199 protein-coding genes, 2 tRNA genes, 2 pseudogenes and 1 riboswitch (2 of these 204 only partly in view) are annotated in these 228,735 nt (G+C 66.2%); of the genes and pseudogenes, 81 read left to right on the top strand and 122 right to left on the bottom strand.

Annotation, left to right across the window (positions count from 1 at the left end; all coding sequences use genetic code 11):
- The 6 genes from ACF8ML_RS22430 to ACF8ML_RS22405 all read left to right on the top strand — a co-directional run.
- On the top strand, positions 1-1,665 hold the 3' portion of the coding sequence (locus tag ACF8ML_RS22430; protein WP_392408006.1) for an ABC-F family ATP-binding cassette domain-containing protein. It extends 399 nt beyond the left edge of the window; only the last 1,665 of its 2,064 coding nucleotides appear in the window; its start codon lies off the left edge, out of view; the stop codon is at positions 1,663-1,665.
- A 288-nt stretch (positions 1,666-1,953) separates the two neighbouring features.
- Entirely contained in the window at positions 1,954-2,883 is a 930-nt protein-coding gene (locus ACF8ML_RS22425) for a MurR/RpiR family transcriptional regulator (RefSeq protein ID WP_392408005.1), read from the top strand.
- Positions 2,880-3,917, top strand: a complete 1,038-nt coding sequence (locus tag ACF8ML_RS22420; RefSeq protein WP_392408004.1) for an amino acid ABC transporter substrate-binding protein — start codon at positions 2,880-2,882, stop codon at positions 3,915-3,917. The genes ACF8ML_RS22425 and ACF8ML_RS22420 overlap by 4 nt, the downstream gene beginning before the upstream one ends.
- Positions 3,918-3,937: 20 nt before the next feature.
- Positions 3,938-4,987 carry an amino acid ABC transporter permease gene (locus tag ACF8ML_RS22415; protein WP_392408003.1) on the top strand — a complete coding sequence of 350 codons (1,050 nt, stop codon included), beginning with the start codon at positions 3,938-3,940 and terminating at the stop codon, positions 4,985-4,987.
- Between the two features lie 17 nt (positions 4,988-5,004).
- On the top strand, positions 5,005-6,087 hold the full coding sequence (locus ACF8ML_RS22410) for an amino acid ABC transporter permease (RefSeq protein WP_392408002.1): 1,083 nt from the start codon (positions 5,005-5,007) through the stop codon (positions 6,085-6,087).
- Positions 6,084-7,058, top strand: a complete 975-nt coding sequence (locus ACF8ML_RS22405; RefSeq protein ID WP_392408001.1) for an isoaspartyl peptidase/L-asparaginase family protein — start codon at positions 6,084-6,086, stop codon at positions 7,056-7,058. The genes ACF8ML_RS22410 and ACF8ML_RS22405 overlap by 4 nt, the downstream gene beginning before the upstream one ends.
- Before the next feature lie 711 nt (positions 7,059-7,769).
- Here the strand turns inward: ACF8ML_RS22405 and phbB are convergent.
- The 3 genes from phbB to ACF8ML_RS22390 all read right to left on the bottom strand — a co-directional run bounded on the left by phbB (position 7,770) and on the right by ACF8ML_RS22390 (position 11,914).
- Entirely contained in the window at positions 7,770-8,507 is a 738-nt protein-coding gene (gene phbB, locus ACF8ML_RS22400; protein WP_026062290.1) for an acetoacetyl-CoA reductase, read from the bottom strand.
- A gap of 212 nt (positions 8,508-8,719) precedes the next feature.
- A complete protein-coding gene (locus ACF8ML_RS22395) occupies positions 8,720-9,901 on the bottom strand; it encodes an acetyl-CoA C-acetyltransferase (RefSeq protein ID WP_392408000.1) in 1,182 nt (393 codons plus the stop codon).
- A gap of 123 nt (positions 9,902-10,024) precedes the next feature.
- Positions 10,025-11,914: a PHA/PHB synthase family protein gene (locus ACF8ML_RS22390; protein ID WP_392407999.1), complete on the bottom strand. Its 1,890-nt coding sequence runs from the start codon at positions 11,912-11,914 to the stop codon at positions 10,025-10,027.
- 144 nt (positions 11,915-12,058) lie between these two features.
- Between ACF8ML_RS22390 and ACF8ML_RS22385 the strand changes: the two genes are divergently transcribed.
- The gene (locus ACF8ML_RS22385; protein ID WP_392407998.1) at positions 12,059-12,403 is read left to right on the top strand and encodes a hypothetical protein; all 345 of its coding nucleotides are present in this window, start codon (positions 12,059-12,061) and stop codon (positions 12,401-12,403) included.
- Here the strand turns inward: ACF8ML_RS22385 and ACF8ML_RS22380 are convergent.
- Both ACF8ML_RS22380 and maiA read right to left on the bottom strand, forming a co-directional pair.
- Complete coding sequence (locus tag ACF8ML_RS22380; RefSeq protein WP_338495990.1) at positions 12,323-13,216, bottom strand: polyphenol oxidase family protein; 894 nt, start codon at positions 13,214-13,216, stop codon at positions 12,323-12,325. The genes ACF8ML_RS22385 and ACF8ML_RS22380 overlap by 81 nt on opposite strands.
- Positions 13,213-13,878 carry a maleylacetoacetate isomerase gene (maiA, locus tag ACF8ML_RS22375; protein WP_016445924.1) on the bottom strand — a complete coding sequence of 222 codons (666 nt, stop codon included), beginning with the start codon at positions 13,876-13,878 and terminating at the stop codon, positions 13,213-13,215. Before maiA ends, ACF8ML_RS22380 begins: the two co-directional genes overlap by 4 nt.
- Before the next feature lie 87 nt (positions 13,879-13,965).
- Here maiA and ACF8ML_RS22370 point away from each other — a divergent pair, with 87 nt between their 5' ends.
- The 3 genes from ACF8ML_RS22370 to ACF8ML_RS22360 all read left to right on the top strand — a co-directional run bounded on the left by ACF8ML_RS22370 (position 13,966) and on the right by ACF8ML_RS22360 (position 18,430).
- A complete protein-coding gene (locus ACF8ML_RS22370; protein ID WP_016445923.1) occupies positions 13,966-14,661 on the top strand; it encodes a fumarylacetoacetate hydrolase family protein in 696 nt (231 codons plus the stop codon).
- A gap of 147 nt (positions 14,662-14,808) precedes the next feature.
- Complete coding sequence (locus tag ACF8ML_RS22365) at positions 14,809-15,372, top strand: NUDIX hydrolase (protein ID WP_016453500.1); 564 nt, start codon at positions 14,809-14,811, stop codon at positions 15,370-15,372.
- 247 nt (positions 15,373-15,619) lie between these two features.
- Positions 15,620-18,430: a chemotaxis protein CheW gene (locus tag ACF8ML_RS22360; protein WP_392407997.1), complete on the top strand. Its 2,811-nt coding sequence runs from the start codon at positions 15,620-15,622 to the stop codon at positions 18,428-18,430.
- Positions 18,431-18,449: 19 nt separating this feature from the next.
- On the opposite strand, the gene ACF8ML_RS22355 is transcribed toward ACF8ML_RS22360, so the two are convergent.
- The 5 genes from ACF8ML_RS22355 to ACF8ML_RS22335 form a co-directional block, all read right to left on the bottom strand.
- Entirely contained in the window at positions 18,450-19,457 is a 1,008-nt protein-coding gene (locus tag ACF8ML_RS22355; protein WP_016445920.1) for a patatin-like phospholipase family protein, read from the bottom strand.
- Positions 19,457-21,592 carry an NAD-dependent DNA ligase LigA gene (gene ligA / locus ACF8ML_RS22350; RefSeq protein WP_392407996.1) on the bottom strand — a complete coding sequence of 712 codons (2,136 nt, stop codon included), beginning with the start codon at positions 21,590-21,592 and terminating at the stop codon, positions 19,457-19,459. The genes ACF8ML_RS22355 and ligA overlap by 1 nt, the downstream gene beginning before the upstream one ends.
- A 47-nt stretch (positions 21,593-21,639) precedes the next feature.
- Positions 21,640-22,980, bottom strand: a complete 1,341-nt coding sequence (locus ACF8ML_RS22345) for a cell division protein FtsZ (RefSeq protein ID WP_392407995.1) — start codon at positions 22,978-22,980, stop codon at positions 21,640-21,642.
- Positions 22,981-23,037: 57 nt separating this feature from the next.
- Entirely contained in the window at positions 23,038-26,565 is a 3,528-nt protein-coding gene (gene smc / locus ACF8ML_RS22340) for a chromosome segregation protein SMC (RefSeq protein ID WP_392407994.1), read from the bottom strand.
- A 133-nt stretch (positions 26,566-26,698) separates the two neighbouring features.
- The gene (locus ACF8ML_RS22335; protein WP_392407993.1) at positions 26,699-29,980 is read right to left on the bottom strand and encodes an EAL domain-containing protein; all 3,282 of its coding nucleotides are present in this window, start codon (positions 29,978-29,980) and stop codon (positions 26,699-26,701) included.
- A 581-nt stretch (positions 29,981-30,561) separates the two neighbouring features.
- Between ACF8ML_RS22335 and prpF the strand changes: the two genes are divergently transcribed.
- Positions 30,562-31,773, top strand: a complete 1,212-nt coding sequence (gene prpF / locus ACF8ML_RS22330) for a 2-methylaconitate cis-trans isomerase PrpF (protein WP_047327752.1) — start codon at positions 30,562-30,564, stop codon at positions 31,771-31,773.
- A gap of 34 nt (positions 31,774-31,807) precedes the next feature.
- On the opposite strand, the gene ACF8ML_RS22325 is transcribed toward prpF, so the two are convergent.
- Positions 31,808-32,740, bottom strand: a complete 933-nt coding sequence (locus ACF8ML_RS22325; protein WP_026062287.1) for a pyridoxal-phosphate dependent enzyme — start codon at positions 32,738-32,740, stop codon at positions 31,808-31,810.
- Between the two features lie 67 nt (positions 32,741-32,807).
- Between ACF8ML_RS22325 and ACF8ML_RS22320 the strand changes: the two genes are divergently transcribed.
- Complete coding sequence (locus ACF8ML_RS22320) at positions 32,808-33,728, top strand: LysR family transcriptional regulator (RefSeq protein WP_047327751.1); 921 nt, start codon at positions 32,808-32,810, stop codon at positions 33,726-33,728.
- Here ACF8ML_RS22320 and prpR read toward each other — a convergent pair whose 3' ends face one another.
- On the bottom strand, positions 33,729-35,726 hold the full coding sequence (gene prpR, locus ACF8ML_RS22315) for a propionate catabolism operon regulatory protein PrpR (RefSeq protein WP_047327775.1): 1,998 nt from the start codon (positions 35,724-35,726) through the stop codon (positions 33,729-33,731).
- 219 nt (positions 35,727-35,945) lie between these two features.
- Here prpR and ACF8ML_RS22310 point away from each other — a divergent pair, with 219 nt between their 5' ends.
- The 3 genes from ACF8ML_RS22310 to ACF8ML_RS22300 are packed head-to-tail and all read left to right on the top strand — an operon-like array spanning position 35,946 to position 38,916.
- A complete protein-coding gene (locus ACF8ML_RS22310; RefSeq protein WP_017405022.1) occupies positions 35,946-36,956 on the top strand; it encodes a tripartite tricarboxylate transporter substrate binding protein in 1,011 nt (336 codons plus the stop codon).
- Positions 36,957-37,000: 44 nt separating this feature from the next.
- On the top strand, positions 37,001-38,011 hold the full coding sequence (locus ACF8ML_RS22305; RefSeq protein WP_392407990.1) for a Bug family tripartite tricarboxylate transporter substrate binding protein: 1,011 nt from the start codon (positions 37,001-37,003) through the stop codon (positions 38,009-38,011).
- 44 nt (positions 38,012-38,055) lie between these two features.
- Entirely contained in the window at positions 38,056-38,916 is an 861-nt protein-coding gene (locus tag ACF8ML_RS22300) for an oxaloacetate decarboxylase (protein ID WP_016445909.1), read from the top strand.
- A 17-nt stretch (positions 38,917-38,933) separates the two neighbouring features.
- Here the strand turns inward: ACF8ML_RS22300 and ACF8ML_RS22295 are convergent, their stop codons facing one another.
- Positions 38,934-39,530, bottom strand: coding sequence for a TetR/AcrR family transcriptional regulator (locus tag ACF8ML_RS22295; protein ID WP_026062285.1), 597 nt, complete (start codon positions 39,528-39,530; stop codon positions 38,934-38,936).
- Positions 39,531-39,652: 122 nt separating this feature from the next.
- Between ACF8ML_RS22295 and ACF8ML_RS22290 the strand changes: the two genes are divergently transcribed.
- The gene (locus ACF8ML_RS22290) at positions 39,653-40,873 is read left to right on the top strand and encodes an MFS transporter (protein WP_017405018.1); all 1,221 of its coding nucleotides are present in this window, start codon (positions 39,653-39,655) and stop codon (positions 40,871-40,873) included.
- A gap of 34 nt (positions 40,874-40,907) precedes the next feature.
- Here the strand turns inward: ACF8ML_RS22290 and ACF8ML_RS22285 are convergent, their stop codons facing one another.
- Positions 40,908-41,789, bottom strand: a complete 882-nt coding sequence (locus tag ACF8ML_RS22285) for a LysR family transcriptional regulator (RefSeq protein ID WP_016445906.1) — start codon at positions 41,787-41,789, stop codon at positions 40,908-40,910.
- A 113-nt stretch (positions 41,790-41,902) separates the two neighbouring features.
- On the opposite strand from ACF8ML_RS22285, the gene ACF8ML_RS22280 reads away from it, so the two are divergent.
- Positions 41,903-43,447 carry an MFS transporter gene (locus ACF8ML_RS22280; RefSeq protein WP_392407989.1) on the top strand — a complete coding sequence of 515 codons (1,545 nt, stop codon included), beginning with the start codon at positions 41,903-41,905 and terminating at the stop codon, positions 43,445-43,447.
- Positions 43,448-43,550: 103 nt separating this feature from the next.
- Here the strand turns inward: ACF8ML_RS22280 and ACF8ML_RS22275 are convergent, their stop codons facing one another.
- Together ACF8ML_RS22275 and xseA are read right to left on the bottom strand one after the other, a co-directional pair.
- Positions 43,551-44,132 carry a superoxide dismutase gene (locus tag ACF8ML_RS22275; RefSeq protein ID WP_016445904.1) on the bottom strand — a complete coding sequence of 194 codons (582 nt, stop codon included), beginning with the start codon at positions 44,130-44,132 and terminating at the stop codon, positions 43,551-43,553.
- 318 nt (positions 44,133-44,450) lie between these two features.
- The gene (xseA, locus tag ACF8ML_RS22270) at positions 44,451-45,776 is read right to left on the bottom strand and encodes an exodeoxyribonuclease VII large subunit (RefSeq protein ID WP_126312824.1); all 1,326 of its coding nucleotides are present in this window, start codon (positions 45,774-45,776) and stop codon (positions 44,451-44,453) included.
- A gap of 395 nt (positions 45,777-46,171) precedes the next feature.
- Here xseA and ACF8ML_RS22265 point away from each other — a divergent pair, with 395 nt between their 5' ends.
- From ACF8ML_RS22265 to adk, 6 genes are all read left to right on the top strand, one after another.
- Positions 46,172-46,804 carry a MotA/TolQ/ExbB proton channel family protein gene (locus ACF8ML_RS22265; protein ID WP_016445902.1) on the top strand — a complete coding sequence of 211 codons (633 nt, stop codon included), beginning with the start codon at positions 46,172-46,174 and terminating at the stop codon, positions 46,802-46,804.
- A 22-nt stretch (positions 46,805-46,826) separates the two neighbouring features.
- A complete protein-coding gene (locus ACF8ML_RS22260; RefSeq protein ID WP_012205405.1) occupies positions 46,827-47,252 on the top strand; it encodes a biopolymer transporter ExbD in 426 nt (141 codons plus the stop codon).
- Between the two features lie 13 nt (positions 47,253-47,265).
- The gene (lpxK, locus tag ACF8ML_RS22255; RefSeq protein ID WP_392407987.1) at positions 47,266-48,282 is read left to right on the top strand and encodes a tetraacyldisaccharide 4'-kinase; all 1,017 of its coding nucleotides are present in this window, start codon (positions 47,266-47,268) and stop codon (positions 48,280-48,282) included.
- Between the two features lie 64 nt (positions 48,283-48,346).
- The gene (locus ACF8ML_RS22250; protein WP_016445900.1) at positions 48,347-48,529 is read left to right on the top strand and encodes a Trm112 family protein; all 183 of its coding nucleotides are present in this window, start codon (positions 48,347-48,349) and stop codon (positions 48,527-48,529) included.
- A 53-nt stretch (positions 48,530-48,582) separates the two neighbouring features.
- Positions 48,583-49,377: a 3-deoxy-manno-octulosonate cytidylyltransferase gene (gene kdsB / locus ACF8ML_RS22245; protein WP_343739705.1), complete on the top strand. Its 795-nt coding sequence runs from the start codon at positions 48,583-48,585 to the stop codon at positions 49,375-49,377.
- 256 nt (positions 49,378-49,633) lie between these two features.
- Entirely contained in the window at positions 49,634-50,290 is a 657-nt protein-coding gene (adk, locus tag ACF8ML_RS22240; RefSeq protein WP_016445898.1) for an adenylate kinase, read from the top strand.
- 90 nt (positions 50,291-50,380) lie between these two features.
- Here adk and ACF8ML_RS22235 read toward each other — a convergent pair whose 3' ends face one another.
- The gene (locus ACF8ML_RS22235) at positions 50,381-51,370 is read right to left on the bottom strand and encodes an asparaginase (protein WP_392407985.1); all 990 of its coding nucleotides are present in this window, start codon (positions 51,368-51,370) and stop codon (positions 50,381-50,383) included.
- A gap of 98 nt (positions 51,371-51,468) precedes the next feature.
- Between ACF8ML_RS22235 and lexA the strand changes: the two genes are divergently transcribed.
- Both lexA and ACF8ML_RS22225 read left to right on the top strand, forming a co-directional pair.
- Positions 51,469-52,143 (top strand): transcriptional repressor LexA, encoded by a 675-nt coding sequence (lexA, locus tag ACF8ML_RS22230; RefSeq protein WP_016445896.1) that lies wholly within the window; start codon positions 51,469-51,471, stop codon positions 52,141-52,143.
- 162 nt (positions 52,144-52,305) lie between these two features.
- Entirely contained in the window at positions 52,306-52,713 is a 408-nt protein-coding gene (locus ACF8ML_RS22225) for a hypothetical protein (RefSeq protein WP_016445895.1), read from the top strand.
- 83 nt (positions 52,714-52,796) lie between these two features.
- Here the strand turns inward: ACF8ML_RS22225 and ACF8ML_RS22220 are convergent, their stop codons facing one another.
- The gene (locus ACF8ML_RS22220) at positions 52,797-53,978 is read right to left on the bottom strand and encodes an MFS transporter (RefSeq protein WP_043791383.1); all 1,182 of its coding nucleotides are present in this window, start codon (positions 53,976-53,978) and stop codon (positions 52,797-52,799) included.
- A 141-nt stretch (positions 53,979-54,119) separates the two neighbouring features.
- On the opposite strand from ACF8ML_RS22220, the gene ACF8ML_RS22215 reads away from it, so the two are divergent.
- From ACF8ML_RS22215 to ACF8ML_RS22205, 3 genes are all read left to right on the top strand, one after another.
- Entirely contained in the window at positions 54,120-55,001 is an 882-nt protein-coding gene (locus ACF8ML_RS22215) for a helix-turn-helix transcriptional regulator (protein WP_047327746.1), read from the top strand.
- A gap of 160 nt (positions 55,002-55,161) precedes the next feature.
- On the top strand, positions 55,162-55,638 hold the full coding sequence (locus tag ACF8ML_RS22210; protein ID WP_017405010.1) for a sigma-70 family RNA polymerase sigma factor: 477 nt from the start codon (positions 55,162-55,164) through the stop codon (positions 55,636-55,638).
- A 4-nt stretch (positions 55,639-55,642) separates the two neighbouring features.
- Positions 55,643-56,620, top strand: a complete 978-nt coding sequence (locus ACF8ML_RS22205; protein WP_047327745.1) for a FecR domain-containing protein — start codon at positions 55,643-55,645, stop codon at positions 56,618-56,620.
- Positions 56,621-56,677: 57 nt separating this feature from the next.
- Here ACF8ML_RS22205 and ACF8ML_RS22200 read toward each other — a convergent pair whose 3' ends face one another.
- Both ACF8ML_RS22200 and crcB read right to left on the bottom strand, forming a co-directional pair.
- A complete protein-coding gene (locus ACF8ML_RS22200; protein ID WP_046239633.1) occupies positions 56,678-57,229 on the bottom strand; it encodes an ATP-binding protein in 552 nt (183 codons plus the stop codon).
- A gap of 178 nt (positions 57,230-57,407) precedes the next feature.
- Entirely contained in the window at positions 57,408-57,794 is a 387-nt protein-coding gene (gene crcB, locus ACF8ML_RS22195) for a fluoride efflux transporter CrcB (protein ID WP_016445889.1), read from the bottom strand.
- 81 nt (positions 57,795-57,875) lie between these two features.
- Positions 57,876-57,939: riboswitch (Fluoride riboswitch) on the bottom strand.
- 167 nt (positions 57,940-58,106) lie between these two features.
- Here crcB and ACF8ML_RS22190 point away from each other — a divergent pair.
- Both ACF8ML_RS22190 and ACF8ML_RS22185 read left to right on the top strand, forming a co-directional pair.
- Positions 58,107-58,751, top strand: a complete 645-nt coding sequence (locus ACF8ML_RS22190) for a DUF4124 domain-containing protein (RefSeq protein WP_046985144.1) — start codon at positions 58,107-58,109, stop codon at positions 58,749-58,751.
- Between the two features lie 436 nt (positions 58,752-59,187).
- Complete coding sequence (locus ACF8ML_RS22185) at positions 59,188-60,204, top strand: D-2-hydroxyacid dehydrogenase family protein (RefSeq protein WP_016445887.1); 1,017 nt, start codon at positions 59,188-59,190, stop codon at positions 60,202-60,204.
- A 53-nt stretch (positions 60,205-60,257) separates the two neighbouring features.
- Here ACF8ML_RS22185 and ACF8ML_RS22180 read toward each other — a convergent pair whose 3' ends face one another.
- Genes ACF8ML_RS22180 through ACF8ML_RS22170 form a run of 3 tightly spaced genes read right to left on the bottom strand, consistent with a single transcriptional unit; the run spans position 60,258 to position 63,143 of the window.
- On the bottom strand, positions 60,258-61,073 hold the full coding sequence (locus tag ACF8ML_RS22180) for a hypothetical protein (protein WP_047327744.1): 816 nt from the start codon (positions 61,071-61,073) through the stop codon (positions 60,258-60,260).
- 3 nt (positions 61,074-61,076) lie between these two features.
- Positions 61,077-61,508 carry a DNA polymerase III subunit chi gene (locus ACF8ML_RS22175; RefSeq protein ID WP_016445885.1) on the bottom strand — a complete coding sequence of 144 codons (432 nt, stop codon included), beginning with the start codon at positions 61,506-61,508 and terminating at the stop codon, positions 61,077-61,079.
- 45 nt (positions 61,509-61,553) lie between these two features.
- Positions 61,554-63,143 carry a leucyl aminopeptidase gene (locus ACF8ML_RS22170; protein WP_154834409.1) on the bottom strand — a complete coding sequence of 530 codons (1,590 nt, stop codon included), beginning with the start codon at positions 63,141-63,143 and terminating at the stop codon, positions 61,554-61,556.
- Positions 63,144-63,166: 23 nt separating this feature from the next.
- Between ACF8ML_RS22170 and lptF the strand changes: the two genes are divergently transcribed.
- The 8 genes from lptF (at position 63,167) to ACF8ML_RS22130 (ending at position 72,830) form a co-directional block, all read left to right on the top strand.
- Entirely contained in the window at positions 63,167-64,294 is a 1,128-nt protein-coding gene (gene lptF, locus ACF8ML_RS22165; protein ID WP_016445883.1) for an LPS export ABC transporter permease LptF, read from the top strand.
- The gene (gene lptG / locus ACF8ML_RS22160; RefSeq protein WP_277848505.1) at positions 64,294-65,403 is read left to right on the top strand and encodes an LPS export ABC transporter permease LptG; all 1,110 of its coding nucleotides are present in this window, start codon (positions 64,294-64,296) and stop codon (positions 65,401-65,403) included. Before lptF ends, lptG begins: the two co-directional genes overlap by 1 nt.
- A gap of 10 nt (positions 65,404-65,413) precedes the next feature.
- Positions 65,414-65,827 (top strand): sirohydrochlorin chelatase, encoded by a 414-nt coding sequence (locus tag ACF8ML_RS22155; RefSeq protein ID WP_016445881.1) that lies wholly within the window; start codon positions 65,414-65,416, stop codon positions 65,825-65,827.
- Positions 65,828-65,891: 64 nt separating this feature from the next.
- The gene (locus tag ACF8ML_RS22150; protein ID WP_016445880.1) at positions 65,892-66,833 is read left to right on the top strand and encodes a CysB family HTH-type transcriptional regulator; all 942 of its coding nucleotides are present in this window, start codon (positions 65,892-65,894) and stop codon (positions 66,831-66,833) included.
- Between the two features lie 58 nt (positions 66,834-66,891).
- Positions 66,892-68,058 (top strand): pyridoxal phosphate-dependent aminotransferase, encoded by a 1,167-nt coding sequence (locus ACF8ML_RS22145; RefSeq protein WP_047327741.1) that lies wholly within the window; start codon positions 66,892-66,894, stop codon positions 68,056-68,058.
- 83 nt (positions 68,059-68,141) lie between these two features.
- Complete coding sequence (locus tag ACF8ML_RS22140) at positions 68,142-69,104, top strand: helix-turn-helix transcriptional regulator (protein ID WP_154834411.1); 963 nt, start codon at positions 68,142-68,144, stop codon at positions 69,102-69,104.
- A gap of 77 nt (positions 69,105-69,181) precedes the next feature.
- The gene (locus ACF8ML_RS22135; RefSeq protein ID WP_227740758.1) at positions 69,182-71,401 is read left to right on the top strand and encodes a TonB-dependent siderophore receptor; all 2,220 of its coding nucleotides are present in this window, start codon (positions 69,182-69,184) and stop codon (positions 71,399-71,401) included.
- A 433-nt stretch (positions 71,402-71,834) separates the two neighbouring features.
- Positions 71,835-72,830, top strand: a complete 996-nt coding sequence (locus ACF8ML_RS22130; RefSeq protein WP_392407980.1) for a Bug family tripartite tricarboxylate transporter substrate binding protein — start codon at positions 71,835-71,837, stop codon at positions 72,828-72,830.
- Here the strand turns inward: ACF8ML_RS22130 and ACF8ML_RS22125 are convergent.
- The 9 genes from ACF8ML_RS22125 to ACF8ML_RS22085 form a co-directional block, all read right to left on the bottom strand.
- Positions 72,766-74,001, bottom strand: coding sequence for an NAD(P)/FAD-dependent oxidoreductase (locus ACF8ML_RS22125; protein WP_392407979.1), 1,236 nt, complete (start codon positions 73,999-74,001; stop codon positions 72,766-72,768). The genes ACF8ML_RS22130 and ACF8ML_RS22125 overlap by 65 nt on opposite strands.
- 9 nt (positions 74,002-74,010) lie before the next feature.
- Entirely contained in the window at positions 74,011-75,912 is a 1,902-nt protein-coding gene (locus ACF8ML_RS22120) for a LodA/GoxA family CTQ-dependent oxidase (protein ID WP_392407978.1), read from the bottom strand.
- Between the two features lie 179 nt (positions 75,913-76,091).
- Positions 76,092-77,579 carry a ribonuclease G gene (gene rng / locus ACF8ML_RS22115; protein WP_016453532.1) on the bottom strand — a complete coding sequence of 496 codons (1,488 nt, stop codon included), beginning with the start codon at positions 77,577-77,579 and terminating at the stop codon, positions 76,092-76,094.
- 136 nt (positions 77,580-77,715) lie between these two features.
- Complete coding sequence (locus ACF8ML_RS22110) at positions 77,716-78,330, bottom strand: nucleoside triphosphate pyrophosphatase (protein ID WP_016446886.1); 615 nt, start codon at positions 78,328-78,330, stop codon at positions 77,716-77,718.
- Positions 78,331-78,434: 104 nt separating this feature from the next.
- Positions 78,435-78,902 (bottom strand): 23S rRNA (pseudouridine(1915)-N(3))-methyltransferase RlmH, encoded by a 468-nt coding sequence (gene rlmH, locus ACF8ML_RS22105; RefSeq protein ID WP_012205361.1) that lies wholly within the window; start codon positions 78,900-78,902, stop codon positions 78,435-78,437.
- Between the two features lie 21 nt (positions 78,903-78,923).
- On the bottom strand, positions 78,924-79,676 hold the full coding sequence (rsfS, locus tag ACF8ML_RS22100; RefSeq protein ID WP_034363878.1) for a ribosome silencing factor: 753 nt from the start codon (positions 79,674-79,676) through the stop codon (positions 78,924-78,926).
- Between the two features lie 249 nt (positions 79,677-79,925).
- Positions 79,926-80,885: an oxygen-dependent coproporphyrinogen oxidase gene (gene hemF, locus ACF8ML_RS22095; protein ID WP_392407976.1), complete on the bottom strand. Its 960-nt coding sequence runs from the start codon at positions 80,883-80,885 to the stop codon at positions 79,926-79,928.
- 4 nt (positions 80,886-80,889) lie between these two features.
- Complete coding sequence (gene purD / locus ACF8ML_RS22090; protein WP_012205358.1) at positions 80,890-82,173, bottom strand: phosphoribosylamine--glycine ligase; 1,284 nt, start codon at positions 82,171-82,173, stop codon at positions 80,890-80,892.
- Positions 82,170-82,889 (bottom strand): YebC/PmpR family DNA-binding transcriptional regulator, encoded by a 720-nt coding sequence (locus ACF8ML_RS22085; RefSeq protein ID WP_392407974.1) that lies wholly within the window; start codon positions 82,887-82,889, stop codon positions 82,170-82,172. Before ACF8ML_RS22085 ends, purD begins: the two co-directional genes overlap by 4 nt.
- 78 nt (positions 82,890-82,967) lie before the next feature.
- Between ACF8ML_RS22085 and ACF8ML_RS22080 the strand changes: the two genes are divergently transcribed.
- The 3 genes from ACF8ML_RS22080 to upp all read left to right on the top strand — a co-directional run bounded on the left by ACF8ML_RS22080 (position 82,968) and on the right by upp (position 86,305).
- Entirely contained in the window at positions 82,968-84,494 is a 1,527-nt protein-coding gene (locus ACF8ML_RS22080; protein ID WP_392407973.1) for a helicase HerA-like domain-containing protein, read from the top strand.
- Between the two features lie 147 nt (positions 84,495-84,641).
- Complete coding sequence (locus ACF8ML_RS22075) at positions 84,642-85,619, top strand: threo-3-hydroxy-L-aspartate ammonia-lyase (protein ID WP_026062217.1); 978 nt, start codon at positions 84,642-84,644, stop codon at positions 85,617-85,619.
- Between the two features lie 56 nt (positions 85,620-85,675).
- Positions 85,676-86,305 (top strand): uracil phosphoribosyltransferase, encoded by a 630-nt coding sequence (upp, locus tag ACF8ML_RS22070; protein WP_012205354.1) that lies wholly within the window; start codon positions 85,676-85,678, stop codon positions 86,303-86,305.
- Positions 86,306-86,386: 81 nt separating this feature from the next.
- Here upp and ACF8ML_RS22065 read toward each other — a convergent pair whose 3' ends face one another.
- Positions 86,387-87,088 carry a YebC/PmpR family DNA-binding transcriptional regulator gene (locus tag ACF8ML_RS22065; RefSeq protein WP_016446881.1) on the bottom strand — a complete coding sequence of 234 codons (702 nt, stop codon included), beginning with the start codon at positions 87,086-87,088 and terminating at the stop codon, positions 86,387-86,389.
- A gap of 275 nt (positions 87,089-87,363) precedes the next feature.
- On the opposite strand from ACF8ML_RS22065, the gene ACF8ML_RS22060 reads away from it, so the two are divergent.
- The gene (locus ACF8ML_RS22060; RefSeq protein ID WP_392407972.1) at positions 87,364-88,506 is read left to right on the top strand and encodes a PQQ-dependent sugar dehydrogenase; all 1,143 of its coding nucleotides are present in this window, start codon (positions 87,364-87,366) and stop codon (positions 88,504-88,506) included.
- Between the two features lie 20 nt (positions 88,507-88,526).
- On the opposite strand, the gene ACF8ML_RS22055 is transcribed toward ACF8ML_RS22060, so the two are convergent.
- The 5 genes from ACF8ML_RS22055 to ACF8ML_RS22035 all read right to left on the bottom strand — a co-directional run bounded on the left by ACF8ML_RS22055 (position 88,527) and on the right by ACF8ML_RS22035 (position 93,605).
- Positions 88,527-89,519, bottom strand: coding sequence for a tripartite tricarboxylate transporter substrate binding protein (locus tag ACF8ML_RS22055; protein ID WP_392407971.1), 993 nt, complete (start codon positions 89,517-89,519; stop codon positions 88,527-88,529).
- A gap of 63 nt (positions 89,520-89,582) precedes the next feature.
- Positions 89,583-90,428, bottom strand: a complete 846-nt coding sequence (locus tag ACF8ML_RS22050; protein WP_047327736.1) for an amidohydrolase — start codon at positions 90,426-90,428, stop codon at positions 89,583-89,585.
- Positions 90,428-91,591, bottom strand: a complete 1,164-nt coding sequence (locus tag ACF8ML_RS22045) for a CoA transferase (protein WP_047327735.1) — start codon at positions 91,589-91,591, stop codon at positions 90,428-90,430. Before ACF8ML_RS22045 ends, ACF8ML_RS22050 begins: the two co-directional genes overlap by 1 nt.
- A 58-nt stretch (positions 91,592-91,649) precedes the next feature.
- Positions 91,650-92,654: a tripartite tricarboxylate transporter substrate binding protein gene (locus ACF8ML_RS22040; protein ID WP_046985916.1), complete on the bottom strand. Its 1,005-nt coding sequence runs from the start codon at positions 92,652-92,654 to the stop codon at positions 91,650-91,652.
- Positions 92,655-92,735: 81 nt separating this feature from the next.
- A complete protein-coding gene (locus tag ACF8ML_RS22035) occupies positions 92,736-93,605 on the bottom strand; it encodes a CoA ester lyase (RefSeq protein WP_047327733.1) in 870 nt (289 codons plus the stop codon).
- 75 nt (positions 93,606-93,680) lie between these two features.
- Here ACF8ML_RS22035 and ACF8ML_RS22030 point away from each other — a divergent pair, with 75 nt between their 5' ends.
- Positions 93,681-94,598, top strand: coding sequence for a LysR family transcriptional regulator (locus ACF8ML_RS22030; protein WP_392407970.1), 918 nt, complete (start codon positions 93,681-93,683; stop codon positions 94,596-94,598).
- A 9-nt stretch (positions 94,599-94,607) separates the two neighbouring features.
- Here the strand turns inward: ACF8ML_RS22030 and ACF8ML_RS22025 are convergent, their stop codons facing one another.
- The gene (locus ACF8ML_RS22025) at positions 94,608-95,516 is read right to left on the bottom strand and encodes a LysR family transcriptional regulator (RefSeq protein WP_392407969.1); all 909 of its coding nucleotides are present in this window, start codon (positions 95,514-95,516) and stop codon (positions 94,608-94,610) included.
- Between the two features lie 107 nt (positions 95,517-95,623).
- Here ACF8ML_RS22025 and tam point away from each other — a divergent pair, with 107 nt between their 5' ends.
- Positions 95,624-96,397 (top strand): trans-aconitate 2-methyltransferase, encoded by a 774-nt coding sequence (gene tam, locus ACF8ML_RS22020; RefSeq protein WP_252651735.1) that lies wholly within the window; start codon positions 95,624-95,626, stop codon positions 96,395-96,397.
- Between the two features lie 19 nt (positions 96,398-96,416).
- Here tam and ACF8ML_RS22015 read toward each other — a convergent pair whose 3' ends face one another.
- Positions 96,417-96,812: a VOC family protein gene (locus ACF8ML_RS22015; RefSeq protein WP_047473457.1), complete on the bottom strand. Its 396-nt coding sequence runs from the start codon at positions 96,810-96,812 to the stop codon at positions 96,417-96,419.
- Between the two features lie 148 nt (positions 96,813-96,960).
- Here ACF8ML_RS22015 and ACF8ML_RS22010 point away from each other — a divergent pair, with 148 nt between their 5' ends.
- A complete protein-coding gene (locus ACF8ML_RS22010; protein ID WP_017404792.1) occupies positions 96,961-98,190 on the top strand; it encodes a nucleoside recognition domain-containing protein in 1,230 nt (409 codons plus the stop codon).
- 133 nt (positions 98,191-98,323) lie between these two features.
- Here the strand turns inward: ACF8ML_RS22010 and sbcB are convergent, their stop codons facing one another.
- From sbcB to dnaE, 5 genes are all read right to left on the bottom strand, one after another.
- The gene (sbcB, locus tag ACF8ML_RS22005; RefSeq protein ID WP_017404791.1) at positions 98,324-99,763 is read right to left on the bottom strand and encodes an exodeoxyribonuclease I; all 1,440 of its coding nucleotides are present in this window, start codon (positions 99,761-99,763) and stop codon (positions 98,324-98,326) included.
- Between the two features lie 37 nt (positions 99,764-99,800).
- Positions 99,801-101,255, bottom strand: a complete 1,455-nt coding sequence (cls, locus tag ACF8ML_RS22000; protein WP_016446867.1) for a cardiolipin synthase — start codon at positions 101,253-101,255, stop codon at positions 99,801-99,803.
- Positions 101,256-101,338: 83 nt separating this feature from the next.
- Positions 101,339-103,675: an ATP-dependent Clp protease ATP-binding subunit ClpA gene (gene clpA / locus ACF8ML_RS21995; protein WP_016446866.1), complete on the bottom strand. Its 2,337-nt coding sequence runs from the start codon at positions 103,673-103,675 to the stop codon at positions 101,339-101,341.
- A gap of 63 nt (positions 103,676-103,738) precedes the next feature.
- The gene (clpS, locus tag ACF8ML_RS21990; RefSeq protein ID WP_016454840.1) at positions 103,739-104,116 is read right to left on the bottom strand and encodes an ATP-dependent Clp protease adapter ClpS; all 378 of its coding nucleotides are present in this window, start codon (positions 104,114-104,116) and stop codon (positions 103,739-103,741) included.
- A gap of 133 nt (positions 104,117-104,249) precedes the next feature.
- Positions 104,250-107,783: a DNA polymerase III subunit alpha gene (gene dnaE / locus ACF8ML_RS21985; RefSeq protein WP_047218165.1), complete on the bottom strand. Its 3,534-nt coding sequence runs from the start codon at positions 107,781-107,783 to the stop codon at positions 104,250-104,252.
- A 212-nt stretch (positions 107,784-107,995) separates the two neighbouring features.
- Here dnaE and ACF8ML_RS21980 point away from each other — a divergent pair, with 212 nt between their 5' ends.
- Positions 107,996-108,787, top strand: coding sequence for an outer membrane protein assembly factor BamD (locus ACF8ML_RS21980; protein WP_016454842.1), 792 nt, complete (start codon positions 107,996-107,998; stop codon positions 108,785-108,787).
- Here the strand turns inward: ACF8ML_RS21980 and ACF8ML_RS21975 are convergent.
- Positions 108,750-110,879 (bottom strand): ATP-dependent DNA helicase, encoded by a 2,130-nt coding sequence (locus tag ACF8ML_RS21975; RefSeq protein ID WP_392407966.1) that lies wholly within the window; start codon positions 110,877-110,879, stop codon positions 108,750-108,752. The genes ACF8ML_RS21980 and ACF8ML_RS21975 overlap by 38 nt on opposite strands.
- Positions 110,880-111,015: 136 nt before the next feature.
- Between ACF8ML_RS21975 and ACF8ML_RS21970 the strand changes: the two genes are divergently transcribed.
- Complete coding sequence (locus ACF8ML_RS21970; RefSeq protein ID WP_026062214.1) at positions 111,016-111,789, top strand: PP2C family serine/threonine-protein phosphatase; 774 nt, start codon at positions 111,016-111,018, stop codon at positions 111,787-111,789.
- Between the two features lie 78 nt (positions 111,790-111,867).
- Here ACF8ML_RS21970 and ACF8ML_RS21965 read toward each other — a convergent pair whose 3' ends face one another.
- The 5 genes from ACF8ML_RS21965 to ACF8ML_RS21945 all read right to left on the bottom strand — a co-directional run bounded on the left by ACF8ML_RS21965 (position 111,868) and on the right by ACF8ML_RS21945 (position 119,517).
- Positions 111,868-112,563, bottom strand: coding sequence for a hypothetical protein (locus ACF8ML_RS21965; protein ID WP_133072364.1), 696 nt, complete (start codon positions 112,561-112,563; stop codon positions 111,868-111,870).
- Between the two features lie 40 nt (positions 112,564-112,603).
- On the bottom strand, positions 112,604-113,707 hold the full coding sequence (zapE, locus tag ACF8ML_RS21960; protein WP_016446859.1) for a cell division protein ZapE: 1,104 nt from the start codon (positions 113,705-113,707) through the stop codon (positions 112,604-112,606).
- A 95-nt stretch (positions 113,708-113,802) separates the two neighbouring features.
- On the bottom strand, positions 113,803-115,230 hold the full coding sequence (gene lpdA, locus ACF8ML_RS21955) for a dihydrolipoyl dehydrogenase (protein ID WP_017404783.1): 1,428 nt from the start codon (positions 115,228-115,230) through the stop codon (positions 113,803-113,805).
- Between the two features lie 90 nt (positions 115,231-115,320).
- Positions 115,321-116,583, bottom strand: a complete 1,263-nt coding sequence (gene odhB, locus ACF8ML_RS21950) for a 2-oxoglutarate dehydrogenase complex dihydrolipoyllysine-residue succinyltransferase (protein WP_392407965.1) — start codon at positions 116,581-116,583, stop codon at positions 115,321-115,323.
- A 54-nt stretch (positions 116,584-116,637) separates the two neighbouring features.
- A complete protein-coding gene (locus ACF8ML_RS21945; protein WP_016446856.1) occupies positions 116,638-119,517 on the bottom strand; it encodes a 2-oxoglutarate dehydrogenase E1 component in 2,880 nt (959 codons plus the stop codon).
- Between the two features lie 231 nt (positions 119,518-119,748).
- On the opposite strand from ACF8ML_RS21945, the gene ACF8ML_RS21940 reads away from it, so the two are divergent.
- The 8 genes from ACF8ML_RS21940 to ACF8ML_RS21905 all read left to right on the top strand — a co-directional run bounded on the left by ACF8ML_RS21940 (position 119,749) and on the right by ACF8ML_RS21905 (position 130,797).
- Complete coding sequence (locus ACF8ML_RS21940; RefSeq protein ID WP_016446855.1) at positions 119,749-120,936, top strand: AI-2E family transporter; 1,188 nt, start codon at positions 119,749-119,751, stop codon at positions 120,934-120,936.
- 355 nt (positions 120,937-121,291) lie between these two features.
- Positions 121,292-124,357 carry a formate dehydrogenase-N subunit alpha gene (gene fdnG / locus ACF8ML_RS21935; protein WP_392407963.1) on the top strand — a complete coding sequence of 1,022 codons (3,066 nt, stop codon included), beginning with the start codon at positions 121,292-121,294 and terminating at the stop codon, positions 124,355-124,357.
- 10 nt (positions 124,358-124,367) lie between these two features.
- Positions 124,368-125,297 carry a formate dehydrogenase subunit beta gene (gene fdxH, locus ACF8ML_RS21930; protein WP_012205325.1) on the top strand — a complete coding sequence of 310 codons (930 nt, stop codon included), beginning with the start codon at positions 124,368-124,370 and terminating at the stop codon, positions 125,295-125,297.
- Positions 125,294-125,920, top strand: coding sequence for a formate dehydrogenase subunit gamma (locus ACF8ML_RS21925; RefSeq protein ID WP_012205324.1), 627 nt, complete (start codon positions 125,294-125,296; stop codon positions 125,918-125,920). The genes fdxH and ACF8ML_RS21925 overlap by 4 nt, the downstream gene beginning before the upstream one ends.
- 206 nt (positions 125,921-126,126) lie before the next feature.
- Complete coding sequence (fdhE, locus tag ACF8ML_RS21920) at positions 126,127-127,101, top strand: formate dehydrogenase accessory protein FdhE (protein ID WP_392407962.1); 975 nt, start codon at positions 126,127-126,129, stop codon at positions 127,099-127,101.
- 14 nt (positions 127,102-127,115) lie between these two features.
- A complete protein-coding gene (selA, locus tag ACF8ML_RS21915) occupies positions 127,116-128,570 on the top strand; it encodes an L-seryl-tRNA(Sec) selenium transferase (protein WP_392407961.1) in 1,455 nt (484 codons plus the stop codon).
- Between the two features lie 10 nt (positions 128,571-128,580).
- Positions 128,581-130,521, top strand: a complete 1,941-nt coding sequence (gene selB / locus ACF8ML_RS21910) for a selenocysteine-specific translation elongation factor (RefSeq protein WP_392407960.1) — start codon at positions 128,581-128,583, stop codon at positions 130,519-130,521.
- Positions 130,522-130,701: 180 nt separating this feature from the next.
- A tRNA-Sec gene (locus ACF8ML_RS21905) sits at positions 130,702-130,797 on the top strand.
- Between the two features lie 32 nt (positions 130,798-130,829).
- Here ACF8ML_RS21905 and ACF8ML_RS21900 read toward each other — a convergent pair.
- The 4 genes from ACF8ML_RS21900 to ACF8ML_RS21885 form a co-directional block, all read right to left on the bottom strand.
- Positions 130,830-131,336, bottom strand: coding sequence for an OmpA family protein (locus ACF8ML_RS21900; protein WP_016446849.1), 507 nt, complete (start codon positions 131,334-131,336; stop codon positions 130,830-130,832).
- Position 131,337: 1 nt separating this feature from the next.
- The gene (locus tag ACF8ML_RS21895) at positions 131,338-132,567 is read right to left on the bottom strand and encodes a diguanylate cyclase domain-containing protein (RefSeq protein ID WP_016446848.1); all 1,230 of its coding nucleotides are present in this window, start codon (positions 132,565-132,567) and stop codon (positions 131,338-131,340) included.
- Positions 132,564-133,133, bottom strand: coding sequence for a YfiR family protein (locus ACF8ML_RS21890; RefSeq protein ID WP_016446847.1), 570 nt, complete (start codon positions 133,131-133,133; stop codon positions 132,564-132,566). Before ACF8ML_RS21890 ends, ACF8ML_RS21895 begins: the two co-directional genes overlap by 4 nt.
- Positions 133,134-133,333: 200 nt before the next feature.
- Entirely contained in the window at positions 133,334-134,146 is an 813-nt protein-coding gene (locus ACF8ML_RS21885; protein ID WP_047218171.1) for an N-acetyltransferase, read from the bottom strand.
- Positions 134,147-134,245: 99 nt separating this feature from the next.
- On the opposite strand from ACF8ML_RS21885, the gene selD reads away from it, so the two are divergent.
- Complete coding sequence (gene selD / locus ACF8ML_RS21880) at positions 134,246-135,304, top strand: selenide, water dikinase SelD (RefSeq protein WP_016446845.1); 1,059 nt, start codon at positions 134,246-134,248, stop codon at positions 135,302-135,304.
- 104 nt (positions 135,305-135,408) lie between these two features.
- On the opposite strand, the gene ACF8ML_RS21875 is transcribed toward selD, so the two are convergent.
- Complete coding sequence (locus ACF8ML_RS21875) at positions 135,409-137,856, bottom strand: penicillin acylase family protein (RefSeq protein ID WP_047327721.1); 2,448 nt, start codon at positions 137,854-137,856, stop codon at positions 135,409-135,411.
- Between the two features lie 176 nt (positions 137,857-138,032).
- Entirely contained in the window at positions 138,033-138,512 is a 480-nt protein-coding gene (locus tag ACF8ML_RS21870) for an Lrp/AsnC family transcriptional regulator (RefSeq protein WP_016446843.1), read from the bottom strand.
- A gap of 704 nt (positions 138,513-139,216) precedes the next feature.
- Between ACF8ML_RS21870 and ACF8ML_RS21865 the strand changes: the two genes are divergently transcribed.
- Positions 139,217-140,704, top strand: a complete 1,488-nt coding sequence (locus ACF8ML_RS21865) for a diguanylate cyclase (protein ID WP_047327720.1) — start codon at positions 139,217-139,219, stop codon at positions 140,702-140,704.
- 32 nt (positions 140,705-140,736) lie between these two features.
- Here the strand turns inward: ACF8ML_RS21865 and ACF8ML_RS21860 are convergent, their stop codons facing one another.
- Positions 140,737-142,557, bottom strand: coding sequence for a methyl-accepting chemotaxis protein (locus ACF8ML_RS21860; RefSeq protein ID WP_016454855.1), 1,821 nt, complete (start codon positions 142,555-142,557; stop codon positions 140,737-140,739).
- 798 nt (positions 142,558-143,355) lie between these two features.
- Here ACF8ML_RS21860 and ACF8ML_RS21855 point away from each other — a divergent pair.
- Positions 143,356-143,649, top strand: a complete 294-nt coding sequence (locus tag ACF8ML_RS21855) for an H-NS family nucleoid-associated regulatory protein (RefSeq protein WP_016446839.1) — start codon at positions 143,356-143,358, stop codon at positions 143,647-143,649.
- Positions 143,650-144,118: 469 nt separating this feature from the next.
- Here ACF8ML_RS21855 and ACF8ML_RS21850 read toward each other — a convergent pair whose 3' ends face one another.
- Positions 144,119-145,681 (bottom strand): methyl-accepting chemotaxis protein, encoded by a 1,563-nt coding sequence (locus ACF8ML_RS21850; protein ID WP_016446838.1) that lies wholly within the window; start codon positions 145,679-145,681, stop codon positions 144,119-144,121.
- A 352-nt stretch (positions 145,682-146,033) separates the two neighbouring features.
- Between ACF8ML_RS21850 and ACF8ML_RS21845 the strand changes: the two genes are divergently transcribed.
- Positions 146,034-147,209: a diguanylate cyclase gene (locus ACF8ML_RS21845; RefSeq protein ID WP_235434668.1), complete on the top strand. Its 1,176-nt coding sequence runs from the start codon at positions 146,034-146,036 to the stop codon at positions 147,207-147,209.
- A gap of 111 nt (positions 147,210-147,320) precedes the next feature.
- Here ACF8ML_RS21845 and ACF8ML_RS21840 read toward each other — a convergent pair whose 3' ends face one another.
- Positions 147,321-147,500 carry a CsbD family protein gene (locus ACF8ML_RS21840; RefSeq protein ID WP_016446836.1) on the bottom strand — a complete coding sequence of 60 codons (180 nt, stop codon included), beginning with the start codon at positions 147,498-147,500 and terminating at the stop codon, positions 147,321-147,323.
- A gap of 132 nt (positions 147,501-147,632) precedes the next feature.
- A complete protein-coding gene (locus ACF8ML_RS21835; protein WP_016446835.1) occupies positions 147,633-147,998 on the bottom strand; it encodes an Arc family DNA-binding protein in 366 nt (121 codons plus the stop codon).
- A 165-nt stretch (positions 147,999-148,163) separates the two neighbouring features.
- Here ACF8ML_RS21835 and ACF8ML_RS21830 point away from each other — a divergent pair, with 165 nt between their 5' ends.
- The gene (locus tag ACF8ML_RS21830; protein ID WP_016446834.1) at positions 148,164-148,556 is read left to right on the top strand and encodes a hypothetical protein; all 393 of its coding nucleotides are present in this window, start codon (positions 148,164-148,166) and stop codon (positions 148,554-148,556) included.
- Between the two features lie 24 nt (positions 148,557-148,580).
- Here ACF8ML_RS21830 and ACF8ML_RS21825 read toward each other — a convergent pair whose 3' ends face one another.
- Positions 148,581-149,882, bottom strand: coding sequence for a UDP-N-acetylglucosamine 1-carboxyvinyltransferase (locus ACF8ML_RS21825; RefSeq protein ID WP_016454857.1), 1,302 nt, complete (start codon positions 149,880-149,882; stop codon positions 148,581-148,583).
- A 136-nt stretch (positions 149,883-150,018) separates the two neighbouring features.
- Positions 150,019-150,498, bottom strand: a complete 480-nt coding sequence (locus ACF8ML_RS21820; RefSeq protein WP_016454858.1) for a GNAT family N-acetyltransferase — start codon at positions 150,496-150,498, stop codon at positions 150,019-150,021.
- Between the two features lie 266 nt (positions 150,499-150,764).
- On the opposite strand from ACF8ML_RS21820, the gene ACF8ML_RS21815 reads away from it, so the two are divergent.
- The 4 genes from ACF8ML_RS21815 (at position 150,765) to ACF8ML_RS21800 (ending at position 153,351) form a co-directional block, all read left to right on the top strand.
- Positions 150,765-150,950 (top strand): hypothetical protein, encoded by a 186-nt coding sequence (locus ACF8ML_RS21815; protein ID WP_017405224.1) that lies wholly within the window; start codon positions 150,765-150,767, stop codon positions 150,948-150,950.
- 296 nt (positions 150,951-151,246) lie between these two features.
- Positions 151,247-152,320, top strand: coding sequence for a linear amide C-N hydrolase (locus ACF8ML_RS21810; RefSeq protein ID WP_047327718.1), 1,074 nt, complete (start codon positions 151,247-151,249; stop codon positions 152,318-152,320).
- Positions 152,321-152,582: 262 nt separating this feature from the next.
- The gene (locus ACF8ML_RS21805) at positions 152,583-153,002 is read left to right on the top strand and encodes a hypothetical protein (RefSeq protein WP_016446828.1); all 420 of its coding nucleotides are present in this window, start codon (positions 152,583-152,585) and stop codon (positions 153,000-153,002) included.
- Between the two features lie 121 nt (positions 153,003-153,123).
- The gene (locus ACF8ML_RS21800) at positions 153,124-153,351 is read left to right on the top strand and encodes a hypothetical protein (protein ID WP_047327717.1); all 228 of its coding nucleotides are present in this window, start codon (positions 153,124-153,126) and stop codon (positions 153,349-153,351) included.
- A 588-nt stretch (positions 153,352-153,939) separates the two neighbouring features.
- Here the strand turns inward: ACF8ML_RS21800 and ACF8ML_RS21795 are convergent.
- The 44 genes and pseudogenes from ACF8ML_RS21795 to ACF8ML_RS21580 form a co-directional block, all read right to left on the bottom strand.
- Positions 153,940-155,076: a phosphoribosyltransferase gene (locus ACF8ML_RS21795; protein WP_392407959.1), complete on the bottom strand. Its 1,137-nt coding sequence runs from the start codon at positions 155,074-155,076 to the stop codon at positions 153,940-153,942.
- A gap of 64 nt (positions 155,077-155,140) precedes the next feature.
- Positions 155,141-157,099, bottom strand: coding sequence for a DNA-processing protein DprA (locus ACF8ML_RS21790; protein WP_392407957.1), 1,959 nt, complete (start codon positions 157,097-157,099; stop codon positions 155,141-155,143).
- Entirely contained in the window at positions 157,096-158,331 is a 1,236-nt protein-coding gene (locus ACF8ML_RS21785) for an HAD hydrolase-like protein (RefSeq protein WP_392407956.1), read from the bottom strand. The genes ACF8ML_RS21790 and ACF8ML_RS21785 overlap by 4 nt, the downstream gene beginning before the upstream one ends.
- 394 nt (positions 158,332-158,725) lie before the next feature.
- Positions 158,726-167,458, bottom strand: a complete 8,733-nt coding sequence (locus tag ACF8ML_RS21780; protein ID WP_392407955.1) for an LPD38 domain-containing protein — start codon at positions 167,456-167,458, stop codon at positions 158,726-158,728.
- A gap of 60 nt (positions 167,459-167,518) precedes the next feature.
- Positions 167,519-169,096 (bottom strand): hypothetical protein, encoded by a 1,578-nt coding sequence (locus ACF8ML_RS21775; protein WP_392407954.1) that lies wholly within the window; start codon positions 169,094-169,096, stop codon positions 167,519-167,521.
- A complete protein-coding gene (locus ACF8ML_RS21770) occupies positions 169,093-169,851 on the bottom strand; it encodes a phosphoadenosine phosphosulfate reductase family protein (protein ID WP_392407953.1) in 759 nt (252 codons plus the stop codon). Before ACF8ML_RS21770 ends, ACF8ML_RS21775 begins: the two co-directional genes overlap by 4 nt.
- On the bottom strand, positions 169,851-170,720 hold the full coding sequence (locus ACF8ML_RS21765; RefSeq protein WP_392407951.1) for a hypothetical protein: 870 nt from the start codon (positions 170,718-170,720) through the stop codon (positions 169,851-169,853). The genes ACF8ML_RS21770 and ACF8ML_RS21765 overlap by 1 nt, the downstream gene beginning before the upstream one ends.
- Positions 170,698-171,114: a GNAT family N-acetyltransferase gene (locus ACF8ML_RS21760; protein WP_392407950.1), complete on the bottom strand. Its 417-nt coding sequence runs from the start codon at positions 171,112-171,114 to the stop codon at positions 170,698-170,700. The genes ACF8ML_RS21765 and ACF8ML_RS21760 overlap by 23 nt, the downstream gene beginning before the upstream one ends.
- A gap of 44 nt (positions 171,115-171,158) precedes the next feature.
- Positions 171,159-171,578, bottom strand: a complete 420-nt coding sequence (locus ACF8ML_RS21755) for a tail fiber assembly protein (RefSeq protein ID WP_392407948.1) — start codon at positions 171,576-171,578, stop codon at positions 171,159-171,161.
- Entirely contained in the window at positions 171,575-173,491 is a 1,917-nt protein-coding gene (locus ACF8ML_RS21750) for a DUF1983 domain-containing protein (protein WP_392407947.1), read from the bottom strand. The genes ACF8ML_RS21755 and ACF8ML_RS21750 overlap by 4 nt, the downstream gene beginning before the upstream one ends.
- Positions 173,488-176,067: a hypothetical protein gene (locus ACF8ML_RS21745; protein WP_392407946.1), complete on the bottom strand. Its 2,580-nt coding sequence runs from the start codon at positions 176,065-176,067 to the stop codon at positions 173,488-173,490. The genes ACF8ML_RS21750 and ACF8ML_RS21745 overlap by 4 nt, the downstream gene beginning before the upstream one ends.
- 33 nt (positions 176,068-176,100) lie before the next feature.
- Positions 176,101-176,439, bottom strand: coding sequence for a hypothetical protein (locus ACF8ML_RS21740; RefSeq protein WP_392407945.1), 339 nt, complete (start codon positions 176,437-176,439; stop codon positions 176,101-176,103).
- Positions 176,436-177,776 (bottom strand): WD40/YVTN/BNR-like repeat-containing protein, encoded by a 1,341-nt coding sequence (locus ACF8ML_RS21735; protein ID WP_392407944.1) that lies wholly within the window; start codon positions 177,774-177,776, stop codon positions 176,436-176,438. The genes ACF8ML_RS21740 and ACF8ML_RS21735 overlap by 4 nt, the downstream gene beginning before the upstream one ends.
- Positions 177,776-179,113 carry a hypothetical protein gene (locus ACF8ML_RS21730; protein ID WP_392407943.1) on the bottom strand — a complete coding sequence of 446 codons (1,338 nt, stop codon included), beginning with the start codon at positions 179,111-179,113 and terminating at the stop codon, positions 177,776-177,778. The genes ACF8ML_RS21735 and ACF8ML_RS21730 overlap by 1 nt, the downstream gene beginning before the upstream one ends.
- 2 nt (positions 179,114-179,115) lie before the next feature.
- The gene (locus tag ACF8ML_RS21725; RefSeq protein ID WP_392407942.1) at positions 179,116-180,162 is read right to left on the bottom strand and encodes a hypothetical protein; all 1,047 of its coding nucleotides are present in this window, start codon (positions 180,160-180,162) and stop codon (positions 179,116-179,118) included.
- A 3-nt stretch (positions 180,163-180,165) separates the two neighbouring features.
- Positions 180,166-180,582 carry a hypothetical protein gene (locus ACF8ML_RS21720; RefSeq protein ID WP_034398312.1) on the bottom strand — a complete coding sequence of 139 codons (417 nt, stop codon included), beginning with the start codon at positions 180,580-180,582 and terminating at the stop codon, positions 180,166-180,168.
- A 69-nt stretch (positions 180,583-180,651) separates the two neighbouring features.
- Positions 180,652-181,284 carry a DUF6682 family protein gene (locus ACF8ML_RS21715; protein ID WP_392407941.1) on the bottom strand — a complete coding sequence of 211 codons (633 nt, stop codon included), beginning with the start codon at positions 181,282-181,284 and terminating at the stop codon, positions 180,652-180,654.
- A complete protein-coding gene (locus ACF8ML_RS21710) occupies positions 181,275-181,871 on the bottom strand; it encodes a hypothetical protein (RefSeq protein WP_392407940.1) in 597 nt (198 codons plus the stop codon). Before ACF8ML_RS21710 ends, ACF8ML_RS21715 begins: the two co-directional genes overlap by 10 nt.
- Positions 181,872-181,899: 28 nt before the next feature.
- Positions 181,900-182,283, bottom strand: a complete 384-nt coding sequence (locus tag ACF8ML_RS21705) for a hypothetical protein (RefSeq protein WP_392407939.1) — start codon at positions 182,281-182,283, stop codon at positions 181,900-181,902.
- A gap of 80 nt (positions 182,284-182,363) precedes the next feature.
- Positions 182,364-182,813, bottom strand: coding sequence for a hypothetical protein (locus ACF8ML_RS21700; protein ID WP_126313070.1), 450 nt, complete (start codon positions 182,811-182,813; stop codon positions 182,364-182,366).
- A 29-nt stretch (positions 182,814-182,842) separates the two neighbouring features.
- Positions 182,843-183,958: a N4-gp56 family major capsid protein gene (locus tag ACF8ML_RS21695; RefSeq protein WP_392407938.1), complete on the bottom strand. Its 1,116-nt coding sequence runs from the start codon at positions 183,956-183,958 to the stop codon at positions 182,843-182,845.
- A gap of 60 nt (positions 183,959-184,018) precedes the next feature.
- Positions 184,019-184,255, bottom strand: coding sequence for a hypothetical protein (locus tag ACF8ML_RS21690; RefSeq protein ID WP_392407937.1), 237 nt, complete (start codon positions 184,253-184,255; stop codon positions 184,019-184,021).
- Positions 184,230-185,207 carry a hypothetical protein gene (locus ACF8ML_RS21685; RefSeq protein WP_392407935.1) on the bottom strand — a complete coding sequence of 326 codons (978 nt, stop codon included), beginning with the start codon at positions 185,205-185,207 and terminating at the stop codon, positions 184,230-184,232. Before ACF8ML_RS21685 ends, ACF8ML_RS21690 begins: the two co-directional genes overlap by 26 nt.
- 111 nt (positions 185,208-185,318) lie before the next feature.
- Positions 185,319-186,743, bottom strand: coding sequence for an SIR2 family protein (locus ACF8ML_RS21680; protein WP_392407934.1), 1,425 nt, complete (start codon positions 186,741-186,743; stop codon positions 185,319-185,321).
- Between the two features lie 62 nt (positions 186,744-186,805).
- The gene (locus tag ACF8ML_RS21675; RefSeq protein ID WP_392407933.1) at positions 186,806-187,318 is read right to left on the bottom strand and encodes a hypothetical protein; all 513 of its coding nucleotides are present in this window, start codon (positions 187,316-187,318) and stop codon (positions 186,806-186,808) included.
- A 2-nt stretch (positions 187,319-187,320) separates the two neighbouring features.
- A complete protein-coding gene (locus ACF8ML_RS21670) occupies positions 187,321-187,902 on the bottom strand; it encodes a glycoside hydrolase family protein (protein WP_392407932.1) in 582 nt (193 codons plus the stop codon).
- Positions 187,899-188,141, bottom strand: coding sequence for a hypothetical protein (locus tag ACF8ML_RS21665; RefSeq protein WP_016452823.1), 243 nt, complete (start codon positions 188,139-188,141; stop codon positions 187,899-187,901). The genes ACF8ML_RS21670 and ACF8ML_RS21665 overlap by 4 nt, the downstream gene beginning before the upstream one ends.
- Before the next feature lies 1 nt (position 188,142).
- Positions 188,143-190,479, bottom strand: a complete 2,337-nt coding sequence (locus tag ACF8ML_RS21660; protein WP_392407930.1) for a hypothetical protein — start codon at positions 190,477-190,479, stop codon at positions 188,143-188,145.
- Complete coding sequence (locus ACF8ML_RS21655; RefSeq protein ID WP_241150365.1) at positions 190,466-190,834, bottom strand: hypothetical protein; 369 nt, start codon at positions 190,832-190,834, stop codon at positions 190,466-190,468. Before ACF8ML_RS21655 ends, ACF8ML_RS21660 begins: the two co-directional genes overlap by 14 nt.
- Positions 190,835-190,918: 84 nt before the next feature.
- Positions 190,919-192,268 carry a PBSX family phage terminase large subunit gene (locus ACF8ML_RS21650; protein WP_392407929.1) on the bottom strand — a complete coding sequence of 450 codons (1,350 nt, stop codon included), beginning with the start codon at positions 192,266-192,268 and terminating at the stop codon, positions 190,919-190,921.
- On the bottom strand, positions 192,265-192,933 hold the full coding sequence (locus ACF8ML_RS21645) for a hypothetical protein (RefSeq protein WP_392407928.1): 669 nt from the start codon (positions 192,931-192,933) through the stop codon (positions 192,265-192,267). Before ACF8ML_RS21645 ends, ACF8ML_RS21650 begins: the two co-directional genes overlap by 4 nt.
- Positions 192,934-193,004: 71 nt before the next feature.
- The gene (locus ACF8ML_RS21640; protein WP_392407927.1) at positions 193,005-194,057 is read right to left on the bottom strand and encodes a glycosyltransferase; all 1,053 of its coding nucleotides are present in this window, start codon (positions 194,055-194,057) and stop codon (positions 193,005-193,007) included.
- 1,222 nt (positions 194,058-195,279) lie between these two features.
- Positions 195,280-195,981, bottom strand: a complete 702-nt coding sequence (locus tag ACF8ML_RS21635) for an IPTL-CTERM sorting domain-containing protein (RefSeq protein WP_392407925.1) — start codon at positions 195,979-195,981, stop codon at positions 195,280-195,282.
- A 189-nt stretch (positions 195,982-196,170) separates the two neighbouring features.
- The gene (locus ACF8ML_RS21630; RefSeq protein WP_392407924.1) at positions 196,171-196,473 is read right to left on the bottom strand and encodes a hypothetical protein; all 303 of its coding nucleotides are present in this window, start codon (positions 196,471-196,473) and stop codon (positions 196,171-196,173) included.
- Between the two features lie 83 nt (positions 196,474-196,556).
- Positions 196,557-197,123, bottom strand: a complete 567-nt coding sequence (locus ACF8ML_RS21625; RefSeq protein ID WP_392407923.1) for a nuclease domain-containing protein — start codon at positions 197,121-197,123, stop codon at positions 196,557-196,559.
- Positions 197,123-197,623, bottom strand: coding sequence for a recombination protein NinB (locus ACF8ML_RS21620; protein ID WP_392407921.1), 501 nt, complete (start codon positions 197,621-197,623; stop codon positions 197,123-197,125). The genes ACF8ML_RS21625 and ACF8ML_RS21620 overlap by 1 nt, the downstream gene beginning before the upstream one ends.
- A complete protein-coding gene (locus ACF8ML_RS21615) occupies positions 197,616-198,062 on the bottom strand; it encodes a hypothetical protein (protein ID WP_026062239.1) in 447 nt (148 codons plus the stop codon). The genes ACF8ML_RS21620 and ACF8ML_RS21615 overlap by 8 nt, the downstream gene beginning before the upstream one ends.
- On the bottom strand, positions 198,059-198,769 hold the full coding sequence (locus ACF8ML_RS21610) for a hypothetical protein (protein ID WP_392407920.1): 711 nt from the start codon (positions 198,767-198,769) through the stop codon (positions 198,059-198,061). The genes ACF8ML_RS21615 and ACF8ML_RS21610 overlap by 4 nt, the downstream gene beginning before the upstream one ends.
- Entirely contained in the window at positions 198,766-198,969 is a 204-nt protein-coding gene (locus tag ACF8ML_RS21605; protein WP_392407919.1) for a hypothetical protein, read from the bottom strand. The genes ACF8ML_RS21610 and ACF8ML_RS21605 overlap by 4 nt, the downstream gene beginning before the upstream one ends.
- Positions 198,966-199,622 (bottom strand): DUF6475 domain-containing protein, encoded by a 657-nt coding sequence (locus ACF8ML_RS21600; protein WP_392407918.1) that lies wholly within the window; start codon positions 199,620-199,622, stop codon positions 198,966-198,968. The genes ACF8ML_RS21605 and ACF8ML_RS21600 overlap by 4 nt, the downstream gene beginning before the upstream one ends.
- The gene (locus ACF8ML_RS21595) at positions 199,609-199,911 is read right to left on the bottom strand and encodes a hypothetical protein (RefSeq protein WP_392408013.1); all 303 of its coding nucleotides are present in this window, start codon (positions 199,909-199,911) and stop codon (positions 199,609-199,611) included. The genes ACF8ML_RS21600 and ACF8ML_RS21595 overlap by 14 nt, the downstream gene beginning before the upstream one ends.
- A 378-nt stretch (positions 199,912-200,289) precedes the next feature.
- Positions 200,290-200,550: pseudogene (locus ACF8ML_RS21590) on the bottom strand (DUF1376 domain-containing protein); the annotation flags it as partial.
- A gap of 43 nt (positions 200,551-200,593) precedes the next feature.
- Entirely contained in the window at positions 200,594-200,956 is a 363-nt protein-coding gene (locus tag ACF8ML_RS21585) for a hypothetical protein (protein WP_227472678.1), read from the bottom strand.
- Positions 200,949-201,215 (bottom strand): hypothetical protein, encoded by a 267-nt coding sequence (locus ACF8ML_RS21580; protein ID WP_126313091.1) that lies wholly within the window; start codon positions 201,213-201,215, stop codon positions 200,949-200,951. The genes ACF8ML_RS21585 and ACF8ML_RS21580 overlap by 8 nt, the downstream gene beginning before the upstream one ends.
- A 73-nt stretch (positions 201,216-201,288) precedes the next feature.
- Between ACF8ML_RS21580 and ACF8ML_RS21575 the strand changes: the two genes are divergently transcribed.
- The gene (locus ACF8ML_RS21575) at positions 201,289-202,008 is read left to right on the top strand and encodes a helix-turn-helix transcriptional regulator (protein WP_392407917.1); all 720 of its coding nucleotides are present in this window, start codon (positions 201,289-201,291) and stop codon (positions 202,006-202,008) included.
- Positions 202,009-202,064: 56 nt separating this feature from the next.
- Here the strand turns inward: ACF8ML_RS21575 and ACF8ML_RS21570 are convergent, their stop codons facing one another.
- Positions 202,065-202,625 (bottom strand): helix-turn-helix domain-containing protein, encoded by a 561-nt coding sequence (locus ACF8ML_RS21570; protein ID WP_392407916.1) that lies wholly within the window; start codon positions 202,623-202,625, stop codon positions 202,065-202,067.
- A gap of 658 nt (positions 202,626-203,283) precedes the next feature.
- On the opposite strand from ACF8ML_RS21570, the gene ACF8ML_RS21565 reads away from it, so the two are divergent.
- The 13 genes and pseudogenes from ACF8ML_RS21565 to ACF8ML_RS21505 all read left to right on the top strand — a co-directional run bounded on the left by ACF8ML_RS21565 (position 203,284) and on the right by ACF8ML_RS21505 (position 211,985).
- A complete protein-coding gene (locus ACF8ML_RS21565; RefSeq protein ID WP_392407915.1) occupies positions 203,284-203,625 on the top strand; it encodes a hypothetical protein in 342 nt (113 codons plus the stop codon).
- Positions 203,626-203,638: 13 nt separating this feature from the next.
- Positions 203,639-203,848, top strand: a complete 210-nt coding sequence (locus ACF8ML_RS21560) for a hypothetical protein (protein ID WP_017404886.1) — start codon at positions 203,639-203,641, stop codon at positions 203,846-203,848.
- A complete protein-coding gene (locus ACF8ML_RS21555) occupies positions 203,845-204,003 on the top strand; it encodes a hypothetical protein (RefSeq protein ID WP_238003424.1) in 159 nt (52 codons plus the stop codon). Before ACF8ML_RS21560 ends, ACF8ML_RS21555 begins: the two co-directional genes overlap by 4 nt.
- An 85-nt stretch (positions 204,004-204,088) precedes the next feature.
- Positions 204,089-204,850 carry an ERF family protein gene (locus tag ACF8ML_RS21550; protein ID WP_392407914.1) on the top strand — a complete coding sequence of 254 codons (762 nt, stop codon included), beginning with the start codon at positions 204,089-204,091 and terminating at the stop codon, positions 204,848-204,850.
- On the top strand, positions 204,847-205,959 hold the full coding sequence (locus ACF8ML_RS21545; protein ID WP_392407913.1) for a hypothetical protein: 1,113 nt from the start codon (positions 204,847-204,849) through the stop codon (positions 205,957-205,959). Before ACF8ML_RS21550 ends, ACF8ML_RS21545 begins: the two co-directional genes overlap by 4 nt.
- A 172-nt stretch (positions 205,960-206,131) precedes the next feature.
- On the top strand, positions 206,132-206,416 hold the full coding sequence (locus tag ACF8ML_RS21540; RefSeq protein WP_392407911.1) for an H-NS family nucleoid-associated regulatory protein: 285 nt from the start codon (positions 206,132-206,134) through the stop codon (positions 206,414-206,416).
- 104 nt (positions 206,417-206,520) lie between these two features.
- A pseudogene (locus ACF8ML_RS21535) lies at positions 206,521-206,939 on the top strand (IS3 family transposase); the annotation flags it as partial.
- A gap of 171 nt (positions 206,940-207,110) precedes the next feature.
- A complete protein-coding gene (locus ACF8ML_RS21530; protein ID WP_392407909.1) occupies positions 207,111-208,253 on the top strand; it encodes a DUF11 domain-containing protein in 1,143 nt (380 codons plus the stop codon).
- A 636-nt stretch (positions 208,254-208,889) separates the two neighbouring features.
- Positions 208,890-209,213 (top strand): hypothetical protein, encoded by a 324-nt coding sequence (locus ACF8ML_RS21525; protein ID WP_046238090.1) that lies wholly within the window; start codon positions 208,890-208,892, stop codon positions 209,211-209,213.
- On the top strand, positions 209,204-209,491 hold the full coding sequence (locus tag ACF8ML_RS21520) for an ogr/Delta-like zinc finger family protein (protein WP_046238089.1): 288 nt from the start codon (positions 209,204-209,206) through the stop codon (positions 209,489-209,491). Before ACF8ML_RS21525 ends, ACF8ML_RS21520 begins: the two co-directional genes overlap by 10 nt.
- Positions 209,488-209,727 carry a hypothetical protein gene (locus tag ACF8ML_RS21515; protein ID WP_392407908.1) on the top strand — a complete coding sequence of 80 codons (240 nt, stop codon included), beginning with the start codon at positions 209,488-209,490 and terminating at the stop codon, positions 209,725-209,727. The genes ACF8ML_RS21520 and ACF8ML_RS21515 overlap by 4 nt, the downstream gene beginning before the upstream one ends.
- A gap of 59 nt (positions 209,728-209,786) precedes the next feature.
- Positions 209,787-210,734 (top strand): phage Gp37/Gp68 family protein, encoded by a 948-nt coding sequence (locus tag ACF8ML_RS21510; protein WP_392407907.1) that lies wholly within the window; start codon positions 209,787-209,789, stop codon positions 210,732-210,734.
- 192 nt (positions 210,735-210,926) lie between these two features.
- Positions 210,927-211,985 (top strand): tyrosine-type recombinase/integrase, encoded by a 1,059-nt coding sequence (locus tag ACF8ML_RS21505; protein WP_392407905.1) that lies wholly within the window; start codon positions 210,927-210,929, stop codon positions 211,983-211,985.
- A 25-nt stretch (positions 211,986-212,010) separates the two neighbouring features.
- On the opposite strand, the gene ACF8ML_RS21500 is transcribed toward ACF8ML_RS21505, so the two are convergent.
- The 5 genes from ACF8ML_RS21500 to tolB all read right to left on the bottom strand — a co-directional run bounded on the left by ACF8ML_RS21500 (position 212,011) and on the right by tolB (position 215,704).
- A tRNA-Lys gene (locus tag ACF8ML_RS21500) sits at positions 212,011-212,086 on the bottom strand.
- Between the two features lie 68 nt (positions 212,087-212,154).
- Complete coding sequence (locus ACF8ML_RS21495; RefSeq protein ID WP_392407904.1) at positions 212,155-212,982, bottom strand: ThiF family adenylyltransferase; 828 nt, start codon at positions 212,980-212,982, stop codon at positions 212,155-212,157.
- Complete coding sequence (gene ybgF / locus ACF8ML_RS21490; RefSeq protein WP_047218276.1) at positions 212,982-213,764, bottom strand: tol-pal system protein YbgF; 783 nt, start codon at positions 213,762-213,764, stop codon at positions 212,982-212,984. Before ybgF ends, ACF8ML_RS21495 begins: the two co-directional genes overlap by 1 nt.
- Entirely contained in the window at positions 213,764-214,306 is a 543-nt protein-coding gene (gene pal / locus ACF8ML_RS21485; protein WP_016446824.1) for a peptidoglycan-associated lipoprotein Pal, read from the bottom strand. The genes ybgF and pal overlap by 1 nt, the downstream gene beginning before the upstream one ends.
- A gap of 78 nt (positions 214,307-214,384) precedes the next feature.
- On the bottom strand, positions 214,385-215,704 hold the full coding sequence (gene tolB, locus ACF8ML_RS21480) for a Tol-Pal system beta propeller repeat protein TolB (protein WP_016446823.1): 1,320 nt from the start codon (positions 215,702-215,704) through the stop codon (positions 214,385-214,387).
- Between the two features lie 189 nt (positions 215,705-215,893).
- On the opposite strand from tolB, the gene msbA reads away from it, so the two are divergent.
- Complete coding sequence (msbA, locus tag ACF8ML_RS21475; protein WP_154834477.1) at positions 215,894-217,711, top strand: lipid A export permease/ATP-binding protein MsbA; 1,818 nt, start codon at positions 215,894-215,896, stop codon at positions 217,709-217,711.
- 55 nt (positions 217,712-217,766) lie between these two features.
- On the opposite strand, the gene ACF8ML_RS21470 is transcribed toward msbA, so the two are convergent.
- The 6 genes from ACF8ML_RS21470 to mltG form a co-directional block, all read right to left on the bottom strand.
- Positions 217,767-218,492: an ankyrin repeat domain-containing protein gene (locus tag ACF8ML_RS21470; RefSeq protein WP_016446821.1), complete on the bottom strand. Its 726-nt coding sequence runs from the start codon at positions 218,490-218,492 to the stop codon at positions 217,767-217,769.
- Positions 218,489-219,295, bottom strand: coding sequence for a TatD family hydrolase (locus tag ACF8ML_RS21465; protein WP_016446820.1), 807 nt, complete (start codon positions 219,293-219,295; stop codon positions 218,489-218,491). Before ACF8ML_RS21465 ends, ACF8ML_RS21470 begins: the two co-directional genes overlap by 4 nt.
- 96 nt (positions 219,296-219,391) lie before the next feature.
- Positions 219,392-219,751 (bottom strand): PilZ domain-containing protein, encoded by a 360-nt coding sequence (locus ACF8ML_RS21460; RefSeq protein ID WP_016446819.1) that lies wholly within the window; start codon positions 219,749-219,751, stop codon positions 219,392-219,394.
- Between the two features lie 128 nt (positions 219,752-219,879).
- A complete protein-coding gene (locus ACF8ML_RS21455) occupies positions 219,880-220,929 on the bottom strand; it encodes a DNA polymerase III subunit delta' (RefSeq protein ID WP_392407902.1) in 1,050 nt (349 codons plus the stop codon).
- Positions 220,926-221,612 carry a dTMP kinase gene (gene tmk / locus ACF8ML_RS21450; protein WP_016446817.1) on the bottom strand — a complete coding sequence of 229 codons (687 nt, stop codon included), beginning with the start codon at positions 221,610-221,612 and terminating at the stop codon, positions 220,926-220,928. Before tmk ends, ACF8ML_RS21455 begins: the two co-directional genes overlap by 4 nt.
- Before the next feature lie 69 nt (positions 221,613-221,681).
- Positions 221,682-222,683: an endolytic transglycosylase MltG gene (gene mltG, locus ACF8ML_RS21445; protein WP_016446816.1), complete on the bottom strand. Its 1,002-nt coding sequence runs from the start codon at positions 222,681-222,683 to the stop codon at positions 221,682-221,684.
- 46 nt (positions 222,684-222,729) lie between these two features.
- On the opposite strand from mltG, the gene ACF8ML_RS21440 reads away from it, so the two are divergent.
- Entirely contained in the window at positions 222,730-223,677 is a 948-nt protein-coding gene (locus ACF8ML_RS21440) for a YgfZ/GcvT domain-containing protein (RefSeq protein WP_392407901.1), read from the top strand.
- A 35-nt stretch (positions 223,678-223,712) separates the two neighbouring features.
- Here the strand turns inward: ACF8ML_RS21440 and ACF8ML_RS21435 are convergent, their stop codons facing one another.
- Both ACF8ML_RS21435 and ACF8ML_RS21430 read right to left on the bottom strand, forming a co-directional pair.
- On the bottom strand, positions 223,713-224,576 hold the full coding sequence (locus ACF8ML_RS21435) for a YbgC/FadM family acyl-CoA thioesterase (protein ID WP_013802704.1): 864 nt from the start codon (positions 224,574-224,576) through the stop codon (positions 223,713-223,715).
- A 46-nt stretch (positions 224,577-224,622) separates the two neighbouring features.
- The gene (locus ACF8ML_RS21430) at positions 224,623-225,627 is read right to left on the bottom strand and encodes an alpha/beta hydrolase (protein WP_017405542.1); all 1,005 of its coding nucleotides are present in this window, start codon (positions 225,625-225,627) and stop codon (positions 224,623-224,625) included.
- A gap of 282 nt (positions 225,628-225,909) precedes the next feature.
- Here ACF8ML_RS21430 and ACF8ML_RS21425 point away from each other — a divergent pair, with 282 nt between their 5' ends.
- Positions 225,910-227,046 (top strand): iron-containing alcohol dehydrogenase, encoded by a 1,137-nt coding sequence (locus ACF8ML_RS21425; protein WP_016446813.1) that lies wholly within the window; start codon positions 225,910-225,912, stop codon positions 227,044-227,046.
- A gap of 25 nt (positions 227,047-227,071) precedes the next feature.
- On the opposite strand, the gene ACF8ML_RS21420 is transcribed toward ACF8ML_RS21425, so the two are convergent.
- Positions 227,072-228,735 carry the 3' portion of an AI-2E family transporter gene (locus ACF8ML_RS21420; RefSeq protein WP_017405540.1) on the bottom strand. It continues 910 nt past the right edge of the window, so the window shows 1,664 of its 2,574 coding nt (coding positions 911-2,574); its start codon lies off the right edge, out of view; its stop codon occupies positions 227,072-227,074.

The raw sequence follows: 228,735 nt of genomic DNA, 5'->3' as shown, positions 1-228,735 counted from the left end.
CTGGGCCTGGGCTTCAAGGTCTCCGAGCTGGAGCACCCCGTCAACAGCTTCTCGGGCGGCTGGCGCATGCGCCTGCAGCTGGCGCGCGCGCTGATGTGCCCCTCCGACCTGCTGCTGCTGGACGAGCCCACCAACCACTTGGACCTGGACGCCCTGGTCTGGCTGGAAGCCTGGCTCAAGCGCTACCCCGGCACCCTGGTCGTGATCAGCCATGACCGCGAATTCCTGGACGCCATCACCAACACCACGCTGCACATCGAAAACGCGCAGGTCACGCGCTATGGCGGCAACTACAGCAAGTTCGAGGAACTGCGCGCCCAGCAGATGCTGCTGCAGCAGGCTTCGTTCGAGCGCCAGCAGGAAAAGATCGCCCACCTGCAAAAATTCATCGACCGCTTCAAGGCCAAGGCCTCCAAGGCCAAGCAGGCGCAAAGCCGCGTCAAGCAGATCGAGCGCATGGAAAAGGTCGCGCCCATGCTGGCCAGCGCCGATTTCACCTTCGAGTTCAAGCCGCCCGCCAACCTGCCCAACCCCATGCTGGCGATCACGGACGCCGCATTCGGCTACCTGGACGACGAAGGCCAGGCGACCACCATCCTGCGCGGCGTCAACCGCTCGGTGCTGGCGGGCCAGCGCATCGGCATCCTGGGTGCCAACGGCCAGGGCAAGTCCACCCTGGTCAAGACCATCGCGCGCGAGATGAAGGCCCTGGCCGGCACCGTGACCGAAGGCAAGGGCCTGAACATCGGCTACTTCGCCCAGCAGGAACTGGACGTGCTTCGCCCCGGCGAAAACCCGATGGAGCACATGATCCGCCTGGCACGGGACACCGGCGCCACCGGCCCGCAGGCGCGCGAGCAGGACCTGCGCAGCTACCTGGGTACATTCAACTTCAGCGGCGACATGGTCAAGCAGGCCGTGGGCAGCATGAGCGGCGGCGAGAAGGCGCGCCTGGTGCTGGCCATGATCGTCTGGCAGCGCCCCAACCTGCTGCTGCTGGACGAGCCCACCAACCACCTGGACCTGGCCACGCGCGAGGCCCTGGCCATGGCCATCAACGACTTCGACGGCACCGTCATGCTGGTCAGCCACGACCGCGCCCTGCTGCGCTCGGTCTGCGAGGACTTCTGGCTGGTCGGCCGTGGCGTGGTCGGCCCCTTCGACGGCGACCTGGACGACTACCAGCGCTACCTGCTGGAAGAATCCCGCCGCCTGCGCGAGGAAGCCCGCAAGGCCGAACAGGCGGCTGCGGCCACCAGCAAGGCGGCAGCGCAGGTGGAGCCCGCAGCAGCTGCAGCACCTGCAGTGCAGGCCCCCGTGGCTGCTGCGCTGGCCCCGGCCCCCGCTGCCCCATCCACGCCGCCGGCCGCCAGTGCCGGAGACCAGCGCGAGCAACGGCGCCTGGCCGCCCTGGCCCGCCAGCAAATGGCCGAGAAGACCCGCCCGTTCAAGAAGGAACTGGAACAGCTGGACAAGCGCCTGCCCCAGCTGCAGGCCGAACGCACGCGGCTGGAGGGCCTGCTGAGCCAGCCCATCTCGCCCGCCGAGATGGCCGAGGCAGGCCGCAGCCTCAAGGCCTGCAACGACGAGATCGACAGCCTGGAGGAACGCTGGCTGGAACTGAGCGAGCAGATCGAGCAGCTGTCGGCCGCGATGTCCGACTGATTCCAGTCGTTCTCGAAAATCAGGCGGCCCCATGGGTGCGAGGCCCTTGCTCGCACCCATGACCGTCTGCCACCAGCGTCGCCCCGCGTGAAGACGGCGCTCCACTTCGGCTCCGCCCAAGTGCGGCCCTGAGGCCCCGCCCTCCCCCCCCCCCCACTCCCCTCACGCCCTCGCACTCCCCCGCAGCCAGCGGAACGCATGGATCGTTCGGTTCAGGGTTTCCCCTGAATGAAAGATTTCATTCCTAAAAAATAATGAATGAAAGAGACCATTCACTTTCATTCATTCATGGAACTCCATCCCCATCCCGCCGTACAGGAACTGCTGCGCGCCAGCGTCGATGGCTCGCCCGCCGTCGCCCGGGTCGGCCGCTGGATGGCCGCGCATCCGGTGCTGGCCGTCACGCTGAGCGCCGAGGAAGTGGCCAATGCCTGTGGCGGTTCCCTGGCTGCCGTCAACCGCTTTGCCAAACATGCCGGCTACGAAGGCTTTGCCGATCTGCGCCTGCACCTGGGCCGCCAGCTGCAACAGGCCCTGGAACCCGTGAACAAGCTGCGCGCGGCGCACGAGCCTGCCGCAAGCGCCGTGGGAGCGCAGGCCTTCGAGCACACGCAGCGCAATCTGCAGGCGGCCGCACAGGCCTGCGACCCCGGCCTGCTCGATCAACTGGCCCAGCGCATCTGCCGCGCGCGCCGCGTCCTGTTCATGGGCTTTGGCAGCTCCCACCATGTGGCAGCCTTTGGCGCCGACGCGCTGCAGCCCTATCTGCCACAGGTGCTGGAAGTGACCTCCGCAGGCGGATCGGAACAGGCGGTACGCCGCATGACAGGGCTGACGGAGCAGGATGTGCTGATCGCGATCTCGCTGCCGCGCTACTCACGCGAAGCGGTGGAGCTGACGGCGCATGCGCGCCAGCGGGGCGCCCTGACCATCGCCATCACCGACGAGGCCACCAGCCCGCTGGCCGGCCAGGCCGACTACGTGCTGCTGGCCCCTGCCGCCCACCCTCTGCTGCCATCGTCGGTGCTGGCGGCCATGGCCATGGTCGAGGCGCTGGCCACCCAGGTCATCCGCGCCACGCCCCAGGCCGTGCGCAGCCTGGTCGAACTGTCCGAGTCGGTGCTTCCCTACCTGACACCGGACAGCAGCCCCGCTTCACCTGCGGCGAGCAAACCGCAACCCCAGGCCCCCCATCCCGCCGCAAAGGACTCCGCATGAATGCCCCTGCCCGTTTCCGCTTTCTTTTCGCCTCGATGGCCGCCGCGGCCACGCTCGCTGCCGCGCCGGCCTACGCAGGCAAGACGCTGGATGGCATCAAGCAGCGCGGCGCCGTGGCCTGCGGTGTGCACACGGGGCGCGCAGGCTTTGCGCTGGCCGACGGCAGCGGCAACTGGTCCGGGCTGGACGTGGATTTCTGCCGCGCCGTGGCGGCCGCCACCCTGGGCGACGCCGGCAAGGTCAAGTTCATTCCCACCAGCGGCCAGACACGCATCACGGCGCTGCAGTCCGGCGAGATCGATCTGCTGGCACGCAACACCACCTGGACCTTCACGCGCGACAACGGCCTGGGCCTGATGTGGGCGGGCATCAATTTCCACGACGGCCAGGGCTTCATGGCCAGGAAGAAACCCGGCCTGAACAGCGTCAAGCAGCTCTCTGGCGCCACCGTCTGCGTGATCAGCGGATCCACCACGGAAAAGACCCTGTCGGAGTACTTTCGCGCCCACAAGCTCAACTACAAGGCGGTGGTGTTCGACAACCCCGAAGCGGCCCTGCAGGCCTTCAGCAGCGGGCGCTGCCAGGCCTATACCGGCGACCTCGGCGCCCTGGCCGTGCTGCGCGGCAAGGAACTGGCCAACCCCGACGACTACGTGATCCTGCCCGAAGTCATCTCCAAGGAGCCGGCCGGCCCGGCCGTGCGCCGCGGTGACGACGAATGGTTCGCCGTCGTGCGCTGGACACTCAACGCCATGATCGAGGCCGAGGAACTGGGCATCACCCAGGCCAATGCCGACGAGCTCAAGACCCGCTCCGACAGCATTCAGGTCAAGCGTTTCCTGGGCCAGAGCGACGACCTGGGCAAGCAGCTGGGGCTGGACAAGGAATGGGCGCTGCGCATCGTCAAGGCCGTGGGCAACTATGGCGAGAGCTATGAACGCAACCTGGGCGCCAGGTCGGGCCTGAACGTGCCGCGCGGCAAGAACGCGCTGTTCACCAAGGGCGGCCTGATGATGTCGCCGCCGATGAACTGACGCGCCGAGGGCACCCTGCCATGAACGCCGCGAACGCTGTGGATGCTGCGAAAGCCGTGAATGCCATCGACACCGGGGCACGGCAGCCACCGGCCCCCACCCGGCCACGCTGGGGCCGGCTGGCCTTGCAGCTCGCCATCGGCTGGCTGCTGATATTGCTGCTGGGCTGGCTGGCGCACAACGCCAGCCGCAACATGGCCGCGCGCGGCATTGCCGGGGGCTTCGGCTTTCTGGAGCAGACGGCCGGCTTTTCCATCTCCGAAGGGCTGCTGCCCTACGAGCCCGGCGACAGCTACCTGCGTGCGGTCGCAGCCGGCGTGGCCAACACGGTTCGCGCCGCCGTGCCCGCGCTCGTGCTGGCCACCGTGCTGGGCCTGCTGCTGGGCGTGGCCGCCGTGGCAAGGCATCCGCTGCTGCGCGGCGCCGTGCGCCTCTATGTCGATGTGGCGCGCAACATCCCGCTGCTGGTGCAGGTGCTGCTGTGGTATTTCGCGCTGACTTCGCTGCTGCCCGACGTGGACCGGCCTCTGGCCATCGGCCCCCTGGGCTTTCTGAGCAAGGCGGGGCTGGCCCTGCCCGGCCCGGTGTACGACAGCGCGGCGGGCTGGCACTGGAGTTCCCCGCAACCGGGCATGTTCGGCATCGACGGAGGACTGGCGCTGACGCCGGAATTCCTGGCCCTGGTAGGAGCCCTGGGCCTGTATGCCGCCGCCTATTGCGCGGAGATCGTGCGCGCCGGTCTGCAGGCCGTGCCGCGCGGGCAATGGAATGCTGCCTCGGCCCTGGGCATGCGCCGCGGCCAGCAGCTGCGCCTGGTCGTGCTGCCGCAGGCCCTGCGGGTGATCATTCCGCCCTATACCAACCTGGCGCTCAGCACCATCAAGAACTCCTCGCTGGCCGTGGCCATCGGCTACCCCGACGTGGTGATGGTCGCCAACACCGCCATGAGCCAGACCGGCCAGGCCATCGAATGCGTGACCATCATCGCGGTGGTCTACCTGGCCATCAACCTGCTGACCTCGCTGGCATTGAATGCCTTCAACCAGCGCAGTGCCTTCATCACACGCTAGCCGGGAAAGACCTGCCCATGAGTGCCGTACTCCGCGCACCGGCCCTGCCCGTGGCCCCGCCCCGGGTTCCGCTGGCACAGCGCCTGCGCGCCAGCCTGTTTCCAGATGCGCTCTCCGGGCTCATCACCGCCACGCTGCTGCTGGCCGCGCTGTGGGCAGGCTGGAAGCTGCTGGCCTGGGGCCTGCTCGACGCCGAAACCGCAGCCAACCCCGACACATGCCGCGCTGCGGCCGGAGCCTGCTGGGGCGTGGTGCGCGAGAAATACCGCCTGGTATTCCTGGGCCGCTATCCCGTGGCAGAGCAATGGCGCCCCGTCGCCGCCAGCCTTTGGCTGCTGGGCAGCGTGGGCGTGGCGGCGCTACCGCGCTTCTTCGGCCGCGCCGGCATGGCAATGCTGCTGGCCGGGTTGACCGGCTTTGGCGCGCTGATGGCGGGCGGTGTGGCCGGCCTGGCACCCGTGCCCAGCGATCTGTGGGGCGGCCTGCCGCTGACCCTGTTCCTTGCCCTCATCGCCTGCCTGGCCGGCGTTCCGCTGGGCATCCTGCTGGCGCTGGGCCGGCGCTCCAGCCTGCCCTTGATCCGCATCCTGTGCACGGGCTTCATCGAGGCCGTGCGCGGCGTACCCCTGATCACGCTGCTGTTCTTCGGGGCCTTCGTGCTGCCCATGCTGGTGCCCGCGCAATGGAGGGTGGACCCCATGGTCCGCATCGCCGTCTGCCTGGCGGCCTTCAGCGCGGCCTATCTTGCCGAGGTGTTTCGCGGCGGGCTGCAGGCCGTGCCCCAAGGCCAGGTCATGGCGGCCCAGGCCATGGGCTTCACCAGGGTGCAGGTGCTGCGCCACGTGGTCCTGCCGCAGGCGCTGCGCGTGACCATCGCGCCCACGGTGAGCAACTTCATCGGCGCGGTGAAGGACACCTCCCTGGTGGCGATCGTGAATATCTACGACATCACTGGCTCCCTGAAGATGGCCATGAGCGACCCCCACTGGATTGCGTACTTCGTGGAGATGTACATGGTGGTCTGCGCCGTCTACCTGCTCATCGGCCTGGGCATCGCCCGCTATGGCCGCTTCCTGGAATCGCGCTACGCACTCCAATGAACATGACCCAGAACTCCCGAAAATTTTCCATTGCCGTGCACGGCGGCGCAGGCACCGTGATCCAGGGCCAGGCCGACGAGGCCCCCTACCACGCCGCGCTGGCCCAGGCGCTGGAGGCGGGCGCCGCCCTGCTGCGGCGCGGCGCCAGCGCGCTGGACGCCGTCCAGGCCGCGTGCCAGTCCCTGGAAGACTGCCCGCTGTTCAATGCCGGGCGCGGCTCCGTCTACACACGCGACGCGCGCCACGAGATGGACGCCGGCCTGATGGACGGCAGCAACCTGCGGGCCGGCGCAGTCGCCTCCGTCAGCCAGGTGCGCAATCCGATTGCGCTGGCGCGGCATGTTCTTGACGACGGCCAGTGCGTGCTCCTGGTCGGCGAAGGGGCGCAGCGGTTTGCCGATGAGCGCGGGCTGGCGCGGATGGATGCAGGCTACTTCGACTCTGCCGAGCGCCTGGCACAGCTGCGCCGGGTGCAGGCGCAATCCGGCCAGACCGCGCTGCTGGACCACGACGCCAGCGGACTGGCGGCGCACCCTGCTCCGCTGAACGAGAACGGCAAGATGGGCACGGTCGGCGCCGTGGCGCGCGATGTGCATGGCAACCTGGCCGCCGCGGCATCCACCGGCGGGCTGACCAACAAGCGCCCCGGGCGCGTGGGCGACACGCCCGTGGTGGGCGCAGGTTTCTACGCCGACAGCACCACCTGCGCCGTGGCGGCCACCGGAACCGGAGAGCATTTCCTGCGCGCAGCCATCGCGCACGACATCCATGCGCGCATGCGCTACCTGGGACAAAGCCTGGAACTCGCAGCCGACGCCGCAGTGCGGGGCACGCTGACACACATCGGTGGCCAGGGCGGCGTGGTGGCCGTGGACAGCGACGGACGCGTGCACTGCCCCTTCAACAGCGCCGGCATGTACCGCGGCTACATCGTGGACGACGCGCCTGCCGTGACCCTGATTTTTGCCTGATGGACGTTTTCACCCCGGGTTGACCTGTGCCCACGCATTGCGGGCAACGAGGCGTAACAGCATCGACATCGGCCCGCCACGCCCGTAAGCCTCTGTCAGGAAACGGATTTTTTTCACCTCGCCAGAAATCTGTCTTCAAACTGACAGATCCCCACCTCCAGGCTTGCAATTGCTTGCGTCCTGGGGCAATCCCTGAGTCAACCTGCCGCCACTGCCCTGCGTTGAACACGCAAAGGAGTGACTGCAATGACCGACATCTTTTCCCACACCGCCCTGCAGACCCGCTTTGCAGCCGCTGCGCTGGCCCAAGCTGTCTGGCCATGGGATGACCGTGACCGCAAGCGCGGCCCCCGCAGCGCTTGAAAACCGGGTCACGAAAAAGTTTCGACTTCCTTCGAAAATTTTTTAAAAACCTGTCAACCAGCTGAATCCAGCCCGCGTTAAGAGAGCAATACAGGAGAAGTTTCCATGCAAACGAACGCCATCATGTCCATCTGGCCCGAAGACGAACGCGATCGCAAGCGCTGAGGCGCTGGCTGGCGCACACGGTGCCCCAGTCTCTGACACCACCGGTCTGACGGCCTTCCGTGCAGACCCCCTCTTCCACAGAACCCGCTTCAGCGGGTTTTGTCATTTCTGGGACATTTGCCGCGGGGCTGCCCCACAAAAAAGGAGCCCGGAGGCTCCTTTGCAGTGCGAACCCTTGCAGGTTCAATGCATGTGCAGGCCACCGTTGACCGAAAAATCGGCGCCGGTGGAATAGCCGCCTTCCTCCGAAGCCAGCCAGGCGATGATCGATGCGATCTCGCTGGGCTCGCCCAGGCGCTTGACGGGGATGGTGCCCACGATCTTCTCCAGCACGTCGGGACGGATGGCCTTGACCATGTCGGTGCCGATGTAGCCGGGGCTCACGGTGTTGACGGTCACGCCCTTGGTGGCCAGCTCCTGCGCCAGCGCCATGGTGAAGCCGTGCATGCCCGCCTTGGCGGCCGAGTAATTGGTCTGCCCGGCCTGGCCCTTGGCGCCATTAACCGAGCTGATGTTGATGATGCGGCCCCAGCCCTTTTCCACCATGTCGCCCACGACCTGCTTGGTCACGTTGAACATGGAGTTGAGGTTGGTCTCGATCACGGCCTGCCAGTCTTCGGGCGTCATCTTGATGAACATGCGGTCACGCGTGATGCCGGCGTTGTTGACCAGCACATCGATGTTGCCGTGCTCGGCCTTGGTCTTGCTGAAGGCTTCGACGGTGGAAGCCCAGTCGCCCACATTGCCCACCGATGCATGGAAGGTGAAACCCAGCGCCTTTTGCTCGTCAAGCCACTTCTGGAAGTCGCGCGACGGACCACAACCTGCGATGACCTTGAAGCCTTCCTTGTGCAGACGCTGGCAGATGGCCGTTCCGATGCCTCCCATTCCCCCTGTGACATACGCTACTTTTTGAGCCATTCTTCTCTCCTGTCAATCAATGGTTGCTTCAGATCAATCTATCCATGACAACCGGAACATTGACGCCGGTTATCGCCAAGGGTGCCTGAGCCTCTGGGCCCGGCCCCCTCGCATGGCTAGTATGCAGCGCGTGCGCTGCGCCCCTCTTCGGGCAGGCCCTAGTCAAGCCTAGGATCTACCCTGAAAGCTTGCTAACGTTTTCCCGGAGCCTTTCAGACGCGCTCCACGGTCATGGCCACGCCCATGCCGCCGCCGATGCACAGGCCGGCCAGACCCTTCCTGGCGCCGCTGCGCTGCATCTCGTGCAGCAGGGTCACCAGGATGCGGGCGCCCGATGCGCCGATGGGGTGACCGATGGCAATGGCCCCGCCGTTGACGTTGACCTTGGCCGGATCGATGCCCAGCTCCTGGTTCACCGCACAGGCCTGTGCCGCGAAGGCTTCGTTCAGCTCGAACAGGTCCACGTCCTGCGCAGACCAGCCCGCGCGCTGCAGCGCCTTGCGCGAGGCGAACACCGGGCCCAGGCCCATGGTGGCGGGGTCCAGGCCGCTGGTGGCATAGGAGACGATGCGCGCCAGCGGCGTCAGGCCCAGGGCCTTGGCCTTGGAGGCGCTCATCACCACCACGGCAGCGGCGCCGTCGTTCAGGCCCGAAGCATTGCCGGCCGTCACCGAGCCGGCCTTGTCGAAGGCCGGACGCAGGCCTGCCAGCGCCTCGGCGTTGGTCTTGCGGTTGATGTACTCGTCGGCCGCAAAGACCATGGGATCGCCCTTGCGCTGGGGAATGCTGACGGGAACGATCTCATCCACGAACTTGCCGGCGTCCTGCGCGGCCGTGGCCTTTTGCTGGCTGGCCAGGGCCAGGGCGTCCTGCTGTTCGCGGCTGACGCTCTTTTCCTTGGCCACGTTCTCGGCCGTGATGCCCATGTGGTACTGGTTGTAGACGTCCCACAGGCCGTCCACGATCATGGTGTCGGCCATCTTCCACTCGCCCATGCGCTGGCCGTCGCGAGAGCCCGGCAGCACGTGGGGGGACAGGCTCATGTTCTCCTGGCCGCCGGCCACGACGATCTCGCTGTCGCCCGTGGCCACGGCCTGGGCCGCCAGCATCACGGCCTTCAGGCCCGAGCCGCAGACCGCATTGATGGTCAGGGCCGGGGTTTCCTTGGCGATACCGGCCTTCATCATGGCCTGGCGTGCAGGGTTCTGGCCTGCGCCAGCGGCCAGCACCTGGCCCATGATGACTTCACCGACCTGGTCGGTGCCGACCTTGGCGCGGCTCAGAGCCTCGCGGATCACGATGGAGCCCAGTTCGGTGGCGGGGATCTTGGCAAGGGTGCCGCCGAACTTGCCAACGGCAGTGCGGACAGCGGAAACGATGACGATGTCTTCCATGATGACGGACCTTTCTTTGGACTCTTGAAGGGATGCCCGGGCGCGCACTGCCGAAGCTGCGGCAGCGGCACCCTGCATTCAAGCCGCAGCGTTATTGCGCTGCAGCATCGAAACGATTGTGCCTCAGGCCTTGACCAGCACGTAGCGGCCCGGGGCCGGCTCGATGGCCGTGTATTCCCTGCCCTTGCCGTACTGCTTTGGCGCCGCGACCAGCTTGCCGCCGTGCTCGGCCAGCCAGGGGCTCCAGTCGGCCCACCAGCTGCCCGGGTACTCGTCGGCGCCGGCCTGCCACTCCTTGAGCGTGGGCGGCAGCTGGCCGTCCTCACGCAGCCAGTAGCTGCGCTTTTTCTTGGCCGGCGGATTGATCACGCCCGCGATGTGGCCGGATGCGCCCATGACGAAACGCTTGTCGCCACCCAGCACCTGGGTCGATGCATAGGAGCCGCCCACGGGCACGATGTGGTCCTCGCGCGAGCCGTAGATATAGGCCGGCAGGCGCAGCTGGTGCATGTCGATGCGCTCGCCGCAGACGGTCAGCGCACCGGGCTGGACCAGCTTGTTTTCCAGGTAGAGGTTGCGCAGGTACCAGGCGTAGTACGGGCCGGGCAGGTTGGTGCAGTCGCTGTTCCAGTACAGCAGGTCGAACGGCGGCGGTGTTTCGCCCTTGAGGTAGTTGCCCACCACGTAGTTCCAGACCAGATCGTTGGGACGCAGAAAGCTGAAGGTCGATGCCAGGTCCTGGCCCTTCATGAGGCCGCCCTCGCCCATCTGCATTTCGCGGAAGCGCACCACGGACTCGTCGATGAAGACATCGAGGATGCCGGTGTCGCTGAAGTCGATGAAAGTGGTCAGCAGCGTGACGCTGGCCACGGGAAACGGCACGCCGGCCGGCGCCGTGGCGCGGGCTGTGGATGTGCGGGCGGTGCTGCGGCTGCCAGCCGCGCGCTTGGCTGGAGCCGCCTTGGCCGCCGGAACAGCAGCTGCGCCATGCTCGCGGTCGTGGCGTGCCTGCAGCACGGCCAGCGCGGTGGACAGCATGGTGCCGCCCACGCAAAAGCCCAGCACGTTGATCTGCTCGGCTCCTGCGATCTCGCGTGCCACGCGGATGCCGGTGAGCACGCCGTCTTCGATGTAGTTGTCCCAGGTCTTGTGCGCCAGGCTGTCGTCGGGATTGCGCCAGCTCATCACGAAGGTGCGGTGGCCCTGGCTGACGGCATAGCGGATCAGCGAGTTGTCGGGCTGCAGGTCCAGGATGTAGAACTTGTTGATGCACGGCGGCACCATGAGGAAGGGCCGCTCGTGCACCTTGTCCGTCAGCGGCTTGTACTCGATGAGTTGGAACAGCTCGTTCTCGAATACCACGGCGCCTTCGGTGGTGGCGACGTTCTTGCCCACGGTGAACAGGCTTTCGTCGGTCATGGACACATGGCCCTGGCGCATGTCGGCCAGCAGGTTGGCCACGCCCTGGGCCAGGCTCTCGCCCTGGGTTTCGATGGCCTTCTTCTGCGCCTCGGCATTGAGTGCCAGGAAGTTGCTGGGCGACATGGCCGCCAGCCACTGTTCCACAGCGAAGCGCACGCGGTTGCGGGTCTTCTCGTCGGCCTGCACGGCCTCGGCCAGGCCCATGAGCATGCGGCTGTTGAGCAGATAGGTGGCTGCGGTGGCCGCCGTCAGCGGGTTGTCGGCCCAGGATTGGGTGTTGAAGCGCTTGTCCTTGGCCAGCAGCGCCTGGGCGCCGCCTTGCTCGCACATGGCCTTGGCGCCGTCCAGGTACTGGCGCTGCAGATCCAGCAGCTTTTCGGGGTCCAGCGACAGCGCGTTCTCGGGCAAGGCGCCGGGTTCGGGGACTGCAGCCTTCCAGGCCTGGGCCATGTCCGGCATGCCCGCGCCCTGTGCCCCCGGCATTCCCGGTGATCCCATCTGCTGCAGTATCTGCAGCGTCCGGCTCCATTGCTCGTTCCAGAATTGCTGGATGGGTTGGCCTGGCAGGCCTGCGAGTGGGTCAAAATTCATGCTGCATCCTTGTTCGCGGATGCCGTTCGCAATAGCCTGGGGCTTGCGGGGCATCCGTTTTGATTGTGACCCAGGCGAGCCCCCCGTTGCCCGGCACAGCCCTCCACAAAAACCCGTGCCCGGTGCGCCTTTTTCGAATCGACCATGTATTTCGTTGTTATCGCCTGGTTGTATGTCACGCTGATGATGGCCGTGGCCGAAGCCGCCAGCCCCACGGGCAGCATACTCGGCGCCCTGGTCACTTTCGCACTGTATGGACTGCTGCCGCTGTCCATCGTGATCTACATCATGGGTACGCCCGCGCGCAACCGAAAGCGCCGTGCGCGCGAACTGGCCGAGCGCCAGGCCTGGCTGGCGCAGCAGCAGGCCTCGCAGGGCACGGCGGACGCACCGGACGCGCCCGCGCCCTCAGTCCTTCCAGATGCAGGCGGCGAATCGGCCGCTGCTGCCCAGGCGGCCAGCGTCGCGCCGGTGCGAAAAGAACCGTGAGTCGTTGAGCACCGTGCACCATGCGTCGCTGCCGTCATTGCCATGGATGGCAGTGATGCCCAGCGCCGCCAGGCGCTGGCGCGCAAGCCCGGCCAGGCTGGCCAGGTACTTGGGGGTGCCCTCGCCCGCCTGAGGTATGGCGGTGAAATGCGCGGCGGCGGCGGCGTCATGCGCGATGAAGGCAGCGCGCACCTCGGCACCGACCTCAAAGGAACGCGGACCGATGCAAGGGCCCAGCCATGCCAGGGTCTGCGGCGCCACCTGCTCGGGCGCGGTCCGGAGCTGATCGGCAAAGCGCTTGAACAGAGACTCCAGCACACCGCCTGCCAACGGCTGACCCGCATGGCCAGGCGGCATTCCGGCCAGACCGCGCCAGCCCGCATGGGCCGCGCCCACCACGGCGCCGCTGCGATGGGCCAGCAGCACGGGCAGGCAGTCGGCCACCATGATGGTGCAGACCACGCCCGAGGCGCTGGTCACGCAGGCATCGAAGGCCTGGCCCTGCGCGCTGCCTGCATCCAGTGCGATGACATCCACGCCATGCACCTGCTGCAGGAACACCGCGCAGGCATCCGGCGTATCCGCACGCACGATCTCCTGCAGGCGCTGGCGGTTGGCGCGCACGGCCTGGGGGTCGTCGCCCACATGGTCGCCCAGGTTCAGGCTGCCCCAGGGCGCCGTGCTGACGCCGCCTTCGCGCGAGGTGCACAGCGCGTGCACGCCGGGCGGCGCGGGCCAGTCGGGCACCAGCCAGGATACGGGGATGGTGCCGGGGAGGTTGCCGGGGATGGAGTCAGGCCGGGCCGCGCTCATTCCGCGTCGGGGCAGGCCGAGGGATGGGCCTTCTGGAAGGCCGGCAGCGCCTCGCAGCGATCGACGATGGCCGCCAGGCGTGGCAGGCCGTCCAGGCTCACGTTGAAGCGGCGGCCGTTGAAGATCTGCGGCACCAGGCAGCAATCGGCCAGCGTGGGCGTGTCGCCCCAGCAAAACAGCGAAGGCGGCAGGCCGGCGGCCTCGCGCTCGGCGGCCAGCAGGTCCAGCTGGCGCTCGAAGGCCTCCAGGCCCGATCGCACCCAATGCACGTACCAGCCGCTCTTGGCCTCGTCGGAGACACCCAGGTTGCGCACCAGGTACTTGAGCACGCGCAGGTTGTTGAGCGGATGGATCTCGCAGGCCACCATCTGGGCCAGTGCGCGCACATGGGCACGGCCCAGGGCGTCACGCGGCAGCAGCGGTATTTCGGCATGGGTCTCATCGAGATATTCGATGATGGCCATGGACTGGGTCAGCCAGTGGCCGTCCTCGGTCTCCAGCGCCGGCACCAGCGCATCGCCGACATGCTGGGCATAGGCCGGCGCCTTGTGGTCGCCGCGCAGCAGGTGCACGGGTACGGATTCATAGTCCAGGCCCTTGATCTGCAGCGCAATGCGCACGCGGTAGGAGGCCGACGAGCGGAAGTAGGTGTGGAGCTTCATAGACTGCAAAGCATACCGTGCAGCCGCGCCGATGCATGGCACACTTGCGGCGGCGCCCAAGAGACAAGGCGCCAGAGGAACACCGACATGAGCTACGTTTTCAACCCGCCCGCCGTGGCCAGCGTACCCGTCCTGGGCCGCCCCGAGCGCTTCCCCGTGCACCGCATCTACTGCGTGGGCCGCAACTACGAAGAACACGCCAAGGAGATGGGCTTCACCGGCCGCGAGCCGCCCTTCTTCTTCCTCAAGCCTGCCGACGCCATCGTGCCCGTCGAGGCCGGCACCACGGGCACCATGCCCTACCCCACGCTGACCTCCAACCTGCACCACGAGATCGAGCTCGTCGTGGCCATCGGCAAGGCGGGCAAGAACATCCTGGCAGCCGATGCGCTGGACTACATCTGGGGCTACGCCGTGGGCCTGGACATGACGCGCCGCGACCTGCAAAACGACATGAAGAAGCAGGGCCGACCCTGGTGCATCGGCAAGGCCTTCGAGCATGCCGCACCCATCGGCCCCATCACCCCGGCAGCCGAGGCCGGCGACATCGCCAAGGCCGCGATCTCGCTGCAGGTCAATGGCGCCGACCGCCAGCGCAGCGACATCGGCAAGCTGATCTGGAACATTGCCGAGACCATCGAGCACCTGTCGGCGGCCTGGGAACTGCAGCCCGGCGACCTGATCATGACGGGCACGCCCGAAGGCGTGGCCGCCGTGGTGCGCGGTGACCTGCTGGAAGGCCGCATCGACGGGCTGAGCCCCTTGAGCGTCAAGATCGCCTGAGTTTTCCCTGAGCCTGGCGACAGGCCGGCAAGGCAGCAGGGAGCACGCTCCCCGGCCTGCCGGCCTTTGTGTTTGAACCCACGGTCCGCCGCACGGAATGCCTTACTGCCTTCCGTCTGGCGGCGCTTTCACTTTCATGGTGTCGGCATGATTTTTCGCAGCCCCATCAAGTTCTGCCGAGCCTGCGGCACGGCGGTGGTCTACCGCCTTCCTGACGATGGCGACACGCGCGAGCGCGCCGTGTGCCCGCACTGCCACACCATCCACTACGAGAACCCGCTGAACGTGGTGGGCACCATCCCCGTGACCGACGACGGCCGCGTGCTGCTGTGCAAGCGCAACATCGAGCCACGCCGGGGCCTGTGGACCCTGCCCGCAGGCTTCATGGAACTGGCCGAGACCACGGCACGCGGCGCCCAGCGCGAGACCGACGAGGAAGCCGGCGCCGACATCGAGATGGGGCCGCTGTTTTCCATCGTGGACGTGCCCAAGGTCAGCCAGGTCCATCTGTTCTACCGCGCCCGTCTGCGCAGCGAGCAGTTCTACCCCGGCCCCGAGACCATGGAGGCCCGCCTGTTTGCGCAGGCCGATGTTCCCTGGGAAGAACTGGCCTTCCGCACCGTGCGCGTGACGCTGGAGCGCTACTTCGCCGACCGGGCTGCCGGCCTGCTGGACGCGCACCGGGTGCACTCCATCGACCTGAGCCTGTAGGCCTGCACGGCCGCCAGGCACCACAGTGCTGCACGGCGCCGGCGTACGCACTGCGGTGATGCCGGGCCATGCCCCGGTGTGGCACCGGACGGGCTGCGGGCGTGGAGCAGGCGGCGGTCCGTCACCCCTATGTCACCTTGCAGACACATTTAGTCACAAACTGGCCTCCTTCTTGCTCTTTGCATAGGGCTTTTCCCTGAGCGGAAAAGTTGGTTTACCGAACCTGAACCTGACTGCGGAGCGCCCCATGGCCACATCCCTGCCCACCGACCTGATTCTTCCCCACCTGCGGGAACTCAACCGCAACGCCGCCGACCTGCGCGAGATCCGGCTCATGTGGCGTCTCATCGAGGCTTCGGCCCGCATGCAGGCCTCACAGCAGGGACAGGCCCTGGTGTCCATGCTGACCGACACGCGCCAGGGGTTGGAGCAGTTGGAGCAAGGCCTGCTGCAGTCGCAGCTGGCCCAGTCCGCGCAGGAAGCCATGGCCCAGCTGGGCATGCAGTCCAGCCATGCCATTGACCTGCTGGTGCGCAGCCTCTACGAGCGCACGGCCGATGTCGGCTTCCTGGCCGCCGATTCCGTGCTGTGCGAGGCCATGGCCCAGCTCGGCGATGGCGACATCCTGCTGGACATGGCCGCGGGCGGCCTGCACGCCTGGCAGGCTCCGCTGCAGCTGCACCTGCAGGCCTACCGTGCCAAGTACACGGTCTACGACGACATCCTGCTGCTGGACACCCAGGGCCAGGTCTGTGCACGCGCCCAGGCAGGCGACAAGCCGCTGCCGCCCTGCGCCGAGGGCTGGTTCCAGCAGTGCCTGCAGCAGGCCGGCCATGTCAGCCATTTCGGCGCCAGCTGCGTGCTGCCCGGCGCAGACCGCCTGATCTACGCGCAGCGCCTGCTGCATCCACGCACCATGGCGGTGCTCGGCGTACTGTGCCTGAGCTTCGACTTCGCGGCCGAGATGCAGGCCATCTTTGCCTCGGGCGGGCCGCGCGCCCAGGTGGGACTGCTGCTGGATGCGGCTGGACTGGTCATTGCCAGCAGCGATGACCACTGGATCGCCCCCGGCAGCCGCGTACCCATGCACCACGGCGATGCCGTGCAGCCGCTGATCCACGCCGGCCGCACCTATCTGGTGCGTACGGCCCGCGCCTTGCCCTACCAGGGCTATGCGGGCCCCGAGGGCTGGCAGACCCAGGTCATGGCGCCGCTGGACCTGGCCTTCGCCACCCAGCAAAGGCCGCAGGTACTGCAGGCACTGGAGCCTGCCATCGCCGAAGGACTGATGGCCCAGTCCCGGGGCTTTTGCCCGCCCCTGCACGCCATGGCACGCGCGGCCGACGACATACGCCGCGTGGTCTGGAACGGCCAGGTGCTGGCTGCCAGCCAGGCGCCGGAGTCCCCCGTGCAGGGCACGGCCCACCCGGACCCGCTGCAGGCCGTGCTGGAGCAGATGAGCGAGACCGGCGACCTGACCCATGCCGTGTTCACGCGCGCCATCCACGGCCTGCACGAGACGGCGCTGTCCACGCGGCTGCAGGAGCACACCACGCTGAACCGGCTGCTGATGGACCTGCTGGAGCGCAATCTCTACGAACGCGCCAACGATTGCCGCTGGTGGGCCCTGACGCCAGGCCTGCAGAAAGTGCTGCAAGACAACAGCGGCTGCCTGGCCCTGTCGGTACAGGCACACGACGCCGCGCAGCGTCTGCTGGAGCAGCTCAATGCGCTGTACACCGTCTATGCGCGCATTGCGCTGTATGACGCCCAGGGCCTGGTGCTGGCCTGCAGCCATGAGGACGAACCCGGTCTGCCGCTGTCACCCGGCGTGCGCGTGCAGGCCTCGGCACTGCAGGCCACCATGTCGCTGCGCGATGCCCAGGCCTATCACGTGCAGGAGCTGGACGATGGGGGCCTGCCCGTCCACGTCTACCACGCCGCATTGCGCGCCCCCTCAACCACCAATGGACATGGGCATGGGCAGGGCGCAGATCAGGGCCCCGCCATCGGCGGCATTGCCCTGCTGTTCCACACGCGCCGAGAACTGCAGGCCATGCTGCAGGCCGCTGCACCGGAGCAGTCCGAAGACGCCGGCCCCGAAGACCACGGCCTGCCCCGTTTGCCGATGGAGGCTTTCTACGTGGCACGCGACGGCCGCATCATCGCCGCCAGCCACGGCGGTCGGCCGCTGGGCAGTTGCATAGAAGGCGTGGCCGGGCTGGCAACGCTGGCCGATGGAGAGGTACGCAGCAGCATCGAGGAAATCGAAGGCCACTACTGCATCGTCGGCATGGCCGCCGGGCGAGGCTACCGCGAGTTCCGGCTGGACCAGGGCGCGGCACGCGATGCAAAGGAAAGCGCAACGGAGGACACACTGGCCGGCCTCGTCAGCCTGAGCCTGCAGCGGCTGGGGCCTGTGCATGCCGATGCGCGCAACCGCGCCCTGCGCCTGGCGCCGGCCACGCGGCTGGATGGCTCGCGTCCTGTCGCGCGTGCGCTCGCCGCGCACGGCGGTGGCGATGCGCCGGTGGAACTGGCCAGCTTCTACGTGGGCGCCAGCCTGCTGGCCCTGCGCGCGGCCGATGTCTGCGAGGCCCTGCCCGCCAGCGCCATCTCGCCCGTGGCGGCAGGGCGGCTGCCGTTTTGCGTGGGTGCGCTGGCGCGGCGCAGCCAGGGCAGCGTCAGCGGCTATGTCTGGGTGTTCGACCTGGCCGCGCTGCTGCAGGGCCGGCCCGGCGTGGTCACCGAGCAGTCGCAGGTCATCGTGGTCCAGCACGGCGGCCTGCGCGTGGGGCTGCTGGTCAGCGCGCTGCAAGGCGTGCACCGGCTGCCGGCCAGCGCGCTGGTGGAATCGCCCATGCTCAGCGTGGCCTCCACGACGCCGGCCCTGGTGCGGGAGCTGGTGCATGCCGGCGCGGGCCTGCCGCTGATCCAGTGCCTGGATCCGGCTGCATTGATGCAACGGCTGCAGCCTTCGCGCGGCGCGGCGGCCAACGCAGACCGCAGCGCGGCAGCAGTGGAGCGCGAGGCGGCCTGGGATGCCCAGGCGGCATAGGGCGCGTTCCCCCGGGGCCTCACAGACCCCAGTGGCGCAGGCCCGGAAGCGCGGCCTGCGCCGCCTCGTAGCCTTCGTCGATGGCCTCGCGGGCGCGGTGGAAGTCCAGCAGGCCCAGGTGGGACAGGCGCGGGGCGATCACCAGCTCGGGCGGGTCACCCGCCATGCGGCTGCGCGTGATGCGCATCTGCATGATGTTGACGCTGGTCATCACCACGTCCAGCAGCGAGGGCGGCCGGGGCGGGGGCTCGGTCTCGCGGCCTGCCTCATCGCGGTGGTGGCCGGGCATCCACCCCATCACGCCACGCTGCAGCCGGCGCATCCAGGCCGAGCCGGCCACGGCGCTGGCCTGGCCCGACAGGTCCTCGGGCGCCACGCCCTGCTCCACGGCGGGCGGGGCCTCCTCCAGCGGCGGCGCAGCGGCCATGGCGGCAGCGGGCGCCAGCGGCCGCATGTGGCGCCGCATGATGTCGGCATTGAGATCGACCGCGATCACGATGTCCGCGCCCATGGCGCGCGCCAGCGAGGCGGGCACGGGGTTGACGATGCCGCCATCGACCAGCAGCCGCCCTTCGCGCTGCACGGGCGTGAACAGGCCGGGCAGCGCGATGGAGGCGCGCACGGCATCGGCGATGGAGCCCTTGCGCAGCCAGACCTCGGCACCCGAATGCAGGTCGGTGGCCACGGCGCCGAAGGGAATCTTCAGATCCTCGATGGCCGAGTCCACGAAATGCTCGCGCCAGAACGAGATCAGCTTCTCGCCCTTGAGCATGCCGCCCGCGATGTTGAAGTCCATGAAGCCGAAGACCTTGCGCATGCCCAGGCCCAGCACCCATTCCTCGAAGCGCTGCATTTCACCGGCCGCATAGGAGGCGCCCACCAGGGCGCCGATGGACGAGCCGCAGATGATGTCGGGCCGCAGGCCCGCATCCTCGAGCGCGCGCAGCACGCCGAAATGCGCCCAGCCGCGCGCCGACCCGCTGCCCAGCGCCAGGCCGACCACGGGTTTGCGCGGACTCAGCGCCATCAGCCCTGCTCCGCTGCGGCTGCAGCAGGGGGGTCACCCGCCAGCAGGGCCAGCATGCCGGCCTCGTCCAGCACGGGCACACCCAGTTCCTCGGCCTTGGCCAGCTTGCTGCCGGCCTCGGCGCCCGCGACCACGTAGCTGGTCTTTTTGCTGACCGATCCGGAGACCTTGGCGCCAGCGGCCTCCAGCATCTCCTTGGCCTGGTCGCGTCCCAGCGTGGGCAGCGTGCCGGTGAGCACCACGGTCATGCCGGCCAGGGGCTGGGCGGTCTGCTCGCGCGCCGCGCCCTCTTCCCAGTGCACGCCGCAGGCACGCAACTGCTCGACCACCTCGCGGTTGTGGGGCTGGGCGAAGAAGGTGTGGATGCTCTCGGCCACGATGGGCCCGACGTCGCGCACCTGCAGCAGTTGCTCGACGCTGGCGTCCATGATGGCGTCCAGCTGGCCGAAATGGCGGGCCAGATCCTTGGCCGTGGACTCGCCGACCTGGCGGATGCCCAGGCCGAAGAGGAATCGCGCCAGCGTGGTCTTCTTGGATTTCTCCAGCGCATCCAGCACGTTCTGGGCCGACTTCTCGGCCATGCGGTCCAGCGATGCCAGGGCCACCAGGCCCAGGCGGTAGAGGTCGGGCAGCGTGCGCACCACATGGCCGTCCACCAACTGGTCCACCAGCTTGTCGCCCAGGCCCTCGATGTCCATGGCGCGCCGCGCGGCGAAGTGCAGGATGGCCTCCTTGCGCTGCGCCGGGCAGAACAGGCCGCCCGTGCAGCGGTGGTTGGCCTCGCCCTTGGGGCGCGACACCGCGCTGCCGCAGATGGGGCATGCAGCGGGCATGCGGAAGTTGGGCACATAGGCCGGCCGGTCGCCGGGCACGCGGCCCACGACTTCGGGAATCACATCGCCGGCGCGGCGCACGACCACGGTGTCGCCGGTGCGCACGCGCTTCTTGCGGATCTCGAACAGGTTGTGCAGCGTGGCATTGGTGACGATGACGCCGCCCACGGCCACGGGCGCCAGGCGCGCCACGGGGGTGAGCTTGCCCGTGCGGCCGACCTGTATGTCGATGCCTTCCATGCGCGTGGGCATTTCCTCGGCCGGGTACTTGTGGGCCACGGCCCAGCGCGGCTCGCGCGAGACAAAGCCCAGCTGGCGCTGCTGGGCCAGGCTGTTGACCTTGTAGACCACGCCGTCGATCTCGTAGGGCAGCGTGGCGCGCTCGGCGCCCATGCGCTGGTGGAAGGCCACCAGCTCGGCCGCGCCCTTGGCAATGCAGACCTGGGGCGCCACCGGGAAGCCCCAGTCGCGCAGCGTCTGCAGCATGGCGTAGTGGGTGCCGAAGTCGGGGCCGCCCTGCGCGGCCGACGTGATCTCGCCCAGGCCATAGGCGAAGAAGGACAGCGGGCGCTGGGCCGCAATGCCCGAGTCCAGCTGGCGCACCGAGCCTGCCGCCGCATTGCGCGGATTGGCAAAGCTCTTGCCGCCGGCGGCCTGCTGGCGTTCGTTGAGCCGGACGAAGTCGGCGCGGCCCATGTAGACCTCGCCGCGCACCTCGATCACGGGCGGCACGCCCTTGCCTTCGGGAAGGGACAGCGGAATCTTGCGGATGGTGCGGATGTTGTGTGTGACGTCCTCGCCCACCTCGCCGTCGCCGCGCGTGGTGGCCTGCACTAGGCGGCCGTTCTCGTAGCGCAGGTTCATGGCAAGGCCATCGAACTTGGGCTCGGCCACGTATTCCACGGGCGGTGCGCCTTCGGCCAGTTCCAGCTCCTTGCGGATGCGTGCGTCGAAGGCCTCGGCACCCGTGGCCTCGTTGTCGGTCTCGGTGCGGATGCTGAGCATGGGCACGGCATGGCGCACGGGCATCAGGCCGTCGAGCACGGCGCCGATCACGCGCTGCGTGGGCGAGTCCGGGGTGACCAGTTCGGGGTAGGCACCTTCCAAGGCCTGCAATTGCTGGAAGACGCGGTCGTACTCGCCGTCGGGCACGGTGGGCGTGTCCAGCACGTAGTACTCATGTGCCCATTGGTTGAGCTGGGCGCGCAGCGCCTGCACCTTGGCCAGCACCTTGTCGGGGGCGGCCCCGGACTCCGGCGCCGCGGGGGCTGCGCCAGAGAAGAGATCCAGATTGTCGTTCATGGGGTTGAGGCCAGGAGCCTGTTGTGCACCAGGGGCACCGCGCCGCGTCAGCTGAACAGTCGCCGCGCCAGCATGGAGCCCGCCGACAGCTCGCGGCTGTCGAGCTTGTCATAGAGTTGTTCCAGGTCGTGCTGGATGGGGTCCAGCGCCATGGCCGGCAGCAGGTAGCCGTTCTGGTCGCAGAGCACTCCATCCATGGTCTGGCACAGGCGCTCGGCCACCTGGCGCAGCTGCACGAAGGCCTGCTCGCCGCGCGGCACCTGTGGCACGTCCAGGCTCAGCAGGAACTCGCGCACCACCGAGGTGTCCAGGTCGTCGGCCATGGCCGCCTGCGGGTCGTAGTTGAGCACCAGCACCGGCGGCATGCCGGGCGTGGGCGAAGGCAGGGCCATGCGCCCGGGCATGGAGCCCGGCAGAAAGCCCTGGCGCGATGCGTTCTGCTGCACATAGCCCGCGCTCCAGGAGGCCTGGCGTGCGCGCAGCATGAAGGTGAGCTGGGCATCGTGCTCGCTGGCGAACTGGTCGAGCTCGCGCGCACGCGCCACCTCCTGCAGCATGTCGGGCACGTCGGGCGTGGCGCCCAGCGCGTCGGCAAAGCGCTGCACCTTGGCAACGAACTCGGAGAACTCGATCTCGTTGAGCGCACCCGTGCGGTTGGCCAGCTGCACGCCGGCCTGGAAACCCAGGTAGCGCTGGCCGGGCTGCAGCGGCTCCCACTGGTGGGTGGACTGGTTCATGCCTTCGATGGCAAACGGCTTGTTGCCCGCGCGCCGCGTGGCCGGCTGGGCCTGCAGCGCCAGCTCGCCAGGCACGGCCTGGCCGACCTGCACGGGGGCAATGGCATCGATCAGCGCATCCAGGCCCGGCCGGCTGGCCGCAGCGCTGGTCAGGGCCGCGTCGTTGAGGGAAGGCTCGATGGACTGCGGTGCCAACGGGGATGGCGCAGGCACTGACGCAGATGCGGGTGCCGATGCGCTGGCGTCTTCAGCCGCCTGCAGGGCATGGGCCGCCTGCGCGTTCTGCACCGCCTGGGCTGCCTTGGCCGCCAAAGCGGCCTGGGCGTCGGCCTGGCGCTGCTGCTCTTCGAGCTGGACCAGATGGGCCAGTTCGGCATCGGTTTCGGCAAAGCGGTCCACGGCGGCAGGGCTCTGGCCCGGGGCTGCGGTGCCGAAGTCGCCCAGCACGGGCTCGCGCAGGCTGTGCGTCAGGTCCGGGCCGTGGCCCACGGTGTCCATGCCGGGTTCATGGCGCGAGGGATCGCGCTGCGCCTCTTCGACGGGGTCGGCGCGCTTGGGTGCGTTGCGGCGTGCGGACCAGCTGTTGTAGGCAATGATCAGGGCCAGCACCACAAAGCCCAGGACGGCCAGACTGATTTGCAGGTTACTCATGGAATGAAGGAATGAAACGTCGTTCCAGCAAATGGGTTCGGAAGGTTGCGGACATGCTCAGGATAGCTCAGCCATGGACAGCGCGGACTCCATGTCCACGGCCACGATGCGGGACACGCCCTGCTCCTGCATGGTCACGCCGATGAGCTGCTGAGCCATTTCCATGGCGATCTTGTTGTGGCTGATGAACAGGAACTGCGTGCCCTTGCTCATGCTGGCCACCAGCTTGGCATAGCGCTCGGTGTTGGCGTCGTCCAGCGGCGCGTCCACCTCGTCCAGCAGACAGAACGGCGCCGGGTTGAGCTGGAAGATGGCGAAGACCAGGGCAATCGCCGTCAGCGCCTTCTCGCCACCGGACAGCAGGTGGATGGTCTGGTTCTTCTTGCCGGGCGGCTGCGCGATCACCTGCACGCCCGAGTCGAGGATTTCATCGCCGGTGATCACCAGCTGGGCCTGGCCACCGCCGAACAGCTCGGGGAACATGCGCCCGAAATGCCCGTTCACGGTCTCGAAGGTGCCCGACAGCAGCTCGCGCGTCTCGGCGTCGATCTTGCGGATGGCATCTTCCAGCGTGTTCATGGCCTGGGTCAGGTCCTCGGTCTGCGCATCAAGGAAGGTCTTGCGCTCGCGCGCCAGCTTCAGCTCGTCCAGCGCCGCCAGGTTGACCGCGCCCAGGGCGGCGATCTCGCGGTGCAGCCGGTCGATCTCGCCCTGCAGGCCGTGCATGCGCACATTGGCCTCGGCAATGGACTGGGAGACGGCTGCCAGGTCGGCACCGGCCTCCTCCAGCAGGGTGGAGTACTGCTCCAGGCCCAGCCGCGCGGCCTGCTCCTTGAGCTGGAATTCGGTGATGCGCTGGCGCAGCGGGTCCAGCGCCTTCTCCAACTGCTGGCGGCGTTCGTCGCTGGCGCGCAGCTTGTTGGTCAGGTCGTCATATTCGCTGCGGCGCGCGGCCACGGCCTGCTCGCGCTGCATCTTCAGATCCAGCGCGTCCTGCAGGCCGCCCTGGGCGGCGGCATCGGTCAGGCGCGTGAGTTCGTCCTGCGCGCGCTGCTGCTCGTCGGCCAGCGAGCGGGCCTGCTGGCTGGCCGTCTCTATGGTGCGGCTGAGTTCGCCCCGGCGCGCCTCCAGGCTGCGCCGCGAGAAAGTGGCCTCCTGGGCCTGGCGCTCCAGCGTGCGCAGCTGCTCGCGCGATTCGTTCAGGCGCCGCTCGGACTCCAGCACCTTGTCGCCCAGCTGGGCATGGCGCTCCTGGCTGTCGGCCAGCTGCATGTCCAGTTCCTCGAAGCGGGCTTCGGCCGCCACGCGGCGCTCCTCGATGTCGGACAGCTGGGCCTCGACCTCGGCCAGGTCGGCACTGATCTGGGCATTGCGCGCGCGGGCCTGCTCGGCCAGCTGCGACAGGCGCAGGGTCTCGACCTGCAGCTCATGGGCGCGGCCTTGCGATTCGCTGGCCTCGCGCCGGGCGCTGACCAGGCGCTGCGAGGCCTCGGCATAGGCGCTTTCGGCACGCACCAGGGCCGTGCGCGATTCGTCGGAGATCAGCGCCTGGGCGCGTACTTCCTTTTCGAGGTGCTCGATTTCCTGGGCGCGTGCCAGCAGGCCGGATTGCTCCGAATCCTGCGCATAAAAGCTCACGCTGTGGCTGCTGACGGCATGGCCCGTGGGCACATAGACCGTCTCGCCGGGCCGCAGCTCGCCGCGGCGCGACAGCGCCTCTTCCAGCGTGGGCGCCGTGTAGCAGTCCTGCAACCAGTCGCCGAGCACGGCGCGCAGGCCGGCATCGTTCACGCGCAGCAGATCGGACAGGTGCTGCCAGCGCCCCGGCGCGGGCGCGGGGGCGCCCTGCGGCGGGCTGAAGAAGGCCAGGCGCGCGGGGGGCGCATCGTGCCCGCCTGCGCCCAGGAAGCCGCGCACCATGTCGAGCCGGCCCACTTCCAGCGCGCCCAGGCGTTCGCGCAGCGCGGCCTCCAGCGCGTTTTCCCAGCCGGGCTCGATGGCAATGCGGCTCCACAGGCCCTGCATGCCGTCCAGGCCGTGCTTGGCCAGCCAGGGCTGGAGCTTGCCGTCGGTCTTGACCTTTTCCTGCAGGGCCTTGAGGGCTTCCAGCCGCGCCGACAGGTCGGCATGGCGCGCGGCCTCGGCATTGACGGCCTGCTGGCGCGTGCGACGGTCCTCATCGAGCTGGGGCACGGAGTCCTGCAGCTCGTTGAGCACGGCATCGGCCATTTCAGCCAGTTCGCGGGCCTCGTCCAGCTGGGACTGCAGATTGTTGAGGCGGGCCTCGTCGGGTGTCTCCAGCGCATTGCGGTCGGCGCGCAGTCGCTCGAAGCGGGTCTCGAACTGGCGGCGCTGCTCGTCCAGGCTGCGCTGCTCGGCGGCCAGCACCTGGATCTGCTGCTGCACCTGCACCACGCTGGCGCGCTGGTCGGCATCGGCCTTCTGGGCATTGCGCAGCGCCTCTTCCAGGTCGGGCAGGCGCATGCTCTGCTCCTCGACCTGGGCGGCCAGCATCTCGGCCTGTTCCTCGGCGTCCATACCGGCGCCGTCGAGATTTTCGATTTCGGCTTCGGCCTCCTCGCGGCGGCTGTTCCACAGCAGCACCTGCTCGGACAGCTGCTGCAGCCGCTGCTGCACGCGCTGGCGGCCTTCGAGCACGTAGCGGATCTCGGCCTCCAGCTTGCCGACCTCGGCCGTGGATTCGTAGAGCTTGGCCTGGGCCTGGTTGACCTGGTCGCTGGCGTCGTAGTGGGCCTGGCGCAGGGTTTCGAGTCCGCTTTCGTTGTTGCGGATGTCGGCCATGCGCTCTTCCAGCTCGTTGACGGCCTTCAGGCCCTCCACGCGCACGCGGTCCTGCTCGGCCTCGGCCTCGGCGCGCTTGAGAAACCACAGCTGCTGCTGCTTGAGCGTGACCTGGGACTGCAGCGCGTTGTACTGCGCCGCCACCTCGGCCTGCTTCTCCAGCCGGTCGAGGTTGTTGTTGAGTTCGCGCAGGATGTCCTCCACGCGCGTGAGGTTCTCGGTGGTGGCCGAGAGCCGGTTCTCGGTCTCGCGCCGGCGCTCCTTGTACTTGGACACGCCTGCGGCCTCTTCCAGGAACAGGCGCAGTTCCTCGGGGCGCGACTCGATGATGCGGCTGATCGTGCCCTGGCCGATGATGGCGTAGGCGCGCGGGCCCAGGCCCGTGCCCAGGAACACGTCCTGCACATCGCGGCGGCGCACGGCCTGGTTGTTGATGAAGTAGCTGCTGTTGCCCTCGCGCGTGAGCACGCGCTTGACGGCGATCTCACCGAACTGGCCCCACTGGCCGCCCGCACGGTGGTCGCTGTTGTCGAACACCAGCTCCACGCTGGAGCGGCTGGCCGGCTTGCGGTGCGTGGTGCCGTTGAAGATCACGTCCTGCATGGACTCGCCGCGCAGCTCGCTGGCCTTGCTCTCGCCCAGCACCCAGCGCACCGCATCCATGATGTTGGACTTGCCGCAGCCGTTGGGGCCCACCACGCCCACCAGTTGACCCGGCAGCATGAAGTTGGTGGGCTCGGCGAAGGACTTGAAGCCGGACAGCTTGATGGAATTCAGGCGCACGATGCAGGCACAAAGCGGTCCGCGGCGAACGGACAAACAAGGAGGTGGGGAAAGAACAAGGCAGCTCGGGATGATACCGCGCGCCACCCCCTCTCAAGAATGGAAAGCGGCCCGGGCGGGGCCGCTCCGAATGTCAAGAATGGTTTGAAGGGACCTCTGGCCCCGTGCTGGCGTCCGTGCATTCCGCCACTTCGGGCCGGTGTTGCGCCGGCTGGGTCAGGCATGCGGGGCTCAAGGCCGGGGGGCGCTGCGCGGGGGCGGCCTCGCGCACCAGGGCCTCGAAGCTGCGCACGGGCACGGGCGGGCTGAGCAGGTAGCCCTGCCAGACGTGGCAGCTCTGGTCTTCGAGGAATTGGCGCTGCGCCTCGGTTTCCACGCCTTCGGCGATGACCTGCAGTCCCAGGCTGGTGCCCAGGGCGACGATGGTGCGCGCAATGGCCGCGTCGTTGGGGTCGCTGAGCACGTCGCGCACGAAGCTGCGGTCGATCTTGAGCTGGTCCAGCGGCAGGCGCTTGAGATAGGCCAGCGAGGAATAGCCTGTGCCGAAGTCATCCAGCGAGAAGCCGACACCGTGGGCCTTGAGCGTGGCCATCTTGGCGGCCGTGTCGTCCACGTCGGCCAGCAGCAGGCTTTCGGTCAGCTCCAGCTTGAGCAGGCGCGGGTTGGCGCCGTGCTCCTTGAGCGCCTGCAGCACCTGCTCCACGAAGCGCGCCTGGTGGAACTGGCGCGGGCTGACGTTGACGGCCAGCACCATGCAGGCCATTTCGGGGTCCGCCGCCCATTGCGCCAGCTGCCTGCAGGCCTCGCCCAGCACCCATTCGCCCAGTTGCTGGATCAGGCCGGTCTCCTCGGCCAGCGAGACGAAGAGCGAGGGCGGCACCAGCCCTTCGCGCGGGTGGTTCCAGCGCAGCAGGCCTTCGGCGCCCACGATGCGTCCGTGCGCCATCTGCGGCTGGTAGTACAGGACGAACTGGCTGCGCACCAGGCCCTCGCGCATTTCCTGCTCCATGGCCGTGCGCGAGCGCAGCACGGCCTGCAACTGCGGATCGAAGAATTGCAGCGTGTTGCGCCCCATGCCCTTGGCCTGGTACATGGCCATTTCGGCGCGGCGCAGCACCTCGTCGGCGCTCAGTTCCTGCTCGCCGAACAGGCTGGCGCCAATGCTCATCGTGATGTGGCAGGACTGGCCTGCCAACTGCAGCGGCTGCTGCAGCAGCGAACGCATGCGCTGGACCTCGCCTTCCAGCTGCGAGGCCGCATGCATGGAGTCCTTGCCCAGGTCCTCCAGCAGCACGACGAAGTCATCGCCGCTGTGGCGGGCCAGCGTGGCCTCGGGCCCCAGGGACTGCGCCAGGCGCTCGGCAATCATGCGCAGCAGCACATCGCCAAGCTCCAGCCCCAGGCTGTCGTTGAAGGCCTTGAAGTTGTCCACGTCCAGCAGCATGACGGCGCCGCAGCGCCCGCGCCGGCGGCTGGAGGCCAGCGCCTGCTGCAACCGGTCCACCAGCAGGCGGCGGTTGGGCAGGCCGGTGAGCGCGTCGTGGAAGGCCAGGCGGCGAATTTCCTCTTCGGCGGTCTTGCGCTGGCTCTGGTCCTGCAGGATCAGCAAGCAGCCTTCGTCCAGCAGCATGCCGCCTATCGATACGGAACGCGTGCGGCCATCGCTGCCCATGAGCTGGTATTCCTCGCAGTTGAGGGTGCCACAGCTGTCGGACTCGCCGCTGTGCAGGCTCTGTGCCACGCGCGCCCTCGCCTGCGCGGCCTCGAAGCGGCGCTGCATGCGCAGGCGGCGGGCTTCATCGGGACACATGTTGCACCACCAGCCATCACCATCCATGCCGGCCGTGGCACCGTGGCCCGCCAGGCGCATGAATTCCTCGTTCCAGTAGGCGAAGCGGCCATCGTCCTGAAGCATGGCCAGGCCCAGAGGCAGGCGCTGGATGACCATGCGCAGATGGCGCGATCCATCGCGCTGCATCTGCTGCAGGTGGCGCCGCGCGCTGATGTCCTGCACCAGCGCCATCAGCCGCCGGGACGGGCCATGGCCCAGCGCGGAGATATGCAGCTCCACCCAGACCAGGGTGCCGTCGCGGCGCCGCAGCTGCCGCTCGATCTGCAGCGCCCCGCGCTGGCCCGCCGTCAGCTCCTGCAGCAGCACCCGGTCGCCCTCCAGGGTTTCGGCCGCCAACAGGGCCAGCAGGGGCCGCTGGCACAGCTGCTGCGCCTCATGGCCCGTAATGTCGCAGTACCTGCGGTTCACATGCAGGACGTTGCCGCTGGCCGCATCGACCTGCACCACGCCCACGGCAGCCTGCTCGAACAGGGCCTGAAAGCGGGCATCGCTCTCGCGCATGCTGCGGGAGGAGGCGCGCAGCTGGGCCCAGCTGGAAGGATGGCGCCGCCACCAGGCTGCCGCCAGCGACGCCAGCAGGGCCGACACGAGCATGCCCAGCGCGAAAAGAACCAGGGGCTGGACACGCTCGGTCCAGGACAGGGCCGTCCCCATGGGAATGAAGTTCAACCGCCACAGCCGGTCCTGGGCCTGCAGCGTCTGCTCCAGCACCACCTGGCCGGTGTCGCCCATGCCGGCCGCCTCCTGCCCGCGCTCCGGCCAGGCCGCGCCCAGGTACAGCGGCAGCGGCGATATGCCGGCCGGCGGCAGGGGCGAGGTCGGGCCTGCGTCATGCATGGCCAGCGCAAGCCGGCGCAGAAAGCCGCGTTCATGCAGGTCCTGCACCAGGTCGTGCACGCGCACGCTGACGTCGGCAGTCCCCAGAAACAGCGGCTGCGCGGCCTCCCCGTCCGGGGACTGGTGGTCCACAAGCGCAAAGACAGGCGCGCGCACCAGCACGGCGGTGGCATGCTCGCCGGGCTGCTTCAGCGCAAACGGTGCCGAGACCACGGCGGCCGCGCTGTCGCGACTGCGCACCATGCTGGCCATGAGGCTGGGGCGGTCGTGCATGTCCAGGCCGGCAATGGACTCGTTGCCCTCCAGCGGCCAGAGATAGTCGATGAAGAAATATTGGGGCCCGGGCCGGGCGGTGAAGGCCTGATCCTGGCCGGGCAGACCGCGCTGCGTTGCGGCCCGTGTAAAGGACAGCGCCTGCATGCCCGGCTGCGCCTGTATGCGCAGCGCCTGCGCCATGCGCGCGAAGGCCGATTGCCCCATCTCGGGAGAGGCGGCCAGCTGGTTGGCCACATGCTGGACCATGACCGCGTAGGCATCCAGGCGCATCTCCAGCGCCTGGCGGGCCGACTGGGCCTGCTGGGTATGGCGCTGCAGGTCGATACGCTCCAGCGCCCGCTGCTGCTGCAAGGCAAGCACAGCGCTCAGGCACATGCCCACCGCCATGACGGTTGCGGCTGGCCAGGCGGCCCGGATGGCTACAAGCGTGCGCTGGGCAAAAACTGACATGGAGCGGCTAAGGCGGAATAGGCGGTCACGGGAAATCGGTCCAGGAGCACGGAACCGCTCGTTGCCAGCCCCATGGCAGGTTCACCGGAAAGGGCAGTACAGGCCATGTGGAGCAGAGCGCGAGGATAAATGGATTTCGGCACGCGGCAGGCGAACCATGGATAAGACAAATCCTACAAACACCCTTCCTCTATCGTCTGCAAGCACACTTGCTGAAGGCTGGCCCGGGCAAACCCTAGAGAGCTCCGCAGGCCGGCGTGGGACTGGGGGACCGAACCGTTGCACGCTCCCTCATCCATGAAATCAAAAGCAGCAATTTTGAAACGACAGTGAAACGAATGTTGCGGCGGCAGCCAGCACCGCAGTGCACACGCCCTGTGCTGGCGCGCTGCAAGGCTTGCACGGGTTTTCCCTTGATGCGGATGGCATGGCGCTTGCAACAAACCTGGCCTACTGCCATCGCCTGACACCGCAGGTGACACCGTCCATGGGCATCAACCGCCGCCAGAGGCTGCGCGCTCCGGCGATCGGCAGACCGCAAGAACAGACACAGATACGAACAACAGCACAGGAGGCCTGAGATGGGCGCGATCCCCGAAACCTTTCTTCCCCAGTTGCGCATCCCTGCCACCTACCTGCGCGGCGGCACCAGCAAGGGCGTGTTCTTTCGCCTGCAAGATCTGCCCGAGGCGGCCCAGCGCCCCGGACCCGTGCGCGACGCCATCCTGTTGCGCGCCCTGGGCAGCCCCGACCCGTACGGCAAGCAGATCGACGGCATGGGCAATGCATCGTCCAGCACCAGCAAGGCCGTGATCCTGGCTCCCAGTACGCGGGAAGGCCATGACGTGGACTATCTGTTTGGCCAGGTCGCCATCGACCAGCCGTTTGTGGACTGGAGCGGCAACTGCGGCAACCTCTCGGCCGCCGTGGGGCCCTGCGCCATCCACATGGGACTGATAGATCCCGCGCGCATTCCTCGCAACGGCACGGTCACCATCCGCATCTGGCAGGCCAACATCGCCAAGACCATCGTGGCCCATGTGCCCATCACGCAAGGCCAGGTCCAGGAGACCGGCTCCTTCGAGCTCGATGGCGTGACCTTCCCGGCCGCCGAAGTGGCGCTGGAGTTCCTGGATCCCGCCGATGAAGGAGACGATGGCGGAGCCATGTTCCCTACAGGCCACCTCGTGGACCGGCTGGACGTGCCCGGCGTGGGCAGCCTGGCGGCCACGCTGATCAATGCGGGTATTCCGACCATCTTCCTGAACGCCCAGGACCTGGGCTACACGGGCTGCGAGCTGCAGGACGCCATCAACACGGACGACGAGGCCCTGGCCCGCTTCGAGGCCATACGCGCCCACGGCGCGCTGCAGATGGGGCTGATCAAGGACCTGGCCGAGGCCGCCAGACGGCAGCACACGCCAAAGATCGCCTTTGTGGCGCCACCGGCCGCCTACACGGCATCCAGCGGCAAGCGCATTGAATCGGGTGACGTGGACCTGCTGGTGCGCGCCCTGTCCATGGGCAAGCTGCACCACGCCATGATGGGCACGGCTGCCGTGGCCATCGGCACCGCAGCGGCCGTGCCGGGCACGCTGGTGAATCTGGCGGCAGGCGGCGGCGAGCGCAGCGCCGTGCGCTTTGGCCACCCCTCCGGAACGCTGCGCGTGGGCGCCGAGGCCCGTTTGGTGAACGGCCAGTGGCAGGTGACCAAGGCCCTGATGAGCCGCAGCGCACGCATCCTGATGGAAGGCTGGATCAGGGTCCCCGGCGAGGTGTTGAACGCCGCATGAATGCGCGGGCCGGGACTTCAGGCCGCAGCCGTGCTCACGCCTCGGCTGCCAGCGCCGCCCCACGCCACGCCTGGAGCTGCTCCAGTGTGTTCGTCGTGCCGCCGCAGGCCACCACCAGCACGCGCTGGAAGCCTTGCAACGCAGGAGCGCGCCCGTAGGCCAGGGCCAGCGCGGCGCCACAGGCCGGCTCCACATGCAGGCGATGGTCGTCAATGAAGCGCAGGCAGGCCTGCAGCGCCTGCGCATCCGTCACCACGGCGCTGCGCACGGGGTGCACCTGCGCCAGATCGAAGGCCCTCTGGCAGACCTGGCGCGCGCCCAGCGAAGTAGCCACGCTGGTGATGCGGTCCAGCAGTACGCGGCGGCCCTGGGCCAGGGACTGCGCCAGAGAATCGGCGCCGGCCGTCTCCGCCGCGATCACGGGCACATCGGTCCAGCCATGGCGCTCCAGGCCCTGCACCACGCCGGCCAGCAGGCCGCCGCCGCCCACGGCCAGCACCACGGCGTCGGGCTTGAAGCCGGCTGCGGCCAGTTCGTCGACGAGGGTGGAATGCCCGGCCCACAGCAGCGGATCGTCAAACGGGTGGACAAAGGCATCGTCGGCACCCAGCAGGGACTGGGCCAGCGCATTGGCCTCGTCCCAGACGGAGCCATGCACGATCAGCTCGGCGCCCTGGGCGCGGATCAATGCCCGTGCATGCTCGGTCGTGGTCTGGGGAACGACCACGGTGACGGGCATCGACAGCTGCCGTCCCGCATAGGCCACGGCAATGCCGGCATTGCCGCCCGACGAGGCCACAAAGCGCTTCTTGCCCTGGCCCGCCAGGGTCTCGCAGGCATGGCCTATGCCGCGCAGCTTGAATGATCCGCAAGGCTGCAGCGCGTCCAGCTTGAGCCAGATGTTCTGGCCGCTGGCCTGGCCCAGGGCATGGGATTCGATGAGGGGAGTGGAGGTGTGCAAAGGCATGGAGCGGCAGTGTAGAACCGGGCTGCCATCGCGATAATCCCCCGGTATTCCAAATATTCTTTGCGCCATGAGCACAAATCAAGCCCTGCCCCTGTTCGGGGAAATGGCCATCTTCGTCAAGGTGGTGGACACGGGCAGCTTCTCCGAGGCCGCGCGCCAGCTGGGCAGCACGCCATCGGCCACCAGCCGGGGCGTGGCGCGGCTGGAAAAAGCGCTGGGCCTGCGCCTGCTGGAACGCACCACGCGCAAGCTGCGCCTGAGCGAGGCCGGCCGCGAAGTGCATGCGCGCTGCCTGGACATGGTGGGCGCCGCGCAGGCCGTCATGGCTGCATCCCTGCTTCAGGACGCGCAGCCGCGCGGCCTGGTGCGCATCAGCGTGCCCAAGGCCGTGGGCCATACCGTGGTCCATCCCCACATGCCCAACTTCCTGGCCCTGTATCCCGAGGTCGACGTGCAAATGCGGCTGGAAGACCGCTACATGGACCTGATCGATGACCCCGTGGACCTGGCCATACGCATCACCAACCACCCGCCGCCAGGGCTCATGGGCCGCCACCTGATGGACATCGACCATCTGCTGTGCGCCTCGCCCCAGTACCTGGCCCGGCACGGCACGCCAGCGCATCCGCTGGACCTCAAGGCCCACAGCTGCATCTACCTGGGAGAGGAGCCCGGCGACGCGCACTGGAAGCTGCGCGGCCACGGCAAGACCGTCACCGTGGCCGTGCGCGGGCGCTATGCGGCCAACCACACCGGTGTGCGGCTGGACGCCGTGCTGCAGCACATCGGCATCGCCAGCCTGCCCCGCTTCACGGCACGGCAGGCCCTGGCGGACGGGCGCATCGTGCAGGTGCTGCCGGACTGGAGCTTCCTGCCCAACTACAGCGGCCAGCTGTGGATTCTTCACCCGCCCACCAGACATCTGCCACTGAAGCTGCGCGTGCTGATGGATTTCCTGGCCGAGCGGCTGGGTGGCCATGCACCCTGATCAGTCCGGCGCCCTGAGCCTGCGCCACAACGTGGCCCGGCTGATGCCCAGGATCTCGCAGGCGCGGCGCTGGTCGCCCTGTACCTGCTCCAGCACTTCGCGCATGCGCTGGCGCTCAGCATCGCGCCGGGCCTCGCGCAGTTGCAGTTGCCGCTGCTGCGCTGGCAGGGCCTGAACGGTATCCTGCCCAGCCCCGTCGCATTCAGGAAACAGCTCCCGCAAGCGGCCCATGTCCACGCGGCCCGCGCTGTCGCGCAGGTCGTGGCGGCAGGCCAGCAGGCGTTCCACCCAGTTGTCCAGCTCTCGCGCATTGCCGGGCCAGCGGTGGCCGGATGCCAGCTCCAGCAAGGCCGCCAGCAAGGGCTCCAGCGATGGCCCTTCCGCCTGCAGCGACTGCGTGCGCAGGCGCCGCGCCAGCATGGCGCGGGCCAAGGCCTGGACATCGGCCGGGCCGCGTTCGTGCAGTCCGGGCATGGCCAGGCGCAGCACGGCCAGGCGGTAGAACAGGTCACGCCGGAATTCACCGCGCTCGACCAGGGCCGCCAGATCGGCGTGCGTGGCGGCGATGACGCGCAGGTCCACCGGCACGGGCGTGGTGGAGCCCACGCGCAGCACTTCGCGCTCCTGCAGCACGCGCAGCAGGCGGGACTGCAGGGCCAGCGGCATGTCGCCGATCTCGTCCAGGAACAAGGTGCCCGTATGGGCCGCCTCGATCAGCCCGGTCTTGCCGCCGCGCCGCGCGCCGGTGAAAGCGCCTTCGTCGTAGCCGAAGAGTTCGCTCTCCAGCAGGCTTTCCCCCAGGGCCGCGCAGTTCACCGCCAGAAAGGGCTGGGCGGCGCGCCGGCTGGCGCGGTGCATGCCCTGGGCCAGCAACTCCTTGCCCGTGCCGCTGTCGCCCTGGATGAGCACGGTGGCATCGCTGGCCGCGAACTGGCGCGCCAGGCGGCGCACGCGCTGGGCGGGCCCGCTGTCGCCCGCGTAGTCTTCGATGCGCCAGCGCACGCCCGCGCCGCGCAGGCTGCGGTTGGCGCGCAGGTGGCGGTCGGCACGCTGGATGGTGGCCGGGTCGCGGCACACCAGCAAGGCGCCCGTGAGCTGGCCGTTTTCCACGATGGGCGCACGCCGCACGACCAGGGTGCGCATGGCCAGCTGGACCACGTCTTCACTGCCCTCGGGCTCCAGGGACTGCGACTGCAGCGCCTGTGCCAGTGCCAGCGCGGGTGCCACCTCGTCCAGCAGCCGACCATGCAGCGCATTGGCGGGCGCGCCCAGCAGCGCGGCCATGGTGGGGTTCAGGGCCTGGATGCGGCCTTGGGTGTCCACGGCGACCACGCCGTCCTGCAACTGGCCGAGCACGGTTTCCAGCCGCTGGTGGCGGGCGCGCTCGGCATGGCGGTGGCGGGCCAGCAGCACGGCGTCACGCAGGGCCTGCAGCACGGCGCCATCGGAGTACAGCAGCACGCTGGGAATGCCGGCCTGCTCGGCCAGGTCGGCCACCAGGCCGGGCGCGACGACGGCGCCCACGCCGGCGGCCTGCAGCGCACGCACGCACGCCTGGGCATCTTCGGGTCCGTGGTAGCTGAACTGCGCAATGCCGGCGCCGAACAGCGCGTCGAACTGGGCCAGATGCGGCGAGGGATGGTCGAACGACACCAGCCCGATGCGCGGCGTGCCGCCGGACTGTGCCAGTGCACGTGCGCTGGCCAGCGCCTGCAGCAGATCGAACCCGCGCACCTCGATCATGACGACGGGGATATCGACCCGCTCGCGCACCCAGGCGCCGCTGGCCCCTGCGGCCACCAGGGCGTCTATGGGCTCGACCGCCTGCAGCGCACGCACGGCCTGCACGGCATCGTCAAAGGCCGCGCTGACATGCTCCACGCGCACCTGGTCGCCCACGGCCAGCGACATGCGCTCCAGCACGCGGCCGATGCGGTGGCGGCCCACGGTGACGACGCGCGGCCAGGCTGCGCGGGGGCCGGCAGGGGTTGCATGCATGGAAGGCATAACTGATTCATTCATGCAACCGATTATTTCATTCATGCAACACCGCACCGGGCGAATCGGTGAATGCCTGCAGAGCAGACTTTTCAAGAATCACAAAACCCAATCACATCAACAACTTGCGATATCAAGGGTTTACCCTTTGATCCGGTGGCATGCCACTTGCAAACAGGCCAGGCGTTTCAATCATTTCAAGCATTTCCAGGAGACCCCATGAACCAGCCATCCCGCCTGCCCCGCCGCACCGCCCTGGCCACCCTGCTTGCCGCCGCGCTGCCGCTGGCCGGCGTGACCTGCTCCGTCGCTGCACGGGCTGCCGGCGCCGCCGATGCCTGGCCCACCCGCCCCATTCGCCTGGTGGTGCCGTTCTCGGCAGGCGGCGCCAATGACCTGATGGCACGATCGGCTGCCGAAGGCGCGTCCAGGATCCTGGGCCAGCCCGTGGTGGTCGACAACCGCGCGGGTGCGGGAGGCACGGTGGGCGCCGACATCGTGGCCAAGGCCCAGCCCGACGGCTACACCCTGCTGGTGAGCGCGGCTGGCGTGATCTCCAACAGCATGATCAAGAAGACCATGCCGTTCAAGGACGATGCGCTGGTTCCGGTGGCCATGATCGGCCTGGCGCCGTCCGTGATCGTGGTTCCCAAGAACGCGCCCTACCAGAACCTGCGCGATTTCGTCGAGGCATCGAAGAAGGGCCAGGGCTTCAATTTCGCCACGGCCGGCACGGGCAGCACGCCGCATTTCGTGGCCGAGATGCTGAACGTGAAGTACGGCGCCCAGCTGCAGCCCGTGCCCTACAAGAGCGGGTCGGAGAGCACGACGGCCGTGCTGGGCGGGCAGGTGGAGGGCACGTCGGAGGCCAGTATCATCGCCCTGCCCCACATCCTCAACGAAGGCAAGTTCAAGGCCCTGGCCACCACCTGGACGCAGCGCATCTCGGCCTATCCGCAGCTATCCACCGCCGTGGAGCAGGGCTTTGCCGAGCTGCAGATCGCGCACTGGGCCGGCATCCATGCGCCCAAGGGGACGCCGCCCGCCATCCTGGACAAGCTGGCCGCCGCCGTGGACAAGGCCATGAAGGAGCCGGCCACGGTGGAAAAGCTCAAGGGCCTGGGCATCGAACCCATCGGCGGCACGCGCGCCGAGTTCGTGAAGTTCACAGACGCCGAACGCAAGCGCCTGGGCGAGATCGTCAAGGCCGCGAACATGCAGGAAAAGTGAACCGCTTGCGCCATCACCACCGATCCCAACCGAGACAAGACACCATGAATACCCGCCGCAACACCCTCCGCCTGGGCATGGGCCTGGCCCTCAGCGCCATCGCCACCGCTGCCGCCCTGCTCGCTGCCCCCGCCACCGCCGTGGCCCAGGGCGCAGATGCCTGGCCCTCGCGCCCCATCAAGCTCATCGTGCCCTATGCGGCCGGCGGCTTTGCCGATACGCGGGCCCGCAAGATCGCCGACAAGATAGGCCAGAGCCTGGGCCAGCCCATCGTGATCGACAACCGCGGCGGCGCGGGCGGCGTGACGGGCACGGATGCCATCGCCAAGGCCACGGACGGCCATACCTTCGGCTTCGGCTCGCCGGGTCCGCTGGTGACCAATCCCATGCTGATGAAAAAGCTGCCCTACAACGCCGCACGCGACCTGCAGCCCATCATCCTGATCGAAGAGGCGCCGCTGATCCTGGCCACGGCGCCCAACCAGCCGTTCAAGACCGTGGACGAACTGGTCGCGGCAGCCAAGGCCAAGCCCGGCACGCTGACCTATGGATCGTCGGGCGTGGGCGGTGCCCACCACCTGTCGGGCGAGCTGCTGGCCTTCCAGACGCGCACGGACATGGTCCATGTGCCCTACAAGGGCGGCGCGCTGGCAGCCACCGACCTGATGGGCGGCCACCTGGCCTTCATGTTCGAGATGGGCTATGCGGCCCTGCCCGCCATCCAGGGCGACAAGGTCAAGGCGCTGGCCGTGTCCAGCAAGCAGCGACTGAAGGTGCTGCCCGGCGTGCCCACGCTGGATGAGGCGGGCATCAAGGGCTTCGAGTCATACAACTGGCTGGGCATGATCGCGCCGGCCAGCACGCCGCCGGCCGTGATCGAGCGCCTGAACAAGGCTGTGAACGAGGCCCTCAAGGACGCGGAGGTGCGCGCCATGATCGAGAACACGGGCGGCATGGTCATGGGCGGCACGCCCCAGGCCTACGGAAAGTTCATCGAGGCCGAGCGCGCCAAGTGGGGCCCGGTGATCAAGAACGCCAACATCACGCTGGACTGAGCGCCAGCCCGCGCATCGCTTTTTCCCATCCGACAGAACCCTCCATGAACACCAAGCAACAACTCAAGGCCCTGGCCGAAGCGCGCCGCGGCGTGCTCGTGCCCGGCGCATTCAACGCACTGTCCGCGCGCGTCGTGGCCGATCTCGGCTTCGAGGCCATCTATGTGACCGGCGCTGGCGTGACCAATATGTGGTTCGGCCTGCCCGACCAGGCCTTCATGGGCCTGACCGACATCGCCGACCACACGGCCCGCATCCGCGACGCCGTGGATCTGCCGCTGATCGTCGATGCCGACACCGGCTTCGGCAACGCGCTCAACACCTACCATGCGGTGCGCACGCTGGAGCGCGCGGGCGCCGACTGCATCCAGATCGAGGACCAGATCAGCCCCAAGCGCTGCGGCCATTTCAATGGCAAGGAAGTGATTTCCACCGAGGAAATGCTGGGCAAGATCAAGGCCGCCGTGGACGCGCGCCGCGACCAGGGCACGCTGATCATGGCGCGCACCGATGCCTGCGCCACGCAGGGCTTCGAGGCTGCCGTCGAGCGCGCCCAGCGCTTTGCCGAGGCGGGAGCCGACATCCTCTTCGTGGAGGCCGTGACCCAGGCCGAAGAAATCCGCGCCCTGCCCCAGCGCCTGTCCACGCCGCAGCTGATGAACATGGTGATCGGAGGCAAGACGCCCATCACCGACGCGGGCGAGCTGGCAGACCTGGGCTATGGCCTGGTGCTGTATGCCAATGCCGCGCTGCAAGGCGCCGTGGCCGGCATGCAAAAGGCGCTGGGCCAGCTGCGCAACGAGCGCAGGGTGGACGAGAACCCCGCCGTGGTCGCCCCCTTTGCCGAGCGCCAGCGCCTGGTCAACAAGCCGTTCTGGGATGCGCTGGAAAAGAAGTACGAGTGAAGCACGAGCGAGGGCGGTCAGCCCCTCGCAGGCGCCTTCCACCCCTTGAGCGTCAGCTCCAGCGCCTGCAGCGCCTGCTGCAGGCGTTCGGGGGGCGCCCCTTCCTCGGCAATCCAGAATGCCGACTCCACCAGGCAGCCATTGAGCAGGCGCGACATGGCCAGCGGATTGGCACGCACGATCACGCCGCGCTCCATGAGCTGCTCCAGGTAGCCGGCCACGAAGGCGATGCAGGCACGGTGCTGCTCGCCCTGGTCCGTGCCCGTCAGCACGGCGCGCGCATCCTGCAGCACGATGCGGCGTATCTCGCCCTCCTGCGCCATGGCCAGGTAGGCCCGGCAGTAGGCCAGGAACCCCTCCCAGGGATCTGCATGGTCGGCCAGCACCTGCTCCAGGCGTGCGTCCATCTCGGCATCCATCTGCGCCACCACAGCGGCCAGCAGGCCCGGCTTGCCGCCGAAATGGTGGTACAGCGCGCCGCGCGTCAGGCCGGCCTTGGCCGTCAGTTCGTCCATGGAGGCCTGGGCATAGCCCTGGCTGCCAAAGGCCTCGCGCGCAGCCTCGATGAGCTTGGCGCGTGTCTCCTCGATCATGCTGGCCCGGCTTTTGCGCATGGCGCACTCCATTCACATACAAAACGTATGCCAATGATACGGCGCGTCATGGGCAACCCGTAGAATCGCTGACATACGCCGCGTATGTGATTGCAGCGGCCTGTCCGTCTTCCGAGGTTTCCATGTTCCACGCCTACCGCCAGCTGTTCTCCCGGCCCGGCACGGCCGCCTTTGTGCTGGCCGGTCTCCTGGCCCGCCTGCCCCTTTCCATGACGGGTATCGGCCTGATCACCATGCTGTCCCAGCAGCGCGGCGCCTACACGCTGGCCGGCGCGGTCGCTGCCTGCTTTGCGCTGTCCATCGCGGTGCTGGCGCCCCGCATCTCGGCCCTGGTGGACCGCCATGGCCAGCGCAAGGTCCTGCCCTGGGCAGCGGCCGTGAGTGCTGCCGCCATGTTTGCGCTGCTGGCCTGCGCGCATTGGCAGGGACCGGAGTGGCTGCTGCTGGTGCTGGCAGCGCTGGTGGGTGCCCTGCCCAGCATGCCGGCCATGGTGCGTGCGCGCTGGACCGTGCTGCTGCGCGGCACGCCACAACTGCAGACGGCCTATGCGCTGGAGGCCGTGCTGGACGATGTCTGCTTCATCGTCGGCCCGCCCCTGTCGGTCGGCCTGAGCATGGTGCTGTTCCCCGAGGCCGGGCCGCTGGCCGCCTCCTTGCTGCTGCTGGTGGGCGTGGCGCTGTTCGTGGCCCAGCGCCGTACAGAGCCACCCGTGGACACATCGCAGCGGCGCACGCGCCAGCAGTCGCTGGCCCGCCATCCCGTGGTACGCACGCTGGCGCTGTTCATGCTGGCCCAGGGCATCATCGTGGGCACCATCGACGTGGCCAGCGTGGCCTTTGCCACGCAGCAGGGCCAGCCGGCGGCGGCCAGCATCGTGCTGTCGTTCTATGCGCTGGGCTCCTGCGTGATGGGACTGGTGTTCGGCACGCTGCGCCTGAAGGCGCCGCTGCACCGCCAGATCGCCTGGGTGGGCGCCTCGGTCTGCATCACGGCCGTGCCCCTGCTGCTGGCCACCAATGTGTTCACGCTGACCCTGGCCGTGCTGCTGGCCGGCATTACCTTCGGCCCGACCATCACCGTGGCCATGGGCCTGGTGGAGCAGCAGGTGCCGCCCCAGCGCCTGACGGAGGGCATGACCTGGCTGCTGACCGGCATTGCCATGGGCGTGGCCCTGGGCGCGGCCGCCGCCGGCTGGGCCACCGACCTGTGGGGCGCGCGCATCTCCTTCGTGGTGGCGCTGCTGGCCGGTGCTGTCATGTGGGCCCTGGGCGTGCTGGCCGCACGCCAGGCACGAACGAAAGAGAGCCCGCCTGCCGAAGACGCAGCCGCTGCCTGCACCTGAACACGGCCCCAACGCCCGCGCCAGCCCAGACCGCTCAGGCCGTGGCCATCAAGGCCAGCAGCTCGGCCAGGCGCTGGCGCATCCACAGCGCTTCGACCCCGGGCGCCAGCCCTTCCAGCCAGAGCATGCGCACGGTCAGCGGCGGCAGCGCCAGCCCCTCGCAGGCGCGTTGCCGCAGATGCGGGCGCAGATCGCCGAACTCGGCAATATTGACCGGCAGGATGGCCCAGCCCAGGCCGTCGGCCACCATGTCGGCAATCACATAGAAGCTGTTGGAGCGCCAGACGGCGGGACTGAGCACGGTGTCCTCCACGCCCTCGATGTGCATCAGCAACTGGCGGTGCGCGGCCAGCTGCCTGCGCGTCAAGGGCTCTGCGCCATCGAGCACATGGCCCTTGGCCACGCAAATGGTCTGCGGCACGCTGCCGATATGGCGCTGGGCACAGGTGGCCGGCGCAGGCGCTCGGTCGAACTGGAAGGCGACCTGGGCACGCTGCGCCGCCACATGCTCGGCCACTTCGGAGGCCGTGCCGTTCAGCACGGTCAGCTCCATGGCCGGAAAGCGTGCCGCCAGCTCCTTGAACAGCTGGGCCAGCGGCACATAGGGCAATGCCTCGTCCAGCGCAACGGCCAGGCGCGCCTGCCCGCCTGCGGCCAGGGCGCGTGCGCGGTGGTCCATGGCCTGGGCCTGGTGCAGCAGGGACCGGGCCTCCAGCAGCATGACCTCGCCTGCGGCCGTGAGCCGCACATGGCGTCCCACACGGTCGAACAGCTCCAGCCCCAGATCGGCCTCCAGCAGGCCGATGGCCGTGCTCACGGCCGATTGCGCACGGCCCAGGCGGCGCGCAGCCTCGGTCATGGTGCCGGCCTCGGCCACCGCCACGAAATGCCTCAGTCTGTCCAGTGTCCATTCCATCTATCAATTTTATGGATTGAATCAAACTTTGATAAAGCATTTTATTGATGGAAACTGCCGCTTTCATCCAAAGGAAGCTCCGGCCCACAAGGCCAGGGGCAAACAGGTGCTTTATGGCGTTCACGACGCAAACCCGGGTCCCCGCTGCGGGGCATCCCTCCAAATCTCTGGCGGCCGACCCGCGCCGCTGGCTGGTGCTGGCCATCGTCTCGGTGGCGCTGCTGCTCATCGTCATCGACATGACGGTGCTCTACACGGCACTGCCGCGCCTCACGCATGACCTGGCGGCCACGGCCTCCGCCAAGCTGTGGATCGTCAATATCTATGCCCTGGTGGTTTCCGGCCTGCTGCTGGGCATGGGCACGCTGGGCGACAGGCTCGGCCACAAGCGGCTGTTCATGGCCGGGCTGTGCGTGTTCGGCCTGGCATCGCTGTGCGCGGCCTTTGCGCTCTCGCCCACCCTGCTGATTGCGGCGCGCGCGCTGCTGGGCGTGGGCGCGGCCATGATGATGCCGGCCACGCTGTCCCTGATCCGTCTGAGCTTTGCCGATGAGCGCGAGCGCGCGCTGGCCATCGGCATCTGGGCCTCGGTGGCATCGGGCGGTGCGGCCTTCGGCCCCGTGGTGGGCGGGCTGCTGCTGGAGTATTTCTGGTGGGGCTCGGTGTTCCTGATCAACGTGCCCATCGTGCTGCTGGCCCTGCCCCTGGCCTGGTGGCTGATTCCCGCAAGCGGCGCCACCTCGCAGCGGCCCTGGGACTTTGTGGGCTCGCTGCAGGTCATGGCAGGCCTGGTGGCAAGCACCTACGCGATCAAGGAGGCTGGCAAGCAATCGCCCGACTGGGCCCTGGCCGCCGTGGCCCTGGTGCTGGGCCTGGGCTTTCTCGCGCTGTTCGTGCGGCGCCAGCGCCGCAGCAACGACCCGCTGCTGGACTTCGCGCTGTTCCGCAACCCGGCCTTTGCCACGGCCGTGGCCTCGGCCCTGGTGGCAGCGGCAGCGCTGATCGGCATGGAACTGGTCTTCAGCCAGCGCCTGCAACTGGTGCAGGGCCTGTCTCCGCTGCAGGCGGGCCTGGCCGTGCTGCCGCTGCCGCTGGCCGCCTTTGTTGCCGGCCCCGTCGCAGGCCACTGGCTGCCGCGAGTGGGTGGGGCCCGCATGCTGCCGGCCTCCCTGTTGCTGTCGGGCCTGGGCATGGGCGGCTACCTGCTGGTCCATGACATGGGCTGGTGGCCGCAGGCGGGGGCGCTGGCCCTGCTGGGCCTGGGCATAGGCGCGGCCATGACCACGGCGTCGAGCACCATCATGCAAAGCGCTCCCGCAGACCGTGCAGGCATGGCGGCTTCGGTCGAGGAGGTGTCATACGAGCTGGGCGGCGCCCTGGGCGTGACGCTGATGGGCAGCCTGCTGTCGGCCGTGTACGCAGGCTCTTTGCGCCTGCCTGAGGGGCTGGGCCTGGCCCTGCCCGATTCCGTGCGCGACAGCCTGGACGAAGCCCTGCTGGCCGCCGAACAGCTGAGGCCTCAGGCCGCGCACCAGTTGACCGAACTGGCACGCACGGCCTTCGGCCAGGGTTTCAGCGCCGTGATCGCCGGCGCCACGCTGCTGCTGGTGTGCACGGCGCTGTGGACGGGGTGGCGGCTGCGCGGTCAGCGCCGCTGAACGGCGGCACCCCGGCCTCAGCCAGAAAGCCAAAAAGCCCCTTTCGGGGCTTTTTGGGCGCTGCGTGCACGTTGCGCGTGCACATTGCTGGCAGCTGCTTCGATCAGGCGAAGTTCTGCTCGGCAAACTTCCAGTTCACCAGCTTGTCGAGGAAGGTCTCGACGAACTTGGGACGCAGGTTGCGGTAGTCGATGTAGTAGGCGTGTTCCCAGACGTCCACGGTCAGCAGGGCCTTGTCTTGCGTGGTCAGGGGCGTGCCGGCGGCGCCGGTGTTGACGATGTCCACCGAGCCATCGGCCTTCTTCACCAGCCAGGTCCAGCCGGAGCCGAAGTTGCCCACGGCCGACTTCACGAAGGCTTCCTTGAAGGCGGCATAGCTGCCCCACTTCTTGTTGATGGCGTCAGCCAGGGCGCCGGTGGGCTCGCCGCCACCGTTGGGGGCCATGCAGTTCCAGAAGAAGGTGTGGTTCCAGATCTGGGCTGCGTTGTTGTAGATGCCGCCGGAAGACTTCTTGACGATCTCTTCCAGGGTCATGCTTTCGAATTCGGTGCCCTTTTGCAGATTGTTCAGGTTCACCACATAGGCGTTGTGGTGCTTGCCATGGTGGTACTCCAGCGTTTCCTGGCTGTAGTGGGGTGCCAGCGCGTCAATCGCATAGGGCAGAGGGGGCAAGGTATGTTCCATGGTGTTTCCTTCGTGGTTGAAATCTTTTAGGACGGGCCAGCACCTGTTGCGCAGAGCGCATGCAGCGCCTGCCGTGACCGTCGCGCGGGGCCTGCACTGCGCGCATTGCTGCAAGCCCTGGCCCTCACGCACCCGAACGGGCATTGTAGGAACAAGTTCGTGACCCTGCGGCGAAAGCGCGCTCCAAATCGGCCATCTTGGCCCGCTGCCGCGAGGGTGGATGTGAATTGACCGCAATCCGGCCAATCGGCCTACACGGATACCGCCTGCCGCCCGCCACTCCCTGCACGCCGAACGCTGCACACAGCGGGCCGCAGTTCAGAGCAGGCGCGGCTGCGTCACCACTAGGTCCAGGCAGCCGTCCGCCAGTTGCGCCTGCAGCGCCGTGCCCGGTGGCGCACGGCGCGCCTCGGTCACGGGATGGCCCTCGGTATCGGTGAGCAGGGCATAGCCGCGCTGCAGCACCAGGCGCGGGTCCAGCAGTTGCAGGCGAAGCTCCATGCGCGCCAGGTGGTCCGCGCGCCTGTCCAGGCCGCGGCGCATGCCCGCAGGCAGCTGCGCCTGCAGGCCCTGCCCCGCGTGGTCCATGCGCTGCAGCCTCAACTGCATGGCATGGCGCAGGCGCTGCGCCTGGCGGCTGAGCTGCAGCCGGCTGCGCGCCAGCTGTTCGCTGGGCCGGCCCAGGCGCTGCGACGCCAGGTCAAGGCGCTGCTGCTGGCGGTCCAGCAGCCGTTGCACCCCGTCCTCCAGCCGGCCCTGCATGAGCTGCAGCGCACCCAGCCAGACTTCGCGCGGTTGGCTCACCAACTCTGCCGCCGCCGTGGGCGTGGGCGCGCGCAGGTCGGCGCAGAAGTCGGCAATGGTGAAGTCGGTCTCGTGCCCCACGCCGCTGATCAGCGGCACCGGGCTTTGCACGATGGTGCGGGCCAGGCGCTCGTCATTGAAGGCCCAGAGGTCTTCGATGGAGCCGCCGCCGCGCACCAGCAAGATGGTGTCGATGTGCGGCGCGCCGGCCACCGATCCCGCGCCTTCCTGCGCCAGCCCATAAAGCCTTTGCAGCGCGTCGATCAGCGAGGCCGGCGCCTGCGCGCCCTGCACCAGGGCCGGCACCAGCACCACGGGGATGTGGGGCACGCGGCGGCGCAGCGCGGTGATCACGTCGTGCAGCGCGGCAGCCCCCGGCGAAGTCACCACGCCAATGCCGCGCGGCAGCGGCGGCAGGCTGCGCTTGCGCGCCGCATCGAAGAGGCCTTCGGCCTCCAGCTGCGCCTTCAGCCGCAGGAACTGCTCGAACAGTGCGCCCTGGCCTGCTCGCTGCATGCTTTCGACGACCAGTTGCAGATCACCGCGCTGCTCGTAGACACCCAGCCGGCCCCGCAACTCGACCAGCTCGCCATCGCGCGGCGAAAAGTCCATGAGCTGGGCCGCGCGCCGGAACATGGCGCAGCGGATCTGCCCGCCGGCGTCCTTGATGCTGAAGTAGCAATGGCCGCTGGCCGCGCGCGAGAAGCCGCTGATCTCGCCGCGCACCGCCACCGGATTGAAGCGCGCCTGCAAGGCATCGCTCACGGCGCGGCACAGCGCGCCGACTTCCCAGACCAGCGGCGCCGCTGCTGGATTCATTGCGCCAAATGCACCGCTCATGCGGGCTCCCGGTCAGCATGCAGTGCAACATTCTCCACAGGCCGGCAGATGCAGCCTTGAAGAGGCACTTTGGCGATGATTTGCACAAGCAATCTCAAGAACACCTCGCAAGCATTTGATTAATAAGAGATTTTTCACTGAAACAAAGAATTCACATTTGTCACAGTGGTCATTCGCCGTCGCCGCCGCATCTGCGCAGGCAGCTTGATAACAAAGTTATCCACAGAAAATTGTGCTATATGAGCAAGCCCGAGGCCGGAAACCGGGACACCGCCCGTTGCCTGGATGCTGCGCCCGGTCACAGTTTTAGGCCGATCGCGCAGCCGGGACGCCTGGACCGGCCACATGGCTGGGCCATAATCGTCGGCTGCAGTTAAACGCGGGGGGAAAACAACTTGCTGTCGATCATACAAGCCGCAGGCTGGCCGATCTGGCCACTGATTGCCTGCTCCATCCTGGCTCTGGCCCTGGTCTTTGAACGCTTCGTGGCGCTGAAAACAGCCCGTGTTGCGCCGCCTGCCCTGTTGGGCGAGGCGATTTCCGTGTCCTCGCGCGGCCTGCCCAGTCAGGAAGTCGTGCAGCAACTGGCACAGAACTCCACGCTGGGCGAGGTCCTGGCCAGCGGGCTGCGCGCACTGCAGGCCCATCCGGACAGCAGCGAGGAAGAGCTGCGCGCGTCCATGGAAGGCGCCGGCCGCGCCGCCGCCCACACGCTGGAAAAACACCTGAGCGCGCTGGCCACCATCGCCTCTGCCGCCCCTTTGCTGGGCCTGCTGGGCACGGTGATCGGCATGATCGAGATCTTCGGCTCGCAAGGCGGCGCATCGGCCACCGGCGGCAGCAACCCCGCCCAGCTGGCGGCCGGCATCTCCATCGCCCTGTACAACACGGCCTTCGGCCTGATCGTCGCCATTCCGGCCCTGATCTTCTGGCGCTACTTCCGCGCCCGCGTCGACGGCTACCTGCTGGGCATGGAGCTGGCTTCCGAACAGTTCGTGCGCCACCTCACCCGCGTCGGCGGCAAGTGAACCAGCACGCGAGAGACCTGACATGAACTTCCGTCCCCGCCGCCGTGACGAGCCCGAGATCAACCTGATCCCGTTCATCGACGTGCTGCTGGTGGTGCTGATCTTTCTGATGCTGTCCACCACCTACAGCAAGTTCACCGAGCTGCAGCTGACCCTTCCGGTGGCCGACGTCGAGCAGCAGCGCGACCGGCCCCGCGAAATCATCGTCGCCATCGCAGCCGATGGGCGCTATGCCATCAACAAGACCGCCGTGGAAGACCGCAGCGTCACCGGCCTGACCCAGGCGCTGGCCGCAGCGGCCGTCGCCGGCAAGGACAGCGTGGTCATCATCAGCGCCGATGCCACTGCGCCGCACCAGTCCGTGGTATCGGTGATGGAAGCCTCGCGCCGCGCCGGACTGTCCCAGATCACCTTCGCCACGCAGACCTCGGCCAGCGCCGGGCGCTGAAGGCAAGGCCGCCATGCCCCGGACTGGTCCTGCCCCCGCAGCCCGGGGGCTTCGCGCGGCCTGGCGCCGCCGCGGTCCGCTGGCCTGCGCGCTCCTTCCCCTGTCCCTGCTGTACCGCGCCCTGCTGGGCCTGCATCGGCTGCCTTATGCACTGGGCTTCAGGCGTGGGGGCCAGGCCGGCATTCCGGTCATCGTCGTCGGCAACGTGATTGCGGGCGGCGCCGGAAAGACCCCCGTCACGCTCGCCCTGGCCCGCCATCTGCGCGATGGCGGCTGGAGTCCCGGCATCGTCTCGCGCGGCTATGGCCGCAGCACGGACGACTGCCGCGAAGCCCGTCCTGACAGCGCCCCCGCCGACGTGGGTGACGAGCCCGCGCTGCTGGCGCGTGCCAGCGGCGTGCCGGTCTTCGTGGCCCGCAAGCGCATCGAGGCCGTCCAGGCCCTGCGCGCCCGCCACCCGCAGGTGGATGTGGTCATCAGCGACGACGGCCTGCAGCACCTGGCCCTGGCCCGCGACATCGAGCTGTGCGTCTTCAATGACGACGGCATCGGCAACGGCTGGCTGCTGCCGGCCGGCCCGCTGCGCGAGCCCTGGCCGCGCCCCGTCACCGCCGTGCTGCACGCGGGTACCTGCCCGCCAACGGATGCACCCGCCTTTGCCATGCATCGCCAACTGGCCGCTGAAGGCGTCAATGCGCGCGGTGAGCGCATTCCCCTGGCGACCCTGCGCGGACGGCCCGTGGAGGCCGTGGCCGCCGTGGCCCGGCCCGAGGGCTTTTTCTCCATGCTGACCCGCGAGCAAGGCCTGACGCTGGAGCATGTCCAGGCGCTGCCGGATCACTATAATTTTGAGAGCTTCCAGCGCATGGGGCGCAACGAAGACCCGCTGGTCTGCACCGAAAAAGATGCCGTCAAGCTGTGGCGCACCCATCCCCAGGCCTGGGCGGTTGCGCTGCAATTGCAGCTGCCGGCGGATTTCTGGGCGCTGCTGGATGAGCGGCTGCAGGCACTGCGCCCCTGCCCCGCCTGACTATCATCTCCGTCTCGGCTGGCTGCCACGGCCCGCCCTTTCCCTTCAAAACACAGGATCCGCCATGGACGCCAAACTTCTCGAACTGCTGGTCTGCCCCGTCACCAAAGGCCCGCTGCGCTTTGACCGCGAGCACCAGGAACTGGTCTCGCGCAGCGCGCGCCTGGCCTACCCGGTGCGCGACGGCATTCCCGTGCTGCTGGAAACCGAGGCCCGCACGCTGGACGACGACGAGATCGAGGACTGATTTTTCCCATCACCTGCGCCGCCCCACGCCTTCGCCTCACTCCTGCACGCACCATGTCCTCCGCGCCCTTCACGGTTCTGATTCCCGCCCGCCTGTCTTCCAGCCGCCTGCCGGGCAAGCCCCTGGCCGACATTGCAGGGCTTCCCATGGTCGTGCGCGTGGCACAGCGCGCCAGCCGCAGCGGCGCCGCACGGTGCGTGGTCGCAGCCGATGACGAAAGCATCCTCGCCGCCTGTGCCGCGCATGGCGTGGCGGCCGTGCTCACGCGCAACGACCATGCCAGCGGCAGCGACCGACTGGCCGAGGCCTGCGCGCTGCTGGGTCTCGATGGCGATGACATCGTGGTCAATGTCCAGGGCGACGAGCCGCTGATCGCCCCCGAACTCATCGACGCCGTGGCCGCCCTGCTGCCCCGGCAACCTTCGGCCAGCATGGGAACAGCGGCGCATGCCATTGACAGCCTTGCCGACTTCGTCAACCCGAACGTGGTCAAGGTCGTCTGCGATGCCCAGGGCATGGCCCACTATTTCAGCCGTGCGCCCATTCCCTTCGCGCGCGAGCATGCGGACCAGGCATGGTGGGAGACGGCATCGGCAGCGTTGGGCCACCCCGGCTTCGCACCGCTGCGCCACATCGGCATCTACAGCTATCGCGCCGGCTTCCTGCGCAGCTTCCCCCAGCTTTCCCAGGCACCCACCGAGGCACTGGAGGCCCTGGAGCAGTTGCGTGCGCTGTGGCACGGCCACCGCATCGCCGTCCATGTCACACCCCATGCACCCGGCCCTGGCGTGGACACGCGCGAGGATCTGGAGCGGGTGCGCGCCCAGCTGTCCAACCCGCCGGCCTGAATCGGCCGGCCGCTGAAAACGCACAAATGGCGATGCCGGGCATCGCCATTTGCAGCAACGCCGCCCATGCGGTTTTGTCGGACAGCAAAACGCAGGTTTTGGCGATTGCACAGGCGACAGTTTTGCCCCGTGCGTGTAAGCCAGTGTTGGCCCTGTGCGTGCTATCCTTGCCCGCGACAAAAATATGACGCATGGACTGTCCGCCCCGGTGGGCCGATCCGGCAGACAAGAATTTCTACTCTCCTCAAGGACTTCCATGAAACTGATTTTGTTGGGCGCACCCGGCGCCGGCAAAGGCACGCAAGCCGCTTTCATCTGCCAGAAGTACGGCATTCCCCAGATCTCCACCGGTGACATGCTGCGTGCCGCCGTCAAGGCCGGCACGCCCCTGGGCCAGCAGGCCAAGGCCGTGATGGACGCCGGCCAACTGGTCAGCGACGACCTGATCATCAATCTGGTCAAGGAGCGCATTGCCCAGCCCGATTGCGCCAACGGCTTCCTGTTCGACGGATTTCCCCGCACCATTCCCCAGGCCGACGCCATGAAGGCCGCCGGCGTGAAGCTGGACTACGTGCTCGAGATCGATGTGCCCTTCGATGCCATCATCGAGCGCATGAGCGGCCGCCGCTCCCACCCCGCTTCGGGCCGCACCTACCACGTCACGTTCAACCCGCCCAAGGTCGAAGGCCTGGACGACGTGACCGGCGAGCCGCTGGTGCAGCGCGAGGACGACAAGGAAGAAACGGTCAAGAAGCGCCTGGACGTCTACAGCAGCCAGACCCGCCCGCTGGTGGACTACTACCGCGCCTGGGCCGAGAAGGAAGCCGCAGCAGCCCCCAAGTACCGCGCCATCAGCGGCCTGGGCTCGGTGGAAGACATCACCCAGCGCGCCCTCGCAGCACTGGCTGAATGACGCAGGCCATGCGCCAGACCCCAGAAAAGCACCCGCCGGGTGCTTTTTTGTTGCCCGCCTGCATCTGAAGCGCCGGCGACGCCCGGAGGATCAGTCGCGCGGCTGCGCGGCCAGCGCCAGCATCATGGCAATCCGCGCCTTGGCCACGGGCAGTTGGACCAGATCGGCCTCTGCGGGGTCCGTGCCAAGCCCCGAGGCAACGGGCAGGCCTTCGGCGCAGCGCGTGCCCCGCCAGATCCAGACGCCTTTGTCGCGCGCACGCAGCAAGGCCGCTTCCATGCTTTCGTGAATGGTCGCATTGCCCGTGCCGGCCACCACGATGCCGCGCACGCCTGCGGCCACCAGCGCATCCACGCCGCAGGCACGCGCCAGGGCACCGCTGAACACCACCTCGACCCAGGGCAGCTCATCCAGCGCCAGCAGGTCAGACAGAGCGGGAGCGGAAGTCACCATCCGCGCAACGGGGGCGACCGGCGTGACCGGCGCATCAGGCACCAGCCAGCGCACGCGTCCTTCCTCCACCACGGCCTGCGGGCCACCTTCCATGGAGCGCATGGCCTGCAGTCGGTAAGGGTGGCCCTTTTGCACCTGGGCCGCCGCATGCACCTCGCCGCCGGCCACCACCCACACACCGCTGCGCCCGCCGCTGGCGGCCACGGTCACGGCATCGCGCAGATTCTGCGGTCCGTCGGCCAGCAGGGCCGTGGCCGGGCGCATGGCGCAAGTGAGCACTATGGGCTTGGCGGCAGGCAGCAGGCTGTGCAGCAGCCAGGCCGTCTCTTCCAGCGTGTCCGTTCCATGCGTGATCACCACGGCGCGTGTGTCCGCATCCTCCAGCGCCTGCGTGCAGGCACGCAGCAATGCGCGCCACACGGACCAGTCCATATCCTTGCTGTCCACCTGCGCGATCTGCTGCGTCTGCACAGGCCCCAGCGCCTGCTGCTCCAGATCCGGCACGGCATCGAGCAGCGACTGCACCGTGATCTGTCCGGCCTTGTATCCCACTGCCTGCGACTGCGAATCCGCCCGGCCGGCGATGGTGCCGCCCGTGCCAAGAATCACCAACTTTGACTGCCCCACTTGCACCTCTTGGAAAACTGGTTAAAAATACAGATACTGTATAAATCATCAGATGACTTCTCTGCCTGCCATCTGAATTCAAGGACCGGACGCACGCCATGCTCGACCATCCCAAGCTCACCGCCCGCCAGCAACAGATCCTGGACCTGATCCAGGCCGCCATCTCCCGCACGGGCGCGCCCCCCACCCGCGCGGAAATCGCCAACACGCTGGGCTTCAAGTCCGCCAACGCAGCAGAGGAACATCTGCAGGCCCTGGCCCGCAAAGGCGTGATCGAACTGGTCAGCGGCACCTCCCGCGGCATTCGCCTGCGTACCGACACCGTGCGCAACATCAATGCCGCACGCGGCACCAGCTTCGGGCTGCCGCTGTCGGCCCTGGCGCCGCTGATGCTGCCGCTGGTGGGCCGCGTTGCGGCGGGCTCGCCCATTCTCGCCCAGGAACATATCGACCAGACCTATTCCGTCGAACCCAGCCTGTTCCAGGTCCGCCCGGACTATCTGCTGCGCGTGCGCGGCATGTCCATGCGCGACGCGGGCATCATGGACGGCGATCTGCTGGCCGTGCAGTCCGCGCATGAAGCCCGCAACGGGCAGATCGTCGTGGCACGCCTGGGAGATGAAGTCACCGTCAAGCGCCTGCGCCGCACCACGCAGGGCGTGGAGCTCCTGCCGGAAAACCCCGATTACCCGGTGATCCGCGTCGCTCCCGAAGAGGCCTTTGCCATTGAAGGCCTGGCCGTGGGGCTGATCCGCAACAGCATGTCCATGTAAACCGGACAGGCAGCCCTGCACGGGTTGCCACCCCCTACTTCATGCACCGCCCAGGTGGTAGGCGCGAAGCCTTGCAGCTTCGCCCTGGGCGGAGCTTTGCCCGCAAACCGCAATCCTGCCTGTGTCCATGCCTCTTTGAAATACGCCAACAGGAGTCGTCACATGGGATTCGCTCTGCCAACACTGTCTTCTCTGTCCTTCCTGCGCCTGGCACAGGGCATTCGCCTGCCCGCCGCCGCCATGGAGCCCGCCATGCGCACCATCCAGCCCGAATCGCCTGTGCAATCCGAGCAGGCGACCATCCTGTCCTTCAGCAAGGCACGCCGCCGCAGCCAGCAGCGGCGCAGCAAGTCAGCACGGCTGCCAGAACACAGGGATGCGCAGCTGCTGCTGCCCCTGCAACCCGAACTGCCCTCCCTTCCGGCAGATCAGGCCCTGCCTTCGGGTCTGCGCATCATCCAGCGCTCGCCGCAGGAGCAGCCCGAATGCCTGTTCATCTCGGGCCGCATGGCCGATGTCTGTGCCGCCCTGGAACGCATGGAAGCGCACGGCGCGCAGACACCGGCCTGAGGTCGCCCTGAGACCAACCCGTCCACCCGGTCTGCGAGAGCCCGGGCCTGTCTCTTGCCTTGCCCAGCGGCAGGGGCTGCGCATCAGGCCCTGACAGCCGCCGGTGCAGCACTCCCCTCGCTGCGCCGATTGCGCATGCACCACGCCTGCGCCGCGGCAACGCACAGAATGCACAGCACGACGCTCAACGAAAAACGCAGTCCGCGCGCATCGGACAGCATGCCGAACAACGGCGCCACCATGCCGCCTATCGACATGGCCAGCCCCAGGGTCAGCCCGCTGGCCGTGGCCTGGTTGCGCGGCAGATAGTCCTGGGCCAGCGTGACCTGGGCGGCAAACGGAAGAAACATGCACACGCCCAGGGCCATGGTGCAGGCCAGCGCCATCCATGGCGTGGAGGCCAGGGCCAGGGCCGCCAGAGCAGGCAATGCCAACAGGTAGCCGGCGCGGATGGCCTGCATGCGCCCCCGGCGATCTGCAAGCGTGCCCCCCAGCAAAGTGCCCACCGCCGCAGCGGCTGTGAATGAGGTCAGCGTGGCCGCTCCCATGAAGTCCGAGCCGCCCAGCTCGCGCGTCACGAACATGGGCAGGGTGGACAGCACCGTCACATAGGGAATCGACCAGCAGACGATGACCCCGCACAGCAGGAAGAAGGCGCGCCAGTGGTTGGCGGGCAATTCGCCCTGAGCCACGGCCAGGCGCCGGGTGGCGCAATGGTCCTTGGCTCCATCCCGCCAAGTACAGGCATACCAGAGCACCAGCATGGCCGCTGCAGGCAGGGCCAGCATCCAGCTGCGGTGCAAGGCGCCTGCGCCCACCACGGCCGCAGCCAGCATGGGAGCGAACGATGCCCCCGCCGTTCCGCCCACCGAAAACACGCTCATCGCCTTCTGCGAGCTGCCGCCCGCCATGCGGGCCGCCACCGTTGCGGACGGATGGTAGGCCGCGATCCCCAGGCCGCACAGCACGGCAGCCAACCAGCTGACCCAGTAGTCCGGGCTCATGCCCACCAGGGCCAGGCCCAGGGCGGCCACCACAAAGCCGGCCGGCACCATCCAGGGCCGTGGCGACCGGTCGGCATACAGGCCGAACAGCGGCTGGACCATGCTCGACAGGCCCGTGGCCGCCAGCATCAGGCCGCTGGCTTCCGTATAGCTGTAGCCGCGCTCCAGCACCATGAAGGGCAACAGCGCAGGAACCAGTCCCTGGTAGAGGTCGTTGATGGCATGCGTGCCCGTAAGCAGCCCCAGACGTGCGCGGTTCATGCCCTGCCTCCTGTCACGTCCGTCATTCTCGAAAGGGAAATCATCTCCATACCTGCCACTTTCCTGCGGATTGAAAGTGGGTCATCGTAGAAAGTGCATGATCTGCATTCCTGCTACGAAGCAACAACAATCGTCGAGAAAATGACAACCCGGCAAAGTGGCCCACTTTCCCATGCCCGCACACGCGCCTGCCTGGATGACGTGCCTGCGGCCGCTCCATTGCCCCCGCACGGCGAGCACACGGCCCGCCCGGTCGTGGCCTTTGCCACAGACATGGCGGCCGGCGCTGCCATCGCACCGCATGCCCACCGCCGCGGCCAGCTGCTGCATGCCACCGAAGGAGTGATGCTGATCCGCGCGGATTCGGGCAGTTGGGTCGTCCCCCCGGGATGCGCCGTCTGGGTTCCACCACAGGCCCTGCACGCCATCCACATGGCCGCCGGCCCCGTGGCCATGCGCACCGTGTTCGTGGAGCCGGGGCTGCGGCCCGGCCTGTGGCAAGACTGCCGAGTGATGCAGGTCACGCCCCTGCTGCGCGAACTCGTGCTGGAGGCCATCGAGCTGCCCATGGACTACCCGCTGGGCGGCAGGGAGGAGCGTGTCATGCAGTTGATCCTCGACGAAATGGAGCGCGCCCGCGCCCTGTCCTTGCATGTGCCCATGCCCCGGCATGGCGCCCTGGCCGCCTGCTGCCGCAGCTTTGTGGACGACCCATCGCAGGACGTCGGCCTGGCCAGCTGGGCACAGCGGCTGCACATGCATCCCCGCACGCTGGCACGCCTGTTCCTGCGCGAGACCGGCATGAACTTCGGCGCATGGTGCCGCCAGGCCCGTCTTCTGCTCAGCCTGCCCCGGCTGGCCGCGGGCGCCTCGGTCCTGGAAGTGGCGCTCTCCCATGGATACGACAGTCCCAGCGCCTTCACTGCCGTCTTCCGGCGCAGCTTTGGCGCTCCGCCCAGCGCCTACCAGCGCAATCGCCCGGCGCAGGGCCGGCGTGGAAGTTCCGCCAGCATCTCCCTGTAGCGCACATGCAACAGAAAGATACCCAGTCCTCAGGAGTAAAGCCCGCGTGAAAGATAATTGATAAGCATTCTTATTATCTTTTGCAACCGAACCCGCCACGTTGCCCATCTCGGCTTCTACGCCCGGCCTCCCCGCTTCTTTCGCACAAGCCGCCCTCTCCGTGCACAGCCTCTACCAGAATCACCATCCCTGGCTGGAAAGCCTGCTGCGCAAGCGCCTGGGCAACCGTGACGATGCGGCCGACCTGGCCCAGGACACCTTCGTGCGCCTGCTGCGCTCGCCAGTGCCGCAGCAGGACATCCGCGAGCCCAGGCGCTACCTGGCCACCATCGCCCGCGGCCTGGTCACCGACCTGTTTCGCCGCCGCACGCTGGAGCAGTCCTATCTGGACTATCTTGCCCAGCTGCCGCAGTCGCTGGCGCCTTCGCCCGAGGAGCAGGCCATCGTCCAGCAGACCCTGCTCGACGTGGACCGCATGCTCCAGGGCCTTGCACCCAAGGTGCGCGAAGCCTTCGTCCTGTCCCATTTCGAGGAACTGAGCTACCCCGAGATCGCCGAGCGCCTGGGCGTGTCGCTGCGCACCGTCAGCAACTACCTGACCCGGGCGATGGAGCATTGCTGCCTGGTCCTGGCATAGCCACATGGGCGAGGGATCTTTGGAAAGCAACGACCGACGGGCCTTGCATGAGGCCGCTGCCTGGCACGTGAAACTGCGCGGCACCGCGGTGACGCCAAGCCTGCAGCAGGCATGGACGGACTGGCACGAGGCCGACCCCGCCCACCAGCGCGCCTGGCTGCGCGTGCAATCCGTCACCGCACAGCTGTCGCATCTGCCCGCACCCTTGGCGCGCCAGGCGCTGGGCCGCCGCTCCGACCCCAATCGCCGTTCTGCGGTGCGTGCTGTGGCCCTTGGCCTGGGCAGCGGTGCCACGGCCTGGCTCGCCTGGAAAGGCGCGCCGCTCGAGCACTGGCAGGCAGCTCATCGCACCGCCACTGGCGAGCGCCGCGACCTGACGCTGCCCGACGGCTCCCTGGTGGCCCTGGATACAGCGACCTCCGTGGACGTGGCTTTCGACGACCGCCAGCGCCTGCTGCGCCTTTACCGCGGCCGCATCCTCGTCGCCACCGGGGCAGACGCACTGGGCCGCCCCTTCAGTGTGCAAACCCCGCAAGGCCATGTACTGGCCCTGGGAACGCGCTTCACGGTCCATGTCGCGGACGACGGCCTGTGCCATGTCAACGTGCAGGAAAAGACCGTGCGCCTGCAGCCCCTGGACAGCGAAGCCACCCCCACCGAGCTGCAGGCCGGGCAACACGCCGCCTTCTCGGCCAGCGCCGCCCAGCCACCCGCGTCTGCCGATCCCTTTGCCGCCAGCTGGCACGAAGGCGGACTGATCGCGCTGGACATGCCGCTGGGCCAGCTGATCGACGCCCTCGCCCGCTACCGGCCCGGCTACCTGGGCTGCACGCCCGAGGTGGCAGGCCTGCGTGTCTCGGGCGCCTTTCCCGTGGACGACACCGATCGCGCCCTGGCCGCGCTCGTCAGCCGCTTCCCCTTGCAGTTGAGCACCCGTACACGCTATTGGGTGCAAGTGCAGGCACGGTCTGGCGGGGATTGAGTAGGCGATCGAGGAGGCGTTCCAGTGGGCGAGCCGGCGGCCGCACGGCCTTTGCGGTCAGGCCCGAACATACGGGTGATGCACCACGTCGAAGCCCTCCTGTGCGCAAGGCGCGACAAAGTAGCTGGTGATCAGGTCGAACTGCTCATCGCTGGCCTGAAAGGGATGATCCCCCGCCGCATTGCGCGCACGCAGGCGCTGCTTGCAGACCTCATCGGGCACATCCAGGAAATGCAGGCGGTGGGAGGCACCCACCCTCTCGAACACGCTGCGCGCCCAACCTCTGCCTTCCAGCGTGTTGGCAGGAAAGTCCAGCACCACTGAAACGCCGGCATCCAGCAGCGCCTGCACATGTGCCCCCATCAATCCCTTGAGCCGCGCGCTGCAGCGCACATAGTCGGCCACCGACTGCATCTCGCCAGGATACAAACCGGCCAGCCAGGAATCCTCGCTGACCAGCACCGTGCCGGGCTGCGCCGCCAGTTGCCGTGCCAGCGTCGACTTGCCCGAGCCGATCTTGCCGCAGACCATGTGCAGCGTGGCCGGCCGCGCAGCGCGGGAATCGGCCTGGGCGTCGTCCGCATGGCGGGACGGTTCGAAAACCTGCATATCCATCTCCTGAAAGGCTTGTGAAAACCCTGGAGGCGGAATGAAAAAACCCGCCTCTTCTGGGCGGGTTGCATGGCGCTGAAGGCCGCTGGCTAACCCACCATCCAATGGATGGTGCGAATAATCTGCGTTGCGTTCAGGCGGGCCATGGCGCACAGCATAGCGCAATCAGGGCGCCTCAATGGGCCACCATCCGAACCAGCCCCAGCCCCGCAAACAGCGCGGCAACGCCCAGCACCAGCGAACCCAGCGCATACAGCACGGAAGCGAGCCAGTCGCCGCGCTCGTACAGCATGCCGATCTCCAGTGCGTAGGTCGAAAACGTGGTGAAGCCGCCCAGAATGCCCGTGGTGATGAACAGCCTCGCACTCTGCGGCAGCGAAGTCTTGAGCGCAAACCACTCCACCACCACCCCCATCACGAAAGCGCCCAGCACATTGATCGCCAAGGTGCCCAGCGGATAGGCACTGCCCACCAGCCGCAGTGCAAGCAGGTTCGAGCCATGCCGTAGCGCGGAGCCGAGGCCGCCGCCCACGAACACCAAAATGAAACCATAGATACCCATGACCGTCCTTTCATCAAACAACCGGGACGGGCGCGCCGGGCAGGATCAAGGCACGGCCCTGCCACCGGCAGGACACGCACCACCAAGGCAGGAGCCATCAGCCCCTTGCAGGGCGGTTTCGGGAAGCTCCATTCCCATCGTGCAGCCATTGCTGCGGTGGTCGAGTTTACTCCGGGCAAGCGAGCACAGGCAGCCATCCCGTGGCGGCAATACCGACCCTGCATCCCTTGCAGCGGCCTATTGGAATAACTTAACCTCAACCGATTCACCGTACCGGGATACCATCACTCCCATTCATTCACCGAGATGCATATGCGCCTATTGACTCTGACAATCGTTGCGACATTTCTGGCTTTACCTGCCGCCGCCCAGGTCTATCAATGCAAGGATGTTTCTGGAAAACTGATTTTTTCAGACAGCCCCTGCAGCAGCGACCAATCCGGCGCACTGATACAGCGCAAAAAATCGGACGATGAAATCTACCGCGAACGGGCCGAGGCCGCGGAGGCCAATGAGCGAAAGCAGCAGCGCCAGATGAACGAAATGCAGCAGCGCCAGATCGAGAGCCAGCAGCGCGTCATCGAACAGCAGGCCCGCAAGGCGAATGCTCCTGCGCCGGAGCAGCTCGGCGCATCCTCCCAGTGCAAGGAGGCGCGCAAGGAGCTGGAATTCGTATCCAGCATTCGCACCCTTTCCCTGGATGAAAAACGGATACGCACCAATGCAGCAATCACCAGCGTCAATGCTGCATGCGGCTCCAATACGCCGCTGATGCAGGAACCACCGAAGCCGGTTTTCACACCGCGGGCGGCCCAGCCTGTTCCTCTATCCAGTTGCAAGGGTGCACTTTGCTACGACAGCAATGGCGGAATCTACAACCGCAACGGCCAATTCATCAGTGACAGTCAAGGGCGGAGCTGCCGAATACTGGGTGGAACCATGATTGAGTGCGACTGAGCGCGGTACATCACACTCTCGGCCTTCACCGGCTTCGCCGGCAGGTGGCAACCCCCAAGTCCCGTCCGACCAGGGGTCCGCAAGGCGTTGCAGGGTGTAATTCGCTGATACAGCTGCGCGGGCGACAGAGCGTGCCAGTGATCGGCTTCACCTGCCAGGGCTTGCTGGCATCTGCGCGGCTTGTGTAACCACGGCTGCGTGATCTGGCGCGGGCCGAAGCCTTCAGCCTCAAGCCCGGGGCTGGTTGAACGACAATGTGACCGTCGGGCCTCGGGGCCCTGGCTGCGCAAGCGTCACACAATAGTCAGGCAGGCCGGTTCAGGTAGGCGTTGATGATGCCCAGGGCAAAGCGCAAAAGCGGATCAGAACATTTGCCGACAACCTCTTGCGCGGCAACCCAGAGATAAATCAAAGGCTTATGAGAGATTCACAGGCAATGAACATCATCATTCTTGACGACTACCAGGACGCCGTACGCAAGCTGGACTGTGCGCGGCTGCTGGAGCCGTTCAACGCCAAGGTCTTCACCAATACCGTCAAGGGTGTGGGCCAGCTGTCGGTGCGGTTGCGCGATGCGGACATCATCGTGTTGATCCGCGAACGCACGCAGATCAGCCGGCAGTTGCTGGAAAAACTCCCGCGCCTGAAGCTGATCGCGCAGACCGGCAAGGCCGGCGCCCATATCGACGTGCAGGCCTGCACCGACCAGGGCGTTGCGATTGCCGAGGGCGTGGGCTCACCCATCGCACCGGCCGAGCTGACCTGGTCGCTGATCATGGCGGCAACGCGGCGGCTGCCGCAGTACATCGCCAACCTCAAGCACGGCGCATGGCAGCAATCGGGGTTCAAGGCGGCGTCCATGCCCGCCAATTTCGGGCTGGGCAGCGTGCTGCACGGGCGCACGCTGGGCATCTGGGGGTATGGCCGCATTGGCAGGCTGGTGGCCCACTATGGCCATGCCTTCGGCATGAAGGTTCTGGTCTGGGGCAGCGAGTCCTCGCGCCAGAAGGCCCAGGCCGACGGCTTTTCGGCCGCCGCTTCGCGCGAGGATTTCTTTGCCGAATCCGATGTGCTGTCCATGCATCTTCGCCTGCATGAGGCCACACGCGGCATCGTCACGGCGCAGGATCTGGCGCGCATGAGACCCACAGCCCTGTTCGTGAACACCTCGCGCGCCGAACTGGTGGAGGCCGATGCGCTGCTGGGCGCGCTCAACCGTGGCCGCCCCGGCCTGGCGGCCGTGGATGTCTTCGAGAGCGAGCCCATTCTCCAGGGCCACGCACTGCTGCGGCTGGAGAACTGCATCTGCACGCCGCACATCGGCTATGTGGAGCAAGACAGCTATGAGCTGTATTTCCGCGCCGCCTTCGACAATGTGGTGAACTTCGCTGCAGGCCAGCCCAGCAACATCCTCAATCCCGAGGTGTTCTCAGGCCCGGCACGCGCAGGCTGAAGGCCGGGTCAGGCGGGCACCTCTCACCCTTCACCCGCCTACCCGATCACGGATCAACGCCCCCCGCCCTGTACAGCATCGCCGCGTGCGGCACTCGCCCGGTGGGCCAGTTCGTCGGCCACGGCCTCGTAGACGGCTTGGCGCACCACCGACTCCACCTCTTCGCGCAGGCGCACGACGATGGATCGCGTCTGCTGCTGCACCACCGTGGCGATGGCATCGCGCAGGCGCTGGTCCAGCACCAGGTCCACGCGCTGCATGAGGCGATGGACCAGATACTCCTCGGTGACCTGCTGCGCGTGGCTGTCCCAGATGGACTCCATGGTGGGCAATGCACAGGCGGGTGATGCCCCAGGTGCTCCAGGTGCCGCAGATGCCGGATCCGGCTCGACCCCTTGCGTGGCAGCGTCGGCCTGCACCACCGGCGCGGCAGGAATGTCGTCCTCGATCGGTGCGGCCGGGGCCACCTCTGGCACATCGGCCGGTTCGGCAACTTCGGCCACTTCGAGCAGACGGCTCTCCTGGGCCAGCTGCATTTCCACGGACGGCGCACTGGGCGGCAGATAGTCGGAATGCACTGGCTGCACTGCAGGCCGCGGGCCCTGTCCAGGCGGCGCAGGCTCGGCGACCATGGACCGCTGGGGTTGCAGATCCAGGGGCAGCGGCGGCAGGGACGCGGGCATGGAAACCAGGCCGCGGCGTGGCGCAAGCATGCCTTCGCTCGCCCAGGAATCGGTCTCGCCGCTGTGCGGCAGTTCGGACGCAGCGACAGCGGGCGGTTCTGCCACCGGCGACTGCACTGCATCGACCGGCACGACATCGGTGAGCGTGGGAACAAAGCGTGGCGGGGTTTTGGAGGGAGCGCTCATGGCTTACTCCTTGAGGACCAGGTCATGGCGCTTGATGGAAATCCCCTGCGCCACGTAATGCTTCCAGCGCTGCCGGGCCAGATGTCGGTCTTCCTCATCGGTGGCAGACACCACTTCAACGACACGCGCAAAGCGCTCGAATCCTTCTGGCACATCGCCACCCAGATTCACCAGCATGTCGTGGTGCGGCGCGCTGTCCAGCCGCTCCAGCAGCACAATGGGCGAGAAGGCCACAATGCCGGCCCCATCGCCTTCGACAGCGTGGGCAAGAAAATCGGTGGGCGAGACACTCCAGAGCCTGGGCGACAAGGCCTTGAGCGACGCGGAAGATCCCAGCACCACCAGTTGCGTGCGATGCCGCAGTGCCTTGCGCGCAAGACGGCACACATAGGCCAGCTTGTCGGGCGCGTTGAAATGGAACGCCACTTCAGTCAAGCGACGCTCCTTTCGCGCAGGCCCGTGCGGATGGGGGCGATGCCATCAGGCCTGCTCCGGCTGGATTGCAGCGGCTGCCTTGCGGCGGCTGGCAGAGCCGGCCTTGGGCGCCGCAACCGACTTGGGCGCGCCGGCCCTGGATGGCGCCTTGCCGGCATCGACGCAGGCCAGCAGGTAGTGCAGCAGCAGGCCCACGGGGCGGCCCGTGCCGCCCTTGGCGGCGCCGCTCTTCCAGGCCGTGCCGGCGATGTCCAGATGAGCCCAGGGAATGTCTCCCACGAAGCGCTGCAGGAACTTGGCCGCCGTGACCGCACCACCTGCGCGGCCCGCCACATTGCCCATGTCGGCGAAATTGCTCTTGAGGCCTTCGCCATACTCCTCGTCCAGCGGCATGCGCCAGCAGGGGTCGAGCGCGGCATCGCCCGCCTGCTCCAGCGCACGGGCCAGCTCGTCGCTGGGCGAAAACATGCCGCTGCGCAGCCCGCCCAGGGCGATGACGCAGGCACCGGTCAGCGTGGCGATGTCCACCATGGCGCGGGGCTTGAAGCGGGCGGCGTAGGTCAGCGCATCGCAGAGCACGAGGCGGCCTTCGGCATCGGTGTTGAGGATTTCTATGGTCTGGCCACTCATGCTGGTGACCACGTCGCCCGGCTTGACGGCTGCGCCTCCGGGCATGTTCTCGGAGGCCGGAATGAGCCCGACCACGTTGATGGCAGGCTGCAGTTGGGCCAGCGCCTGGAACACGCCCAGCACGCTGGCGGCACCGCCCATGTCGAACTTCATCTCGTCCATTTCGGCGGCAGGCTTGAGCGAGATGCCGCCGGTATCGAAGGTAATGCCCTTGCCCACCAGCACCACGGGCGCGGCGCCCTTGGCGCCGCCGTTGTAGTGCAGCTCGATGAAGCGCAGCGGCTGCTCCGACCCCTGGGCCACGGCCATGAAGGCGCCCATGCCGAGCTTGGCGACTTCGGCGGGGCCGTGGACCTTGCAGCTGATGCCGGGCAGCTTGGCCAGGGCACGGGCTGCGTCGGCCAGCAGCATGGGAGTGGCGTGGTTGGCCGGGCGATTGGCCCATTCGCGCGCCAGGGCCATGCCTTCGGCCTGGGCCACGGCGATCTTGAAAGCGGCGGCGATGCCGCCCTTGTCCCCGCTCTTGTCGCCGGACTTGCCGGACGCGGCACTGGCGCCCGTCGCCGCGATCACCAGCTTCTTGAGCGCCACAGGCTTGGCCTGGGGCTTGGTGTGGGTATAGCTGTAGCAGGCATCGGCCGCTGCCACCACCGCTGCTGCCACAGCGCCACCCGTGGCCTCGAAGCCGAAGCACAGCACGGCCTTGCCAACGCCGCTTGCCTTGAGGGCCGAGCCTGCGCCTGCCACGGCCTGGCGTACGTCGCGGGCCGAGCCGCTGCCCGCGCCCAGCAGCACGACGCGGCGGGCGGCCACGGCCGGCAGGCCGTACAGTGCCAACTGCTTGCCGGCTGCCGTTTCGAAATCTCCGGCCTTGACCGCGTGAGCGACCAGGGTGGACAGCGCGTCGCTGCCCGTGGCCGTGGCTTCGGTCACCAGCACCAACAACAGGTCACACTTTTCACGTACTGCAGCGGCAGTCGTCAACGGCTTCAGTTCAAAGTTCATAATCGGCGTTTTCCTTTCAGCCAATGTTATTCGATTCATCCATACGCAAAGAGCTGGCCCGCAGCTTCGGTGCCACGGTCGTGGTGCTGATCACGGTCGTCATGACCATGATGCTGATCCGCACGTTGGGTCAGGCTTACAAGGGCAATGTCAGCCCTTCAGACGTTCTGCTGGTCATGGGATATACGGTGCTTGGCCAGTTGCCAACCATCCTGGGCCTGGGACTTTTCGTGGCCGTGGTCGGTTCACTGTCGCGCATGTACCGCGACAGCGAGATGGTGATCTGGTTCGCCGCAGGCCAGGGACTGGCCAGCCTGCTGCGCCCGCTGCTGCGCTTTGCCTGGCCGGTGCTGGCCGTGATCGCCGTGCTGGGCCTGGGCATCCTGCCCTGGGCCAATCAGCAGATCGAGCAGATCAAGACCCAGTTCGAGCAGCGCAGCGACATCGACCGCATCGCTCCCGGTGAGTTCCAGGAGTCTGCCGGCGGCTCGCGCGTGTTCTTCATCGACAAGGACGTGCCCAGCGCCACCGCTGCCAACAATGTGTTCATCGTGGCCAATGAGCGCGGGCGCGAGTCCGTGACCTCGGCGCGCGGGGCGCGGCTGGAAGTGGTCAAGGGCGAACGCATGGCCGTGCTGACCGACGGCCAGCGCATGGAGACGCAGACCAGCGACGGCTCGGTGAAGATCAGCGAGTTCAAGGAATACGGCACGCAGCTCGGCAGCGGCAACAATCTGGCCGCCGCCGAGGAAATGGCCGCGCGCAGCACGTACACGCATGAGCTGCTGCCGCGCACCGAACCCATCTACCGCGCCGAACTGGGCTGGCGCATAGGCCTGCCTCTGGCGGCGCTGAACTTCGTGATCCTGGGCCTGGCCGTGGCCAGCGTGAACCCGCGTGCCGGTGGCAGCGGCAGCCTCATGCTCGCGCTGTTCGCCTTCATCGTGTACTACAACCTCATGACGCTGGGCGAGAACTGGGTGGCCTCGGGCAAGCTGAGCATGCCCGCCATGACGGCCCTGCTGCACGGCGGCACGTTGCTGCTGGCGCTGCTGGTGCTGCTGGTGCGGCACAGGCGCTGGTCGCCGCGCGATCTGTGGCGCAGGCCCTGCAAGCCGACTGCCCTGGACGACGCGAAGGCGGTGCCATGATGAGAGTTCTGAGAAACCTGCTGTACCGCGACATCATCGCGGCCGTCGGCTATGTGACGCTGGCCTTCCTGGCGCTGTTCTTCTTCTTCGATCTGGTCGATGAGCTGCGATGGGTCGGGCGCGGCGGCGACAACGGCTACAAGATCACGCACGCGCTGCTTTTCGTGGTGCTGCGCATTCCCAGCCACCTGTACGAGCTGATGCCCATCACCGTACTGATCGGCACCATCTACGTGATGGCGCGCTTTGCCCAGAGTTCGGAATTCACCATCATGCGCACCAGCGGCATGGGCCCCTGGCTGGCGCTGCGCACGCTGATGGTGCTGGGCCTGGGCTTTGTGCTGGTCACCTTCGGCACGGGCGACTACCTGGCACCTGCGGCCGAGAACGCGGGCCAGAACATACGCGCCATCCACCTGGCCCAGCTGTCACGCGGGGCCACGGGTGCCTGGCTCAAGGAGCGCCAGGGCGATCATTCCATTGCCATCAACGTGCGTGCCATTCGCGGGCCGGGCGATTTCTCGAATGTGCGCATCTTCGACTTTGACGGCCAGGGCCGCATCTCTGCCCAGATCCATGCGGAATCGGCGCAGGTGAGCGAAGACGGAGAATCCTGGATGCTCCAGGGCGTGCAGGCCAGCCGCCTGACGGCCAAGCCCGACGGCGGCATGGTGCTGCAGCGCGAGAAAGAAGACAGCATGAACTGGAGGACGGGCATCAGCGCCGAGATGGTCTCGGCCGCTTTGCTCAAGCCCGATCGCATGTCCACCATCTCGCTGTTCCAGTATGTGCGCCACCTGGAAGCCAACGGCCAGGCTGCGCAGAAGTACGAGATCGAGTTCTGGCGCAAGGTCTTCTACCCGATGAGCTGCCTGGTGATGGTGGTGCTGGCCCTGCCTTTCGCCTACCTGCATTTCCGCTCGGGCGGCATCGCGGCCTATGTGTTCGGCGGCGTCATGGCCGGCATCAGCTTCTTCCTGCTGAACAACGTGTTCGGCTACATCGGCACGCTGCAGACCTGGTCGCCCTGGCTGACCGCTGCGGCGCCGGGCCTGCTCTACAGCCTTCTTTCATTGACGGCCTTCACCTGGCTGGTGCTGCGCCGCTAGGACCGTTGCCATGCAAAACGAGACAACATCTGCCGGCAGGACCGGGCTGATCCTGCTGGCACACGGCTCGCGCGACGCCTTGTGGCGCCAACCCATCGAGGCCGTGCTGAAGGCCGTTCAGCAGACGCATCCCCAATCCCTGGCCGCCTGCGCCTACCTGGAGGCCTGCGCGCCCGACCTGCCCACCGCCGCGCGCGGGCTGGTCGAGGCCGGCGCCACGCACATCACCGTGCTGCCCCTGTTCCTTGGCACGGGCAAGCATGCGCGCGAGGACATCCCGAAGCTGGTGCAGGAGATAAGCGATACCCATCCGCAGGTGGCCGTGGACCTGCAGCCGGCCGTGGGCGAGCATCCGCGTGTCACGGCCCTGCTGGCAGAACTGGCACTGGTGGCCACGGAGCCCCGTGGTGCACCGGGAAGCTGAAATAACGAATCGCTTCTTTATATAAATGCAGCATAATGGCGTGCAGCACCCTGCTGTCACCGCCATGAACCTGCACCAATTCCGATTCGTCCAAGAAGCGGCGCGCCGCAACCTCAACCTCACCGAGGCGGCCAAGGCCCTGCACACCTCGCAGCCCGGCGTCTCCAAGGCCATCATCGAGCTGGAGGAGGAGCTGGGCATCGACATCTTTGCGCGCCACGGCAAGCGCCTCAAGCGCATCACCGAACCCGGGCTGGAGGTGCTCAAGAGCATCGAGCTCATCATGCGCGAGATCGGAAATCTCAAGCGCATCGGCGAGCAGTACAGCGCCCAGGACAGCGGCACGCTGTCGATTGCCACCACCCACACACAGGCCCGTTACGTGCTTCCGCCTGCCGTGGCACGGCTGCGCGACCTGTATCCCAAGGTCACGATCAGCCTGCACCAGGCCACTCCGGCAGAGGTGGCGCGCATGGTCATCGACGAGGTGGCCGACATCGGCATGGCCACCGAATCCCTGGCCGACTACCCCGATCTCGTCACCCTGCCCTGCTACGAATGGCAGCACGTGCTGGTCATGCCCACAGGCCACCCGCTGGCGCAGAAAGAGCGCATCACGCTGGACGACATCGCCCACGAATCGCTGATCACCTACCACCCTTCGTTCACGGGTCGCGGCAAGATCGACCAGGCCTTTGCCACGCGCCGCCTGCGTCCGCGCATCGTGCTGGAGGCCATTGACTCCGACGTGATCAAGACCTATGTGCGCCTGGGCCTGGGCATCGGCATCGTGGCCGAAATGGCCATGCGCGACGACCCGGTCAATGACCTGGTCGTGCGCCCCATGGGCCACCTGTTCGGCCAGAGCGTGGCACGCGTGGCCATCAAGCGCGGCGCCTACCTGCGCAATTTCGTCTACCGATTCGCCGAACTGCTCAGCGACCGCCTGACGCGCGATCTCATCATGCGCGCCATGAACGGCCACGTGCACGACTACGAACTCTGATCCTCCGCCCCACCGGACCTGCAGTGCGGGTCCGCTCCCGCTGTCCGCTGTTTCCGCCATGACTTCTGCCACGCCCCGCACGCCCGCCTTCCCCAGCCGCCTGCCCCATGTGGGCACGACCATCTTCACCACCATGTCGGCCCTGGCCGCCGAGCACCAGGCGGTGAACCTGGGCCAGGGCTTTCCCGATTTCGGCTGCGACCCCAGGCTGGTCGATGCCGTCACGGCCGCCATGCAGGCCGGCCACAACCAGTACCCGCCCATGCCCGGCCTGCCCCAGCTGCGCCAGGCCATGGCCGACAAGATGCAGGCGCTGTACGGCCGCAGCTACGATGCGGGCACCGAGATCACGGTCACGGCCGGCGCCACGCAGGCCATCCTCACCGCCATCCTGGCCACCGTGCATGCTGGCGACGAGGTCATCGTGCTCGACCCCTGCTACGACAGCTACGTGCCCAACATCGAGCTGGCCGGCGGCGTGCCCGTGCGCGTACCGTTGACGCCGGGCAGCTTCAAGCCCGACTTCGCCAAAATTGCCGCCGCCATCACGCCGCGCACCCGGCTTTTGATCATCAACAGCCCGCACAACCCCAGCGCCACCATCTGGAGCGATACCGAGATGCTGCAGCTGCAGGAGCTGCTGGCGCCCACCGACGTGCTGCTGATCAGTGACGAGGTCTACGAGCACATGGTCTACGACGGCCGCCAGCACCAGAGCGCCGCGCGCTTTGCCGGCCTGGCGGCGCGCGCCTTCATCGTCTCCAGCTTCGGCAAGACCTACCATGTCACGGGCTGGAAGGTGGGCACCGTCGCCGCGCCGGCCGCACTCACGGCCGAGTTCCGCAAGGTCCACCAGTTCAACGTCTTCACCGTCAACACACCCATGCAGGCGGGCCTGGCCAGCTACATGGCCGACCCCGCGCCCTATCTCCAGCTGCCCGCCTTCTATCAGGCCAAACGCGATCTTTTCCGCCAGGGCCTGGAAGGCTCGCGCCTGCGCCTTCTGCCCACGGCGGGGACCTATTTCGTCTGCGCCGACATCTCGGCCGTGTCGGAGCTGGACGAAGCCGCGTTCTGCCAGTGGCTGGTCCGGGAGCATGGCGTGGCGGCCATCCCGCTGTCGGCCTTCTATGGCGACGGCTTCGACCAGCGCGTGGTGCGATTTTGCTTTGCCAAGCAGGACAGCACGCTGCGCGCGGCACTGGATCGGCTGCGCAAACTCTGAGGTTTGTGGGCGAGCGGGCCTGCAGCCCCGGATAATGAGAAGCATTCTCGAATCCAGCTGCGGGCCTTTTGTTCCGCTCACCCATGCCCTCCTCCTCCCAGCGCTACACCACGGCGCAGCTCGACGCCATGCGCCAGCGCCACGGTTTCAGCGTGCGCTTTCTCTCTGCCGTCTCCGAAAACGATTGCATCTTCGAGGGGCAGGTGCAGGAGCACCAGCTGCCCTCGGGCCTGCAACTGGTCAGCTCCGACATCCGCATCGACCACGGCTATGAATCCACATCCGAGCACCCGCGGCGCTTCACCGCCGTGGTCCTGCTCGACGGCCAGGCCGAGCTGCAGTTGCCGGGCGCCCGCCGTGCACTGAGCGTGACGCGCCATGCGGCGGCGGCATTCTCGTGCGGCGACACCGAGATTCTCAAGGCCACCCATGCGGCAGGCCAGACGGTGCGCGGCTTCAACCTGTCCATCGAGGCGCCCGAGGCCTGCGCCGATGCCGAACTGGCCGAGCTGCTGCACCAGGCCATGCGGCAACCCGGCCCGCCACTGCATGCCTGGTCGCTGCCCGAGCACCTGGCCGTCTCGCTGCGCCAGCTGCTCGATGGCGTCTGGAGCGGCAGCCTGGCCCGGCTGCACCGCGAAGGCATTGCGCTGCAGGTGCTGGCCTGCGCGCTGCAGGCACATGCGCAGCCGCGGCCTGCGCCCTTGCCGCGCATCCATCCCCGGGACAGGCGCGGCCTGGAGCGCGTGCGCGAGTGCATGGATGCAGCGCCGGGCCAGGCGCACAGCCTGGACGACCTGGCGCGCCTGGCCTGCATGAGCCCGACCACGCTGCGCGAGAAATTCCAGGCCGCCTACGGCCAGACCGTGTTCGGCTGGCTGCGCGAGCGCCGCATGCAGCTGGCGCGCGAGCGGCTGGCACAGGGCTGGAGCGTGCAGGAAGCGGCCGACTGCGTGGGCTTTCAGCACGCCAGCAATTTCGCCACGGCCTTTCGCCAGCGCTTCGGCCACGCGCCCAGCCAAGGCAGCCTGCGTCGCAAGCCATAGGACTGGCGTCGCCGGGAACAGGCGGCGGCGGCGCACATTTCCCACAATCCGGGCTCACGCCCAGGACCATGGAAATGATGAGCATTCGCATCCAAAACCCCGCCCCGCGACACCCCCAAGGCGCGCGGACCCCACTGTCCCTGCTGATCTGTGCCGTTTGTGCCGCCCCTGCGCCAGCAGTCTGGGCCGCCGACGAGGACAGGCCCGCTGCCAGGAAAGGCGACACCGAACTGGGCACCGTCACCGTGCGCGCCGCCGCCGATGCGGGCACCACCGAAGGCACGGCCCGCTATACCAGCGGTTCCACGGGAACGGCCACGGGCCTGCAACTGTCGGCGCGCGAGACACCGCAGTCGGTCAGCGTGATCACGCGCCAGCTCATGGACGATGCAGGCCAGCTCACGGTCTCGCAGACGCTGGAGGCCTCCGCGCCCGGCCTGTCGGTGAGCCGCAGCGACAGCAACCGCTACCAGTTTTCCTCGCGCGGCTTCGGCGTCAGCAACTTCCAGTTCGACGGGCTGGCCTCGCCCATCAACAGCCTGTGGAACTTCGGCGCCACCGACATGGACACCGCCTTCTACGACCGCGTGGAAATCGTGCGCGGCGCCACGGGCCTGCTCAATGGCTCGGGCGATCCGTCGGCCACGGTGAACTTCGTGCGCAAGCAGCCGCGCGAGACGGCGGGCGGCCATGCATCGCTGACGCTGGGCCGCTGGAACCTGCGCCGCGCCGAGGCCGATCTGTCCCTGCCGCTGGACCGCGAAGGCCGCGTGCATGGCCGCGTCGTGGCTGTGCAATCGGACAGCGACAGCTACGTCAGCCACTTCGGCCAGCGCAGGCAGGGCCTGTACGCCGTGGTGAGCGCGGCCCTGACGCCCGCCACCCGGCTCGTGACCAGCCTCGAATACCAGAAGAACACCAGCCCCGGCATGGGCGCCGGCTTTCCGCTGTTCCATGCGGACGGCAGCCGCACGGACTTCGACCGCTCGGTGTCCAACAACACGCGCTGGTCGCATTTCGGCACGGAGAACACCACGGCCACGCTGGACCTGACGCACCGGCTGGACAACCGCTGGCTGCTGCGCGCCGCCTACAGCCGCAACGACGGCAACTACGACATGCGCTACGTCTACCGGGGCGGCGCGCCGGACGCCAGCACCGGCCTGGGCATGGCCAACTCCTTCATCAAATACCGGGGCGACCGCTCGCGCGACAGCCTGCACCTCACGGCCAGCGGCCCGGTCGCGCTGTTCGGGCGCCAGCACGAGATTGCCGTGGGCTGGAACCATGTGCGCGACGACATCGACATCCGCCGCTACGCACCGCTGGGCACGCCGCCCGCCACGGACAACTTCCTCGACTGGCGCAACGGCAGCCTGGCCGAGCCGGGCTGGTCCGACGTCTCCAACGGCGGCGACGACAGCCGCATGCGCCAAAGCGGCGGCTATGCCGTGGGGCGTTTCTCGCTGGCCGATGGCTGGACGGCCGTGGCCGGCGCCCGCCTGAGCCGCTGGTCCACGCGCCAGAACTACTTCGGCAGCCTGCGCGACTACCGCTACAGCAACGAAATCACGCCCTACGCCGGCCTGCTGTGGGACATCGATGCCCGGCACACGGCCTACCTGAGCTACACGGAAATCTTCACACCCCAGAACTACCGCGACAAGCAAGGCAGCATCCTGGACCCCGTCACCGGCCAGGCCTTCGAGCTGGGCCTCAAGGGCTCCTGGCTGCAGGACCGGCTGCAGGGTTCTGCCGCGCTGTTCCAGACCCGCCAGGACAACCTGGCGCAGGACACGGGCGAATTCATCGATGGCACCACGGACCAGAAGGCCTACCGGGGAGTCAAGGGCGCCCAGGTGCGCGGCATCGACCTGGAACTCAGCGGCGAGCCGGCCCGGGGCTGGCGCCTGGGCGCCAGCTACACGCACTACACGGCACGCAGCGCCAGCGGCGCCGCCTTCAACACCACGCACCCGCGCAGCCTGGTCAAGCTCACGGCCATGCGCAGCTTCGAGGGTGCGCTGCAGGGCCTGAGCCTGGGCGGCAACCTGCGCTGGCAAAGCCGCATCTGGCAGAACGTGACCAACCCGCTGCGCCAGAGCGTGCAGGTAGGCCAGGGCAGCTACCTGGTGGTCAACCTCTCGGCCCACTACCGCATCGACCCCACCTGGTCGGCCAGCGTGCAGCTCAACAACGTGCTGGACCGCCAGTACTACAGCCAGATCGGCTTCTACAACCAGGGCTGGTGGGGCGAGCCGCGCAACATGACGGTGAGCCTGAGGGCGGATTTCTGAGCTGCATCGGCATTGGCGTCGGCATGGACATCGGCAATGCCCGCCCCAACCCCGGCGCCGTAACGGGCGCCGGCCCATGCCATGGGGCGCATCGTGCACGTCCACGCAGGCGCCGCAAAGCCGCATGTTCGCGGGCAGTTGCACGGCAGCGCCGGAGGCGGATTCAGCAGCGGTGCGGTCCTTGCCACAGGCGAGTCCAGGAGCCTTGCGCCGTGATGGCAGGCGCAATGACGGGCGCAATGACGGGCGCATGTCAACGCAATCCTTCTCATTTGCCGAGCAAGGCCGGACAGGTCATTCGCCCGCCGCATGACGTCCTGCCAAAACATTGATTGACGTCAAGACAGCCACCACCCAGCATTGGCCCGCCTGAAAAATCCGCCGCTGGCCCCAGCCGCTGCGCCACCAGAACATCGACAAGGAGACATCCCCCATGCCCCGCACCCTTTCACGCAAGCAATTCCTGCGCGCTGCCGCGCTGCTTGGCGCCACTACGCTGCTGCCCCTGCCCCAGGCCTGGGCGGATGCCTATCCCACCCGGCCGGTCAAGCTGGTCGTGCCCTTCGCCCCTGGCGGCAATACCGATGTGCTGGCGCGCATGGTGGCACAGGGCCTGTCCGAGTCGCTGGGCCAGCCCGTGATCGTGGAAAACATCTCCGGCGCCAACGGCTCCATCGGCGCCAGCCGCGTGGCTTCGGCGGCCAATGATGGCTACACGCTGCTGTTCGGCACGGCCGGCACCCAGGCCATCAACCAGAGCCTGTACAAGAACCTGAGCGAGAAGAACCTGGGCGATTTCGAATACGTGGCCCTGGTCACCACCATCCCCAACGTGCTGGTGGTCAACGAGGCGCGCACGCCCGCCAGGACGGTGAAGGACCTGGTGGTACGCGCCGCCGCGCAAAAGACCGGCATGAGCTATGGCTCGCCGGGCAGCGGCTCCACGGTCCACCTGTCGGGCGAGCTGTTCAAGAGCGCCACCCAGCTGGACATGGTGCATGTGCCCTACAAGGGCAGCGCGCCGGCCCTGACCGACCTGCTGGGCGGCCAGATCGATTTCATCTTCGAGAACGTGACGCCCGCCCTGCCCTTCGTGCAGTCGGGCAAGCTCAAGGCCCTGGCCGTGACCTCGGAGCAGCGCCTGCCCGCCCTGCCCGATGTGCCGACCATGAAGGAAAGCGGCTACCCCGCCTTCGTGACCGGCACCTGGAACGGCGTGCTGGCGCCCAAGGGCACGCCGGCCGCCATCGTCAAGCGGCTGGAGGATGCCACGCTCAAGGTGGCGGGCCATACCGACTTCAAGTCCAAGGTGACGGCGCTGGGCGGCGAAGTGCGCCTGCTGGACTCCAAGGCCTTCCGCGAATTCACGCGGGCCGAGTACCAGCGCTGGAATGCCATCGTTCAGACGGCGAAGCTGGAGCGGCAATAACGCCGGCTCCGTTCCCAGCCTCCGGCGCCCGCTGGCGGCGGGCCCAGAACGTCTCGTTCGCCCAGCGCGGCTCCAGCGCATAGTAGTGCTCGTGATGGCTGCGGTACGCGGCGCGTATCGGCCGGATCCACGCATCCCAGGCAGGCAACGCACCGGCGTCGCCCGCCAGGCTGCGGCGCACGGCCAGGGCGGCCTCGCTGCCGGTGACCAGGCTGTTGAGCAGGCCCTGCGATGCCAGCGGATCGAAGGACAGGCAGGCATCGCCCACGGCCAGCCAATCCGGCCCGCTGGCTGCATCCAGCCATTGCTCGTGGGCGGCGGCCACCCGCAACGGCTCCAGCACCTGGCTGCCCACGCTGCGCGCGCCCACCAGGGCCGTGCGATCGGCCATGTCCAGCAGATCCGCCGTGCTGCGCAGGCGGCGGGCTTCGGGCAGGTCGATATCGGTCTGCCAGGCAATCACGCAACTGCCATCAGGCAGATCGGCGCTGTACCACCAGCCTTCGGCATCCGACTCGATCATGGTGGTGCCTGCATGCTCATGCGATGGCGGCTCCACCCAGGCGTGAAAACAGACCAGGCGGCCGTCGCGGCGGACCTCGGCACCCGCCTGCCGGGCCACCCGGGCCGCGCGGCCCGTGGCATCGACCACGATGCGGCAGGACAGCTCCAACGGGCCGTGCGCCGGGACGCCCTGCGCCCTATCGATCAGGCAGCGCCAGCGCATGGGTGCGCCCGGTGGCTGGCGCTGCAGGCTGCGCAGCGTGGCGGGCACCAGGCAGGGCACGCCACGGCTGCGCGCAGCCTCCAGCAGCATGGCGTCGAAGCGCTTGCGGTCCAGGTGCCAGCCCGCGCCATGCGGGTCGAACAGTGCGTCCTGAAAGATGACCTCGGAGCTTCCCCACAGTGACCGCCGCGACCAGGCAGGACGGTGGCCCTGTGCCGCGAACGCATCCCACACGCCCAGGTCGGACAGAATCACCCGGGCCGCAGCGGGCAGGGTTTCGCCAATGGCCCGCCCAGCCTGCACGGCGCGTCCTACCAGCGCCACGCGGCAATGCCCTGCCAGCTGCGCGGCAACGGCCGCGCCCGCCGGTCCCGCGCCCACGACGAGCACATCCAGTTCATCCGGCAGCGGCGCGGTGGCCATGGCATGCGCAGACATAGACATGGCCGCCATTCAGCGCGGCAGCACCGGGCCGCGCTGCGTCAGGGCGCGCAGCTGCTCTTCGTTGTCTGCGTCGAAGGGCTCGATGCGGGGAGGCGCTTCCTGCCCGGCCGGTTGCACGGCAGTCTTGAGCATGTGCGACGGCGCCGGGGCGATGCGGTTTTCCACCTGCATCAACGGCGGGAAGTCCTTGTCGCCAAGCGGGCCCGGCCGATTCTCGATGACGCCCATGTCACCGAAGTGGCTGATCATGCGGTTGATCTCGCTCTCATAGCCTCCCTCGCCCAGGGTGCGGAACCACGACTCGCGCCGGTTGAAGGCGGCGACACGCTGCTCGCGCGGCAGTTCGGTATCGATGACCTTTTCATAGGCCTCCTGCGTCAGCACCTGGTTGGGCACGCGGGCCGGCCAGAACGTGGGCAGGTAGGGGTCGTAGCGCGGGCCGTAGCCGGCGTAGTAGCCGCTGCGGCAGCTGGCGGTGTCGGTCTGCCAGGGAACGGCCATCCAGCGCGTGAGGTCGCCGGCCACCTGTGCATACAGCGGCCCGCTCTCGGACAGCGCCACGGCGGGAGTGAGCCGGGAGCCGTAGAGCTGCAGCTCGGGCGGGTTCTCGGCCGCCTCGCGGATGCGAAATGGCGCCCGGTACATGCTGGCGTGGCGCATGGGCCAGGTGATCTCGCAACCCGGGTGAAAGGCATCGGCCAGGCAGTCGTCCATGGCGGCATGGTCGAGCATGGTGGGCTGCTCCTGCAGCGGCACATCGGACAGCTGGGCCGGGTACTTCTGGCCGGGCGTCCAGTCGGAGAGAAAGTGGCCTGCGGCCCACAGGTCCAGCATCCTCAGCTGCGTGGCCGTCAGCGCCGCATGCTGGCGCGGCGTGTCGGCCGGCGGCACGGCCATGGCGTCGCCATACAGCCAGGGCCAGGGCTGGGGGGATGCGCCATCACGGTCAAAACGGCGGAAGGCATTGGCCACCTGCTGGCGCAGCTCGGCCCAGGTCGTGCCCGGGCTGTTGAGCCTGGCGATCCACGCCTCGTCATCCGCACTGGCGGCGGCACCCCAGCCGAACTGGGCGGCAAAGCCCTTGTTCGCCCACTGCAGGCTGCTCTGGCGCTGGAGTATGGGCAGGATGTGCCGGCTGAAGGAGACCTGCAGCGGAAACGCAGCCATGCCCGAGCGGATGAAAACATCCTCCATCAGGTCCTTCATGGTGCGCACCGACTTCATCTGCGGGCCGTAGTTGGGCGGCGCAACCGTGACCCATGCCGCATCCACCGGCACGGAAACGCCGGCCACGACGACCTTCGCGCGCACCGGGCCATCGGCCACATCGTCATGCCAGCCCTCGTTGTTCGCAAACGTGGTGGCCTTGGAGCCATCCACGGAGGCAGAGACGCCCCGGCCTCCCAGCACGAGAAGCTGGCCCGTCTTTTCAATGCGCAATTCGCCCAGATACACCGGCTTGCCGCAGAAACTGCCGCTGTCGAATGCCACCGGGGCCGAGCCTTTGGCAATGCGGCGGGCTCCCGGCCGAATGGCCAGGCTTTTCCGGTCCTTCACCTTGGCATTGCGCAAAATCGTGGGATCGGCCGCTGCGGCTTCAGGCACGTCCAGCGCCAATTGGAATTGATACCAGGCGGCTTTGGTATTGGCCAGTTCGACTTCCCATTCGATTTCGTCCTGGTCGGCCGTGAGTTCACGCACCACCTCGCCCGCGGCGTTGTAGCCGTAGATGCGAAAGCGCGCAGCCTGGCGCTTGAGCGCGCCCTGCGCATCACGCAGGCTGCCCGGCGCCATGGGCGGCACATGCATCAGCTCGGGGCCGACATAGTACTCATCCGGGCTATTGCCAATACGCGCCACACCAATTCCCGGGTGTATGGCAGCACGCACAATGGTGGAGTCGATTCCCATTTGTCGCCCTTTCAGTTGCTGAGGCACTGATTGCAACAAACGGTATCAAAAATGCCGAGACAAAGTTAATTATCGGGAATCGACAATCCATAGCAGGGCGCAAATCGATTCATATGAACCCATTTGCGCAAAAGATGCCGAATCGCTATTGATAATGAATTGGCAAGATAAATACCGGTTCACAGCAGCACGATGTCGTACTGCTCCTGTGCCATGGCGGTCTCGGCCTGCAGCGAGATGGGTTTCTTGATGAAGTCGGACAGGCCGGCCAGGTGCTGGCTTTCCTCGTCCAGGAACATCTCGACCACCTTGGGCGAGGCCACGATGCGGAACTCGCGCGGGTTGAACTGGCGCGCCTCGCGCAGGATTTCGCGCAGCACCTCGTAGCAGACGCTGCGCACGGTCTTCACATGGCCCTTGCCCTGGCAGACAGGGCAGGATTCGCACAGCATGTGGGCCAGCGATTCGCGCGTGCGCTTGCGCGTCATCTCCACCAGGCCCAGCTGCGAGAAGCCACCCGCCATGGTCTTGACCCGGTCGCGCCCGAGCTGGCGCTTGAATTCGGACAGCACCTCGGCCTGGTGGTCGTCGCGCACCATGTCGATGAAATCCACGATGATGATGCCGCCCAGGTTGCGCAGGCGCAGCTGGCGCGCGATCTGGTGAGCGGCTTCCAGGTTGGTCTTGAAGATGGTGTCGTCGAAGTTGCGCGCGCCCACGTAGCCGCCGGTATTGACGTCCACCGTGGTCAGCGCCTCTGTCTGGTCCACGATCAGGTAGCCGCCCGACTTGAGGTCCACCCGCCGGCCCAGCGCGCGGGCGATTTCCTCGTCGATGGCGAACAGATCGAAGATGGGCCGCTCGCCGCGGTAATGCTGCAGCTTGGGCACGGCCGCCGGCATGTACTCCTGCCCGAAGGTCATGAGCAGGGCGAACTGCTCCTTGGAGTCGATGCGGATGCTCTGCGTGCCTTCGCCCACCAGATCGCGCAGCACGCGCTGCAGCAGGTTCAGGTCCTGGTGCAGCAGCGACATGGGCGGCAGGCGCACCGAGGCCTCCTTGATGCGGCTCCAGGTCTTGCGCAGGTAGCGGATGTCGTCGGCCAGCTCGGCGTCGCTGGAGTCCTCGCCATTGGTGCGCAGGATGAAGCCGCCGCCGCCGCCGGTCTCCTTGGTGCCGACCAGGCCCTGCAGCCGGGCGCGCAGGGCATCGCGCTCGCCCTGCGGGATTTTCTGCGAGATGCCGATGTGGTCGTCCTGCGGCAGCAGCACCAGCAGGCGTCCCGCAATGCTGATCTGCGTGGACAGGCGCGCGCCCTTGGTGCCGATCGGATCCTTGATGACCTGCACCATGATGGTCTGGCCCTCGAAAACCTGCTTTTCGATGGGCACGACAGGCATGTCCTTGCGCGCGAACATGGGGGCCTCGCCCCCTTCCTGCCGCTGCCAGACATCGGCCACGTGCAGGAAGGCCGCGCGCTCCAGGCCGATGTCGATGAAGGCCGACTGCATGCCCGGCAGCACACGCGAGACCTTGCCCAGGTACACGTTGCCGACCAGGCCGCGCTCCAGCGGGCGCTCCATGTGCAGTTCCTGGACGGCGCCGTTCTCGATGATGGCCACGCGCGTTTCCTGTGGCGACCAATTGATCAGAATGTCTTGCTGCATGCTGTGCCTGTGGTGTGCTTTGTCGTTTGTATTTCTCGGCCGGAGCGGGCCGGCAGACATCTTGCCGTGCCGCGCGCTGCCATCGGCCGTGCGCGCCTGCCTGCACGCCCCTCGGGGCCCAGGTCGGGGAGCTGGCCTACAGCGCCCAGCCCAGCTCGCGCAACAGCGCCGCCGTCTCGAACAGCGGCAGGCCCATGATGCCCGAGTAGCTGCCTTGCAGCCACTGCACATGGGCCGCCGCACGGCCCTGTATGCCATAGGCACCGGCCTTGCCCATGGGCTCGCCCGAGGCCACGTAGGCATCGATCTGCTGAGCGCTCATGGCCGCAAAGCGAACCCGGGAGACCGACAGCGCAGCCAGGCGCCGCGCGCCATGCTGTATGGCCACGGCCGTCAGCACCTCATGCTCTCGGCCGGCAAGCCCCGTCAGCATGCGGCGTGCATCGTCGGCATCGGCGGGCTTGCCCAGAATACGGCCGTCGAGCGCCACCGTGGTGTCCGAGCAGAGCACGGGAGCGGCAGCCAGCGCACGGCGCGCGTGGCGGGCCACGGCAGCGTCGAGCTTGAGTGCGGTCACGCGCTGCACGTAGTCGCGCGCTGCCTCGCCGGCCAGCTCGGTTTCCATGGCCTCGGCATCTTCGGCGATGTCGCCATCCGCATTGGGCAGCAAAAGCTCATGGGCCACGCCCAGCTGCTCCAGCAGTTGGCGGCGGCGGGGGCTTTGGGAGGCTAGGTAGATGAAGGGCGGCATGATGAAAATGAGAAATGCCTTCAGCCCTTTGTATCAAAGCGCCGAAGGCTATCAAAATCATAGTATCACGAGATCTTCCGATCCGCATGACACCGCCGCTGCCGCTATTCCCGGTGGTAGGGATGGCCGGCGTTGACCGACCAGGCACGGTACAGCTGCTCGATAAGGAGCACCCGCACCATGGCATGCGGCAGGGTCAGGTCCGACAGGCGTATGCGCTCGTGTGCGGCCTGCCTGAAGGCGGGGTCCAGACCGTCCGGGCCTCCGATGATGAGGGCCACGTCATCGCCCTCCAGCTGCCAGCCCTGCAGGCGCTGGGCCAGGGCCTTGGTCGTCAGATTGGTGCCGCGCTCATCGAGCACCACGATGCGCGTGCCGCGCGGAATGGCGGCCTCGATGCGCTTGCGCTCGGCCGCGTACAGGGTCTCGACCGTCTTGGAGCCGCGTGGCTCCGTCTTGACGGCCTTGAGCTCCACCTTGAGTTCCGGAGGAAAACGCTTGGCGTAGTCGTCGTAGGCTGTCTGCGCCCAGTCGGGCACATGCTGGCCCACGGCCACGATCAACAGCTTCATGCAGCGTCAGCCCTGAACCGCTCAGGCCTTGGCGCGGGGGGCGCGCTTGGCTGCCGGCTTGGCGGCAGGCTTGGCAGCGGCGCCCGCCTTGGCCTTGGCGGGGGCGCGGTTGACCACCACGGTCTTGATGGCCTTGGGCGCCGCCGTCTTGCCGGCCGGCGACTTGGCTGCGGCCGACTTCACAGCAGCCGGCTTTGCCGCTGCGGAACGGGGTGCAGCGGCCTTGGCAGGGGCCGCCTTCTTGGCAGCGGGCTTCTTGGCGGCGGCGGAGGCTGCGCCAGAAGCGGCCTTCTTGGCTGCAGGCTTGGCAGCGGTTGCCGCCGCCTTCTTGGTTGCAGCCTTCTTGGCCTTTTCTTCCGCCTTGTCGGTGGCAGCCGAGCGCGTGGGCTTGGGAGCGCCCAGCTTCAGGCGTACAGGCGTCTCGCCCCAGATCTCTTCCAGGCGGTAGTACTGGCGGATGGCCGGCTGCATGACATGGACCACGGCCTGGCCGCAGTCCACGATGATCCACTCGCCGTTTTCTTCGCCTTCCTGGCGCGGCACGGGGAAACCGGCCTGCTTGACGGCGTCGCGCACGCTGGAGGCCAGCGCCTTGGTCTGGCGGTTGGAGGTGCCCGCAGCCACGATCACGCGCTCGAACAGCGGCGAGAGCTTTTCGGTATTGAAGACCTGGATGTCTTGGGCCTTGACGTTTTCGAGGCCGTCAACAATGGCGCGTTGCAGCTTGGTCACGTCGCGCTTGGCTGCGGAATCCGATTTGGTGGAAGTGGTCATCAGGCGGTGATCAATGGAATAGGAATGGGATCAATATAGCGCGAGCGCCGTGCGGCCCGTAGAGGGCTGGGCTGTAGCGGCGCTCCAAAATGCATGGAGTTCGCCCACAGATCGCCGGAAGATTTCGCGCCGAAGAAAGTGGAGAACGCAGCCAACGCTGCGCCTCAAGCTATTGAAATTATAGTTTTGCCGCCTATTCCCTTGCACGCGCGGATTTCGCCACGCCGCTCGGGAGGGCGGCTTTCGGGCTCAAAGCCAGTCGCGGGGCACCAGGAATTGCTCCAGCAAAGCGCGCTCGGGGGTGCCGGGCGCGTCCTCGCGCTGGTAGCTCCAGCTCGCATGCGGTGGCATGGACAGCAAGATGGACTCCGTACGCCCGCCGGACTGCAGGCCGAAGTGCGTGCCCCGGTCCCAGACCAGGTTGAACTCCACATAGCGGCCGCGGCGGTAGCGCTGGAAATCGACCTGCTGCTGCCCGTAGTCCATGGCCTGGCGGCGCTCGACGATGGGAAGGTAGGACTCCAGAAAGGCATCGCCCACCGAGCGCAGCATGTCGAAACTGCGCGCCTGGCCCAGCTCCGAGAAGTCGTCGAAGAAGATGCCGCCGATGCCGCGCTGCTCGTTGCGGTGCTTCAGGCGGAAGTACTCGTCGCACCAGGTCTTGAAGCGCGGGTAAAGCGTGTCGCCAAAAGGCGCCAGCGCATCGCGGCAGACGCGGTGAAAGTGCTGTGCATCTTCCTCGAAGCCGTAGACCGGCGTCAGGTCCATGCCGCCGCCGAACCAGCAGGTGGGTTCGTTGCCCGGCTGCCCTGCCGCACCTGAGCCGGCTGCAATCATTCGCACATTCATGTGCACCGTAGGCACAAAAGGATTGCGCGGATGGAAGACCAGGGACACGCCCATGGCCTCGAACGGCGCACCGGCCAGCTCAGGCCGGTGCTGCGTGGCCGAGGGCGGCAGCTGCGGCCCGCGCACATGCGAGAAGCCACAGCCCGCGCGCTCGAACACGCGGCCGCCTTCCATGATGCGGGTGATGCCATCGCCCTGCAGGCGCTCGCCGGGGCCCTTGCTCCAGGCGTCGGACAGAAAGCGTGCACCGCCCTCGCCTTCCACCTGTTCCAGCGCCTGCGTGATGCGGGCCTGCAGGCCCGTCAGGTACTCGCGCACCTGGGCCACGGGCAGCGCCTGCCCGGTCGATTGCTCTGCCATGGACTCAGTTCTTCACGGCACGGAAGCCGATGTCGCGGCGGTACTGGGCACCATCGAAATGGATGCCGCGCGCCACGTCATAGACCTTTTGCTGGGCCTGCTTGACGCTGTCGGCCAGCACGGTGACGCACAGTACGCGGCCACCGCTGGTGACGGGCACACCGTCCTTGAGCTGGGTGCCAGCATGGAAGACCATGGCATCGGCGGCGTCCTGCGGCAGCCCGCTGATGGCATCGCCCTTGCGCGGGTCCTCGGGGTAGCCTGCTGCGGCCATGACTACGCCCAGCGCCGTGCGGCGGTCCCATTGCAGCTCGACCTGGTCGAGCTTGGCATCGGTGGCCGCCAGCATGACGTCCACCAGATCGCTCTTGAGGCGCATCATGATGGGCTGGGTCTCGGGGTCGCCCATGCGGCAGTTGAACTCCAGCGTCTTGGGATGGCCGGATGCATCGATCATCAGGCCCGCATACAGGAAGCCGGTGTAGGGAATGCCGTCCTTTTCCATGCCACGGATGGTCGGCAGGATGATCTCGCGCATGGCGCGGGCATGCACGTCGGCCGTGACCACGGGCGCGGGCGAGTAGGCGCCCATGCCGCCCGTGTTCGGGCCCTGGTCGCCGTCCTTCAGGCGCTTGTGGTCCTGGCTGGTCGCCAGGGCCAGGACGTTCTTGCCGTCGCACAGCACGATGAAGCTGGCTTCCTCGCCGGCGAGGAATTCCTCGATCACCACGCGGGCACCGCCGTCGTTGTGGGCCACGCCGTACTTGTTGTCCACGAGCATGAAGTCCACGGCGTCGTGGGCTTCCTGCAGCGTGGTCGCAACGACCACGCCCTTGCCTGCGGCCAGGCCGTCGGCCTTGACCACGATGGGCGCCCCCAGGCGATCCACATAGGCGTGGGCAGCAACCGGGTCGGTGAAAGTCTCGTAGAGCGCCGTGGGGATGCCGTGGCGCGCCATGAAGTCCTTGGAAAACGCCTTGGAGCTTTCCAGCTGGGCAGCCGCCTTGGAGGGGCCGAAGATGCGCAGGCCATGGGCACGGAACTCATCGACCACGCCGGCCGCCAAAGGCGCCTCGGGGCCCACCACGGTCAGCGCGACCTTCTCGGCCTGCGCCCACTCGCGCAGCGCCTGCGGGTCGGTGATGTTGAGGTTCTCCACCTTGCCGCCGGCCAGGCCCGTGCCACCGTTGCCGGGGGCCACATAAACCTTGGTCGATTTCGGCGATTCAGCCAGTTTCCACGCCAGGGCGTGCTCGCGGCCTCCGCCACCAATCACAAGAATTTTCATAGTTCAGCGTTGTGGTAGACGTCCTGTACGTCATCCAGGTCTTCGATCATGTCCAGCAGCTTTTGCATGCGGGCTGCGTCATCGCCTTGCAGGGCGATGGTGTTTTCCGGGCGCATGGTGACTTCAGCCACCTCCGGCGTCAGGCCCTTGGCCTGCAGCGCGTCGCGCACGGTTTCGAACTCGGCGGGTGCGGTCAGCACCTCGATGGCCCCCTCATCATCGGTGATCACGTCCTCGGCACCGGCCTCCAGCGCCACTTCCATGATCTGGTCCTCGTCGCTTCCGGGAGCAAAGATCAGTTGTCCGACATGCTTGAACTGGAAGGACACGGAACCCTCCGCGCCCATGTTGCCACCGTACTTGCTGAAGGCATGACGCACATCCGCCACAGTGCGCACGCGATTGTCGGTCATGGTGTCCACGATGATCGCCGCGCCGCCAATGCCGTAGCCTTCGTAGCGGATTTCCTCGTAGGTCACGCCTTCGAGATTGCCCGTGGCCTTGTCGATGTTGCGCTTGATGTTGTCGGCCGGCATGTTGGCCGCCTTGGCCTTTTCCACCGCCAGGCGCAGGCGCGGGTTGGCGCTGAGATCGCCCCCTCCCGTGCGTGCCGCCACCATGATTTCACGGATGATGCGAGTCCAGACCTTGCCGCGCTTTTCGTCCTGGCGGCCTTTGCGGTGCTGGATATTGGCCCATTTACTGTGTCCTGCCACAGGCTGTCCTTTGATATTGATTTAACCTTGCGGCTGGGATTTTACTTTTGACCGCATGCTCCCCCGAGGAAACCCGAAATGGCCGCTCCACTTCTGATCGCCCGCCACTCTGCCACAGAATGCCTGCTGCTGCCCGCACTGGCCAATCGACATGGCCTGATCACCGGCGCCACGGGCACCGGCAAGACCGTGACGCTGCAGAAAATGGCGGAAGGCTTCTCCGAAATCGGCGTGCCGGTGTTCATGGCCGACATCAAGGGCGACCTGTCGGGCATCAGCCAAAGCGGCAGCACCGGCGCCAAGATGGCGGCTTCGCTGCAGGAGCGCGGCATCGAGATTCCCCAGCCCCTGGCCTGCCCCACCACGCTGTGGGACGTGTTCGGCGAGCTGGGCCATCCGGTGCGCGCCACGGTTTCGGACATGGGGCCGCTGCTGATCGGGCGCATGCTGGCCCTGAACGACACGCAGATGGGCGTGCTCAACCTGGTCTTCAAGATTGCCGACGACAACGGACTGCTGCTGCTGGACCTCAAGGACCTGCGGTCCATGCTCCAGCACGTGGGCGACAACGCCAAGCAGTTCACCACCGAGTACGGCAACATCAGTGCCGCCAGCGTGGGGGCCATACAGCGCGGGCTGGTGGCCATCGAGTCGCAGGGCGGCGACAAATTCTTTGGCGAGCCCATGCTCGACATCAACGACCTGATGCAGACCGATGCAGGCGGCAAGGGCGTGGTCAACATCCTGGCGGCCGAGAAGCTGATGAATTCGCCGCGCCTGTACTCCACCTTCCTGCTGTGGATGCTGTCCGAGCTGTTCGAGCGCCTGCCCGAGATCGGCGACCCCGACAAGCCCAAGCTGGTCTTCTTCTTCGACGAGGCCCACCTGCTGTTCAACGATGCGCCCAAGGTGCTGCTCGAACGCATCGAGCTGGTGGTGCGCCTGGTGCGCTCCAAGGGCGTGGGCGTGTATTTCGTCACGCAAAACCCCATGGACGTGCCCGACACCGTGCTGGCCCAGTTGGGCAACCGCGTGCAGCACGCGCTGCGCGCCTTCACGCCGCGCGATCAGAAGGCCGTCAAGGCCACGGCCACCACCATGCGGCCCAAGCCCGGGCTGGACATCGAGGCCGCCATCACCGAACTGGCCGTGGGCGAGGCCCTGGTGAGCTTCCTCGACGACAAGGGACGCCCCGGCATCACCGAGCGTGCCTACGTGATCCCGCCCGGCAGCCAGATCGGCCCCATCAACGAGGAGCAGCGCAAGACCCTGCTGGCACAGTCGCTGGTGGCCGGCGTCTATGAAAAGGCCGTGGACCGCGAATCGGCCTACGAGGTGCTGCGCGGCCGCACGGCAGCGGCCGGCGACGGCGCAGCGCCAACCGGCACGGGTCCGGCCGATGCTGCGCCCGCGGCAAGCGAAGGTGGCGCCATGATGGACGGGCTCAAGGACCTGCTGTTCGGCACCACGGGCCCGCGCGGCGGCAAGCACGACGGCCTGGTGCAGACCATGGCCAAGTCCACCATGCGCACCATGGGCAATTCGCTGGGCAAGGAAATCCTGCGCGGCGTGCTCGGCGGCATCCTGGGCAACAAGAAGCGCTGAAGCGCTGGCGCACCGGCACTGCGCCGCATCAAACACCATAGCACCCAGCCGTTGCCATGCAACGGCTGGCGCATTTCAGGGCGCTGAAAGCCTGCGCATGCGGCTATGATCGAAACCGCCTCCATCCACTTTGCGGAACCGCACGCCATGACGACGAACAGCCCTCCCTCGCTGCCCACCTATGACGACGTTGCCGCCGCAGCCGGCCGGCTGGAGGGCGTGGCCCACCGCACCCCCATACTGCGCAGCCGCACCGCCGACGAGCTGCTGGGCGCCCAGCTGTTCTTCAAGTGCGAGAACCTGCAGCGAACGGGCGCCTTCAAGATACGCGGCGCCTACAACGCGCTGTCGCAGTTCACGCCCGAGCAGCGCAAGCGCGGCGCCCTGGCCTTCTCTTCGGGCAACCATGCGCAGGCCGTGGCCCTGGCCGCGCAGATGCTGGACATGCCCGCGCTCATCGTCATGCCCGAGGATGCGCCCGCCTCCAAGATGGCGGCCACGCGTTCCTACGGCGCCCAGGTCGTGACCTATGACCGCTTCACCGAGGACCGCGAAGCCATCTCCCGCCGCCTGGCCGACGAGCGCGGCATGACGCTGATCCCGCCGTTCAACCACCGCGACGTGATTGCCGGCCAGGGCACGGCGGCCAAGGAATTGTTCGAGGAGGTGCCCGATCTGGACTACCTGTTCGTCTGCCTGGGCGGCGGCGGCCTGCTGTCGGGCAGCCTGCTGGCAGCCGGACAGCTCTCCCCGCGCTGCAAGGTCTATGGCGTCGAGCCCCAGGCCGGCGACGATGCCCGCCAGTCGCTGCGCGCAGGCCGGATCGTGCAGATCCCCACGCCCCACACCATTGCCGACGGCGCGCAGACCCAGTCCATCGGCGATATCACATTCGCCATCATCCGCGAGCATGTCGAAGATATCCTGGCCGTGGCGGACGAGCATCTGGTGCAGGCCATGCGCTTTTACGCGGAACGCAAGAAAATCGTGGTCGAACCCACGGGTGCGCTCTCGCTGGCGGGCGCCCTGCATGGCGGGGTTGCGCTGTCGGGCGCACGCGTGGGCATTCTCATCAGCGGCGGCAATGTGGACCTGGCGCGCTACGCGCGCTTTCTGCACGACTGAACCGACCCCTGGCGCCGGCCCCAAAATACCGGCGCCCTTTTTTCCAGAAGAAAACCATGAGTACTCTGCACCTGATCGACCACCCGCTGGTCCAACACAAGCTCACGCTGATGCGCCGCAAGGAAGCCAGCACCAACAGCTTCCGCCGCATGCTGGGCGAGCTGTCCACGCTGATGGCCTACGAGATCACGCGTGACATGCCGCTGCAGGACATCGAGATCGAGACCCCGCTGGAGACCATGACCGGCAAGGTCATCGACGGCAAGAAGCTGGTGCTGGTGTCCATCCTGCGCGCCGGCAACGGTTTCCTCGACGGCATGCTCAACGTCGTGCCCGGCGCGCGCATCGGCCACATCGGCCTGTACCGCGACCCCGAGACGCTGCAGCCCGTCGAGTACTACTTCAAGATGCCCTCCGAGATGGAAGAGCGCGACGTGCTGGTCGTCGATCCCATGCTGGCCACGGGCAATTCGGCCGCCGCCGCCGTGGCGCGCCTGAAGCAGCTGAACCCGAAGTCCATCAAGTTCATGTGCCTGCTGGCTGCGCCCGAAGGCGTGGCCACCATGCAGAAGGCCCATCCCGACGTGGACATCTACACGGCCGCCGTGGACCGCCAGCTGGACGCCCACGGCTACATCCTGCCGGGCCTGGGCGACGCGGGCGACCGAATCTTCGGCACCAAGTGAGCCGCCGGGCGCTGGGCGCCTGCACCCACAAAAAAGCCGCACGATGTGCGGCTTTTTTGCTTGGCAGCGGGGACAGCGTCATCAATCCACCAGGCCCGCGTAGACGTTCTGCACGTCATCGTCGTTCTCGATGCCGGCCAGGAAGTCCTGCACTTCCTCCTGCTGCTCAGCCGACAGGCTGGCCATGCTGACCGGCGTCTTGGCCTTGTAGCCCAGCTTGGCCGACAGCACCTTGAAGCCCTGGGCCGGCAGCGCCTTGCTCACGGTATCGAGGTCGGTGGGGTCGGTGATGAACAGCGTCGTGCCCTCTTCCTCGCCGGGCTCGAAATCCTGTGCACCGGCCTCGATGGCGGCCAGTTCGGCATCGGCGCCGCCTTCGGGCTCGCCTTCGATCATGCCCACATGGTCGAAGTCCCAGGCCACGGCCGTCATCTGGCCCTTGCGAAAGCACACGCGCATGTTGGGCGCCGTGCGGTTCACGTTGTCGGTCAGGCACTCGATCATCACCGGCACGCGGTTGGGGCCGTAGCCTTCATAGACCACGCGCTCGTAGTTGACGGCATCGGCACCCACGCCCGAGCCCTTCTTGATGGCACGCTCGAGCGTGTCCTTGGGCATGGAGGCCTTGCGTGCGGCTTCCACCGCCATGCGCAGGCGCGAGTTGCCTGCCGGATCGGCGCCGGCGCGCGCCGCGACGATGATTTCCTTGACAAGCTTGCCAAACAGCTTTCCCTTGGCGTCGGCGACCAGCGCCTTGCCCTTTGCTTTCCATTGCGCGCCCATGGCTGCTTTTCCCTTGCGGATTCTCTGGTGGGTAGGAGGCGCCGCCGCCCGCCCCCGCAGGGACCCGGCCCGGCGCCGAAAGAGCGCTGTTTATACACCCGCGCAAGTGGCTGCGCGGGCTTTTTGCACAGTGGTTGACAGGTCGCCGCAGGCTCTGGTGGCGTCGTGCATGATGCTGGCTTGTGCGAAGCCCCCTGCCTGCGCTGCACCGCCTCCGACGTCAACGGCGGTGCATCCGGCTTCCCGTCTTGTCCCCTCATCACAGGAGCATCGGCATGCCGCCATCCCTTTCCGCCGCCCTCGCCATCAGCACCCTGGGCCTGTCCGGCGCACTGTGGGCCGCCAGCCCCAACCTCTCCACAGAAATCGTCGCCGAAGGCCTGGAGCACCCCTGGGCCATGGCTTTCCTGCCGGATGGGCGCTACCTGGTGACCGAGCGGCCGGGCCGCATGCGCATCGTGCAGGGCGACGGAAGGCTGGGCGCTCCCCTGGCGGGCCTTCCGGCCGTGGAGGCCGCAGGCCAGGGCGGCCTGCTGGACGTGGTGCTGGACAGCGACTTCGCGCGCAACCGCCAGCTGTACTTCTGCTACTCCGAGCCCGGCAGCGGCGCCGACAGCGGCAAGAACAGCACGGCGCTGGCCAGCGCCCGGCTGTCCGACGATGCCAGCCGGCTGGAGCAGGTGAAAGTGCTGTTCTCGCAGCGCCCCAGGTACGCGAGCGCATTGCATTTCGGCTGCCGCATCGTGGAGCGCAGGGTGGACGGCAAGAGCGATGGCACGCTGTTCCTGGCGCTGGGCGAGCGCTCGCGCTACAAGGAAGAGGCCCAGAACCTGCAAAGCCACCTGGGCAAGATCGTGCGCATTGCCAAGGACGGCAGCGTACCCAGGGACAACCCCTTTGTCGGCCGCGCGGATGCCTGGCCCGAGATCTGGAGCTACGGCCACCGCAACGCCCAGGGCGCGGCGCTGGCGCCCGATGGCAGCCTGTGGATGCATGAGCACGGCCCGCAGGGCGGCGACGAGGTCAACCGGCCCGAGCCCGGCAAGAACTACGGCTGGCCCGTGATCACCTACGGCGAGAACTATGGCGGCGGCAAGATCGGCGCCGGCATCACGCGCAAGGAGGGCATGGAGCAGCCGCTGCACTACTGGGTGCCGTCGATCGCCCCCTCAGGCATGGCCTTTGTGACCAGTGACCGGTATGGGGCGCAATGGAAGGGATCGCTGGTCGTGGGCTCGCTCAAGTTCCAGCGGCTGGAGCGCCTGACGATCAGGTCCGGGAAGGTGACGGCCGGCGAGCAGGTGCTGCCGCGCCTGGGCCAGCGCGTGCGCGATGTGCGCCAGGGACCGGACGGCTGGCTTTACCTGCTGACGGACGCCCAGGGCGGGCAGTTGCTGCGCGTCACCGCCACGCCCTGAGTCCCGTCACGCGCGGCGGCTCACTGCACGGTGATGCCGTTGGCCTTGACCACGGCATCCCAGCGCTTGCGCTCGGCGGCCACGAAGCCCGTGAAGGCGGCGGAGGAGCTGCCCACGGGCGTCAGGCCCAGTTTCTCCAGGCTGGCGCGCGTGGCCGGCAGGGCCAGGGCCTTTTGCACCAGGTCCTGCAGCTTCTGCACGGTCTCGGGCGCGGTGCCTGCGGGCAGGAAGAAGCCGTTCCACTCCGTGACCTCGAAGCCCTTGATGCCGCTTTCCGCCACCGTGGGCACGTCGGGCAGGTCCGGCATGCGCTTGGCCGAGGACACGGCCAGCGCCTTGAGCTTGCCGCCCTTGACATAGTTGATGCTGGAGGCGGCGTTGGCAAAGTACACATCGACCTGGCCGCCCATGACATCGACGATGGCGGGCGCCCCGCCCTTGTAGGGAACGTGGACGGCATCGAACTTGGCGTCTGCCTTGAGCAGTTCCGTCGCCATCTGGGCCAGGCTGCCCGGGCCGTAGGAGGCATAGGTGAGCCTGCCGGGCTTTTGCCGCGCGGCATTCATGAAGTCGGCCAAGCTGTTGTAGGGCGAGGACGGCGCCGCCACGAGGATGTTGGGCACGCTGATGGCCTGGGACACGGCAATGAAGTCCTTGGCCGGGTCATAGGGCAGCTTGCGCAACGCGGGGTTGATGGCGAAGGACGATGCGTCATACAGCACCGTATAGCCGTCGGCCTTGGCACGCGCCACGAGGGCGGCGCCGATGGCGCCGCTGGCGCCGGCCTTGTTGTCCACCACCACGGTCTGGCCCGAGACCTCGCCCAGCGCCTTGGCGATGATGCGCGCCGCATTGTCCGCACCGCCGCCGGCCGAGAACGGCACGACGACCGTGATGGCCTGCGCGGCCGGATAGTCAGCCGCATACAGCGTGCCCTGGAAAAGTCCCAGTCCCAGGCCCAACCCCAAGGCCAGCACCGTCATGGCGGGCCGCAATGTCTTGATCTTCTTCACGTTTCTGTCTCCTGTTGCTCCATGGTGAAAACCTGGGCTGCGAGGCTTGCGTGCCCCGCGCCCTCAATCGAATCCGTACAGCTCGGCGGCGTTGTCCACCAGCACGCGGGCGCGCAGCGCCGCATCGGGAATCCAGCGTGACAACAGGGCCAGCAGCATCGGGGTCTGCGGCGGATGGGCAGCTTCGGTGACATGGGGCCAGTCGCTGCCCCAGACCAGGCGCTGCGGGGCCTCGGCCACCCAGGCCTGCGCCAGCGCGTCGCAGTCGGCATAGCCTGCGGCCAGGCCCGCCCGGCTGTTCAGATACGGGCCCGAGAGCTTGACCCAGGCCCTGCCCTGCTGCACCAGCCCACGGACCACACCGAAGGCGGGCTGGTGCACGCCTGCGCCGTCAGTGCTGTCAGCCAGCCGCGCCATGTGGTCGAACACCAGGGTGCATGGCAGCCGCTGCAGCAGCGCCGCATGGGCCTCGATCTGGCTGGCCAGCCAGTGCAGCTGCACATGCCAGCCCAGCGCGGCAATGCGCTCGGCCAACGGCTCCAGCATGTCCAGCCGCACGGCTGCATCGTGCTCGGTATGCAGCGAAAAGCGGATGCCGCGAATGCCGCCGTCATGCAGCGCCTGCAGCTGGGCGTCGGTGATCTCGGGGTGCACCACGGCAATGCCGCGCGTGCTTGCTGCGCCCAGCGACTGGATGGCGTGCAGCGTGACCCGGTTGTCCGTGCCATGCGCACGCGGCTGGACGATGACGGCGCGCTCCAGCCCCATGGCGCCGCGCAGCCGCGCATAGTCGGCAGCCGTGGCATGGGCGCGCATGGCCTGCGGCGCCTCGGCCCCAAAACGCATACCAAAGCGCGGATCGAAGACGTGCAGATGGGCGTCGCAGGCGCCTGCGGGCAGTGCGTGCATCAGCGGCTCTCTTGCGCGGCGGCCTTCAGGGCCTCGGTATGCTGGCCCAGCGTGGGCGCGGCAAAGGCCAGCGGGCCGGGCGTGCGGTCGAATTCGACGGCGCCGGCAAAGCCCCGGTAGCTGCCCAGGGTCGGATGCTCGAAGCGGGTGACCATGCCCTCGGCCTGCACCTGCGGGTCGTCGAACATGTCTTCCACCGTGCGCGCCGCCGCGCAGGGCACTTCCTCACCGAACAAGGCCTCCCATTCCAGCGCGCTGCGCCCTGCCAATGCCTGGCGCAGCAGCGGCACCAGCACGTCGCGGTGCTGGGCGCGCTTGCGCACGGAGTCGTAGCGCTCGTCGCCGGCCAGCTCGGGCAGCCCCAGCTTGCGGCACAGCGCCTCCCAGAAATGCGCGGTATTGGCCGAGATGTAGAGATGTCCTTCACGCGTCGGGTGGATGCCCGTGATGCCGCCGGAGCGCATGTCGCGCCCCACCTCGCGCGGCTCGCCCTCGGCCCAGACCATGCGTGCGGACTGCATGGTCAGTGCCGCGCGCAGCAGCGACACGCCCACATGCTGGCCCAGCCCGCTTTTCTCGCGCTCGTACAGCGCCGACGACACGCCGCCCGCCACCAGGGCCGAGGCGTAGTAGTCCACCACGGAGCCGTAGAGAATCTCGGGCGGCCCGCCAGCCTTGCCCTGCATGGCGCACATGCCGGTCATGGTCTGCAGCACCTGGTCGTAACCCGCCTTGGCCTTGAGCGGACCCCGGCTGCCGTAGCCGGTGACGCTGCAATAGACGAGGCGTGGGTTGATGGCGGCCAGTTGCGCAAAACCGATGCCCAGCCGCTCGGGCACGCCGGGCCGGAAGTTGTGGACCAGCACATCGGCCTCGCGCACCAGGCGCAGCAGCACGGCGTGGTCGGCCTCGTCCTTCAGGTCCAGCACCATGCCCCACTTGCTGCGGTTCACGCCCAGGAAGGCGCGGCTTTCAGCCTCCAGCGTGGACGGGTACTTGCGCAGGTTGTCGCCCACGGGCGGCTCGACCTTGATCACCTCGGCGCCCTGGTCCGCCAGCAGCGAGCAGCCATAAGGCCCCGCGATATAGGCGCTCAGGTCCAGCACGCGCACGCCGCTGAGCGGGCCTTTCGGCCCCTGGCGTTCACCGGGCACAAAACTCATTCGTTTCTCCTGATAGGGAAGCGGGAAGGCCTGGGGCACCTCCCGCCAAAGGCCGGGTTCAATCGGCCTGGATATTGCGGTCCTTGGCGAGCTGCTTCCAGCGCGCCACGTCGCTGCGGATCACCTGTGCGAACTGCTGCGGCGTCACGGGGTTGGCAATGGCGCCTTCGCGCAGGAAGCTGGCCTGGATGGTCGGCTTGGCCAGCACCTGGTTCACGGCCTGGTTGAGGCGGTCCACGATGTCGGCGGGAGTGCCCGCAGGCGCCAGCAGCCCCCACCACAGATCGAATTCGTAGCCCGGGATGGCCGTTGCCATGGGCGTCAGGTCCGGCGCAATGGGGCTGGGCTTGAGGCTGGTGATGCCGATGGCGCGCAGCTTGCCGTTGCGCACCATGGGCAGGATGGACGGGCCGCTGGAGACCAGCATCTGCACCTGGTTGCCGATCACATCGGTCACGGCCGGACCCTGGCCCTTGTAGGGCACATGCATGATGTCCATGCCCGGCACCATGGAGCGCATCATCTCGGTCGCGAAGTGGTTGATGCTGCCGGTGCCCGAGGTGGCGTAGTTGAACTGGCCCGGGCTGGCCTTGATGGCGCGCACCAGATCCTGCGGCGTCCTGGCCGGGAATTCGTTGTTCACGGCCACCACCAGCGGGCCCTTGGCAAACATGGCCACGGGCGCCAGGTCCTTGACGGGGTCGAAGGGCATCTTGGCCTGCACCGCGGCATTCGTGGTCATGCTCGACGACACCGCCACCAGCGTGTAGCCGTCCGCCGTCGCCTTGGCCACCGAGGCCGTGCCGGTGTTGCCGCTGGCGCCGGGCCGGTTGTCCACGATCACGGTCTGCTTGAGCAGATCGCCCATTTCCTTGGCCACCTGGCGTGCGAACACATCGTTGGAGCCTCCCGGCGGATAGGGAACCACCATGGTGATGGCCTTGGACGGGAAGGCGCCCTGCGCCATCAATCCCGGCGAAGCCAGCCCGGCCAGCGTGGCCACCGTTGCCGTGGCCGCCAGCGCCACCAGCCTGCGCCGCGTGCGGCAATGCGAAATGCTCATGTCTTTGTCTCCTGTCCTGTTTCTTGTCGTTGTGTTGCCCGGCATGCAGGACGCCGGTACACCGGAATGCCAGAACCCTATTCAGGCCACCAGCAGCCCCTGTGCATGCGCCGCAGCCACGATGGCCTGGGCACGCAGCACAAAGGGCTTGTCCACCATCTTTCCGTCCACCACATAGGCGCCCAGCGCATTGGCGTCAGCCTCGCGGGCCGCCTGGACCACCTTCAGCGAGTGGGAAATCTCCTGCTCGGTCGGCTGGTAGACCGCATTGGCCAGCGCAACCTGGCTGGGGTGTATGCACGTCTTGCCCAGAAAGCCCAGGCCGCGCGACAGCCGCGCCTCGGCGCTGAAGCCGTCGCTGTCGCGGATGTCGGCAAAGGCGCCGTCATAGGCATAGATGCCTGCCTCGGCAGCGGCCATGCGCACGGCAAGCAGCACCTGGGCAATGGCGGCGGGCTCGCGCCGGTTCACGCCAAAGGGCTCGAACAGGTCGCCCAGCCCCATCTGCAGGCCGGCCACGCTGGCGTGGGCGCCGGCCAGTTCGGCAGCGCAGCGCAGGGCGCGGGGTGTTTCGATGTTGAGCAGCAGGCCAGGCGCCTGGGGCACGCCGTTGGCATCTGCCGCATCGGCAATGCGCTGTGCGGCCTCGCGCACCTGCTGCACGGTCTCGGGCTTGGGCAGGTTGATGAGGTGCACGCCGTCGCGCACCATCTCGGCGATGTCGGCGCCGAAATGCGGCGTATCCATGGCGTTGACACGCACGATCAGCGTCTTGCCGTGGCCCCGGCTTTCAGGGCTGAGCAGGAAGCTGCGCAACAGGCCGCGCGCCTCGTCCTTGCGGGCTTCGGCCACCGCGTCCTCCAGGTCGAAGGACAGCGCGTCGGCCTCGCCGGCCAGTGCCTTGGCGAACAGCTCGGGACGCGATGCGGGAACAAACAGTTTGCTTCTCATGGCCCGCATTGTGGGCGGCAGAAAGCCAAGAGAAACACAGGTAATATTTGTTCAAACCACACAAATTCTTTGTTTATGGAAACCAGCTACCTGCACAGCTTCCTGCTTGTGGTGGAGACCGGCTCCATGGCCGAGGCCGCGCGGCGCCTGGATATCACGGCCGCCGCCGTGGCCCAGCAGATCCGCATCCTCGAGCGCGAGTTCGACGCCCCCCTGCTGGCCCGCGCAGGCCGCACCGTGCTGCCCACCCCGGCCGGCCACCGCCTGGCCCAATCCGCGCCGCAGTTGCTGCGCGAACTGGCCAATGCCAAGACCCATGTCAGCCAGGAAGGCACGGCCGGGGAACTGGTCATAGGCACCATCAACACGGCGCTGCACAGCCTGCTGCCCGACATCCTGGCCGGCTTCGTGAAGAAGTGCCCTGACGCCAAGGTGTTCCTGCGGTCGGCCACCACGCGCGAGCTGTACGAGGCCGTGCGGCAGGGCGAGCTGGATGCGGCGGTCTGCCTGCACCCCTCGTTCGCCCTGGCCAAGACCTTCGACTGGACACTGCTGCGCGAGGAGCCGCTGGTGCTTCTGGTGCCGCACCAGCTGGCGCACCTGGACCCGCACACGCTGCTGCGCACCCAGCCGCTGATCCGCTATGACCGCAGCCTGGGCGGTGGGCAAATGGTGGAGCGCTACCTGCGCGCCGCGCAGATTGCGCCGCAGGAGCGCTTTGAGCTGAGCTCGCTGGTGGCCATTGCCATGATGGTGGACAGGGGCCTGGGCGTCTCCCTGGTGCCCGACACGGCACTGAACCTGCCCGATGGCCAGGGCGTGGTGCGCCTGGCCCTGCCCGAGGAATCGCAGTCGCGGCGCTTTGGCGTGATGTGGCTGCGCTCGTCGGCACGGCTGCCGCTGATCCACAGGCTGGTGGACTGCGCACGCACCGTGGTCAAGCAGCGCGGCGGCCCGCGCGCTGCCGCACGCGCAGCAACCAGGTCACCATAGTCCGCGCCGTCAGGACTCCGCCACGGCCGCCGTGGCAACCAGGTCCTGGAACCTGCGCAGCACGGCCGACGCATCGCCCACGCGCGTGGCCAGATGCAGGGGAGCAGCCAACCCGGGGCACTGGGACAGCGCACGGTAGACAATGCCGTCGCTGCGCAGGCGCTGCATGGAGGCCGGCACGATGGACAGCCCCAGCCCTGCCGAGACCAGGCTCAGCGTGGCCGTCATGCGCGGCGCCTCCTGCACCACGCGCGGACTGAAACCCGCCTCCAGGCAGGCCTTGAGAATGGCGTCGTACAGGCCCTGCCCTACCCTGCGCCGGTACAGCACGAAATCCTCCGAGGCGAGCTGCGGCAAAGGCACGGGCCGGCGCAATGGGCGTGCCAGCGCATGCCCTGCAGGCAGGGCCAGCAGCATGGGCTCCTCCAGAATCGGCACGGCCTGCAGCCCCTGGCTGCCATGCAGGGGCGAGCGCACAAAGGCCGCGTCCAGCCGCTCGTGCAGCAGTGCATCCATGAGTTCACCCGTACCCGCCTCCTCCAGCGCCACGGCCACGCCGGGCACCTGCTGGCGGAACATGCGCAGCACGCCGGGCACGAAGGGATGCAGCGCGGCAGAGCTGGTGAAACCCACGGCCAGCCGGCCCGTCTCGCCGCGGGCGGCACGGCCCACCACTTCGGCCAGCCCATCGGAGCGGGCCAGCAGCGCCCTGGCCTCTTCCAGCAGCGCCAGCCCCGCCGCCGTGGGCCGCACGCCGCGCGGCAGGCGCTGCACCAGCTCCACGCCCAATTCGTGTTCCAGGCCCTGCAGCAACCGCGTCAGCGGCGGCTGCTGCATGCCCAGCCGCTCGGCCGCGCGGGTGATGTGGCCTTCCTCGGCGATGGCGACAAAGGCGCGCAGTTGGCGAAGCTCGGGCACGTCAATACTTTCAAGGTATGGGAAGACTTCAATTGTGGCATTTGCAATCATGGATGGACGGATTTACGCTCGCGCCCCACAAACACACCTACCTGAAAGGCAACACGATGACCTGGTCCGCAAAGCAGTACACAACGTTCGAGCAGGAGCGCACGCGCCCCGTGCGCGACCTGGTGGCAGCCATTCCCGATCTGCCTGGCCGCGCCGTGCGGCTGGCCGTGGACCTGGGCTGCGGCCCCGGCAACTCCACCGAGGTCCTGGCCCAGCGCTTCCCCGAGGCCACCGTGACGGGACTGGACAACTCCGAGGACATGCTGGATGCCGCACGCAAGCGGCTGCCGGGCACGGCCTTCTGCCTGGCCGACATCGCCACCTGGCAGCCCGACCAGCCGCAGGACGTGATCCTGGCCAATGCCTCGCTGCAGTGGCTGCCCGACCACCAGCAGCTTTACCCGCGCCTCGTCAGCCACTTGGCCCCCGGTGGCAGCCTGGCCGTGCAGACACCGGACAACCTGGAAGAACCGGCCCACCGGCTGGCACGCGAAGTGGCCGCCAGCGGCCCATGGGCTGCCACGATTGGCGATGTGCGCCACCCCGCACGTCACAGCGCGGACTTCTACTACGCCCTGCTTCGCCCGCACTGCAGCAACGTCGATGTCTGGCGCACCACCTACTTCCACCCGCTGGCGGGCGGCCATGCCGCGGTGGTTGAGTGGTTCAAGGGTTCGGCGCTGCGCCCCTTCGTCGCGCCGCTGGACGAGGAGCAAAAGGCCGGCTTCTACGCAGCGTATCTGCAGGCCATCTCCCAGGCCTACCCCGCGCTGGACGATGGCACGGTGCTGCTGCCCTTCCCCAGGCTGTTCATCGTGGCCAGCCGCTGAAGCAGCGCGCCTTCGGCCCTCAGCGCGCCGGATGCAACTCGATGAGATCCCACAGATTGCCGTAGAGGTCTTCGAACACGGCCACGGTGCCGTGGGGCTTGCGCTGGGGTTCCTGCACAAAGCGCACGCCGCGCGAGCGGTAGGCCTCGAAGTCGCGCAGGCAGTCGTCGGTCTGCAGGAACAGGAACACGCGCCCGCCCGTCTGGTTGCCCACGCGCGCGGCCTGTTCCTCATTCGTGGCGCGGGCCAGCAGCAGGCGCACACCGCCGCCACCGGGAGCCACGGTGACCCAGCGCTTGCCCTCGGACAGGGCGGTGTCCTCGATCAGCACGAAGCCCAGCGCGCCCACATAAAAGCGCAGCGCCTCGTCATAGTCGCGCACGGCGACGCTCACCTGTCCTATCACCTGGGGCATGGAATCCTTTGCAGCAATGGTGCGGTCCTCGGACCACGGGGCCGCGAGGATAACGGAGCCCTGTCAATGCCCTGCCGCCCTGGCCCGTAAGCCCTGCGGCTGGCCCCACAATGGCGGCTTGCAATTGCCTCGTGAGGGACGGGAATCCATGCTGAATGCCTTGTGGCTGGGCTTTTTTCTGGTGGCGGCCGTGGCTGCGCTGGCCCAATGGCTGGTCGGCGGCCAGGCCGGGATTTTCTCGGCCATGGTGCAGGCGCTGTTTGCCATGGCCAGGCTGTCGGTCGAGGTCATGGTGCTGCTGTTCGGCACGCTGACGCTGTGGCTGGGCTTTCTGCGCATCGCAGAGAAGGCCGGCGTGGTGGAGTGGCTGGCGCGCGTGCTGGGCCCGTTGTTCGCCAGGCTCATGCCCGAGGTGCCGCGCGGCCATCCGGCCCTGGGCCTGATCACGCTGAACTTCGCGGCCAACGGGCTGGGACTGGACAACGCGGCCACGCCCATGGGCCTGAAGGCCATGCGCTCGCTGCAGGAGCTCAACCCCCGGCCCGACACCGCCACCAATGCGCAGATCCTGTTCCTGGTGCTCAATGCGTCGTCGCTGACCTTGCTGCCCGTGACCATCTTCATGTACCGCATGCAGCAGGGTGCGCCCGATCCCACCCTGGTCTTTCTGCCGATCTTGCTGGCCACCTCGGCCTCGACCCTGGTCGGCCTGCTGGCCGTGGCCGCCGTGCAGAGGCTGCCGCTGTGGAGCCCCGTGGTGCTGGGCTATCTGCTGCCGCTGGGCTTGGCGCTGGCGGGCTTCATGGCCTTTCTGGCCACGCTGTCGGCGGCCGCACTGGCCCAGCTGTCATCGCTGCTGGGCAACCTGACGCTGTTTGCCCTGATCGTGCTGTTCGTCACTCTGGGCGCCTGGCGCAAGGTCGCGGTCTACGACAGCTTCATCGAGGGCGCCAAGGAAGGCTTTGACGTGGCCAAGGGCCTGCTGCCCTATCTGGTGGCCATGCTCTGCGCCGTGGGCGTGTTCCGCGCATCGGGCGCGCTGGAGTATGCGCTGTCGGGCATACGCTGGGTGGTCGATGCCATGGGCATGGACGCCCGCTTCGTGGACGCCCTGCCCACGGCCCTGGTCAAACCCTTCTCGGGCAGCGCGGCGCGCGCCATGCTGATCGAGACCATGCAGACCCAGGGCGTGGACAGCTTCGCCGCCCTGGTGGCCGCCACCATCCAGGGCAGCACCGAAACCACTTTCTACGTCCTGGCCGTCTACTTCGGCGCCGTAGGCATACAGCGCGCCCGTCACGCCGTGCCCTGCGCCCTCATCGCCGAACTGGCCGGCGTGGTGGCGGCCATCGTGGTCTGCTACAAGTTCTTTGGCTGAGGGCACAAATGGGCGCTGCGCCTGAAGCCGACGCGGTCCAAGGCGAGGAAGACCGAGCAAGTGCCTACGCCGGCCGCCCCGCCGCGAGAGTGTCGCACCTCTCGGGAGAAGCCGCGCAGCGGCTCAGGGGGAACTAAAGTTCCGGCATGATCGCCTCGGCATAGTCATACAGCGCCCCCAGGATCTCCTCGCCGCGCTCGTCGGCAGTTTCCGATAGCTGATCGACCATGGCAAACATCTGCTCGGCCGTGCGTGCGCCGCCCTTGCCTTCGATCAGGCAGGCCGCGCAGTGCTGCAGCCAGCGCTGGCGCTCGGCCGGGTTCAGGCTGGCGGGGAAATTGCGGGCGCGGTAGCGGAACAGCAGCTCGGTCAGGCGGGCATCGTCGAAGCCCGTGCGGTCCAGCGCCAGCTCCTGCGCGGACAGGCTGCGCAGGTGGTTCAGGCGGCGCCGGTCCTCATTGCCCACGAAACCGCCGTACAGGTCCTGGTCGGCATCCAGCCCTTCCTGCGCAGGGCGCTGGTGAACGGCACGCCACAGCGCGCTCATGTCGGGCAGGTCCCGTGCAATGGCCGCATGGCCCATGCACTGCTCCACATCGATGCCCCATTGCGCGGCCATGGCCGGGCTCAGCGTCTTGAGGCTGCCGACCACCATGGGCGACTTGTTGACGTGGATGCTCTTGATGGGCAGGCGCTGCATGCCTTCGGGCAGGTCGGCCGCGCGCGAGAACAGGCGCAGGCGCAGCGTGTCCACGTCGATGGAGGCCAGCTCGGACGGGTCCTGCGCCAGATCCCAGCAGATGATCTCGTTCTTGTTGGTGGGGTGCGTGGCCAGCGGCCACATGACGGCGATGCAGCCGCGCTCGGGCCGGATCATGCCGCTGACGTGCAGGAAAGGCCTGGCATGCGCCGGCTCGGCCGGCAGGCCCATTTCCTGCAGCACACGGTCCTTCTTGTGCAGCGAGAAGGCGAAGTCGAACAATCTGGGCTGGACCTTGCGGATCAGCCGGGCCAGCCCGATGGTGGCACGCACGTCGGACAGGGCATCGTGCGCCTTCTCGTGCAGCAGGCCGTTGGCGCGGGCCAGGTCCTCGAGCTTGAAGCTTGGAGATCCATCCTCCTTTTTCGGCCAGACAATGCCTTCTGGGCGCAGCGCATAGACCATGCGCACCACGTCGAGCAGATCCCAGCGCCCGCAGCCGTTTTGCCATTCGCGCGCATAGGGGTCGATGAGGTTGCGCCAGAACATGAAGCGCGTGATCTCGTCGTCAAAACGGATGGTGTTGTAGCCCACGCCCACGGTGCCGGCCTGGGCCAGTTCTGCCTCGATGCGGGCGGCGAACTGGGCCTCGGGCATGCCCTGCTCCAGGCATTGCTGGGGCGTGATGCCGGTGATCAGGCAGGACTGCGGATCGGGCAGGTAGTCGCCTGCCGGCTGGCAATACCACATGACGGGCTCGCCGATTTCATTGAGTTCCGCATCCGTGCGGATGCCCGCGAATTGCGCGGGCCGGTCATAGCGCGGCTGGGCGCCGAAGGTCTCGTAGTCGTGCCAGAAGAAGGTATGGGCCATCGGGCGAGTATGCCTGCGAAAAAAGTGCGTCCGGACATCACAGCAAGGGTGAGCAAAGGCGCGCGCCGGAGTCGAACAGGCGCAGTGCGAAGCCCAGGTCGCGCTTGAAATGCACGCGCTGCGCCTGCTCCAGGTCCAGCTCGAACTGGCGCGCCAGGTCGCCATTGAGCTGGGGCCCGTAGGCGATGGCGCAGACTTCGTAGTTCAGGAAGAAGCTGCGGTAGTCGAAGTTGGCCGTGCCGATGATGGAGATGCTGCCGTCCACCACCAGCGTCTTGGAGTGCAGCATGCGCGCCTTGTATTCGTAGACGCGCACGCCGCAGCGGATCAGTTCGTCGTAGTAGGAGCGCGCGGCCGCCGTGACCAGGGCCGAATCGGAGCGGCGCGGCACCAGCAGCTGCACATCCACGCCGCGCAGCGAGGCATTGGTGAGCGCGGCCAGCGCGGCCTCCGTGGGAACGAAGTACGGCGTGGTCAGCCAGACACGCTCCTCGGCCGCGTTGATGGCCGCAAGATGGGCGCGGTAGATGGCCTGCAGGCCGTTGTCGGGGCCGGAGGTGATGACCTGCACGGGCAGCGGGCCCTCGGGCGCGTCCGGCAGCAGCAGGTCGATGTCGGCGGGCTCGCTCTTGGGGTCCTTTTCGAGGGCGTAGGCCCAGTCCTCGAGGAACACGGTCTGCAGCCAGTTGACGATGGCGCCCTCCAGGCGCAGGTGCACGTCGTGGTAGGCATCGGGCATGACACGCGCGTTCTCTTCGTCGGTCACGTTGACGCCGCCCGTGAAGCCCACCTTGCCGTCGCACACCAGGATCTTGCGGTGGGTGCGGAAGTTGATGACCGGGCGCAGCCGCCGGCCGATCTTGGTGCCATGGAACAGCGCGACCTCGGCGCCCGCATCCTCCAGCGGCTGCAGAAAGCGCCGCCCCAGCTTCTTGGAGCCCAGGGCATCCACCAGCAGGCGCACCTGTATGCCTGCGCGGGCCCGCTGTATCAGCAGGTCGCGCAGGGCCGTGCCGGTCTGGTCGGGCTCGAAGATGTAGTACTCGAGGTGGATGTGGTGGCGCGCGGCATTCACCGCGTCGATGATGGCGTCGAAGGTGGCCGCGCCACCGACCAGCAGCCGCAGGTCGGTGGCCGTGCTCACCGGAAAGTCGCTGGTGGCGGCCACCAGTCGCGCAACCTGGTGCAGGCGCTCGGGACTGCCGGGCATGCGCTCGCGCAGCCGCTGCACGCCCGAGCGCACGCGCGATGTCTTGCGCGCGCGCAGCCGCTTGATGCGCTGGCGCTTGAGCCGCTGCGGGCCGAAGAAATAATAGATGGCCAGCCCGCCCACGGGAATCGCCGCCATGGACAGCAGCCAGCTCAGCGTGGCCACGGGTGCGCTGCGCTGCAAAAGGATCCACACCGCGACGATCACCACATAGACCGACCAGGTCACCGACAGCAGCAGCAGCGCATTCTCATGGGTCAGGTACTGACGAAGCCACTCCACAAAGACTCCTTCGGGCGGATCAAAGAAAAAGCCGGCAGCCCGGGGGGCTGTCGGCTTGCGCGATGGGCATCAGGCGATGCACATCAGTCGGCAGTGGCCTCTTTGGGCTCGGCCGGCTCGGAAGCCGGATCCTGCCTGGGCTGGGGCGTGATGTCGAGCCTGACCTCGCCCTTTTCGGCGTCGTCGGCATCGACCACCCAGTCCACTTCCAGGCGGCCACCGTCGACCAGCTGCCCGAACAGCAGCTCGTCGGCCAGCGAGCGCCGGATGGTGTCCTGGATCAGGCGCTGCATGGGACGGGCGCCCATGAGCGGATCGAAGCCCTTCCTGGCCAGGTGCTTGCGCAGCGCATCGGTGAAGGTGACCTCCACGCGCTTTTCGGCAAGCTGCTGCTCCAGCTGCAGCAGGAACTTGTCGACCACGCGCAGGATGACCTGCTCGTCCAGCGGCTTGAAGCTGACGATGGCGTCCAGACGGTTGCGGAACTCCGGCGTGAACAGGCGCTTGATGTCGCCCATTTCGTCGCCGGCCTGGCGCGGGTTGGTGAAGCCGATCGAGGCCTTGTTGATGGTCTCTGCACCCGCGTTCGTGGTCATGATGAGGATCACGTTGCGGAAGTCGGCCTTGCGCCCGTTGTTGTCCGTCAGCGTGCCGTGGTCCATGACCTGCAGCAGCACGTTGAAGATGTCCGGATGCGCCTTCTCGATTTCGTCGAGCAGCAGCACCGAATGCGGCTTCTTGGTCACGGCCTCGGTCAGCAGGCCGCCCTGGTCAAAGCCCACATAGCCCGGAGGCGCGCCGATCAGGCGGCTGACGGCATGGCGCTCCATGTACTCCGACATGTCGAAGCGGATCAGGTCCACGCCCAAAATGTAGGCCAGCTGCTTGGCCGCTTCCGTCTTGCCCACGCCGGTGGGGCCCGAGAACAGGAAGGAGCCGATCGGCTTGTCCGGCTTGCCCAGGCCCGAGCGCGCCATCTTGACCGAGGAGGCCAGCGCTTCCAGCGCCTTGTCCTGGCCGAAGACCACGCTCTTGAGGTCGCGCTCCAGCGTCTGCAGCTTGCTGCGGTCGTCGTTGGACACGTTGGCAGGCGGAATGCGCGCGATCTTGGCCACGATGGCCTCGATCTCGGCCTTGTCGATGGTCTGCTTGCGCTGCTCCACCGGAATGATGCGCTGCGCGGCGCCGGCCTCGTCGATCACGTCGATGGCCTTGTCGGGCAGGTGGCGGTCATTGATGTACTTGGCCGACAGCTCGGCCGCAGCCTGCAGGGCGGCAGCGGCGTACTGCACGCTGTGGTGTTCCTCGAAGCGCGACTTCAGGCCCTTGAGGATGTCCACGGTCTCGGCCACCGTGGGCTCGACCACATCCACCTTCTGGAAGCGCCGCGACAGGGCCGCATCCTTTTCGAAGATGCCGCGGTACTCGGTGAACGTGGTGGCGCCGATGCACTTGAGCTGGCCGCTGGACAGCGCCGGCTTGAGCAGGTTGGACGCGTCCAGCGTGCCGCCCGAAGCGGCGCCCGCGCCGATCAGCGTGTGGATCTCGTCGATGAACAGGATGGCGTTGGGCTTGTCCTTCAGCGACTTGAGCACGCCCTTGAGGCGCTGCTCGAAATCGCCACGGTACTTGGTGCCTGCCAGCAGCGCGCCCATGTCCAGCGAATAGACCACGGCCTCGGTCAGCACCTCGGGCACCTTGCCTTCGGTGATGCGCCAGGCCAGGCCCTCGGCGATCGCGGTCTTGCCCACGCCGGCCTCGCCGACCAGCAGCGGGTTGTTCTTGCGGCGGCGGCACAGGATCTGGATGGTGCGCTCGACCTCGTAGTCGCGCCCGATCAGCGGATCGATCTTGCCGTCCTTGGCCGCCTGGTTGAGGTTCAGCGTGAACTGCTCCAGGGGCGAGGCCTTTTCGTTGCGTTCGCCACCGGCACCCTCTTCGGATTCCGCAGGGTTCTCCGCCTTCGCAGGCTCGGGCGGCTCGCCCTTCTTGATGCCGTGGGCGATGAAATTGACCACGTCCAGGCGCGTCACGCCCTGCTGGTGCAGGTAGTAGACGGCATGCGAGTCCTTTTCACCGAAGATGGCCACGAGCACGTTGGCGCCCGTGACTTCCTTCTTGCCGTTGCCGGTCGATTGCACATGCATGATGGCGCGCTGAATCACACGCTGGAAACCCAGCGTGGGCTGCGTGTCCACTTCGTCGGTGCCCGCGACCTGGGGCGTGTTGTCCTTGATGAAGTTGGACAGGGCCGAGCGCAGGTCATCGATGTTGGCTGAGCAGGCGCGCAGCACTTCCGCTGCACTGGGGTTGTCCAGCAGGGCCAGCAGCAGGTGTTCCACGGTGATGAACTCGTGGCGCTGCTGGCGTGCTTCGACAAAGGCCATGTGCAAGCTGACTTCCAGTTCCTGGGCGATCATTGATGACTCCTTTTCGCTTGCTGGGGATTATTGACTGCAACCATAAATCAGGGCGGCCCGGGTTTATTCAACAGGCTCGAACATGGCCTGCAACGGATGGCCCGCTTTCTGGGCGGCCTGCAGCACCTGCTCGACCTTGGTGGCCGCCACATCGCGCGAGTACACGCCGCAGACGCCGCGGCCGTCGAGATGGATCTTGAGCATGATCTGGGTGGCCGTTTCGCGGTCCTTGCCGAAGAGTTCCTGCAGGACGATGATGACGAATTCCATGGGCGTGAAGTCATCGTTGAGCATCACGACCTGGTACATCTGCGGCGGCTGCACGCGCTGGCGCCGCCGCTCCAGCACCACGGCGCCGTCGTCATCGGACACGGGCCGCACTGTGGGAATGGCAGGAGGGGTCGAAGGGGGTTGGGTTGCCATGAAAATCATTCTAGCCATCGGAGCCACTGTTTTCCGGAAGGGATATGCGAGGCGTGCCTGAAGAATTCAAGCGCGGCGCCTGCCCGGGCTGGCCAGCACGCACCAAAGCAGTGCCTGCTTGCCGCCACCGGGCGCTGCGCCACCTTGCGCGTCATTCGTAGACCACCTTGACCTGGGCGCTGCCCGCCTGGGCATACCAGGCGGCCAGGGCCGCGTCGCTGGGATAGAAGCGGCTGCCGTCGCCCAGGGCCAGCTCGCAGCTGGCCGAGCCGCGCTCGTCCTCGCAGACCAGTCCCAGGCGCACCTTCATGCCGCGCTGCAGCTCGCCATGCTCACCCTGCTCCACCACGGCGGGGAACTGGCGCAGCAGGCCGACCACGTCGGGCATCTTCTCGCCCACGCTGACCTGCAGGTAGCGCGCGAAACGGCAGCGCGCATCGGCCAGGTTGAACAGCTGCTGTGCCTTCATGCGCAGGCCACCGCTGAAGTGGTCCAGTTGCAGGCGCCCGGTGATGACGACGAATTCGTCGTCCTTGAGCAGATCGCGATAGGTATTGAGCGTGTTCTCGTCCACCGAGGCCTCGATCACGCCCGAGCCGTCATCGATCTTGAAAAGGCCCAGCCGCCCGCGCTGGCCGTTGATGGCGCGGAAGTCGCTGATGATGCCGGCCAGGGTCTGGGGCTCGCGGCTGTCGCGCAGCTCGGCCAGCGGCGTGCGCACGAAGCGGCGCACCTCCTTTTCGACCTCGTCGAACAGATGGCCCGACAGGTAAAAGCCCACGGCGGTCTTTTCCTGGGTCAGCCTCTCCTTCACGCCCCAGGGCAAGGCATCGGCCAGGGGCGGCTCCTGGGTGCTGGAGCCCACGGCGTCCTCGCCCATCATGTCGAACAGCCCGCCCTGGTTGGCATTGGCCAGCGTCTTGTTGGCGAACTCGAAGGCATGGTCGATGGAGGCCACCAGGGCCGCGCGGTTCAGTTCGATGGCATCGAAGGCACCTCCCTTGATCAGGGCTTCCAGCGTGCGCTTGTTCAGGCGCGTGCGGTCCACGCGCACGCAGAAGTCGGCCAGGCTCTTGAACGGCCCCTTGTCGGCGCCGCGCGGGCCCACGCCACGGCCTTCACGGGCCGCGATGATGGCCTCGATGGCCTGCTGGCCCGTGCCCTTGATGGCACCCAGGCCATAGCGTATGACCTTGTCGGTGACGGGCTCGAAGCGGTACATGCCGCGGTTGACATCCGGCGGCTCGAAGCTGATGCCCATCTTGAGCGCGTCTTCGTACAGCACCTTGAGCTTGTCGGTGTTGTCCATTTCCACGGTCATGTTCCCGCAGTAGAACTCGGCCGTGTAGTGCACCTTCAGCCAGGCTGTGTGATAGGCCAGCAGCGAGTAGGCGGCGGCGTGCGACTTGTTGAAGCCGTAGCCCGCGAACTTCTCCATCAGGTCGAAGACCTCGTCGGCCTTTTCTTCGCTGATGCCCTGCTTGGCCGCGCCCTCGCGGAAGATCCCGCGGTGCATGACCATTTCCTCGACCTTCTTCTTGCCCATGGCACGGCGCAAGAGGTCGGCGCCGCCCAGCGAGTAGCCGCCCAGCACCTGGGCGGTCTGCATCACCTGCTCCTGGTAGACCATGATCCCGTAGGTTTCGGCCAGCACCTTTTCGACCAGCGGATGCGGATACTCCACCACTTCCTTGCCGTGCTTGCGCGCCACGAAGCTGGGAATCAGGTCCATGGGTCCCGGGCGGTACAGGGCGTTCAGGGCGATCAGGTCTTCCAGCCGGCTGGGCTTGGCGTCGCGCAACATGCCCTGCATGCCGCGCGATTCAAACTGGAACACGGCCTCGGTCTTGCCCTCGGAAAACAGCTGGTAGGTGCGCGCATCGTCCAGCGGGATGTTCTCGAATGCGAAGTTCTCCTGGCCCTTGTGGCGCTTGATGATGAACTCGCGCGCAATCTCCAGGATGGTCAGCGTGGCCAGGCCCAGAAAGTCGAACTTCACCAGGCCCACGGCCTCCACATCGTCCTTGTCGTACATGGCCACGGCCGAGTCGCTGCCCGGCTGCTGGTACAGCGGGCAGAAATCGGCCAGCTTGCCCGGGGCAATCACCACGCCGCCCGCGTGCATGCCAATGTTGCGTGTCATGCCTTCGAGCTTCTGGGCCATTTCAATCAGTGTCTTGACGTCTTCTTCTTTGTCGATGCGCTCGGCCAACATGGGCTCGGCCTCGATGGCGTAGGTGTACTTGTCGCCCTCCTTCTTGGGGTTGGGCGGGTACTTGAGCGTGACGTGCAGGCCAGGCTTGTTGGGAATGAGCTTGGAGATGCCATCGCAGAAGGTGTAGCTCATGTCCAGCACGCGGCCCACGTCGCGGATGGCCGCGCGCGCGGCCATGGTGCCGAAGGTGGCGATCTGGCTGACGGCGTCGCGGCCGTACAGCTGCTTCACATAGTCGATGACGCGGTCGCGGTTGGCCTGGCAGAAGTCCACGTCGAAGTCGGGCATGGACACACGCTCGGGATTGAGGAAACGCTCGAACAGCAGGTTGTATTCCAGCGGGTCCAGGTCCGTGATCTTGAGCACGTAGGCCACCAGCGAGCCGGCGCCCGATCCGCGGCCCGGACCCACGGGACAGCCGTTGAGCTTGGCCCACTTGATGAAGTCGCCCACGATGAGGAAGTAGCCCGGAAAGCCCATCTTGAGGATGGTGCCGATCTCGAACTCCAGTCGCTCGACATAGCGCTCGCGCTGGGCTTCGCGCTTGGCGGGGTCGGGATAGAGATGGATCAGACGTTCCTCCAGTCCCGCAAAGGACTCCTGGCGGAAGAACTCGTCCATGGTCATGCCTTCGGGCACGGGGAAGTTGGGCAGCTGCGGCTTGCCCAGCACCAGCGTCAGGCTGCAGCGACGCGCGATTTCCACGGTGTTGGCGATGGCGCTGGGAATGTCGGCAAACAGCGCCTGCATCTGCGCGACGGTCTTGAAATGCTGGTCGCGCGTGAAGCGGCGCACACGCTTGGGGTTGGCCAGGATCTCGCCCTCGGCGATGCACACGCGCGCCTCGTGCGCTTCGTAGTCGTCGGGGCCGAAGAACTGTATGGGGTGCGTGGCGACCACGGGCAGGTTCAGGCGATCGGCCAGTTGCACGGCGGCCAGCACATGGGCTTCGTCGTCAGGCCGGCCTGCGCGCTGCAGCTCGATGAAGAAGCGGTGCGGGAACATGCTCGCCAGCCGCTGGGCGACGGCTGCTGCGCCGGCCTCGTCACCGCGCATCAGTGCCTGGCCCACCGGGCCGGCCTGGGCGCCGGCCAGCACGATCAGACCTTCGCCCAGCTCCTGCAGCCAGGCCCATGTGTGCACGGCCTGGCCCTTGACCACATTGCGGGTCCAGCCCCGGGCCAGCAGCTCGGACAGGTTGTGGTAGCCCAGCGGGCTTTGCACCAGCACGATGATGCGCGAGATCGCGGCGCCGTTTTCGCCCTCGATCTGGATTTCCGCGCCCAGCACGGGCTTGACGCCCTTGGCCCGGCCTTCGCGATAGAACTTGACGCCGCCAAACAGGTTGTTGAAGTCTGTGACGGCCAGTGCGACCTGCCCATCCTCGGCGGCGGCCTTGACGATGGCGTTGATGCGGTTGGTTCCGTCCACGACGGAAAATTCGGTGTGCAGGCGCAAATGGACAAACATATGGGCGCCATTGTAGAAAGCTCCGCAAGGCCGGGACCCGTTCGCGGCCATGCCTTTGCCGCCGCCCCCGCCTGCGGGGCGGGCATCGCAGGCCGTTACAATGCCTCGGCCCGGTTGCGGGAAAATCAGGCTTCATGCGGCCCCTCAGCGCGGCCCGCATCCCTGCCCGCCAACCCTCTCACCGCCCTTCGATTGCCCGAGAAACGTCCACCATGCAGCGTATTCCCCTGTCCATCGTTCCCGCCGTGCTGGTCGCAGGCGTCCTGACAGCCTGCTCCAGTACGCAACAAGACCCTACTGCCAAGTGGACCCCGGACCGCATCTATACCGAGGCGCGCGACGAAGCCGCGTCCGGTGCGTTCGACAAGGCCGTTCCGCTGTTCGAGAAGCTCGAAGGCCGTGCCGCCGGCACGCCCCTGGCCCAGCAGGCCCAGCTCGACAAGGCCTATGCCCAGTACAAGAGCGGCGACAAGGTCCAGGCCACGGCCACGCTGGACCGCTTCCTGAAGCTGCACCCGGCCAGCCCCGCCACCGACTACGCCCTGTACCTCAAGGGACTGGTCAACTTCAATGACAACCTGGGCATGTTCTCCTGGCTGTCGCGCCAGGATCTGTCCGAGCGTGACCAGAAGGCCGCCAAGGACTCCTTCGAGTCATTCCGCGAGCTGGTGACGCGCTTCCCCGAGTCGCGCTACGCCGAAGACTCGCGGCTGCGCATGCAGTACATCGTCAACTCGCTGGCGCAGTACGAAGTCCATGTGGCCCGCTACTACTACGGACGCGGCGCCTACGTGGCCGCCATCGCACGTGCGCAGACCGCCGTCAAGGACTACCAGGGCGTGCCCGCCGTGCGCGAGGCCATGCAGATCCTGGTGAACTCATACGATGCACTGGGCATGACCCAGCTGCGTGACGATGCGCAGCGCGTGCTGACCGCCTCGTACGGCCAGGACTCCGACAAGGACGTCACGGCAAAGCAGAAGTCGTGGTGGAAACTGTGGTGACCTGCGGCGCAGGCTGCGCCAGCGCCTGCAGGGCCTGAACAAAGGCCGCCTCGTCCTCCAGGGTCCGCATGGGCGGCAGCGCAGCGCGCAGCCGCCGCCCATAACCCTTGGCGGTCAATCTGGGATCGCAGACCACAAGCACGCCGCGATCCGTCTCGCGCCGGATCAGGCGCCCGGCGCCCTGCTTGAGCGCCATCGCGGCCTCGGGCAGCATGTAGTCGGCAAAGGCCTGCCGGCCCACGGATTCCAGACTGCGCGAACGCGCCTCGACCAGCGGATCGTCGGGCGGCGGAAACGGCAGCTTGTCGATGACCACCAGCTGCAGCGCATCGCCAGGCAAATCCACCCCTTCCCAGAAAGTGGCCGATGCCACGAGAATGCAGCCGCGCCCCGCGCTGGCGCCCTTGCCTTCGCCTGCCGCAACAAAGCGCTCGATCAAGGTCAGCTTGGGCGCCTGCCCCTGGACCAGCACATCAAGTTCACCGAACAGCCCCAGCGACTGCTGCAGCGTGTCGCCTATGGCGTGCAGGGCACGCAGCGTGGTGGTCAGCACCAGAGTGCGGCCGCCCAGGCGCTGGGCCGCATCCAGCGCCAGGCGTGCCACCTCGGCGCTGTGGGCCGTGCTTCCTGCCTCGGCAAAAGGCCGCGGCACATAAAGCGCCGCCTGCCGCGCATAGTCGAAGGGGCTGTCCACGCGCAGCACCTGGGCCTCTCGCAGTCCGCAGGGCTCGGTGAACCAGCTCAGCCGCTCGTCGTCGCCTAGCGTGGCAGAGGTGAAGATCCAGGCGGTGCCCGCTGGCGGCTCGTACGGGGCGGTGGGTGCGTTTTCCTGCGGCTCGGCGTCTTGCCCGCTTCCTTCCTGATGCTCTTGCTCTTGCGCTTGCGTCGGACCCAGCAGCCGCGTGCGCATGATGTGTGCAATGGTCAGCGGAGACTCCAGCATGCGCATCTGCTGGCTGCCCAGTTCCAGCCAGCGCACCGTGTCTTGCACGGCCGCCGCCGCGAAGGTGGCCAGGCGCCGCAGCAGTTCGCTGCCGCGCTCGAGCAGCCTGCGCAGTTCGGGATCGCTGACCTGCAATTGCACCAGCGGCTCCACCAGCGCCCGCAGGCTGCGCCCCAGCGTGACCAGGGCCGTGCGCCAGCTCTGGGCGTCCAGTCCCTGCGGCGTCACACCCTGCCAGGACAGACGTCCGCCCACAGGGGGCTTGCCTGCGGCCAGGCGCAGCTCGCGCAGTGCCTGCTCCACACGCGCCGAGAGCATCATCCAGTCGGCCATGCCGCGTGCCAGTTCCTGGCCGGCGCGCAGCACATCGCGGGCATAGCCCGTCAATTGCTGGCCCGACAGGCTCAGGCCAGCGAACTGCACGCCGGTGTCGTTGAGCTGGTGGGCCTCGTCCACCACCACCACGCCCGCGCTGGGCAGCAGTTGGGCCACACCCGAATCGCGCACGTCGAGGTCGGCAAACATCAGATGGTGGTTGATGACCACCACGTCGGCGTCCAGCGCGGTGCGGCGGGCCACGTTGACATGGCAGTCCTGCCAATGCGGGCAGTCCGAGCCCAGGCAGTTGTCGCGAGTGGAAGTGACCAGGGGCAGCGCGGGCGAGCGCTCGTCCAGCGCGGGCAGCTCGCCCAGGTCACCTGTGCGCGTGGTGCGCGCCCAGCGCTCGACCAGGGCCACGCTGCGCAGCACCTGCGGGTCCTGCGGCACCGTGCGGCCCTGGCGCACTCGCTCCAGCCGCTCCAGGCACAGGTAGGCGCTGCGCCCCTTGAGGCGCGCCATGCGCAGCGGCATGCCCAGGGCGGCCACCAGACGCGGCAGATCCCGTGCGAACAATTGGTCCTGCAGCGCACGCGTGGCCGTGGACACCAGCACGCGCTGGCCGCTGAGCAGGGCCGGCACCAGATAGGCATAGGTCTTGCCCACGCCCGTGCCGGCCTCCACGACCAGGGTCTGGCGCTCTTCGATGGCCTGGGCCACGGCCAGGGCCATGCGGGTCTGGCCTTCACGCGGCAGGAACTGCGCCTCGGCGCGCGACAGCAGGCCTTGCGGGGCGAAGGCCGCCTGCACGGCGGCGGTCAGGGAATGCACAGGACAGGTCCGGTTGTTGAAAAAGACAGCGCCACGGGAGCCGGGCGAGCCGGCACCGGGGGCAGCGCTCCGATAATATGCGCCATGCCACTGGTGTGCCCATCCGCCGCCCCAAGAGCCCACCAAACCAGAGACCATGCAGCCAGCGTACCGACTCCAAGCCGCCACAGGCATCCATCGCGGTGACAGGCAATACCAGCAAGACCAGGTGATGCTCATGGCCCACCCGTATGTCCACGGCTGCCTGCTGGGCGTTCTGGCCGACGGCATGGGCGGGCGCAGCGGCGGGCGCAAGGCCTCCGACCAGGTCATGCTCACGGCGCGCCAGCTGTTCGAGCGCTTCGAGCCGGGCAAGGAGGACTGCACAGCGCTGCTGGAGAGCATCGTGCGCGAGTCGCACACGGTGATCCGTCTGACCGCCATTTCGGCCGAGCAGGAGCCGCACAGCACCATCGCTGCCTTCGTCCTGCTGCCCCAGGGCCGCTGCCACTGGGTGCATTCGGGCGATTCGCGCATCTACCACTACCAGGACGCGACCATGGTCCACCGCACCAAGGACCATTCCTATGTGCAGTCGCTGGTGGACCGGGGAGAGCTCACCGAATTCGAGGCCCATGTGCACCCCAAGTCCAACATCCTGCTGGGCTGCCTGGGCACCGAGGCCGAACCGCCCATGAGCCACCATGTGATCGAGCGCGTGTATCCGGGCACCACCCTCATGGCCTGCAGCGATGGCGTCTGGCACTACTACACGGCCGAGGAACTGGGCACCGTGCTCAACGCGCTCACCCCGCGCGAGGCCACGGAGTTCCTCATCGACAAGGCCCGCGTGCGCGCCCAGGGCGGGGGCGACAACCTGTCCTTGGTGGTGCTCAAGCTCGAGGCGCTGGAGTCTGCCCAGACGGCTTGAACCGGGGTTGGAGCATCCAGGCCCTCACGCCAGCCCCCACCCGGTTGGCCTGTTGGCGCGTGGCAGAGAAAAAAAGGATCAGGGAGCAGGCGGCGCCGGCAGCGGCGCAGCCTGGGGACCGCGCTCGCGGGCCGCTTCGGCGGCACGGGCCTTGCGCTCGGCCGCTTCCTTCTGCTTGGCTTCGAACTGCGCACGCGATGCCGCGCGCCGCTCCTGCTCCTGGGCGGACTGGCGCTGCTCCATCTGGGCCTGCCGTTCGCGCTGGTGGCTGGCCTGCTGGGCGGCGCGCTGCTGCGCCTCCTGGGCGCGCTGCGCGCGCAGGGCCTGGGTATCGCGCTGCACGGCCGGCGGCCGTTCCTTGGCCTCCATGGTGGAGGCTGCCTTCTGCGCCTTCTTGGCCTCGATGTCTTCCAGGCGCTGGACGGCGCGCTCCTTGCGCTCCTCGTCGTTGATCTGAAGCTCGCGTTCGCGCAGCGGACGATCCTGCTCACGGGCCTCTTCGCGCGCCTGCTTGAGGCAGTCTTCCACGGCAAAGCGCTGGTAGCACTCGGACTCCAGGGCCGTGCGCCGGCGCTCGATGACGGCGCGCTGGGCTGCGATGTCGGCACGCGCGGCCTTGCGTTCGGCCTGGGCCTGCCTGGCCGCCTGGCCAGGCTCCCGCGCGGCATCGGCCGCCACGGCCGGGCCCGCCAAGGCCAGGCAGGCCAGCGCGGCGCCCAAAGGAACGGGCAGTTTCTTCACAAGGACAAAAGCAGAGGTGGGCAGTTTCAGCATGTACAGGTCCGGCAAACGACGCCAGGCGCGGCCACCTGCCTCAGGTCAGGCTGGTATCCACCACGCGGCGCTCCAGCGCCAGGAACTCCTTGGACTGCATCTCGTTCAGGCGCGAGACGGTGCGGGGGAACTCATGGGCCAGCGGGCCCTCAGTGTAAAGCTGCTCGGGCGGCACGGCGGCCGAGATGACCAGCTTGACCCTGCGGTCGTACAGCACGTCCACCAACCAAGTGAAGCGCCGCGCGGGCGACGCCATGTTGACCGGCATATAGGGCACGTCGGACAGCAGCACGGTGTGGAACTGGCTTGCGATCTCCAGGTAGTCGTTCTGCGAGCGCGGGCCGCCGCACAGCTCGCGGAAGTCGAACCAGACCACGCCACCGGCGCGGCGGCGCGCACGGATCTCGCGCGCCTCGATGTGCAGCACCGGGTCCTCGTCCTTGACCTCGGCCAGCTTGTCGAAGGTCTCGGTCATGGCCGCATCGGCCTCGGCGCCCAGCGGCGTGTGGTAGAGCCTGGCGTTTTCCAGCGTGCGGCGGCGGTAGTCCGTGCCGTTGTCCACGTTGACGACTTCCATGCGCTCGTTGAGCAGGTCGATGGCCGGCAGGATGCGGTCGCGGTGCAGGCCGCCCGGGTACAGCTCGTCGGGCTTGAAGTTGGAGGTGGTGACAAAGCCCACGCCGTTGGCGAACAGCGACACCAGCAGCCGGTGCAGGATCATCGCGTCCGTGATGTCGGCCACGTGGAATTCATCGAAGCAGATCAGCTTGTACTTCTTGGAGATGCGCGCACCCAGCACGTCCAGCGGGTTCTGGGTGCCCTGCAGCACGGCGAGTTCACGGTGGACCTCGCGCATGAATTCATGGAAATGCAGGCGCACCTTGCGCCTGAGCGGCACGGCATTGAAGAAGCAATCCATGAGAAAGCTCTTGCCGCGCCCCACCCCGCCGTACATGTAGACGCCACGGGGAATCTCGGGATGGTTGATGAGCTTCTTGAAGGCATTGGAGCGGCGCTGGCGGTAGACCGTCCAGTCGTCGGCACAGCGCTGCAGCGCCTCGACGGCGCGCAGTTGCGCAGGATCACTGTGAAAGCCCTTGGCTACCAGTTCGGCCTCGTAGGCCTCTCGCACTGAAACGCTCATGCAGCATCAACCATTTGCTATGTATTCAGAAGCTGAAAGCGCTTGCAGAGCAAGCGCTTTCAGGTCTCGGATTGGCTAGATGGCTAGCCTGGCACTCAGAAGTTCAGAGTACGCTTGTCGACTGCCAGGGCAGCCTCCTTGGTGGCTTCGGACAGCGAGGGGTGGGCATGGCAGATGCGGGCGATGTCTTCGCTCGATGCCTTGAACTCCATGGCAACCACGGCTTCGGAGATCAGCTCCGAGACCATGGGGCCGACCATGTGCACGCCCAGGATCTCGTCGGTTTCGGCATCGGCCAGGAACTTGACCATGCCGGTGGTGTCGCCCAGGGCGCGCGCACGGCCGTTGGCCAGGAAGGGGAAGCTGCCGGCCTTGTACTTGACGCCCTGCTCCTTCAGTTGCTGCTCGGTGCGGCCCACCCAGGCGATTTCGGGGCTGGTGTAGATCACCCAGGGGATGGTGCCGAAGTTCACATGGCCATGCTGGCCGGCGATGCGCTCGGCCACGGCCACGGCCTCTTCCTCGGCCTTGTGCGCCAGCATCGGGCCGCGCACCACGTCGCCCACGGCCCAGACGCCGGGCAGGCTGGTCTTGCAGTCGTCATCGACCACGATGCAGCCGCGCTCGTCCAGGGCCAGGCCCACCGCCTCGGCATTGAGGCCGGCGGTGTTGGCCGTGCGGCCAATGGAGATGATGAGCTTGTCAGCCTCCAGCGCCTGGGCTTCACCCTTGGCGTTGGTGTAGGCGATGGACACGCCCTTCTTGCCGGACTTGACTTCGCCGATCTTCACGCCCAGCTCAATCTTCAGGCCCTGCTTGTCGAAGGCCTTCTTGGCTTCCTTGGCGATCTGCTCGTCCACGGCGGGCAGGAACTTGTCCATGCCTTCGAGCACGATGACTTCGGTGCCAAGACGGCGCCAGACCGAGCCCATCTCCAGGCCGATCACGCCGGCGCCGATCAGGGCCAGCTTCTTGGGGGCCTTGCCCAGGCGCAGGGCGCCGTCGTTGGACAGGATGTTCTCTTCATCGAAGGGCACGCCGGGCAGAGCGCGGGCGTTGGAGCCGGTGGCCACCACGATCTGCTTGCCCGTCAGCACTTCCTCTTCCTTGCCGGCGACCTTGATCTCGTAGCCGCCTTCGACGGCCTTGACGAAGGAACCACGGCCGTGGAAGAACGTGACCTTGTTCTTCTTGAACAGGTACAGGATGCCGTCGTTGTTCTGCTTCACGACCGCATCCTTGCGGGCGATCATCTTGGCCACGTCCATCTCGACCTTGCCGGTGGAGATGCCATGGTCGGCAAAGTGCAGGTTGGCGTGCTCGAAGTGCTCGGACGACTGCAGCAGGGCCTTGGAGGGAATGCAGCCCACGTTGGTGCAGGTGCCGCCCGGAGCGGCGCCGCCGGCGGCGTTCTTCCACTCGTCGATACAGGCCACGTTGAAGCCCAGTTGCGCGGCACGGATGGCGGCGATGTAGCCGCCAGGGCCCGCGCCGATGACGATGACGTCGAATTGCTTGCTCATTTCAGGAATCTCTTGTCTGTGATGCATGAAAAAACCCACCGCAGGGCGCGCGGCCAAGGGTGGGTTTTCGTCGTGTCGAACCCTGTGGAATTACAGGTCGAACAGCAGGCGCGAAGGATCTTCCAGCGCGTCCTTCATGGCCACCAGGCCCAGCACGGCTTCGCGGCCGTCGATGATGCGATGGTCATAGGACATGGCCAGATAGTTCATCGGGCGCACCACGACCTGGCCGTTCTCGACCATGGCACGGTCCTTGGTGGCGTGCACGCCCAGGATGGCCGACTGGGGCGGGTTGATGATGGGGGTGGACATCATCGAGCCGAAGGTGCCGCCATTGGAGATGGAGAAGGTGCCGCCGGTCATTTCTTCAATGCCCAGCTTGCCTTCGGCAGCCTTCTTGCCGAATTCGGCAATCTTCTTTTCGATGTCGGCGAAGCTCATCTGGTCTGCATTGCGCAGGATGGGCACCACCAGGCCACGGGGCGAACCCACGGCGATACCGATGTCGAAGTAGCCGTGGTAGACGATGTCGTTGCCGTCCACGGATGCGTTGAGCACCGGGTACTTCTTCAGGGCGTGCACGGCCGCCTTGACGAAGAAGGACATGAAGCCCAGCTTGGTGCCGTGTTCCTTGGTGAAGGCGTCCTGGAACTTCTTGCGCAGATCCATCACCGGGGCCATGTTCACTTCATTGAACGTGGTCAGGATGGCGTTGGTGGACTGCGACTGCAGCAGACGCTCGGCCACGCGGGCACGCAGGCGGCTCATGGGCACGCGCTGCTCGGGACGGCCGCTGAGGTCTTCCTTGGCGGACGGAGCCGACACCTGGGGCAGCGCCTTGGTGGGCACGCCGGTGGGAATGACGGCAGCGGTGGACTGCACGCCGCCCTTGATGGCGGCCAGCGCGTCACCCTTGGTCACGCGGCCATCCTTGCCGGAGCCAGCCACGCCGGCGGCCGACAGGTTGTTTTCGGCCAGCAGCTTGGCAGCGGCGGGCATGGCGACATCACCCTTGCTGCCACCGGTGGCGGCCGCGGCTGCGGGCGCTGCAGCAGGAGCGGCTGCAGCGGCGGGGGAGGCTGCAGGAGCGGCAGCGGCCACACCGGCCACGCCTTCGGTGTCGATCTTGGCGATCAGTTGCTCGGCCACCACGGTGGCGCCGTCACCTTGCACGATCTCGGCCAGCACGCCAGCGGCGGGCGCGGGCACTTCGAGCACGACCTTGTCGGTTTCGATCTCGATGAGGATCTCATCGACTGCAACCGCTTCGCCGGCCTTCTTCTTCCAGGTCAGCATGGTGGCCTCAGCGATGGACTCGGACAGCTGGGGAACTTTGACTTCAACGATAGCCATTTGTGATTCTTTCCAAAAGTGTTCTGTACTGATACGTAGCGGGTGGGGGCTGCCTTACTTGTTCAGGACAAAACCCTTGAGCTTGGAGAACGCGCCTTCCACCAGGGCCTTTTGCTGCTCCTGGTGCAGGTGGGCGTAACCCACGGCGGGCGATGCCGAGGCAGCGCGGCCGGAGTAGCCCAGCTTCTGGCCATCGAGCATGTTCTCGTGGATGTAGTGCTGCACGAAGAACCAGGCGCCCTGGTTCTGCGGCTCGTCCTGGCACCAGACGATGTCGGTGGCGTTGCCGAACTTCTTCAGTTCAGCGGCGAAAGCCTTGTGCGGGAAGGGGTACAGCTGCTCGACGCGGATGATGGCGACGTCCTTGCTTTCCTTCTCGGTGCGCTTCTTGACCAGGTCGTAGTAGACCTTGCCGGAGCATGCGATCACGCGCTTGACCTTGGCCGCGTTCTTCACGACGGCTTCGTCCTGCTCAGGGATCACGGTCTGGAAACCGCCGCTGGTGAACTCGGACAGCGGCGAGGTGGCGTCCTTGTTGCGCAGCAGCGACTTGGGGGTCATGATGACCAGCGGCTTGCGCAGCGGGCGCACCATCTGGCGGCGCAGCACGTGGAAGATCTGGCTGGCCGTGGTCGGCTGCACGATCTGCATGTTGGCGTCGGCGGCCAGTTGCATGAAGCGCTCCAGGCGGGCCGAGCTGTGCTCGGGGCCCTGGCCTTCGTAGCCGTGCGGCAGCATCAGCGTCAGGCCGTTGATGCGGCCCCACTTGACTTCACCGGAGGCGATGAACTGGTCGATCACGACCTGGGCGCCGTTGGCGAAGTCGCCGAACTGGGCTTCCCAGATCACCAGGGTGTTGGGGTCGTTCGACGCATAGCCGTACTCGAAGCCCAGCACGGCTTCTTCGGACAGGATGGAGTCGATGACGGTAAACGGAGCCTGGCTGTCGGCCACGTTCTGCAGCGGGATGTAGGTGCCTTCGCTCCACTTCTCGCGCTTTTGGTCATGGATGACCGAGTGGCGGTGCGTGAAGGTGCCGCGGCCGCAGTCCTCGCCCGACAGGCGCACGGGGTAGCCCGATGCGACCAGCGATGCGAAGGCCATGTGCTCGCCCATGCCCCAGTCCACGTTGACTTCGCCGCGGCCCATGGCTGCGCGGTCGTCATAGACCTTCTTGACCAGCGCGTGCGGCGTCACGGTCTCGGGGATGGTGGTGATGCGTTCGGCCAGGCGCTTCCATTCCGTCAGCGGGATGGCGGTGTCGCCGGCGTCCGTCCAGGTCTTGCCCAAGAACGGGCTCCAGTCCACGGCGTACTTGCTCTTGAAGTTGGTCAGCACCGGGTCCACGGTGTGGCGGCCTTCGTCCATGGCGGCGCGGTAGGCCTTGGCCATGTCGTCGCCCAGCGATTCGCCCAGGCCCTGTGCGGCCAGCTTGTCGGCGTACAGCTTGCGGGTGCCGGGGTGGGCGCCGATCTTCTTGTACATCAGCGGCTGGGTCAGCGCGGGGGTGTCCTGCTCGTTGTGGCCCAGCTTGCGGAAGCAGACGATGTCCACGACCACGTCCTTGGAGAATTCCATGCGGAACTCCAGGGCCAGCTGCACGGCCAGCGCCACGGCTTCCGGATCATCGCCGTTGACGTGCAGCACGGGCGACTCGATCATCTTGACGATGTCGGTGCAGTACAGCGTGGAGCGGGTGTCGCGCGGATCGGAGGTGGTGAAGCCGATCTGGTTGTTGATGATGATGTGCACCGTGCCGCCCGTGGTGTAGCCACGGGTCTGGGCCAGCGCCAGGGTTTCCTGGTTCACGCCCTGGCCGGCGAAGGCTGCATCGCCGTGCACCAGCACGGGCAGCACCTGCTTGCCGTGCGGGTCGTCGCGGCGGTCCATGCGCGAGCGCACCGAGCCTTCGACCACGGGGTTGACGATTTCCAGGTGCGAGGGGTTGAAGGCCAGCGACAGGTGGACGGGGCCGCCTGCGGTGGACACGTCGGAGCTGAAGCCCTGGTGGTACTTCACGTCACCGGCGGGCAGGTCCTCGGGGGCGGTGTGGTCGAACTCGGCGAACAGGTCCTTGGGCATCTTGCCCAGGGTGTTGACCAGCACGTTCAAGCGGCCGCGGTGGGCCATGCCGATCACGACTTCCTGCACGCCCTTCTGGCCGGCAGCGTTGATGAGCTCGTCCATGGCGACGATGAAGCTCTCGCCACCTTCCAGCGAGAAGCGCTTTTGGCCGACGTACTTGGTGTGCAGGTAGCGTTCCAGGCCTTCGGCAGCCGTCAGGCGGTCGAGGATGCGCTTTTTCCGGCTGGCATCAAAGCTGGGCTTGGTACGGCTGGTTTCCAGCTTTTGCTGCCACCAGCGCTTTTGCGTCTGGTCCGTGGCATACATGTACTCGGAGCCGATGGTGCCGCAGTAGGTTTCGCGCAGAGCGTTCATCAGCTCGCGCAGGGACATGCTTTCCTTGCCGAAGAAGGTGTTGCTCGTGTTGAACACCGTTTCCTGGTCGGCATCGGTGAAGCCGTAGAACGACGGCTCCAGCTCGGGAATTTCGGGGCGCTCGGTGCGCTTGAGGGGGTCCAGATCGGCCCAGCGTGCGCCGACATTGCGGTAGGCGGCGATCAGTTGCTGGACGGCGGTGCGCTTGCGGCCCAGCTCGGAGTCGGCGCCGGAGGCCACGACCACCTTGGTGCCGCCTTGCTTGGCGCGCTCGGCGAAAGCGTTGATGACGGGCTGGTGCGGAACGTCCTTGGCGTCGGTGCCATCGACTGCGGGCACATGTTGCAGTGCATCAAAGTACTCGCGCCAGGAATCCGGCACGCTACCGGGATTGGCCAGGTAGTTTTCGTACATTTCTTCGACGTAGGGGGCATTGCCGCCGAAGAGGTAGGTATTGCCTTGGTAGGCTTGGTAGACCGACGTCTGATCGCTCATATTGCGCTGACCTCAGCCTCCCTGAGGGAGGCATTAGCTGGTTTGTGGAACCTTCCGCGACACGGCTGTACCGATTGGCGGATGCGACTGTGGCTGGGGAAGGGCCTGGTTGCGACCGCCATTGTGCCACCGTTCAAACATCGCAGCAGGGCAGTTACCAAGTGATTACCTGAACTCTCCGGGAGTTCCCGCAGTCGCGTACATTGGCGCATCTTCCGAACGGACCGCCAGATGAACCTGCTGCCCCTACACAAACGCACTTTCATGCTGCTGCTGATTGCGGCAACCATAGGCTTCGGTGCCGTGCTCTGGGAGTTCATGGGGGCCATCTTCTGGGGCGTCGCCCTGGCCATCCTGTTTTCGCCGCTGCACCGGCGCCTGCTGGCGCGCATGCCACGGCGCACCAATCTCGCCGCCCTGTCCACCCTGCTGCTGTGCCTGGTGGTGGCCATCCTGCCGCTGGCGCTGATCGGCGCCTCGCTGGTGCGCGAGGCCTCGTTGATCTATGAGCGCGTCAACAGCGGCAACCTGGATGCAGGCACCTATGTGCAACAGATCATGGACGCCCTGCCCTCCTGGGTCACACCCTGGCTGGAGCGGTTGCACCTGGGTTCGCTGGCCGAGCTGCAGGACAAGCTGTCCAGCATCGCCATGCAGGCCTCCAAGCTGGCCGCCACCAAGGCGCTGGGCATAGGCCAGAACACCTTCGGGTTTCTGGTCGGCTTCTGCGTGATGCTGTACCTGCTGTTCTTCCTGCTGCGTGACGGCCGCGACCTGACACAGCGCATCCGCATGGCCATCCCGCTGCAGTCCGATCACAAGGCCGAGCTGTCGAGCAAGTTCACCACCGTGATCCGCGCCACCGTCAAGGGCAACCTGGCCGTGGCGGCCGCCCAGGGCGCGCTGGGCGGGCTGATCTTCTGGATTCTGGGCATCCAGGGGCCCGTGCTGTGGGGCGTGGTGATGGCGTTCCTGTCGCTGCTGCCCGCTGTGGGCGCCGGCCTGATCTGGGCACCGGTGGCCATCTACTTCCTGGCCACCGGTGACATGGGCAAGGGCCTGATCCTGATCGCCTACGGCGTGCTGGTGATCGGACTGGTGGACAACGTGCTGCGCCCGCTGCTGGTTGGCAAGGACACCAAGATGCCCGACTACATCGTGCTGATCTCGACACTGGGCGGCATGGCTCTCTTCGGACTGACGGGTTTTGTGATAGGACCCGTGATCGCGGCGCTGTTCATGGCAATCTGGGACATGTTCACGCGCATGCAGCTGCAGGATGAGGAAAGGCGCCGCCAAATGGCCCAAACGGTGAACCCATCGGTGAACAAGACGGGTTTGGCGCATGCTGAATATCAGACGTCGGATGATCTGGGCCTCAAGCATGCCCCGCGCGATCCGGGCCCGCCGGCACGCTGATCCACCCCGGCCTCCGCTCCCGGGGGAGGCCAAAAACCCCATTCGGCAATTCAATCGACGCAAATGGTTCGCATTCACCCAATAGACTGGATTGATCGATGCCATTCAGCCAGCCAATGAATACCGGATTGATATAAAACAAAATATCCGAAGCCTTCAAACCAGATAATCAATTCAACTGATGAATCGGCCGGACACCAGACCGGCAAGCCCCGCGCAGCAAGGTGCAGCGGGGAGGCCGCGCATGAATGCCGCACAGGCCGACTCGGGATTAAGGGTTATTTCCCGGATTGTTTTCGGGGTGCACTCGTAGAATTTGCTTACAAGCGTCAATTTCTATTAGAAGGTACCCCACATGGTCCAATTCTCCAGACGCCAGTTCATGAAAGTGACTGGTTCGACTCTGGCCGGATCCAGCCTGGCGTTGATGGGTTTCTCGCCCACGGCCGCCCTGGCTGAAGTGCGCCAGTTCAAGCTGGCCGCCACCACGGTCACCCGCCAGACCTGCACCTACTGTTCGGTAGGCTGCGGCATCCTGATGTATTCGCTGAGCGATGGCGTCAAGAACGCCAAGCTGTCGGTGATCCACGTCGAGGGAGATCCCGACCACCCCGTCAACCGCGGAACGCTGTGCCCCAAGGGCGCATCGCTGCTGGACTTCGTCCACAGCCCGCACCGCCTGAAGTATCCCGAGTACCGCGCGCCCGGCTCCACCGAGTGGAAGCGCATGTCCTGGGATGAGGCGCTGACCCGCATCACCAAGCTGCTCAAGGACGACCGCGACGCGAACTTCGTCGAGCAAAACGACAAGGGCCAGACGGTGAACCGCTGGCTGACCACCGGCATGCTGGCCGCCTCGGCCTCCAGCAACGAAGCCGGCTACGTCACACACAAGGTGGCCCGCTCCTGGGGCCTGCTCGCACTCGATAACCAAGCACGTGTCTGACACGGCCCGACGGTGGCAGGTCTTGCCCCGACGTTTGGCCGTGGAGCGATGACGAACCATTGGGTCGACATCAAGAACGCGGACGTTATCCTGATCATGGGCGGCAATGCCGCTGAAGCACATCCCTGCGGTTTCAAGTGGGTGACCGAAGCGAAGGAGCACAACGGTGCGCACTTCATGGTGGTCGATCCGCGCTTCAACCGCTCCGCCTCCGTGGCCGATTTCTACGCCCCCATCCGGTCGGGCTCGGACATCGTGTTCCTGGGTGGCGTGATCAACTATCTGCTGACGAACGACAAGATCCATCACGAGTACGTGAGGAACTACACCGACTTCTCGTACATCGTGAAGGAGGAGTTTGCGTTCGACGAGGGCATCTTCTCGGGCTACGACCCACAGACCCGCAAGTACGACAAGTCCAGCTGGGACTATGAACTCGACGCCGACGGCTACGTGAAGGTGGACGCCAGCCTGCAGCATCCGCGCTGCGTGTACCAATGGCTCAAGCGCCACTACGCCAGCTATACGCCCGAGAAGGTGGAGAGCGCCTGCGGCACGCCCAAGGAAAAATTCCTGCATGTGTGCGAGAAGCTGGCCTCGACGGCAGTGCCGGGCCGCGCCGCAACCATCCTGTACGCACTGGGCTGGACACAGCACACCACGGGTGCGCAGATCCTGCGCACGGGCGCCATGGTGCAGCTTCTGCTGGGCAACATCGGCGTGGCCGGCGGCGGCATGAATGCGCTGCGCGGGCACTCCAACATCCAGGGCCTGACGGACCTGGGGATTCTGTCGGCTTCGCTGCCAGGCTATCTGACGCTGCCCAACGAAGGCGAGCAGGACTACCAGAAGTACATCGACGCGCGCACGCCCAAGGCCATGCGCCCGGGCCAGATGAACTACTGGTCGAACACGCCCAAGTTCCACGTGAGCCTGATGAAGGCCTGGTGGGGACCGGCGGCCACGGCCGAGAACAACTGGGCCTTCAACTACCTGCCCAAGCTGGACAAGCAGTACGACATGCTGCAGGTGTTCGACATGATGGCGCAGGGCAAGATCAACGGCTACATCGCCCAGGGCTTCAACCCGCTGGCGGCTCTTGCGAACAGCAACAATGTGCGCGAAGGCCTCAAGAAGCTGAAGTTCCTGGTGATCATGGACCCGCTGGTCACCGAAACGTCGGAGTTCTGGAAGAACCACGGCGAGTTCAACGACGTGGATTCGGCATCCATCCAGACCGAGGTGTTCCGCCTGCCCACGACCTGCTTTGCCGAGGAAGATGGCGCCGTCGTCAGTTCCTCGCGCGTGCTGCAGTGGCACTGGAAGGCGGCCGAGCCCCCGGGCGAAGCCAAGACCGACATCGCCATCATGTCGGCCCTGCACCTGCGCCTGAAGCAGGCCTATGAGAAGGACGGCGGCAAGTTCCCCGAGCCGATCACCAAGCTGTGGTGGCCGTATGCCCATGCCGATCATCCGACTTCGGAAGAGATCGCCAAGGAGTACAACGGCCGCGCGCTGGTGGACCTGTTCGACCCCAAGGACCCGACCAAGCTCATCCGCAAGGCAGGCGAGCAGCTCGCCGGCTTCGGCGAGATGCGCGACGACGGCACGACGATGGGCGGCTGCTGGATCTGGGCTGGCTGCTGGACCTCGTCCGGCAACCAGATGGCCCGACGCGACAACAGCGACCCTACGGGCATAGGCAATACGCTGAACTGGGCCTGGGCCTGGCCGGCCAACCGCCGCGTGCTCTACAACCGTGCCTCGTGCGACCGCAACGGCCAGCCGTTCAATCCCCAGCGCACGCTGATCCGCTGGAACGGCAAGACCTGGGGCGGCGCCGACGTGCCCGACATGGGTCCGACCATGCCGCCGGAGACCACCGATCCGTTCATCATGAACCCCGAGGGCGTGGCGCGCTTCTTCGCCCGCAAGGGCATGAACGAGGGACCGTTCCCCACCCACTACGAGGCCTTCGACAACCCGCTGGGATACAACCCCATGTATCCCGACAACAAGCTGGCTGTCATCAACCCGGCCGCCCGCATCTTCGACTCCGCCAAGGATTCGGCAGGCTCGCCCAGCGAGTTCCCGCATGTGGGCACGACGTACCGCCTGACCGAGCACTTCCACTATTGGACCAAGCACGTTCAGTTGAACAACATCGTTCAGCCCGAGCAGTTCGTGGAAATCGGCGAGGCGCTGGCCAAGGAACTGGGCATCGAGACGGGCCAGCATGTGAAGGTCAGCTCCAAGCGCGGCTTCGTCAAGGCGGCCGCCGTGGTGACCAAGCGCATCAAGCCCATGAAGATCGATGGCAAGACCATCCACCACGTGGGCGTGCCCATTCACTGGGGCTTCTCGTCGACGGGCCGCAAGGGCTACATGGCCAACAACCTGACGGCATCGGTGGGCGATGGCAACAGCCTTACCCCGGAATCCAAGACCTTCCTCGTGAAGGTGGAAAAGGTTTAAGGAGCAGCTGATGTCATCAACCATGTCTCTCGATATCAAGCGTCGCTCGGCCACGACGACGCCTGCTCCCAGTGCGCGCGAAACGCACAGCGGCGAGGTGGCCAAGCTCATCGATGTCTCCAAGTGCATCGGGTGCAAGGCCTGCCAGACCGCCTGCATGGAGTGGAACGACCTGCGCGACGAAATCGGCACCTGCGCGGCCGGCGTCTATGACAACCCGACCGATCTGACCGATCAGTCGTGGACCGTCATGCGCTTTACCGAGTACGAGAACGAAGCGACCGGCAACCTGGAGTGGCTGATCCGCAAGGACGGCTGCATGCACTGCGAGGACCCGGGCTGCCTGAAGGCCTGCCCCTCGCCGGGCGCCATCGTGCAGTACAGCAACGGCATCGTGGACTTCCAGCAGGACCAGTGCGTGGGCTGCGGCTACTGCGTCACGGGCTGCCCGTTCAACATTCCGCGCATCTCCAAGAAGGACCACAAGGCCTACAAGTGCACGCTGTGCTCGGACCGCGTGGCCGTCGGCCGGGAGCCTGCCTGTGTCAAGACCTGCCCCACCGGCGCCATCATGTTCGGCACCAAGGAGGCGATGAAGGACCAGGCCGAGCACCGCATCGGCGACCTCAAGCGGCGCGGCTATGCCGAGGCGGGCCTGTATGACCCGCAGGGCGTGGGCGGCACCCATGTGATGTACGTGCTGCATCACGCGGACAAGCCTTCGCTGTACAAGGGCCTGCCCGACGACCCGAAGATCAGCCCCATGGTGTCCCTGTGGAAGGGTGTGGCCAAGCCATTGGCCATGGCCGCGCTGGGCGCAGCTGCCGTCGGCAGCCTGTTCCACTACATCACCAAGGGCCCGAACGACGTGTCCAAGGAACTGGAAGACGAAATGGACCGCAAGGACCAGGAAGCCGCTGAAAAGGAGGCCCGCCGATGAAACGCAACCCACGTGACCTGGTGCGCTACAACGCATCGGAGCGTGCCAACCACTGGGTGGTCGGCATCTGCTTCATCCTGCTGGCGCTGTCGGGCCTGGCGTTCTTCCACCCGGCCTTCTTCCCGCTCACGCAGCTGTTCGGCGGCGGGCCGTGGACACGCATCCTGCACCCCTACATCGGGGTGGTGATGGCGCTGTTCTTCATCATCATGGCGCTGCGCTTCTGGCGCCTGAACGTGGTCGAGCCGCGCGACATCGAGTGGCTCAAGAACGTCAACAAGATGATCGACGGCGACGACCACGACATGCCCGAGCAGGGCAAGTACAACGGCGGCCAGAAGCTGCTGTTCTGGGGCCTGGTCATCGGCATGCTGGCGATCACCGTGACCGGCGCGCTCATGTGGCGCGCCTGGTGGACGCTGCCCGTCAACGTGGTGCGCGCCGCCTCGGTGGTGCACGCCATTGCGGGCGTGTGGATGATCGGCCTGATCATCATGCACGTGTACGCGGCCATCTGGACCCGGGGCACCATCCGCGCCATGCTGTACGGCACGGTGACACGGGCCTGGGCCAAGCAGCACCACCGGGGGTGGTATCGCAAGATGACCGGTGATAATGACTGACACCCCCTGAGCGGCTTACGCCGCTTCCCCCTCTCTACTCGCTGCGCGAGGGAGGGGGACGGCACCCTCGGTGCGGGACGGCCCTTCCTCGGTGCCCCTCGCCTTGGGCCGCGCCAGTTTTCACAGACATGGCGTCATACTAGGCATCAGCCTGAGCACCCAGCCGCCCAGCGATCCGGGCGGCTGTTTTTTTGGGATTCATTCCAATGCAACGCATTCTTCAACCCGGCGATATCGAGTCGCTGGACCACACCAGTTTTCCGCGCGTGCTGCTGCCGCAGTTGCCGGCGCTGTTCGTCGAGCGGGCGGCGCGGCTGCGGCAGCTGGCCGAGGGCAATCCGATTGCCGACTACCTGCGGTTTGTGGCGCAGATCGTGGACGCGCAGGCCAAGGCCGCCGGGCAGCTGACGCTGGCCGAGCCCGATGCGGCGCTGATCGCGCGGGCGCAGGAGCATTCCATGCCGCTGCTGCCTGCCGCCGACCATATCGATGCCGCCTGGCATGGCGTGCTGGACCGCATGCTCGATGCCCTGTCGGGCGCCGACGGCCTGCCAGCGCCGCTGCACCCGCTGCTGCAGGAGCTGCGCGCGCTGGACACGGCCGGGCGTGACGAGATCGCGCAGCGGCTGCTGCAAAAGGAAGTGGCGGCCCGCCACGTGGGCATGGCGCCCTTTGTGATGGCTGCGCTGCAGGTGGTGTTTGCCACGCGCGCCAGCGGCCTGAACGCACGCGACGTGCCCTATACCGATCCCGCCTCGATCTGTCCCGTCTGCGCCAGCGAGCCCGTGGCCAGCGTGTTGCGCATTGGCGGCAAGGCCGCAGGCCATCGCTACCTGCACTGCGGCACCTGCTGCACGGAGTGGCACATGGTGCGCGTCAAGTGCTCCCACTGCGAGTCGACCAAGGGCGTCGAGTACCAGGGCATCGATGGCGCAGGCGATACCGTGCTGGCCGAGACCTGCGAGGAATGCGGCAGCTACCGCAAGGTGGTCAACCAGGAAAAGGACCCCATGGCCGAGCCCCTGGCCGACGACCTGGCCTCGCTGATGTTGGACCTGCTGATGGGCGAGGAGACGCGCTTTCAGCGCGCCAGCGCCAATCCCCTGCTCTACGTGGCCTTTGCCGAGGAGCAGGACGAGGCCGGCGACGCGCTGATCGACCCCGCCACACCTGCTGCCTGACCCTTTCGCACACCATGACCGATACCGCCGCCACCTCTGCCGCTTCCTCCACCCCGCCCGCGCTGCGCCTGCCTGCCGTGGACAAGGTGCTGCTGAGCGCCGACATGCTCGCGCTGCGCGAGCGCCACGGCCTTGATGCCTGCACCCAGGCCGTGCGCGAGACACTGGCACAGATGCGGGCCGATGCGCAGCAGCGGCTGCGGTCCGGCGAGCCCGATGCAGGCGCGCCCGGCATCACTGAGGTGATCCAGGCGGCCGGCCTGCGCCTGGCGCGGCGCTTTGCACCCCGCCTGCGCACGGTCTTCAACCTCACGGGCACGGTGCTGCACACCAACCTGGGCCGCGCCCTGCTGCCGCAGGAGGCCGTGGACGCCGTGGTGGCCGCCATGACGGCGCCGGCCAACCTGGAGTACGACCTGGAGGACGGCGGCCGTGGCGACCGCGACGACCTGATCGAATCCCTGGTCTGCGAACTCACGGGCGCCGAGGCCTGCACCGTGGTCAACAACAACGCCGCCGCCGTGCTGCTGACCCTGGCCACGCTGGCGGCCGGGCGCGAGGTCATCGTCTCGCGCGGCGAGCTGGTGGAGATCGGCGGGGCCTTCCGCATCCCCGACGTGATGACGCGCGCGGGCGCCACCCTGGTCGAGGTGGGCACCACCAACCGTACCCATGCGCGCGACTACGAAGGCGCTGTCGGCGAACACACCGGCCTGCTCATGAAGGTGCATTGCAGCAACTACGCCATCACCGGCTTCACCAAGGCCGTGAGCGACGCGGAGGTGGCATCCATTGCCCATGCGCACGGCCTGCAGATGGTGGTGGACCTGGGCAGCGGCACCCTGGTCGACCTGCGCGAATGGGGCCTGCCCTACGAGGTCACGGTGCGCGAGACCATCGAGTCGGGCGCCGACATCGTCACCTTCAGTGGCGACAAGCTGCTGGGCGGTCCGCAGGCCGGCCTGATCGTGGGCCGCAAGGACCTGATCGCCCGCATCAAGAAACACCCGCTCAAGCGCGCGCTGCGCGTGAGCAAGCTCACCCTGGCCGCGCTGGAGCCCACGCTGCGCCTGTACCTGCACCCCGAAAAGCTGGCCGAGCGCCTGACCACGCTGCGCCTGTTCACGCGCCCCCAGGCCGACATGCAGGCCCGCGCGCAGGCGCTGCAGCCGCTGGTGCAGCAGGCGCTGGGCAGCCGCTATGTGGTGGAAACCGCCGAGATGAACAGTCAGATCGGCAGCGGCGCCCTGCCCGTGGAGAACCTGCCCAGCTGGGGCCTGCGCCTGCATCCGGCCGACGGTCGCCAAGCCGGCCGCCAGCTCACCCGGCTTGAAGCGGGCCTGCGCGGCCTGCCCCGCCCCGTCATCGGCCGGCTGCATGACGACGCGCTGTGGCTGGACCTGCGCTGCCTGGAGGCAGCCGACGAGCCGGCCTTCACCGAACAGCTGCCGCTGCTGCACATCGCCTGAGGACGAACGCATGATCATTGGCACCGCCGGCCACATCGACCACGGCAAGACCACCCTGGTGCGCGCGCTCACGGGCGTGGACACCGACCGCCTCAAGGAAGAGAAGGCGCGCGGCATCTCCATCGAGCTGGGCTATGCCTACACGCCGCTGCCCAATGGCGAGGTACTGGGCATCATCGACGTGCCCGGCCACGAAAAATTCGTGCACACCATGGCCGCAGGCGCCGTGGGCATAGACCACGCCCTGCTGGTGGTGGCGGCCGACGACGGCGTCATGCCGCAGACGCGCGAGCACCTGGACATCCTGCAGCTGCTGGGCGTGCGCGAAGCCACCGTGGCCCTGACCAAGGCCGACCGCGCCACGCCCGAGCGCCTGCAGCAGGTGCGTGCCGAGATCGAGTCCCTGCTGGCGCCCACGGCGCTGGCCGGCGCCCCGGTCTTTCCCACCGCCGCCGCCCAGCCCGGTGACGCGGGCGTGGCGCAGCTGCGCGAGCACCTCATGGCGCGTGCCCAGTCCATTCCCGCGCGGGCCAGCGACGGACTGTTCCGCCTGGCCGTGGACCGCAGCTTCACGCTGCCGGGCCAGGGCACCGTGGTCACAGGCACCGTGTTCGGCGGGCAGGTGAAAGTCGGCGACACGCTGGTGCACTCGGCCTCGGGCACCGAGGTGCGCGTGCGCAGCCTGCATGCCCAGAACCAGGCCAGCGAACAGGGCCTGGCCGGACAGCGCTGCGCGCTCAACCTGTCGGGCATTGCCAAGGAAGCCATCACGCGCGGCGACTGGATCGCCGACGCACGGCTGCTGCAGGCCAGCGACCGGATCGACGTGCGCCTGCAACTGCTGGCCGATGCGCCATCACTGGCCCAATGGACGCCTGTGCATGTGCACATCGGTACGGCGCGCTGCACGGCCCACGTGGCCCTGCTGCAGGACCAGCCGCTGGGTCCCGGCGAGCAGGCCATCGTCCAACTGGTGCTGGACATGCCCGTACATGCCCAACCCGGCGACCGGCTCATCGTGCGCAATGCCCAGGCCAACCGTACGATTGCGGGCGGCAGCGTCATCGACCCCTTTGCTCCCGCACGCAAGCGCCGCAGCCCCGAGCGCACGGCCTATCTGCAGGCGCTGGAATCGCTGATTGCCACCGGGGACGCCAGCGCGCTGGTGCAAGGCGCGGCGCACGGCATTGCCACGTCGCAGCTCATGCGCCTGACAGGCCGCGCATCCGTGACCACGGACAACGGCGGGCACCGGCTGCACCGACTTCCACTGGCCGAGGGCGACACGCTGTTGCTGGGTGACGCACGCTGGACGCAGCTGCGCGGCCAGGTGCTGGACAGCATGGCGCGCTTTCACGAAAAAAACCCCGACGAGCCCGGCGTGAACGCGGCACGCCTGCGCCGCATGGCACTGTCCGGCCTGGTCCATGCAGGACATGACGCGCTGTGGAAAGGCCTGCTGCAAACGCTGCTGCAGGATGGCAGCCTGGCCTCCAGCGGCGCCTGGCTGCACCTGCCCGGCCACAGCGTGCAGCTGTCGGACAGCGAAACACAGATCGCCCAGAAACTGCTGCCGGCCATCGAAGCCGGCCGCTACGACCCGCCCTGGGTGCGCGACCTGGCACGCGACAACGCCATCGGCGAGGAAACCGTGCGCCAGCTGCTGCGCAAACTCGCGCGCCAGGGACTGCTGTTTCAGGTGACCAAGGACCTGTTCTACTCCGCCGCCCGCACGGACGAACTCGCCGCCCTGGTGCGCGAACTGGCCGCCGCCACCCCCAACGGCGAAATCCAGGCCCACGCCTTTCGCGATGCCACAGGCCTGGGCCGCAAGCGCGCCATCCAGATCCTCGAATTCTTCGACCGCATCGGCTACACCCGCCGCCTGCGCGACGCCCACCTGCTGCGCCCCGATGTGCAGTGGACCACTGGCGCCACAGCAAGAATTTGAGGCAAGGGGCCGCTACAATGGCCAGCTTTGCTTCGCCACGGCGCCAGCAACCGGCGCGGCCCAGGGCGAGAGACACCGAGCAAGGGCCGCCCCGCAGCAAGGGTGTCGTCCCCCTCCCCCGCGAAGCGGGTAGAGAGGGGGAAGCGGCGTAAGCCGCTCAGGGGGAGCTTCAAGCCAGAAGGAAAGCATACGCACCCGGTGGTGCGCCCGGGCTTCAAACCCGGTCAGGGGCGTCAGCCGCTCCTGGGTAGGTTCGACTCCTGCTGCTTTCCGCCAATCCCCCGACTCTGATTCCAGCCAGGTTCCGGCTATTGCAATGGCACGACGATGGCCACGCGGCGGTTCTCCGCCGCATCGCTGGGCACCACGGGCATGGCGCGGCCCAGGCCCTTGACCTCGATATCCTGGCGCGCCAGGCCGGCTTCGGCCAGCACATCGGCCACGGCCTCTGCGCGGCGCAGCGACAGGCGCATGTTGTAGGCATCGCTGCCGCGATCGTCCGTATGGCCTTCCACGCGCAGCCGCTCTATGCCCACGCCCTTGAGCGCCCGCCCCAGTTCCAGCACCTTGGTGCGCGCCTGGGCGCCGACTTCGGCCGAGTCAAAGCCGAACAGCAGCTTGCCCGACATCTGCAGCTCCCAGCCCTGCTCCGCCTGTGCAAAGCCCTGGCTGCGCAGCACTTGCTGCTGCTGCTCGGTCAGGCCCTGCGGCGTAGGCGGCGCCTCGGGCGCCGCCTTGCAGCCCGCCAGCGCAAGGGCCAGCACAGCGGCCGCACCTGCGCCGCACATCCGGGTCCAGCTCCGTCGTTTCAACATGTCATCCTCCTGTGACTCGTTCGGCCTGGCGCATGGCCTTGGCCTGGTACATGGCCTGGTCGGCATGGCGCATCAGCGTCTCCATGCTCTGGCCATGCTTGGGAAAAAGGGCCACGCCCGCACTGACCGAAGGCTGCAGCACCACGCCTTCGCTGACCACCAAAGGCTCATGCATGGCGGCCTCTATCTTGTCCCGCACCATCTGCGCATCGCCGCCCCCGCCCACGGGATAGAGCAGGATGGCGAACTCATCGCCGCCCAGCCGCGCGACCAGATCGCTCTCGCGCACCTGCGAGCGCAGTCTTGCGCCTACGGCCTTGAGCAGCACATCGCCCACAGCATGGCCGTACGCGTCGTTGACCTGCTTGAAGCGGTCGTTGTCCAGAAACAGCACGGCCAGCTTCTGTCCGGTTTCGGCCGCGTTGTCCAGCGCCTGCTGCAGGCGCTGCTCGAAATGCAGGCGGTTGGCCAGCCCCGTGAGGCTGTCTCGCGAAGCCTGGCGCTCCAGGGCCGAATTTTGCTGCTGCAGCCGCTCGTGGCGTGTCTGCAGCTCAGCCAGCAGGGCATTGAAGTTGTCTCCCAACTCGCGCAGTTCGGCAATGCGCGCCAGCGGCACGCGCTGGTCCATGGACCGGTCATGGCGCACGGCGTGCGCCACGCGCGCCAACTGCTGCAGCGGTTCGGCAATGTCGCGCAGCATGCGGCGCGATTGGCGCAGCCCCACATAGCCGCTCACGCCGACGCACAGCACCAGCACGATGAAGCCTGCACCCAGAAAGCGGACCAGGCCCACGCCATCGCTGGACAGCTGCACGCTCCCGACCAGGCGGCCATCCTGGCGCACATCGGCCTCGGCGCGCGGCAGGCCTATGCCTATGGCCAGCAGCTCACCCACGCTGGACAGCGCCGAGCCGCCATGGCCCGACCACTGCACGAACGGGCGCTGCTCGGCATCGAAAACCTCGGCATGGGCCACGCCTTCGCCGCGCAGCAATTGGTCCAGCACGCGGGCAGCCTCGTCACGGTCACCGAAGACCAGCGATGCCTCGACCGTATAGGCCAGCGAACGTGCCACCAGATGCAGGTTGTTGGACAGGTAAAGACGCAGGGTGGCCACGCCGACGATGAGCAGCAGCGCGCCCGCCAGCGCAATGGCCACCGCCGCCATGCGCATGTGCGCGCGGCGGATCACGTTGCGCAGGGAGGCGCTGCCGGACAGGAACAACTTCATGGCAACGTCCTGTGGCGCGCAAGCTGCAGCACCTTGGGATTGACGCGCAGGCCGCTGCGTGCCACGGAGTCGAGGCTGACCTCGAAGCCCGCGCCCTCGCCACGGCGGCGCAGGCAGAACATGGCGCCGATGCGGCACAGCTCGCCCCGCTCGCTGATGGTCAGCAGCGGCCGTCCGGCCAGTTGCTCCATGAGCTTGCGCCAGGCCGCTTCATCGAGCTGGCCGGCATAGATGCCTTCGCATTCGGCCAGGATGCGCGCATCGGAAAGCACGACGCGCCGGACTTCCAGCCGCTGGCTGCCCACGGTCTGCGGGGCACCATTGAGCAGGTCATCGGCATATTCGGTGGAGCCCACCACGCACAGCCGCAGCACCGCGCTTTCCGTGGGCCAGCGCGTGTAGCCCAGGATGCCTAAGACTGTGCGTGTCACGCCCAGCTCATGCTCGTCGGCCGATGGTTCGGCATGCGCCTGCCCCACCAGCCCCACCCAACCCGTTTGCAGCGCCAGCAGGCACACGGCCACCCAGGCCCAGGCGGGCGGCAGGCCCTTGATCCTGCCACCCATGCACCACCTGCGGGATGGGAGAAGTGAGCGCTGCGAGCGCTGTGAGCGATTTATGCGAACAGCCAACCAAGGCTCCTTGAACGGGAAATCCATGCATTGCACCACGACGGCGCATCGAAGCATTTTTTCACATATCGCCCGCCTCGGAGCACCCGGAGTGTCGCGCTGGGTCATCATCCTTTCTTAGTCGCTGCGGCACATCAAGGTGCCGCGGCAGGCAGGCGGTAGTGATAGGCGTAGAGCGGATGAAAGCCCAGGCTTTCATACAGCCCGCGCGCCACCCGGTTGGGAGCCCGCACCTGCAGCTCGGCCCATTGCGCCCCCTGCGTCCGTCCCCAGTGCAGCAGGCCGCACACCAGCGCACGGCCCAGCCCCCGCCCGCGCATTGCAGGTGCGATGACGATGTCATACAGGCCCACGCAGCCGCGCTCCAGCACGGCCAGGCCGAACCCGGCCACCTCGCCCCCGACGCGCAGCGTGGCAAAGGCGGCGGGCCAGGCAATGGACTGCAGCATGTGGTGATGCGCCTGCCTGTGACGGGGCGGCACGGCGCCGGCCTCGGCAAAGCCTTGCAGCCAGGCCGCACCGGGCCGGGCATCCATGGCGAGGGTCCAGCCTTTTTCGTCCGCCGGCTGCGCCATGTCCGCCAAGGCTGCGCGCATCACGAGCGAAGGATCGGCCAGCAGGTAGCCGGCCTGCGCCAGCTGGGCATCGGCCTCGGGGCTGGCCAGGGGCGAGAGGCGGAAGACGGGCGGCAGGCCCTGGCGTTGGTAGAAGGCTTCGATCTGCGCCAGCAAGGCGCCAAGGCGGGCGCCGGGCTGATGGGCATTGGCCGAGTTGGCCCGCTTGGTATGGCCCTGCGCGGCGCGCAGCAGCCAGTCCCCGCAGAGCACGGTGCGCTGGGCTGGCCAGGCGTTGAAGCCGCGCTGCTCCACGCCGACCACCGTCTCGGGATCGCAGTCCACGGATGCGCGGTCATGAGCGAAAGACTTGGACATGCCCGCTTGTACCATGGCCGCACGCCGTGCCCGCCCATAATATGGCGCGCCGCCGCGCTGGCGGCAGGCACTCTTTTCCACTACTGCGATCGCCCCCGTTCGCCGGATTGCTCCATGACCACAGACACCTCCCAAGCTCCCCGACTCACCTCGCTGTCCCATGGCGGCGGCTGCGGCTGCAAGATCGCGCCGGGCCTGCTGGCGGAGCTGATCGGCAAGAGCGCGCTGCCCAAGCAGTTCTTCCCGGACCTGCTGGTGGGCACGGAGACCGCTGACGACGCCGCCGTCTACCGCATCAACGACGAGCAGGCCATCGTGGCGACCACGGATTTCTTCATGCCCATCGTGGACGATCCGTATGACTTCGGCCGCATCGCCGCAACGAATGCGCTGTCCGACATCTACGCCATGGGCGGCCAGCCGCTGATGGCCCTGGCCATCGTGGGCATGCCCATCAATGTGCTGCCGCACGACACCATTGCCAAGATCCTGGAAGGCGGCGAGTCGGTCTGCCGCGATGCCGGCATTCCGCTGGCCGGCGGCCACTCCATCGACTCGGTCGAGCCCATCTACGGCCTGGTGGGCATCGGCATCGTCAACCCGCGCCAGATGAAACGCAACGCCGACGCCAAGGCCGGCGATGTGCTGATCCTGGGCAAGCCGCTGGGCGTGGGCATTCTATCGGCCGCGCTCAAGAAGAACCTGCTGGACGAAGCCGGCTACCGCGCCATGGTGGAGGCAACCACCTTGCTCAACCGCCCCGGCACGGCGCTGGGCAAGATGGACGGAGTGCACGCGCTGACCGATGTGACGGGCTTCGGCCTGCTGGGCCATGGCCTGGAGCTGGCACGCGGCGCGGGCCTGACGGCGCGCATCGACAGCCGCAGCCTGCCCGTGCTGCCCACGGTGCAGGGCTTTGCCGAGCAGGGCGTCATTACGGGCGCCTCGGGCCGCAACTGGGCCTCATATGGCACGCAGGTGGTGCTGGGCGCCGGCATCACCGATGCCCAGCGCGCGCTGCTGACCGATCCGCAGACCTCGGGCGGCCTGCTCGTATCGTGCACGCCCGATGTGGCGGACCAGGTGCTTGCGCTGTTTGCCGAACAGGGCTTTGGCGATGCAGCCATCGTCGGCCGCATGGAAGCGGGCCAGGCCCGCGTCGTGGTGGATTGAGCCAGGCAACCAGTCAAGCGAAACGGGGGCCTGGGCCCCCGTTTGCATTGCATGCCGGATGCAGCCCCTTCAGGTGGGCACTGCATCACGCCGGACAGCGGATGTCACTCGCTCACGGTCTGCGTCTTGTAGGCCGGGCTGGCCTGGATGGCGCTGTCGGTGAACGGCAGCTTGAGCCACTGGCGCGCACCGTAGGCCTTGGTGTAGTCCGCATAGTGGGCCGAGGCAGGATCGTCCGACAGCGAGAAGGTCAGGAAGGTATGGGCCTCCACTCCGGCCGCCGGGAAGCTCACCACCTGCATGTAGCTGTTGCCGTGCGGCTGCCCGTCCATGCTGTAGCCGCCCTGCTCTATCTTGTTTTCCGAGCAGGTGATGGTGAAGTAGCCCACCTCGCCGCATCCGCCATACAGCGCCGTCTTCTCTCCGCCACGCTGCGAGAACAGCACGGTGCCACGCGCCGCATCCATGGCAAAGCCGCTGGCCTGCACGGCCTTCACTGCTTCGGCGAACGCCTTTTGCAGCGCCGCCTTGGCCGTGGGCTTGATGCCGCGCGGCGTGTTGACGGGGTCGGCCGCATCGAAGGGCACGGCATACAGGTCGGCCGATTTGATCTGGCTGGCCACGCGCTTCCAGAACTCGTCCCAGACATGGGAGCCCCTGGATGCCGCCGTGCCCGTGCCGTCCCAGGCCTGCAGCGCCGTGCAGGCAGCCGATACGTCCACCGTTTCACCCGCCGAGGACACGGGGCCTGGACAGACCTGGGCCAATGCCTCGTCCTTGAAACGCTCGCTGTACACACGGCTGTCCAGCACCATCTGGCGAACGATGTCGCTGGTGGCCAGCTTGCCCGGATAGCCGTCCGTGCCCGCCAGCCGCTGCAGCGCCATGGTGTGGCCCAGGCGCGTGCGCAGGCTCTGGGCAGAAGAGGTGGAGCCGAAGATGGCCGGATAGCCGGTCAGCGGTGCCGAGGCATTGGACAGCCAGTAGCTGTCATTCATGTTGCCCACGTAGTCGCCACGCAGCAGGCTGGGCATGCGTGCCGGGCCGATGGCGCCGGCCTGCACCGAATCCGCATCCGAGCCCCAGTCGCACTGGCTGCTGCCGCCGGCCAGCACCGGCACCTGGGGCAGCGCCGCGTTGATGGCCGCCGAGGCCGGCGTGGCGCAGGCCTGCAGCTGCGCGGGCGGCACGTTGGGCACGGCGCCTATGTCGGCATACCAGACCTGGGCGTTGCCGCGTCCCGCAGCGACGGTGTTGACCCAGGGAATGGCCGACTCCTCCTTCTGGATGCGGATGAACTCGTCCAGCGACTTGGCCTGGTTCCAGCGCAGCCAGTTGCGGAAGGTGCGGTAGTTGTAGGCGTTGATGTCGCGGATGGCGAACACGCTCTGCGTGGTCCAGCCCAGCGCCGGGTCCATGGCGCCCAGGTTGACCACGGGGCCGTGAACGGTCTTGTACAGCGTGCGCGTGACCTGGTCCTGCCCGCCGGAGGCATTACGCACGCTCACCGTGATCCTGCTGGCCTGCATGGCCTCGGTCTTGCCGTCGCGCACATAGCGGGTCGGATCATTGGGCGCCAGCTGGTACATGAACAGGCCGAAGCGCCGCGCCGTGGACACGGTGTGGCTCCAGGCCACGTCGTTGTTGAAGCCGATCAGCACCATCGGGATACCCAGGAAGCTGGCGCCACTGACATCGATCTCTCCGGGGATCGTGAGCTGCGATTGGTAGAAGCGGTCCGGCCCCTTCCAGTACCAGTGCGGATTGCCGAACAGCACGCTGCTGCCGCCCGTGGCCTGCTGGCCGAAGCCGTACATGTTGCTGCCTATGCCCGTGGTGCCGCCCACCTGCAATGATGGCGCCACCACCTGGCCCGGCTTGAGCGCGGCCAGCTGCGTCGCGGCCGACCGGCCCTTCGCCGGCTTGGCCGAGGCCGTTGCCGCCGCAGCCGCTGCAGGTGGCACGGCATTGGCGATCTGGGCCACGAAATTGCTGTAGCCGCCGGCAAGATTGGCCGTATACATGCGCCGCCAGATGTCCTGGGCCGTGATGGCCTGCACCCAAGGCTGGCCCGCGCAGGCCGCATTGGTCTTGGCCCCGGCCGGGGTCTCGCGCACCACGCGGTTGTAGCCTGCCACGAAGCCATCGACCAGTTGCTTGAGCTTGTCGGGCTGGGCCTGGATCATGGCGGCCACGGCGTCATCGGAGACGACATGGCGGAAGAAGAAGTCCGAATCGATGTTGCGCGGCCGGTCGATGGTGCTGTCATAGACGGCCTGGGCATCGCCGCCGAAGTGGCGCGAACGCTCCCCGCGGTAGGTCAGGAAGGAGTCGGCCATGGTGCACAGGTTGTCCTGCGCCTGGGCATAGCCCGCACCATAGCCCAGGCCCGTCCAGTCCTTGGCCTTGATGTGCGGAATGCCCATCTCCGTGCGGCGGATCTCCGCGCTGTACTTGCTGCCGGAGCCGTCTCCCGAACCGCCGCAGGCCGCCAAGGCGGCCAGGGCTATCAATGACAAGGGTTTCCATCCACTGCGAAGCGCTGGGTGCATGCTTTGTCTCCTGGTGTTATGCGTACACAAAGGCCCCGGTCTGCCACGGGGCCCGCATCAGCATAGGAGCGAGGCAAGGCACTGCCTACCCGGCAGTTTCACTAGGAAATGTCTGATGCCCGACAGTCGATGCGGACAGCCGCCCGGCTCTCCATCGGCCGGCACGGGCAGAAGACTCAGGCGGCAGATTCAGCCAGCTGGCTCAGCGCCGCTGTCATGCGCCGGTCGATCTTGCGGCTGAGCACCACCGAGGTATAGGTCTGCTGTATGCCGTCGATCAGGCCTATGCGGTCCAGCAGCGCGTCGAGCTTTTCGTTGCTCTCGCAGCGCACGAACACCATGTAGTCGTACTGGCCGCTGACGGCGGAGACCTCCTCGACCTCGGTGAAACGGTTGAGTGCCTGCATTACTGAAGTGGCCGTCTTGGGCTGCACGCGAATGCCGCAGTACGCGCGCACCGCAGACTGCTCCACGCGCGCACCCAGGCGAACGCCGTATCCGGCGATCACGCCTTCCTGCTCCAGCCGGGCAATGCGGGCCACCACCGTCGTGCGCGCCAGATTCATCTGCCGGGCCAGATGCGCGGTGGAAGCCCGCGCATTGGTCTGCAGCAGGCGCAGCAGTTGGCGGTCGGTTTCATCAAGACGGTATTCCATGCAGCTCCCTGGACGTCAACGGCAAGAGCCTATGGCGGCGGCTCGGACGTGTTCAACATTTCGGCAGAGATATCCACCAATCCGGCAATTCTATGCGCTGCAAATCGTCGCTTTCATCAACAAGATCCTCGTTTCATCCGATACCGCCGCATCTGGAATGCATCCCCATCCCGCATCGCCCAGCAGCGACGGCACATGGGCACCACCAAGCAAGAGTAATGGCTAGCAGAAACAAAAGTAACTAATTACAAATCCCCCGACATACCCCGATGCTCCGCCGCTGCATGTCACCCGGCTGGGACCTCGCATAAATACTTAGCATGCATCCCATCCTTCCTTTGGCAACGCTGCCCCGCGGGCAGGGCTGCCTGCCTGCGGCCGTACTGGCCGGGCTCGACGGAACACGGCAAACCGCTTGGGAAGGCGCAGCACGCATGATGGATCAGTACTTGCAAATACATGCATTTCCGCTAGATTGGCCCCGCAGGCGTAAATTTTGTGAACTCAAGTTACCTCACATCCGTCGGCTTCCGACGCATGGCCTGCCCGCAGTTACGCGGCTTGCCGCAGCACGCCAAAGGAGGGTTTTCCGATTTCCCGCTGCCCGCCGGACCGCTCGTTCCCCATGACAAGGGCATGCCCGGCATGCCCGACGAACGCGCGCAGTGTCCGGTGCCTCCATTCAGTCTCCACAGGGGAGACATATGTCATATCGCGCCGTATCTGGAGATCCGTGGATTTCACAAGCTGCAACGCCCTGGCGGGACAGCTTTGTGCTGGGCGGGGTGCTGTTTCTGTGCTCGGCCGTGGCGCTGGGCCTGCGCTCTCCGGGGCATCTGTCATCTCTGTGGCTGTCCAACGCCCTGCTCCTGGGCTGGATGCTGCGCAGCCCCGCCTACAGCCATAGGCATTGCTGGACGGCGGCCGCCGTGGCCATGGCGTTGGCCGAATGGTTGTCGGGCAGCCCGCTTGACCAGACCCTGTGGCTGACTTTCGCCGATCTGGCGGCCGTGGCCTGCGGCTGGGTGATGATGCGGCGCCTGCCGCTGCGGGTGCGGCAGATGCGCTCCCCCTCATCGGTGCTGCACCTGGTGATGTGCAGCCTGCTTGTGAGCGTGGTCGGCGCCGTGCTGGGCTCGGTGGGCATGCACCAGCTGATGCATTGGCCCTGGCAGCCCATGATGGCCATGTGGTTCAGCAGCGAGCTGATGCACATGACCCTGTTGCTGCCCGTTCTGTTGAGCTTTCCCGCAAGCCTGGAGCTGCTGTCCTGGCGTGGCCAGCCGTTCAGGCAGATCGTGCAGGCCCTGCTGCCGCTGTTGGCCCTGGTGATCTCCGAGGCCATTGCCATCTACCTAGGCGGGCCGGGCGCGCTGTCCCTGAGCATGCCGGCCATGCTGCTGTGTGCCATGCGCTACCGGCTGTTCGTGGTCGCCCTGCTCAACCTCGCCAGCTGTGCCATCAAGCTGGCCACATTTTCAGATGTACTGCTCACCTCGCCCAGTTCCGAACTGGAGACCACGTTCTCGTTCCGCCTGGGCCTGGCCATGCTGTCCATAGGCCCGCTGGCCGTGGCCTGCACGCTCATGGCCTTCAAGGACATGCTCAGCAAACTGCGCCATGCAGTGAACCACGATGCGCTGACCGGCCTGCTGGCACGCACCAGCTTTCTGGAGCGCGCTCAGCGCACGCTGGAGCGCCTGCAGCGCGAGCACCAGTCGGGCGCCATGCTGATGCTGGACCTGGATCACTTCAAGCACACCAACGACCGCCACGGCCATGCCGCTGGCGACCGGGTGCTGCAGGAAGTCTCGGCCCGCCTGTCGCAGGCGCTGCGCCCGCATGAACTCATAGGCCGCCTGGGCGGCGAGGAATTCGCCGTGCTGCTGCCTGGCGCCGACTGCGCCACGGCCAGCGCCGTGGCCCAGCGGCTGTGCGAAGCCACGCGCGAAATCCGCATCGAGACAAGCGATGGCGCAACCATCTGCCCCACGCTGAGCATTGGCATCGCCTGCACGAACATGGCCCAGCCTCCGCTGGGTTTGAGCGCCTTGCTGCGCACGGCCGACACGGCGCTGTACCAGGCCAAGGCCAGCGGCCGGGACCGGTATTTCGTGGCTGGCGAGCGGCCGGACGAGGCCGGTACACCGGCCTTTGCCTGCGAGCATTCCGGGGGCGCCAAGGCGGCCTGACACCAGGCGCCGCCTCGGCGTTTTGCCCGCGCTCAGCGCAGGCGGCGGGCGCCGTTTCCTTCGTCGAGCTTGAAGCCCGCCACGGCCTGGGCCAGCTGCACGGCCTGTTGCTGCAGCGATTGCGCAGCCGCCGTGACCTCTTCCACCAGGGCGGCGTTCTGCTGCGTGACCTGGTCCATCTGTCCAATGGCGCTACCCACCTCGGCAATGCCACGGCTTTGCTCCTGGCTGGCGTTGCTGATCTCGGCCACCAGCGTGCTGAGCTTGCGCACGCCGTCCACGGCCTGGTCGATGGTGGTGCCCGCATTGCGCACCAGCCGGCTGCCCGTGTCGATCTGGCCCACGGAATCGTCGATCAGCGCCTTGATCTCCCGCGCCGCCGTGGCGCTGCGCTGGGCCAGCGTGCGCACCTCGCTGGCGACCACCGCAAAGCCACGGCCCTGCTCGCCGGCACGGGCCGCTTCGACGGCAGCATTGAGCGCGAGGATGTTGGTCTGGAAGGCGATGGAGTCGATCACGCCGATGATGCTTTCGATCTTGCGTGCCGACGCCTCGATGCCACCCATGGTCTGCACCACCTGGCCCACGGCCTCACCGCCCTGCGTGGCGATCTGCGAGGCGCTGGTGGCCAGCTCGCTGGCCTGGCGGGCATTGGCCGCGTTTTGCTGCACGGTTGCCGTGATCTGCTCCATGGCGGCTGCCGTCTGCTCCAGCGAGCTGGCCTGCTGCTCGGTGCGTGACGACAGGTCCTGGTTGCCGCCCGCGATCTCGGCCGACGCCATGCGCACCGATTCCGACGATTCGCGAATGCGCAGCAGCACCGTGGCGATCTTGTCCACGAACTGATTGAAGGACTGGCCGATCTGCGCCAGTTCGTCCCGGCCTGCCGCCGTGAGGCGGCGGGTCAGATCGCCCTCGCCGGAAGCAATGTCCTGCAAGGCATCGCGCGCCACGGCCAGGCGCATGAGCATCCGGCGCAGCACCACGGTCAACAGCACGGCCGTACCCAGCACGGAAAGCGCGGTGATGAAGGCGGCCACCTGCAGCAGCGCGCTTACGGAATGCGTGGCCTGTGCGCGGTCGATCACCACGGCCAGCGTCCAGGGCGTGCCCTCCACCTTGGCGGCATAGACCATCTGCGGCTCTCCATCGAGCACCAGGTCGGCACGTCCGCCCTGCTCGGCCAGGCGCTTGATCAGGGCCGCATCGAGCTCCGGTGCAATCGCCGAAGCGGGCTTGAGCGCCAGCTCGGGCCTGGCGTAGGCCAGCAGACGGCCTTCGCCGTCCATCAGAAAGGCGAAGCTCTTTTCCTGGGGGCGTATGGCCGCCACTTTCCTGGACATGGCCGCCAGCCGCACATCGGTGCCGACGACGGCCGTGATCGCGCCCGAGGCCCCGACCGGATCGACAAAGCTGATCGTCAGCTCACCCGTGCTGGCATCCACGTAGGCCGGCGTGACGCCCGGACGGCCTTCCCGCACGGCCTGCTTGAACCAGTCGCGCTGGGTGCCGTCGTAGTTCTCCGGCATGGGATGGGTGAACACGGCACGCTTGTCCGCATGCACGAAGTAGGCGTCATCGAAGCCGCCGGCCTGCTGGCCTGCCAGCAGGAAAGGAATCGGGTCCGGCTGTTGCACCGCCGTTTTCAGCGAGCCGGTGATGCGCTGCTTGTCCTGGACCCAGTCGGTCAATGCGGCTGCATGGGCCTGCGTGAGCTGGCCGATGTTTTCGTCGATGCCGGACAGCGTGCTGCCGCGCGCCGTCCAGAAGGTGGCCATGGACAGCGCGAACAGCGCGGCCACTGTGATTGCCACGCAGATGAGGATCAGGCGGGCACGAAGTGTTTGAAACATGATGCGTAGTAAAGGCAAAAACGAGGGCTGTGGATGCCCACCGAGCCTATCCGAGACACACCGGCCGCCAGAGCTCAAAGAGTGCGTACTTGCCCTTGCAATTGCACGCTTCCTGGCTGCAGGTGATCCGCTGCACCACCCCTTAGAGCAAGCAGCGCTTTGCTTGCAACGCCACCGGGGCCTGAGTCGTCAGGTTTTTGCAAGTTATCGTCACATCCTGGACGGATGCATGCTATAGTGTCAATTTGTAACACAGACATTTCCCGCCCTGCAGGCGGGATCTTTTTGTCGCAAACGCCAGGGCCTTGCAACAGGGTCCTGCCGTTTGCGCCGCGCACCCTGTGTTTTTCCCTCCCTCATATTTTTGGGGTGCACCATGCGGCCTTTTCTTGCCCTTCCTGGACTGCCATGGATCCATGAAGGCCCCTGACCAGCATCGGCAGGGAGCAGGATACAAAATGTTTCATCTTGATGCAAAGATGCCGATAAGCAGGCAGACCTGTCATTCAAGGGGAGAGAAACATGAAGCGATGCATCATCAAAGTGGCCGGCGCCTGCTACACGGCCCTGTTTCCCAGCACCTGCGCAGCGGTGGCAGATGCGATGACCCGGTTTCCATACGCCACAAAAATCAGCGTCAGACTCGCCTAGACTCAGGCAACATGGGAACCTGTTCTCAAACAGGCTCTCTGACAATACGCCTGTCGTCATCCGGGTGTTGCGCGGCAGTGTAGGCTCACTTTGCCAAAAGCTCTCCCGGATTCCTTTATATTGGCAGATCAACATTCATTGATATACATGACCACAGACTACAAGACACTGCTGCAGCAGAAAGCCCAGCTCGAAGCCCAGATCGCCGAAGTGCTCAAGACCGAAAAGTCCGGAGCCATTGCCCAGGTGCGCACCATCATCGACCAATACGGATTGACCGAGGCCGATGTCTTTCCCTCGTCCAAAGCCAAGACTGGCGCTGGTTTCCGCGTGGTCGGCGTTCCCAAGTACCGCGATCCCGCCACCGGTGCGACCTGGACCGGCCGCGGCAAGCAGCCCCGCTGGATTGAAGGCAAGGACCGCACTCCCTTCGCCATATGAGATGCGGCCTGCCACGCCCTCCGGCAGCCACTAAGCTGCGACAGAGCCCGCCAAGTGCGGGTTTTTTGTTGCCAGAAGTAAGGGGTTAACCTTATTGCCCAGAAGTTACAAATTCTTCAATGTAGTGCTGATGTGTGAGCCGAAAGGTGCCTGCATGTTTCGGTACCCAAGCAATCACAACAAGGGAAACAGCAGGTATCGCACAGGGAACTGTCCTACACCTGCACTCTCCAAAATCATGATGCCCACGTCATTGCAGCACCCGCAAGCCATGGGCATCCGGTCACGCAACGGCCAGGCCCCAACGGCCACTGGAGCAATCCGCCACCACCACGAACCATTTTCCAGCCGAGCCAGGGAGACTATCTCCTCCCTCCCCTCTCACTGACTTACCCTGGCAGGCCCGCAAGGGCCACGGCTTTTCTCTGCAACAGGACCGCCCACGGCGGTCCTTTTTTTTCTGCACGCGCTATCGCAGGGCTGGCACAGCGTTGCCAACCTTGAACACGGCCACCATGCCCGACAGGCGCTGCGCCTGGTCGCTCAGTGCGGCCGCTGCCGCTGCGGACTCCTCCACCAGGGCAGCGTTTTGCTGCGTCATCTGGTCCAGATGGCTGACGGCCTGGTTGACCTGGCCAATGCCGTCGCGCTGCTCGGTGGAAGACGCCGTGATCTCGCCAATCATGTCCGAGACCTTGCGCACGCTGCCCACGATGTCATCCATCACCTGGCCGGCCTGGGCGACCTGGGCAGAGCCTTCCTGCGCGGCATCGACCGAGGTGCTGATCAGCCCCTTGATCTCCTTGGCGGCCTCTGCGCTGCGATGGGCCAGGGCCCGCACTTCGCCAGCCACGACAGCGAAGCCACGGCCCTGCTCACCCGCGCGGGCCGCTTCCACGGCGGCATTGAGCGCGAGGATGTTGGTCTGGAAAGCAATGGAGTCGATCACGCCGATGATGTCGGAGATGCGGCGTGCGCTGTCGCTGATGCGGTCCATGCTGGCCACCACATGGCCCACCACGGCGCCCCCGCGCTCGGCCGCCTGGGCGGCGCTGCCGGCCAGGTGATTGGCCTGGCGCGCGGTGTCGGCGGCCTGGCCCACGGTCGCGGTCAGTTGCTCCATGCTGGCGGCCGTTTCCTCCAGGTTCGACGCCGTCTGCTCGGTGCGCGAAGACAGGTTGTGATTCCCGGCGGCAATCTCGGTGGATGCAGTGGAGATCGAGTGCACGCTGTCACGCACCTCCGTCACCAAGCCACGCAGCCGTGCCGCCATGCCCGAGACCGAGCGCAGCAGATGACCGAATTCGTCCTTGCGGCTGTCCTCGGCCGACACGGTAAGGTCGCCCTGCGCAATGGCATCGGTCAGTTGCACGGCTCGCTCCAGCGGACGCGTGATGGCACGCGTCAGCACGAAGGCCAGCGCCAGTCCGGCCAGGAGCACCACGCCCTGGACAATCCAGGCCAGCACACTGGCCTGTTGGCGCGCGGCCTGGGCCTGCTCCATGGCCGCATCGCGCTGGCTGCGCTGCAGCTGCACGAAGACTTCCAGCGAGTCCACATAGCGGCCGATGGCACCCAGGTACTGTTGCTGGACGAACTCGCGGAACGCCGCGGCATCGCCCGTCAACTTGATCTCGCGGGCCCGCTTGTTCAGCGCCAGCACCTCGGCACGGATGCTGGCGATGCGCTCCAGCGCAGCCTTGTCGGCCTCGCTGGCACCCTTGACGATCTCGGCCTGCAGCTTGGTGATCAGGCCAGAGCCCTCCTTGACCCGGCCGTCGAGCAGGCGCGTCAATTCCTCATCGGTGGAGGCATTGCTGGCCAGCACCCGCTCGCCCGTGGTTTCCGTTGCGCCCTTCCATTGAATGGCCAGACCGATGCGGTTCTCATATTCGGACAGCGTCTGCATGCCCTGGTCCATGGCGCGGGCCGCCGCAAACTGTGCCCACAGCGATACCGCAAGCATCATCGCCAACAAGCCGCCCAGCGTGCCCCAAAGCTTGGCGGACACGCTCCATTGATCAAATTTCATTCGTAGAACTCTCGTCGGAAAAACTGAACAGAGGAAAGGTGAAACAACAGGCCACGCGCACTAGCGCTGGCCGTCTTCCGGTGAAAAGCCCCGCCATATCGACATGGCCCATCAATCCGGAAAAGATGACTTGCTTTTTCGTCAGAAATACCGGGAACTTGAGGCTGCGCGCGGGCAGACCCGATATCACCCGCTGTGCACAACGCGGAACAGTGCATATGCAGTGGCAAGCGCCGGTGACATCGGATGCAAAATGCAATGACGCTTGCGGCTGCCGCGCCATTGAATGCCTGGGCTTGGAAGCTGCCAGCCGCCGTCTTTCGCACCTGCAAGTGCATAACACGCTGTGGATGTGTCACTCGATACCGATCGCCTCTATGTACTGATTGCGCCGCTGAGCATTTTGCTGCTCAGTTGCACGCTGGCCGTGTGCTGGCTGGTGCAGCGTCGCCAGCGCTATCTGCTGTGGATCGCCGGCGGCTATGCCCTGGTTTCCCTGGCGCTTGCATGGCAGAGCATTGCCCCCCGCGAACAACTCCACCATTGGGCCGTGTACACAGGCGCCATGTACCTGTTTGGCACCTGGTGCTTTGCGCGCTGCATGGCGGGGCGTTACGGGGTCTCGGCCCATCCCGTGCTGGGTTTGCTCATAGGTGCGGTGGTTCTGGCCGCGCTGTACTACTACAGCCGGATCCAGGTCGATCTGTGGGTACGCGTGCATTGGCTCAACACAGGCCTGGGCCTGCTGCAGTTGCTGCCGGCGCCCGCCATGCTGCGGCGCCGGCCACCGCAGGGTTGGCTGGAGAGAATGCTCTACTGGTCCTACGTGGTGTTTGCCGGCTACACCGCCGCCCGGCCGCTGCTGGTGCTGGCCCTGGGCAGCACCGACCTCAATGAGATTGCTCGCTCCACCTACTGGCTGGTGACTCTGGTCAGCACGCTGTCGTTTGCTCTGCTGTTCACCCTGATGCTGCTGGCCTGCACGGTGCGCGATGTCTTCACCGCGCTGCGCCAGGAGCGCAACCACGACTCGCTGACCAACCTGCTCAACCGTCGCGCCTTCCAGGAGGCCGCCGAGCTGCGCCTGGCCGATTCGCACATGGCGCCGGTTTCCGTGCTGATCGGCGACATAGACCACTTCAAGCGCATCAACGACAGCTGGGGCCATGACTGTGGCGACCGCGTTCTGCAGGCCGTGGCCAGGACCTTGCAGCAGCATGTGCGCAGCGACGATCTGGTCTCACGCTTTGGCGGCGAGGAATTCGTGCTGCTGCTGATGCGCACCACGCCCGAGGAGGCCGAGCGCGTGGCCGAGCGCATACGCGCTCAGCTCAGCGCGGACGGCTATGTGCTGGCAGCCGGCCAGCGGATCACCATCAGCTTCGGCATCGCCCCCGTGGCCGCCAACACCGCCCTGACCGATGCGCTGACGCGCGCCGACGCCCTGCTCTACTCCGCCAAGCAGGCAGGCCGTGACCGTGTGCACGTGGCCGCGGACCCCGGCCGCAAGCTGCCCCAGACCGCCTGACAAAGGAAGCAAGGAACGCCTTGCTCGGGCTTGCGCCCGTCAAAACTCGCTGAAAAGAAAAGCCCGCCAGGCAGTGGCGGGCTTGTTCGTCATCAAGGCAGCGTGGGCGCCTTACTTTTTCGCATCCTTCAGGGCTTCCTTCACATCGCCCAGCTTTTTCTGAGCCGTGCCTTCGACCTGCTTGGCAATGCCCTTGGCCTGCTGTTCGGGGCTGTCGATCAACTCGCCAGCCTTTTGCTGCACCTTGCCTGCGGCATCCTTGAGCGTGCCCTTGATCTGATCCGTGTTCATAGCTGCGTCCTTTGCTGCAAGAGCTTCTAAAAAAGGGATGGATCCTTGCAGACCCGACGCAACGATAAGCGCGCCCCGCAAGGACAGGCGCCAGCGCTCGGCAACGATGAGCGTGGTCTCAGGCCTACAGCCTCATCTCTTCCCCGGAGCGCGGCCTGCCGCCATGCCTGTTTCGGAGCGCAGGCGTTTCAGTGCCTCGTCCACCACCGCTTCCTTGTGCGCCTCGAACAGGCCTGCCGCAGCGTCCTTGTGCTCTTGCAGCAACTGGCACAGGCGCGAAATTTCCTCTCTCAATCCCGCCGCACCCTGCTCGACCCCGGCCTGGTCGGCATCGCCGGCCTCGTCCAATTCGAAGCTGCGCCGTATGCGCGCAACGATTTCTGCATTCATGGAACGGTGGCCGGCCTTTGCCGCTTCCGAGATGCGATCACGCATGCCATCCGGAAAACGGACGATGAAGCGCTCCTGGGTTTCGCTGGGAAAGGGTTTGCGTTGCATTGCGCGATGGTACCTGCCGGATGCAAATTCAGATTCATGCCTAGTTGACATGATTCCAAGTTGGCATAAAACTCGAAACGACCTGCCCGGGGGCTGTGCAAGCCCACATCCACGCCCTCGAACCACCAGCCCTGAATCCAGGACACATTGCGCAAGGACAGAACCATGCCGGACACAGACATGCCAGCCTCCGTGCATCCTGCGCAGGCCGTCGCCAGCCCGCCCGACCCGGAGACCCTGGCAACAGACGCGCTATGCCACATCAGCGCAGCGCTGAGCGTGCTGGAAATGCATGTGGAAAGATCCAGCCGCGCCATGGTGATCGGTGTCCGCGACCTGCTGCGCGGCTATCACCTCAAGGCGGACCGCGCCGCTGCCGAGCAGCCGGTGGAGGCCCTGGCCAGCAGCGTGCTGCCACAGATGTCCGCCGACCTTCAGGGCCTGCTGGAAATCATTGACCGCGTGAACGACGACGAGACGGACGACCCCATCCTCTATGCCGTGAGCTACCTGCTCAGGGCGGCCAAGAGATTCTCGGATGCGGCGCCGCAGGCCTAGCAGCCTACGCATCGCCGCTTTCCATCACTCCTCGTTGGTCCACTCCACCCGAGCGCCCAGGCTGCGCAGGTTCTCCACGAAGTGCGGATGCGCCCGGCGGATCGGCGTGGCGTTGCGGATCTCCGAGCGGCCCTCGATGCTGCTGGCGACCATGAACAGCGCAATCGCCACGCGGATGATGTAGGGGCTCTCCACCACGGCCGGCGTCAGCGGATTGCCGCCGAAGGTGACCACACGATGCGGGTCCGAAGAAAACACATGGGCGCCGAACTTGGACAGCTCGCCCGTCCAGCCCAGCGCGCCGTCGTAGATCTTGTTCCAGAACAGCGCATTGCCCTGCGCATGCACGCCCAGCGCAATGAAGATGGGCAGCAGATCCACCGGAAAGTACGGCCAGGGAGCGGCTTCCACCTTGGTAAGCACATTGCTGGTGAACGGCGTCTGCACCTTCAGCGGCCCCGAGCGCAGCGCGCGTGACCAGCCGTTCTTGTGCTCCACCTGCACGCCAAACTTGGCGAAGGTGCGGTCGATCAGCGGAAAGTTGTCCGGCGTGCTGTTGCGCACCTCCACATCGCCGCCCGTGATCGCGCCCAGCGCGAGAAAGGTGGTGATCTCGTGGAAGTCTTCCTCGAAGGTGAACTCGCCGCCGCTCAGCGGCGCGCCGCCACGCACCGTCAGCCGCGAGGTGCCGATGCCGTCGATGTCGGCGCCCATCATCACCATGAAGCGGCAGAACTCCTGCACATGCGGCTCGCAGGCCGCATTGGTCAGCATGGACTCGCCCTGCGCGGCCACGGCGCACAGCACGAAATTCTCTGTCGCCGTGACGGAGGCGTAGTCCAGCCAGTGGCGCACGGCCTTGAGCGGCTGTGCGCTGTGGATCAGCAGCGAGCCGCTGGCGCGCTCCACCTCACCTCCGAAGGAGCGGAAGATGTCCACGTGCGGATCGATCTCGCGCACGCCCAGCGTGCAGCCCTTGACGTTGTCCTCCAGCCGCGCCACGCCAAAGCGCGCCAGCAGCGGCGGCACCAGCATGATGGAGGAGCGCATCTCCTCCGGCAGACGATGCGACGATGCATCAAAGCGCGTATCGCGATGATGCAACTGCAGCGTGCGTGTGGTTTCGTCCAGCTGCACCTCGCTGCCCAGCGTGCGGAAGATGTCCAGGATCTTGCGCACATCGGTGATGTCCGGCACGCCATGCAGCCGCAGCGGCTGATCGGTCAATAGCGTGGCGCACAGGATCGGCAACACGGCATTCTTGTTGGCGGAAGGAACGACGCGGCCGCGCAAGGGCGTGCCGCCGTGGACGATGAGATTGGACATGGGGGTGCAGCGCAAGCAGCGAAAGGACAACGCGTGATTCTAGGGTTGCCAAGCCCCCCGGCGGACCTGCATCGGCTGCGCGCACCCGCTGTTTCAACAGGTTTCTTCTCTGGATCGCCAACCCGACAACAAAGCGTCAGGCTCTGCCCTGGAGTTCGTGCCCGTAGACGATGAAGCCACGATGCTCGGCCACCTGGTCATACAGCGCACGGCCCGCTTCGTTGGAAGACTGCGTCTGCCAGTAGACACGGCGCGCTCCCGCCAGGGATGCCTGCTCGTAGACCGCGCGGATGAGCGACTTGCCTATGCCTTGCTTGCGCCGGCGTGCATCGGCAAACAGATCCTGCAAATAGCACACGGGCTCCAGCCGCGTCGTGCTGCGGTGGAACAGGTAGTGCGCCAGGCCCACCAGCTCACCCTCGCTCTCTGCCACCAACGCAAACACCGGCTCCAGCGGATTGAGAAAGCGCTCCCAGGTCGCCTGCGTGATGTCATCGGGCAGCGCCGTCTCGCCAGCGCGCCCGTAAAAGGCGTTGTAGCCCTGCCAAAGAGGAAGCCATTGCTGATGGTCCGCCTGTGCAACGGGCCGGATCTGAAGCGTGGGAACGGAGGACATGGAACTCCTGGCAAATGAGATAGGGATCCCGAATTCTAGGGACTGCCAGCCGCCGCAAAGCCGTTGCCGACGCGCTGCTCACACCTGTGAAGACCTGCGGACAGGCCGCACAGCGCGTGCGCAAAACACATACGCAGCGTACAGACCCGGCCTACATGCGGCCACAAACTTGACCCGCACGGAAACGCCGCGAAACCAATTGAAATAGATCCCGTCAGAGGCCGCGCTCCCCAAAGGCTTCCGAAATCACATGACGGAGATACAAGATGCATCGAGTCGTTCCCACAGAAAGCTTCAACCCGGACCCGGATGCCCGCTACCACCGCAGCCTGCTGGAAGCCTTTCCCGTGCGCGGCGGCCAGCAGCTGTTGCTGCTGCGCATGGAGCCAAGGCCTCTGCTGGAACGCCTTTCAATGCTTGGGCTGCGCATTCTGAACCGCATCCGCAATTGAACTGGCAAGAACCACCAAACACTCCCGAGAGCTGCACGATGCGCCACCTCTTCCTCGTATTCCTGTGGTCTGCAATCTGCGCCATCTCCTTTGCGGTGGCGATGCTGGCCAGCCCCATGTTCAGCCACGCCATCTGACAGCGGTGCCCTCTGCACCCGCATGCGCGCAGGCCCATGCGCGGCATCTCCAATGACCGCCAGTTTGCCGGCCCGCCTTTTCACAAGGCGGCCATTTCTGACCTGGGTACGAATGACGCACTACACTGCGCCAGTCCATTTTCCTGCAAAGGAGTTGCCATGAAGAAACGCAGACTGCAGATTCACCCCGTAGTGGGCGCATTGCTGATGGGAATTGCCGGCCTTACGGCCCTGCCCAGCACCTGGGCCTGCACCCGCCTTGTCTTTCTTGGTGCGAATGGCCAAGTCGTCACCGCGCGCTCCATGGATTGGAAAAGCGACATCGTCAGCAATCTCTGGGTGCTCCCGCGTGGAATGGAGCGCTCAGGCAAGGCAGGCCCCAACTCGTTGCGCTGGACGTCCAAATACGGGAGCGTCATCACCTCGGGCTATGACGTCTCCACCACCGATGGAGTCAATGAAGCCGGCCTCAACGCCAACCTGCTCTGGCTGGTGGAATCCCAATACCCGGCCTTCGGTGCGGGCAGCAAGCCTGGCCTGACCATTGCAGCCTGGGCGCAATACGTGCTGGACAACTTCGCCACCGTCCAGGAAGCCGTTGCGGCGCTGGAGAAAGAACCTTTCACCATCGTCTCCGACAACGTTCCCGGAGAGAACCGGCTGACGACGCTGCATCTCTCGATGTCCGACGCCAGCGGCGACAGCGCCATCGTCGAGTACATCAATGGCCGGCAGGTGATACATCACGGCCGGCAATACCAGGTCATGACCAATTCACCGACGTTTGATCAGCAGTTGGCTCTCAACACCTATTGGCAGCAAGTGGGCGGCACCACCATGCTGCCCGGCACCAATCGCGCCGCCGATCGATTTGCCCGCGCATCCTTCTACGTCAACGCCATCCCTAAAAGTCAGGACCCCAACAAGGCGCTGGCCAGCGTCTTCAGCGTGATCCGCAACGCCTCGGTACCCTACGGCCTGAATACGCCCGAGGAGCCCAATATCTCGTCAACCCGCTGGAGAACCGTTTTCGACCACCAGCGCAAGCTCTACTTCTTCGAATCAGCGTTGACGCCAAATACCTTCTGGATAGACCTCACGGCACTCGACTTCAGCCAGAAAACCGGCAAGGTTCTCAAGCTGGATCTGGGCCCAGACCAGAACCACACCTTCTCGGGCGATGCCACGCGGCAGCTTCAGGAATCAGTACCGTTTCAATTTCTAGGCATCTAGGGAAGAGGAAAAAGCGAGCAGAAACACCAAATCAACAACGGCCGCTGGCGGCCCCCAACTTTGCACGGTGCCTGCAGGCATCACAACCATGACCGTTACCGTCATCGGCGGGGGCGGCGCGACGGAAGGGCCCGTCAGGGCAGGCCTCGGCACTGATCGGAGTTCTTCCTGCAAACCGCGCCCGTCGGGTGCGCCCAAGCGGAAAATCATCTGGTAGCCTGCATGCAAGCGAGGCGATCAGTGCCTCTTAGAAAGGATCAGCATGCTTTCCAGAATTTGCGCAGCTGCATTTTTCGCTGCCATCACGCTTGTACAAATGCCGGCGATCGCCCAGGCGGACGTTCCGTCCACTGCGGTGACCTTCAAGAAAGGCACGTCGGGCGCGACTGTCCAAGGCAAGCTCCAAGGCAACAAGGAGCAGGCGCGCGACTACATAGTGCGTGCGGTTGCCGGGCAGAAGATGACCGTGCACATGGAGACGAAATCCACCTCCACCTACTTCAACGTGCTGCCGCCCGGCAGCGAGGAAGCGCTGTATCGGGGCGAGGTGGCAGACGGCCCCACATGGACCGGTGCATTGCCCGCCAGCGGTGACTACCGTGTGCGTGTCTTCCTCAACCGCGCAGCCGCCCGCCAAGGCAAGTCTTCGGCGTACGCGCTCAAGATTTCCGTAGTAGATTGACGTAGCGCGGCGTCAAGACGATCCACAACCTGCTCGTCCCGCAGACACGCGCAACACATGCTCGGCTTGTTCGAATCCTGCTCGGCCAGCTCAACGAAGCCGGTAGCCTGTGACCAAGAACATGCTCCGCGACCGCTTCGACGCCGCTCGGGATGCCGCCGGCATTCCCAAGGCGCAGTTCCAGCCTCGGGGCCTGCGCGCCACGGCCGCCACCACGTTGGATGACGACGGCGGGATACGGCTGGAGCACACGACGGAGCGCATGGCCGCCCAGTACATCCGCCACAAGGTGGGCAGCCCGTTCGGTGAATTGCGGAACACGGGGAGAGTTGCGGAACGCGGCCTGTAAACCTCGGCCCCATCTTGCTACTTCTTCGATAGCAAAGAAAAAAGGCCCCGTATCGCTACGGGGCCTTGTGTTCTTTGGTGGGTCCTGCGAGATTCGAACTCGCGACCAACGGATTAAAAGTCCGATCCACTGAAATAGGCATAAGAGAAAACACCTTTCCAATCAATAACTTGCAGCGATAGCCACGCTCCTGGTGTTTTCGAAATCATGCCTTTTTCGCCCTATTTCAGCCTACTTTGGGCAGGTTTTGGTCATGGCACAGTGCCTGCCTTAACTCATCAACATCCGCACCTTACCTAGCTCAGAACCACCGACTTCGCGTAGTCAAACGACGCAGGGAGTCTCATTCACTGCATGGGCACCCTCCAGAAGCTCATGCTTTGGGGCGCGGTTGATGGGCGACATGCTCTGCCAGCGAGAATCACAGACCGGAAAGGAGCTATCGGTCTCAGCACCTGCTTGGCGGACTGGCATATGCCGACGTAAGTTCACGGCCGAGTACCTTAGCAGCAGCCAGAAAACACCATTCATTGAACACTCCTTTTCTGAATGGCTGTTTTCACGTATGATTTTCACCTATTCAGCGCATCAAGGGAAAATATTAATTAGGGTTTGCTGACTAAAGTGGCTCGTGTTACCAGCGAATCCGGCTGACGAAATTACCCGAAATCCATCTGAATGAATTGGCGCAAATGGATCAGTCAAGATCTCAATATCGTACTCGCGTAGCTGACTACCGAACTTACCTAGAGCGACTCCCATTACAGAAGCCGCACCGGCCTTCTTAAGAAACGCAGCTGCGACGCCAAACGACACTCCATAGGTCGTGCAGTCATCAACCACTACAACGTTGCGGCCTCTGATATTTTTCCTGTACTCAGGATTCAAGTGAATCGTTTGAATTTGCTCAGAGGGGTCCGTGCGATCGACACGTCCTCCACTAGATGATCGTTTCGTAGAGGGGTGATGCCGAATGAAAAGTGGAACGCCTCGCTTAGCCAAGCGCACACGTGAGACAGTAGTGCGCAAACGATGCGTGAAGTCACTCAAGATTTCGCTGTCATCGTTCAGGCTATTCGACGACGGATAGACCCCCCAAAGCAGTTCATCAAGTTTATCGACGCCCTCCATGAGCAGTGAGCGGGATGCTATGGTCAGTAATGCCATCAAACGTGGCCCCCCACCTTTGACAATGGTAGTGACCCGGTGGCTGAAGTCCGCCTGGTCCGCTGACTTGTACATGCTGGAAAGGTCGCTCAGCGCCCGTACTTGGTAGTTTTTGGCGTTTCCTGAGAACCACCATTGCCCCGTCCAACCCTGCGTCAGGGCGAGAGTTTGCTGGAGCTGCGCAGCACTATCAACTTTGATGCCGAGCGCTTCAACTGGCGCAGCTTGTGTCCAGCCGCCTGCAATCAACACCGCTTGCGCGTTCTTGCCCATCTGGATATCGTCTGGCTTAGTTGCGAGAACGAATACGTCGTACGAAGCGATTTTCAGACGCCTAGCGTTTTCCCGCACCACTTCACCGGACTGGCGTCCCACACTCTGTAAGAACTGCACCCCTCCAACTCCGAGAGTGGACGCAAACCACGTGGGTTCTGCGTGGTTTGAAATCAATACTACGGGTGACCCTGCAGCAACTATCGCCTTTAAAGCAGCGATGAGGTTCGCGTCAGGCGTTCCTCCGCGCAAGATGGAGTCCGGCGAAGACACAAGTGCAAACATTCTTTTCTCCTCTTTTCTCGCCTATTGATGGCGATGCAATAGCCCAAAAGCCCGGATGAGCCCTCTAAAAGGTAGACAACAGTACTGAATTTAAGCGATTGACTAATTCACTTAGTCCAAGCTGCCTAGTCACAGTATCGTTCAAAAATCCACCACCATCGGCATCTTCATCGCCGATGAAAAACGAAGTGATACCGCCGCTCAGAAGCGCGGATAAATCCGCGACCAAGCTACTACGAATCACACTCACATCATCTTTTTTCGACATAAGTGACTGGTCGACCGCCTCATTTTGCTCAATCCAGTCTTCTTTTTGTAAGCGGAGACGTTCATTCTTCGAATATTCTTCAACCATGAGCGACAAGTTCGCGAGTCTCGAAAGATGTAGAACTACCTCTTCGCCAACCAAATGAAGTGCAAGCACTTGATCTTTTGAAATAGGTCGCTTAGCACTAACCAGTTTGCGCTGCAGGTCGGCGAGGTGCGTGTGCAAACGGCGATGTCGCGCATAGAATTCGCGGACATCCACTTCATCCGCAGAGTCTCCAAGCCACTTTTTAAAACCCTTCGAACCGATCTTCGGTGGCATCCAGAGACCGAAAGCCGCTAACACCTCATCATCCTTTGGCAAACTCAAATCAAGCCGAATACGATGGCTCCACTCTGTGGACTCCAGCGCTGAAGCGCGTCCCACCTCTACCAGTTGGCTAGCCGTCGCAGACTCTACTCTGAAACGTTCAAGGGATAGGGCATCGACCTGTACACGGTCCTCAGCAGAGGCGGCGTCCCTCAGTGCGGGTTCCAAACCGATCTCTGTTACCGCTGTGTCTTCTGGGGAAGAATTGAGGCCAGCAACAGGAGAGAAATCTGGCGCGACTGATCCGACTGCGACTCCTCCCTCGATGAAGTTTAAACCCCAGGGTGGCGCGACCGGTTCAGGCTTGGCACCTTCAATTACAGGAAATATTTGGGACTGAGATGACGGCAGCTGGAAGAGATCTTCCGCTACCTCTAGCGCATCGGGTTCGGTACCGTAGATTTTCCCCGCAGCCAGCTCACCCCTTATGAAAGGCTCCACGCCACTCGACTGCGCCAGCTGCCAATAGTCCTCCTTACTTCTCAGGATAATGACACGCTCAAGATCATTCAGGGAGCATCGCAATAGATCTGCTCGCTCATGCGGCGCCGCCTCGGAAATGACCAAGTTCGCCTGCACTTTGGGCTCCATGTTGTCCCTGTCCTTAATCGTAGGATATGGAATAGCAAGCCATCGACCATACTCCAGCGTTGCGCGTGAAGCGTAGAGACTGCCTCCTTTAAGGTCAGACTGAACCATTACTACTCCGAGAGCCATTCCAGCTTGGGTCCTATCTCGCTTCACGTACTGCTGACGTTGAACAGCCTGTCCGAACGGATACTCGCTGACCAACGCCCCTCCCCGGTCCAAGATAGTTTGCGCTAGGCTCCTATGCTTTGACGGCGATGTCATATGCAGACCATGGGCCATTACAGCAACCGTGTGTGCGCCGCAGTCAATCGCAGATTGGTGAGCCAAGCCGTCGCACCCGATGGCAAGGCCGCTGACAATACTCCATCCGGCTTCACCAAAGTGCGTAGTGATCCTTCTAGCGACTACAGCTCCATGGCTGGTCGGCTCGCGAGTGCCTATGATGGCCAATGAGCGCTGATCAGGCGCCGCGAGAGCTCCTTGCACGTAGATGATGAACGGATCATCCTTCGTGGCAGCTAACAGCGCTGGATACTCTCCGTCAACGGCAGACAGAATACGAGCGTTATGTTTTTCGGCAGCGGTAACCTGCATGTAGGCCCAGTCCTGAGCCTCGTGCCAGTTGGCGCCACCCTCCAGCGAACGAGCGATCGGTGGAACAGCTGCAGCGAGCTCCTCCACGGACATCCTATCGAAGCCAGGTAGAAGAATGGCCCGCTTGAGCGCAGCAGGGCCAACGCCCTTGAGCTTCGAGAGGGATAGCAGGTAGAAGGTCTGCGGCGAGACGATGGTCATGCGTAAGTGTATAGGTCACCGACATTCTTGCCCAAGCCGAGAAGGACCACGTCATGCGCACCAACCTCAGTAAGCCGATTCTGAGCGCTGATGAGCGACGCACCTGTGGTAACGACGTCGTCGATGACCAAGTACGCCTGTCCTGCACTCACAAGCTCTGGCCGGGCCACCACAAGGTGGTCTCGGACATTCTCGAAGCGTTGAGCACGGTTTAGGAATTCATTGTGATTGGATCTAACGCCGATGGTGTACGCTAGCAGATCAGGCGCCAACGTGACAGCTGCCTCAGTCGGGTTGACTTGCAGGTATGCGCCAAGCTGGTTCAGCAGTTGTTCGAGGCGAGGCTGACGTTCAGGGCGATGAGGCACTACCGTCACAATCACCCCTTCTGGATGGGAAATGTCGTTGAAGGTAACTTCAATGAAGTCCCGCACTGCATCCAACCAAGGGAGAGGAAACTGGGCTGACTCCTTGTTGTCCTCTATTGAGGTTGATAGAGCATGATTGACTCTCCGCCGCTGCACTGAATTATGGTTTGAAATGCTACGACCCGCAATGTTGATAGGATAACGACGGTCATCTCCAACAGCCCAATACCCCACCTTGACGTATCGCTGACCGCGTTGAGGCATACCGTTCTCCAGCAACCGCTCAAGATTGGGAAGGAACGGCCGGTGATCTTGGATGAAATCCAGCACGTCTTGGGGATTCTCGATGATGCCGTCTGGAACCAAATCTTGAGCTCGCCAATGTTCAGAGAGAATGCGGAACGGCCAAGTGCGCTTGTCCACAGCGACCAAACAGCCTGCGTTGTACGCGGCCTTAACATCTATATCGTTGTCGCCGATCAAAGCGACCCGCCCAAGGTCATCTAAACCAACCTCATTCATGGCCTTGCGCACTCCATCACCGTAAGGCTTAGTACGAGAAACATCCTCGTACGCGACGATGACATCCCAGTCAAAACCGGGGTACGCCCACGCCAAAAGCGCCCTGGCGTAGCTACGAGGTGCTCGAGTGAAGACCCCAAGCTTTAGCTGAGGAAAGTCCGTTCGGAGCCTTTGCAGGAAGCAACACTCATATATAAGCCGGTTTGGTCTAGTCCGAATGAGCGCGTTGAGCTGGGCCAAGTGGACCGGGTCCTCATTGTTCTTAGAAGCCTCGCGAGCCTCTTTAAGGTCATCAGTTGAGACCAATGTGTTATCTAGGTCGAACAAGCAAAGCTCAAGCATTTTCTTCCTCTTAAACAAAGGTCACAACAAAGGGAGATGCACATCCCGCATCAGACATGCCAAACGCCGAACCAAGTAGGAGCTCGAAAGGTTGGTGTACCGCTCAGCCACACTGCGTACAACGAATTTTCGCCGGCTTATTTGACTTAGCTCAGTAGCCGATGGTCACTGGGTCACGGGGGGTGGTTCTTGACACACCACATTCCTTATATCAAATTATCGCATTCTGTTACACCATTGTCTATGGAATCAATGGAAATTTCACAACAGCGTATTTTTCAATGATCTTTTATGTCACAAGCTACCGTAGCTGCATAGCAGAATGCGCCAAGCCATTGGTCGAAGAATGAGAAGATCAGCAGCAGCTTGACGCAACTTCGACCAAATAATTCCGTCAGCGCTCCCGAAATTTGTCAAGCACGCCCTCAACCTCCTGGTTCAACTGCCGCATTGACAGTTCAATCTCAAGATTGATGGCCTTGACTTGGTCGCGCTTGTCAGAGGCATCTCCGGCCTGCACCGTTCGGCGGAACTTGCGCAGATTCGAGATCTTCTTATCCAACGCCTTTGCCGCATCGTGTGCTTTTGCCAACGGCACATCAGCCAGCACGGCATCAGCATCCTCGCCGCCGTGAACCCGGGCTTTGAATTCGTTCTCGCTGATGTTGATGCGCTTGAGGTTCTCGTAATAGGCGTTGCTCTGGCCATTGGCGCCGCGCGTGTTCCCATAGAGCCGGCCTGCCAGAACAACCTGGTGCGGAGCCAGTTCCTCGCCAGTGAAGGCGGAGGTGGTCATGGCCACGGCCTTGTTCACCTCGCGGCCCACGCCACCGGTGATCTGTTCAACCAAGTACTCGACAGCCTCTGGCGTTGGGCTGACAGCGCCAGGCCGCCAATCGTTGCCGCCCGTCGAGGCATTGGCAAGGGTAGCCAACCAGCGGTAGGGCTTTGCCGTCGAATCTTTCACACGGCTCGCGCCCGGCGTCGGGTCATTTGAATTCCGGTCCTCTCGGTAGATCTCGCGGCCTGTCCAGTCCTTGTTGCGAGCCAGGGCCAGCGCAGGATCAAACCAGGTGGGCGATGCCATCTGCCCCAGATCCGCAGACCCGCCCAGCGGGTTGTAGGCATCGAGGGCCAGCACAGCCATGTCCAGGACGTGCCCCATTCGGCTCTTGGTCGGGTCATCGTGCACCCCCATCTCCACGATGGTGCGGCCGATGTTGGGGAACACATGGAACCCCAAGGGCAGCGGGATGGCCACATAGTCCTGTCGGCCCAGCGGGATGATGATCGCCCGCTCCTTCACAAACTCGGGGATCTTCTTCCATTCGTCGTCGGCGCCATCGCCGCCGCCCATCATCAAATACCCCGCCATGGCCGACACCATGCCCAGGGCCACACCACCCATCATGATCTTGCGCCCGGCAGGCCCCGCCAGCGTCTCCAGCATGCGCTTGTTGCCCTGGATCGCCGCATTCAGGAATGCAAAATGCGCCCCCACCACGGAGGTGTTGCGGCCCTTGCGGTTGAAGTTCACCGTGATGTTCTTGGCGATGCTGGCCGCCTCCTGGCGGCTGATGCCCTGGTCCAGCGCGGCCTTGTAGACGCCGAGGCGCGTGGTCGCCTCCAGCGTTTCGTTGAAGTCGGACAACCAGCCCAGCAGAGCCCGGCCGCCGGCGGCAGCTGATGTGCCCTGGCCAGCCTGGTCCAGCGCCTTTTGCAGTGCCTTGGCGCGGTCCTTGGGATCGGCATACAGGTCGCGGTAGCCTGTCGTGCCGCCATCGAGCTGCAGCTGCTCCCACAGCTGCGCCCATTGGCCGGTGGGAGCGCCCTCTTCCTTGCGCTCGCGGCGCAGTTCCTTGTAGATGGCGCGCGTGTTCTGGCGGATGTTGCGAAACACCTCGGCCTGCTTGCCGGCCAGTGGCGTAGTGGACAGCTGCAGCATGGCGCCCTGTAGATCGCGCGCAAGGTTAATGACACCGAACACAGGGTTGTACTGGGTATTCACCGATGCGAACCAGCGCGTAATCCAGGCAGCAATCCGCGTGAAGCGGTCCAGTTCCATGGCATCCAGATTCTTCATGGCCACGGCCAGGCGCAGGGCCTTCTCGTTACGCTCGTTGAAGACGATGTACCGATCCTTGCCGCCGATGCGCACCGTCACCACGTTGTCGCGCGCCTTGGCGCCCTGATCCACCATGGTCTTGACCAGGCCCGTGTCCGTGTCCAGCGCCTTCTTCTTGGGCAGTTCCAGGCTCCAAAGCTCCTTGTCCGGGTTCTGCGCTGCCAGCAGGTACATGCGCTTGACCACGTTGTTCTTTTCGCCGCGCGTCAGCGCCGCCTCGCGCTGCATGACGATGTGGCTCAGGATGTTGGTCACGCGCTCGTTCGAGCCGGTGCGCCTCTTAGATGCATCGCCCTTGGTGCTGAAACCCTGGCCGATGGGGTGGGCCTTGCTGTCAGGGTGGGCCTCGTCGCGGTGCAGCGGCACGTAGTGCTGGTAGGTCTTGCGCCAGGCCGTCAGCGTGGCCTGGTCCATGAGTCCGTAGTTCTCCAGTGTCTGCAGAGTGCCTTCGTTCATCCGGTGCACACGCGTGCCCAGCTCCTCGAGCACCTGGCGCTGTTCCGGGTCGTAGCCGGCCATGATGGCCTGGGCCTCGGCATCGCTCATGCCCGACAGCGACAGGCGCTCCTCCTCGGTGCCGTCGAAGGCCTCGGCGCTGTCCCAGCGGTCCTGGTCGATGAGCGCCTGGCCCAGCGCCTTCTGCACCGGGCCGGTGGCCATGCCCCGGGCCTGGGCGCGCTGCAGCTGGCGGCGCAGATCTTCCACGGTCTTGCCGGCGCCATCGCGCTGCGCCTGCAGCTGCTGGGCGCCGGGGTTGCGCTCGGCCATGACGCGGTTGGCTTCGGGAGCGTGGCGGGCGTGCAGGAAGCGTTCCAACTCCTCGATGGCGATGCCCGTGGCGTTCAGGCGCCGCAGCAGCGGCTGCACTTCGTCGCGCAGGAAGTTGGCCGTGCGCTTGGCCACGCGCTTGTGGTAAAGCTCCTCGCCCCGGTAGGCGTCGTTCGTCTCGCTGACGGTGCCGTTCAGGGCCTTGATGTGTTCCTGAATGCGCTTGAGATCGATGAACTTGTCCTGCCAGGAATACAGGAAGTCATCCACCGAGCGGTAGCCGGTGAGGTCCGCCACCTTGTCCTGCAGACGGCCCAGGCGGCCCTTGGACTGCACTGGAGTGACCGCGCCGGAAGCGGGGCCGCGGCTGTAGAAAACGCGCAGCTTGGGGCTGGGGTCGCCTAGAACTTGTGCGTGCCGCTCAGCAAACCTTCCCAGTACAGCGCCTCGTCCCCGTCGATTGCCTTCACCCGCGCTGCCCTCTCCGCGTAGAAGGGCACGCCAGACAGCCGCTCGCGCAACTGTTCGCCAGCCAGCTTCCGCTTCTGCCGGTCCGCTTCCAGCCACTGCACGTCTTGCTCGGATGGATTGTCCAACCAAGCCAGCCAGTTGCTGTCTTGATAGTTGCTTCCCGGAATTGGAAAGTCGGAACGATCCACTGTCTGCGTCATATTCAATCTGGTTGGAGGTTGGGAACGCATTATCCGTGGCAGCCACGCTCGCCGCAATCATGCGCTCCACATTGCCGACGTCATCCCCATAGATCCAGCGTAGGCCCGGCACTCCGTGACCACCGCGCACCTGGTCAGGGTGTGGCGCCAGGTGGCGCGTGGTGCCGAACTTCAAGGCGCTGGACAGCATCTGCTCCAGCCGGCGACGCAGCGCGGTCTTGCTCAGCCCGTGAGGATCGCCGATGAAGATGCTGTCCGTGTTGTGCGCGAAGGTGGCGGCGATGCTGTACGCCATGGCACCCGAGTCCCCTCGGGACAACTTGGACACGTCCAGCCACACGTCTGTGGTCGGAGGCACATCCTCCGGGTTCTCGCCAGGCCTGCCGGCCACGGCCTCCATTCCCTCCGCCGTGTAGAGCATGTCGTAGACCTGCTCGCCGTATGGGTTGGGCTGGCGTACCGACAGCGTGGCCTTCTTGCCATCAGGCATCTTCAACGTGTATTCCTGCCGGCCGGCAATGCTCACCGGCTTGCTCACCTCGATGTCCGGAGCGTGCTCCTTGGCGATGGCCTTCAGATCCGTTTGCTTCGACTTTGGCAAGGTGAACAAGTCGTCCAGCTGGGACAGCTCCTGCAGCGCCCGCCGGCCAGCGCCGCTGTCCAGGCTGTACTTGGGCCGTGCCGACACCGCCGATGCAGCGGCCGCCGCACCACGCTCCACCCAGCGGCGCGCAGGCAGGATGAAGTCGCGGATGATCTCCGCGTCCGTCATGGCCAGGTCGCGCAGCGCGGGCACATGGGTGCGCAGCCAGGCGCGGATGGCGGCGACGGCGCGGCGGACAAAGCCCAGCTGCGGCTGTGTCTCGGCCATCTCGGCCAGCACCTCGTCGGCCGCGTAGCGCCGGCCCACCAGGTCGTCCAGCTCGCCATACTCCTGCAGCTTGGCGCGCACCTCGCGGGGGCGGGCCACGATGATCTGGTCCAGCACCGCATCCAGCTTCTCGCCGAAGGCGCCGCGCAGGCCGTGGTGGCCCAGCGCCTCGTGGTACAGCACGCGAGCCACTTCCTCGGGCGTGGCCAGCTGGCTCGCAACCAGGTAGACCTCGCCATCGAAATAGAAGCCCTTGGGCACGCCCTCCGCGCCCTCGGCCGCCTGCAGTCGCTCCGTGTCGCGCGCCTCCTGTGGCACGCGCGGGTCCTGCAGGTCGAACACCACATTGATGCGCGGCGCGTTGGCCCAGGCCTGGCGCACTTCGTCCACGACCTTCTGCACGCGCGCCATGGGCGCCTGGGGCGCACGGCGCGCGCCCGCTTGCGCCGCGCCACCAGCGATGCGCAGCAGTTCCTGCGCCAGGTCTGCCGTCATGGTGGGCGCCACGGAACTCTCCGCGCGCTTGAACGGTACTCCCGCCGGCTGCTCAGCCCCTTCCTCAAAGCGGGACAGCTCGCTGCGCGTGACGGACAAATCATCCTCGGGATACCAGTAGATGTTCACCTTGTGAGCCTGGTTGCCGGTTTTTCCTCCGCCCACATGCGCAAACCCGCGATAGCCCATGTCCTCCAAGTTGTAGCGAATGCCGTCGAACCGCTCCTGCAGCTCGTCCGCACTCACGCCTTCGTAGCGAGACTCGGCGCGCGCCTCGTCGAACAGCTGGGCCAGCGTGGTGATGCGCTCGCCCGTCTCCGTGTTCTCATCGCGGGCCAGGCCGTCCAGAACGCGCTTGGCCATGGACTGCACTTCTGGCTCCATCGGAGCATCCATGTCATACAGGCGGACAGGAGAGTGCTCGGCAATCTCATACAGCGTGGGCTCGCCGCCCTGCCCTTTGCGGGTGTAGCCGGCGGCGATGTCGGCGGCGTCTGTGGTGTAGAAGCCCTGGCCGTAAATGTTGAGGACGTTGCCGCGGTAGACGCCATCATTCGTGGGGCCGCCTGCGGGCAGCGGACGGCTGGTGCCATGCAGGCGCACGCCTTTACCGCGCGTGTCACGCAGCTTGGGCCGCTGGCTCACTGCAGGTGCTGCAGGTGCTGCAGGTGCTGCAGGTGCTGCAGGTGCTGCAGGTGCTGCAGGTGCTGCAGGTGCTGCAGCAGTGTCTGGCCGCACCGGCCCAGCCGCGGCCGGTTTGTCAAAAACTCCCTGCTGGCCGCTCAGCGCATCCTTCGCGTCCTGGCCCAGCTGGAAGTGCTCGGCGCTGGCGGCCTGACGCTCGGCCACTTCCTTGCGCTCGCGTTCGGCACGCGCCTGGGCTTCGGCCTGGGCGTCGTCGCGCGCACGGCGCTGCTCGGCCTCCTGCTGCTGGGCCTGCTGGGCCTGGATCTCGTCGGGGGTGTAGCTGGAAAGCTCCAGCTCGGGCGCTACGGCGCCGCTGTCGGCGTCTGCTTCTTGCCCTGGGCCGTCTGCGCGATCTCCAGCAGCTGCTCGCCCTGCTCCGTCTGGCTCTTGTCGCCGTGCTTCTGGCCCTGCTGCATCAGCACGCTCCCCAGCAGCATCGCTGCCAGTGGGTTCTCGGCTGCCTTGCGGGGTTGGGGCTGGGGCTTGCTGGGAGTCGGTGCTTGTGTCATTGGTCTGTTGTGGCTGTGGGACGGGTTGGCCGCTCAGGGCAGCAAGAATTGCGGCAGGTCCAACCTGCTCGCCGAACATATCACCGCTGGCCGAGGTCGCCAAGGCTGCGGCCATGTATGCGCGCAGGGACTCCACCAGGCGGTCGCGGCCCACGGGCCGAGTCAGGTAGTGGCCGCTGTACAGCAGGCGCAGCAGGCCCACGGTCAGGGCGTCGGGCACATCGCCCGTCAGCATGTCCACCTGCTGCACAGCGTCGTGCAGGGCCGCGCGCTCGCGCCGAGCCTTCTGCACCAGGCGGATGGCCTGCAGCAGGTTCTCGGTCACGTCCACCTCGGCATTGATGGCGCCGCGCTCGGCCGCCAGGCGCAGGTTGGCCCACTCGCCGGCCACGGCCTTGAGGGATTCGCCGATGGCGCGGATGTCGTTGTCGGTGGAGCCGAACAGCGATTCCACCAGGTCGCCGTCGCCGTAGGCCTTGTGCACCAGCGCCGCCTGCAGGCGGGTGACGCCGGCTGGCGAGAGCGCGCCACTCGCGTCCACCATTCCGGCCACGTCCTGGCCCTGCTCCTGCAGCCTGCCGATGAAGGCGCGGGCAAAGTCCCGGTTCGCGGCGCTGTCCAGGGCGCCGCTGTCGAACACTTCCAGCACCCCGCCGTCCACCAGGGCCGCGTCGGTGGCAGCCTGCTCCGTGGCCGACAGGCCCAGGGCCTGGCTCTGGCTCTTGGCGCCCATGTTGACCTGGTTGTCCTTCTCGGAATACAGGCGCACCAGCACAGGGGCCTGCATGCCGGCGATGGCGGCGGGGTCGATGCCGTGTATGTCGCTGTCGGCGGCCAGCTCCTGCCGGTAAGCGTCGGCCGTGCCGCGCTCATAGGCAGCGCGCAGGCCTGCCACGCGGCCGTTGTTCAGGGCCTTCACGGTGCCCGGGTGCGCTGCGTCGAACAGCGGATTGACGGCGCCGTCCGCGAAGTTGGACGGCTGCACGTCGGCCGCCTCCATCACGCCGTAGCGGAACGGCACGCGCTGGCCATCGCTCATCACCGCCACGTCGGCCCGGCCCAGCGCCTGCACGGCGTCGGCCTGGTCGCCCACGGCGAACACCATGGGAGCGCCCGATTCGGGGCTGCGCGAGACGCCCAGCCGCAGGTAATCGGGGTTCTGGGCCATGCCCTGCATCTGCACCACGCTGGCAGGCCGGCTGCGGTCGCGGTTCTGGATCTCCTGCACGGGCGTGCCGGCGGCGCCCGTGCCCTCGGGGTTTGTGCCGGCGCGGCGCGTCTTCACTGCGGCCCATTCGTGCTGCAGCTGGTCCCAGATGGGCGTGCCCCGGCGCAGGGTGGCCACCTTCTCGCCGCGCTCGTGCACGAACTGGGGCCATGTCTTGGACCGCACTGCACCAGGATCAAACGCCGGGGCCTGTTCGGCCGCAGCAGCTTCGGCCGCCACGGTCTGGGGCTCATCGCCCAGGGCTTCCAGCTCGGCCTCGCGCGCCGCGTCCTGTTCCAGGCGCTGGGCCAGCGCTGCACGCTCCACTTGCTGCGCAGGGTTCAGGCCCGTGGTGCTGTCGATCACCTCCAGCTCGGCCAGGCGCGTGGCAGCCGTGGTGCTGTCCATGGTTTCGGGCGTGCCATCGGGCTGCTGCACGCGCTGCTGCTCGGCGTGCTGCTCCGTCTGTGCCGGTGCAGGGGCAGGCGCAGCTGCAGCGCCGTCGCCCTGGCCAGCGTCTGCGGTCGTGGCCACGTCCGTGACCGTGTTGCCTTCGGCATCCTTGTAGGTCACGTCGATGACCGTGCTGCGCCCGCCGGCATCCGCCTGGGCTCCCCTACGATCCTTCACGCCGGCCACCACGCCGCGCGCAGCACCTGGTGCAGATCCGCCCAGCGCACCCAGCACGAAGTTGGCAGCCGAGTCCTCGCCGATTTCCTTGCCGTGGGCCACGCTCTTGGTGCCCAGGTCCGAGGCCACGCCTTCGGTCAGTTCCTGCGTGCCCTCCTCCAACGCCGAGATGCCCGCGCCTGCAGCCGCTTTGCCCAGCACCGAGCGGCCGGCCACGCGGGCCAGCAGCGGGTCGAGCCCGCCCGTCACCAGCTTGCCGGTGAAGCGGTCGCCGAACGTGGCCACCGCGCCCTGCAGCAGCGCCGAGGCGTCCTCTGCCTTGGCGCTGGTGATGCGCCGCGCCTCGTCGGGCTGCGCGCCGGCATCGATCATGCGGCGGTACAGCGGGCTGGTGTCCAGCAGCTGCTCGTGCGACTGCTTGGCGATGAACTCCCGCGCGTTCTCCACGCCCTCGCCCGCTGCCATGGCGCCGCCCACCGCGCCGGCCGCGCCCGGGCTGCGCGTGGCCAGTGCCGTGGCCACCACGGGGAACATGCTGCCGAACACGTCTGCGCCCTGCATCAGGAAGCCGCGCACCGATGGGTCTTTGCCGAAGTCGATCTCGCCCTTGAGCAGATTGCCCGTGATCTGGGAGTTGGCCACGGCGTCCTGCGTGGCCTGGCTGGTCGTGTCGTTGATGGCCTTCTGCGCATCGCGGCCGGCGCGGGCCAGCGATTCGGCGCCCGGCAGGCGCACGCCCACGGCCGCGCGCTCGGCCTGCAGCTCGCGGCGGTCGCGCTGCTGCTGCGTCATCGGGCCGTTGATGGCCTCGTCTGTGTCAATGCCTGGGATGAAAGCACCACCGGGCATGACCGTGGCGGGGTCGCCGCCGGCGCCGCTGCGCACCGTGGCGCGGATGCCCGACTGGGCAGCTTCGGGCGCGGAGGCTACGCCAGAGAGGGCTGCGCCGCCCGCGCGCTTGAACACGTCGGTGATGGCGTCTGCCACATAGCCGCCTATACCCTGCGGCTTCGGCTTGGGCACATCGATGGAGATTCCGCCCAGCTCGAAAAGATCTACGTCACCGGCCGAGGCCTGGGTTGCCGTCTTCGCCGTGGGATTGATACCGGCAATCTCGAACAGGTCAACGCCGCCATCGGCGGCGGTTTGGGGGGTCTGGGGCATGCATTACCTCGCGGATGGAACTCCGTCGAGGCTGTCAGGCTTGGTACGCCCCAAGCCCGCCTACTTGATGAGGCCCTGGGAGCGCAGTTTGTCGCGCACCTGGTCCTCGGTCATGCCGTACTTCTTGGCCGTCGTGGCAATGGCCTCCGGCGACATGGCTCCCTGCACGGCCGATGCCCGGCCGGCTTTCTCCCCTCGCGTGCGCTTCACTTCTGCGGTGTTGAACTTCACCAGCCCCTCGTCCACGTCCCTGATGTTGGGGTTGTCGGCCATGAACTCCTGGAAGCGCCGCTCCTTCTCCATATCCCGCTTCACGGTGTCCTTTTCTCCCGCATATCGGGCGGGGATGGTTTCCCCAAATGCCTTCTGCACCTTCACCGGGTCATAGTCGTACTTGGCCTTGGCGTTGTCCGCACCCGGTGTCTGCAGGATGCCGGCGCGCACAGCCCGGATCTGGGTGTCCGACATGCTGGGGTTTGACTCGCGCGCCATGGCCTCGCGCACATCTCGCAGCTCGCGCTTGTCCTGGAGCCGCTCGCGGCGGTCTTCCATGGCGATGCCGTGCGATGCGGCGGCACGGGCATCGGCCCCGGCGGCGCGGCGGTCGGCGTTGTCGGCGCGTCGTTCGCTACGGAGCTTCAAATTGTTGGTGAACTGGTCCTGGCTGATCTGGTATGCGAATTTGTAGTCAGCGCTCTTGAGCAACCCAGTGCGAAGCTCATCAATGGAGCCCATGGTCATTGGCGGCAATTCACTGCCGTCCGGCCGCACACGCTGCGCCACGACCTTCCCATCCTTGCCCAGCTCCACCCCGGTGAGTTTGTCCCCTGTGGGCAAGAACTTGTTGTAGTAGTCCACCACGCCCGAGGCATCGCCGGCATCCAGACGGGCAATGGTTTTGGTAATGGCTGCCTCGCGTTCCTTGCTTTCCGTCTGCAGCTTGATGTTGGCCATGGCGTAGTGCTCTTTCATGGCGCTCTCTGCTTCTTTGGCAAAGCCGGCGCCAGAGTAGCGCGCGATTTTTTGCTGCATGTTGGCCAGATAGTCATCGGCCGTGGCGGCACGCTCCTTTCCGTCCTCGCCCCGCAAGGAATCCTTGAATGACTGTCCAATTTCCTTGTCCAGCGCCTCGATGCCGTCCTCTCTGGCCCACTGCTTTTCCTCGCGGGCCTGGCGCTTTTCAGCATGCTGGCCCTGGCGGAACTGCTGACGCATCTGCAGGCCGCGCTCGGGGTCCGTGCGGCCGATCACGTCGGCCATGGCCAGCATGCGCGTGCTGTCCTGCTGCTCGCGGCTCAACGACCCCACCGAGCGCTCGCCCAGGAAGTCGGTCACACCCTGCATGGCGATGGTCTTTGTGTCGCCGGCATCGTTGCGCGCGACATAGGCCTTCTGGGCGTCGTCAAAGTCGATCTTGTAGCCCTTGGCGGCCAGGCCTTCCAGTTCCTTGCCCTGGTCGGCGGTATAGCCCGTGGACTCCACGGCTGTGGCACTGGCAATGCCTTTCAGCGCCTCTTTCTGCGCGGCCTGGTCCTGCACGTCGGCCATTTGCTGACCAGCGCGGTATGCGTCGAATATGCCCCGGGTGAATTGCTGCCCCTGTGCCAGGCCCGCAGCGAAGCCATTTCCCAAATTCATTGTTCGCACTCCTTCAATTCGCTGTCCAACTCCTGCACCCGGCGCGCCAGCTCGGCGCGGATGGTCTGCAGATTCACTCGGTACTGCACCACCTTGTCGGGGTGCAGCTGCTTGAGATAGGCGGCCTTGCCGTCGTCCCACCATGCGCTGCAGTGCAGGCACTCGGGCGCGCTGATGGCGCGGAAGGTGTCGTAGACGGCATTGCGCGGGGCGCCCACCTCCTGCAGAAACTGGAACACCTGGTCATGGCTCCAGTGCAGCAGCGGCAGCAAGACCTCGTAGGCATCGCCTGGGCCGCGGGCCGGCACCTGGCCGGTGTCGGCCAGCTTGGTGCCGCGAATCACCACCTCGATGCCATCGGCCAGCATGCGCTGGTGCATGGGCTGCATCAGGTTGGCCACGCAGCAGTCCATGCGGCCCACCAGCGGTGTGTCGCTCATGCCGTAGGCCCGGCCGATCCAGCTCGATTGCGCCGTGGTCACGTCGCTCGGGATGCCATGGGCAGCTTTCCAGGCGAGCACATCCGTCTGCACGGTGCGCAGATCCGGAATCCACGCGCGCACCTGCTCCACGACCGCGCGTGTTTCCGGGATGGTGTCGCCCGTGGACAGCCAGTAGACGGGCAGGCCCTGCTCCACCAGGGGGCGCAGCAGGTACAGGCATGCCAGAGAGTCCTTGCCCCCACTGAAATGCAGCGCAGCGCGCCGGCCGGCAATCGCCCGGCCCACGCTGGCGGCAATGTCTGCGGCCCGCATCAGAAGAACATGGCCGCAGCGGACATGCCAGCGCCCAAGATGGCGCCCGCCCCCGCGCCGCTGGTGGCCTGGGACTGCTGGTAGGCATTGGACTGCTGGCCCCACATGTTGGCCGCGCTGTTGCCAGCGTTGCCGGCCATGCCCGCCGCCTGGCCATAGCCAGAGTTCAGGCCAGCCAGGCCGGTATTGGCGATGTTCTGGCCCGAGGCGCCGTAGCCGGCCGTGGCCGCCGTCGTCTGCATGCCCATGGCGGGATAGCCGGCCAGCGCATTCGAGGCCCGGTCCGTCAGCGCCCGCCCTTCCGCACGCGCAGCGGTTCGGGCCGAGTTCTTGCCTGTCGCTGTGGCCAGCGCTTCACCGGCGGCCAGCGCATTGGACGCGGCACCATACTTTCCATCAGCGGGGTTGATGCCCATGCGGGCCATCTCTGCGCCCTGCGTGCGCTTGGCGCTTTCGTAGGCGTTGGAGACATCGGCAGCCGCCTGGCCCGCCAGCTCCTCGCGCTTGGCCTCCGTGTCGAAGGTGCGCGCATCCTCGATCATGGTGTCCTGCAGGCCCGTCAGCTTGTCGCGGCGCCCCAGCGCATAGTCGCGGTCGGCCTGAGACTGCTCCCACGCGGTGCGCGAGGTGTCGAGCGCGAACTGCGTCTGCTCCTTCTGCAGCGGCGCCATGTCGTTCGCGTTGCCGATGATCTGCTGGATCATGTCGTCCTGGATGCCTAGGTTTTTCACCTGGGCTTCGACCAGACGCGGATCGGGGGCGGGCGTGCTGCTGCCCTTGCCGCCTTCCATGGTCATCGATCCGCCGGGGCGCGGCGAGAACGCGCGCTCGGGCAAGAAATCGAACTCAGTCCTGTGCCAATGCGACATATCGGCAGTCCTCTCTTTTCATCACATACAGAATCACGTCGCCGCCGTCCGGGGCCGCGCGGCTCAGCCGCGCCTCGGGCACCCACCCAAGGTGCTCATTCAGGCGCCGGGCCGACGTGTTGCTCTCATTCACATAGCCGCTGATCCGTGAGCAGCCGCAGACCAGGAAGGGATAGCCGAAGCCTGCCCGCAGAAAGTCGCGGGTCATCCAGCGGCCGCCCTCCTCGCCGGCCAGGTGCACCCACATGTTGTGGCCGTTGAAGCCCTCGTAGATGGCCCCAGCCACAAGGGCGCCATGCCGCCTCAGACCGATGGCGCGCATCCCTTCGGAGGCCGCAAACCCTTCGATGCGCTCGCGCATGAACGGCAGCACCTCGTGCAGTTCATATTCCAAAGTGTGAGATCTCATGCCGTCCACAGTGGCAGGCTTGGCACGCATCAGGCCGGCGGCGTGGGCCAGACGACAGCCAGCGGGTCGGGCTGGTCGGTGATGTCGCGCAGGGCCTGACGGTAGGCAAGCCAGGGCTCCGGCACGGGCTCGCCTGTCTCCTGGGCGCGCAGCGTCACCCAGTCGCAGGCGGCCAGGCGCCTGTCCCGTTCCGCCCGCACGGCGGACCAAGCCTGCCCCAGGTCGATGACCCAGCCCCGGCTGGCCACGTCGAAGCGGTGGAACGAGCTGGGCGCCGCCGGCACGGCCACCAGGCCACCGTCCCAATAGAAGGCGTTCGGGTCCGGCACGGGATACGGCACGCGGCGCAAGCTCCCATTCGCCCCGGGCATGTCCTTGAGGTGGCGAAACGGCGCGCTGCCCGAGCGCAGGATGCGGCCGGCTCCGTCGATCTCGATAAAGTGAATCACCGGCGCCCTCCCGTGGCCACGATGTTGGACAGGAAGACCGTGACCGTCTCGCCGGGGCCGGCCCGCGCCATGAGCCGGTAGGAGGTCCAGCCGGACGGCGGGCTGCTGTCGAAGCAGCTGTTGTGCGCCGAAGTCCGGTAGCCGTTGGGCATCGACGTGCCGGTGTACTGCAAGCCAATATCGCCCCGGTATATGGTGAGGCTCAGGCTGCCGTTGCTGTTCACGGGCATGGCGTTCACCAGGGCGATGACCACCACGCCGGAGCCGCCAGCGGCGTTGTTCACCCAGGCCGAACACAGCTCAACCTCTCTATCGCCGTAGATCGTGGTCATTCCTCCTGCCCCGCTGGCCATGGACGTGACCGAGCCGCCCGCGATCTGCAGCGTGCCAATGGCCGCCTGGCCGATGTAGGCCGTGCCGATGGCCGCTGTGTCCATGAACACGCCGATGTTGTTGGACGTGATGCGCTGCAGCCGGTTGATGAAGTCGCTGGTGTTTATCGTCGTGCCGTCCGGAAACGCCACGGTGTCGCCGATGCGGGCCTTGTCCTTGGTGGCCAGCGGCCCCAGGCCATTGACCTGGGCGGCCTTGAGATTGCGCAGCCATTGCGCGTCCAGGCCGTTCGCGTCCAGGATGACGTTGCCCGCGTTGTCGCGCACGGTGAGGCCGCGCGTGTCCACCTTGCGGGCCGCCACTGTGCCGTCCACCAGCAGGTCGCCGTTGAGCACGGCGGCGGGGATCACCCAGGCCGCGCCCATCCAGTGCCGGGTCTGCGTGAAGCCGGCGCCGTTGCTGATGGTCACGGCATCGCCCACGATCAGGTGGTTGGTGTTGGGCGCACTGCCGCTGTTGCCCAGGGCCTGCCAGACGGCCTGGCGCGCGGTGGCATCGCTCCAGAAGCTGCCGCTGGCGGACAGCAGCACCGAGCCGCGCAGGCCGTCCACGAGCTTCTTGCCCAGGCCGTCGATGCGCATGTTTCCCTTGAGGTAGACGTTGCGCTGCAGATATATGCCATCGCCATCGACGCCGAACACCACGTCCTCGGGCCGCGGCGTGCTCATCTGGCCGGCGTTGTAGCTGGGGGAGACGATGGCGAACTTGTCCGCCATGATGATGAAGGCGCTGGAAGTCTTGCCGTTGACCTCCTCGGCCGCGATGCCGTAGCCGGCCAGGGCCCCGCCGGCCTGCACCTTGAGCGTGTACTGCGCGCGCAGGCCTTCGCTGTAGCCGGCCAGCACCGTCATCTCCTGCTCCAGCATGGCGCGGCCCGGCTTGCCGTCCTGGTAGTAGTTGCCCAGGGAGGCCTGCAGCTGCAGCACGTTGGTGGCCATGGCCCGCTGGCCGTCCGCGAACGCCGCCTGTGTGGCGCGCAGGCCTGCGCTGGCGTTGCGCAGGCTGGCAGTGACCTCGCGCACGGCCATGGCCAGGCTGCGCTCGTTGCTCTGCACCACGGTCTGCAGCTCGCGCACCTCGGCGCCGCGCTTGGCGGCCTCGTCGGCGATGGAGCGCAGCAGCTCGTCGCGGATCTCCTGCGCCAGGTGGTCGAAGCGGCTGGGGTCGTCCAGGGTCTTGGCCAGGCTCTTGAACAGGCGTGATTCGATGATGGATTGGGCGAAGCGCTCCACGGCCACCGTGGCCGACAGCCCGCCGCCCAGGTCGATGACGATCTCGCCCTCCCCCGGCGTCTTGTCGGTGGCCAGCAGCTGGGTGACGCCCTGCACCGAGCCCTGCAGGTCCAGCAGCTCGCGCAGGGTCACGCCGCGCTCGAACTCGTTGCCCCGGGCGCCGGAGCGCACTTCCAGGTGCTCGGTCACGGCCTGCATCCAGTTTGAAAGGGCCTTGTCCTGGACGTTGACCCGGGCCAGGGCCGGGAGGCGGGCCGCGCCCGTGTCGATCTTCTTGCGGTTGGTCATACGCTGCGCAGCTCCTCCGTGGTCGAGCACAGCACCACGCTGGTGACGCGGGCCGCGCCCTCGATCTCCACCTGGTGCTCCAGCCAGCGCCCGGGCGGCAGGCGCTGCGGCTGCAGGTCGGTGAACTGGGCCGTGTGCTGCAGCTGGCGGTCACCCCACAGGCGCAGCGTGATCGGGTGCTGGGCGTCCTGCAGGCCGTAGACCTTGGCCCAGGCCAGCGGCAGCTGCTGGCCCTGGGTGGCCAGGCCTGTGCGCCAGCGCGCCGTGCGCAGGGCATCGCCCGTGAAGCATTCCAGGATGTCCTGGCCGCGCGCCACGTACATGAGGTCGTTGAAGCGGTCCACCCAAACCGCCGTCACACCCGCGCTGCCCAGGTCGGTATGGCCCAGCTTGGCCCCGTCCTGCGCGCTGAACGCCAGGCAGCCGCCACCGGCCCCGGCGTAGAACAGGTAGTAGACGCCCTCGTGCTCGGCCGCGAACATGCTGGCCGGCTGCATGCGCTGCCAGTCCTGGCGCGCGATCAGCTGCCGCGTCACCACCTGCACGCCGCCCGGGCTGGCCAGGCACAGGCCATCGGGCGAGGCATAGAGCACGCCGCCCTGCACGGGCACGATGGAGCGGCGCGCGCTGCAGGACTGGTTGCTGTCGAGCTTGATGGCCGACATCTGCGCCGAGTGCGCGCCCGTCACGAAGTACGGATTGCCGGCCGTGCCCACGAACAGCGTCTGGTCGAACACGGCCATGCCCACGATGGGCCACTCGGTCGTGACCTGGTAGTCCACGGGCCAGGCGTAGGGGATGTAGGGCTCGCAGAAGGCCACGGTGTTGTCGATGAAGCCGGCCATGATGCCGTTGGGCATGCCCGTGAGCCCGCGCAGGTAGGGGTTGGCGCCCACGCTGGGCTTGTTGTCGCCCTCGTACTGGCTGTCCATGCGGTACGGGGGCGCGGCCCAGGTGAACTGCGGCTGCAGGCTGTCCAGCTCCTCGCCCTTCTTGTCATCGAGGAAGCTGGCCACGGAGATCTGCAGCTCCTGCACCAGCTGCCAGGCCGCCGCTGCGGCCGAGGCGTTGCTGCGGTAGATGCGCCACTTCACGACATGGCGCGCGGCATGCTGCTCGCCGGTCATGGCCTGGGGCCGCTGGATGGTCACGGTGTCGTTCTGGTCCACCTCCAGCATCTCGGAGATGGGCGACGGTTCGGACTCCTCGCCCCAGTCGGTCACGAAGGCCACGACGTAGAAGCGCGAGTCCACCACGCGCTCCACGGTCTTGCCGGCCAGGTCGGCCACGCCGCCCAGCTGGTCCAGCCAGGTGCCGATCACGGCCGTGTCGCCCGTGGCGGCGATGTACTGGCTGGCCAGCTGGGTCTGGATGCTGGACACCAGCGTGCTGCAGCGTTGCTGGATCTCGACCATGCGGGCATTCAGGCTGGCCGCCTGGGAGGTGGCAGCGGTCTTGCCTTCCGTGTAGGTGTCCAGGGCCTTGTAGTAGGCCTCCAGGTCGCGCCGGTACTGCACCCAGTCGGCGTGCTCGATGGCGTTGTTGTCGGAGTCGAAGTAGTACTGCGCGGCCTTGGGTTCGCTGGGCTTCACGGGCGCCGCGCCCGGCGTGGCCCAGGCCTTGGTCAGGCCCAGGTCGGCGAACTCCTTCACCAGCTTGTCCAGCTCGCTGCGCCAGTTGGCGCATTTGGTGCCCGGGGCCACGGCCTCCTCCACCAGGTCGGCCAGCTTGGCGGCCTGGTCAGCCGTGAGCACGGATTCACCGGAGCGCTCGCCGGCCGTTTCCGGAAACTCATGCTGCTGCAGCGCCTCCACCAGAGCGGGCCGGCGGAACGGGTAGCTGAACGGCATGGCGGCCAGTGGGATGGCCCAGCCGCTGGCGGTCTTGACAGCACCCAGGCGTGTAGTGTCCATCTCGCACGCAGCCGCGCGGGCCGCCGTGACCACTGCATAGAGGTTGCCAGCCGAGGCGCCAGAGCCTACTGCGGTGGACAGGGACAGGCCGTAGTTGGACGTGGCGCCGGCATAGGCCTTGCCGTTGGCATCCCAGCGGATGGCCTCCTGGTGGCCCTCGTGCTGGATCACCGTGGCCAGCAGATCTGCGCGCACCAGCTCGGCGAAGTCGCCATACAGCCAGGTCTTGGCCTCCTCGGTGGTGAACTCGTCCACCACCTGCAGCGTGACCGTGGGCTTGACCGGGCGCACCACGCCCAGCAGCCGGTCATTGCCGCGCACGTCCAGCGCACGCGGCGCTGCGCTGCCATCGTTGGTGGTCTGGTAGGTGCGCTCGGTGGCCTCGTCGTTGATCTGGCCCTTGACCAGGGACAGCTCCTGCACCCAGGAGCGGATGGGCGCGGCCGGGTTCTGCTGCACGGCGCCGCTGACATCGCGCGCGAAGCGGTGCAGCGTGCGGGTGCCGGCCAGACATGCCGAGTGGCGGCGGTCGGTAGCCAGCGGCCAGAACTCGGAGCTGGGCAGGAAGAGATTGAAGTGCTCCCGGGCGAAGCTCGCGCCCAGCGCGCGATCGGACACGCTGGGCGCCTCGCCCGGGAATGCGGACAGCTTGTAAGTGGTCATGCCCGCTACCCTGGCAGGCTTGGCACCAGCGCCCTACGCGGCCAGAGCCGGCACCTGGCCCGCCAGGATCTGCGCCGCGCGCTCATCGCTGTCCAGCAGGCCGTAAGCGCCCATCATGTTGATGAAGGTGACGGTGCGGGTGTCGCTCAAATCCACGCTGGTGCTGTCGCGGTAGGTGGCAATCCCCGTGCGCACGTCGGCGCGCTGGTCGATGGAAAGATCCTTGATCTTGGGATTGAAGGTCGCGAACTCCTGCACGTCGAAGTTGTCCAGGATGCGCTGCTCGCTCAAGGTCAGCAAGGCGCGAAACTGACCTGGCGTCAGCTCTGGTTGCGGATGCGGAACGATAAAAAAATCGGACGGATTCATCATGCCACCCTCAAAAACATGGAGGTATCTAGAGAAGGCCTATTCGGATATACCAACCCGACACAGGGAAAGACCCGATAAACATCCCGTGCACCAGCATTTGAATGAACAAGAACCAAATCCCTACTCACTTTCACACCAGCGCCAATGTAAGATGTACTGGCAGCAAAGGCCGAAATATCAACGCGCGCACCAAATGCTCGTTGCGTAAAATATGTGGTTGCAGAAGGAGCTGATCCTGAGCGCCCCACAAAATCAAGACAATAATTTCTATTCGGCTTTATCATTACCCCCCAAACACCCCATGAAATTACTTCACCAACGGGGTTTCCAGGGTAATATCCCTCGCCTGGCGTTGTCATGTTATTTGGACCCCAGGAAGCAACCAGCTTCATTTCAGAATCATACAAACGAACGTCCATGCAGTAGGTGTAAGCTCCAGAAGAGTAATACACATTATTTCCGTACACCAACCACAATTGCTGCGCATCATCCCACGTCATAGTCATTGCCGGCTGATAGCAAATAACATAAGGAGCAGAAAATACGCCGGTGTTTTTATCAAGTTGGTAAGCATACGTCCAAGTATTTGCTCCTGGCGCATAATTTGTCACACCCGCCATATTAAAAATGGCAAAGACATCCTTACCATTCCCAAATACTCCGCACAAATAAAAACTCGCGCTATTCGCTCCTGTTGCAGGCAAGCTGATAGGCGTCAGCGCCGCTCCCGAAGAACTTAGGCGATACAGATGATTGTTATTGGAAGCAGAGACACTGAGCGGCAAATTGACTCGCGTGGCCCAGAACTCCCCGTTCACGTAGTCGAGTCTGCACGGATAGGTAACGCTCCCAAGCAGGCCCGCCTGCGCTGGTGTCAGCGTTCCATTCCATGATGCAAAATTGTCAGTTGAACGTATCACTGTGCCATCGCGCGCCATCGCCAACCACACACCATTGCCATCTGTAGCGATAGACCACGCATAGCCGGCCGCACTGGCAAGCTTTCCGCGCGAGACCCAGTTGTCTCCTGCATCTGTAGACACGAATATGGTGCTGTCGAAAGCGACAGCTACCACTGTATTTTTTCCGTCGCTTGCCATGTCGCCAATAGGCATTGGAAGCGGCTGACTGGCTTTTGCCGCCATGTTCCCAACAGGTTTTAGGTGGTTGGGAACTCCAGGAAAAAGTGAAGCGCGCGCCAGAACCCCGGCTCGCAGATAGGTTTTACCCTGCGTTTTTTGGATGCCGAATGCATCTGCCACGTCGGGCAAAAGGTTGACACTGCCAATAGGTGGCAGGCTGTTCACTCCCAGCAAGTCGCTCAGACTCTGATTCATTATTCCATCTCCCATCGGCCAATCTGCACACAACGAAAACTCAGCTCACCGGGCAAATTGAAATCGGCATCCAGACCGACATTCATGCCCATCAGCAAATCGGCGCCTTGCGGATTGATCGTCAATGTGTTGTTTCCAAAACTCTTGCCGTAGTCGCGCACCCCGAAACGCAGGTCCACAGCGGAGGCGGCAGGCGCGAGCAGCGTCACCGGGCCTGCCGCCGTGTTGACGCGCGTGATCTGGCCCACGGGCAAGGCCGCGCCGTTGTTCGCGGGCGTGAGCACGGTCGTGCTCGATGACAGGCCCGCGCCATCGGCAGCCGGGCCGAGGCGCCGCCATTTGCCGCCGCTGCCGTCATCGAACCAGGCGTATTCAATCCAGGCGCGGCTGTCCGAGGTGTTGACCCAGGTGTCTCCTGGCGCGCCGCCCGCTGGCTCTGCGTCGGAGAAGGTTCGCAGCTTGAGCCGGCCATCGAGCGCGCCCTGCAGGCCCGCCACCGTGCTGATGGCCTGCGTGCCTGTGTGCGTGCTGCGGTCGCGCAGCTGGGCGTCCGTGGCGTTCTTGGTGGCCTGCGCGGCCACGCCGTCCAGCTTGGCCTTGTGCTCGGCCGTGAAGTCCTCGGCAGACAGGCCCTTGCCCGCCGCCTTGTCCACCTTGTTGGCCAGAGCCGCCTGCTGCGCGGTGCTCACGGGCTTGTCCACGTCGGCCGTGTTGTCCACGTTGGGCAGGCCCACCATGGCCTTACTGATACCCGACACAGTGCCCGTGAAGGTTGGGTTGTCCTTGGGCGCGCGCGCATCGAGGGCGGCCTGCAGGCCCGTGATGGTGCTGATCGCCTGAACGCCGGTATGCGTGGTCCGGTCGCGCAGCTGCGCGTCCGTGGCGTTCCTGGTGGCCTGGACGGCGATGCCCTCCAGCTTGGCCTTCTCGGCGTTGGTGAAGTCGTTGGCGCTCAGGCCCTTGCCGTCTTCGCGGTCCACCTTCACGCCCATGCCGCCGGCGGTCAAGCGCAGCTCCAGCAGATCGCCGGCCACATAGGCGCGCGGCGCCGTGCCTTCCTGGCCGCGCAAGACTGTGAGCCGGCATTCACCGATGACCGAGTTGTCCACGGCCGTGATGTGCAGGACCTCGTAGTCCGACTCCAGCGAGCCGCTGCGCTTGTAGGCTGTGAGCACATACCAGGAGCCCGGCTCCGGGTTGCGCAGTACGCCGGCCGCGCCATCGGACACGCGCAGCACGCCATAGTCCAGCTCGGTGGCCGGGGCGCCTGTCTGCGGCGCCGAGCGCACGTCAGCAATGAACTGCGTCTGGAAGTTGTTGAGGAACAGCTGCGGCATTTCTATTTTTCCTTGATGGGCACGATCAGTTCCACCTCCTTGGTGCGGCCGTCGTTGGTCGTGGCGGCCACGCTGATCTGGTACTTCTGGCCATCGGCGCCGCCCGCGTAGATCCAGACCTTCACGCGCTGGCCCACGAAGGCATAGGACGGCGGCATGGGCATGGCCGGCCGCACCTTGAGTTCGACGGAAACAATCTCGTCGCCTGGCGGAAACCAGTCAGCAAACTCGATGTCGTAGTCCTGCGTGTCTGCAGGCTGCATGGGGGACGCACGGAACATGCTCTGCCCTTGGTCGGTAACGTAGAAGGTGGTCATTCCTGCGGGCACGAGGAAGGTTCGGGATTCGGGCGCTGCCTCATCGAAGGGCAGGCGCCTGTGCACGGCCGGGTCGATGTCGATAAAGGCCACGCCCTGGGCCGCGAGCGGCGCGCGCACCAGGCGGTGCGGATCGACGGCGCCGCGCGCCAGGCCCTGGGTCAGCACAGCCAGCCGCGCCTCGACGCGGCCCTGGGTCACGATGAAGGCCTGGCCCTTGCCGTCCACGGGCGAGCGCAGCCAGCGGCGCACGTAGATCTGCCCATCCGCCTTGCCGCGCGCCGCCGGCGCCGACTGGACAGGGCCACGACGCAGCAGGTGCGTCTGGGGGGCGAACTGTGCCTGTGTGACGGCCGCCACGGGAGTGCGTGCCAGCACATGGGCATTGACGGTGGCCCGGGCCGTGGCCTTGGCCACCACGCGCCCGTAGACCGGCGGCAGCGTGACCTTGAGGACCGCGCGGCCGGTGGCGGCCAGCAGGCTGCGGACGTGAATCCGGCCCAGCACGCCCTCCACGGCCGCCCGCGCCACGGAGTCCGCCGAGAGCTTGGCGTGCACACGGCCCAGCGGGCCTGTCAGTGCAGCAGCGGGGGCCGAGTGCACCACGGCATAGGCGAGCACGCGCCCGCCCACTCGGACGCGGGCATATCCCTTGGCGTCCACGCGGATGCGCACCACGGGGTCGGCTGACCGGCCGTTGAGTGCGAACCCGTTGAGAGCGCCCCGGTTCATGGCTTACAGCAGCTGCAGCGTGAAGTCGCCGGTCAGCGCCTGGCTGTCCACCACGAACACGTCGTTGATCTGCAGCGTGCGCGGCGACGGCAGCGGCTCGGAATACATGAGGGTGGCCGTGCCATCGGTGGCAGAGTCACCCTCCATGATCCCGATGTGTGTGACCGTGACCTGGGCGCCTGTGACGGGCGGGAACTCCGCACGCACGGCGTTGTAGGTGGCGCCGTTGTTGGGCGCGGCAAAGGCGCCCGTGGCCACGCGCTGATACCACGGTGCTGCCACCTCGGTGCCGGCGGTGAAGGCGTCGGTGGGGTCGGCCGTGAACAGGGCGAAGTAGGCGTTGCGGATGGCCGGGAAGGCCTGCTTGCGCAGCGTGGCGCTGATGATCGCGTTGGCGAGGGATGTGCTGAAACCAGCCATGTCGGCTCCTTTGGCTTCGAGCACTCCAGCGCCCAGATGAAAGATGCCCGCCAGGATGGCAGGCTTGGTTCACTTCTGGGCCACGGCCGTGGTGGCCGCAGCCTGGGCCTGAATACCCAGCGCCTCGTTGTAGAGGGCGCGGTGCGCCGCCGCGATGGTGGCGTTGCCCCCGAACTCGGCATCGATGGACCAGGCCCGGAACAGCACGAAATGCCGCAGCGCGTCCATCCAGCGCTCAGGGACCGAGGGCGTGCCGTTCTCATCTCCCAGATCCACAGCCGCGACACCCACCACCGCCCGCACCTTGGTGCCTGCTGCCACGGGCGGATAGACCAGGAATTCCTGCGGCGTGCCCAGGTCGTGCATGTAGTGCTGCACCTCGCGGCCCGGGGAGCCCGAGCGCCAGGCGCCGGCCACGGCGTCCAGCACCCACAGGTCGGTCTTGGTGATGCGCCGCTGCGTGGCGTTGGCGTTGTTCGTGATGTCGATCAGCGTGAGCACGTCGGCCGGCAGCTCCTGCCGCCACCCGGCGGCCAGCACCAGGTCGCGCGGCTGGGCCATCTGGTCCGGCCGCTGCTCGGCAAAGGCGCGCTGCGCGGCGTTGAACCAGTCCAGCAGATCCGCACGGGTCCAGCGAATGTGCCCCTTGTCCTGCAGGTCGCGCGCTGCATCGTCCAGCAGCTGGGCCACGGTCAAAGCCATGACGCCCTCCCCCGCGAGCCGCGGCTGGTGTTGGAGCGCCACACGTCGGCCGTGGCGTCATCCATGGCGCGCTGGAAGAACGCCAGAGCCACGCCGGCCTGGTCGGGCTTGTAGTAGTCCGTGCCCTCGGTGGCCAGCAGCTCGGCCTTGGCGCCCTCGCGGATGGCCTCATGGTAGAGCGAGGCCACCTCGTCGGGCACGCTGTTGCCGCGCAGGGACGGCATCAACGAGGTGTAGACCTGCAGCCGGCCCGCGCTGCCCGTGCGTACGGTGAACTCGCGCAGGTTCGTCGTGACCAGGTAGGCCTTGCCGCGCAGCTCGTTCTGCCAGGGATCGGCAGGCAGGTCGCGCGCCTTGGCCACCTCCAGCGGGCGCCCGGCCAGTGTGGCGCGCTCCAGGCGCAGCAACTCGGCGCCCTGGGGCAGCTCGAAGGTGTATTCGGCGAAGGCCTCGCCGGTCACGTCCGTAGGCTCCAGCCACTCCTGCCAGGCGCGCGTGGCCTTGAGGAAGGTGCGCGCGGCGCGGTTCAGCGCCATATGGATGAGCGGTACCGGCGCCTTGGGAGCGGCCAGAACCAGCTCGGGCATCCAGTTCTCCCAGGAGGCCATGGTGCGATCAGCCGGTCACGTTGGAAGCGCGCGATGCCTTGCGCACGCGGCCGGTGGGCGCAGAGTCGGATTCCTGAGGCATGCCGGTGCCGCCGTCCAGGATATCGTCGTCGTCCTGGCCCACGCCGGGCGAGAAGGTGCCGCGCGAGGACGGGGCCTTGCCGTCCAGGGCCGCGCGGCGGGCTTCGCGCTCGGCGGCCAGGCGCTGGAATTTCTGCTCGGCCTCGAAGTCCTCTTCGGTCTGGAAGTTGCCGGCGCGCAGATGCTCGGCATGGGCCTCGTTTTCGACCTCGCAGGCCAGCGGCTTGCCCTCGAAAACATAGGTGGCGCCCTTGACGCGCACGATCAGGGTTCCGTCCTTGCGTGCGGGCAGCGAAGTGAACAGCTTCATGGTTTGGTTCTCCGTGGTTCAAAAAGCCCCGGTAGCGGATGCCACCGGGGGAAAGCCCCTTGCGGGGCGCGCACACGCGGTCAGGCGTTCGTGTAGATCAGGTCCAGGGCGAAAAGGCCTGCGGCCGTGCCCGCGCCTGTGACCTTGAGGACGATGCGGCGGTCTTCGTCCTTGGGCACCAGCTTGGCAAAGGCTGCGGGCACCAGGTGCACATAGCCGCCGGCCGCGCCCGCGTCGTTGTCTGTCACCCAGGCACCGCCGCCGTCGTCGGCCGCAGCGCTGATGTCGCCCGCCGCATCCGCCAGGCCAATGGAGGCCTTGAAGCCAGCGCCCAGGGCGGCAGGCACGCGGATGAACAGGGACACGGGCAGCGTGCCGGCGGGCAGGATGCCGATGACGCCACGGGCGCCGACTGCATGGTCTGCCACGGCCAGGGGCTGGCCGAAGCGCGAGCGCACCAGCTCGGAGCCGCCGGGGGTGATGGGGGCCTGATGGCCTGCGGCCACGGCACTGAGTTGCTTGAAAGCCATGTCTGACTCCTTCTATTCGGTGGTGTGGATCAGCGCGAGGCGGCGGCGGTATCGACGCCGTACACGCCGTGGTCCTGCTTTTCGCCTTCGACCTCGAAGACGGTCTTCTTCACACCGAAGATGGACGACGTGGTGATGATGACCTGGTTGCCACGGTCGGCGGTTTCCTCGTGCCAGCCGTAGCGCATGCCGGTGCCGGGCGAGCCGAAGGCGATCACGCCGGCCTGGGCACCCATGAACAGAGCGCGCGCCGTCTCCAGGTCTCCCGTGGCGCCATGCGTGTTGTGGCGAATCACGTTGCGGTGCGAGTGCAGGATCACGTTGCGGTACATGCCCAGCGCGCTCTTGAACAGCGGCGACTTGAAGCCCACGGACGCCGCTGCAGCCTTTTGCAGGTCCAGCCAGCCGCCCGTGCCGGTTTCCTTGCGCAGGTCATCTTCCTGGAAGGTGTGCATGACCATGACGAACACTTCCTCGCCATCGACCACGCAGGGCTGCATGACGGGGATGTTGGTGGCGCCACCGCCCTGGCTGTCAGCACGCACGCGGGCACGGTCCACCACAGACAGCGACATCTTGTCGGTCGCGTCCAGGTTGGTCACCGCAGTGGCGTCACCGCCGAACAGGTGCTGGTTGGTCGTGGGCGCCGTCAGCGGGTTCTTGGCACGGCCCTGGTAGCCCATCGGGAGGATGAAGTTGGCGTTGATACCGCGCGAGCCCGACAGGTAGGTGAAGGTCAGCTCGTCCTGGAAGCGGCCCCACCAGCTGGACTGCTGCTGCTTGGCGCGCATGCGCAGGTCGTGCAGCGTGCGCTTGCGCGACATGCGGCCGCCCGTGTTGACGCCGGCACGCGCCTGGTCGATGTACAGCTCATCGGTGTAGAAGCGCTGGCCCTCTTCCTTGCCTTCCAGCACATCGTCGCCTTCAACAGGCGCCATGCGAAGCTCGGCCAGCAGGTCATAGCTGATGAGGTCGCCAGCTTCGGATTCCAGATCCGTCAGCAGCTGGAGGGGGGTCTTGGCGCCCTGGCCCACGGCCGCGAAACGCTTGCCGAAGTACGAGGCCTGCGACACATCGAGTGCCAGGTTGCCGGAAAAGCGCTTGACGGCGCGGGGGCTGTTCACGCCCACCACTGTTTTGCCCATAGGAGTGCTCCTGTGTGGTAGCGAGCACTCCAGCGCCCCGGTTGAAAAATGTTCCAGCCCTCAAGATGGCAGGCTTGGTACGGGCCGCATCACGGCCGGTGTCTTTTTGACGGTGGTTTCAGGGGCAGCCATCACGACCATGCGCGCGGCCTGCCCCTTCTTGAATTCCAGCTGGATGCGGGCGCCGCCCACCTCCAGCACATCGCCCATGCGCAGCTCCACGAAGATGCGGCGCGCGTCGGGGGTAGAGGAAGTGGACAGCATGGTGGCGTCAGCCCAGGCGGTTGTAGCGATCACGCTTTTCCTCGGACATGGCGGCAAGCGCGCGCTCGTAGGCCAGGCCCTCCAGCTTGTCCAGCTCGGCGAACTCGTCGCTCACGGGATCGGCATCGCCCGCGCCGCCGGGCACGTCGGCCAGGTTGGTGACCACGGCCGAGGCGTCAGGCTTGCGCCGCACATCCGCCGGCTTCTTGGTTGTGGCAATGCCATGCAGAGCCACGACGCGGCGGTGCCCTTCTTCCAAGAACCAGCGCATGGGCTTGTGCTCGTTGCCGGGCGCCGCGCCCAGCGCGCGCACCATGGCGTCCAGGTCGGCCTGCTTGGCCGCGTCCTTGCGGTAGTCCACGATGCCCAGCTCTGCGCTTTTGGCAGCTTCCTCGAAGAAGGTGTTGATGGTGTTGTTCCAGGCCTGGTGCGTGGACTGCTGCTGCATCTCGGCCGACACCGTGGCCCGCGTCTTCATGTCGCGCAGCTGGTCGCGCTCGTCCTGCAGCCGGTCAAGCTCCGCGTCCAGCTCGGCCTGCTCCAGCTCGCCCTCGTTGAACTTGGCCCGCGCGGCGGCCACGGCGTCCTTGTTGGCCTTCACCTGGGCGTCGTAGTCGGCGGGCAGCTCTGCACGGTAGCCGCTGGGCTGCTGCGCAGTCTGCGGATTCGGTGCCGGTGCTTCGGTCGGCTGCGTGGCATCGGTGGGTTCTGCGGGCGCTGCAGCAGGAGCGGCTGCAGGCGCTGCAGCGGGCGCAGCGGTGGTGTCGGTGGGTTCGGTGGCCGTGCTGGGCTCGGGCTTGCTCTTGCCGGTATCAGCTGCGTCGTCGTCGCCCTCCTCTTCCTCTTGCGCATCGAGGGGGCCGCGCCCCAGGGCAGCCAGCGCGGCAGCGTTGTCTTCCTCAGGGTCGTAGTCGTTTTCGTCGGCTTCCATGGCCTCGCGCTCGGCGTCGGACAGGAGGCGCAGGTGGTCGTCGTTCAAGCTCATGTGTGCGTCCTTTCGTGGTTTGGATCACGGCAGGGTGGCAGGCTTGGTACGAAAAAAAGCCTACACATTTAGTGTAGGCACGGCTAAACGGAAATTGATTTTGACTCTACGCTATCGCCCTATCGGCAACTGTGTCGGGCTCGATTCTTTTGCCTTTGGCTGCAAATTTAAAACAGCTTTAGGAATTTCATAGGACTGTCCATTAAGGACGTTTTTCAAAAGAGTCACAGCCGCATCAGAGTATTTTCGAGTTTTGCTAGTTTCAGCCTGACCAGTCTTTATAGCAACATGATAAATATTATCGAACGATTTAAGATCAAACCCTTTCTCATCCTTGACCTTTTCCATCAATTCATTAACAAAGTACCAATGTTTCAGATCCAATTGCTTTGCCAACTGAGTGATAGTGTAAGGATGGTTGGCATTGGTCGAAGCCGGATCCCCAAGGTTTGTCACGCCAAAAAGCTTCCCAAAAGATTCTTCATTGGCAATAGCATGCTCTAGCGCCTCATAATTAACTTGGACATTTTTAGTAGGAATATCAGAGCGAATCATGTTATGCATACGATGTGCAAGTGCTCTAAGCGCTTTCAGGTCCACCTTTTCCATTGTGCCACCCACACCAAAGGCTTCGTAAACCCAACGGAAATCGCTAGCTGTGATACTTTTAATCCTCACTGTAATATCTTCCCCAACCTCAAGTACGTGCTCTTTGGCTGGTACTGAGGCATCTGTCACAGACTCGTCCCACTGGAGAATATATATATTCGGTATTAGCGCAGTAGTTGGAGTGAACATCCTGCTCATATCATATAATATATTTTTAATATTCTGATCTGTTGCGCTGTAACCAATAAACAATAATGGATGCTCAGCAAAATACGTGAGTAATTTTGCGCTCAAGTACTTCTTATCCCTGTTAAATACATCATAGTCATCCTCAGTCAACACCAGGGATTCCGATTCAGTAATACATCCATGTATCTTGAATATCTCCCCGACGACTAAAGATGATTGCCGATATACTCGTTGGCCCACCACAACTTCATAATTCGGAAACAGGGCCTCAAGAAGAACATCATAATTAGTTGTAATTATTGAATGCGGCCCCAAGCCCTTTAGAGCAATCATCTCATTCTCCAAGGCGGCGCTTAATTCCTTTGTATTAAGCTTCTCCAATATCCTTGCCGCTTGGTATTTTATATAGGCATCCTTAGGCACATTCGGCCCAAAAAGCTCAGGCGGGAAATATTCACGCCCCTCCTTAGTCCAGGCCCATTCAAAGTACTCATCTGCCAGATGAGTTCCCACCAGACTCAACTCACCCGCATACCTCTGATTGTAGTAAGCAAAATCCTTGTCGATGGCAGGGCATGCCTTGGCAAGCTGCCCTAAAAGTGCCGGCCAACTCGGTCCATGCGCATACCGCTGTGAGAATCCACTCCCAATAAAAAGAATTGGCTGACACTGCAAACTCTGCAAAATTTCAGCGATGTCTTCTTTAATCTCTTCCTGGTACTGAGCAAAATTGGTCATCGTCTCCTCCAATGACCACATTGAACCACATCAGTAGCTCTCCGAAGTGACTTACTTTTCTTTTACTCTGTAGCCTGCGTCGGCTTTACCGTTGCCAACCTGGAAGAGGAGTGGATCACTGGCCAAGCAGCCCAAAGGGTGATGACATCAGAGACGTGCCCATCCGCAGCTCCTGCCACTTCCGCATATCTTCCTTGGCATTGTTCGAATAGCTCGTTGATGGCAGTGGCGTACTCAAGGACGGCAGCGGGGGGAGCGCTGGCAAGTCGCCGGGCGGCATCTGCGGATTGCTCGCGCAGGCTGTCAGAGACAGCGCGCAGCTGGCCAAGATCACGGCGCAGCAGCGCCTCGCGGGTTCGGGCAGCATTCAGTGCCTCCTGGTATTTGGTGTTGATGGACTGCTCGGCGCGGCGAACGCGGGCGTCGGCCGCGCGCTGTGCGGTGCTGACAGCCAGCTTTTCGCCCACAGCTGCAGCGCGAGCCTCGGCCAAGTCGGCACCCAGGCGCGTGCCCTGGTAACTCCAGGCCAGGAGCGCGGCCAAGCCGGCGGCGGCCAGATGGGTGACGGCGCGCATGCTCATTGCTGCACGTCCATGCATGCGGCGTGCCGCGCCTGCTGGCGAGTCCAGACGCCGCGGCAAGCCTTGTTGCCGGGCGTGCTGCAGTCGAAGCGCCACCGAGTGGGCTGCCCGCCAGCGCCCCACTGGTAGGCGGTGTAGCCCTGCAGGGGTTGGGCACTGGTCATGAAGCGATAGGCCAAGTAAGCGTTGCAGGCGCCGGCATAGTCGCCGGCCCGCGTCCTGGCCAACATCGCGGAGCCGCGCCAGGCCGCGCACCCATACTGGCCCGCGAAGTCCACCGCCTGCGCGAACTCGACCGGGTGCACCAGCGTGTCGCCCAGCGAGGCCCGCACGCAGGCGCCGTATTCCTGGTCCAGCAGGTTGGCGGCCAACTCGCGCGCCCGCTCCCGGGTGATCGGCGGGTCTGCCATGGTCACGCGCGTGCCGTCCTCGTAGCGCGTGGCGCCATGGCCGATGGTGGGCACGTCGCCGCGCACCGGGATGATGGGCGCGGCGCTGAATCCTTCGGCCGCGATCCAGGACGCCAGGATGGCGGCGCCAATGCCCAGGCCTGCGGCCGGCACTCGGCTCCCGCTCATGGCCGCGCCTCGCATGCTGCGGCCAGCTCCTGCGCCTGCCGCGCGCGGCGGTCCTCGCGCTCATTGCTCCAGCGCCACAGCAGGTAAATGACCTGCAGCACCACGTAGAGGATGGTCAGGGCCGTGGCCGTGTGGGTCATGGTCCAGCCGTTGGCCACATTGGTGGCCACGACCGTGACCGGCGGCGCGGCCTTGGCGCCCTCCACGGCCGCCGTGCGCACGATGGTTTCTCGATCCATATCAGTCCTTGTTGTCGAATTGGTTCAGCCGGCCCGACATGGCGTCGAGCGTTTGGCGGCTCTGGGCTTGGATCTGGGCCACGCGCTCGCGCGAGTCGGCCTCGATGTGGGCCACCTGCAGGCGCACGTCCTGGTCGCCTTTGATCTGCAGCGTCTTGTTGGCCAGGTCGGCCTGGGTCTTGGCCAGCTTGCGGCGCAGCTCGTCCAGCTCCATGTCGGCGTCGCGGCGCACGGTGGCGGCCACGCCCTCCATCTGCTGGGCCAGCGCCGGGTTGCCGCCGGCGGCGCGCAGCTGCTCGGCCTCGGCTTCCAGCTTCTCGGCGCGGGCGTTGATCTCCCGGACCTTGGCCTGCTGCTCGGCCAGCGCCTGGCGCGCGCTCTCCTGCTGCATCTGCAAGGCCTCGGCCTGGGCCTGCATCTGCTGCTGGACCTGCTGCTGCTCCTCGGGCGTGAGGGGCTTGTTGGGATCGCGCTCGCCGGTCAGCTTGCGCAGTTCGTCGGCCACCAGGTCGTTGTTCGGCAGGTCCGAGTACTCCATGGCCAGCGTCATGATGCGGATGGCCACCTCGGGCGGCAGCCGGCCCGCCAGCTGGTTCAGGCTCTCGAACATGACCTGGCGCAGCGTGCCCGAATAGTCCTGCTCGGACACCACGAAGTCGGCCATGCTGGACGTGATGTCGTTCAGGTAGCGCACGCTCCCGTCTGGCTGGACCTCGGGCTGGTTGACCTTCACCCAGTCCAGTCGGCCTTTGTGGCCGGACAGGCGAATGACCTTCTCTTCCGTGTACCACTGCTCCACTAGGCTCAGCAGCTTCTCGCCCTGGATCTGCACAGCGAAGCGCAGGTTGTCGAAGGGCTGCGTGGTCACGACCGAGCCCTGCAGCTGGCGGGCTTCGATCGCGCGCCCGCTGACGGCATTGGTGCGCCGGCCCAGGTTCTCGTCGCTGATGCCTGCGGACTTCTGGATGGCCTGGCCGTCCATCGTCATCATCTGCACCTGGCCGGCGGCCATCTCGCTGTCGCGGTGGACCTCGAACTTCTTGCCGGCCTTGTAGATCACCACGCCGTCCGGCTGGTTGACCTCCTCGCGCGCCTCGTTGATGTCATCGAAGGCGCCCTTCTCCGCAAAGATCTGGTTCGTGGACAGCAGGAACAGGGCCTTGCTGGCCCGCTTGTTCATGTCCATCTGCAGATCGCGCACGCGGCGAATCACGCCATAGGGCATGCGGTCTCGGCCGCGCCGGTAGCACCAGATGGGCGTCAGGCTGAAACTGTTGTGGCGCATGGGCGTTGGGCCCAGGGCCAGCAGATGGCCCTCGGTGAAGACCGCGACGTGCATGCGCATGGCGACACGCTCCACGATGGAGCCGCCGTGTGCACCCACCACGGCGCGCAGCGCATGGTCCCAGGGCTCCACGAACGAGCCCTTGAAAGGGCCGCTGGTCACCACCTGAACAGACGCCGGCATGCGGAACTGGCACTCGATCAGGCGCACGCGGCGCCGCGCCTCGCTGTCGATGTTGCCGCGCCCGCCGGCCAAGTAGCTGCCGCTGGTGCCACTGACATGGCGCTCGCTGGTATGGCCCTGGAAGAAGAATTCGTCCTCGGCCCACTGCTGGGCGCTGAACTCCTCCTCGCGCAGCACGGCCCGCTCCAGCACGTCGCGGCGCTGCGGGTACATGGTGATGGCCACGTCCTCGTCCACCCAGCGCGTGCGGTACAGGTAGCGCGCGTCGCTCAGGTCCGGCTCCATGGCCATCGAGTCCCAGAGCACATTGCGCCAGTCCTCGTACTTGTCGTAGAGGATGTCCTTGGTGGGATCGTTGCGCACCCCGGAGTCCACCCAGCCCACGCCCACCTTCACAGTGTCCTCGAAGGCGCGCGAACGGTTGAAGGTGGTCCGGTTCACGTCGCTGACGTACTTGAGCACCTTGGTCTTCACGTCGGCCAGCTGCACGTCGTCCTCGGCGCGCGGCAGCACGCTCCAGTCCACGCGCGCGCGGCGCTCCGTGCCAATGAGCCAGTCGCACATCACGGCCACCTCGTTGAACACCAGGGGCACCTGGCCGCGCTCCTCCAGCACGGCCGAATCGGCCGGGTCCCACTGGTCGCCGTCGTAGTAGTCGGCGTCGATGGACATCTGCAGGCGGTTCTCGGCCTGGATCTCGCGCTCACGGTAGTACCAGCTCAGGAGCTTGCGCAGGGTCTTGCGGGCCTCGGGCTGGTCCAGAGGGTGCGGCGGCGCCTCCTCGTCGGCGTCGAACTCCAGCGGCACATCGTTCAGGATGCGCTCGCCCACGCCCGCGCGGCGGTTGAAGCGGGCCTCAAGCTGGGACATATTCGGCCCCCAGGTCCGGGATGGTCAGGGCCTCGGCCGCGATTTCCTTGCCATCGGACTTGACCACCAGGGTGCCGAACTCCTGGCCTGGGCGCTGCCATGTGGGCTCGCTGGGCATGCTCACCAAGTCGGGCAGGCCCTCGTTGACGATGGTGGCCACGCGCACCCAGTTCGGCCGGTTGGGCTCGATGCCCAGCACCTCGCAGGCCTTGACGCAGGCGCGGGCCAGGTAGGCAGGGTCATCGTAGAGATAGGCCGCGCTCTCCATCACCACGTACCACGGGGCTTTGGGGCGGTAGGCCGGGATCAGGACCAGCGCGCGCTCGGCGTTGATCCAGGTGTAGACGGCCAGCAAGTCCCCATGCTGGCGGTGAAGGTGCGCTTTGCGCAGGTCGATACATGCAGGCATGCCCGCGAAAGTGGCAGGCTTGGTACGGGATCAGCGCGCCATGCCGCCCGCGCGTCGCCTGAGAGGCACAGCGCCTGCAGTGTCGTTGTCCATCAGCGGCAGGGCCATGTTGATGTAGCGCCACACGTCTGCCCCGTGGCTGGCGTCATCGTGCAGCGGTGGCCCGGGCTCGCCCGTGCGCGGGTCGATCTGGCGCTTGTACCGGCTCAGGCAGTCCAGCAGCTTGGCGCAGCGCTGGGCATCGATGTAGGCCGAGGAAAAGATGCCGCGCGCCAGGCGGATGCCCGACTCCAGGCCCGCGCGCTCCAGCACCTCCACCTCGCGGCCCATGTCCTCAAGGATCTGCTGGGCCGTCTGCCCGGTCTTGAAGTCGCCGTGGGCGCCGTCGTGCGGCAGGAAGTCCGTGCCCCAGCGGTACGGCAGCTTCTCCATCTGCTCCACGTACCACTCCAGCGTCTTCTGGTTGTCCTGCATGAAGTTGATGACGCGGAAATCCATGGCCGTGCGCTGCACGAAGGCGATGGCCATGTTGTCGGCCCAGCCCAGGTCCCAGACCGTGTGCACGGGCAGCTTGGGGTTGTAGGGCACCAGGCACACGCGCTCTTCGTTGTACAGGCGCTCCACCTCCTTCGCATAGATCGCGCCGGCCAGCGTGCGCTTCGGGCGGCCCTCCCAGACGTTCCAGTAGGTGTCCGGGTCGCGCTTGAAGTGCCGGCGGCGCTCCTTCTCCAGCACCTCCGGAAACCAGGGGTTGTCCCGCCAGTTGATCTCGCACAGCCAGGTGTCGCTGTCGGCCGCGTCGATGAACCGCGCATAGGTGGCGTCCGTGGCCAGGTCCGGGTTCAGCGTGAGCCAGATTTCCGAGCCAGGCCGGCGGATGGTCGGCACCAGCACCTCCCAGCTGCGCGCGCTGACGCTCTGGGCCTCTTCCACCCACACGATGTCGATGGCCTCATAGGATTTGATCGAGTCCACCGTGTGGCTCTGCAGGCCCGCGAATAGGATCAGCGTGCCGTTGGCGCCGCGGATCTCCGTGTCCAACACCTCGTAGAAGCCGCCCAGGCCCAGCGCCGCGATCTGGTCGGACAGCAGGCGGTGCACCGAGTCCCGCATGGACTTCTGGATCTCGCGCGCGCAAAGGATACGCAGCGGCCGGTTGCTGCCCATCACCAGCAGGGCCATGGCCACAGACCAGGACTTGGCACCGCCGCGCCCGCCGTACATGACCTTGAAGCGCTTGGGCTGCCACAGGCCGCGCAGCTTGGCGGGAAACTCGACCCGGACGCGCGAGCGGTCAACCTCGTAGTCCTCGGCGAAATCTGGTTCCGGGTCCTCGCCGGCCAGGTGCGCGGCCTGCGGGCTGGCGGACAGCAGGTTCATGCGCCCTCCCCGTCTCGCGGATCGTTCTCGCGCGCCGGCGCATCCACGAAGTGCAGTTCGAAGTGGCCCACGTTGCCGCCGCCGTTCGGCCCCTTGCCCGCGTCCTTGTCGTTCATGCCGAAGGCCTGGCGCTCCATGTCCACCACGATGCGCAGGCTCTCGGCCAGTACCTTCATGGTCTTGGAGCGCTCCGGCAGGCTGATGACCTTCTGGTACAGGTCGTTCAGCTTGTCCATGCCGTTGTCGTCGGGCGAGCGCAGCATCTCGCCCAGTTCCTGCAGGTAGGCAACCGTGTCCGCGTCCGCCATCTGCTCCAGCTCATCCAGCAGCGCGTTGGTGATCTTGCGAGCCCGCTGGATGTCCCGCCTGTGCGCCAGCCGGATGGTGGCCACAGCCTGCGCATTCGCGTCCACCACCTCACGTTCGGACGCAGTACGCTCCGCGCGTACCTCGCTGCGTACCGCCTCTTTGCGTACCAGCTGCTCTGCCTTCTCCTGGATGCGCTCCGACAGGTCACGGCTCCAGTCGTCACGCTTGGCCCGCTTGCGGATCGCCCCCTCGCTGATGCCCTGCTCTCCTGCAATCTGCCTCAGGCTCTTGATGCCGGCCCTGTAGTCCAGCTCGATGCGCTCCCACTGAGGGGCCTGCTTGTGTTCCTTGCTCATCCTCCCGAAGCTGGCAGGCTTGGGACGCTTCCAACTACATGAGCAGAAAAGCCAGAACCCTTTCCAGTCTTCTACAGACCGTAGAACGGGCGGTTGGCTTCGATGCGTGCCTGCTCGCTGGCGGGGTAGCGGCACTCAGCCAGCAACTGCTGCAGCGCGGCACGGCCCAGGTCGCGCAGCGGCGTGTAGTAGGCGCTGACGGCCAGCTCGTCCAGTGCGCGCCAGGCATAGACCTGGGCGTCAATGAACAGGATGTCCTCCGCTGGGCGCGGCAGCGCGGCGGCCTGGCGCGCATAGAGGCAGGCCAGGGCGAACTCGGACCGCTCGCGGTGGTAGCGCGCCAGCTCGCACAGGGGCTCGGCCCGCTGCGGTCGTGCGGCATAGGCGGTGAGATAGGCCTCGCGCACGGCGGCCGGCTCGGCGCCCGAGCGCTCCAGCAGCACGCCGATCTGGAACAGTGCGAACCACTGCTCCTCGGCCCAGCCGCCCATGGCGGCGCGCTGTCTGTACCAGTGCAGGCTGGACTCGATCTGGCCTGCGTCGCGGTGGCTTTGCGCCAGATAGAACACGTTGCGCGTGTTGCCCGGCTCCTCACGCACGGCCTTCTCAAGCACGGCGATGTCGCGCAAGTAGGTCTGCGGATCACGCGCGCGTGCCCCATCGTGCGAGACGTCTATGAACGGCCCAGCCAGCATTTGCCAGGGCTGGTGTGCAGGTGCGGTCAGGTACTCGTGCAGCACGCCCTCCCAGCGCCAATCCACGCGCGTGGCGATCAGCGCATTGCGCTGGTACTCGGTGCCTGACATGTGGCAGGACAGCATGCAGCCGTCCGCCTCCAGTTCCGGCCAAGCAAAGCCTTCGGGCACGCGCAGCTGTTCGTCGGCGTCGATGAACAGCAGGTAGTCGCCGTGCGGGCGCGCCAGCTCCAGCGCCTCGTTGCGGTTGTGGGCGAAGTCCACCCAGGGCCGCTCGTGCAGGCTGCCGGGCACGCCCTCCATGCACTGGCGCACCAGATCCTGCGTGCCGTCACTGGAGCCCGTGTCCACGATCACCCAATGGTCCACCCACGGCCTGACCGAGGCCAGGCAACGCGCGATCACCGGGGCCTCGTTCTTGACGATCATGTTCAGGCAGATGCGGGCGCGGAGACCTGGGTGCTGTAAAGGCGGGAGGCTAGGCATGCATCGCGGCTGACGACATTTATTGACAAGTCACAGTGATGGCCAGCCCGGTCGATTTGGAGCTGAGACTTTCAACGCCGGACAACTCCACGGAGATAAGGTCGCCGGCCACCAGTGGGGTATTCCCCGTGTCACTGCATACAGGCGTGCTGGAGTTCAGCGTACAACTGGCCATCACGCTTGTCGCATTCTTCCGCAGGCTCACCTGCATGCTGGTCAGGTTCTTGCTGCCTGTTTGCGCGGCCCAGAGGCTACTCGTAGTGCAGGAAATAGGGACCACGCGCAAGGTGTCTTGTTCAGATTGCAGAAGCGCGATGGTATTCGGATAGATGGGGTAGATCGTGTTTGTATTGGTACTGGTAACGGCAAAGGTCTGAATGAATCCGCCAGTACCGGCAGGTCCTTGAGGGCCTGTGGGGCCTGTGGGGCCTTGAAGTCCCGCGCCCGTGGCACCTGTGACACCCGGGAAGCCTTGGATTCCCTGAGGGCCTTGCGCGCCCTGAGGACCTGTGGGGCCTGTGTCACCCTGGACTCCTGTCGCGCCCGTGACGCCTGTCACTCCGGTAGGGCCCGTCGGGCCAGTGGCACCCGTGGCCCCTGTAGGTCCGGTGGGTCCAGTCGCGCCGGTGGCCCCCGTCGAACCCGTGGCGCCTGGTGTGCCAGCACCGGTGGCCCCAGTCGGGCCAGTGAGACCCGTTGCGCCCGTAGGCCCAGTTGGTCCTGCGGCCCCCGTGGCGCCGGTCACGCCAATAGCTCCTGTTGCCCCCGTCGCGCCCGTGGCACCTGTCGCTCCGGTAGCCCCACCACCCACGCCGGGAGCGCAATGCACCAATTGTCCAGTCGCGCCGTCAACACACAGCAGCTGGTTGCCAGTGGCAGCATCAGCAGGCAGTGCTGGTACCAGAACTTCGCCGGTGTTCTGCACTCGCAGCCGCTCAGCGCCTGCCGAATTCTTAATCACGAAATTGCCGCCTGCGGGCATCGTGATGCTGATGTCTGCAGCATGCGCTGTGGGAGCCAGGAAACCGGCGCCCATGCACATAGCAAGCATAAGACGTGAGGGGATAGAGGTTTCTTTACGGGACATGGTTTAGCTGCCGATGAGATAAAAGCACGTCCATCCAGGCTCACAACAGCCACACGAGGACGAAAACAAAGGATCAGTTCAAGACGTTGTGCGGATGCGGCGTTGTCGACGAACGGCCACACCACCGAGCATCAGGCTCAGCAACATCAACCCGTAGGTACTGAGCGTTGGAATGCTGGCCGGAGAGGCTGCTACAACAGCCCCGATCTGTACATTGCCAGGCACGATGCTTCCACTGGGGTTTGACAGCGTCGCGCCAGGCCCCATGGTGACCAGGGCAGTGCCCGGGCCCGAAGAGGTCAGGATCACCGGCTTTCCAGGCGCGCCCAGGGTCAGTGTGCCCAGCACGGTAAGGTTGGTGCCCGCAGGAAGAACAATGGTGGGTGGCAAGGGGCCCGTGCTGATCAGCGTGAGGTCCTTCACGATGATGTTGCCGCTCAGCTGCAGTGTGGAGCCGGGGGCGCAAGAGTCCGACAGCACCACGCTGCTTGTGCCCAAGTTCAACGGCACAGTGCTGGTGAGATCGCCGCTGACGTTGAGTTGGCCCCCGGTGCCGGCGACCGTCGCGCCGGTGTCGAAGTTGAAGGATCCCGTGTCGAACGTCCCTGCCCCCAGTGTCAAGTTGCCCTGCATGAGGACCGCCGTGCAAGGCAGCTCGAACGTACCACCTGCCAGATCAATGTCGCTCCCCGCCGGAACAACAAACTGTCCCCAAGCCGAGCCGCACAGCGCTGCGCCCAGGGCCAGCGCAGCGGCACACCGCTTACCAAGTCCTACCATTCCGTGATCTCCGCGACAGGGCCTCATGGCCGCTGGATTGCCAAAGTGAGCGAATCGCCTCCTCCGGAGGTCTCTGCTCGAACGCCGTGATCATGAGATACAAAATAGCATTCTATTAACAAAAATTAACAATTGATAGATTCATTTCATTTACAAGAAACTATTGCCTGCTGATTGAGAGCAAATTTTTCAATCAGTGGATATCAACCGGTATCGCAAAACAGGCTTACGCGCAGGCAGCTCCGTGATACGGCTTTCAACTTGACCCTCACGCACCAGGTAGCCCAGCGCCCAATCGATCTCCCCCTTACTGCGGCCCAAGGCCAGGATCAGCTCGGAGTGGAAAAACCAGCGCCCGGGGCTCTGGCGCAGATACCGCAGCAGCACGTCGGTGCCGCTCCCCGGGCGGATGACGCCTTGAGGGCGCGGGTTGTTGCGGCGCGTGCCCTCCTCCTCCTGCCGACCTTCCAACTGGCCAGCCATCCAGTCCATGCAGCTCAAGCGGGGCCACCTTCTTGTTTTTGCGTGTCGTCGCGGTTCGTCTTCGCGGCCATGGTTTCCAAGATGGTCCTCTTTCAAAAATCCAGAATCGGCGTGGCGTTGAGCAGGCCCAGCGCCCACAGCACAGCGGCGCGGTCGCGGGCATCGATGTTCGGGGCGTAGGCCAGCGCGCGCCATGCCAGGACCTGGCGCAGATGCGCGGCCATGAATGCGGCTTCCTTACGCGCGGCCGGCGCAGGCCCCTGGTCCAGCCAGGAATGGCACGCGGCACAGCCCCAGGCGCTGTAGTGGTCGTCGGCTTTCCTGCGCTCGCCCTTCCCGTGGATGGACAAATTGCTGTGGCAGCAGACCACGGTGGTGGTGTCGTTCGTGCAGATCCCGGGGACCAGCAGCAGGCACTGCTGACCCTTGGCCAAGGCACGCAGGCGCGGGTTGCGCTGGGCCACTGTCTTTGGCGCGGGCACGACCTGGTGCTGGTCGATGAGGGCCACAGTGGCAGCGCGCGGCCGGGCCTCGGCCATGGCGCGGGCGGCGCGGGCCTCCAGGCGCTGCTCGCGCGCCAGCTCGTGGGTGGCATGGGACGCAGGAGCGGCCCGCCGGCGGAACCCTGCCCCGCCGGACTTGAAGGCAGTGCGGCGCATCAGGGGCACACCCCGCCAATCACCTCGCCCGTGTCCGGGTGGGTCTGCTCCCGCTCCCACTGCTCGAAGGTCGCCGGAAACTCCACGTCCAGGTCGCTGATGGCGTGGGCCATCACCCGGTCGATCAGGTCGCCGTACTCGCGCACGCCCAGGCTCTCCGTGCTGATGCGCTCCTGCGTGGTGGTCGTGGCGCCGCTGATCGGGTCATGGTGCGTCACCGCGCGGCTGCCCAGGTACTCAGCGCGGAAGTGCTCCTTCCAGGTGGCTTTCGAGTGCCGGCGGCCATCGATGACCACCTGGCGCGCGATCTCTGCCAGCACGAAGTCGTGATAGAAGGTCCGCTGCCTGTCGGTCTTGGCGTCCTCGTGCAAGCGCACGAACACCTCCAGGCGCCGGCCGGCCTCCCACTGCTGCATGCACCAGGGCGCCACGCGCTGCAGGAAGTTGGCCCGGGCCTGCTCAGGGCCGTCCCAATGGGCGTGCAGGGCGATTTCAGCCACGGCCACCTCCCCGCAGATCCGCAGCGCGGCGGTAGGGCCAGGCCACCATGGCCGCGTCGCGGCTGTGCTCGTTGCTCGGGCCCGTCCAGCCGGTGACGGCCGCGAAGCGCCGCGCATCCAGCTTGCCACCCTTCCCTGCCGGGCTGATGCCGTGGGCCGGGATGCCCAGGTCTGCGCAGTGCGCCGTGATGTCCGCACAGCGCGCGTCCACCTGGCCCACGTTGCGCGCCATTTTGGCGCTGGCGGCGCCGGTCTTGCCGCGCGTCCAGGTGTGCGACTGCAGCCGGCTGTCCTCGAAGACCACGCGCGACGGCATGCGCGCGGCCAGCGTGCGCTCGATGTGGTGCGGCGGGATCGTCAGCAGCTCCACAAGCTGGCCGTCCACGAAAACGGCCACGCCCGTGTTTGCGCCCGGGTCCATTCCAAGGATCACGCTCATGCCCGCGCCCTCCCCGGGATCAGCGCGGTGAATATGCCGCCCTCTTCCCGCCACGTCTCGTTCCTGCGGATCTGGCCGATGGTGGGCTTCGACACGCTGTAGCGCTCTGCCAGCACTGTCTCCGATTCCGCGCTCGCACGGATGGCCCGCACCTTCTCGATGGTCAGCTTGCCGCGCGCTGCCTGTTGTGCGCGGGCAATGCGCAGCTTGGTCAGGGGTGTGAGGCTGCGGCCTCGTGACTTGTCCGCGCGAGTTCCCAGCTTCATGTGCTCATAGGCCACGCATGCGGGGTCGTCACAGCCAGCGCGCACGGTCTGCTGCAGGCCCAGGGGGCCGCGTTTGATCGTCCAAACCACGCGGCGGGCTGCCGTGGGCGGGCCGTCCGGGCCGAACCGCACCATGGGGCCACGGCGCGGGTCGATGTAGCCCGTCCAGATCAAGCAGCCATCCACGGTGCGACGGCATTTGCCTTCGATCAGCTGCAGGCGCAGCTCGTCGGGCATCACCCACTCGGTGGTCACGTAGTGCGGGAAGCGGTCCAGCTGGATCAGCCGGATGAGGCCCTGCCCCGTCAGCTCATCGATGATGGCGCGCAGTTGGGCGCGGGCCGGGTCGGACATGGTGCCGGCCAGCGCCGCGTACTGCACGGGGCCGGCCTCGATGGTGGCCAGCACCTGGTCGCGGGCAAACTCAAACCTGCGGGTCATTGGGAATTCCTGAGCGAGAAGTGATACACGCCGAACCCATCGGGGCCGGTGCTTTCGGGGCGGACGCGGCCGGCGCGCACGGCTGCCTCGGCCTCCACTTGGTTGACGGAGATTTCGCGGCCCTGCTGGACCGCGTAGAAGCGGAACCCGGGCCGGTAGCGCAGCACGGCGCCGGACTTGAGCAGCTGCAGCAGCGTCATGCGTCGCTCCTGTTCGGGGCAGCACGCTCCAGCAACTGCATTGCTTTGGCAGGTAGCGAAGAAATCAGCGTCTTGCCAGCGGGATTTCCGTTGGACAACACCGCGATGGCACGCTTCTGCTCGCCCACCAACGCCGGGCGCGGCAGCGGGAGCCCGCGACTCGTGTATTCGAAGTCGGGCGAACGATCACCAGCCAAGCGGCGCTGATACTCGAAGTGGCCCCGCCCGGTGTACGCGCGGTGCGCTTCGCAGAAGCGATGCTGCAGGTAGGACAGCTCCTCCAGGTCGGTGCGACAGACCTTCGGCCATCCACCCAGGTCCTCAATGACCGCGTGAATTGCTGGATCGTCAAACACCACGTCCGAGTAACCGCCGACAGCACTCATCGCCTCGTGGACCTTGCCCCATGCGATGGCAGCCCGATCGGTAGAGGTGCCCTGCAAGATGCGCGCCAAGTCGGCGACCTTGGGGGCGAACTGGCCGCGCTCAGGGTCGATGCAGTGCCGCTGCATCGCGGCGCTTATCTGCTCCAACTCGAAGCCGTGGCAGGCGTTCCACCACAGGTCCAGCACGAAGTTGCTGGCGTCCTGGCGGTAGTACGCCAGCACATCGGTCACGAGCTGCCCAAAGGCCGCCCGGTCAATTTGCTTCATGGGTCTCTCCTTGCGCTGCCCACGCGCTGGCAACGCTGCGATTGCGGGCCTCCTGGGCCTCCTGGCGGTTTGGTTGGCGGCGCTCTCCGGTTGCGCCCTGGCACGTCGCCTTGAGGTAGGCAACCGGGTCCGCAGGACGAGCCACTACGGCGGCACGAACGGCTTCAACGACCACGGCATCGCCGTAGTCCTTGACCAGCTTTCCGACGAACGAACCGCACTGAGCCCTCGGCATCCCAGCCTCTGCGAGCAGCGACTTACCGGCACGCCACAGCTCGTCTTTGGTCATGTCGCCTGGCGTGTTGGGGGCGGGACCGCCCGTACCGTCAGGTACGGAATAAATAGGGTGTCCCTGTCCCTGTCCCTCTCCCTGTCCCTCTCCCTGTCTCTTGGAGTGGGTTTCGTCAGGGACATATGGCCCTTGTCCATCGGGACCGGGTTGGCTGTCCCCAGGGACAACGCCGCCTTGTCCCTCGGGACAAGAGCCCTTGTCGCCAGGGAGTGGCAAAGGCTGTCCCGCAGGACGTCCCGAGGAAATCCACTCCTCGTACGAGGGACGTCCCACGCTTGTCCCGTGCCTGTCGTTGTGCTTTTTGATGCGCGCGCACTCTGTCCGCCAGCGCTGCAACAGCTTTGAGGCCCAGGCATCCCGGGCCTTTTCTGCCACCACGGGGTGGTGATAGCGGCCATCACTGCACAGCACCCAGCCATGCATGGCGCCCTCGCGCACACGCTTCCACTTCGGATCGATGCGCCCACGCAGGGCATAGCCGGCCTGCTTCGCAATCCAAGCATCGTTGTCAGGCATGGAGCCCGCTGGCACTTGGTGCCAAGCCGCTGACCACAGGAGCACGGCAGCCCAACAGGCTTCCGGTGTTTCGTTGGCAGCAAGGTCTGAGTCACGCAAGCGCGCAACGTCAAGGGGCATGAAGGCGAAATCAGCGAGGTCGCAATCCTCGGGAACCATGGGCTCAGGCAGTTGTTGCTCGTGCATTCCCCACCTCTTCCTCGGCCGCAGGCAGACCGAAGGTCTCCGGCGGGGCTCCAAGCGCTTCCACCAGCAGCGGATTGCCCCGCAGCTGACGCACGATCAGACTTGCCTCATGCAACGCTTCTTTCGCATGCTCTTCCAGCAGCGCCTCGATGTAGGCCGGGCGCTCCATGCCCTTGGCCCTGGCCAGCGCGTCCAGCACGCGCAGGGTGTTGGCATCGCACTGCTGCCGCAGCTCCATGGTGTCGGAGCAACTGGTGCGACCCGTGCCCCGCGCAAAGGCAACCAAGCCACGCATGACGCGATTAAGGGGGCCAGCGATTTCAGGAGATTTCTCAGCCATTGGTGGCCACTCCTCCGTACGCCTTGGTACGAGCCGCATGTTGCGCCTTCGCACGCTCTGTAAGCGGAAGATCTGCAAGCACAAAGCGCCCGCACCCAACGGCAACCATCACATCAGCGAGGCCTAGTTCGACGCGCCCGCCACCATAGATGAGCTTGTTGAGCAGACCGGGCGTGGTGCCGCACAGAACAGCGAACTCAGCGCGCCCGGCCCGATCCAGCCCGGAGAAGAACAGTTTGAACGAATTCATGCCGCTCATGATACCTCAAGGTACTAGCAGAAAATACCTTCGGAACCTTGTACCTGTGGGTACATGCTCGGACAATCAGTTCATGGATAATCACGCGCGGCTGCAACAGCTTCTTACAATCCTCTGTTCTCGTTTCACCCAAGGAAACCGCGCCGCGCTGGCGCGAGCCATCGGCAAGGACGCAAGCTACATCAATCGGCTTTTCTATCCCCAGGATAAGAAGGGAGCCAAAGGGATTGGACAAGAGCTGATGGACGCGACTCGCGCCACGTTCGACCTACCTCGGGGCTTTTGGGAGATGGCTCCTGACGAGGCCCAGGCCGCTCTGGAGTTCACGTCCGCCAACGCGGCAAATGTTGACCAGAGACCACCACGAGACGAGATAGTGATTCGACAATATTCAACAGGCGGCGCCATGGGGGGCGGCCTAGTTTTGCGTGACCAGCCCGGTGTTATTAAGAGCTGGAGCGTGAGTAGCGAGTGGGCACAGAAGAATCTCCCCTACGTGACGGCCTATGACAACCTCTCTATCGTGACCGGTTTTGGGGATTCGATGCTGGGAATGTTTAACCCCGGCGATCCGCTGCTGGTAGACACCGGTGTTCGAGAATGTGAATTTGACGGCGTGTATTTTTTCTCCGTAGATGGAGAAGGCTTTATAAAACGCCTTCAACGCATCCCTGGGGAAGGAATTCTTGTCATTAGCGAAAATAAGAAATATCGAGAGTGGTACATCAAGCCCGGGATGAACTTTCAGATATTAGCCAAAGTATTGCGCGCTTGGGAAAGCAAAACCTACTAATAAAAAGCCACCATACGGTGGCTTTTTATTATCAAATTACCACCTGAAACAGTGACTCAATTCGCTGATCTCCCGCGCTTCTCATGCTCTTGGTGAAGCTGGATGAGCATCAAGTTTTTCTCCACATCGTTTGGAAGAGAGCGGAAAAACATAACTAACTGAGCTTCCGGACCCGTGAGCTGCGAAAAGCTCATCAACTCCATAGGCCCCTCTCCGGTAAGAAGATACTCTGGGTGAAGATCCAACACCCGAGCAAGCTCCAAAAAGTGGCTCGCCCGTGGCTCTTTTATCTTCCCTTTGATCAGCTCATTCAAAGTAGCTTGGGCCATTCCTACTCGGTCGGCAAGCACCACTTGAGTAAAACCTCGATAAATCATCCACCAATGAAGGCGTGCACCAAACGTCTCAAATTTACGGGGAGTGGCTTGCGCTGACGGAGCACCAAGTTCAACCGCAAACCATCCCGACATTCCAGGAAGCTGTTCACATTGAAGAACAGTCTTCTCAGTGATAGGACGCAGACCGTTCAACATATGGTTGATGTAGTTCCCGTCTTTGTAGCCCAACGCTCTCCCGAGCGCCACGCGGCTGCCCATACGCTCGACCAGCTTCGCCATGCGCTCGCGCCTAAACGCATTCAGATCATCCAAGTTCATAGGACGTGAGCTTAGTACCTTCTTCGCCTGCGATGACACTGTCACAACAACAATACCCAACAATACCCAAAGGTCAATACCCTGAGGCTTGCACTTTGGCAATACCCGAAGGTACATTTCATCCCGTCAGCAGCGATCTTGGTGCCGACGGGCGCCACAAACATGCCGCCCTCGTTCATGCAGCCGCACGGCTGGGTAAACACAGGCACCGCGGGCGGCAGCGGGATACAAAAGGTCGTCGGCGCACTGCCTCACTGAACCAGCCTCTGCTCACGCAGGTAAGCGCTGCCGGGAGACTGGGACAGGCCCCGCAGAACCCTGAGCTGGGGGGATTGGAGAAATACGGCTTGAGGCATGCACTGGGATGCCAAGAAAAGAAAAGCCCAGACCAACGCCCACCGGAGCGCATCCGGCCGGTCCTCAAACGAGGGCCATCACGCTGGCGCCCTACTCAGGACGCCGCCGCGATGGCGTGACAGGTATTTGCCCACCTGCACAGAAAGAAAGGGTCTGCCCTTTGGTTGTTGTTGGGAGAAAGCCGGGGCGTACACGGCAGCCATCGATCTACCCGCGAGGGCCTGCACACGCAGGCCCTTTTTCATTTCTGGAGGCCCAGCCTATGAATGCACGACTCCCCTCTCTCTGCTGGGCCTCGGTGGCCGCTGCAGAGAACGCGGCGCGCTACGACCGCGCCGAGGCAGAAGACGCCGAACTCGACGCCTATGTCCGCGACTACTACGGCCCGCCATTCGCGGCCGAGTTCGTGCAGGAAGCCCTGCAGGCCGCGCAGTACGAGCTGGCCCAGCAGATCGCCACCGCCAGCGAGCGCATGGGCCAGAGCCTGAACCCCGAACACCCGCAGCTGGCCGTCATGGGCAACTCCATGGACGAGTGGCTGCGGGCCTATGCCCGCCAACGTGCCCGCGAAGACATCGCGGACCTTCAACGAAACCGCCACTGATCGAGGAGCCACCATGCACCAACGTGACGAAATCCCGGACCCGCCGCCGCTGGCATGGCTGATTGCCATGCTGCTGGGCATCAGCCTGCTGTGCCTGCAGGCAACGCTGGACGATGAGCCCGGCAAGGCGCCGCCCGCCACCGTCAGCGCGCTGGCGTGCCCCGGCATGCATGCGGAATGGCTGGACGAGAGGCAGGTGGAATGCCACCGCGAAAAGCCATGAATCTGGCTGACCTGACCGACGCCGAGAAGGTGCCTCTGCTGCTCGAAATGCTTGAGGAGGCAGGGGAACAACTGGACCGTGCGTGGCCCGCTGGCGGGCGCCGCTACCTGTCTGCCGTCCGCGAAATGCGCGGCGATCCGGAAGACCCGGAATGACCGCCCCATCCACCAAGCGCCGCACCGGCGCCGACCATCGCCCGCTACTGCGGGCGTTTCTTTTTCCACATCCTGCGAGGTTCCCATGAACGCCGTTTCCCAGAAAGAAGCCGCAGCCCTTGAACTGGTGCCGGCAGCCGCCGCGCCTGCCCCCACTCCCGCCGCGCTCCCCACGTCCCTCGCGGCCAACTTCATGCTGACGCTGCAGGAGCGCGGCGCAGGCCTGGAGCAGATCGAGAAGATGATGGATCTGCTGGAGCGCAACGAGCGCCACGAGGCCGAGAAGGCCTACAACGAAGCCCTGGCCGCATTCAAGGCCAAGAACATCCGCATCGTGAAGCGCAAGCTGGTGGACTTTCCCGGCAAGAGCGGCGGCCGGACCAGCTACAAGCATGCCGAGCTGGACGACGTTGTGCAGGCAGTGGGCCCCGAGCTTTCCGCCCACGGCTTCGCCTGGTCGTGGAAGACGCACCAAGTCGGCCGCGACATCACCGTGGTCTGCACGCTGCGGCATCGCCTGGGCCATGCCGAGACAGTCCAACTGACGGCCCAGCCCGACGAAACGGGCGGAAAAAACGCCATCCAGGCCATCATCTCCACCACGACCTACCTGCAGCGGCACACGCTCAAGCAGATCACGGGTGTGGCCGAGGCCGGCGAGGATGACGACGGCCAGGGCGGCGCAGCGGCACCGCTCTCCAAACTGGCCCAGGGCTGGGTGGACTACATCATCAGCGTGCGCGGGACGGACGAATTTGACAAGGGCTGCCGCGATGGCCGCGCTGCGCTGTCCCGCGACCGCGCCGGCCTCATCGCCTTCAACGCCGCCACCAGGAGCACGGTATGAGGGAGATCCTTTTCCGCTGCTCCAGCATCGGCAAACTGATGACCGCGCCCGTGAGCATCGATCCCGCGCTGATCACGCCCGACGTGGAAGCCATCCAGGCCAAGAAGAAGCGCACGGACGAAGAGAAGGCCCTGCTGGAACGCCTCAAGCTGGGCACGCTCAGCGAAACCGCCAAGACCTACATCCGCGAGCTGGTGCGGCAGGAGCTGTGGGGCGTGGACTTCGAGGTATCCAGCAAATACACGGACAAGGGCCTGGCGGTCGAAGCCGAAGGCCTGGCTCTGCTGAACCGCGTGCGCGGGTTGACCTTGGCCAAGAACACTGAACGGCGCAGCGACGGCCAGATCACGGGCGAAGCCGACACCGTGGACCTGGGGCCGCGCCGCTGCGGTCACGACCTGAAATGCTCGTGGAGCCTGCAGACCTTCCCCGCATTCGTGCGCGACTGCCAAGACTCGCTCTACGAGTGGCAGATGCGTGGCTACATGCGCCTGTGGAATCTGGACCGCTGGGAGGTCAACTACGCAATGGTGGACACGCCCGAGGAACTGCTGGGCCCTTATGAACCGCAGGAGCTGCACCTGGTCAGCCATCTTCCGGAACATCTTCGGCTGACCACCTGGGCCATCGAGCGCGACCGCACCCTGGAAGCTCAGATGGATATCAAGCTGGAGTTGGCCCGGACCTACTACGCGCAGTGCATCGCGGAATTCGCGGCCACACATCCGGAGCCAGCGCCTGCCGCCAGCGACGAGGCACCGCCGCAGCCCGAGCTGATCGGCTTCGACCTGGCCACGCAGCCTGATCTGCATGTCGAGGTAGAGATTGCGCCCATACCTGAGCTGCAGCCCGCACCGCCGGACCCAACGGCACTGGACCAGCAGCAGCTGCAGGAACTAGTGTCCAGCGGCCAGACCTTGAAGCTGGGCCAGATCAATGCGCGCCTAGGCATCTTCGAGATCAGCGCCATAGCAGCCAACGCGGTGGGCGTGCCGACCGTGAAGGACCGGGGCGCTGTGCACATGCCCGCCTCCAGCTTCGCGGACTTCTGCAATGGGCTCATCGCCCACATCGCCGACGTGCGCGACAGCTACCAGGCTCAGCCATGAGCCTTCGCAGCGTTTTCCTCGGCCTCGCAGGTATGAGCCTGCTGGCCGACAGCACTGGCTTCACCGGTGCATTCCTCCTGGCGGCCGCTCTTGCGGCATGACCAGAACTTTTCATTCGTGGCCCGACCAAATGAAGGGCCTCACTTTTCGAAACCCTACTGGAGAAAAATCAATGAGCGACTACAAGACCCTGCTGCAGCAAAAGGCAGAACTGGATGCACGCATCGCAGAAGCGATGAAGACTGAAAAGGCTTGCGCTGTGACAGAGGTTCGCACACTGGTTCAGCAATACCAGCTGACTGAGCAAGATGTCTTTCCCACACGTGGTGTCAAGTCAAAGGGCTCGGTGGGCGAACCCAAATACCGGGACCCCGCTACCGGCTCAACATGGACCGGGCGCGGCAAGCCGCCAAACTGGATTCAGGGGAAGGAACGTGAACAATTCCTGATGGCGTAGGAAAGGACAATCCAAGAGGGTATCTGCACTAATGGTCAACCCCACTTTTTGGGGTGACTCGACGCGCTAGCTCTACTGGGCTGCTGGCCGACTTCACCTAGAACTGGACGGCAGAAGACTGGCTTTACGTAGCTGCGGTACCGGACCTGTAGTCCCGTCGAACGTGGGCTGGTCGATGCAGGAGAGCATGACCTCGCAGCTCGTGGTGGACGCGCTGGTGATGGCTGTGTGGCGCCGGGGCAGGCCAGTGGCACTGCTGCGCCACTCGGACCAGGGTAGCCAATACACAAGCGAGCACTTCCAGAGGCTGCTGGACGAACAGGGCATCACTTGCAGCATGAGTCGGGCTGGCGAGGTTTGGGACAACTCGGCCATGGAGAGCTTCTTCAGTTCTCTGCAGACCGAGCGCACGGCCCGTAAGGTGTACAGGACACGAGGCCAGGCCCGCCCAGATGTGTTCGATTACATCGAGTGCTTCTACAACCCGACGCGTCAGCATTCGACGTTCGGATATCTCAGGCCCGACAGTTCGAGCAAGCTCAGGAAGCTTCGGTCGGTGTCAACGAGTCCGGCAGCAGCCAAGTCACCGCTTTACAACGGTGCATCTGCTCTTTGACAATTTTTGACAGAAATCAACAAAATTATGCGTAAAAATGTAAGTTAGCTTAAATCAATCGGCACTATGGAGCCAATAATGAACAACTACGGACGGTATGTTCTTGCGACTATCTGCGTGTGGAATGCTGGATTCGCTCTAGCGCAGCCAGCTCCAATCATTCCAACTCTGTCTTGCCTTTCCAATCCACGGGCATTCAACACCGGCGTCAATGATGACGCTAGCAAGATCACGGCAGGGAGCCAAGACTTACAGTGGTGGTTCACGTCGATACAGCAAAACAACGTTCCTCCGCTCAACCTTCTTCCTCCTGCGGGCGCAACTTGGACCCCCGCATACGTTCCGGTCACCCCCCCACCCTACGCTTACCCCGCCCAGGCAGAATGGATCTCCCCCAGAGCTGATGGGCGAACAGTACCACCTCCATACCCTTTCAACCCCCACTACACCAACTACTACCGCACGCAGTTCATTCTGGCGCCAGATGTTCCACTCTCGGCTGTGAACTTCAACTTGAACTATGTCGTTGATGACATCAGCCATGGAGCATTCGTTAACGACACACCGACCACGTCATCTGTATCACCTCTTGCACTCACAGGCCCCTGGGTTCACGGGCTCAACACCATCATTGTTCCAGTGGATGATATTGGCTGGAACACAGGCTTGGTTGTTGACAGCGAGCCACCAGCGGCGCTTTCGATCTGCAACGTTTCCCCTATCAAAGTAGAGAAAACTGTTGGGCAAGCCACGTACACGACGGGTCAAACGGCAACATATACCGTCAAAGTCACGAGCCTTGGACTTGTTGACACCACAGGCGTCCAGCTAACTGATCCCATGCCATCGGGACTGTCCAGCCCCCAATGGAGCTGCACGGCATCGGGCACCGCGACGTGCCCCTCAACTGCGGGCGGGGCGCCATTTTCATTCAACCTTCCCGGAGACAGCAGCCTGACCTTCACGTTGACAGGAACTGTGCGCACTTCTGGCAGCCTCAGCAACACGGCTACTGTAAATCCCGGCAGCGGTCTGTGTGCCGCAGACACAGCAACCCCGTGTGCCGCATCTGCAAACGCCACCCTTATTGCAGGAGGCGGAGGCACCGGCACCCCCACACCAGTTCCATCGCTGCAGGCATGGGCGCTTATTCTTCTCGGGAGCTTGACCGTACTCGCTTTCGGCTGGATGTCAAAGGGCTCCAAACGACGCTCAAAATGAGCGACCTGATCACCAATTTGCCCGCACTGCGGGCTTTTTTCTTTTGGTTTTCGAAAAATTGACGTGCTAACTGCACAACGCGGAGCTCGCTCCAGCTCGAACGGTCGCTTCGGCATTCTTTTCCCACTTGCTAAGTGGGATTTTTTTGAAGCCGGCACAACGGCGTTATGACCGAAACCCAGGTCCGCCGTCTCACACCCACGGAATGCGAATGCCTGAAGGCTACCAAGACGGCTACACGGAAAGCCTTTGACGGGGAAAGCCCGCTAACTAGTACCCAGACGGCACTCGCTACTAGGTGCTGGAAAACTGGCGTGTGAGCTTGTAGTGCGCTGGATTGGTCGGCGCCCTGCACAAGCCCTTCAGGCCACAACATGAACCTGCTACGACACCCCCACTCCGGCCCGCCTAGTGCGGGCCGCTTCATTTCTGGATCCATATGCCTAAGACCACACCTGAGAAGCCCTATACCCCTCCCCGCCACTGCTACCAGGGCACGGAGCTGAAACCGCATCCAGGCCTGCCTGCCTCCCGCTTCTATGCATTCACGCTGCCCAGCCGCGTAGGCGGGCATCTGTACTACCCGGAACCCGCGCGGCGCATGGAGCCTTTCCCAGCCTGACTCGGAGCGACACCATGACGATGATCAACACCCCCCTGGTGCTGCTGGCACAGCAGTGCGGCGCCACCTTCCACACGCCAGGCCCGATGCGCGCGATTCGCGGCATGGCCTTCACCTTCGACCAGCTGGATGTACTGGCCGAGCGCCTGCGCACCGAGCCCTGCCATCGCGCCGCAGCACCTGGTGCTGCCGTGAGCGCTTTCCGGGAATACCTGGCCGTCCATCCCGCGCTGCAGCTGGGCGGCCAGGCCATGGACGACATGGCCCTGGAACTGGCCAGGGTCGCCCTCAGCCTCACCACCACCGAAACTGTGAAGGAGCATGCCCCATGCGCATGATGTGCCCCCACTGCGAACGGCCGGCATACACCCGGACCAGCATGCAGCTCACAAACACGAGCCGCGAAACTATATTTGTGTGCAAGAACTTCTATTGCGGCCACGTCTTCTCGGCGGTCACAGAGATCAACCGCACGCTCAGCCCCAGCGCAATCCCAAATCCCATGGTGATCCTGCCGATGAGCACGCACATCAAGCGCAAACTGCTGCAGACCCAGCTGGATGCCATGCCTTCGTCCCATTTCGACGGACGCCCACATGAGGCAGCCGCGACATGAGCAGGTCGAACATTGAGGAAGCGTTCCATCTGACCGGGTCAATCTACGCCGCCGGCCTGCTCGCCCGCGCCATGGTTGCCATTCAGGGCCTGAAAGACGCCGCCAGACTACCGGAGCACGAGGGTCAGGGCATCACCATACCTGCAGCGGCCTGGCAGGCCTTTGCCGAGCAGCACACCAGCGTGCTGCAGGAGATCCAGCTTCAGGGACTCAAGGCACCGGACCTGCCCCACTGACCCATCACCACATCAACCACGCCCCGCCACCGAGCGGGGCGTTTTCATTGGAGAAACGCATGTCCCAGGACAGCAAGATCGAATGGACTGACCACACATTCAACCCATGGGAGGGTTGCCAGCGCGTAGGGCCTGGTTGCGACCACTGCTATGCCGAGACGCGCAACGCGCGCTACAGCGGAGGCCAGGCCATCAACTGGGGGCCGGGCGCGCCGCGCCGCCGCACAAGCGTGTCGAACTGGAACCTGCCGCGCCGGTGGAACGCGCAGGCAGAAGCGTTCCAGGCGCAGCACGGCCGCCGCCAGCGCGTGTTCTGCGCGAGCCTCGCTGACGTTTTCGATAACGCAGTCAGCCGTGAATGGCGCGATGACCTGGCAGCCCTGATCCTGGACACCGCGGACCTTGACTGGCTCCTCCTCACCAAAAGGATTGGGAACGCGGGTGCCATGCTGGGCGAAATGTTCCTCGACGGCCCGCCCGCGAACGTCTGGTTGGGTGCGACGGTTGTCAACCAGGCCGAGGCCGACCGGGACATTCTCAAGCTGCTCCGCATCCCCGCGTCCGTGCGCTTCTTGTCGATGGAGCCGCTGCTCGGTCCGGTGTCGTTCGAAGGCTTCTTCGCCAACCCCAGCAATATTGCAGACGGCACCAACGCGCTGGAGGAACTGGACTGGGTGATCGCTGGCGGCGAGAGCGGCCCCGGCGCGCGGCCCACGCATCCCAACTGGCACCGTGAACTGCGCGACCAGTGCGAAGCCGTGGGCACGCCGTTCCTGTTCAAGCAGTGGGGAGAGTTTGCGCCGGCCCTGTCCGGCCTCTACTTCCACCCGCTGGAGGGCGGCCCACAGTTTCAGCCCCGAGTTGCTGACCAGACCACCCACGACTTCGGCGACGGCTATGGCGCCGTGCGCATCGGGAAGAAAGCGGCCGGCCGCGAGTTGGATGGCAAAACCTGGGACGAATTCCCTGTTCTGCAGCACACAGCCTTGCGAAAGCCCCATGAGTGAAACCGCGCTCACGCTCAAGCAAGCCGCCGAGCGGCTGCAGGTTTCCTACGGAACCGTCTTCGAAAGGCGGCACGAGATCGCCTTTCGCCTACCCGGATCGCGCATATGGCGCGTCTGGCCATCCGCCCTTGCCGCCCTCAACAAACCTCGCAACAATGTCACCCGGCTATCGTTGCGGAACCAGGATAGTGAATGCCCATCCGCAAAGATCAAACTTCCGGAATCTGGTGGATCGATCTACGCACGCCAAGCGGCGAAAGAGTTAGACGATCTTCTAAAACGACCGAGCGCAAGGCAGCTCAGGAGTACCACGACCGCCTGAAAGCGGAGATGTGGCGGCAGGACAAGCTGGGGGAGCAGCCGCAGCGGCTTTTCGAGGAAGCTGCCGTTCAATTCCTCCGCGCCTCTGCTGGACAGAGCGACTACGACACCAAGGTTCGGCACGTCGCGTATTGGCGCACCGTCTTCGGCGGCAAGCCCATCAGCTCTTTAACAAGCGACGTCATCCTTGACAACCTGCCCACGCACTTCGTGCGCCACGGCTCCACGGTGCAGCGGCCCACGTCGCAGAGCACCAAGAATCGGTACATCGCCACCCTTCGGACACTGCTCAACATGTGCGAGAAGATGCAGTGGCTGGCGCGCGCGCCCATTCTCAGCAACTACCGCGAGCCTGCGGTTCGAATTCGGTTCCTGACCCGCCAGCAGGCCCGCGCCTTCATCATGGCCTTGTCTCAGGACTGGATGCGGGACATCTGCCGCTTCGCCCTTGCCACTGGCATGCGAAGCGCGGAGATCCTCACGCTGACCTGGGACAAGGTGGACCTCAAGCGCTCGACGGCATGGGTCAGCGCCGATGCTGCCAAATCGGGCTCGGCGCGCGTCGTCCCGCTGAACAGCGAAGCGCTCGACGTGCTGAACGCGCGCCCCAAAGGCGTCAATGTCTTCACGCGGCCTACCGGGGCACCTGTGAAGCAGGTCGATGCGCGAATTCTTGCCCGGGCCTTCGCCGCTGCCGGTGTCGAAAATTTCCGCTTCCATGACTTGCGGCACACCTGGGCGAGCTGGCATGTCCAATCCGGCACCCCCCTGTTCGTGCTGAAGGAGCTGGGAGGCTGGAAGACGCTGGAGATGGTGAAGAAATATGCCCACCTGGCGCCGGAGCATCTGGCCCAGTACGCAAACGCGGTCATGTTTTGGTCAGAGCAGACCCCCGACGACAAGAAAAAAGCCCTTACGCTTGTGGCGTAAGGGCTTGATTTCATTGGTGTTTATTTGGTGGGTCCTGCGAGATTCGAACTCGCGACCAACGGATTAAAAGTCCGCTGCTCTACCGACTGAGCTAAAGACCCGAACCATGCTTTGCATGCATCAGATGCTGCTCAGCGAAGACATAGATTCTAGCACCAAATTTTACGCCTCAATTCTTGATGCGGCTCAGTTGATCGATGACCCAGCCTGCGGCGCACTGGCCGAAGGTGGCGGTGACGGCTACCACCGAGCCGTAGCCGTGGCAGTTGAGCGTGCCGTCGCCTTCGATGGCGCAAGAGGCATCGGGCGGGGCGACGGCCTCGCGGCTGAAGACGCAGGCGATGCCGATGCGCTTGCCTTCCTTGGGTGCGCCATGCTCGCGGCGCAGGCGGTAGCGCAGTTGGGCCAGCAAAGGGTCGTGCGTGGTGGCGCTGAGGTCTTCGATGTCCACCTTGTGCGCCAAGCGCTTGCCGCCGGCCGCTCCGACCGAAATGAAGCACTGGCGCGTGGCGCGCGCATGGGCGGCCATGGCAGTCTTAGCCTTGACCTGGTCACAGGCGTCGATGACGGCGTCCGCGTTCTGGGGCAGCAGGCGCAGCCAGTTGTCCGGATCCACGAAGTCGTCGATGCAGTGCACGCGGCAGGCCGGGTTGATCTGGGCAATGCGATCGCGCATGGCTTCGATCTTGGCCTGGCCCACGGTGGTGGAGAGCGCGTGAATCTGGCGGTTGATGTTGGACTCGGCGACATGGTCCATGTCGATGAGTGTGAGCTCGCCCACACCGCTGCGCGCCAGCGCCTCGGCGGTCCACGAACCTACGCCGCCGATGCCCACCACGACGACGTGCGCGGCGCGGATGCGCGCGGCGCCCGGCACGCCATACAGGCGCTCCAGGCCGCCGAAGCGGCGCTGCAGGTCGGCATCAGAAAAAACAGCGCCTGCTTCAGGCGCTGTCTTGTCTTCTCCCGGAAGGGATGAAGAGACCGTGTCGTTCATCACTTGAGACTGGCGAGACGGTTCTTGGCCGCGGCTGCGGCTTCGGCGTTGGGATAGGCCTTGATCAGGTCTTCCAGCGTCTTGCGCGCGCCCTTGGTGTCCTTCATCTCGATCTGGCAGTTGGCGATGGACAGCGCCGCCTCCGGCGCCCGGCCATGCATGGGGGCTGCCGCCAGCAGCGCGCGGAAGTTGGTGATCGCGTCCTTGTAGTTGCGATTGGCGTACTGCGCATTGCCCAGCCAGAAGCGGGCCGAGGGCACGTAGCCGCTCTTGGGCCACTGGTTCAGGAAGGACGAGAATGCCGTGCCGGCTTCGGCAAAGCTGCCTGCGCGGAACTGCGCCAGCGCGGCTTCGAAGTCGCGCTTCTCAGCCGGGTCGGCCGCGAATTCCTGGCCGTCCACCGTCACCGTGACCGGCTCGAACTGGCGCAGGCGCTCGTCCACGCCCTTGGCGATGTCGCGCTGGCCGCGCTGCAGCTCGGCCACATCGCGCAGCAGCTGCTCGTTCTGGCCGCGCAGCTTGGCTTGCTCGGACTTGAGCTGCTCGATCTGCGACTGCAGTTCGAGCAGGCCACGGCGCGTTTGCGCGCTTTCCTCGGTCATGCGCTGCTGCGACTGCTGCATGCTGTCGACACGCTGGCGCATTTCGAGGATGGCGCGGCGCGCCTCGTCATCGCCGAACAGCGCGGCATGGCCGCTGGCGGCGTAGCCGGCCATCAGGCCGGCAGCCAGCAGCGTGCGCAGCGCGGTGCGATGCAGGATCGGGGAGCGCTGCATGTTCATCAACGGTAGGACAGTTCAGCGCGGCGGTTTTGCGCGTAGGCGTCTTCGGAATGGCCTTCGGAGGCAGGCTTTTCCTTGCCGTAGCTCACGGCTTCCATCTGCGCGTCGCTCACGCCCAGCAGGCCCAGCGAGCGGCGCACGGCTTCAGCGCGCTTTTGGCCCAGGGCCAGGTTGTATTCGCGGCCGCCGCGCTCGTCGGTGTGGCCTTCGATCTGGACCTTGCGTGCAGAAGACGCCTTCAGGAAGCGTGCATGGGCTTCTATCTGGGGCTGGGCGTCGGCCTTGACGACGTAGCTGTCGAAGTCGAAGTAGACGATGCGGCTGACGCCCTGGGGACCTGCCTTGTCGGCAGCCGAGCCGGTCAGGTCCACGCCCGAGATGCCGCTTTGCGAGGTGCTGCCGGTGCCGGCACCGCTGCCCTGGCCCGTGCTGGAGGCGCCCGCGTCGGTGACCGGGGTTTCGTCGAGCTTGACGCCCGAGCTGCAACCTGCCATGAGTGCGGTGACTGCAAGTGCCAGGGAAAGTCGTTTGATGGTGATCATGAAAAATCTCCGTATGTCCGGATGGACTTCGTGCTGAGTTGACTTGTTGACTGAAAAGAAATCGAGGAAGCCGGGCTATCACTGGCGCTGGAACGGACCCCAGTCGGGCTCGCGGATGTCTCCGCCCTGCCCTGCCAGCCGCGCCTTGATCTTGCCGTCCAGCGTGGTGGTCATCAGGGACTCGCGGCCCTGCTGCAGCGTGGCGTAGACGATCAGGCGGCTGTTGGGAGCGAAGCTGGGGCTTTCGTCCGCCGTGGTGTCGGTGATGGCATTCACGGTGCCGGTGCCCAGGTCCATGACGTGGAGCTTGAAGCCGCCGCCCACGCGCGAGATGTACGCAAGCCACTTTCCATCGGGGCTGACACTGGGCGAGATGTTGTAGTTGCCGGTGAAGGTGACGCGCTCCGCGCTGCCGCCGGAAGCCGGCACCTTGTAGATCTGCGGGGCGCCGCCACGGTCGCTGACGAAGTAGATGGAGCGGCCGTCGCTGGAGAAGTTCGGCTCGGTGTCGATGCCGCTGCTTTGCATCAGGCGGCGGGGCTCGCCGCCCTGGGCGCTGATCAGGTACAGCTGCGAACCACCATCACGGCTGAGCGTGACGGCCAGCGAGTTGCCATCGGGAGCCCAGGCCGGCGCGCTGTTGGAGCCCCGGAAGTTGGCGACCAGGCGACGGCGGCCGCTGGCCACATCGTGCACATAGACCACGGGCTTGCGCGACTCGAAGGACACATAGGCCAGCTGGGTGCCGGTGGGCGACCAGGCGGGCGAGATGATGGGTTCCGGGCTGGACAGGGCGGACTGCGCGTTCTCGCCATCGGCATCGGCCACCCACAGGCGGTAGTTGCTGCCGGCCTTGGTCACGTAGGCGATGCGTGTGGAGAACACGCCTTTCTCGCCCGTGAGTTTCTCGTAGATGTAGTCGGAGATGCGGTGGGCCACCAGGCGCAGGTCGCCGGTGGTGACGGCAAAGCCCTGGCCGCCCAGGTCCTGGCCCTTGACCACGTCCCAGAGGCGAAACCGCACGTCGTAGCGGCCATCGGCCAGGCGCGTGATGCTGCCCACGGCCAGGGAATCTGCGCTTTTCTGGCGCCACATGGCGACATCGGGGCGCGAGGTTTCATCGAGTTGCACGCCGGCCGTGTCCACGGCGCGGAACTGACCGCTGCGCTCCAGGTCGGCCTGGATGATGGCCGAGATCTTCTGTGGCGCCTGCCCTTCTCCCTTGAATGCTGCAATGGCGATGGGCAACTGGGTCAGGCCCACGCCCGTCACTTCGACGCGGAACTGGGCCAGCGCGGGAATTGCAGGAGTGGAGGCAAGAGCGGCCAGCAGGGTTCGGCGCGAAGGGCGCGGCACGGCCGCCAGGGAGGAAGGAGAAAGGAGTCGGTCAATAGTCATTGGCATTCATCAATATCTACGGGAAGACCCCGGTACTTGCACAGGTGCGAATGTTACACACACTGGATGCGTCACGATGTAAGAACGTGCACTGTAGGGTCTGTCGGCCCAGGCTTTGTCGATCCCCGCCAGCCGCATCGGTTCCCCATGGGGCAGCCCCAGGCAAGCCCGCCGTAAAATCCGCGCTTCATGCACGCACCATCCTCACCGCCGCCGGCCCCTGCGCCGTCCGCCGCACCGGCGGCCCATGATCTCGCCAGCACCCTGACCCTGTCGCAGCGCCTGAAGCGCCTGTCCCCCTATTTTGGTGGTCAGCGCCTGGCCTGGACGATGGCCGTGGCCGCCACGCTGGTGGGTGCGGTCACCGAGCCGTTGATACCGGCATTGCTGCAGCCGCTGCTGGACAGCGGCTTCACCGACGGCACGCTGCCCCTGTGGTCGGTGCCGCTGGCTATCATCGGCGTGTTCCTGGTGCGGGGCCTGTCGCAGTTCGTGGGCCAGTACGCGCTGGCGCGCATTGCCAACGAGGGCATGCTGGCGCTGCGCAGGCGCCTGTTCGAGCGGCTGCTGGCGGCCGACATGGCCTTGTTCTCGCGCCAGTCGGCCTCATCGCTGTCCAACACCGTGGTCTATGAGGTGCAGACCGGCTCCACCCTGCTGGTGCAGGCCATGCTGGGCATCTCGCGCGATGGCTTCACCCTGGTGGCGCTGCTGGGCTACCTGCTGTATCTGAACTGGCAGCTGACGCTGGTGGTGGCCGCCGTGGTGCCGGGCGTGGCCTGGATCATGAAGACGCTGTCGCGCCGCCTGTACCGCATCACCAAGATCAGCCAGGAAGCCACGGACTCCCTGGCCTATGTGGTGGAGGAGAACGTGCTGGCCCACCGCATGGTGCGCCTGCATGGCGCGCAGCAGGGCCAGCAAAAGCGCTTTGGCGGCCTGAGCGGGCAACTGCGCAAGCTGGCCATCAAGGCCACCATCGCCTCTGCCGCGATGACGCCGCTGACCCAACTGCTGGCCGCTGCTGCCCTGTCGGCCGTGATCTGCATCGCGCTGTGGCAAAGCCGGGGCACGGGCGCCACCGCGGCCAATGTGCAGGATGTGACGGTGGGCAGTTTCGCGGCCTTCATCACGGCCATGCTGATGCTGATTGCCCCCATCCGCCGCCTGGCCGATGTGGCCAACCCCATCACGCGCGGCGTGGCGGCGCTGGAGCGGGGCCTGCATCTGCTGGAGGGCTCGGGCGACGAGACCGGCGGCACCCAGGTGCCCGGCAAGGCGCGTGGCGAGATCGAGCTGCGCGACGTGTCCGTGCAGTTTGGCGAGGACAAGGCGCCCGCCCTGAGCCATGTGGACCTGCGCGTGCGCCCGGGCGAGGTAGTGGCCCTGGTCGGCCCCTCCGGCGCGGGCAAGACCACGCTGGTGAACCTGCTGCCGCGCTTTCTGCAGCCCACGGATGGGCAGTTGCTGCTGGACGGCACCCCCCTGCCCGAATGGGATCTGGCCGCCCTGCGCCAGCAGTTCGCCATGGTCAGCCAGGATGTGGTGATGTTCAACGACACCATTGCCGCCAATGTGGCGCTGGGTGGCGTGGAAGACGAGGCACTGCTGTGGGCGGCGCTGGACGCCGCCAACCTGGGCTCGCACGTGCGCGGCCTGCCCCAGGGCCTGCAGACGGTGGTGGGCCACAACGCCAGCCAGCTGTCCGGCGGCCAGCGCCAGCGGCTGGCGATTGCGCGGGCGCTGTACAAGGATGCGCCGGTCCTGATTCTGGACGAGGCCACCTCGGCACTGGACAACGAATCCGAGCGCCTGGTGCAGGAGGCGCTGACACGGCTGATGCAGGGCCGCACGACCCTGGTCATCGCCCACCGGCTGTCCACCATCGAGCATGCCGACCGTGTGGTGGTGATGGAGCGCGGCCGCATCGCCGAGCAAGGCACGCATGCCGAACTGCTGGCGCGCGACGGGCTGTATGCCAGGTTGAGCAGGAACCACGCCACCTGAGCGGACAGGATTGGGGGCGGCCATGCCGCTTTCGCTTGCGGCTTGCAGCTGGCGGCTACCAGCTCCCGCGCGAGGGCTGGGTCTTGCGTTCGGCCTTGATGGCCTTGGTGAGTTTGTCGACCATGTATTGGCGGTCCACCTGCCTGGCGAAGTCGGCGGCGGTGAAGCCGCGCTGGTTGCGCAGGATGACGTCGGCGCCTTCGGCGATGAGCAGGTCCACCACGGCTTCGCTGCTGTACTGGGCAGCCAGCATCAGCGGCGTGGTGCCGTTGGGCGATTCGGCGTCGATGTAGGCGCTTTTGTCCAGCAGCAGCTTGATGATGTCCAGCGTTTGGGGCAGGTCGGCCGAGGTGGCGTAGTGCAGCGGTGTCCAGCCGGGGCGGTTGACATCGGCGCCCCGGCGGATGAGTTCCTTGGCCAGGTCCAGGTGACCCTTGATGCAGGCCATCATCAGCGGCGTTTCGCCCTGCTGCGAGGCTTCGTTGACCTTGATGCCGGGGGACTTGAGCAGCACGTCGAAGACGCCCAGGGAGCCCTGGTGCAGGGCCGCAACCAGGCCCGGGCGGCCGCGCGTGTCGCGCGTGTTGGGATCGAAGCCGCGAAAGATCAGGTTGACCATGGCGCGCTCGTTGTCGCTGACGATGGCACGCACGTAGTCGTCGTACTGGCTGGCGTGCGCCAGCCCGGCACCGGCTGCAGCCACGGCCGTCAGGGCGCGGCCGGCCCGGGCCAGCCAGCGGCGACGGTCCACGCGGCCGACGGCCGCAGCATTCAGTCTCATGCGACAACCCCCTTGAAAAGCTGATCGAAGTTGGCACTGGTCAGGGCGGCCACCTCCTCGACCGGAATGCCGCGCACCTGTGCAATCTGCTGGGCCACGTACGGCACATACGACGGATTGTTGGTCTTGCCGCGATAGGGAACGGGCGCCAGATAAGGGCTGTCGGTCTCGATCAGCAGGCGGTCGGCCGGCACGAAGGCGGCCACGTCGCGCAGGTGCTGGGCGTTCTTGAAGGTGACGATGCCCGACATCGAGATGTAGTAGCCCAGGTCCAGCGCCGCGCGCGCGACCTCCATGGTCTCGGTGAAGCAGTGGAAGACACCGCCGGCCTGGCCTGCCGAGCCGTCCTCGCCTTCTTCGCGCAGGATGGCCAGCGTGTCGTCCGAGGCACTGCGGGTATGGATGACCAGGGGCTTTTGCGTCTGGCGCGCCGCGCGGATGTGCACGCGAAAGCGCTCGCGCTGCCATTCCAGGTCGGCAATGGTGCGGCCGCCCTTGCGGTCTTCCATGCCGTAGTAGTCCAGGCCCGTCTCGCCGATGGCGACCACGCGCGCCAGCGCGGCGCGCTCCACCAGGTCGCCCACGCTGGGCTCGGTCATGTGTTCGGTATCGGGGTGCACGCCCACGGTGGCCCAGAAGTTGTCGTGGTCCAGCGCCAGTTGGTGCACATCGCCGAACTCCTCCATCGTGGTGCAGATGCACAGCGCGCGGGTGACACGCGCGGCCGCCATGGCCTCGCGGATCTCGGGCAGGCGGCTTTGCAGCTCGGGGAAGTTCAGATGGCAGTGGGAATCGGTAAACATGGAATCTCGTGGTTCAGAAACAGCCATGCCGACCCGGGAGCTGTCCTCCCTGTCGGCATGCATGGCAGGCAGGTGCACCTGAAACAGGTGCAGCCATCAGACCGTCTGCGTGGCCTTGTCCGAGCTCAGCGCCGCGCCCAGGATGTTCTCGATCTTGGCCTTGAGCTCGGCGGATTTCTCGTCCTTGGGAAACTGTATGCCTATGCCCTGCGTGCGGTTGCCCGAGGCGCGTGCGGGCGTGATCCACGCCACGCGACCGGCCACGGGATAGCGCTGGGGCTCGTCGGGCAGGGTCAGCAGCACGTAGACATCATCGCCAAGACGGTACTCGCGCTGCGTGGGCACGAAGACGCCCCCTTCTGCGAACATGGGAATGTAGGCGGCGTACAGCGCGGCCTTTTCCTTGATCGCCAGTTGCATCACGCTGGGACGGGGTGTGGAGGGTGCGGTGCTCATGGATGGTTTGCAGACATTGGTTCGGTGAGCGGCCGGCGCAATCGGCACCGGGCCCAGGGCCGTAGGTTAACAGGCCGGGCTTTCATGTGGCGAAAAGCGCCTGGCCATGTCCTCCCGTGCCCCGCCCTTCATGCCCGGCGCTGGCGGGCAGTCTGGCCGGACATGAGCACGCGCCGCGCCTCTGCGGCCAGGGCTTCTGCCATGAGGCCTGCGTTGAAGGGATGGTCGGCCGTGCGCGCGGCCTGGGCCAGGGTTCGCGACCATTCGGCCAGCAGGCCCATGTCCAGCGGCCGCGAAGGCAGGTCGGCCGGTGTGAAGTAGCGCGGCGCGGCGCCTGCGGCCAGCGCCATCAGGTCGTGGCAGATCTTTTGCAAGGCCTCCACGGCATGGGGCGGCGCGTAGGCGGCCAGGGCCGCCACATCGCCCTTGGCCAGCGCACGCGGCAGCTGTGACCACGACGCCATGTCGCTGCCGCCACCGCTTTGCGCCAATGCCAGTGCATCGCCGGGCCGCCCGCCTGCTGCGCGCAGCGCCACGGCGGCCGCTTCAGGGGGCACGCCCTGCGTGTCCAGCCAGGAAAGGGCCTCTTGCTGATCCGGCCAGGCCATGGTGTGGATCAGGCAGCGGCTGCGAATGGTGGGCAGCAGCTGGTGCGATGCCTCGCTGGCGAGCACGAAACGCGCATCGCCGGGCGGCTCCTCCAGCGTCTTGAGCAGCGCATTGGCCGTGATGGCATTCATCTGCTCGGCCGGATAGACCAGCACGGCCTTGCCGCGCCCGCGCGCACTGGTGCGCTGGCAGAACTCCACGGCGTCGCGCATGGCCTCGACACGGATTTCCTTGCTGGGCTTGCGCTTCTTGTCGTCGATGTCGGCCTGGGCCTTCTCGGGCAGGGGCCAGCCCAGCGCCATCATCTGCACCTCGGGCATGAGCACGCACAGGTCGGCATGGGAGCGCACGTCGATGGCATGGCAGCTGCCGCAGTGGCCGCAGGCGCCCTGGGGCGACGGCGACTCGCACAGCCAGGCACGCACCAGTGACAGCGACAGCGCGTACTGCCCCAGGCCCGAAGGCCCCTGCAGCAGCCAGGCATGGCCGCGCTGTGCGAGCAGGCGTGTGCGCTGTTCGGCAATCCAGGAGGTGTCGGTCTCGGCCGGCTGTGGCAGGGCTTCGTTCATGCCGCACCTCCCTGGCCGCCGACCATGATGGCCAGCCAGCCCCGGCGCACCATGACCTGCGTGATCTGCTGCCAGACCGCATGCCGGCTGGCGTTGGAGTCGATGCGGGCAAAGCGCTGGGGCGCTGCTGCAGCGCGCGACGCATAGCCCTGGGCCACGCGGGCGAAGAAGCTGCCGGGTTCGGACTCAAAGCGGTCCGGCACGCGGGCCGAGGCCAGGCGCTCGGCGGCCACCTCGGCGGGCAGGTCGAACCAGAGCGTCAGGTGGGGCTCGCGCAGCAGATCGGGCTGGGGGGCGGTGCCCGTCTGCACCATGCGCTCCAGCGTGGCCAGCGGCTGCAGGTCGAAGCCACGGCCTGCGCCCTGGTAGGCAAAGGTGGCATCAGTGAAGCGGTCGCAGAGCACGACCTCGCCGCGCGCCAACGCGGGCTCGATCACCTGCACCAGGTGGTCGCGTCGCGCGGCAAAGGCGATCAGCGCCTCGGTCAGCGGGTCCATGGCGTCGTGCAGCATCAGCGCGCGCAGCTTTTCGGCCAGCGGCGTGCCGCCGGGCTCGCGCGTGAGCGTCACCGTGCGGCCCTGGTCACGGAAAGCCTGGGCCAGCGACGCGATGTGCGAGGACTTGCCGGCGCCATCGATGCCTTCGAAGCTGATGAACAGGCCGGCGGGGGTTGCATTGGTCATATGGAAAGAGAGGATACGCAAGCGCCGCGGGAACCGCAGCAGCCCTGGGGAATATCTCAGGGCTTTTGCTCAGGGCTTTTGCTGGCCGCGCTGGTAGCGGTTGACGGCGCGGTTGTGCTCGTCCAGCGAGGCACTGAAATGGCTGGTGCCGTCTCCGCGCGCCACGAAATACAGCGCCTTGGTCTGGCTGGGCTGCACGGCGGCCATGAGGGCGGCCTTGCCGGGCATGGCGATGGGCGTGGGCGGCAGGCCCGCGCGGGTGTAGGTGTTCCAGGGCGTGTCGGTCTGCAGGTCGCGGCGGCGCAGGTTGCCGTCGAATTTCTCGCCCAGGCCGTAGATCACGGTGGGATCGGTCTGCAGCAGCATGCCGATGCGCAGGCGGTTGGTGAACACGCCTGCGATCTGGGCACGGTCGGCCGCGCGGCCGGTTTCCTTCTCGACGATGCTGGCCAGGGTCAGGGCCTCGTCGGGGCTCTTGAGTGGCGTGTCGGCCGAGCGCAGCGCCCAGACATCGGCCAGGCGCCGGTCCATGGCATGCAGGGCCCGGCGCAGCACGGCCAGGTCGGAGCTGCCCTTGGCATAGGTATAGGTATCGGGGAAGAAGCGGCCCTCCGGCGCCACCCCGGGACGGCCCAGGGCCTGCATCAGGGCCGCATCGTCCATGCCCGCGCTTTCCTGGCGCAGGAATTCCTCGCGGGCCAGGGCGGCGCGCACCTGGCGCCAGTTCCAGCCCTCGACCAGGGTCAGCGCCTTGAGCGATTCCTCGCCACGCGCGAGCTTTTGCAGCAGCACATAGGGGGTCAGGCCCGTGGTCAGTTCATAGTTGCCGGCCTTGATCTGCCGGTCCTGGCCCGAGACGCGGAACCAGGCGTACAGCAGCCGCGCATCGGTCTGCACCCCGGCCTTGACCACTTCGCGGGCGACGCCGCGCGGCGTGGTGCCGGGTTCGACCTCCAGCTCCAGCGTGGGCTGGGACAGCGGCAGGGGCTGATTCAGCCACCACCAGCCGGCACCGGCCAGCACGGCTGCCAGCACCAGCAGCATCATCAAAGCGCGAAAGATAAAGCGCACAACCTCGGTCCAAGCAAGCAATAGAGCGGCTGATCATAATTCAGCCATGACCCAGCCTTTACTGAACGGCATCGCCCCCGTTTCCCATCTCGGCGTGATACGCGCCCTCGGCGAAGACGCCGCCCCATTCCTGCATGGCCAGCTGACCAACGACTTCGCGCTGCTCGATCTGCAGCATGCGCGTCTGGCGGCGTTCTGCACGGCCAAGGGCCGCATGCTGGCCAGCTTCATCGGCTTCAAGCGCAGCAAGGACGAGATCCTGCTGCTGTGCGACCGCAGCCTGCTGGCACCCACGCTCAAGCGCCTGTCCATGTTCGTGCTGCGCGCCAAGTGCAAGCTCAGCGATGCCACGGCCGACTTCACCCTGCTTGGCCTGGCTGGCGATGCCGCCGTGCATGCCCTGGGCGCGGCCGCCGCACCCTGGACCAAGACGGACGACGGGGCAGCCAGCCTGATCGCCCTGCACCCGGCCGCCGGCCAGCCGCGCGCCCTGCGCGTGGCCCCTGTCGGTGCGCCCCTGCCCGAAGGCCCCGCACTCAGTGAGGCCGATTGGCTCTGGAGCGAAGTCGCCAGCGGCATCGCCACGCTGTCGGCACCCGTGGTCGATGCCTTCGTGCCGCAGATGCTCAACTACGAATCGGTGGAAGGCGTGAACTTCAAGAAGGGCTGCTACCCGGGCCAGGAGGTGGTGGCCCGCAGCCAGTTCCGGGGCACGCTCAAGCGCCGCGCCTACATCGCCCATGCCCAGCAGCCGCTGGCAGCCGGCATGGAAGTCTTCACGCCCGAGGATCTGGAGCAGGCCACCGGCACCGTGGTCCAGGCCGCCCCGGCGCCCGGCGGGGGCTGGGACGCCATTGTCTCCATGCAGATCAGCTCGGCTGAGCAGCGCCTGCTGGCCCACGCCGCCCTGGGCGAGGGCCAGCGCGCCGATGCCGCGCAGGCCGTGGCGCTGCAGCTCAAGCCCCTGCCCTACGCGCTGCGCGAGGACATTTGAGATTTGGGCCTTGCACCGCCTGAGCTGCCTGCAGCTCAGGCGGTGAGCACTTTCCTCATGGTGATGTGAGGAATGCCGGCCTCTTCATAGGGCTCGCCCTCGGGCGTGAAGCCCGCGCGCAGGTAGAACGACTCGGCATGGCGCTGCGCGTGCAGCACGACTTCGCGGTCGCCGCGCTGGCGGGAGGCCTCCACCAGGCTGTCCAGCACGATGCGGCCCCAGCGGCCGCCGCGCACGCTGCGGTCCACGGCCATGCGGCCGATCCTGCCCGCGCCGGGGCTGTCGCTGACCAGGCGGCCGGTGGCAATGGGCTGGCCCAGGCCGTTGTAGACCACGGCGTGGCGGGCCACGGGGTCGAACTCGTCGATCTCGATCTCGCGCGGCACGCCCTGCTCGTGCACGAACACGGCCAGGCGCAGGCGCTCGGCGTCGCGGCCCAGGTCGTTCCAGCTGCCCGATGCCACGCGCACCACGCTCTGGCCTGCCTCATAGGCGGTGAGCACGTCGCGCAGCTGCTGCGGCACGGGCAGCGGCTGGCGCGTGGTGGCATCGGCGAACACATAGACCAGTTCCACGGTGTTGAGCAGTTCCATGCCCCGGAAGATGCCGGCCTCGAACAACAGCGAGGTATTGCCCTGCCTGGCACAGCGTATGCCCACATGCAGCACGTCGCCCAGCGTGGCCGATGCGTGGTAGGTGGTGGTGGCCTTCTTGACGAACAGCTCGCCGCCCAGGGCCGCGAAGGATGACTCATAGGGCATGCCCAGCTGGCGCCAGTAGTCGGTGACGGCCACGTCGGCGTACATCAGGTAGTGGGCGTTGAAGACGATCTTCTGGGCGTCCACTTCGGACCAGCGCACTTCGATGCGTTGCAGCGTGCGGAAATCTTGGCGTTGCATGGGTTTTTCTCTCCTGTTGTCTTGGGTGTCTTGGGTGCCCTGGCTCTCAGGCCGCGAAGGCGTCGGCCAAGGCGCGCGCCATGTCGGCATGTGCACGGCGCGCTTCGGCAATGGCGCGGCCCATCTTGACGAATTCATGGGTCACGCCCCGGTAGATCTCCAGATCCACGGGCACGCCCGACATGCGCAGCTTGTCGGCGTATTCCACGCCCTCGTCCACCAGCGGGTCGCATTCGGCCAGGCCTATCCAGGCCGGGGCCACGCCGTCCACGTCAGGCGCCAGCAGCGGGGCGAAGCGCCAGTCCTCGCGGTCGGCAGGGCTGTTGAGGTACTGGGCAAAGAACCAGGTGATGGCCGGCTCGTCAATGACCAGCCCGTGGGCGAAACGGCGGTGCGAGTCAGTGTCCTGGTGGGCCGTCGTGCCCGGGTAGATCAGCAGTTGCAGGGCCAGCTTCAGGCCTGCATCGCGCGCATGGATGGCGCAGGCTGCGGCCAACGTGCCGCCCGCGCTGTCGCCGCCCACGGCCAGGCGTGCAGGGTCGGCGCCCAGCAAGGCGCCCTGCGAAGCCAGCCATTGCAGCGCATCCCAGGCGTCGTTGTGGGCCGTGGGGAATTTGTGCTCGGGCGCGCGCCGGTATTCCAGCGAGATCACCATAGCGCCCGAGAGGTGGGCCAACTGGCGGCACAGCACGTCGTGCGTGGCCACGCTGCCCACGGTGAAGCCGCCGCCATGCAGGTACAGCAGCACGGGCAGGCCAGAGGCCGGTGCTTGGGCACGCTCCTCAGGCGCATAGAGCCGAGCGGGCAGCAAGGCGCCATCGCGCGCGGGAATCTGCAGGTCCTCGACACGCGGCAGGACGGGCTTGGGAATTTCGAGCACGCCGGCGCCCGCCTCATAGGCGGCGCGCGCACCCTCGGCGCCCAGCTGGTGCATGGGCGTGCGTGCGGCGCGCTCCATACGGCGCAGCACATCGCGCATCTGGTGGGTCAGGGACGCCGGCAGCGGCGTGGCGTGGGGGCGGGATTCGGGCTGGGGCACGTTCAGGAGCAAGTTCAGGGACAGGTTCGATCGGAGCCATCTGGCAAGGCAATGCGGCGCGGCCGGCAAGGCACGGCACGGCACGGCAGGCGCCGCGCAGCAGGCATTGTGCCGCGAGCACAAGGCCCTGGCAGCCATGCGATGGCAGTGCACGCCCGTGCTGTCGCCCCCGTGACCGCGCAGGCGCCCTCTCAGGGTTTGCTTTGTTTGCAGTGCAGCACGCGCGGTCTAGATTCGGCGCACTCCCCCTGATCCCCACCACGGGCCGCAGCGGCCCGCAACGAGTCACCGACCATGGCTTTCATCAACTACGTCACCCAGATCCAGTTTGACTTCGGCGCCGTGCGCCTGTTGCGCCAGGAGTGCGAGCGCGTGGGCATCACGCGGCCGCTGATCGTCACCGACCAGGGCGTCAAGGCGGCCGGCGTGCTGCAAAAGGCGCTGGATGGGCTGGGCGACATGCCGCACGCAGTGTTCGACCAGACGCCCTCCAACCCCACCGAGGCCGCCGTGCGTGCGGCCGCTGCAATCTACCAGGAGCAGCGCTGCGACGGCCTGATCGCCGTGGGCGGCGGCAGCGCCATCGACTGCGCCAAGGGCGTGGCGATTGCGGCCACGCACGAAGGGCCGCTGTCGCACTACGCCACCATCGAGGGCGGCTCGCCGCGCATCACCGAGCGCGTGGCACCGCTGATTGCCGTTCCCACCACCAGCGGCACGGGCAGCGAGGTGGCGCGCGGCGCCATCATCATCGTGGACGACCACCGCAAGCTGGGCTTTCACAGCTGGCACCTGGTGCCGCGCGCCGCCATCTGCGATCCGGAACTGACCTACGGCCTGCCCGCCATGCTGACGGCCGCCACGGGCATGGACGCCATCGCCCACTGCATGGAAACCTTCATGGCAGCCGCCTTCAATCCGCCTGCCGACGGCATTGCGCTGGACGGCCTCACGCGCGGCTGGGCGCACATAGAACGCGCCACCCGCAATGGCCAGGACGCCGAGGCACGCCGCCAGCTGATGAGCGCCAGCATGCAGGGCGCCATGGCCTTCCAGAAGGGCCTGGGCTGCGTGCACAGCCTCAGCCACAGCCTGGGCGGTGTGAACCCGCGCCTGCACCACGGCACGCTCAACGCCATGTTCCTGCCCGCCGTGGTGCGCTTCAATGCCGAGGCCGAGAGCGTGCGCGCCGAACAGCGCCTGCAGCGAATGGCCCACGCCATGGGTCTGGCCTCGGGCAGCGACATTCCCGAAGCCATACGCGACATGAACGCCCGCCTGGGCCTGCCCACGGGCCTGGCCGCCATGGGCGTGGAGCGCGCCCAGTTCGCGGCCGTGATCGGCGGGGCGCTCAAGGACCATTGCCACGGCACCAACCCGCGCCTGGCCAGCGCCGACGACTACGAGCAGATGCTGGCCACCTCGCTGTGAGCCGCCGTAGCCGCTGTGAGCGGGCTCAGTGGCCGGGCGGTGACTGCTCCGGTGACTGGGCCGGTGGCGGCGCCGGTACAGACGCGGGAGCGGGAGCCGGCGCCGGCGCTGCGCCGCTTTCCATCATGCGGCGCACTTCCACGGTCTGCATCAGCTGCTCGGCCATGACGGCCAGCAGCTCCAGATCTGCCGGCGAGACCTCGCGCGGTGCGTCGTCCATGATGCAGAAGCTGCCCAGCACCGCGCCGTGGCGGTTCCTGAGCGGCACGCCTGCGTAAAAGCGCAGCCGCATGGCCTGCAGTGCGGGGTTGCCGGCAAACCGGGGGTCGCGTGCTGCGTCGTGCACCACCAGGGGCTCGCCGCCGTGCACCACATACGAGCAGATGGACTGCCCGCGCGGCATCCCGGCCGATGCGGGGTCGCCCTGGTCCGCCACCAGCAGGCTGCCGGGCGTGTGCACGCGGTCGGCATCGACCCATGAGACCTGGGCCCATTTCACGTCGAAGGCATTGGCGGCCTGCTGGGCTGCCTCGTGGTACAGCGGCGGCAGGCCGGGCCCGAGCACGCCGCTGTCGCGCAGCTGGCGCACGCGCTGCTCATCGTCATCGGGAATGGGCGCGGCCAGGCCCTGGCCTGCCGCGTCGGGCAGGCGCAAGGCGTCCACCCACAACTGCAGCTCGCGCAGGCTGGACACGCAGGCGGCGGCGCCGCAGCGGCGCGCGAACTCGGGGTCGGACACCACGGCCGGCGCATTCCACAGCGCCAGCACCACGCGCAGATGCGGCCAGTGGCGGCGCACCCGCCGCATGATCTGGCGCGCCACGGTCTGGGGCTGGGCGCTGAAGACCGAGAGCACCAGCAATTGCGCCTCGGCAAGGGCCTGTGCGCCTGCATGGCCCTGCGGCAGGCCGCCGCCCTCGCCCTGCCCCAGCTGGCGCCATTGCGGATCGGCCGCCAGCGCCCAGTCCGAGCAGCTGACCACGTGGCCGCGCAGCGCCTCGCTGTGCGCCACCATGGCCGCTGCCAGGGCATCGACCTCCCAGCGCGCGCCCACGCAATGGATGCGCAGGGCCCGCGAGGACAGGTCTGCGGGCGCGGGATGGCTTTCCCGCAGCTCCTCGACCAAGGCATCCATGCCGCTGGACAGGCGCAGCCGGTGCTCGGCCGTGGCCGACTCCAGGTGCTGCTGGGTGGCCAGGCGCAGCGCGGGGATCGCCACCTCGTCATAGAAGCCGGCCACTGCGGCCGAGCGTTCGTCCGCCGAGGCCCGCGCCGGCAGCCTTGCGTCCACCAGTTCATGCGCCAGCGTGACCGCATCTTCCACATCGTCGGCCAGCAGGCGCTGGTACAGCCGCTGGGCCGGACCCAGCACGGGGGAGCTGCCCAGCAGCACCTCCATGAACTGCAGCGCCGGTATGTAGCGGCCCAGCACCAGCAGGCAGACCGTGAGCGGCGTGGACAGGATCAGCCCTATCGGCCCCCACAGCGCCGTCCAGAAGGTCGCGGCCGCAATGATGGACAGCGTGGACAGGCCCGTGCTGCTGCCATACAGCCAGGGCTCGATGAGGTTGTTGCTGATCAGCTCCAGCGCCATGATCAGCCCCAGCGTCATCAGCAGCATCTGCCAGCCCGGATCCACCGCAAAGGCCAGCGCCAGCGGGAAGGCGGCAGAGATCATGGCGCCCACAT

This window comes from Delftia sp. WSY_10, from assembly GCF_043104705.1.
Taxonomy (GTDB): Bacteria; Pseudomonadota; Gammaproteobacteria; order Burkholderiales; family Burkholderiaceae_C; genus Comamonas; species Comamonas tsuruhatensis.
This window is presented reverse-complemented; position numbering and strand designations above follow the sequence as displayed.

Coding starts and splice junctions, on each gene's coding strand:
- ACF8ML_RS21435 (WP_013802704.1), bottom strand. CDS start 224,576: ATGCAACGCCAAGATTTCCGCACGCTGCAACGCATCGAAGTGCGCTGG.
- ACF8ML_RS22355 (WP_016445920.1), bottom strand. CDS start 19,457: ATGGCGCTGAGTCCGCGCAAACCCGTGGTCGGCCTGGCGCTGGGCAGC.
- ACF8ML_RS22310 (WP_017405022.1), top strand. CDS start 35,946: ATGAACCAGCCATCCCGCCTGCCCCGCCGCACCGCCCTGGCCACCCTG.
- odhB (WP_392407965.1), bottom strand. CDS start 116,583: ATGGCTATCGTTGAAGTCAAAGTTCCCCAGCTGTCCGAGTCCATCGCT.
- ACF8ML_RS22075 (WP_026062217.1), top strand. CDS start 84,642: ATGACGACGAACAGCCCTCCCTCGCTGCCCACCTATGACGACGTTGCC.
- ACF8ML_RS21610 (WP_392407920.1), bottom strand. CDS start 198,769: ATGACCCGCAGGTTTGAGTTTGCCCGCGACCAGGTGCTGGCCACCATC.
- ACF8ML_RS22190 (WP_046985144.1), top strand. CDS start 58,107: ATGCGCCTATTGACTCTGACAATCGTTGCGACATTTCTGGCTTTACCT.
- ACF8ML_RS21740 (WP_392407945.1), bottom strand. CDS start 176,439: ATGATGAATCCGTCCGATTTTTTTATCGTTCCGCATCCGCAACCAGAG.
- ACF8ML_RS21615 (WP_026062239.1), bottom strand. CDS start 198,062: ATGAGCGTGATCCTTGGAATGGACCCGGGCGCAAACACGGGCGTGGCC.
- ACF8ML_RS21885 (WP_047218171.1), bottom strand. CDS start 134,146: ATGGTACAAGCGGGCATGTCCAAGTCTTTCGCTCATGACCGCGCATCC.
- ACF8ML_RS21780 (WP_392407955.1), bottom strand. CDS start 167,458: ATGCCCCAGACCCCCCAAACCGCCGCCGATGGCGGCGTTGACCTGTTC.
- ACF8ML_RS22225 (WP_016445895.1), top strand. CDS start 52,306: ATGGGATTCGCTCTGCCAACACTGTCTTCTCTGTCCTTCCTGCGCCTG.
- ACF8ML_RS21865 (WP_047327720.1), top strand. CDS start 139,217: ATGTCATATCGCGCCGTATCTGGAGATCCGTGGATTTCACAAGCTGCA.
- crcB (WP_016445889.1), bottom strand. CDS start 57,794: ATGGGTATCTATGGTTTCATTTTGGTGTTCGTGGGCGGCGGCCTCGGC.
- ACF8ML_RS21820 (WP_016454858.1), bottom strand. CDS start 150,498: ATGTCCTCCGTTCCCACGCTTCAGATCCGGCCCGTTGCACAGGCGGAC.
- ACF8ML_RS21720 (WP_034398312.1), bottom strand. CDS start 180,582: ATGGCTGGTTTCAGCACATCCCTCGCCAACGCGATCATCAGCGCCACG.
- ACF8ML_RS22300 (WP_016445909.1), top strand. CDS start 38,056: ATGAACACCAAGCAACAACTCAAGGCCCTGGCCGAAGCGCGCCGCGGC.
- ACF8ML_RS22035 (WP_047327733.1), bottom strand. CDS start 93,605: ATGAGAAGCAAACTGTTTGTTCCCGCATCGCGTCCCGAGCTGTTCGCC.
- ACF8ML_RS21495 (WP_392407904.1), bottom strand. CDS start 212,982: ATGAACGACACGGTCTCTTCATCCCTTCCGGGAGAAGACAAGACAGCG.
- ACF8ML_RS21505 (WP_392407905.1), top strand. CDS start 210,927: ATGCCCATCCGCAAAGATCAAACTTCCGGAATCTGGTGGATCGATCTA.
- ACF8ML_RS21520 (WP_046238089.1), top strand. CDS start 209,204: ATGCGCATGATGTGCCCCCACTGCGAACGGCCGGCATACACCCGGACC.
- fdhE (WP_392407962.1), top strand. CDS start 126,127: ATGCAACGCATTCTTCAACCCGGCGATATCGAGTCGCTGGACCACACC.
- sbcB (WP_017404791.1), bottom strand. CDS start 99,763: ATGGCCCATACCTTCTTCTGGCACGACTACGAGACCTTCGGCGCCCAG.
- ACF8ML_RS22420 (WP_392408004.1), top strand. CDS start 2,880: ATGAATGCCCCTGCCCGTTTCCGCTTTCTTTTCGCCTCGATGGCCGCC.
- dnaE (WP_047218165.1), bottom strand. CDS start 107,783: ATGTTTGTCCATTTGCGCCTGCACACCGAATTTTCCGTCGTGGACGGA.
- ACF8ML_RS22305 (WP_392407990.1), top strand. CDS start 37,001: ATGAATACCCGCCGCAACACCCTCCGCCTGGGCATGGGCCTGGCCCTC.
- ACF8ML_RS21895 (WP_016446848.1), bottom strand. CDS start 132,567: ATGAAGTTGTTCCTGTCCGGCAGCGCCTCCCTGCGCAACGTGATCCGC.
- ACF8ML_RS21785 (WP_392407956.1), bottom strand. CDS start 158,331: ATGCTTGAGCTTTGCTTGTTCGACCTAGATAACACATTGGTCTCAACT.
- ACF8ML_RS22295 (WP_026062285.1), bottom strand. CDS start 39,530: ATGCGCAAAAGCCGGGCCAGCATGATCGAGGAGACACGCGCCAAGCTC.
- ACF8ML_RS22135 (WP_227740758.1), top strand. CDS start 69,182: ATGAGCATTCGCATCCAAAACCCCGCCCCGCGACACCCCCAAGGCGCG.
- ACF8ML_RS21635 (WP_392407925.1), bottom strand. CDS start 195,981: ATGGTAGGACTTGGTAAGCGGTGTGCCGCTGCGCTGGCCCTGGGCGCA.
- ACF8ML_RS21900 (WP_016446849.1), bottom strand. CDS start 131,336: ATGTTGAAACGACGGAGCTGGACCCGGATGTGCGGCGCAGGTGCGGCC.
- ACF8ML_RS21710 (WP_392407940.1), bottom strand. CDS start 181,871: ATGCCCGAGCTGGTTCTGGCCGCTCCCAAGGCGCCGGTACCGCTCATC.
- ACF8ML_RS21545 (WP_392407913.1), top strand. CDS start 204,847: ATGAGGGAGATCCTTTTCCGCTGCTCCAGCATCGGCAAACTGATGACC.
- ACF8ML_RS21640 (WP_392407927.1), bottom strand. CDS start 194,057: ATGATCGTCAAGAACGAGGCCCCGGTGATCGCGCGTTGCCTGGCCTCG.
- phbB (WP_026062290.1), bottom strand. CDS start 8,507: ATGGCTCAAAAAGTAGCGTATGTCACAGGGGGAATGGGAGGCATCGGA.
- ACF8ML_RS21730 (WP_392407943.1), bottom strand. CDS start 179,113: ATGCCGCAGCTGTTCCTCAACAACTTCCAGACGCAGTTCATTGCTGAC.
- ACF8ML_RS21470 (WP_016446821.1), bottom strand. CDS start 218,492: ATGAGACTGAATGCTGCGGCCGTCGGCCGCGTGGACCGTCGCCGCTGG.
- ACF8ML_RS22015 (WP_047473457.1), bottom strand. CDS start 96,812: ATGCCCCAGGTGATAGGACAGGTGAGCGTCGCCGTGCGCGACTATGAC.
- ACF8ML_RS21965 (WP_133072364.1), bottom strand. CDS start 112,563: ATGCTGAAACTGCCCACCTCTGCTTTTGTCCTTGTGAAGAAACTGCCC.
- ACF8ML_RS21660 (WP_392407930.1), bottom strand. CDS start 190,479: ATGTCCCAGCTTGAGGCCCGCTTCAACCGCCGCGCGGGCGTGGGCGAG.
- ACF8ML_RS21805 (WP_016446828.1), top strand. CDS start 152,583: ATGCTTTCCAGAATTTGCGCAGCTGCATTTTTCGCTGCCATCACGCTT.
- ACF8ML_RS22385 (WP_392407998.1), top strand. CDS start 12,059: ATGTATTTCGTTGTTATCGCCTGGTTGTATGTCACGCTGATGATGGCC.
- ACF8ML_RS22170 (WP_154834409.1), bottom strand. CDS start 63,143: ATGAACTTTGAACTGAAGCCGTTGACGACTGCCGCTGCAGTACGTGAA.
- ACF8ML_RS21575 (WP_392407917.1), top strand. CDS start 201,289: ATGGATAATCACGCGCGGCTGCAACAGCTTCTTACAATCCTCTGTTCT.
- ACF8ML_RS21605 (WP_392407919.1), bottom strand. CDS start 198,969: ATGACGCTGCTGCAGCTGCTCAAGTCCGGCGCCGTGCTGCGCTACCGG.
- ACF8ML_RS22010 (WP_017404792.1), top strand. CDS start 96,961: ATGCTGAATGCCTTGTGGCTGGGCTTTTTTCTGGTGGCGGCCGTGGCT.
- pal (WP_016446824.1), bottom strand. CDS start 214,306: ATGATCACCATCAAACGACTTTCCCTGGCACTTGCAGTCACCGCACTC.
- ACF8ML_RS22280 (WP_392407989.1), top strand. CDS start 41,903: ATGGCGTTCACGACGCAAACCCGGGTCCCCGCTGCGGGGCATCCCTCC.
- ACF8ML_RS22180 (WP_047327744.1), bottom strand. CDS start 61,073: ATGAGCGCTCCCTCCAAAACCCCGCCACGCTTTGTTCCCACGCTCACC.
- ACF8ML_RS22325 (WP_026062287.1), bottom strand. CDS start 32,740: ATGCCTTTGCACACCTCCACTCCCCTCATCGAATCCCATGCCCTGGGC.
- ACF8ML_RS21850 (WP_016446838.1), bottom strand. CDS start 145,681: ATGAAATTTGATCAATGGAGCGTGTCCGCCAAGCTTTGGGGCACGCTG.
- msbA (WP_154834477.1), top strand. CDS start 215,894: ATGCACGCACCATCCTCACCGCCGCCGGCCCCTGCGCCGTCCGCCGCA.
- rng (WP_016453532.1), bottom strand. CDS start 77,579: ATGCAGCAAGACATTCTGATCAATTGGTCGCCACAGGAAACGCGCGTG.
- ACF8ML_RS21680 (WP_392407934.1), bottom strand. CDS start 186,743: ATGACCAATTTTGCTCAGTACCAGGAAGAGATTAAAGAAGACATCGCT.
- ACF8ML_RS21685 (WP_392407935.1), bottom strand. CDS start 185,207: ATGAGCTTGAACGACGACCACCTGCGCCTCCTGTCCGACGCCGAGCGC.
- ACF8ML_RS21570 (WP_392407916.1), bottom strand. CDS start 202,625: ATGGCGAAGCTGGTCGAGCGTATGGGCAGCCGCGTGGCGCTCGGGAGA.
- selD (WP_016446845.1), top strand. CDS start 134,246: ATGACCACAGACACCTCCCAAGCTCCCCGACTCACCTCGCTGTCCCAT.
- ACF8ML_RS22145 (WP_047327741.1), top strand. CDS start 66,892: ATGACTTCTGCCACGCCCCGCACGCCCGCCTTCCCCAGCCGCCTGCCC.
- ACF8ML_RS22215 (WP_047327746.1), top strand. CDS start 54,120: ATGACAACCCGGCAAAGTGGCCCACTTTCCCATGCCCGCACACGCGCC.
- ACF8ML_RS22155 (WP_016445881.1), top strand. CDS start 65,414: ATGCAAAACGAGACAACATCTGCCGGCAGGACCGGGCTGATCCTGCTG.
- ACF8ML_RS22040 (WP_046985916.1), bottom strand. CDS start 92,654: ATGAGCATTTCGCATTGCCGCACGCGGCGCAGGCTGGTGGCGCTGGCG.
- ACF8ML_RS21835 (WP_016446835.1), bottom strand. CDS start 147,998: ATGCAACGCAAACCCTTTCCCAGCGAAACCCAGGAGCGCTTCATCGTC.
- prpR (WP_047327775.1), bottom strand. CDS start 35,726: ATGCATGCAACCCCTGCCGGCCCCCGCGCAGCCTGGCCGCGCGTCGTC.
- ACF8ML_RS22185 (WP_016445887.1), top strand. CDS start 59,188: ATGAACATCATCATTCTTGACGACTACCAGGACGCCGTACGCAAGCTG.
- ACF8ML_RS22345 (WP_392407995.1), bottom strand. CDS start 22,980: ATGAGTAACCTGCAAATCAGTCTGGCCGTCCTGGGCTTTGTGGTGCTG.
- ACF8ML_RS22365 (WP_016453500.1), top strand. CDS start 14,809: ATGATTTTTCGCAGCCCCATCAAGTTCTGCCGAGCCTGCGGCACGGCG.
- ACF8ML_RS21825 (WP_016454857.1), bottom strand. CDS start 149,882: ATGTCCAATCTCATCGTCCACGGCGGCACGCCCTTGCGCGGCCGCGTC.
- ACF8ML_RS21855 (WP_016446839.1), top strand. CDS start 143,356: ATGACCACAGACTACAAGACACTGCTGCAGCAGAAAGCCCAGCTCGAA.
- ACF8ML_RS22390 (WP_392407999.1), bottom strand. CDS start 11,914: ATGAATTTTGACCCACTCGCAGGCCTGCCAGGCCAACCCATCCAGCAA.
- ACF8ML_RS22110 (WP_016446886.1), bottom strand. CDS start 78,330: ATGCCGCCCTTCATCTACCTAGCCTCCCAAAGCCCCCGCCGCCGCCAA.
- ACF8ML_RS22045 (WP_047327735.1), bottom strand. CDS start 91,591: ATGAGTTTTGTGCCCGGTGAACGCCAGGGGCCGAAAGGCCCGCTCAGC.
- ACF8ML_RS21580 (WP_126313091.1), bottom strand. CDS start 201,215: ATGAGCGGCATGAATTCGTTCAAACTGTTCTTCTCCGGGCTGGATCGG.
- ACF8ML_RS21810 (WP_047327718.1), top strand. CDS start 151,247: ATGAAGAAACGCAGACTGCAGATTCACCCCGTAGTGGGCGCATTGCTG.
- ACF8ML_RS21665 (WP_016452823.1), bottom strand. CDS start 188,141: ATGGATCGAGAAACCATCGTGCGCACGGCGGCCGTGGAGGGCGCCAAG.
- ACF8ML_RS22200 (WP_046239633.1), bottom strand. CDS start 57,229: ATGCAGGTTTTCGAACCGTCCCGCCATGCGGACGACGCCCAGGCCGAT.
- ACF8ML_RS21645 (WP_392407928.1), bottom strand. CDS start 192,933: ATGAGCAAGGAACACAAGCAGGCCCCTCAGTGGGAGCGCATCGAGCTG.
- adk (WP_016445898.1), top strand. CDS start 49,634: ATGAAACTGATTTTGTTGGGCGCACCCGGCGCCGGCAAAGGCACGCAA.
- ACF8ML_RS21510 (WP_392407907.1), top strand. CDS start 209,787: ATGTCCCAGGACAGCAAGATCGAATGGACTGACCACACATTCAACCCA.
- ACF8ML_RS22150 (WP_016445880.1), top strand. CDS start 65,892: ATGAACCTGCACCAATTCCGATTCGTCCAAGAAGCGGCGCGCCGCAAC.
- ybgF (WP_047218276.1), bottom strand. CDS start 213,764: ATGAACATGCAGCGCTCCCCGATCCTGCATCGCACCGCGCTGCGCACG.
- tmk (WP_016446817.1), bottom strand. CDS start 221,612: ATGACCAATGCAACCCCCGCCGGCCTGTTCATCAGCTTCGAAGGCATC.
- ACF8ML_RS21550 (WP_392407914.1), top strand. CDS start 204,089: ATGAACGCCGTTTCCCAGAAAGAAGCCGCAGCCCTTGAACTGGTGCCG.
- ACF8ML_RS21775 (WP_392407954.1), bottom strand. CDS start 169,096: ATGAATTTGGGAAATGGCTTCGCTGCGGGCCTGGCACAGGGGCAGCAA.
- ACF8ML_RS21800 (WP_047327717.1), top strand. CDS start 153,124: ATGCTCCGCGACCGCTTCGACGCCGCTCGGGATGCCGCCGGCATTCCC.
- ACF8ML_RS21715 (WP_392407941.1), bottom strand. CDS start 181,284: ATGGCTTTGACCGTGGCCCAGCTGCTGGACGATGCAGCGCGCGACCTG.
- ACF8ML_RS22125 (WP_392407979.1), bottom strand. CDS start 74,001: ATGTCTATGTCTGCGCATGCCATGGCCACCGCGCCGCTGCCGGATGAA.
- ACF8ML_RS22120 (WP_392407978.1), bottom strand. CDS start 75,912: ATGGGAATCGACTCCACCATTGTGCGTGCTGCCATACACCCGGGAATT.
- ACF8ML_RS21460 (WP_016446819.1), bottom strand. CDS start 219,751: ATGAGCACCGCACCCTCCACACCCCGTCCCAGCGTGATGCAACTGGCG.
- ACF8ML_RS21705 (WP_392407939.1), bottom strand. CDS start 182,283: ATGAAGCTGTTCACTTCGCTGCCCGCACGCAAGGACGGAACCCTGATC.
- ACF8ML_RS21745 (WP_392407946.1), bottom strand. CDS start 176,067: ATGACCACTTACAAGCTGTCCGCATTCCCGGGCGAGGCGCCCAGCGTG.
- selB (WP_392407960.1), top strand. CDS start 128,581: ATGATCATTGGCACCGCCGGCCACATCGACCACGGCAAGACCACCCTG.
- ACF8ML_RS21565 (WP_392407915.1), top strand. CDS start 203,284: ATGAATGCACGACTCCCCTCTCTCTGCTGGGCCTCGGTGGCCGCTGCA.
- ACF8ML_RS21695 (WP_392407938.1), bottom strand. CDS start 183,958: ATGGGCAAAACAGTGGTGGGCGTGAACAGCCCCCGCGCCGTCAAGCGC.
- ACF8ML_RS21595 (WP_392408013.1), bottom strand. CDS start 199,911: ATGACCAAAGACGAGCTGTGGCGTGCCGGTAAGTCGCTGCTCGCAGAG.
- ACF8ML_RS22285 (WP_016445906.1), bottom strand. CDS start 41,789: ATGGAATGGACACTGGACAGACTGAGGCATTTCGTGGCGGTGGCCGAG.
- ACF8ML_RS22220 (WP_043791383.1), bottom strand. CDS start 53,978: ATGAACCGCGCACGTCTGGGGCTGCTTACGGGCACGCATGCCATCAAC.
- ACF8ML_RS21675 (WP_392407933.1), bottom strand. CDS start 187,318: ATGCGCGCCGTCACCCATCTGGCCGCCGCCGGCTTGGCCGCGCTCCTG.
- ACF8ML_RS21560 (WP_017404886.1), top strand. CDS start 203,639: ATGCACCAACGTGACGAAATCCCGGACCCGCCGCCGCTGGCATGGCTG.
- ACF8ML_RS21980 (WP_016454842.1), top strand. CDS start 107,996: ATGCAGCGTATTCCCCTGTCCATCGTTCCCGCCGTGCTGGTCGCAGGC.
- lpdA (WP_017404783.1), bottom strand. CDS start 115,230: ATGAGCAAGCAATTCGACGTCATCGTCATCGGCGCGGGCCCTGGCGGC.
- rlmH (WP_012205361.1), bottom strand. CDS start 78,902: ATGAAGCTGTTGATCGTGGCCGTGGGCCAGCATGTGCCCGACTGGGCG.
- ACF8ML_RS22205 (WP_047327745.1), top strand. CDS start 55,643: ATGGGCGAGGGATCTTTGGAAAGCAACGACCGACGGGCCTTGCATGAG.
- ACF8ML_RS21875 (WP_047327721.1), bottom strand. CDS start 137,856: ATGCACCCAGCGCTTCGCAGTGGATGGAAACCCTTGTCATTGATAGCC.
- lptG (WP_277848505.1), top strand. CDS start 64,294: ATGAGAGTTCTGAGAAACCTGCTGTACCGCGACATCATCGCGGCCGTC.
- ACF8ML_RS21525 (WP_046238090.1), top strand. CDS start 208,890: ATGACGATGATCAACACCCCCCTGGTGCTGCTGGCACAGCAGTGCGGC.
- hemF (WP_392407976.1), bottom strand. CDS start 80,885: ATGGCAGAGCAATCGACCGGGCAGGCGCTGCCCGTGGCCCAGGTGCGC.
- ACF8ML_RS21600 (WP_392407918.1), bottom strand. CDS start 199,622: ATGAAGCAAATTGACCGGGCGGCCTTTGGGCAGCTCGTGACCGATGTG.
- ACF8ML_RS21555 (WP_238003424.1), top strand. CDS start 203,845: ATGAATCTGGCTGACCTGACCGACGCCGAGAAGGTGCCTCTGCTGCTC.
- rsfS (WP_034363878.1), bottom strand. CDS start 79,676: ATGACCACTTCCACCAAATCGGATTCCGCAGCCAAGCGCGACGTGACC.
- ACF8ML_RS21725 (WP_392407942.1), bottom strand. CDS start 180,162: ATGAACCGGGGCGCTCTCAACGGGTTCGCACTCAACGGCCGGTCAGCC.
- ACF8ML_RS22065 (WP_016446881.1), bottom strand. CDS start 87,088: ATGGGCGCGCAATGGAAAGCAAAGGGCAAGGCGCTGGTCGCCGACGCC.
- ACF8ML_RS21750 (WP_392407947.1), bottom strand. CDS start 173,491: ATGACCAACCGCAAGAAGATCGACACGGGCGCGGCCCGCCTCCCGGCC.
- ACF8ML_RS21455 (WP_392407902.1), bottom strand. CDS start 220,929: ATGAACGAAGCCCTGCCACAGCCGGCCGAGACCGACACCTCCTGGATT.
- ACF8ML_RS21650 (WP_392407929.1), bottom strand. CDS start 192,268: ATGAACCTGCTGTCCGCCAGCCCGCAGGCCGCGCACCTGGCCGGCGAG.
- ACF8ML_RS22080 (WP_392407973.1), top strand. CDS start 82,968: ATGGCCGCTCCACTTCTGATCGCCCGCCACTCTGCCACAGAATGCCTG.
- ACF8ML_RS21840 (WP_016446836.1), bottom strand. CDS start 147,500: ATGAACACGGATCAGATCAAGGGCACGCTCAAGGATGCCGCAGGCAAG.
- ACF8ML_RS21770 (WP_392407953.1), bottom strand. CDS start 169,851: ATGCGGGCCGCAGACATTGCCGCCAGCGTGGGCCGGGCGATTGCCGGC.
- ACF8ML_RS21465 (WP_016446820.1), bottom strand. CDS start 219,295: ATGTTTACCGATTCCCACTGCCATCTGAACTTCCCCGAGCTGCAAAGC.
- purD (WP_012205358.1), bottom strand. CDS start 82,173: ATGAAAATTCTTGTGATTGGTGGCGGAGGCCGCGAGCACGCCCTGGCG.
- kdsB (WP_343739705.1), top strand. CDS start 48,583: ATGTCCTCCGCGCCCTTCACGGTTCTGATTCCCGCCCGCCTGTCTTCC.
- ligA (WP_392407996.1), bottom strand. CDS start 21,592: ATGAACGACAATCTGGATCTCTTCTCTGGCGCAGCCCCCGCGGCGCCG.
- ACF8ML_RS22050 (WP_047327736.1), bottom strand. CDS start 90,428: ATGCACGCACTGCCCGCAGGCGCCTGCGACGCCCATCTGCACGTCTTC.
- ACF8ML_RS22335 (WP_392407993.1), bottom strand. CDS start 29,980: ATGTCAGTTTTTGCCCAGCGCACGCTTGTAGCCATCCGGGCCGCCTGG.
- ACF8ML_RS22290 (WP_017405018.1), top strand. CDS start 39,653: ATGTTCCACGCCTACCGCCAGCTGTTCTCCCGGCCCGGCACGGCCGCC.
- zapE (WP_016446859.1), bottom strand. CDS start 113,707: ATGAGCGTTTCAGTGCGAGAGGCCTACGAGGCCGAACTGGTAGCCAAG.
- ACF8ML_RS22250 (WP_016445900.1), top strand. CDS start 48,347: ATGGACGCCAAACTTCTCGAACTGCTGGTCTGCCCCGTCACCAAAGGC.
- ACF8ML_RS21670 (WP_392407932.1), bottom strand. CDS start 187,902: ATGAGCGGGAGCCGAGTGCCGGCCGCAGGCCTGGGCATTGGCGCCGCC.
- ACF8ML_RS21700 (WP_126313070.1), bottom strand. CDS start 182,813: ATGGCTTTCAAGCAACTCAGTGCCGTGGCCGCAGGCCATCAGGCCCCC.
- tam (WP_252651735.1), top strand. CDS start 95,624: ATGACCTGGTCCGCAAAGCAGTACACAACGTTCGAGCAGGAGCGCACG.
- ACF8ML_RS21945 (WP_016446856.1), bottom strand. CDS start 119,517: ATGAGCGATCAGACGTCGGTCTACCAAGCCTACCAAGGCAATACCTAC.
- ACF8ML_RS22130 (WP_392407980.1), top strand. CDS start 71,835: ATGCCCCGCACCCTTTCACGCAAGCAATTCCTGCGCGCTGCCGCGCTG.
- ACF8ML_RS22410 (WP_392408002.1), top strand. CDS start 5,005: ATGAGTGCCGTACTCCGCGCACCGGCCCTGCCCGTGGCCCCGCCCCGG.
- ACF8ML_RS21870 (WP_016446843.1), bottom strand. CDS start 138,512: ATGGAATACCGTCTTGATGAAACCGACCGCCAACTGCTGCGCCTGCTG.
- ACF8ML_RS22260 (WP_012205405.1), top strand. CDS start 46,827: ATGAACTTCCGTCCCCGCCGCCGTGACGAGCCCGAGATCAACCTGATC.
- ACF8ML_RS21830 (WP_016446834.1), top strand. CDS start 148,164: ATGCCGGACACAGACATGCCAGCCTCCGTGCATCCTGCGCAGGCCGTC.
- ACF8ML_RS21940 (WP_016446855.1), top strand. CDS start 119,749: ATGAACCTGCTGCCCCTACACAAACGCACTTTCATGCTGCTGCTGATT.
- ACF8ML_RS22275 (WP_016445904.1), bottom strand. CDS start 44,132: ATGGAACATACCTTGCCCCCTCTGCCCTATGCGATTGACGCGCTGGCA.
- lptF (WP_016445883.1), top strand. CDS start 63,167: ATGTTATTCGATTCATCCATACGCAAAGAGCTGGCCCGCAGCTTCGGT.
- ACF8ML_RS21515 (WP_392407908.1), top strand. CDS start 209,488: ATGAGCAGGTCGAACATTGAGGAAGCGTTCCATCTGACCGGGTCAATC.
- selA (WP_392407961.1), top strand. CDS start 127,116: ATGACCGATACCGCCGCCACCTCTGCCGCTTCCTCCACCCCGCCCGCG.
- ACF8ML_RS21530 (WP_392407909.1), top strand. CDS start 207,111: ATGAACAACTACGGACGGTATGTTCTTGCGACTATCTGCGTGTGGAAT.
- ACF8ML_RS22060 (WP_392407972.1), top strand. CDS start 87,364: ATGCCGCCATCCCTTTCCGCCGCCCTCGCCATCAGCACCCTGGGCCTG.
- ACF8ML_RS22425 (WP_392408005.1), top strand. CDS start 1,954: ATGGAACTCCATCCCCATCCCGCCGTACAGGAACTGCTGCGCGCCAGC.
- ACF8ML_RS21890 (WP_016446847.1), bottom strand. CDS start 133,133: ATGGGTGGCAGGATCAAGGGCCTGCCGCCCGCCTGGGCCTGGGTGGCC.
- xseA (WP_126312824.1), bottom strand. CDS start 45,776: ATGAGCGGTGCATTTGGCGCAATGAATCCAGCAGCGGCGCCGCTGGTC.
- clpS (WP_016454840.1), bottom strand. CDS start 104,116: ATGGCTAGAATGATTTTCATGGCAACCCAACCCCCTTCGACCCCTCCT.
- ACF8ML_RS22405 (WP_392408001.1), top strand. CDS start 6,084: ATGAACATGACCCAGAACTCCCGAAAATTTTCCATTGCCGTGCACGGC.
- ACF8ML_RS21970 (WP_026062214.1), top strand. CDS start 111,016: ATGCAGCCAGCGTACCGACTCCAAGCCGCCACAGGCATCCATCGCGGT.
- ACF8ML_RS22140 (WP_154834411.1), top strand. CDS start 68,142: ATGCCCTCCTCCTCCCAGCGCTACACCACGGCGCAGCTCGACGCCATG.
- ACF8ML_RS21765 (WP_392407951.1), bottom strand. CDS start 170,720: ATGTCGCATTGGCACAGGACTGAGTTCGATTTCTTGCCCGAGCGCGCG.
- ACF8ML_RS21735 (WP_392407944.1), bottom strand. CDS start 177,776: ATGAATCAGAGTCTGAGCGACTTGCTGGGAGTGAACAGCCTGCCACCT.
- clpA (WP_016446866.1), bottom strand. CDS start 103,675: ATGATCGCCCAGGAACTGGAAGTCAGCTTGCACATGGCCTTTGTCGAA.
- ACF8ML_RS21625 (WP_392407923.1), bottom strand. CDS start 197,123: ATGCGCCGCACTGCCTTCAAGTCCGGCGGGGCAGGGTTCCGCCGGCGG.
- ACF8ML_RS22380 (WP_338495990.1), bottom strand. CDS start 13,216: ATGAGCGCGGCCCGGCCTGACTCCATCCCCGGCAACCTCCCCGGCACC.
- ACF8ML_RS21815 (WP_017405224.1), top strand. CDS start 150,765: ATGCATCGAGTCGTTCCCACAGAAAGCTTCAACCCGGACCCGGATGCC.
- fdxH (WP_012205325.1), top strand. CDS start 124,368: ATGTCATCAACCATGTCTCTCGATATCAAGCGTCGCTCGGCCACGACG.
- ACF8ML_RS22415 (WP_392408003.1), top strand. CDS start 3,938: ATGAACGCCGCGAACGCTGTGGATGCTGCGAAAGCCGTGAATGCCATC.
- ACF8ML_RS21585 (WP_227472678.1), bottom strand. CDS start 200,956: ATGGCTGAGAAATCTCCTGAAATCGCTGGCCCCCTTAATCGCGTCATG.
- ACF8ML_RS21440 (WP_392407901.1), top strand. CDS start 222,730: ATGACCCAGCCTTTACTGAACGGCATCGCCCCCGTTTCCCATCTCGGC.
- ACF8ML_RS22320 (WP_047327751.1), top strand. CDS start 32,808: ATGAGCACAAATCAAGCCCTGCCCCTGTTCGGGGAAATGGCCATCTTC.
- ACF8ML_RS21790 (WP_392407957.1), bottom strand. CDS start 157,099: ATGACCATCGTCTCGCCGCAGACCTTCTACCTGCTATCCCTCTCGAAG.
- tolB (WP_016446823.1), bottom strand. CDS start 215,704: ATGACTATTGACCGACTCCTTTCTCCTTCCTCCCTGGCGGCCGTGCCG.
- ACF8ML_RS21425 (WP_016446813.1), top strand. CDS start 225,910: ATGGCTTTCATCAACTACGTCACCCAGATCCAGTTTGACTTCGGCGCC.
- upp (WP_012205354.1), top strand. CDS start 85,676: ATGAGTACTCTGCACCTGATCGACCACCCGCTGGTCCAACACAAGCTC.
- ACF8ML_RS21795 (WP_392407959.1), bottom strand. CDS start 155,076: ATGTTTGCACTTGTGTCTTCGCCGGACTCCATCTTGCGCGGAGGAACG.
- ACF8ML_RS22360 (WP_392407997.1), top strand. CDS start 15,620: ATGGCCACATCCCTGCCCACCGACCTGATTCTTCCCCACCTGCGGGAA.
- ACF8ML_RS22370 (WP_016445923.1), top strand. CDS start 13,966: ATGAGCTACGTTTTCAACCCGCCCGCCGTGGCCAGCGTACCCGTCCTG.
- maiA (WP_016445924.1), bottom strand. CDS start 13,878: ATGAAGCTCCACACCTACTTCCGCTCGTCGGCCTCCTACCGCGTGCGC.
- ACF8ML_RS22395 (WP_392408000.1), bottom strand. CDS start 9,901: ATGGAAGACATCGTCATCGTTTCCGCTGTCCGCACTGCCGTTGGCAAG.
- ACF8ML_RS21860 (WP_016454855.1), bottom strand. CDS start 142,557: ATGTTTCAAACACTTCGTGCCCGCCTGATCCTCATCTGCGTGGCAATC.
- ACF8ML_RS22030 (WP_392407970.1), top strand. CDS start 93,681: ATGGAAACCAGCTACCTGCACAGCTTCCTGCTTGTGGTGGAGACCGGC.
- ACF8ML_RS21540 (WP_392407911.1), top strand. CDS start 206,132: ATGAGCGACTACAAGACCCTGCTGCAGCAAAAGGCAGAACTGGATGCA.
- ACF8ML_RS21925 (WP_012205324.1), top strand. CDS start 125,294: ATGAAACGCAACCCACGTGACCTGGTGCGCTACAACGCATCGGAGCGT.
- prpF (WP_047327752.1), top strand. CDS start 30,562: ATGGGCGCGATCCCCGAAACCTTTCTTCCCCAGTTGCGCATCCCTGCC.
- lpxK (WP_392407987.1), top strand. CDS start 47,266: ATGCCCCGGACTGGTCCTGCCCCCGCAGCCCGGGGGCTTCGCGCGGCC.
- ACF8ML_RS21630 (WP_392407924.1), bottom strand. CDS start 196,473: ATGGACTGGATGGCTGGCCAGTTGGAAGGTCGGCAGGAGGAGGAGGGC.
- lexA (WP_016445896.1), top strand. CDS start 51,469: ATGCTCGACCATCCCAAGCTCACCGCCCGCCAGCAACAGATCCTGGAC.